This window comes from Pseudomonas maioricensis, from assembly GCF_022790535.1.
GTDB classification, from domain to species: Bacteria; Pseudomonadota; Gammaproteobacteria; order Pseudomonadales; family Pseudomonadaceae; genus Aquipseudomonas; species Aquipseudomonas maioricensis.
In genome coordinates this window covers 342254-572305 of sequence record NZ_LOHG01000002.1, presented here as the reverse complement: position 1 = coordinate 572305, position 230052 = coordinate 342254, and the positions used below count along the sequence as shown (strand labels likewise).

General features: G+C 56.9%; 209 protein-coding genes (1 of these 209 running past the window's edge). 85 read left to right on the top strand and 124 right to left on the bottom strand.

Going from position 1 to position 230052, the window contains the following annotated elements; translation table 11 throughout:
* From AUC61_RS05240 to AUC61_RS05195, 10 genes are all read right to left on the bottom strand, one after another.
* Positions 1-2192, bottom strand: the 5' portion of a protein-coding gene (locus tag AUC61_RS05240; protein WP_243244761.1) for a hypothetical protein. 58 nt of this gene lie to the left of the window's left edge; the window shows 2192 of its 2250 coding nt (coding positions 1-2192); it begins with the start codon at positions 2190-2192; its stop codon lies off the left edge, out of view.
* A 16-nt stretch (positions 2193-2208) separates the two neighbouring features.
* Positions 2209-4755, bottom strand: coding sequence for a type VI secretion system Vgr family protein (locus tag AUC61_RS05235; protein WP_243244760.1), 2547 nt, complete (start codon positions 4753-4755; stop codon positions 2209-2211).
* On the bottom strand, positions 4752-7439 hold the full coding sequence (tssH, locus tag AUC61_RS05230; RefSeq protein WP_243244759.1) for a type VI secretion system ATPase TssH: 2688 nt from the start codon (positions 7437-7439) through the stop codon (positions 4752-4754). Before tssH ends, AUC61_RS05235 begins: the two co-directional genes overlap by 4 nt.
* 132 nt (positions 7440-7571) lie before the next feature.
* Positions 7572-8069 carry an Hcp family type VI secretion system effector gene (locus AUC61_RS05225; protein ID WP_243244758.1) on the bottom strand — a complete coding sequence of 166 codons (498 nt, stop codon included), beginning with the start codon at positions 8067-8069 and terminating at the stop codon, positions 7572-7574.
* Positions 8070-8083: 14 nt separating this feature from the next.
* Positions 8084-9823: an OmpA family protein gene (locus AUC61_RS05220; protein ID WP_243244757.1), complete on the bottom strand. Its 1740-nt coding sequence runs from the start codon at positions 9821-9823 to the stop codon at positions 8084-8086.
* Between the two features lie 10 nt (positions 9824-9833).
* The gene (gene tssL, locus AUC61_RS05215; protein ID WP_243244756.1) at positions 9834-10517 is read right to left on the bottom strand and encodes a type VI secretion system protein TssL, short form; all 684 of its coding nucleotides are present in this window, start codon (positions 10515-10517) and stop codon (positions 9834-9836) included.
* Entirely contained in the window at positions 10514-11869 is a 1356-nt protein-coding gene (gene tssK, locus AUC61_RS05210) for a type VI secretion system baseplate subunit TssK (protein ID WP_243244755.1), read from the bottom strand. Before tssK ends, tssL begins: the two co-directional genes overlap by 4 nt.
* Before the next feature lie 24 nt (positions 11870-11893).
* Positions 11894-13432 carry a type VI secretion system contractile sheath large subunit gene (gene tssC / locus AUC61_RS05205; RefSeq protein WP_243244754.1) on the bottom strand — a complete coding sequence of 513 codons (1539 nt, stop codon included), beginning with the start codon at positions 13430-13432 and terminating at the stop codon, positions 11894-11896.
* 42 nt (positions 13433-13474) lie between these two features.
* Entirely contained in the window at positions 13475-13969 is a 495-nt protein-coding gene (tssB, locus tag AUC61_RS05200) for a type VI secretion system contractile sheath small subunit (protein WP_243244753.1), read from the bottom strand.
* A 450-nt stretch (positions 13970-14419) separates the two neighbouring features.
* Positions 14420-15088: a hypothetical protein gene (locus AUC61_RS05195; protein WP_243244752.1), complete on the bottom strand. Its 669-nt coding sequence runs from the start codon at positions 15086-15088 to the stop codon at positions 14420-14422.
* Positions 15089-15321: 233 nt separating this feature from the next.
* On the opposite strand from AUC61_RS05195, the gene AUC61_RS05190 reads away from it, so the two are divergent.
* Positions 15322-16017, top strand: a complete 696-nt coding sequence (locus AUC61_RS05190; RefSeq protein WP_243244751.1) for an OmpW/AlkL family protein — start codon at positions 15322-15324, stop codon at positions 16015-16017.
* A gap of 115 nt (positions 16018-16132) precedes the next feature.
* Here the strand turns inward: AUC61_RS05190 and AUC61_RS05185 are convergent, their stop codons facing one another.
* From AUC61_RS05185 to AUC61_RS05175, 3 genes are all read right to left on the bottom strand, one after another.
* Positions 16133-16408: an HU family DNA-binding protein gene (locus AUC61_RS05185; protein ID WP_003213368.1), complete on the bottom strand. Its 276-nt coding sequence runs from the start codon at positions 16406-16408 to the stop codon at positions 16133-16135.
* A gap of 189 nt (positions 16409-16597) precedes the next feature.
* Complete coding sequence (locus tag AUC61_RS05180; protein WP_243244750.1) at positions 16598-17746, bottom strand: NAD(P)/FAD-dependent oxidoreductase; 1149 nt, start codon at positions 17744-17746, stop codon at positions 16598-16600.
* A gap of 33 nt (positions 17747-17779) precedes the next feature.
* Complete coding sequence (locus tag AUC61_RS05175; RefSeq protein WP_002555879.1) at positions 17780-17947, bottom strand: rubredoxin; 168 nt, start codon at positions 17945-17947, stop codon at positions 17780-17782.
* 201 nt (positions 17948-18148) lie between these two features.
* Here AUC61_RS05175 and AUC61_RS05170 point away from each other — a divergent pair, with 201 nt between their 5' ends.
* Positions 18149-18709, top strand: a complete 561-nt coding sequence (locus AUC61_RS05170) for a chorismate--pyruvate lyase family protein (RefSeq protein WP_422765005.1) — start codon at positions 18149-18151, stop codon at positions 18707-18709.
* Positions 18709-19599 carry a 4-hydroxybenzoate octaprenyltransferase gene (gene ubiA, locus AUC61_RS05165; protein ID WP_243244749.1) on the top strand — a complete coding sequence of 297 codons (891 nt, stop codon included), beginning with the start codon at positions 18709-18711 and terminating at the stop codon, positions 19597-19599. The genes AUC61_RS05170 and ubiA overlap by 1 nt, the downstream gene beginning before the upstream one ends.
* Positions 19600-19696: 97 nt before the next feature.
* Here ubiA and AUC61_RS05160 read toward each other — a convergent pair whose 3' ends face one another.
* The gene (locus tag AUC61_RS05160; RefSeq protein ID WP_243244748.1) at positions 19697-20077 is read right to left on the bottom strand and encodes a COG4315 family predicted lipoprotein; all 381 of its coding nucleotides are present in this window, start codon (positions 20075-20077) and stop codon (positions 19697-19699) included.
* A gap of 159 nt (positions 20078-20236) precedes the next feature.
* Between AUC61_RS05160 and phoB the strand changes: the two genes are divergently transcribed.
* From phoB to AUC61_RS05145, 3 genes are all read left to right on the top strand, one after another.
* Positions 20237-20926 (top strand): phosphate regulon transcriptional regulator PhoB, encoded by a 690-nt coding sequence (gene phoB, locus AUC61_RS05155; RefSeq protein WP_027901508.1) that lies wholly within the window; start codon positions 20237-20239, stop codon positions 20924-20926.
* 126 nt (positions 20927-21052) lie between these two features.
* A complete protein-coding gene (gene phoR / locus AUC61_RS05150) occupies positions 21053-22318 on the top strand; it encodes a phosphate regulon sensor histidine kinase PhoR (protein WP_243244797.1) in 1266 nt (421 codons plus the stop codon).
* A 120-nt stretch (positions 22319-22438) separates the two neighbouring features.
* Entirely contained in the window at positions 22439-23779 is a 1341-nt protein-coding gene (locus AUC61_RS05145; RefSeq protein WP_122667120.1) for a hemolysin family protein, read from the top strand.
* Between the two features lie 141 nt (positions 23780-23920).
* Here AUC61_RS05145 and relB read toward each other — a convergent pair whose 3' ends face one another.
* Both relB and AUC61_RS05135 read right to left on the bottom strand, forming a co-directional pair.
* Positions 23921-24109, bottom strand: a complete 189-nt coding sequence (gene relB, locus AUC61_RS05140; RefSeq protein ID WP_243244747.1) for a type II toxin-antitoxin system RelB family antitoxin — start codon at positions 24107-24109, stop codon at positions 23921-23923.
* 273 nt (positions 24110-24382) lie between these two features.
* On the bottom strand, positions 24383-25279 hold the full coding sequence (locus tag AUC61_RS05135; RefSeq protein WP_243244746.1) for a peptidoglycan DD-metalloendopeptidase family protein: 897 nt from the start codon (positions 25277-25279) through the stop codon (positions 24383-24385).
* Positions 25280-25678: 399 nt separating this feature from the next.
* Between AUC61_RS05135 and AUC61_RS05130 the strand changes: the two genes are divergently transcribed.
* Positions 25679-26851, top strand: coding sequence for a transporter substrate-binding domain-containing protein (locus AUC61_RS05130; protein WP_243244745.1), 1173 nt, complete (start codon positions 25679-25681; stop codon positions 26849-26851).
* Between the two features lie 151 nt (positions 26852-27002).
* Here AUC61_RS05130 and AUC61_RS05125 read toward each other — a convergent pair whose 3' ends face one another.
* The 7 genes from AUC61_RS05125 to AUC61_RS05095 form a co-directional block, all read right to left on the bottom strand.
* Positions 27003-27917: a response regulator gene (locus AUC61_RS05125; RefSeq protein WP_243244744.1), complete on the bottom strand. Its 915-nt coding sequence runs from the start codon at positions 27915-27917 to the stop codon at positions 27003-27005.
* A 207-nt stretch (positions 27918-28124) separates the two neighbouring features.
* Positions 28125-28886 (bottom strand): phosphate signaling complex protein PhoU, encoded by a 762-nt coding sequence (gene phoU / locus AUC61_RS05120; protein ID WP_243244743.1) that lies wholly within the window; start codon positions 28884-28886, stop codon positions 28125-28127.
* Between the two features lie 67 nt (positions 28887-28953).
* On the bottom strand, positions 28954-29787 hold the full coding sequence (gene pstB / locus AUC61_RS05115) for a phosphate ABC transporter ATP-binding protein PstB (RefSeq protein ID WP_027901941.1): 834 nt from the start codon (positions 29785-29787) through the stop codon (positions 28954-28956).
* Positions 29788-29984: 197 nt separating this feature from the next.
* The gene (pstA, locus tag AUC61_RS05110; protein WP_243244796.1) at positions 29985-31601 is read right to left on the bottom strand and encodes a phosphate ABC transporter permease PstA; all 1617 of its coding nucleotides are present in this window, start codon (positions 31599-31601) and stop codon (positions 29985-29987) included.
* A 69-nt stretch (positions 31602-31670) separates the two neighbouring features.
* Positions 31671-33704 (bottom strand): ABC transporter permease subunit, encoded by a 2034-nt coding sequence (locus tag AUC61_RS05105; RefSeq protein ID WP_422765027.1) that lies wholly within the window; start codon positions 33702-33704, stop codon positions 31671-31673.
* Between the two features lie 388 nt (positions 33705-34092).
* Positions 34093-35082, bottom strand: coding sequence for a phosphate ABC transporter substrate-binding protein PstS family protein (locus AUC61_RS05100; protein WP_243244742.1), 990 nt, complete (start codon positions 35080-35082; stop codon positions 34093-34095).
* Positions 35083-35253: 171 nt separating this feature from the next.
* A complete protein-coding gene (locus tag AUC61_RS05095; protein ID WP_122667127.1) occupies positions 35254-36546 on the bottom strand; it encodes an MFS transporter in 1293 nt (430 codons plus the stop codon).
* 480 nt (positions 36547-37026) lie between these two features.
* Here AUC61_RS05095 and AUC61_RS05090 point away from each other — a divergent pair, with 480 nt between their 5' ends.
* Positions 37027-37428, top strand: coding sequence for an acyl-CoA thioesterase (locus tag AUC61_RS05090; protein ID WP_027901946.1), 402 nt, complete (start codon positions 37027-37029; stop codon positions 37426-37428).
* A 193-nt stretch (positions 37429-37621) separates the two neighbouring features.
* Positions 37622-38530 (top strand): D-hexose-6-phosphate mutarotase, encoded by a 909-nt coding sequence (locus AUC61_RS05085; protein WP_243244741.1) that lies wholly within the window; start codon positions 37622-37624, stop codon positions 38528-38530.
* 119 nt (positions 38531-38649) lie between these two features.
* Here the strand turns inward: AUC61_RS05085 and AUC61_RS05080 are convergent, their stop codons facing one another.
* The 5 genes from AUC61_RS05080 to AUC61_RS05060 form a co-directional block, all read right to left on the bottom strand.
* Complete coding sequence (locus AUC61_RS05080; RefSeq protein WP_243244740.1) at positions 38650-39183, bottom strand: DUF3299 domain-containing protein; 534 nt, start codon at positions 39181-39183, stop codon at positions 38650-38652.
* Positions 39184-39268: 85 nt separating this feature from the next.
* Complete coding sequence (locus AUC61_RS05075; RefSeq protein ID WP_243244739.1) at positions 39269-39517, bottom strand: GlsB/YeaQ/YmgE family stress response membrane protein; 249 nt, start codon at positions 39515-39517, stop codon at positions 39269-39271.
* 198 nt (positions 39518-39715) lie between these two features.
* A complete protein-coding gene (locus AUC61_RS05070; RefSeq protein ID WP_243244738.1) occupies positions 39716-40798 on the bottom strand; it encodes a 5-(carboxyamino)imidazole ribonucleotide synthase in 1083 nt (360 codons plus the stop codon).
* 9 nt (positions 40799-40807) lie between these two features.
* The gene (gene purE / locus AUC61_RS05065; RefSeq protein WP_027902272.1) at positions 40808-41299 is read right to left on the bottom strand and encodes a 5-(carboxyamino)imidazole ribonucleotide mutase; all 492 of its coding nucleotides are present in this window, start codon (positions 41297-41299) and stop codon (positions 40808-40810) included.
* A gap of 213 nt (positions 41300-41512) precedes the next feature.
* Positions 41513-42424: a LysR substrate-binding domain-containing protein gene (locus AUC61_RS05060; RefSeq protein WP_243244737.1), complete on the bottom strand. Its 912-nt coding sequence runs from the start codon at positions 42422-42424 to the stop codon at positions 41513-41515.
* Between the two features lie 390 nt (positions 42425-42814).
* Here AUC61_RS05060 and AUC61_RS05055 point away from each other — a divergent pair, with 390 nt between their 5' ends.
* The 3 genes from AUC61_RS05055 (at position 42815) to AUC61_RS05045 (ending at position 46952) form a co-directional block, all read left to right on the top strand.
* The gene (locus AUC61_RS05055; RefSeq protein ID WP_027898152.1) at positions 42815-44239 is read left to right on the top strand and encodes an aspartate ammonia-lyase; all 1425 of its coding nucleotides are present in this window, start codon (positions 42815-42817) and stop codon (positions 44237-44239) included.
* 232 nt (positions 44240-44471) lie between these two features.
* Positions 44472-45920 (top strand): alanine/glycine:cation symporter family protein, encoded by a 1449-nt coding sequence (locus AUC61_RS05050; protein WP_243244736.1) that lies wholly within the window; start codon positions 44472-44474, stop codon positions 45918-45920.
* Between the two features lie 27 nt (positions 45921-45947).
* Positions 45948-46952 carry an asparaginase gene (locus AUC61_RS05045; protein WP_243244735.1) on the top strand — a complete coding sequence of 335 codons (1005 nt, stop codon included), beginning with the start codon at positions 45948-45950 and terminating at the stop codon, positions 46950-46952.
* 124 nt (positions 46953-47076) lie between these two features.
* Here AUC61_RS05045 and AUC61_RS05040 read toward each other — a convergent pair whose 3' ends face one another.
* The 5 genes from AUC61_RS05040 to AUC61_RS05020 are packed head-to-tail and all read right to left on the bottom strand — an operon-like array spanning position 47077 to position 52121.
* Positions 47077-48033 (bottom strand): isoaspartyl peptidase/L-asparaginase family protein, encoded by a 957-nt coding sequence (locus AUC61_RS05040; protein WP_243244734.1) that lies wholly within the window; start codon positions 48031-48033, stop codon positions 47077-47079.
* Positions 48033-48806, bottom strand: a complete 774-nt coding sequence (locus tag AUC61_RS05035) for an amino acid ABC transporter ATP-binding protein (protein WP_122667134.1) — start codon at positions 48804-48806, stop codon at positions 48033-48035. Before AUC61_RS05035 ends, AUC61_RS05040 begins: the two co-directional genes overlap by 1 nt.
* Positions 48803-49891: an amino acid ABC transporter permease gene (locus tag AUC61_RS05030; protein ID WP_243244733.1), complete on the bottom strand. Its 1089-nt coding sequence runs from the start codon at positions 49889-49891 to the stop codon at positions 48803-48805. The genes AUC61_RS05035 and AUC61_RS05030 overlap by 4 nt, the downstream gene beginning before the upstream one ends.
* 8 nt (positions 49892-49899) lie before the next feature.
* The gene (locus AUC61_RS05025) at positions 49900-51054 is read right to left on the bottom strand and encodes an amino acid ABC transporter permease (RefSeq protein WP_243244732.1); all 1155 of its coding nucleotides are present in this window, start codon (positions 51052-51054) and stop codon (positions 49900-49902) included.
* 29 nt (positions 51055-51083) lie between these two features.
* Positions 51084-52121, bottom strand: coding sequence for an amino acid ABC transporter substrate-binding protein (locus tag AUC61_RS05020; protein WP_243244731.1), 1038 nt, complete (start codon positions 52119-52121; stop codon positions 51084-51086).
* 155 nt (positions 52122-52276) lie between these two features.
* Here AUC61_RS05020 and AUC61_RS05015 point away from each other — a divergent pair, with 155 nt between their 5' ends.
* On the top strand, positions 52277-53149 hold the full coding sequence (locus AUC61_RS05015) for a LysR family transcriptional regulator (protein ID WP_243244730.1): 873 nt from the start codon (positions 52277-52279) through the stop codon (positions 53147-53149).
* 19 nt (positions 53150-53168) lie between these two features.
* Here AUC61_RS05015 and AUC61_RS05010 read toward each other — a convergent pair whose 3' ends face one another.
* Positions 53169-53858, bottom strand: coding sequence for an NYN domain-containing protein (locus tag AUC61_RS05010; protein WP_243244729.1), 690 nt, complete (start codon positions 53856-53858; stop codon positions 53169-53171).
* Positions 53859-54182: 324 nt separating this feature from the next.
* Positions 54183-55067 carry a bestrophin family protein gene (locus AUC61_RS05005; RefSeq protein ID WP_243244794.1) on the bottom strand — a complete coding sequence of 295 codons (885 nt, stop codon included), beginning with the start codon at positions 55065-55067 and terminating at the stop codon, positions 54183-54185.
* 228 nt (positions 55068-55295) lie between these two features.
* On the opposite strand from AUC61_RS05005, the gene tkt reads away from it, so the two are divergent.
* Complete coding sequence (tkt, locus tag AUC61_RS05000) at positions 55296-57371, top strand: transketolase (protein ID WP_243244728.1); 2076 nt, start codon at positions 55296-55298, stop codon at positions 57369-57371.
* A gap of 57 nt (positions 57372-57428) precedes the next feature.
* Here the strand turns inward: tkt and AUC61_RS04995 are convergent, their stop codons facing one another.
* The gene (locus AUC61_RS04995; RefSeq protein WP_243244727.1) at positions 57429-58640 is read right to left on the bottom strand and encodes a YeeE/YedE family protein; all 1212 of its coding nucleotides are present in this window, start codon (positions 58638-58640) and stop codon (positions 57429-57431) included.
* Between the two features lie 203 nt (positions 58641-58843).
* Positions 58844-60388, bottom strand: a complete 1545-nt coding sequence (pdxR, locus tag AUC61_RS04990; RefSeq protein ID WP_243244726.1) for a MocR-like pyridoxine biosynthesis transcription factor PdxR — start codon at positions 60386-60388, stop codon at positions 58844-58846.
* 89 nt (positions 60389-60477) lie between these two features.
* On the opposite strand from pdxR, the gene AUC61_RS04985 reads away from it, so the two are divergent.
* The 4 genes from AUC61_RS04985 (at position 60478) to AUC61_RS04970 (ending at position 63319) form a co-directional block, all read left to right on the top strand.
* Positions 60478-61101 carry an FMN-binding negative transcriptional regulator gene (locus tag AUC61_RS04985; RefSeq protein ID WP_243244725.1) on the top strand — a complete coding sequence of 208 codons (624 nt, stop codon included), beginning with the start codon at positions 60478-60480 and terminating at the stop codon, positions 61099-61101.
* A 100-nt stretch (positions 61102-61201) separates the two neighbouring features.
* The gene (locus tag AUC61_RS04980; protein ID WP_243244724.1) at positions 61202-61648 is read left to right on the top strand and encodes a GNAT family N-acetyltransferase; all 447 of its coding nucleotides are present in this window, start codon (positions 61202-61204) and stop codon (positions 61646-61648) included.
* An 11-nt stretch (positions 61649-61659) separates the two neighbouring features.
* Positions 61660-62334 (top strand): GNAT family N-acetyltransferase, encoded by a 675-nt coding sequence (locus tag AUC61_RS04975; RefSeq protein WP_243244723.1) that lies wholly within the window; start codon positions 61660-61662, stop codon positions 62332-62334.
* 373 nt (positions 62335-62707) lie between these two features.
* On the top strand, positions 62708-63319 hold the full coding sequence (locus tag AUC61_RS04970) for a hypothetical protein (RefSeq protein WP_243244722.1): 612 nt from the start codon (positions 62708-62710) through the stop codon (positions 63317-63319).
* A 33-nt stretch (positions 63320-63352) separates the two neighbouring features.
* Here the strand turns inward: AUC61_RS04970 and AUC61_RS04965 are convergent, their stop codons facing one another.
* The 4 genes from AUC61_RS04965 to AUC61_RS04950 form a co-directional block, all read right to left on the bottom strand.
* Positions 63353-63631, bottom strand: a complete 279-nt coding sequence (locus AUC61_RS04965) for a helix-turn-helix transcriptional regulator (protein WP_122667145.1) — start codon at positions 63629-63631, stop codon at positions 63353-63355.
* Positions 63628-64944, bottom strand: a complete 1317-nt coding sequence (locus tag AUC61_RS04960; RefSeq protein WP_243244721.1) for a type II toxin-antitoxin system HipA family toxin — start codon at positions 64942-64944, stop codon at positions 63628-63630. Before AUC61_RS04960 ends, AUC61_RS04965 begins: the two co-directional genes overlap by 4 nt.
* A 314-nt stretch (positions 64945-65258) precedes the next feature.
* The gene (oadA, locus tag AUC61_RS04955; protein ID WP_243244720.1) at positions 65259-67067 is read right to left on the bottom strand and encodes a sodium-extruding oxaloacetate decarboxylase subunit alpha; all 1809 of its coding nucleotides are present in this window, start codon (positions 67065-67067) and stop codon (positions 65259-65261) included.
* Positions 67068-67167: 100 nt separating this feature from the next.
* Entirely contained in the window at positions 67168-68583 is a 1416-nt protein-coding gene (locus AUC61_RS04950) for an acetyl-CoA carboxylase biotin carboxylase subunit (RefSeq protein ID WP_099270127.1), read from the bottom strand.
* A 182-nt stretch (positions 68584-68765) separates the two neighbouring features.
* On the opposite strand from AUC61_RS04950, the gene AUC61_RS04945 reads away from it, so the two are divergent.
* Entirely contained in the window at positions 68766-69716 is a 951-nt protein-coding gene (locus AUC61_RS04945; RefSeq protein WP_279290898.1) for a LysR family transcriptional regulator, read from the top strand.
* On the opposite strand, the gene AUC61_RS04940 is transcribed toward AUC61_RS04945, so the two are convergent.
* Positions 69670-69894 carry a PA3496 family putative envelope integrity protein gene (locus tag AUC61_RS04940; RefSeq protein ID WP_243244792.1) on the bottom strand — a complete coding sequence of 75 codons (225 nt, stop codon included), beginning with the start codon at positions 69892-69894 and terminating at the stop codon, positions 69670-69672. The genes AUC61_RS04945 and AUC61_RS04940 overlap by 47 nt on opposite strands.
* Positions 69895-70105: 211 nt before the next feature.
* On the opposite strand from AUC61_RS04940, the gene AUC61_RS04935 reads away from it, so the two are divergent.
* A complete protein-coding gene (locus AUC61_RS04935; protein ID WP_243244719.1) occupies positions 70106-70438 on the top strand; it encodes a hypothetical protein in 333 nt (110 codons plus the stop codon).
* A gap of 86 nt (positions 70439-70524) precedes the next feature.
* On the opposite strand, the gene hexR is transcribed toward AUC61_RS04935, so the two are convergent.
* The gene (gene hexR, locus AUC61_RS04930; protein ID WP_087269295.1) at positions 70525-71391 is read right to left on the bottom strand and encodes a transcriptional regulator HexR; all 867 of its coding nucleotides are present in this window, start codon (positions 71389-71391) and stop codon (positions 70525-70527) included.
* Positions 71392-71543: 152 nt separating this feature from the next.
* Positions 71544-74051 (bottom strand): EAL domain-containing protein, encoded by a 2508-nt coding sequence (locus AUC61_RS04925; RefSeq protein ID WP_243244718.1) that lies wholly within the window; start codon positions 74049-74051, stop codon positions 71544-71546.
* 237 nt (positions 74052-74288) lie between these two features.
* Here AUC61_RS04925 and uvrD point away from each other — a divergent pair, with 237 nt between their 5' ends.
* From uvrD to AUC61_RS04910, 3 genes are all read left to right on the top strand, one after another.
* Positions 74289-76472, top strand: a complete 2184-nt coding sequence (gene uvrD, locus AUC61_RS04920) for a DNA helicase II (protein ID WP_243244717.1) — start codon at positions 74289-74291, stop codon at positions 76470-76472.
* Positions 76473-76817: 345 nt separating this feature from the next.
* Positions 76818-77669, top strand: a complete 852-nt coding sequence (locus AUC61_RS04915; RefSeq protein WP_243244716.1) for a Tim44 domain-containing protein — start codon at positions 76818-76820, stop codon at positions 77667-77669.
* Between the two features lie 131 nt (positions 77670-77800).
* Positions 77801-78208 (top strand): SMI1/KNR4 family protein, encoded by a 408-nt coding sequence (locus AUC61_RS04910; RefSeq protein ID WP_027901704.1) that lies wholly within the window; start codon positions 77801-77803, stop codon positions 78206-78208.
* 129 nt (positions 78209-78337) lie between these two features.
* On the opposite strand, the gene AUC61_RS04905 is transcribed toward AUC61_RS04910, so the two are convergent.
* Positions 78338-80101: a cation:proton antiporter gene (locus AUC61_RS04905; protein WP_243244715.1), complete on the bottom strand. Its 1764-nt coding sequence runs from the start codon at positions 80099-80101 to the stop codon at positions 78338-78340.
* A 297-nt stretch (positions 80102-80398) separates the two neighbouring features.
* Between AUC61_RS04905 and AUC61_RS04900 the strand changes: the two genes are divergently transcribed.
* Entirely contained in the window at positions 80399-80884 is a 486-nt protein-coding gene (locus AUC61_RS04900) for an acyl-CoA thioesterase (RefSeq protein WP_027901706.1), read from the top strand.
* A 169-nt stretch (positions 80885-81053) separates the two neighbouring features.
* Here AUC61_RS04900 and pdxY read toward each other — a convergent pair whose 3' ends face one another.
* A complete protein-coding gene (gene pdxY, locus AUC61_RS04895; protein WP_243244714.1) occupies positions 81054-81920 on the bottom strand; it encodes a pyridoxal kinase PdxY in 867 nt (288 codons plus the stop codon).
* 113 nt (positions 81921-82033) lie between these two features.
* Between pdxY and AUC61_RS04890 the strand changes: the two genes are divergently transcribed.
* A complete protein-coding gene (locus AUC61_RS04890; protein ID WP_243244713.1) occupies positions 82034-82426 on the top strand; it encodes a DUF3301 domain-containing protein in 393 nt (130 codons plus the stop codon).
* A gap of 28 nt (positions 82427-82454) precedes the next feature.
* Here AUC61_RS04890 and AUC61_RS04885 read toward each other — a convergent pair whose 3' ends face one another.
* The gene (locus tag AUC61_RS04885; protein ID WP_243244712.1) at positions 82455-83432 is read right to left on the bottom strand and encodes a CobW family GTP-binding protein; all 978 of its coding nucleotides are present in this window, start codon (positions 83430-83432) and stop codon (positions 82455-82457) included.
* A gap of 41 nt (positions 83433-83473) precedes the next feature.
* Between AUC61_RS04885 and AUC61_RS04880 the strand changes: the two genes are divergently transcribed.
* Positions 83474-83821 (top strand): NADH:ubiquinone oxidoreductase, encoded by a 348-nt coding sequence (locus AUC61_RS04880; protein ID WP_422765025.1) that lies wholly within the window; start codon positions 83474-83476, stop codon positions 83819-83821.
* A 143-nt stretch (positions 83822-83964) separates the two neighbouring features.
* On the opposite strand, the gene AUC61_RS04875 is transcribed toward AUC61_RS04880, so the two are convergent.
* From AUC61_RS04875 to AUC61_RS04865, 3 genes are all read right to left on the bottom strand, one after another.
* Entirely contained in the window at positions 83965-84615 is a 651-nt protein-coding gene (locus AUC61_RS04875; RefSeq protein ID WP_243244710.1) for a DUF1826 domain-containing protein, read from the bottom strand.
* Positions 84615-85823 carry a zinc metallochaperone GTPase ZigA gene (gene zigA, locus AUC61_RS04870; protein WP_243244709.1) on the bottom strand — a complete coding sequence of 403 codons (1209 nt, stop codon included), beginning with the start codon at positions 85821-85823 and terminating at the stop codon, positions 84615-84617. The genes AUC61_RS04875 and zigA overlap by 1 nt, the downstream gene beginning before the upstream one ends.
* 256 nt (positions 85824-86079) lie before the next feature.
* Positions 86080-87300, bottom strand: a complete 1221-nt coding sequence (locus tag AUC61_RS04865) for an N-acetylmuramoyl-L-alanine amidase (protein WP_243244708.1) — start codon at positions 87298-87300, stop codon at positions 86080-86082.
* 107 nt (positions 87301-87407) lie between these two features.
* Here AUC61_RS04865 and folE2 point away from each other — a divergent pair, with 107 nt between their 5' ends.
* On the top strand, positions 87408-88325 hold the full coding sequence (folE2, locus tag AUC61_RS04860) for a GTP cyclohydrolase FolE2 (RefSeq protein ID WP_243244707.1): 918 nt from the start codon (positions 87408-87410) through the stop codon (positions 88323-88325).
* On the opposite strand, the gene AUC61_RS04855 is transcribed toward folE2, so the two are convergent.
* Positions 88309-88830: a DUF3617 domain-containing protein gene (locus AUC61_RS04855; RefSeq protein WP_243244706.1), complete on the bottom strand. Its 522-nt coding sequence runs from the start codon at positions 88828-88830 to the stop codon at positions 88309-88311. The two genes, folE2 and AUC61_RS04855, sit on opposite strands and share 17 nt — an antisense overlap.
* 169 nt (positions 88831-88999) lie before the next feature.
* Between AUC61_RS04855 and cls the strand changes: the two genes are divergently transcribed.
* Positions 89000-90439, top strand: coding sequence for a cardiolipin synthase (gene cls / locus AUC61_RS04850; protein WP_243244705.1), 1440 nt, complete (start codon positions 89000-89002; stop codon positions 90437-90439).
* A 45-nt stretch (positions 90440-90484) separates the two neighbouring features.
* Here cls and cfaB read toward each other — a convergent pair whose 3' ends face one another.
* The 5 genes from cfaB to hflK (AUC61_RS04825) all read right to left on the bottom strand — a co-directional run bounded on the left by cfaB (position 90485) and on the right by hflK (AUC61_RS04825) (position 97958).
* Entirely contained in the window at positions 90485-91669 is a 1185-nt protein-coding gene (gene cfaB / locus AUC61_RS04845) for a C17 cyclopropane fatty acid synthase CfaB (protein WP_243244704.1), read from the bottom strand.
* A gap of 280 nt (positions 91670-91949) precedes the next feature.
* On the bottom strand, positions 91950-93881 hold the full coding sequence (locus AUC61_RS04840) for a cation-translocating P-type ATPase (protein ID WP_243244703.1): 1932 nt from the start codon (positions 93879-93881) through the stop codon (positions 91950-91952).
* On the bottom strand, positions 93878-94945 hold the full coding sequence (gene hflK, locus AUC61_RS04835; protein WP_243244702.1) for a protease modulator HflK: 1068 nt from the start codon (positions 94943-94945) through the stop codon (positions 93878-93880). The genes AUC61_RS04840 and hflK (AUC61_RS04835) overlap by 4 nt, the downstream gene beginning before the upstream one ends.
* On the bottom strand, positions 94942-95994 hold the full coding sequence (gene hflC / locus AUC61_RS04830) for a protease modulator HflC (RefSeq protein WP_243244701.1): 1053 nt from the start codon (positions 95992-95994) through the stop codon (positions 94942-94944). Before hflC ends, hflK (AUC61_RS04835) begins: the two co-directional genes overlap by 4 nt.
* An 11-nt stretch (positions 95995-96005) precedes the next feature.
* Complete coding sequence (gene hflK, locus AUC61_RS04825; protein WP_243244700.1) at positions 96006-97958, bottom strand: protease modulator HflK; 1953 nt, start codon at positions 97956-97958, stop codon at positions 96006-96008.
* A gap of 428 nt (positions 97959-98386) precedes the next feature.
* Between hflK (AUC61_RS04825) and lpdA the strand changes: the two genes are divergently transcribed.
* The 8 genes from lpdA (at position 98387) to AUC61_RS04785 (ending at position 110004) form a co-directional block, all read left to right on the top strand.
* Complete coding sequence (gene lpdA, locus AUC61_RS04820) at positions 98387-99787, top strand: dihydrolipoyl dehydrogenase (RefSeq protein ID WP_243244699.1); 1401 nt, start codon at positions 98387-98389, stop codon at positions 99785-99787.
* A gap of 391 nt (positions 99788-100178) precedes the next feature.
* Positions 100179-101801: a glucan biosynthesis protein D gene (locus AUC61_RS04815; RefSeq protein ID WP_243244698.1), complete on the top strand. Its 1623-nt coding sequence runs from the start codon at positions 100179-100181 to the stop codon at positions 101799-101801.
* 439 nt (positions 101802-102240) lie between these two features.
* Entirely contained in the window at positions 102241-103548 is a 1308-nt protein-coding gene (locus AUC61_RS04810; RefSeq protein ID WP_243244697.1) for a hypothetical protein, read from the top strand.
* Positions 103549-103550: 2 nt separating this feature from the next.
* Positions 103551-104864: a glycoside hydrolase family protein gene (locus AUC61_RS04805; protein ID WP_243244696.1), complete on the top strand. Its 1314-nt coding sequence runs from the start codon at positions 103551-103553 to the stop codon at positions 104862-104864.
* Positions 104865-104905: 41 nt separating this feature from the next.
* The gene (locus AUC61_RS04800; RefSeq protein WP_243244695.1) at positions 104906-106798 is read left to right on the top strand and encodes an acyltransferase family protein; all 1893 of its coding nucleotides are present in this window, start codon (positions 104906-104908) and stop codon (positions 106796-106798) included.
* A gap of 133 nt (positions 106799-106931) precedes the next feature.
* Positions 106932-107714 (top strand): substrate-binding periplasmic protein, encoded by a 783-nt coding sequence (locus AUC61_RS04795; protein ID WP_243244694.1) that lies wholly within the window; start codon positions 106932-106934, stop codon positions 107712-107714.
* A gap of 142 nt (positions 107715-107856) precedes the next feature.
* Entirely contained in the window at positions 107857-109383 is a 1527-nt protein-coding gene (katB, locus tag AUC61_RS04790; RefSeq protein ID WP_422764998.1) for a catalase KatB, read from the top strand.
* Positions 109384-109452: 69 nt separating this feature from the next.
* Positions 109453-110004, top strand: coding sequence for an ankyrin repeat domain-containing protein (locus AUC61_RS04785; RefSeq protein WP_243244693.1), 552 nt, complete (start codon positions 109453-109455; stop codon positions 110002-110004).
* Between the two features lie 36 nt (positions 110005-110040).
* Here the strand turns inward: AUC61_RS04785 and AUC61_RS04780 are convergent, their stop codons facing one another.
* From AUC61_RS04780 to mnmG, 17 genes are all read right to left on the bottom strand, one after another.
* Complete coding sequence (locus AUC61_RS04780) at positions 110041-110670, bottom strand: pyridoxamine 5'-phosphate oxidase family protein (protein ID WP_243244692.1); 630 nt, start codon at positions 110668-110670, stop codon at positions 110041-110043.
* Between the two features lie 152 nt (positions 110671-110822).
* Positions 110823-112658, bottom strand: coding sequence for a glutamine--fructose-6-phosphate transaminase (isomerizing) (gene glmS / locus AUC61_RS04775; RefSeq protein WP_243244691.1), 1836 nt, complete (start codon positions 112656-112658; stop codon positions 110823-110825).
* A 10-nt stretch (positions 112659-112668) separates the two neighbouring features.
* Positions 112669-113436, bottom strand: a complete 768-nt coding sequence (locus AUC61_RS04770; protein ID WP_243244690.1) for a DeoR/GlpR family DNA-binding transcription regulator — start codon at positions 113434-113436, stop codon at positions 112669-112671.
* 221 nt (positions 113437-113657) lie between these two features.
* A complete protein-coding gene (gene glmU, locus AUC61_RS04765) occupies positions 113658-115025 on the bottom strand; it encodes a bifunctional UDP-N-acetylglucosamine diphosphorylase/glucosamine-1-phosphate N-acetyltransferase GlmU (RefSeq protein ID WP_243244688.1) in 1368 nt (455 codons plus the stop codon).
* Positions 115026-115140: 115 nt separating this feature from the next.
* Positions 115141-115566: a F0F1 ATP synthase subunit epsilon gene (locus tag AUC61_RS04760; RefSeq protein WP_027901597.1), complete on the bottom strand. Its 426-nt coding sequence runs from the start codon at positions 115564-115566 to the stop codon at positions 115141-115143.
* Positions 115567-115610: 44 nt separating this feature from the next.
* Positions 115611-116990: a F0F1 ATP synthase subunit beta gene (atpD, locus tag AUC61_RS04755; protein WP_122667181.1), complete on the bottom strand. Its 1380-nt coding sequence runs from the start codon at positions 116988-116990 to the stop codon at positions 115611-115613.
* Between the two features lie 27 nt (positions 116991-117017).
* Positions 117018-117878 (bottom strand): F0F1 ATP synthase subunit gamma, encoded by an 861-nt coding sequence (gene atpG / locus AUC61_RS04750; protein WP_087269415.1) that lies wholly within the window; start codon positions 117876-117878, stop codon positions 117018-117020.
* Between the two features lie 50 nt (positions 117879-117928).
* Positions 117929-119473, bottom strand: coding sequence for a F0F1 ATP synthase subunit alpha (atpA, locus tag AUC61_RS04745; protein ID WP_032628510.1), 1545 nt, complete (start codon positions 119471-119473; stop codon positions 117929-117931).
* Between the two features lie 21 nt (positions 119474-119494).
* The gene (locus AUC61_RS04740; protein ID WP_027901593.1) at positions 119495-120031 is read right to left on the bottom strand and encodes a F0F1 ATP synthase subunit delta; all 537 of its coding nucleotides are present in this window, start codon (positions 120029-120031) and stop codon (positions 119495-119497) included.
* Positions 120032-120043: 12 nt separating this feature from the next.
* Positions 120044-120514: a F0F1 ATP synthase subunit B gene (locus AUC61_RS04735; protein ID WP_243244687.1), complete on the bottom strand. Its 471-nt coding sequence runs from the start codon at positions 120512-120514 to the stop codon at positions 120044-120046.
* A gap of 57 nt (positions 120515-120571) precedes the next feature.
* Positions 120572-120829: a F0F1 ATP synthase subunit C gene (gene atpE / locus AUC61_RS04730; RefSeq protein WP_002555987.1), complete on the bottom strand. Its 258-nt coding sequence runs from the start codon at positions 120827-120829 to the stop codon at positions 120572-120574.
* 147 nt (positions 120830-120976) lie between these two features.
* Positions 120977-121846, bottom strand: a complete 870-nt coding sequence (gene atpB / locus AUC61_RS04725) for a F0F1 ATP synthase subunit A (protein WP_027901591.1) — start codon at positions 121844-121846, stop codon at positions 120977-120979.
* Positions 121847-121862: 16 nt separating this feature from the next.
* Positions 121863-122270, bottom strand: coding sequence for a F0F1 ATP synthase subunit I (locus tag AUC61_RS04720; RefSeq protein WP_087269420.1), 408 nt, complete (start codon positions 122268-122270; stop codon positions 121863-121865).
* A gap of 146 nt (positions 122271-122416) precedes the next feature.
* Positions 122417-123289: a ParB/RepB/Spo0J family partition protein gene (locus AUC61_RS04715; RefSeq protein ID WP_243244686.1), complete on the bottom strand. Its 873-nt coding sequence runs from the start codon at positions 123287-123289 to the stop codon at positions 122417-122419.
* 9 nt (positions 123290-123298) lie between these two features.
* Positions 123299-124090: a ParA family protein gene (locus AUC61_RS04710; RefSeq protein ID WP_122667186.1), complete on the bottom strand. Its 792-nt coding sequence runs from the start codon at positions 124088-124090 to the stop codon at positions 123299-123301.
* 18 nt (positions 124091-124108) lie between these two features.
* A complete protein-coding gene (gene rsmG / locus AUC61_RS04705; protein ID WP_243244790.1) occupies positions 124109-124744 on the bottom strand; it encodes a 16S rRNA (guanine(527)-N(7))-methyltransferase RsmG in 636 nt (211 codons plus the stop codon).
* Positions 124745-124749: 5 nt separating this feature from the next.
* On the bottom strand, positions 124750-126642 hold the full coding sequence (gene mnmG, locus AUC61_RS04700; protein ID WP_243244685.1) for a tRNA uridine-5-carboxymethylaminomethyl(34) synthesis enzyme MnmG: 1893 nt from the start codon (positions 126640-126642) through the stop codon (positions 124750-124752).
* A gap of 575 nt (positions 126643-127217) precedes the next feature.
* Between mnmG and AUC61_RS04695 the strand changes: the two genes are divergently transcribed.
* The 3 genes from AUC61_RS04695 to AUC61_RS04685 all read left to right on the top strand — a co-directional run bounded on the left by AUC61_RS04695 (position 127218) and on the right by AUC61_RS04685 (position 131218).
* The gene (locus AUC61_RS04695; RefSeq protein WP_243244683.1) at positions 127218-127727 is read left to right on the top strand and encodes a sigma-70 family RNA polymerase sigma factor; all 510 of its coding nucleotides are present in this window, start codon (positions 127218-127220) and stop codon (positions 127725-127727) included.
* Positions 127724-128671: a FecR domain-containing protein gene (locus tag AUC61_RS04690; protein WP_243244682.1), complete on the top strand. Its 948-nt coding sequence runs from the start codon at positions 127724-127726 to the stop codon at positions 128669-128671. The genes AUC61_RS04695 and AUC61_RS04690 overlap by 4 nt, the downstream gene beginning before the upstream one ends.
* Positions 128672-128773: 102 nt before the next feature.
* Positions 128774-131218 (top strand): TonB-dependent siderophore receptor, encoded by a 2445-nt coding sequence (locus AUC61_RS04685; protein ID WP_243244681.1) that lies wholly within the window; start codon positions 128774-128776, stop codon positions 131216-131218.
* A 54-nt stretch (positions 131219-131272) separates the two neighbouring features.
* On the opposite strand, the gene mnmE is transcribed toward AUC61_RS04685, so the two are convergent.
* The 5 genes from mnmE to rpmH all read right to left on the bottom strand — a co-directional run bounded on the left by mnmE (position 131273) and on the right by rpmH (position 135198).
* The gene (mnmE, locus tag AUC61_RS04680) at positions 131273-132643 is read right to left on the bottom strand and encodes a tRNA uridine-5-carboxymethylaminomethyl(34) synthesis GTPase MnmE (RefSeq protein ID WP_243244680.1); all 1371 of its coding nucleotides are present in this window, start codon (positions 132641-132643) and stop codon (positions 131273-131275) included.
* Between the two features lie 79 nt (positions 132644-132722).
* On the bottom strand, positions 132723-134405 hold the full coding sequence (yidC, locus tag AUC61_RS04675; protein WP_243244679.1) for a membrane protein insertase YidC: 1683 nt from the start codon (positions 134403-134405) through the stop codon (positions 132723-132725).
* Positions 134406-134407: 2 nt separating this feature from the next.
* Entirely contained in the window at positions 134408-134653 is a 246-nt protein-coding gene (yidD, locus tag AUC61_RS04670; RefSeq protein ID WP_027901580.1) for a membrane protein insertion efficiency factor YidD, read from the bottom strand.
* Entirely contained in the window at positions 134646-135047 is a 402-nt protein-coding gene (gene rnpA, locus AUC61_RS04665; RefSeq protein ID WP_027901579.1) for a ribonuclease P protein component, read from the bottom strand. Before rnpA ends, yidD begins: the two co-directional genes overlap by 8 nt.
* 16 nt (positions 135048-135063) lie before the next feature.
* Complete coding sequence (gene rpmH, locus AUC61_RS04660; protein ID WP_003213577.1) at positions 135064-135198, bottom strand: 50S ribosomal protein L34; 135 nt, start codon at positions 135196-135198, stop codon at positions 135064-135066.
* Positions 135199-135783: 585 nt separating this feature from the next.
* Here rpmH and dnaA point away from each other — a divergent pair.
* From dnaA to gyrB, 4 genes are read left to right on the top strand one after another with little or no spacing between them, the layout of a single operon-like run.
* On the top strand, positions 135784-137298 hold the full coding sequence (dnaA, locus tag AUC61_RS04655; RefSeq protein ID WP_243244678.1) for a chromosomal replication initiator protein DnaA: 1515 nt from the start codon (positions 135784-135786) through the stop codon (positions 137296-137298).
* Between the two features lie 38 nt (positions 137299-137336).
* Complete coding sequence (dnaN, locus tag AUC61_RS04650; protein WP_243244676.1) at positions 137337-138440, top strand: DNA polymerase III subunit beta; 1104 nt, start codon at positions 137337-137339, stop codon at positions 138438-138440.
* 20 nt (positions 138441-138460) lie between these two features.
* Entirely contained in the window at positions 138461-139564 is a 1104-nt protein-coding gene (gene recF, locus AUC61_RS04645; RefSeq protein WP_243244674.1) for a DNA replication/repair protein RecF, read from the top strand.
* Between the two features lie 4 nt (positions 139565-139568).
* Complete coding sequence (gyrB, locus tag AUC61_RS04640) at positions 139569-141986, top strand: DNA topoisomerase (ATP-hydrolyzing) subunit B (protein WP_027901575.1); 2418 nt, start codon at positions 139569-139571, stop codon at positions 141984-141986.
* A 259-nt stretch (positions 141987-142245) separates the two neighbouring features.
* Here gyrB and AUC61_RS04635 read toward each other — a convergent pair whose 3' ends face one another.
* Entirely contained in the window at positions 142246-142596 is a 351-nt protein-coding gene (locus AUC61_RS04635; RefSeq protein ID WP_243244673.1) for a DUF2834 domain-containing protein, read from the bottom strand.
* A 118-nt stretch (positions 142597-142714) separates the two neighbouring features.
* On the opposite strand from AUC61_RS04635, the gene AUC61_RS04630 reads away from it, so the two are divergent.
* Positions 142715-143551: a helix-turn-helix domain-containing protein gene (locus AUC61_RS04630; RefSeq protein ID WP_243244672.1), complete on the top strand. Its 837-nt coding sequence runs from the start codon at positions 142715-142717 to the stop codon at positions 143549-143551.
* 199 nt (positions 143552-143750) lie between these two features.
* Here the strand turns inward: AUC61_RS04630 and AUC61_RS04625 are convergent, their stop codons facing one another.
* From AUC61_RS04625 to glyQ, 4 genes are read right to left on the bottom strand one after another with little or no spacing between them, the layout of a single operon-like run.
* A complete protein-coding gene (locus tag AUC61_RS04625; protein WP_243244789.1) occupies positions 143751-144521 on the bottom strand; it encodes a lysophospholipid acyltransferase family protein in 771 nt (256 codons plus the stop codon).
* A gap of 46 nt (positions 144522-144567) precedes the next feature.
* Positions 144568-145119 carry a D-glycero-beta-D-manno-heptose 1,7-bisphosphate 7-phosphatase gene (gene gmhB / locus AUC61_RS04620; RefSeq protein ID WP_243244671.1) on the bottom strand — a complete coding sequence of 184 codons (552 nt, stop codon included), beginning with the start codon at positions 145117-145119 and terminating at the stop codon, positions 144568-144570.
* Between the two features lie 14 nt (positions 145120-145133).
* The gene (gene glyS / locus AUC61_RS04615; RefSeq protein ID WP_243244670.1) at positions 145134-147188 is read right to left on the bottom strand and encodes a glycine--tRNA ligase subunit beta; all 2055 of its coding nucleotides are present in this window, start codon (positions 147186-147188) and stop codon (positions 145134-145136) included.
* Positions 147185-148138 (bottom strand): glycine--tRNA ligase subunit alpha, encoded by a 954-nt coding sequence (gene glyQ / locus AUC61_RS04610; protein ID WP_020292021.1) that lies wholly within the window; start codon positions 148136-148138, stop codon positions 147185-147187. The genes glyS and glyQ overlap by 4 nt, the downstream gene beginning before the upstream one ends.
* Positions 148139-148218: 80 nt before the next feature.
* On the opposite strand from glyQ, the gene AUC61_RS04605 reads away from it, so the two are divergent.
* Together AUC61_RS04605 and AUC61_RS04600 are read left to right on the top strand one after the other, a co-directional pair.
* On the top strand, positions 148219-148770 hold the full coding sequence (locus AUC61_RS04605; RefSeq protein ID WP_243244668.1) for a DNA-3-methyladenine glycosylase I: 552 nt from the start codon (positions 148219-148221) through the stop codon (positions 148768-148770).
* Positions 148771-148808: 38 nt separating this feature from the next.
* Positions 148809-149696 carry a lysophospholipid acyltransferase gene (locus tag AUC61_RS04600; RefSeq protein WP_243244666.1) on the top strand — a complete coding sequence of 296 codons (888 nt, stop codon included), beginning with the start codon at positions 148809-148811 and terminating at the stop codon, positions 149694-149696.
* Between the two features lie 104 nt (positions 149697-149800).
* Here the strand turns inward: AUC61_RS04600 and trkA are convergent, their stop codons facing one another.
* The 4 genes from trkA to def form a co-directional block, all read right to left on the bottom strand.
* Positions 149801-151174, bottom strand: a complete 1374-nt coding sequence (trkA, locus tag AUC61_RS04595; RefSeq protein ID WP_243244665.1) for a Trk system potassium transporter TrkA — start codon at positions 151172-151174, stop codon at positions 149801-149803.
* A gap of 186 nt (positions 151175-151360) precedes the next feature.
* The gene (gene rsmB / locus AUC61_RS04590) at positions 151361-152677 is read right to left on the bottom strand and encodes a 16S rRNA (cytosine(967)-C(5))-methyltransferase RsmB (protein WP_243244664.1); all 1317 of its coding nucleotides are present in this window, start codon (positions 152675-152677) and stop codon (positions 151361-151363) included.
* The gene (gene fmt / locus AUC61_RS04585; RefSeq protein ID WP_243244662.1) at positions 152674-153633 is read right to left on the bottom strand and encodes a methionyl-tRNA formyltransferase; all 960 of its coding nucleotides are present in this window, start codon (positions 153631-153633) and stop codon (positions 152674-152676) included. The genes rsmB and fmt overlap by 4 nt, the downstream gene beginning before the upstream one ends.
* Positions 153634-153778: 145 nt before the next feature.
* A complete protein-coding gene (gene def, locus AUC61_RS04580; RefSeq protein WP_027901565.1) occupies positions 153779-154285 on the bottom strand; it encodes a peptide deformylase in 507 nt (168 codons plus the stop codon).
* Between the two features lie 139 nt (positions 154286-154424).
* On the opposite strand from def, the gene AUC61_RS04575 reads away from it, so the two are divergent.
* The 3 genes from AUC61_RS04575 to tsaC all read left to right on the top strand — a co-directional run bounded on the left by AUC61_RS04575 (position 154425) and on the right by tsaC (position 157281).
* On the top strand, positions 154425-155450 hold the full coding sequence (locus AUC61_RS04575) for a LysM peptidoglycan-binding domain-containing protein (protein WP_243244661.1): 1026 nt from the start codon (positions 154425-154427) through the stop codon (positions 155448-155450).
* A 123-nt stretch (positions 155451-155573) separates the two neighbouring features.
* Complete coding sequence (dprA, locus tag AUC61_RS04570; protein WP_243244660.1) at positions 155574-156686, top strand: DNA-processing protein DprA; 1113 nt, start codon at positions 155574-155576, stop codon at positions 156684-156686.
* 37 nt (positions 156687-156723) lie between these two features.
* Positions 156724-157281: an L-threonylcarbamoyladenylate synthase type 1 TsaC gene (gene tsaC, locus AUC61_RS04565; RefSeq protein ID WP_243244658.1), complete on the top strand. Its 558-nt coding sequence runs from the start codon at positions 156724-156726 to the stop codon at positions 157279-157281.
* Positions 157282-157473: 192 nt separating this feature from the next.
* Here tsaC and AUC61_RS04560 read toward each other — a convergent pair whose 3' ends face one another.
* Positions 157474-158451 carry an NADPH:quinone reductase gene (locus AUC61_RS04560; protein ID WP_243244657.1) on the bottom strand — a complete coding sequence of 326 codons (978 nt, stop codon included), beginning with the start codon at positions 158449-158451 and terminating at the stop codon, positions 157474-157476.
* Positions 158452-158625: 174 nt separating this feature from the next.
* Here AUC61_RS04560 and hemF point away from each other — a divergent pair, with 174 nt between their 5' ends.
* On the top strand, positions 158626-159543 hold the full coding sequence (hemF, locus tag AUC61_RS04555) for an oxygen-dependent coproporphyrinogen oxidase (protein ID WP_243244655.1): 918 nt from the start codon (positions 158626-158628) through the stop codon (positions 159541-159543).
* Positions 159544-159671: 128 nt separating this feature from the next.
* On the top strand, positions 159672-160493 hold the full coding sequence (aroE, locus tag AUC61_RS04550) for a shikimate dehydrogenase (protein ID WP_243244654.1): 822 nt from the start codon (positions 159672-159674) through the stop codon (positions 160491-160493).
* Here the strand turns inward: aroE and AUC61_RS04545 are convergent.
* The 3 genes from AUC61_RS04545 to betC form a co-directional block, all read right to left on the bottom strand.
* Entirely contained in the window at positions 160490-162058 is a 1569-nt protein-coding gene (locus AUC61_RS04545) for a SulP family inorganic anion transporter (RefSeq protein WP_243244653.1), read from the bottom strand. The genes aroE and AUC61_RS04545 overlap by 4 nt on opposite strands.
* A 162-nt stretch (positions 162059-162220) precedes the next feature.
* Positions 162221-163147, bottom strand: coding sequence for a choline ABC transporter substrate-binding protein (gene choX, locus AUC61_RS04540; RefSeq protein ID WP_243244652.1), 927 nt, complete (start codon positions 163145-163147; stop codon positions 162221-162223).
* A gap of 34 nt (positions 163148-163181) precedes the next feature.
* Positions 163182-164687: a choline-sulfatase gene (gene betC / locus AUC61_RS04535; protein WP_243244651.1), complete on the bottom strand. Its 1506-nt coding sequence runs from the start codon at positions 164685-164687 to the stop codon at positions 163182-163184.
* A gap of 115 nt (positions 164688-164802) precedes the next feature.
* Between betC and AUC61_RS04530 the strand changes: the two genes are divergently transcribed.
* Entirely contained in the window at positions 164803-165753 is a 951-nt protein-coding gene (locus AUC61_RS04530) for a choline sulfate utilization transcriptional regulator (protein WP_243244650.1), read from the top strand.
* Between the two features lie 183 nt (positions 165754-165936).
* Positions 165937-166269 carry a DOPA 4,5-dioxygenase family protein gene (locus AUC61_RS04525; protein WP_243244649.1) on the top strand — a complete coding sequence of 111 codons (333 nt, stop codon included), beginning with the start codon at positions 165937-165939 and terminating at the stop codon, positions 166267-166269.
* Positions 166270-166369: 100 nt separating this feature from the next.
* On the opposite strand, the gene AUC61_RS04520 is transcribed toward AUC61_RS04525, so the two are convergent.
* The 3 genes from AUC61_RS04520 to trpB form a co-directional block, all read right to left on the bottom strand.
* On the bottom strand, positions 166370-166870 hold the full coding sequence (locus AUC61_RS04520; protein ID WP_243244648.1) for an anti-virulence regulator CigR family protein: 501 nt from the start codon (positions 166868-166870) through the stop codon (positions 166370-166372).
* Between the two features lie 123 nt (positions 166871-166993).
* Entirely contained in the window at positions 166994-167806 is an 813-nt protein-coding gene (gene trpA / locus AUC61_RS04515; protein WP_243244647.1) for a tryptophan synthase subunit alpha, read from the bottom strand.
* The gene (gene trpB, locus AUC61_RS04510; protein WP_243244645.1) at positions 167803-169032 is read right to left on the bottom strand and encodes a tryptophan synthase subunit beta; all 1230 of its coding nucleotides are present in this window, start codon (positions 169030-169032) and stop codon (positions 167803-167805) included. Before trpB ends, trpA begins: the two co-directional genes overlap by 4 nt.
* Positions 169033-169156: 124 nt before the next feature.
* On the opposite strand from trpB, the gene AUC61_RS04505 reads away from it, so the two are divergent.
* Positions 169157-170056 carry a LysR family transcriptional regulator gene (locus tag AUC61_RS04505; RefSeq protein WP_243244644.1) on the top strand — a complete coding sequence of 300 codons (900 nt, stop codon included), beginning with the start codon at positions 169157-169159 and terminating at the stop codon, positions 170054-170056.
* 9 nt (positions 170057-170065) lie between these two features.
* Here AUC61_RS04505 and AUC61_RS04500 read toward each other — a convergent pair whose 3' ends face one another.
* Positions 170066-170392 (bottom strand): ElaB/YgaM/YqjD family protein, encoded by a 327-nt coding sequence (locus tag AUC61_RS04500; protein WP_122667219.1) that lies wholly within the window; start codon positions 170390-170392, stop codon positions 170066-170068.
* A 181-nt stretch (positions 170393-170573) separates the two neighbouring features.
* Between AUC61_RS04500 and AUC61_RS04495 the strand changes: the two genes are divergently transcribed.
* Together AUC61_RS04495 and AUC61_RS04490 are read left to right on the top strand one after the other, a co-directional pair.
* Complete coding sequence (locus AUC61_RS04495) at positions 170574-170789, top strand: dodecin (RefSeq protein WP_087269534.1); 216 nt, start codon at positions 170574-170576, stop codon at positions 170787-170789.
* Between the two features lie 149 nt (positions 170790-170938).
* The gene (locus tag AUC61_RS04490; protein WP_243244641.1) at positions 170939-171163 is read left to right on the top strand and encodes a DUF1161 domain-containing protein; all 225 of its coding nucleotides are present in this window, start codon (positions 170939-170941) and stop codon (positions 171161-171163) included.
* Between the two features lie 156 nt (positions 171164-171319).
* Here the strand turns inward: AUC61_RS04490 and AUC61_RS04485 are convergent, their stop codons facing one another.
* Entirely contained in the window at positions 171320-172318 is a 999-nt protein-coding gene (locus AUC61_RS04485) for an LLM class flavin-dependent oxidoreductase (RefSeq protein ID WP_243244640.1), read from the bottom strand.
* 245 nt (positions 172319-172563) lie between these two features.
* Between AUC61_RS04485 and AUC61_RS04480 the strand changes: the two genes are divergently transcribed.
* Entirely contained in the window at positions 172564-172995 is a 432-nt protein-coding gene (locus tag AUC61_RS04480) for an OsmC family protein (protein ID WP_122667221.1), read from the top strand.
* A gap of 122 nt (positions 172996-173117) precedes the next feature.
* Here the strand turns inward: AUC61_RS04480 and AUC61_RS04475 are convergent, their stop codons facing one another.
* Positions 173118-173777, bottom strand: coding sequence for a hypothetical protein (locus AUC61_RS04475; RefSeq protein WP_205504776.1), 660 nt, complete (start codon positions 173775-173777; stop codon positions 173118-173120).
* Between the two features lie 170 nt (positions 173778-173947).
* On the opposite strand from AUC61_RS04475, the gene AUC61_RS04470 reads away from it, so the two are divergent.
* Positions 173948-174181 (top strand): DUF1161 domain-containing protein, encoded by a 234-nt coding sequence (locus tag AUC61_RS04470; RefSeq protein WP_243244639.1) that lies wholly within the window; start codon positions 173948-173950, stop codon positions 174179-174181.
* Positions 174182-174184: 3 nt separating this feature from the next.
* Here AUC61_RS04470 and AUC61_RS04465 read toward each other — a convergent pair whose 3' ends face one another.
* On the bottom strand, positions 174185-174598 hold the full coding sequence (locus AUC61_RS04465) for a PA0061/PA0062 family lipoprotein (RefSeq protein ID WP_122667412.1): 414 nt from the start codon (positions 174596-174598) through the stop codon (positions 174185-174187).
* Positions 174599-174693: 95 nt separating this feature from the next.
* On the opposite strand from AUC61_RS04465, the gene AUC61_RS04460 reads away from it, so the two are divergent.
* Positions 174694-175758: an aminopeptidase gene (locus tag AUC61_RS04460; protein ID WP_243244637.1), complete on the top strand. Its 1065-nt coding sequence runs from the start codon at positions 174694-174696 to the stop codon at positions 175756-175758.
* Between the two features lie 101 nt (positions 175759-175859).
* On the opposite strand, the gene AUC61_RS04455 is transcribed toward AUC61_RS04460, so the two are convergent.
* From AUC61_RS04455 to dadA, 5 genes are all read right to left on the bottom strand, one after another.
* Positions 175860-176282 carry a c-type cytochrome gene (locus AUC61_RS04455; protein WP_243244636.1) on the bottom strand — a complete coding sequence of 141 codons (423 nt, stop codon included), beginning with the start codon at positions 176280-176282 and terminating at the stop codon, positions 175860-175862.
* A gap of 173 nt (positions 176283-176455) precedes the next feature.
* Complete coding sequence (locus tag AUC61_RS04450; protein WP_243244788.1) at positions 176456-177004, bottom strand: cupin domain-containing protein; 549 nt, start codon at positions 177002-177004, stop codon at positions 176456-176458.
* Between the two features lie 246 nt (positions 177005-177250).
* Positions 177251-178321: an alanine racemase gene (alr, locus tag AUC61_RS04445; protein ID WP_243244635.1), complete on the bottom strand. Its 1071-nt coding sequence runs from the start codon at positions 178319-178321 to the stop codon at positions 177251-177253.
* 126 nt (positions 178322-178447) lie between these two features.
* On the bottom strand, positions 178448-178801 hold the full coding sequence (locus AUC61_RS04440) for a RidA family protein (protein ID WP_243244634.1): 354 nt from the start codon (positions 178799-178801) through the stop codon (positions 178448-178450).
* The gene (dadA, locus tag AUC61_RS04435; RefSeq protein WP_243244633.1) at positions 178776-180074 is read right to left on the bottom strand and encodes a D-amino acid dehydrogenase; all 1299 of its coding nucleotides are present in this window, start codon (positions 180072-180074) and stop codon (positions 178776-178778) included. Before dadA ends, AUC61_RS04440 begins: the two co-directional genes overlap by 26 nt.
* 157 nt (positions 180075-180231) lie before the next feature.
* Here dadA and AUC61_RS04430 point away from each other — a divergent pair, with 157 nt between their 5' ends.
* On the top strand, positions 180232-180720 hold the full coding sequence (locus AUC61_RS04430) for an Lrp/AsnC ligand binding domain-containing protein (protein WP_243244632.1): 489 nt from the start codon (positions 180232-180234) through the stop codon (positions 180718-180720).
* 142 nt (positions 180721-180862) lie between these two features.
* On the opposite strand, the gene AUC61_RS04425 is transcribed toward AUC61_RS04430, so the two are convergent.
* Positions 180863-181216 (bottom strand): YkgJ family cysteine cluster protein, encoded by a 354-nt coding sequence (locus AUC61_RS04425; protein WP_243244631.1) that lies wholly within the window; start codon positions 181214-181216, stop codon positions 180863-180865.
* A gap of 144 nt (positions 181217-181360) precedes the next feature.
* On the opposite strand from AUC61_RS04425, the gene AUC61_RS04420 reads away from it, so the two are divergent.
* Positions 181361-182674, top strand: coding sequence for an NAD(P)/FAD-dependent oxidoreductase (locus tag AUC61_RS04420; protein ID WP_243244630.1), 1314 nt, complete (start codon positions 181361-181363; stop codon positions 182672-182674).
* 107 nt (positions 182675-182781) lie between these two features.
* Here the strand turns inward: AUC61_RS04420 and AUC61_RS04415 are convergent, their stop codons facing one another.
* Complete coding sequence (locus AUC61_RS04415; protein WP_243244629.1) at positions 182782-183015, bottom strand: DUF1127 domain-containing protein; 234 nt, start codon at positions 183013-183015, stop codon at positions 182782-182784.
* Between the two features lie 173 nt (positions 183016-183188).
* On the opposite strand from AUC61_RS04415, the gene AUC61_RS04410 reads away from it, so the two are divergent.
* Complete coding sequence (locus AUC61_RS04410; RefSeq protein ID WP_243244627.1) at positions 183189-184622, top strand: aminotransferase-like domain-containing protein; 1434 nt, start codon at positions 183189-183191, stop codon at positions 184620-184622.
* 55 nt (positions 184623-184677) lie between these two features.
* Positions 184678-186264, top strand: a complete 1587-nt coding sequence (locus AUC61_RS04405) for a phospholipase D family protein (protein ID WP_422764980.1) — start codon at positions 184678-184680, stop codon at positions 186262-186264.
* On the opposite strand, the gene AUC61_RS04400 is transcribed toward AUC61_RS04405, so the two are convergent.
* Together AUC61_RS04400 and AUC61_RS04395 are read right to left on the bottom strand one after the other, a co-directional pair.
* Complete coding sequence (locus AUC61_RS04400) at positions 186261-187409, bottom strand: MFS transporter (RefSeq protein ID WP_243244625.1); 1149 nt, start codon at positions 187407-187409, stop codon at positions 186261-186263. The two genes, AUC61_RS04405 and AUC61_RS04400, sit on opposite strands and share 4 nt — an antisense overlap.
* A gap of 220 nt (positions 187410-187629) precedes the next feature.
* Positions 187630-189123 carry an aldehyde dehydrogenase gene (locus AUC61_RS04395; protein WP_243244624.1) on the bottom strand — a complete coding sequence of 498 codons (1494 nt, stop codon included), beginning with the start codon at positions 189121-189123 and terminating at the stop codon, positions 187630-187632.
* Between the two features lie 259 nt (positions 189124-189382).
* Here AUC61_RS04395 and AUC61_RS04390 point away from each other — a divergent pair, with 259 nt between their 5' ends.
* Together AUC61_RS04390 and AUC61_RS04385 are read left to right on the top strand one after the other, a co-directional pair.
* Positions 189383-189745 (top strand): cupin domain-containing protein, encoded by a 363-nt coding sequence (locus AUC61_RS04390; protein WP_243244623.1) that lies wholly within the window; start codon positions 189383-189385, stop codon positions 189743-189745.
* Between the two features lie 84 nt (positions 189746-189829).
* Positions 189830-190033 carry a hypothetical protein gene (locus tag AUC61_RS04385; protein ID WP_243244622.1) on the top strand — a complete coding sequence of 68 codons (204 nt, stop codon included), beginning with the start codon at positions 189830-189832 and terminating at the stop codon, positions 190031-190033.
* A gap of 95 nt (positions 190034-190128) precedes the next feature.
* Here the strand turns inward: AUC61_RS04385 and rpmG are convergent, their stop codons facing one another.
* Both rpmG and rpmB read right to left on the bottom strand, forming a co-directional pair.
* The gene (gene rpmG / locus AUC61_RS04380) at positions 190129-190284 is read right to left on the bottom strand and encodes a 50S ribosomal protein L33 (protein WP_007894709.1); all 156 of its coding nucleotides are present in this window, start codon (positions 190282-190284) and stop codon (positions 190129-190131) included.
* An 11-nt stretch (positions 190285-190295) separates the two neighbouring features.
* On the bottom strand, positions 190296-190529 hold the full coding sequence (gene rpmB / locus AUC61_RS04375) for a 50S ribosomal protein L28 (RefSeq protein WP_007920377.1): 234 nt from the start codon (positions 190527-190529) through the stop codon (positions 190296-190298).
* Positions 190530-190892: 363 nt separating this feature from the next.
* On the opposite strand from rpmB, the gene AUC61_RS04370 reads away from it, so the two are divergent.
* Together AUC61_RS04370 and AUC61_RS04365 are read left to right on the top strand one after the other, a co-directional pair.
* Complete coding sequence (locus AUC61_RS04370) at positions 190893-192482, top strand: ABC transporter substrate-binding protein (protein ID WP_243244621.1); 1590 nt, start codon at positions 190893-190895, stop codon at positions 192480-192482.
* Positions 192483-192631: 149 nt separating this feature from the next.
* A complete protein-coding gene (locus tag AUC61_RS04365; RefSeq protein WP_243244620.1) occupies positions 192632-193516 on the top strand; it encodes an MBL fold metallo-hydrolase in 885 nt (294 codons plus the stop codon).
* A gap of 161 nt (positions 193517-193677) precedes the next feature.
* Here the strand turns inward: AUC61_RS04365 and AUC61_RS04360 are convergent, their stop codons facing one another.
* From AUC61_RS04360 to AUC61_RS04350, 3 genes are all read right to left on the bottom strand, one after another.
* On the bottom strand, positions 193678-195621 hold the full coding sequence (locus AUC61_RS04360; protein ID WP_243244619.1) for an acetyl-CoA hydrolase/transferase C-terminal domain-containing protein: 1944 nt from the start codon (positions 195619-195621) through the stop codon (positions 193678-193680).
* A gap of 133 nt (positions 195622-195754) precedes the next feature.
* Positions 195755-196405: an HAD family hydrolase gene (locus AUC61_RS04355; RefSeq protein WP_243244617.1), complete on the bottom strand. Its 651-nt coding sequence runs from the start codon at positions 196403-196405 to the stop codon at positions 195755-195757.
* 181 nt (positions 196406-196586) lie between these two features.
* Complete coding sequence (locus AUC61_RS04350; protein WP_243244616.1) at positions 196587-197135, bottom strand: gamma carbonic anhydrase family protein; 549 nt, start codon at positions 197133-197135, stop codon at positions 196587-196589.
* Between the two features lie 90 nt (positions 197136-197225).
* On the opposite strand from AUC61_RS04350, the gene prlC reads away from it, so the two are divergent.
* From prlC to AUC61_RS04335, 3 genes are all read left to right on the top strand, one after another.
* Positions 197226-199277: an oligopeptidase A gene (gene prlC, locus AUC61_RS04345; RefSeq protein ID WP_243244615.1), complete on the top strand. Its 2052-nt coding sequence runs from the start codon at positions 197226-197228 to the stop codon at positions 199275-199277.
* Complete coding sequence (locus AUC61_RS04340; protein WP_243244614.1) at positions 199274-199561, top strand: YheV family putative zinc ribbon protein; 288 nt, start codon at positions 199274-199276, stop codon at positions 199559-199561. Before prlC ends, AUC61_RS04340 begins: the two co-directional genes overlap by 4 nt.
* Positions 199562-199918: 357 nt before the next feature.
* Complete coding sequence (locus tag AUC61_RS04335) at positions 199919-200977, top strand: PA0069 family radical SAM protein (RefSeq protein ID WP_243244613.1); 1059 nt, start codon at positions 199919-199921, stop codon at positions 200975-200977.
* Between the two features lie 106 nt (positions 200978-201083).
* Here the strand turns inward: AUC61_RS04335 and AUC61_RS04330 are convergent, their stop codons facing one another.
* Complete coding sequence (locus AUC61_RS04330) at positions 201084-202457, bottom strand: amino acid permease (RefSeq protein ID WP_243244612.1); 1374 nt, start codon at positions 202455-202457, stop codon at positions 201084-201086.
* 215 nt (positions 202458-202672) lie between these two features.
* Here AUC61_RS04330 and AUC61_RS04325 point away from each other — a divergent pair, with 215 nt between their 5' ends.
* The 4 genes from AUC61_RS04325 to AUC61_RS04310 all read left to right on the top strand — a co-directional run bounded on the left by AUC61_RS04325 (position 202673) and on the right by AUC61_RS04310 (position 207149).
* The gene (locus tag AUC61_RS04325) at positions 202673-203137 is read left to right on the top strand and encodes an Lrp/AsnC family transcriptional regulator (RefSeq protein ID WP_243244611.1); all 465 of its coding nucleotides are present in this window, start codon (positions 202673-202675) and stop codon (positions 203135-203137) included.
* A 233-nt stretch (positions 203138-203370) separates the two neighbouring features.
* A complete protein-coding gene (locus AUC61_RS04320) occupies positions 203371-204570 on the top strand; it encodes an amino acid aminotransferase (RefSeq protein WP_243244610.1) in 1200 nt (399 codons plus the stop codon).
* Positions 204571-204786: 216 nt separating this feature from the next.
* Positions 204787-205518, top strand: a complete 732-nt coding sequence (locus AUC61_RS04315) for a carbonic anhydrase (protein ID WP_122667248.1) — start codon at positions 204787-204789, stop codon at positions 205516-205518.
* A gap of 92 nt (positions 205519-205610) precedes the next feature.
* The gene (locus AUC61_RS04310; RefSeq protein ID WP_243244609.1) at positions 205611-207149 is read left to right on the top strand and encodes a SulP family inorganic anion transporter; all 1539 of its coding nucleotides are present in this window, start codon (positions 205611-205613) and stop codon (positions 207147-207149) included.
* A 135-nt stretch (positions 207150-207284) separates the two neighbouring features.
* Here the strand turns inward: AUC61_RS04310 and AUC61_RS04305 are convergent, their stop codons facing one another.
* Entirely contained in the window at positions 207285-207929 is a 645-nt protein-coding gene (locus AUC61_RS04305; protein ID WP_122667250.1) for a hypothetical protein, read from the bottom strand.
* A 352-nt stretch (positions 207930-208281) separates the two neighbouring features.
* On the opposite strand from AUC61_RS04305, the gene coxB reads away from it, so the two are divergent.
* The 4 genes from coxB (at position 208282) to AUC61_RS04285 (ending at position 212732) form a co-directional block, all read left to right on the top strand.
* Positions 208282-209406, top strand: a complete 1125-nt coding sequence (gene coxB, locus AUC61_RS04300) for a cytochrome c oxidase subunit II (RefSeq protein WP_243244607.1) — start codon at positions 208282-208284, stop codon at positions 209404-209406.
* A gap of 139 nt (positions 209407-209545) precedes the next feature.
* Entirely contained in the window at positions 209546-211138 is a 1593-nt protein-coding gene (gene ctaD / locus AUC61_RS04295; RefSeq protein ID WP_243244606.1) for a cytochrome c oxidase subunit I, read from the top strand.
* A gap of 144 nt (positions 211139-211282) precedes the next feature.
* Complete coding sequence (locus AUC61_RS04290) at positions 211283-211831, top strand: cytochrome c oxidase assembly protein (protein ID WP_243244605.1); 549 nt, start codon at positions 211283-211285, stop codon at positions 211829-211831.
* A 13-nt stretch (positions 211832-211844) separates the two neighbouring features.
* A complete protein-coding gene (locus AUC61_RS04285; RefSeq protein WP_243244603.1) occupies positions 211845-212732 on the top strand; it encodes a cytochrome c oxidase subunit 3 in 888 nt (295 codons plus the stop codon).
* A 170-nt stretch (positions 212733-212902) separates the two neighbouring features.
* Here AUC61_RS04285 and AUC61_RS04280 read toward each other — a convergent pair whose 3' ends face one another.
* Positions 212903-213091 (bottom strand): twin transmembrane helix small protein, encoded by a 189-nt coding sequence (locus AUC61_RS04280; RefSeq protein ID WP_243244602.1) that lies wholly within the window; start codon positions 213089-213091, stop codon positions 212903-212905.
* A 69-nt stretch (positions 213092-213160) separates the two neighbouring features.
* Here AUC61_RS04280 and AUC61_RS04275 point away from each other — a divergent pair, with 69 nt between their 5' ends.
* The 4 genes from AUC61_RS04275 to AUC61_RS04260 all read left to right on the top strand — a co-directional run bounded on the left by AUC61_RS04275 (position 213161) and on the right by AUC61_RS04260 (position 216367).
* A complete protein-coding gene (locus AUC61_RS04275) occupies positions 213161-213916 on the top strand; it encodes an SURF1 family protein (protein ID WP_243244787.1) in 756 nt (251 codons plus the stop codon).
* Positions 213882-214475 carry a hypothetical protein gene (locus tag AUC61_RS04270; protein WP_243244601.1) on the top strand — a complete coding sequence of 198 codons (594 nt, stop codon included), beginning with the start codon at positions 213882-213884 and terminating at the stop codon, positions 214473-214475. The genes AUC61_RS04275 and AUC61_RS04270 overlap by 35 nt, the downstream gene beginning before the upstream one ends.
* 9 nt (positions 214476-214484) lie before the next feature.
* Positions 214485-215666 carry a COX15/CtaA family protein gene (locus tag AUC61_RS04265; RefSeq protein WP_243244600.1) on the top strand — a complete coding sequence of 394 codons (1182 nt, stop codon included), beginning with the start codon at positions 214485-214487 and terminating at the stop codon, positions 215664-215666.
* Positions 215667-215734: 68 nt separating this feature from the next.
* The gene (locus tag AUC61_RS04260; protein ID WP_243244599.1) at positions 215735-216367 is read left to right on the top strand and encodes an SCO family protein; all 633 of its coding nucleotides are present in this window, start codon (positions 215735-215737) and stop codon (positions 216365-216367) included.
* Between the two features lie 145 nt (positions 216368-216512).
* Here AUC61_RS04260 and AUC61_RS04255 read toward each other — a convergent pair whose 3' ends face one another.
* The 3 genes from AUC61_RS04255 to AUC61_RS04245 all read right to left on the bottom strand — a co-directional run bounded on the left by AUC61_RS04255 (position 216513) and on the right by AUC61_RS04245 (position 219031).
* Positions 216513-217286, bottom strand: coding sequence for a MetQ/NlpA family ABC transporter substrate-binding protein (locus AUC61_RS04255; RefSeq protein ID WP_243244598.1), 774 nt, complete (start codon positions 217284-217286; stop codon positions 216513-216515).
* Between the two features lie 63 nt (positions 217287-217349).
* Complete coding sequence (locus AUC61_RS04250) at positions 217350-218024, bottom strand: methionine ABC transporter permease (RefSeq protein WP_095093190.1); 675 nt, start codon at positions 218022-218024, stop codon at positions 217350-217352.
* Positions 218024-219031 carry a methionine ABC transporter ATP-binding protein gene (locus tag AUC61_RS04245; RefSeq protein WP_122667263.1) on the bottom strand — a complete coding sequence of 336 codons (1008 nt, stop codon included), beginning with the start codon at positions 219029-219031 and terminating at the stop codon, positions 218024-218026. The genes AUC61_RS04250 and AUC61_RS04245 overlap by 1 nt, the downstream gene beginning before the upstream one ends.
* A 459-nt stretch (positions 219032-219490) precedes the next feature.
* Here AUC61_RS04245 and katE point away from each other — a divergent pair, with 459 nt between their 5' ends.
* Positions 219491-221641, top strand: coding sequence for a catalase HPII (gene katE, locus AUC61_RS04240; protein WP_243244597.1), 2151 nt, complete (start codon positions 219491-219493; stop codon positions 221639-221641).
* Positions 221642-221760: 119 nt separating this feature from the next.
* On the opposite strand, the gene AUC61_RS04235 is transcribed toward katE, so the two are convergent.
* The 4 genes from AUC61_RS04235 to AUC61_RS04220 are packed head-to-tail and all read right to left on the bottom strand — an operon-like array spanning position 221761 to position 224575.
* A complete protein-coding gene (locus tag AUC61_RS04235; protein WP_243244596.1) occupies positions 221761-222477 on the bottom strand; it encodes a PA5502 family lipoprotein in 717 nt (238 codons plus the stop codon).
* 37 nt (positions 222478-222514) lie between these two features.
* Positions 222515-223303 carry a zinc ABC transporter permease subunit ZnuB gene (gene znuB, locus AUC61_RS04230; RefSeq protein WP_122667267.1) on the bottom strand — a complete coding sequence of 263 codons (789 nt, stop codon included), beginning with the start codon at positions 223301-223303 and terminating at the stop codon, positions 222515-222517.
* A complete protein-coding gene (znuC, locus tag AUC61_RS04225) occupies positions 223296-224093 on the bottom strand; it encodes a zinc ABC transporter ATP-binding protein ZnuC (protein WP_243244595.1) in 798 nt (265 codons plus the stop codon). Before znuC ends, znuB begins: the two co-directional genes overlap by 8 nt.
* Positions 224093-224575, bottom strand: coding sequence for a Fur family transcriptional regulator (locus AUC61_RS04220; protein WP_243244594.1), 483 nt, complete (start codon positions 224573-224575; stop codon positions 224093-224095). Before AUC61_RS04220 ends, znuC begins: the two co-directional genes overlap by 1 nt.
* Positions 224576-224642: 67 nt before the next feature.
* Between AUC61_RS04220 and AUC61_RS04215 the strand changes: the two genes are divergently transcribed.
* Positions 224643-225575 (top strand): zinc ABC transporter substrate-binding protein, encoded by a 933-nt coding sequence (locus AUC61_RS04215; protein ID WP_422764970.1) that lies wholly within the window; start codon positions 224643-224645, stop codon positions 225573-225575.
* 278 nt (positions 225576-225853) lie between these two features.
* Here the strand turns inward: AUC61_RS04215 and AUC61_RS04210 are convergent, their stop codons facing one another.
* Together AUC61_RS04210 and AUC61_RS04205 are read right to left on the bottom strand one after the other, a co-directional pair.
* A complete protein-coding gene (locus AUC61_RS04210; protein WP_243244592.1) occupies positions 225854-226804 on the bottom strand; it encodes a homoserine kinase in 951 nt (316 codons plus the stop codon).
* A 36-nt stretch (positions 226805-226840) separates the two neighbouring features.
* The gene (locus AUC61_RS04205) at positions 226841-227128 is read right to left on the bottom strand and encodes a DUF2782 domain-containing protein (RefSeq protein ID WP_122667271.1); all 288 of its coding nucleotides are present in this window, start codon (positions 227126-227128) and stop codon (positions 226841-226843) included.
* 74 nt (positions 227129-227202) lie between these two features.
* Here AUC61_RS04205 and polA point away from each other — a divergent pair, with 74 nt between their 5' ends.
* On the top strand, positions 227203-229965 hold the full coding sequence (polA, locus tag AUC61_RS04200) for a DNA polymerase I (RefSeq protein WP_243244591.1): 2763 nt from the start codon (positions 227203-227205) through the stop codon (positions 229963-229965).
* The last annotated feature ends 87 nt before the right edge of the window (positions 229966-230052 follow it).

Sequence of the window (230052 nt, the reverse complement as noted above, 5' to 3'; positions counted from 1 at the left end):
TTGGGGTTAGATTCACTATTGAGTTGATAGAACGCCGTATCATTCATGTCTAGGGCGTAACCTAAGGTAATTTTTTTCTTCAGCCTATTAAATATGTTTATCAAATCTTTAGATCGATTGTGGCCTTCTTGAAGGAAGCGTACCAGATGCTGAGCCTGTATCTTTGCTACTTCGGCTTCGCTATTCTCCCCGCGTAAGCTTGAGCCATCTACGGTGATACGGCACATCACCTTGCTCCACTCGGAGATAGTCTGGACACTTGTCAGCACACAGATAATTGCCTCTTTGCGATCAGCATAAATGTCACCCAGCAAAGTTATATTATCCGCATCCAGATGGTCCATTATTCCATGTCGTGTCAGCAAATAAAGAAGAATCCCTTTAGCCTCAGGCGTGTGCAATAACAGATCACGCTTCTTTTCTATAATATTTTTCGCCAACCGATTTCGGTGTTCTGAAATTATCAAGCCCTTCCTATTTTCCTCTTCAAGAGCATTAAGGTATTCGTTAAATTTACCTGCAATCTCTCTCGTAGTCTTCACGACCCCGTCATAACCTTTATAAATACTCTCCTCTATTTTCTCTATCTGCATAACACAGTACTGGCTATACGCAATGTAAGCTTTATCTTCCACCACATTGAAAAAACCGTAATCCAGCTTATACAACTGATAAATCAACCAAGCCCCAAATTCGACAATATTAGCCGCATCGACTTCCGCCATCAGCCCACCTTTGGCGCCTTTCCCACAGCACAGGCTTGCTGCAACATGGAAACAGAACTTTCCATTAATAAAGGTACAGTGAAATTTCCCGCCAATACCTATCCCTGCCAACCCGGCAATACTTCCACCTACGCTGCAAAAGTCAGTGAACTTTCCGCTGGATTTCAATATTCCAGTAGGCGCTGCTGGATCGCCTGGGGGTGGGGTAGGCTTCATCCATTGCAAGGACCCTTTGAGCGCGAACTCAGCACGGCCACCGCGAAAATACTCGGCCGACACCTGCAGCCCTTCATCCTCTTTGTCCATTTTCTGGTAGAACGTTTTGTCGTTTTTGCGCTCACGAAAACGCGGCAGGTTTCCGCCCGGTTGTCCTGCGACTATTTGTTGGTCGCCAAGCTGCACCACTTGCAACTGAGCCTCAAGCTGCAACGAACTGCCGAGGAACCCGCTGACTTGGGCGTCAATGCAAAGCCGAACCAAGCCCAAGTCGGCCTTACGGCCATCCTCCATTTCCATTTTCAGTCCCCAGCCCGTGCGGTCGGGGATGAAGAAGCTCAAGTTGCCGAAACCTGAAGCTACCGTCAAAGTGCGCTTGTATTCACCCATAATGGAAAGCTGCTTTTTCTCTACATCAAATTCGGCCTTTGCCCCGGCATTGGAAGTAAACCGCATAAATTGCGCAGCGCCTGAAATATCGACGTTCGCCCCAAACTCTTTCTGCCCGTGCAGGCTGTCATTCCAGCTTTTAGCCCAGTCATAAAGAACGTAGTCCTCTTTCAAGTCGTCCAGGGCTTTCTCCGCGCCAGCCCACTTGAGGACGTCTTTCAACTCAAGTTTGATCTTTGCAGTCTTCAACGTTGTAAGTTGTTTTTTGAGCTTATTGGTATCGATCCGCGTTTTACCGTTTTGGTCCTTGCTGTAGATGCTTTGGGTCGCGTCTTTTTTATCCTTGCCATTCAAAGATACCGAGTGCAGCTTTAGGCCGTCTTGGGTTTTACTGAAATAGCCTTTGTTGACATAGACAAGGCCAGTCGCTTTACCCCCACCCGGCTCGCTTACACCTTTTCCAGCGACGGGGATAAGCTCTACGACATCCTTATAGCCCAGGCCTTTGTGCGAAAGATCGGCAAGCTTTTCTTGCATCTCCTTTCTTCTTTTCGCCAGCTCAATTTCCGCTGCATCTACATCTTGGAGTTGAGAAACAGCTGCCAAGGCGTCAGATATGGCTGTATCCGCATATTTTGCTAACACATGGTCGTAGTAATCCTTGGCTTTATGAAAATCGTCCATACTGGTACTCATATCACGCCAGTGATTTTCAAAAGATGCTGCTTCGCAGGCGCTGATAAAAACAAACTCCTCGGTTTCAGGGCGGAAGTAACATTGCGCTGACTCATGAGGCACCACGACGATGGGGCATTCTTTACTGGGCCAATTTTCGGCCGCGAACATTTTTTCTTCACTCATGCTGCTATCCCTGCGGTTATTCGAACGTCAATTTGAAAGGGGTTGAGTCGAGGCTGTGTTGACGTTGCGTAAAGCCGTTTTCATCCGTCACACCCCGCATCACGCGCCCATCAGCAGATTCAATTCGATAAGGCACACGAGCTTTAGGCGTTTGGGTTTTCTTGTCGGTAAGCTGAAATCCACCCGACATCGGATATTTATAAACAGGGTCTTCCAAAACCATTGGCGTCATGGCCCGTTCCAGTGAGGCAGCTCCGCCCCAAGCGATGTTGTCGTTCTTGATACGCACATCACCTGGGGCTCCGATCTCAATGGAGCCATCCTTGATTTTGATGTACGCACCGCGACTGACCAGCGTGATGCCCTGTTCAGCATTCAATGTAATTTCGCCATTGATGCTGTTCAGGGTCAGCGCCTTGTCTGCTTGCAATTTCATGGCATCGCTTTGCGCTTGAATCTCCACCGGACCGCGGGCAGCGAAGAGCTTGATTCCCAGTTTCTGGGCGAACAGGCTGACGGCCTCCCCGGCAGCCACGCTGAAGCGTTTGAATACGCTAATGTCGGCGCTGTCGCCCGCAGTCGCGGTAAGAGTCCGGCCCGCCGAGAGCTGAATATTCGCAGGTGTCGTCAGCGCGATACCTGCAGGTGCCGAGGCAATCAAACCTGCCTCCCGAAGACCATCAAGCGCATTTTGCAAACCCTGCTGCGTTTGTTCGTCAGCAGGCAGCGCGCCCGATGTGGAAACGCTTCGCGCAAGGCTCTTCACAAGCTGCATCGCCTCATCGAGCTGCGCCAATGCCGCGTTCATAGCCAAAGCGTCGCCATGCGCCTGGGGCTGTCCATCAGCACTGATAAACAACCCCTTACCACTCCGAATAGCCCCCCAGCCATCCGTCCTCAGCTCAAACCCCTCCCCGCGTTTTTGCTTCTGGGCATCCACCAGATGCCCGAGGTTGAGCTGGCTTTTGCCGCTGTGTTCGGTGCTGAGTTTTATGTGCTCGGACCCGCGCAGGTCTTCCATGCGCAGTTTGTTGTTGGACGGCGTGCGCAGCACGTTGCGGGTGTAGTCGCGTTTGTTGAGGGTGACGTGGTCGGGGCGGTAATTGTCATGCAGGGCATGGGCGATATAGGGGCGGTCCGGGTCGCCTTGTTCGAAGGCGATGGCCACTTCAGTACCGGCAATCAGGGGTAAATGCAGGCCGTGCTTATCACCGGAATATGGGCGGGCGAGTCGCAGCCACATGCTTTCTTGACCGGGTTGCCACTCGTCGCGGTCGAACAGGAAGTTGACCCGATAGCGGCCTTCCATATCGACTTCGGCGTAGGTGTCGCCGCGCTTCGGGCTGGTGACGCGGGCCGGGACGGTACCGGCGATTTGTGGCTTGGCGAGCAGTGGTGGCCGGAAGCAGACGGTTTCCGAATAGGGTATGGCTTCAAAAAGGGTTTCGAAGCTGCTGTCACGGGCGGCGCGGGTGATCAGTCTGGTGACGACGGCTCCCGGTTTAAAGGCCAGCGGTGCGCCGCCGCTGATGTTGAGCACTTGACCAAGACCCAGCGTCGGGCTGCTGCTCACACCTGTAAGTTGGCACTGGCCATTGAGGTAGCGTTCGTGGCGCAAGCGGGCATAAAAGAAACCGCTCTCGCTTTGCAGATCCTCGTCGTGGGCAAGGCTGTCGCCCAAAACGGTATAGGGTTCGGCGTAGTGGTAAGCCTCGCCGTAGGTGGTTTTATCGCCTCGGGTCTGATCGACCTCGCCATTGAGCCAGGCGTGGGCATCACGGTGGTGATAGGCGCGGAAGTTGATGTTTTTTTCCACAACGGCGTGGCTGGTCTGTAACTGCCAGACGCTGTCTTCGCCGTTGCTGGTGAAACCCGATTGCTCGCGCAGCGGCAGTTGCACATCAAACTGATAGTGACGCTGATCATCACGCAGCTCGACGACAGCAATCTTCAGGCGCTCATCACTGCTGAAGTGATACCAGATGCCGACTTCGGCGAGCAGTCGGGAAATAAACGCCAGGTCACTTTCGCCGTACTGCATGACCTGCAGACGCTTGGGGTATTCGCGGGCCAGCTTGAAGTAGAAGTCCTGGCCTAAAAAACCATGCCGACTGCGCAAAATGCTGTCGACGATTTCCGGCACCGACTGATGCTGATAGATGCGGTATTGCCTGCCTTTGTCGAGCAAGGCCAAACGCGGCTGCAAGGTGATTTCGTAACGGGCCTCGTCGTTGGAGCCGGACAGGCGTTTGAAGCTGGTGATCACACCATAGTGCGTGCGCTGGGTAAGCTTTAACTTCTCCTTGGCCGCCTCCTCTGATGAGTAGCTGTTCTTCAGCGGCGCCTTGAAAGGCGCGGCGTGCAGACTGAACGTCGCATAGCGGCCGAGTATCTGTTCGGCGGCGATGTCCTGCTGAACACAAGTGAATTCCACTGTGTATTTGAATGGCTGGCTAAGGCTTTCTTCGCCCTCGAAGGTCAGTACGTCGAGGGTGGCGTCGAGTTCGGCGACGCTGAGCTTGTGGCGGCTGTGGTCGAAGGGAAGAGTTATTGGCAGGTTCATATTGACGCCTCCATAGCACTGAGTGAGTTCGCGTCCAATGCGGGAGTGAATTGCAAGGTGATGCCTTCCTCATCGTTGTAGCCGAGCGCCACGCTGAGAGTTTTTTGTTGGGCTGCCTGGCGTTGCAGCAATTGCTGGCTGAGCACTGGCAAGATTTGCTGGTTCAGCAGGCTGTCGATGTTGCGGGCACCTGAGTCTGGGAGCAGGCACGCGGCAACCAAGGCATCGTGCAGCGGCGCTTCAATGTGGCAGTCCAATCCGTAATGGCGATGCAACCGCTTGGCGACTTTCGCAAGCTTCAGGGCCACGATACTTTTGAGTGCGTCGGCTTGTAGCGGGCGGTAAATCAAGGTCTGAAAGCGCGCCAACAAGGCAGGTTGAAAATGCTCTCGCAGAATTGGCCGCATCAATTCGTGCAGTGTGCTTTCCGGTGCCTCGGGGAACTCTTGCAAGCAGGCTTGCAGTTCGTCGCTGCCAAGGTTGGAGGTCATGACAATCACGGTATTTCGAAAGTCGATTTCTCGCCCTTCGCCGTCACGCATAACGCCGCGATCAAAGACTTGATAGAAAATGTTGAGAACGTCGCGATGGGCTTTTTCCACCTCATCAAGCAGCACGACGCTATATGGGCGTTGGCGCACAGCTTCGGTCAGCACGCCGCCTTGGCCATAACCGACATAGCCCGGAGGCGAGCCTTTGAGCTGGCTGACGGTATGGGCTTCCTGATACTCGGAAAGGTTGATGGTTATTAACGATTTCTCACCACCGAACAGACTGTCCGCCAGCGCCAGTGCGGTTTCGGTCTTGCCTACTCCGCTGGTGCCCACCAGCAGAAACACGCCGAGCGGGGCCTGCTCTTCAGTCAGACCCGTCTTGGCTGCACGTAACCGCTGGGCCATTTCACGAAGTGGCCGATCCTGGCCGATAACTCTCTCACCCAGTTGATACTCCAGCGCCAACAGACTGGATTGTTCATCTTTGAGAAGGCTACCCAGTGGCACTCCCGTCCAGTCGGCTATCACCTCTGCGACGCTGCGGCTTTCTACATCAAGTGAGAGCAATGGCTGGTTACCTTGCACTTCACTCAAACGCTGTTGAATCTGAGCGCAGGTATCCATTTCCAGCGGTTCAAGCTGCCGTGCACTGAGAAGTTGTTGTGTCAGGTCGAGCTCAAGCCTGTATTGCTCTTCCAGCATTATTTGCTGGTCATGCAGCTCAGCACCTTGTGCTGCAATCGCCGCCAGACGTGCATCAGCGCGGCAGCCACTGAGCTGCGCGTCTTCTTCCAATGCCTGGCGCTCCAGTTCCAGAGCCGCCTGCCGGGCTTTGATTCGGACTAATGACTGCGGCTCGCAATCCAGACTCATGCGGACTCGTGCGCTGGCGGTGTCGAGAAGATCAACGGCTTTGTCCGGCAATTGCCGACCTGTCAGGTATCGCCGTGAAAGACTGACTGCGGCCCGGACCGCTGCGTCCTGGATATGGACGCCATGGTGGCTGGCATATCGCGCCTTGAGACCGCGTAACATCAGGCAAGCATTCGCATCGTCCGGCTCGTCGACTTTGACCATCTGGAAACGCCGCTCCAGAGCTGCATCACGTTCGAAGTACTGTTTGTATTCGCTCCACGTTGTGGCAGCGATGGTGCGTAACTCTCCGCGAGCCAAGGCCGGTTTGAGCAAATTTGCCGCGTCAGCACCGCCCGCCTGATTACCAGAGCCGATCAAGGTATGGGCTTCATCGATAAACAGCAGGACAGGGTTTGCCGATTTCTGGACGGCATCGATAACGTTCTTCAGGCGTTGTTCAAACTCACCTTTGACGCCCGCCCCCGCTTGCAGCAAACCCAGATCGAGAGTTCGGACGCTGACCGATTTGAGGCTGTCAGGAACATTCCCCTCCGCGATTCGCAACGCCAAGCCTTCCACCAAAGCGGTTTTGCCGACGCCGGGTTCACCCACCAGGATAGGGTTGTTCTTGCGACGGCGGCTGAGGATGTCGATGACTTGGCGGATTTCATCGTCACGGCCCAATACGGGGTCGATTTGGCCAGCCTTGGCTTTCGCAGTGATGTCTTGAGTAAATTTGTCCAGCACGGCCAGTAATGCATCGTGTTTGGCGCTACTGGCTGTGGCTCCGGCGCTTGACGAGTCGCCGAGTACATCTGCTGGTGCCTCCGTTGCGTTCAACGAGGCCTCTTGTTGCAGTTGCGGACGCTCTTCTGAGTGCAGATCCAGCAATGGCAACAAATGCCGTAATTGCGTTTCGCCAAGGCTTAGCAGTGGCCAAGCAGCTTCGCACGCAAGGAGGTTTGGGGTTTCCATTAACGCGCCCAGCAAATGCGCTGAGCGTAAATTGTCTGCGTGGTCATCTAGCGATGCTCGTAACCAAGCGTTCTTGATCAGTTGCTGCAGTTTTTCGCATAGCTGCGGTTTGCTATGCACGCTGCGAGGCAAGGTATCGAGATGGTCGAGCAAGCCCTGCCAAATAGCATCCATATCCCATTCATAGCGACGCGCAATAAGTGTGAGATCGCCCTCGCCTTGCTCCAGCAGTTTGAGCAGCCAGTGCTCGATGCTGATACTTGAATGAGCGCGGCTTTGGCACAGCGAGGCCGCAGCACTAAGCGCTTGGGCGCAGTAGGGGTTTAGGCGACGCAGCAAACGAGTGGAATTCTGTGCCATGCAGGAGCCATCCTTGTTCTGGATTCTTGGCGCTTAATAGGGTGCAAGCGAACGGTGGTCATAAGGGTGTTCAGTGAGCGCCCAAAAAGGGCGCTCGAGGGTCAGCAGACGGGACGCGCCGCTGCCCTGTTATCAGCCAGCTGCGGCTGGACGCTCGTTCCAGGAATCCTTGTGCTCAAGGTTGCCGTCCACGAATTTCCAAGTGATTTTTTCGTAGCGAAGCTCGATCTCCTCCAAGTGGTTTTGCTTACCGAAAGCTGGATCCTTGACGTTGTGCATTTTCGACGCGACGTTTACGACTTTGACGTTTTCCAGCGTTGCGCTGTAGCACTCAGCCTCTTCGCCCGCATCGTTGATTTCGTACCACTTGAACTCGGCGCTTTTCAGGGTCTGTCCCATGGTCACAGCCTTGAACAGATAGACCGTCGAGGCATCCACTTCCTTAGTGAATACAAAAGGGGTGTGAACACGAGTACCTGTCAGCTTGCCGGTGTTATCGTCAGTGGGAATAGCAACCCCATGATCCAGCGCCAGCACTTCAATACTTCCTTCACGCCCTTTCACGTCAACAGAGCCCTTGACCTCAGCGCCGCCATCATTTTTCAGCCACAGGTAAACGGGAATAGCCATGTGAAGCTCCTTTTTCAGTCTTTGAATGTCGCGAGTTGCGACAGTGGTTTTCTGTCTGGCCCGGCAGTGGCAGGCATGCAAGCCCCCACCTCCGGTACCAGACGGATATCTACGCGGCGGTTGGAAGTGCGCCCCGTCTCGGTGTCATTGCTGGCGATGGGCTGGTTTGCACCAAAGCCCTGAACCGCAAAGCAGCTATCCGGGATGTCACCCATGCGTTGCATCCAGTCCCGTACCGCACCAGCCCGGGCACGGGACAACTGCAAGTTGTGCTCAGGATTACCGGTGGCATCGGTGTGCCCGGCGATGACAATCAGCCAGCCTGGCTGAGCCTTGATGTCGACCAGAGCAGTGATCAGTACCTTGGTTGAATCGGCCTTGAGCTGAGCACTGCCGGTACTGAACAACGAAAGGCTGTCGAGTCGGACCGGCCTCCCAGTTTTGATCGGTGTAATAGGTGCTGGAGGAAGTCGATGACTGGCAATCGTCGAGAGCACGGGTGCCCTCAGACGTTCGCCACGATAGAGGCCAAAACCTAACGCCAAGGGCTCGCCGTTTCGGTAGTAGTCGTCCAGCCGTTTGGCGTCCTGCCTGAGAACAGCCAAAGCGCCTTCGCGTAATGCAAACTCGGGCTGATCCTTACGGGTTGGCTCGGGTATAGCCGTGTAGCGACGCAGGTCATCACTGACCTGGCGTAGCAATAGATTGTTCTGCCAGGCAGAGCTGACCATTGCGATAAGACAAGCCAGTGCCAGAAGCCACAGTGCGATAAGGCTCGCGCGACGTACCGCAGTGTTCTTGTGATGCGTGGGCAGCAACTGCAACAAAGGATCAGCGAACGGTAAAGCCGCTTCTATCTCATCAAAAGCCGGCTTTGTATTAGTCAGCCCGACTTTGTGACGCAGCCATTGATGCCAGACGCTATCCGGCACTGCCCGAGGCAATCGCGACACCAACGTGATAGCGCAGGAGAACGGCAGACCGACGGTGTTACGCACGTCAGAAGGCGCGAGATGTGGCAGTACCTCATCGTTCAGCCACCCCACAATATTTGTCAGTTGAACGCCAGTCTGTAGACGTTCGGCGTAGGTTACGCAGTCGTCGCCATGCTGCTGCCATTCACACAGGCTGACGCAACCACCTGGCTCTCGCACGCTAGGGATGGCTTGGCCAGCTTCCCAACTAAACCAAGGGCCATTTCCTTGCTGAGCCTGCACGTAACTCGCGAGCAGCAACGGCAATTCAATACCGCGCTTGCGAATCAAGGCTGTCTCATAGCAGAAAGTCCGCACCCGACCTGCGATTGCGGCGCTGTCGCTATGCTCGCCCGGATTGACAACCAACATGACGCTGAGCTGCCCTTGCCAGTCAGGGCGCAAAGTCATGACACTGTTGGCAACAGCCGATAGCTGCAGGAGGTCAGGCACCCGAATGTAGCAACCCTGTCGGGTGACGCGCAGTGCGGATTGCTCAGCAGGAACTGCACCAAAAAGCCCGTGAATGCCGTCGCCACAAACAAGAATTACGGGTTGACGATAGGCTGCTGGAGGCAAGGACATCGCTTCGCCCAGAACCATTGGATGACTCAGATCCACAACTCGCCGTCCGGCCCGGCGCCATGCAACGATCACGCAGCATGCAATCGCGAGCACAGCACATACACGTAACCCGATATCCAGCGGGATGATGGCGAGCAATGTCAGAGCAAGCGCACTTGCCCAAAGCCATAGGCAGCGCATCAGATTTAGCGTCATCTGGTCGCCCTCACGCCTGGTCAGACGGGAGCGATGCAATCAAACCAGCCAGCAAGTGATCCAGCCCCCACCAAGCCCCGGCAAGCAATACACACACGGCTAAAGCGTGGCCCATCGGCGATTGAGCCAAGCCTCGCAGACGCAGACCAGAACCAACATTCATTTGCGTGGGTAGGGTGTGCCTGGACTTCAACGGTTCAACAAAGGCGTTTAGCGCTACCAGCAACTGCAGGCGCTCCGGATCTTTTGCATCGGCATAACAGCCTTGAAAACCCAGCATCAGCACTCGGTGGAAAACCGTCAGCACAAGTAGATCGGGCGCCGGTTCGCGAAGAACCTCGCGCACATCTTCGTAGAGAGACTCTCCAGCCTGATGGCGACTGAAGAATCTGGCTTGCAAGGGCTCGCCAGCCCACTTTGCATGGGTGTCCTCGGTCGCGTAAGAGAGGATGGTTTCATCCAGCAAAGCGCATTGCGCATGACTGATGTAGTCAATGTTGCGCTGACTAATGTCCCTGCTTTTGAGCTGCTCCCGCACACTCTCGATCTGCTTTGTACAAAGCTCTGCCAGATTGGAACTGCCTTGTACTGAGCCACCTTGCCGAAGTTCGACTACCAGCAAGTAACTGTCATGCAGCAGCGAATCGGTATCGACCGCGTTCACGCGTCGTTTGTCAGCGATGGTCCGGCTCATGTTCGCAATACCGCAAAAAGTTCGAGCTTCACATCGGCAAGCGTGCTCGGTACGTAGAATGAACAAACGCCCTCCGCCAGCATGGCTTGCCCCTTTGGATGGGCTAGATCGAGCGCGAAGTACTGGTTCTCCAAACGCAAAGGAATAGCGGCGGGAACGTGGCTGAGGGGTAACAAAGGGATGCCGTCGAGGGCTGCATTGACCAAGCGGTCGACGTCGTCCGGCGTACCGGCTTTACATAGGCGCGGGAACTGAATTTGCAGTTGGGCAGCCGGAAGACGGCAGCGAACAGACAGATAAAACTCCGCCCCCTCTGGCTCACGCAGACGAGCGTCGTTAAGTTTTACCTTCCAGCGATTAGCGCCGACTTCTTCCAGCTCCAGCGCAACAACTCGCGATGGCAAGCTGGCTTCGAGCAAGGTAGAAATTATGTTCAGCAACGGCGGGAACACTGTCTCCAGTTGCTCATGCCGATAGGCTGGAATCCTGTCGAGGTCGTGATCCAGCGAAAACGTCAGCAAGCCACCGGCTAACTTGACCAGTTCCAGATACACCTGCTCAGGATGTCGTGAGGGGTGGGCTTTGATATCCGCCAATACGGGCTGGTAGGTATTCAAAGCATTGAGCAACCAGAACAAAGACACATCCGCGACGGCGAAGTCGGCCATTCGCTGATTACTTTCACGACGCATGCTCATCAGCCGCTGACGCTTGGACGCTAGCTGGGTTAACAGATTGTCCAGTTGGGTGAGCAGCCCCAAGTGCGCGGAGAAGCTCAGTAAAGGCGGCACATAAACAGGGTCGAGACTCCAGGCGCCTTGTCCGTCACTTACCAGGCGCGCGATCGGGCATGTCACGTAGTCCCCATTTTCATCACTATCCAGGCGAAGGCTCAGGGCCTGTTCAAGGATGGCAACCGACTGCACTTCATCAGCGTAAATGTCCTGCACGTCTCGCCAGTTCTGGCGATAGCGCATGGGGCGATCCGCCCTGCCCCCCTCAAGCAAGCAGTTATTACCGTTGGCCTGCTCCAAAGGAAGGGCAAGAAGCAGGAGATCACTCTGAGCGTCATCGGACAGCAGTCGTGCCAACTCAAGCGCGGATGGCAGACGATCTACATTGTCGGTATCAATCAGGGTGCCGTCCGGCATGCGCAAACGGAGCTGGGTGGCTTTTAGCTTACCCAGTCGAAGGGCTTCCACATCAAAAGCCACTGCCTGTATACCCCAAGGGTGTGCCAGCGACAGATGGGCGAGAGATTCATTGGCCCAGGCTTCCCAGCGTGCCTGCTGCTGAAATTGTTGCGGGGACAATAATGACCCCGCGAACCAAAGAGGGCGGTCGATTTTCATAACGTCGTTTCCCTACGAAGTGACTCAGGCTTTTGCCTTTGGCATCTGCGAAACCAGCGACAGATTTACGTCCATGCCTTCCACCTGAAAGTGCGGTATGGCGTACAACTTGACCCGGAAAAAGCCTGGGTTGTCGTCGATGTCTTCTACGGTCACTTTGGCATCGCGCAGTGGGTGCGAAGCCTGAAGGTCATCACCGGGATCATTCATCTCGGTAACGAGTCCACCGACCCACTTGTTCAGTTCGAGCTCAAGGACGCGACGATCTTTGGTGGTACCGATGTTTTCGCGCTGAATAACTTTCAGGTAATGAGCAATGCGCGATAGCAGGAAAATGTACGGCAGACGGGCGTTGATGCGGCTGTTGGCCGTTGCATCAGGCGTGTCATAGAGCGCTGGTTTTTGCGAGGAGTTGGCCGAGAAAAAGCAGGCGTAATCGCGGTTCTTGTAATACGACAGTGGAATGAAACCGAGGTTGGCGAACTCGAACTCTCGAGTCTCCGGAATCATCACCTCAGAAGGAATTTTTACCTGATTGCCCGTGCCCAGATCGTACAAATGGATGGGCAGATCCGTGACCGCGCCGCCTGATTGCGGGCCGCGAATCTGGACACACCAGCCATTTGCGATGAAGCTTTTGACCATGTTTGCAGCGAATGCGAACGAGGCGTTGGTCCAGAGGTACTTGTCATGATCCGGGCCCTTGACGCTTTCCACATAGTTGAAGCTACGTACTGGAATGGTGTCAGGACCATAAGGCAGACGCCCCAGCACCCGAGGCATGGTCAGTCCGATGTAGCGCGAATCGTCACTGTCACGAAAGGCTTTCCACTTGATGTACTCGGCGCGGTCAAAGTAGTTGCCGATGTCTTTGATGGCGGCAACTTCCTCCATAGATTTTTTACCGAAGAAGGCGGGGCCGACCGAGGCAACGAAAGGCATGTGTGCGGCCGCAGCTACTTTTGATATGTTGCGCAACAGCGCAATGTCTTGAGGGCTACGATCAAATTCATAATTGGAGATAGCCGACGCGATGGGCTCACCGCCCGGTGTGTCGTACTCCTGGGTATAGGTATGTGCATACAAACCGCTTTGTGAAATTTCAGGCGCATCTTCGAAGTCTTGTACAAGATGATCCTTGCTGATATCCAGCAACTCAATGCGCACGTTTTGACGGAAATCGGTTTGATCTATTAGAGACTTGACGCCACGCCAGGTCGATTCAACACGCTGAAAATCATCATGATGCATCACAACATCCAACTGACGACTAATCTGCGCATCAAGAGCAGCAATATGCTCATCCAGCAAGGTCTTATCCAGGCGCTCAACTTTGCGAGACTTATCGTTGAGCAAATTCAAAAACACATTGACGGCGGCAGTTACTCGCATATCGGCAGATGCGTCAGCGAGCGATTCCGTCGTCTGAAAAGACTCGATATCACCCAACACGGAGACAGGACTTAAATTTATTTTCTCGAAGAGAGCGCTATATACGCTCTGGCTTCCTTCAGACACGACTACTTCACCGCTCGATTGAGCAGCAGACTGTTTTGCAGGCATTTCACAACTTCCTATTTAATACACCGGGATAGGGCAACGATCTTACGCGGGTGCTAATGCAGCCAGCTCCGCTCGGAGTTCGTTACTCAGCTCTTCATCCTTGAGAATGAGTTCCAGCTCATGTCGGAAAGTCGCGTTATCGAGTAGGTTCGATTTCAGATCACGAAGCAGGTTTCTCATCGCCAATAAAGCACGCAGCTGAGGAATTTGACGTGCAACCTGCTCCGGCTCGAAGTCTTTCATACTTCGGAAATTCAGCTCGACGGAAGTTTCGGATCTGTCGTCTGAAAGTGTATTTTCAACCGCTAGCGTCAACGCTGGAGAATACTCGGCAAGCACGCTATCAAAGTTATTTTTATTGATATCCAATTTACTTCTTTCAGACAGGGGGCGCTGTTCTTTACCATTACTGTAATCCCCCATCATCATCAGCTTCAGCGGCAGCTCAACTTTTTTCTGCGCGCCACCGGTATGCAAATCGAGCTTGATATTCACTCGCGCTTTAGGCACTTCATTTTGAAAACTATTTGAAGCCATAACTCCTCCGGACAAGCGCAGAAAAACGTCATAAGTCAATATTACGAACTGAATGCAATTTTCACCACAGGACCAAAAACATGACAGCGATTGCTGCCGCCCCGGTGGAAATAATTTTTCAGATATATTTATTTGTGTAGAGGTTGAGGATAAGCCATCGAAACGTACAACTCTACCCACCAAAGTGGGCCTCGGAATATTCGCTACGAAATAGCGAAACTTCCTACAAGCCAGCCTTTCTTTTAATTTATTAAAACATTTCAGCAGAATGTTGTAATAAATATGGACAGTGGTAATAGCACAGCCGTCTCAGTTAGAGAGTGGCGGTAGGCGCGCTTGGACACGGTCAGCGGCTAGCGGGATGCAGCGCCGCCGCTGGAGGGAAAGTGACTTGGGTCAACATAGAAACCAAAAACAAACGGGGCCTAAGCCCCGTTTGCCGCACCACAATTACTTGACCTTACTACTCAAACTGCTCACCTGACTCTCCAGCCGCCCCACGCTACTGCGCAGATTGCTGATGTCCTGCCGCAGGCTGCTGATGTCGCTGGAGCTTGAGTTGTTGTTCGAGCCTGAGCTGCGCTGGACGTCACTCAGTTTGCTTTCCAGTTTGCTGATGCTGCGGTTCTGGTCTTCGACTTTGCTTTTCAGGCTCGACAAGTCGCTGGAGCTGGAATTGCTGCTTGAGCTTGAGCCAGCGCTGCGCTTGAGGTCGTTGAGCTGGCTTTCCAGTTTGCTGATGGTACGGCTTTGCTCGTCCATCTTGCTCTTGAGGCCGGACACTTCGGCGTTGCTGGTTTGGGTGGTGGTGCCGTTGTTGCGTTTGAGTTCTTCAATCAAACGGGTCTGGGCTTTGACGGTTTCTTTGAGAGCGGCCAGCTCACTGGCGTTCTGGCGGGACTCTTTCTGCAATTGCTGCAGGCCGCCCAGGGTGACGTCGGTTTTACGGATCGAGTAGACGCCCGTTGGCTCGTAATGGCTGGCAACGATGCTGTCTTGGGAAGTGGCGTCGTAGGAGCTTAAATCGACTGCGGCTTGGGCCTGTGACAGCGCAAGGCTACCCATCAAAAATGCTGCGATTCGGATTTTGGAACTCAGGAAAGCGGACTTACTAGTCATCACTAGGTTTTCCATATGAAGTGCCAATATGGCACAACGCTATGACCTGTTTTTTTGCCGGAAGTTCGCAGCCTAGACGCTTCAGGGGACAAACCTCGTAACGTATTAATGGCCTGTATCGCAAACGCGCTATGCCATCCGGCAGACGTTCACACTGAGTCACTTCCCGATACTCGGACCTCCTTGACGTAGCCCATGCGTGGCTGGTCGTCGTTCGAATAGTGGAGTGAGTTATGCGTAGATTGACCCTTCTCGGCATCCCGGTGCTGATGTTGACCATGGCAGCGTCTACGGCCCAGGCCTATGAGGCCGGGGATATTATTGTTCGGGCTGGTGCCGTGACTGTTGACCCAAGAGAAAGCAGCTCCAGCGTGCGAGTTGATCGCGGCGGGCTGGCGGGTACGGATCTGGGCGGCAAGGCGAGCATGGGCAGCGATACCCAACTGGGTCTGAACTTCGCTTATATGATCACCGACCATTTGGGTATCGAGTTGCTGGCGGCTACGCCGTTTGAGCACGATGTGAACCTCAAAGGCACTTCCGGCGGTATTGCGGACGGCAAGCTTGGTTCACTCAAGCATCTGCCGCCGACGTTGAGCCTTATTTACTACCCACTGGACAATAAGTCAGCCTTTCAACCCTATGTGGGCGCCGGGATTAACTACACCTGGATCTACGACGAAAGCGTAGGCAGCAGCGCCAGTGCCGCAGGATTTGATAACTTCCACGCCAGCAACTCCTGGGGATGGGCGGCGCAGGTGGGCGCGGACTACATGCTCACGGACCGACTGATGATTAACGCGCAGATGCGTTATATCGACATCGAAACCGACGCGTATGTCAGCAACACCAACCTTGGGGTCCGGGCGAAGGTGAATGTCGACGTGGATCCGTTCGTGTACATGGTGGGGCTTGGCTATAAGTTCTGAGGACGCACGCAGCGGCGTGTCCTCAATGACGACGCAACAAAAAACGGGCACCCAACATTGGTTGGTGTGCCCGTTTTTTCACTGCTCGCCTCCCGCCGAGGCGTACAGCTGGTAACTAGGGGTTAACGCTGTCTTTCAGGGATTTACCCGGCTTGAAGGCGACGGTGTTGCTGGCCTTGATCTTCACTGGCTCGCCAGTTTGTGGGTTTTTACCAGTGCGTGCGCCGCGATGGCGTTGCAGGAAGGTGCCGAAGCCGACCAGGGTGACGCTGTCCTTGCGGTGCAATGCACCGGTGATTTCTTCGAGGACGGCATTGAGGACGCGATTGGCTTGTTCTTTGGTCAGGTCCGCCTTTTCAGCAATGGCGGCCGCTAGTTCTGGTTTACGCATATGAAGCCTCTTATACGGATTTTTGTTTTTATGTCCCGCGCCGCTCAAGCAGAACGGCAGTCAGGCGCCGCAACGGCTCTACGTTGCGGCAGACGGGAATGAGGATGGCATGCTGTTCTGGTCGGCGCCAGTGGACCATCGACGTTTATGCAGCCAAAAATGTGGCTTATCCGACAGAACGGCCAGTATTTATGCCAACAGCGCGGGAAGTGTCTTATTCAGGGCGAGTTTTTCCATGACAGCCGCTCCGGTCAGGGCATAACCCAACAGGTTTCCGGCCGGGTCGTGGCACAGCGCTTTTATGTCAGCGCCCTGCCCTTCGACACTCCAGGTCCCTGCACTGCCACGTGGCGGAGGCGATACCACGAGCGGGCAAACCGGGGTTTTTACGGTGATAGGCATGGGCCCGTACTTAACGGCTGTCGGCGTGCCCGCGAGGGTCTGTGCCAAGGCGCGGGCACAGCTCATCAGCGGCATGACATAGAGCAGGTTCAAGCCGTCGACTTCAGCGCAGTCGCCCAGTGCATAAATGTTGGCGTGGGTGGTTTTGAGTTCACGATCAACGATGATGCCGCGACCGACCTGCAGACCCGCTGCGGCAGCCAGATCAACCCGTGGGCGCAGGCCGATGGCGGAGACCACCACGTCGCACTGAATGACCTGACCATCGGACAAGTGGGCTTCGAGGCCATCGGCGGTACGTTGCAAGCGAGTCATCAGCGGACCCAGGTGAAAGCGCGCGCCCAGGCTTTCCAGCCCGGCCCGTACGGCAGTTGCCGCAGCGGGAGGCAATAATGTCGGCATCACTTGTTCACAAGGCGCGACCAGGTCGACTTCATAACCACCGAGAATAAGATCATTGGCGAACTCGCAGCCGATCAGGCCGACACCAAGGATCAACACCCGCCGCTTGCCCGCTGCCGCAGCACGGAAACGGGCGTAATCCTCCAGATCATTGATCGGGAAAATGGCATCGCTGGCGTCGCCCTCGACGGGTACGCGGATCGTTTCCGCTCCCCAGGCGAGGATCAGGTCACGGTAGTACACCGCTTCTTCACCAATCCACAGGCGCTTATGCCCAGGATCGATGCCGCTGATGCGGGTATGAGTACGCACTTCAGCCTTGAGCTGGTCGGCCATTGCACCCGGCTCGGCCATGCTCAACCCGTCGGCTTCCTTGTTTTTGCCAAAGCCGGTGGAGAGCATCGGTTTGGAGTATGAACGCCCGTCATCGGCAGTGATCAGCAGCAGCGGCGTTTCGCCATCGAGCTTGCGAAATTCCCGGGCCAGGTTGTAGCCCGCCAGGCCGGTGCCAACAATCACAACAGGTGCGTTCATACTTACTTCCAAACCAGAGAGTAAAAAGCTGTATCAGCCGATTTCGATCATTTCGAAATCCATTTTGCCTACGCCGCAATCCGGGCATAGCCAGTCTTCGGGAACATCCTGCCAGAGGGTACCCGGCGCAATACCGTCATCGGGCCAGCCGTCGGCTTCGTTGTAAATCAGGCCACAGACAATGCATTGCCACTTTTTCATCGTTTATCTCTCATGTTTTCAGGCTATTTGGGCGGTACGCGGTCGTCAGGTGCCACGCTTGTGCCGAACTCAGCGCGTTTTGTACTGATCACGGCGCCGACATGCAAGCCCGGTGATCACCACAAGCCGTTGCCGGTCGTCGGCTGGCAGAGGCAATCATGCTAAGCTCGCGCCCTCGATCAGCCTCAATAAATGCTTACCGTGACTGAGCAAAATTCCCCTTCCCTCCCTGTGCACTGGCTTGAACGCGGGCTACTCGCCGACGCCGCCGAACCCTGGGTTCTGGACTGGCTGTTTCATCAGGACTCCTTGACCCGCCGCCTGACTGCTTTGTCTTCTGACCAGTTCAGTGTCACGCCGCTGTTCGAGGGCTGGCAAGCGCTGCGCGACGATGAGTGCGCGGCGCTTGGCTTGCCTGAGCAAAACATTGGCTGGGTGCGGGAGGTCTATTTACGCGGTCACGGCGACAAATGGGTGTTCGCCCGCAGTGTCGCTGCCCGCAGCACCCTGCAGGAAAGCGGTTTGCACATGGAGGCGCTCGGCACGCGGTCGCTGGGCGAGTTGCTGTTTTGTGATCCGGCCTTCGACAGGGGTACGCTGCAAGTCTGTCGTTATCCTGCAGCCTGGCTGCCCGCAACAGACGCCGCTGATGATTTGTGGGGACGCCGTTCATGCTTTAGCCGCGGCCCCCTGAAAATACTGGTAGCCGAAGTCTTCCTGCCTCCGCTGTGGCAGGCGATTCGCACCGTGGAGCATGACTGATGTACCTGACGCTACTCAAATCCCTCAATCGCCTGAATCCTCGCATCTGGGATTTCATCCAACTGATGCGGGTCGATAAGCCGATTGGTATTTACCTGCTCTTGTGGCCGACGCTCTGGGCATTATGGATTGCCGGTAAAGGTTCGCCATCACTGCTCAATATTGTGATTTTTGTGGTTGGCGTATTTTTGATGCGTGCGGCGGGTTGCGTGATTAATGACTTCGCCGACCGCAAGGTCGATGGCCACGTCAAACGCACTGAACAGCGTCCGCTGGTGAGTGGCAAAGTCAGCAGTAAAGAAGCCCTGGTCTTATTCGCCGCGCTGGTGCTGGTGAGTTTTCTGCTGGTGCTGCTGACTAATCCGACGACCATCTGGATGTCTTTCGGGGGTCTGGCGCTGGCTGCGTGTTATCCATTCATGAAGCGTTATACCTATTACCCGCAGGTGGTACTGGGTGCAGCGTTTTCATGGGGAATGCCAATGGCGTTCACCGCCGAAACGGGCAACCTGCCTGCCGCTGCCTGGCTGCTGTATATCGCCAACCTGTTGTGGACAGTGGCGTACGACACTTATTACGCAATGGTAGATCGTGAAGACGATCTGAAGATTGGCGTTAAATCCACCGCCGTGCTGTTTGGCGATGCTGACCGGACCATCATCCTGACGCTGCAAGGCCTGGCATTGGGCTGTCTGCTGTTGGCCGGTGCGCGTTTTGAACTGGGCGGGTATTTCTATCTGGGCCTGTTAGTGGCGGCGGGATGTTTCGTCTGGGAGTTCTGGTCAACCCGGAATCGCGACCGCGATGCCTGCTTCAAGGCGTTTTTGCATAACCACTGGGCAGGGTTGGCGATCTTTATCGGGATTGTCGCGGATTACGCGCTGAATTAACTCCAGGCCTGTAGGAGCTGCCGGAGGCTGCGAAGCAATGTTTCAACAACCCCGCAGCTCGCAGCCTTCGGCAGCTCCTACAGAAGATGCCGTCAGATTAAGGTTTGACGGTGTGCCAAACGCCGCCTTTGCCTTCGCCCGTTACATCGCCGGCTTCCTTGTCATCCTTGTAGAAGTACAACGGCTTGCCGTCGTAAGCCCATTGCAACGTGCCGTCATCGCGCTTGACCTGAGTCCACTTGCCAGACGCTTTGGTATTGGCTTCAGCGGTCAGGGGCGGCCAGTTGATTGCGCAGGTATCGTTACAAGCAGACTTGCCCGTGCTGTCCTTATCGAAGGTGTACAGCGTTTTACCGCTGTGGTCAGTGAGCAGGCCTGTGCTGCCGGTCATACCGGGTTCAGCAGCCATCACCAGGCTGGAAGACGCCAGGGCCGCAGCAGCTACCAGCCCCATGAATGTTGATGAAATCTTGTACATAGGTAGATCCTCTTCTTCTTATGGAAATGGTCGTGGGCAAGTCAACACACTAGTCCTTTAGGAACGTGGCATGCTAGCCCCTACCCCGACTGTCACACGACTGCAATAATTCCGTTATCTAATGCGCCCCAAGACAGTTAAATGACAAGAGGTTCAAGCATGGTTGGCAGGAGCATTCTGATCGTTGACGACGAAGCGCCTATTCGCGAAATGATCGCCGTTGCATTGGAAATGGCCGGCTATGACTGCATGGAAGCAGAGAACTCTCAGCAAGCCCATGCAATCATCGTAGACCGTAAACCGGACCTGATCCTGCTCGACTGGATGCTGCCCGGCACATCCGGTATCGAACTGGCCCGGCGGCTGAAACGCGATGAGCTGACCGGTGACATTCCGATCATCATGCTCACTGCCAAGGGCGAAGAGGACAACAAAATTCAGGGGCTGGAAGTCGGCGCTGACGATTACATCACCAAGCCGTTTTCCCCTCGCGAACTGGTCGCACGCCTCAAGGCTGTATTGCGCCGCGCAGGCCCAACCGATGGCGAGGCGCCTATTGAAGTCGGCGGTCTGCTGCTAGACCCGATCAGCCATCGCGTAACCATTGATGGCAAGCCGGCAGAGATGGGCCCAACCGAATACCGTTTGCTGCAATTCTTCATGACCCACCAAGAGCGCGCCTACACCCGCGGTCAACTGCTGGATCAAGTCTGGGGAGGCAATGTCTATGTCGAAGAACGTACCGTTGATGTTCACATCCGGCGCCTGCGCAAAGCCCTCGGCGACGCTTATGAAAATCTGGTACAAACCGTGCGCGGCACAGGCTATCGCTTTTCTACAAAGAGCTGATGACCTGTTCGTAAACCGACAGCTTGAACAGATAGCCGCAAACAGGCAGCGCAACCGCCCGGTATGCGCTCGACATGGATGTACGTTTAATTGAATCAAAATTGGCATGGCACCCTGATCCGCCACATGCTGCTGTTGGTGACGGCCTGTCTCGTGGTCGGGCTGATCAGCGGCGAATATGGCTGGAGCCTGGCCATCGGTCTGGGGCTGTATCTGGCCTGGACCCTCAAACAGCTCTTGCGCCTGCACGAGTGGCTTAGCAACCACCAGACCGATGAACCTCCGCCTGATGGCTACGGCCTGTGGGGCGAAGTCTTCGACAGCATTTACCATCTGCAACGCCGCGATCAGCGTGTGCGTGGTCGCCTGCAAGCGGTGATCGACCGCGTGCAGGAATCAACCGCCGCCCTCAAGGACGCGGTGATCATGCTCGACAGCGAAGGCAACCTGGAATGGTGGAACCGTGCTGCGGAAACCCTGATGGGCCTCAAGACTCCGCAAGACAGCGGCCAGCCGGTCACCAATCTGGTTCGTCACCCGCGCTTCAAGGAATACTTCGAGCAAGACAGTTTTGCCGAGCCGCTGGAAATCCCGTCGCCCACCAATGACCGGGTGCGCATCCAGATGCTGATCACCCGCTACGGCAACAACGAACATCTGATGCTGGTGCGCGATGTCACTCGTATTCATCAACTGGAGCAGATGCGCAAGGATTTCGTCGCCAACGTTTCTCACGAACTGCGCACACCGTTGACCGTGATTTTCGGTTATCTGGAAACCCTGCTGGATAACGTCGAAGAAGTGAACCCGCGCTGGGTTCGCGCGTTACAGCAGATGCATCAGCAAGGCGGGCGTATGCAAACGCTGCTTAATGACCTGTTGTTGCTGGCCAAGCTCGAAGCCACTGACTATCCGTCAGATAATCATCCGATTGTTGTCAGCACGTTGCTCAAGACCATCACCAGTGATGCGCAGGCGTTGTCTGGCAACAAGAATCAGCAGATCGACCTGAATATCGAAACCGATACGCTGCTCAAGGGCAGCGATACCGAACTGCGCAGCGCGTTTTCCAACCTGATTTTCAACGCTGTGAAGTACACCCCCGCCGAAGGAAAAATCCAGATTCGCTGGTGGGCCGATGATCGTGGTGCTCACCTGAGCGTGCAGGATTCGGGGATCGGAATCGAAACCAAGCATTTGCCGCGTCTGACTGAGCGCTTCTATCGCGTGGACTCCAGCCGCGCCTCCAATACCGGCGGGACGGGGCTCGGCCTGGCCATCGTCAAACACGTGCTGTTGCGCCACCGCGGAACACTGGAAATCAACAGCGTACCGGGCAAGGGCAGCGTGTTTACCTGCCATTTTCCGCCTATCCAGCTGGCACAAGCCTGAGGCGCGACACCTGGGCCACTAGGCAAGCGGGCATTGAGCCGCTACATTGCGGCACTTATGCCCCCGATTTCGGTAAGGCAATAACCTCTCTCGCTAAAACGGAACCCGTAAAACTCCATCATGGACCCTTCCCCTGGTTTTAACCTCGCGTCACTGTTCGCCGACTTCGGCATGATTCTCTTCGCAATGCTTCTGGTCCTGCTCAACGGCTTTTTCGTTGCGGCAGAGTTCGCCATGGTCAAGCTACGCTCGACCAAAGTTGAAGCTATTGCGGAAAAAAACGGCTGGCGCGGGCATATCCTGCGCACCGTTCACAGCCAGCTTGATGCCTATCTCTCGGCCTGCCAGCTGGGTATTACCCTGGCGTCGCTGGGCTTGGGCTGGGTCGGTGAGCCTGCGTTCGCGCACTTGCTGGAGCCTTTGCTGGCGGCCTTGGGTGTAGACACACCGGAAGTGATCAAGGGCGTTTCGTTCTTCACGGCCTTCTTCATCATCTCCTACCTGCACATCGTGATCGGCGAACTGGCCCCCAAGTCCTGGGCTATCCGCAAGCCGGAGCTGCTGTCGCTATGGACGGCGGTGCCGCTGTACCTGTTTTACTGGGCGATGTACCCGGCCATTTACCTGCTCAATGCCAGCGCCAACGCGATTCTGCGCATTGCAGGCCAAGGCGAGCCTGGTCCGCATCATGAGCACAGCTACAGCCGCGAAGAACTGAAACTGATTCTGCACTCCAGCCGTGGCCAGGATCCTAGCGATCAGGGTATGCGGGTGCTGGCATCCGCCGTTGAAATGGGCGAACTGGAAGTGGTCGACTGGGCCAACTCCCGCGAAGACCTTGTGACGCTGGACTTCAATGCGCCGCTCAAAGAAATCCTCGCCCTGTTCCGCCGCCACAAGTTCAGCCGTTACCCGGTATACGACGCCGATCGTGGCGAGTTTGTCGGCCTGCTGCACATCAAGGACCTGCTGCTGGAACTGGCGGCACTGGATCACATCCCGGAATCCTTCAACCTGGCCGAGCTGACGCGTCCGCTTGAGCGAGTGTCCAAGCACATGCCTCTGTCGCGCCTGCTTGAGCAGTTCCGTCAGGGCGGCGCCCACTTTGCGCTGGTGGAAGAAGCCGACGGCAAGATCATCGGCTACCTGACCATGGAAGACGTGCTGGAAGTGCTGGTCGGCGACATTCAGGACGAACACCGCAAGGTCGAGCGCGGCATCCTCGCCTACCAGCCCGGCAAACTGCTGGTGCGTGGCGACACACCGCTGTTCAAGGTCGAACGCTTGCTGGGCATTGATCTGGACCACGTGGAAGCCGAAACCCTGGCAGGCCTGATCTACGAAACCCTCAAACGGGTGCCGGAAGTCGAAGAAGTCATGGAGTTCGAAGGGTTGCGGATCATCATCAAAAAGATGAAAGGTCCGAAAATTGTGTTGGCCAAGGTGGTTAAGATTGATTGAGGCTGTATCAGCCTGAGGATTGATACAGCCCTGTAGGGGCCAGCTTGTTGGCGAGGCAGCATTTTCTGATTATGCAGGCCCGACGTCTCGCCAACAAGTTGGCTCCTACAGGCAACCCGTGTGCTACGCGGCAGCGCTGTGTCAGGGACACTGCTTACGCTCAGATGCTTCAATGATCGCGTCCATTCTCGCCATCACTTCATCATGGGGTACGCCGGTTCCCGGACTATCCAGCGACCGCTGTACCTTTTCACGGAACCAGACATCATAGCTGTCGGCTTGCTCTTCGGTTTCGAACTCTGAAACGACTGGCGAAAGTAGGGCGCTCACGACTAACTCCGGCTGGGACCGTTCAGAGCTTAGGCCTGTCGCTGGAAGCTGTCTCGACCGTCTGGAAAATCGGAAAAAACCTACGCTGACTCGTTCCAAGGAACTGTAGGCCCGAAAATCGTGTTAGCCAAAGTGATCCCTGATTTGGAATGTTTTTCTGTGGAGCTCACGAGCACCGCGAGGCAGCGATGGCGTCCTGTCTGATTCACCGCCATCGCTGCCTCGCGCTGCTCGTGAGCTCCTACAGGTCACCGTTTGCTGCTAATCGTTCTCTCAATTCCCCCCCACCGCAAAATTAGGCAGGCTCTGCACCGGCTGTGCAAACTCGTAGGGGATGGACTCCAGCGCCAGGCCTACGTTGCGCTGGACCACGAAGTGCAGGTGCGGGCCGCTGCTATTGCCGGTATTACCGGAGCGCGCCAAGGCGCTGCCGACCATGACGTGCTGACCTTCCTTGACGCTGACCGAGCCGCGCATCAGGTGCAGATAAACGCCCATGGTGCCGTCGTCGTGCAGGATTCGCACGAAGTTGCCGGAAGGGTTTGAGCCTTTGCCGGTCTGGTCGTTTTCGATCTTCACTACTACACCACCACGCGCAGCGATGATTGGCGTGCCTTCGGGCATGGCGATATCCATGGCGTAGCGGCCTTTGGGACCAAAGTGGCTGTACTTCCCGTTAGGCCCCTGACTCAAACGAAACGGCCCGCCCACCCAAGGCAATGGATACCGATACGCCAGACTCGTGCGCTGCGGATCACCCACAATGGAACGCAGGCTGGTTTTGTAGCTCATGGGCTTGCCGACGACTTTGGGGCTCAGGACCGTGACTCGCTCATTGCCACGGGCCGGTATCGTGCGACGAATGGTCTGGTCGGGGACGCCAAGCACGTTCTTACCGGCAGAGATTTTCAGCTCAACCTCGACCGGCGCGTACAGGTCGTTGCGCACGTAGAGGCTGTCCACGCCTTTATCCCGCTTGGTGCTCAGGTGCACCTGACGCTCGATGTGCTCAACCATCCGATCCTTGAACACCACCACGGCTGCACCCGGCGTTGGGCGGTCGGTAAACGAGACCACGCCGTTTGCATCGGTGAATTTGTAGATCGTCACCGCCCCGGCCGTTTGCGCAGCCAGCAACAGAGCACACAGGATCAGTAAGCGCTCAAGCATGGGATTGGTCAGCGTTGTAAAAAAGATGAGGCAAGCCTAACAGTGATTCCTGCGAATGAGGACTCTGCTCTATCAATCGGGAACAGACCGGGCGTCAAGAAAATCGCGTCAGACGCCGACCATGCAGATGCGCGCTCAGCCTGCATCTTTAAAGCGCGGAGTATGTAACAGCAAAGTACGGACAGATTCCTACAAAACAAGATCAACTTTCACACAACTACTCGCCCGTAACATTTTCAAAAAGGACATATAAAACAATAATTTTTTCGACTACTAAAGTTTGCCAGCCAATACAATTACTTCCAACCTCCACACTACCTGATCCGCTACCAAAGCCTTACAGGACGAGGGCTGTGCAAACATCAATCAAATACAAACCCACAATAAAGGCCTACTACCTTGCCTATCATTAAAAGCAAATCACCTTACTCACTTATTTTATTGGCTATTACTGGATTGCTCTCACTACCTGCTCTCGCGCGAACCGAAGTTCGGATCGGTATTGAAGCCGATGTTCCGCCTTTTGAAAGCCGCAATATCAACGGCGAACTGGTTGGATTGAATATTGACCTGGGTAATTTGATCTGCAAGCGGATGAACGTACGATGCGTATGGGTTGATCAACCCTACGCCACCAATATTGCCGCACTCCAGGCACATGCATTCGACGTGATCATGCCAATGACACCGACCGAAGCACGCAAACAGCAAGTCGACTTCACAGATGTGATGTATCCACTCTCCAGCCGGCTGGTAGCAGCCAAGGGTTCGCGCCTTGAGCCAACAGCCGCAGCACTGAAAGGCAAGCGCATAGGCGTACTAAAAGGCACCAGCCGGGAGGCATTCGCTCTGGCAGAGTGGGCCAGTAAAGGAGTGGACGTACAGAGCTTCGGCTTGAATGCCGAACTCATCGGTAAACTTCTAACCGGGGACCTCGACGCGACTCTGCAGGACTCTATCGAGATTTCCGAAGCACTACTGAGTACGCCAGAGGGCAGTCGATTTGATTTCGCTGGCCCACCCGTAACGGATCCGATGCTGGGTAGCGGAGTTGCCATGGCTGTCCGTAAAAGTGATCAGCTTCTCAAGTTCAAACTCAATGAAGCGCTAGCCGCTTTGAAGGCAGATGGCACGCAACAAGCTATAGTCGAGCGCTACCTCTCGCCGAAGTCCCATGACATAACCAACACCTCATCGCTCAGGTTCATGGCTGCGGGAGCAGGAAAGCCATTTTCACAAGCCGTTCGGGCCGGTGATTTTCTGTATTTGTCAGGGCTGCTGGGAGATGACGCCAACGGCCACTTCCCAGAGAACACTGCCGCTCAGACGAAAGCGATTATGGACAACATGCGCGTGATCCTTGAGAGCAATGGATCATCACTTAAAGACGTTGTGAAATGCACAGTAATACTGGCGGATATCAAGGATTTTGCCGACATGAACACGGTATACGCCGGTTACTTTGCAGCTGACCGCTTTCCCGCGCGGACGACTTTTGAAGCGGGCAAGTTATTGGCCAGCGCCAGAATAGAAATAGAGTGCATGGCTTACGTGGGCCACAAATCACATTAAGCCATGAGCATGGAGAGGTCACCTGCGACTACTTGAAGCCTGCAGGCAATCAAATAACGCGGGGGCAACAGTAGTCAGCCCCCGCGTTTACCCCACGACAACGCGGCTGCTCTAAAAGATGCTCCTTCAGGCAGCCGTCCTGATGCGAAAGTCACGCACCCGGTGAGAAGTGCTTCTGTACCGTGCCACGGGCGATCAGTCGGGAAATGTAGTCCATTTTCTGAGCGTCTTGATCGGTGAAGCGGAAGGTCACTTGCAGCCATTCGCTGTCAGGCTTCTGTTCGAAGGCCACGATAGCGTGCAAGTAGCCGTTGAGGCGCGCCACTTCATTGCTCTCACCCTGCTCCAGATCGAGCACAGCCTGCTCAAGGATCTGCGGCAAGGTTTCACTGCGACGCACCACCAGCAATGCTTCTTTCAGGGTCAGCGCCTTGATCACGCAGCTCTGATTACCACTCGGCAGGCGCAACTGGCCCTGACCACGACCTGCTGGCTCTTTCGCAGCGGCTTTGGCCGGAACTGGCGGAGCTTTGGCAATACCGCCAAACCCTGGCGCGGCCACAGCAGCAGGGCTGGCAGCAGGACGTACCACTTCAGCCTTGCCGCCGGTCAGCGCACTCAGCGAGTCATTGAGCGGCGAGTTCATGCGCGACGGAGCGGTGGACATCACGGCATCGAGCTTGCCGACTTTGGCCAGGGCTTTCTTGACCTTGGTCAGCAGTTGTTCATTGGTGAATGGCTTGCCGACAAAATCGGTAACGCCGGCCTGAATCGCCTGTACCACGTTCTCCTTGTCGCCACGGCTGGTCACCATGATGAAGGGAACGGTTTTCAGGTAATTGTCCTGCTCACGGCACCAGGTCAGCAGCTCCAAGCCAGACATTTCCGGCATTTCCCAGTCGCACAGGATCAAGTCGAACTGCTCGCGGTTCAGGGTGACCTGAGCCTTGCGACCGTTGACGGCGTCCTCGGTGTGAATACCGGGAAAATAATTGCGCAGACCTTTCTTAACCAAATCGCGAATGAACGTCGCGTCATCCACAATCAAAACACTGATCTTACTCATCGACGCTCCTGCGGGTGTGTCGCCAGTGCTGGCGAACTGCGTTGATGCTGAACACACCCTATATTTCGGCAAGCATAGCGCTGGCTGATGGCCAAAGGCCAACCTGTTTGACGGCGCCAGGACATTTAATTCGCGGGCGGCTGGAATTCTCACGCCCGAGAACAAAAACGCCCAGCTGCGAGCTGGGCGTTTTTTTCGCAGGCAATCTTACTTATCGTCAGATTTGCCCGGAACATTAGCGCTTTCGCTTGATATACCCTGGACCTCTTCTTTCATGCGTTTGAGGCCCATGTGCCGTACGTCGGTTCCGCGCACCAGATAGATGACCAGCTCGGAAATGTTACGGGCGTGATCACCAATACGCTCCAGCGAACGCAGTACCCAAATTACGTTGAGCACACGGGAGATCGAGCGTGGATCCTCCATCATGTAGGTCGCCAGCTCACGCAGGGCGGTCTTGTATTCGCGGTCGATGACTTTGTCGTACTGAGCCACGGAAAGCGCCAGCTCGGCGTCGAAGCGAGCAAACGAATCCAGAGCATCGCGCACCATGTTGCGTACCTGATCGCCAATGTGGCGAACTTCGACGTAACCACGAGGCGACTCGCCTTCTTCGCACAACTGAATGGCGCGACGAGCAATCTTGGTCGACTCATCACCGATGCGCTCCAGATCGATTACCGACTTGGAAATGCTGATGATCAGACGCAGGTCTGAAGCTGCAGGCTGACGACGCGCCAGGATGCGCAAGCACTCTTCATCGATGTTGCGCTCCATCTGGTTAATGCGATCGTCGACTTCACGAACGCGTTGGGCCAGACCGGAATCCGCTTCGATCAAGGCAGTCACAGCATCGTTGACCTGCTTCTCGACCAAACCGCCCATTTCGAGCAGATGGCTGCGTACTTCTTCAAGCTCAGCGTTGAACTGTTGCGAGATGTGATGCGTGAGGCTGTCTTTATGAATCATGCTTGGTGTCCTTGGAACGTCCGGTTAAGTGCGAAAACGCAGCGGTGCTTCAGGGTTTGAGCAGGACCTAGCCGTAACGACCGGTGATGTAATCTTCAGTCTGTTTTTTAGCCGGGTTGGTGAACATCGTGTCCGTGTCACCGAACTCGACCAGTTTGCCCATGTACATAAACGCGGTGTAATCCGAAACCCGTGCCGCCTGCTGCATGTTGTGGGTAACGATCACAATGGTGTATTTGGATTTCAGTTCGTAGATCAGCTCTTCAACTTTCAACGTCGAAATAGGGTCGAGCGCTGAACAGGGTTCGTCGAGCAGCAGGACTTCCGGCTCCACGGCGATGGTCCGGGCGATCACCAGACGTTGCTGCTGACCGCCGGAAAGGCCTAGCGCTGACTCATGCAGACGATCTTTGACTTCGTCCCACAGCGCTGCAGCCTTGAGTGCCCACTCGACAGCTTCATCGAGTACGCGCTTTTTGTTGATGCCCTGGATCCGCAAGCCATACACCACGTTTTCGTAGATGGTCTTGGGGAACGGATTGGGCTTCTGGAACACCATACCCACACGACGGCGCAACTCGGCGACGTCCTCACCTTTGGTGTAGATGTCGTGTCCATACAGATTGATTGCGCCCTTAACGCTGCAGCCGTCGACCAGATCGTTCATACGGTTGAACGTACGCAATAACGTCGACTTGCCGCAGCCGGACGGGCCGATGAAGGCCGTCACGCGCTGTTTCGGAATGTTCAGGCTGACATCGAACAAGGCCTGTTTGTCACCATAAAACAGGTTCAGACCCGGCACTTCGATGGCCACGGTTTCGTCGGCCAGGTGCAGGCCAGACTTGTTGCGCCCCAAGGCCGACATATTGATGCCTCGTGCCGGGTTTTCATGCTGCATGGAATTGCTCCCTACGCTAACCATTCTGTTGAACCGCCCTTCTCAATCAAAATACAACCGTCTGATTGATCGGGTCTGTAGGAGCTGTCGGAGGTAACGACGGCCGCGAAGCGGTGTGTCATACAAATCGCTATCGCTGCCTCGCGTTACTCGTGAGCTCCTACAGGCCAATTGTTGGGCGACCTCTAATCATTCAATCAACTGTCCAGCGCTTTGTATTTCTCGCGCAGGTGGTTACGAATAGCCACCGCCGACAGGTTGAGCAAGGCAATCACTAGCACCAGCAACAGCGCCGTGGCGTACACCAGGGGGCGTGCAGCTTCAACGTTAGGGCTCTGAAAGCCCACATCGTAAATATGGAACCCCAGGTGCATGATCTTCTGATCCAGATGCAGGTAAGGGTAATTACCATTCACCGGCAGCGACGGAGCCAGTTTGACCACGCCCACCAACATCAACGGCGCAACCTCGCCAGCTGCACGCGCCACTGCCAGAATGAGGCCGGTCATCATGGCCGGGCTGGCCATGGGCAGAACGATCTTCCACAGCGTTTCGGCCTTGGTAGCCCCCAGCGCCAGCGAGCCTTCGCGAATGGTGCGCGGGATACGCGCCAGCCCTTCTTCAGTCGCGACGATCACCACCGGCACCGCCAACAATGCCAGGGTCAGCGAAGCCCAGAGCAGGCCCGGCGTACCAAAGGTCGGCGCGGGTAAGGCTTCGGGGAAGAACAACTGATCCAGCGAGCCGCCCAGCACGTACACGAAGAATCCCAACCCGAACACGCCATACACGATGGCAGGGACGCCCGCGAGGTTGTTGACTGCAATGCGGATCAAGCGGGTCACCGGACCTTGCCTGGCGTACTCGCGCAGATAAACCGCTGCCAGCACGCCAAACGGCGTGACGATGACGGCCATGATCAGGGTCATCATCACCGTGCCGAAAATCGCCGGGAAAATCCCGCCTTCGGTGTTGGCTTCTCGCGGATCTTCGCTGAGGAATTCCCACAGCTTCTTGAAATAGAAACCGACTTTGGTGATCGTGCCCATGCCGTTGGGCTGATAGGCATGCACGACTTTGCCCAGACTGATTTCGACTTCTTTGCCATTGGCATCACGCGCAGTCAGGCTGTCGCGATCGAACGCTTCGTGCAATGAGGTCAGACGCTCTTCGATAACCTTGTAGCGGCTGTCCAGCTCCGCGCGTTCGCTGGCCATGTCGGCCTGGGCCTGCGCATCAAGCCTCCCATCCAGTTCCAGCTTGCGGGCCTGCAAGCGCAGACGCTCGATGCCGTGGTTGATTGCACCGACATCTTTCTTTTCCAGTTGATAAAGCTCACGGGCCAGACCTTCGACACGCTTGATGCGCTCTTGCAGCGTCGGCCAGGCGGCTTCGCCTTCAGCAACGACCTTGCCGCCTTCTTTGACGTTGACCAGGTAGCCATAGAAGTTGCCCCACTCGCGGCGCTCAATCGTCATCAGTTCGGGCGGCAGGCTTTGGTTGGTTATCCACTCGCCCACAACCCAAGTGAAATCACTTGGGTTGACGTCACGATTGCCCACTTTGACCAGCTCACGGGTCATGAACTCCGGGCCATCTTCCGGTACCGGCAAACCTGCGCCCTTGAGGCGGGCGCGAGGGACTTGCTCTTGCTCGACCACTTCGCCGATCAGAACATGTTTCTCCTGATTGGGTACGTCGTACTGCGCATACATCAGATCAGCCGGCCAGAAATGGCCAAGGCCGCGCACGGCGATCACTGACAACAGGCCCAGGGTCATGATGACCGCAATCGATACCGCACCCGCACTCATCCAGACGCCGGGAGCGCCTGTTTTGAACCAACTCTTGAGGGAGTTCTGTTTCACGAACTTCTACCTTCCTTAGAGAGACGAGTATTTCTTGCGCAGGCGCTGACGGATCAGCTCTGCGAGGGTGTTCATCACAAAGGTGAACATCAGCAGCACCAGTGCTGCGAGGAACAACACCCGATAGTGACTACCACCCACTTCCGACTCAGGCATCTCCACGGCCACGTTGGCCGCCAGCGTGCGCATCCCCTCGAACAGGTTCATGTCCATGATCGGCGTATTGCCGGTGGCCATGAGCACGATCATTGTTTCGCCCACCGCACGGCCCATGCCGATCATCAGTGCAGAGAAAATTCCGGGGCTCGCGGTCAGAATCACGACGCGGGTCAGGGTCTGCCAAGGCGTTGCGCCCAACGCCAGCGAGCCCAGCGTCAGGCCGCGAGGCACACTGAACACCGCATCTTCGGCAATCGAGTAAATATTCGGGATAACGGCAAAACCCATGGCAATGCCGACCACCAACGCATTGCGCTGATCGTAGGTGATGCCCAGATCGTGGGAGATCCACATGCGCATGTCACCGCCGAAGAACCAGTTTTCCAGATGCGGGCTCATGCTCAGTGAGAACCACCCAACCAGCAGTACCACGGGCAAGAGGATCGCGCTTTCCCAGCCATCGGGAACCCGCAAGCGAATCGAGTCAGGCAAACGACTCCAGGTGAAACCGGCGAGCAGAATGCCGATTGGCGTCAGCAGCATCAGGCTGAACACACCCGGCAGATGCCCTTCCAGATACGGTGCCAGGAACAGCCCGGCGAAGAAGCCGAGAATCACCGTCGGCATGGCTTCCATCAGCTCGATGACCGGTTTGACCTTGCGGCGCATACCGGGCGCCATAAAGTAAGCCGTGTAGATCGCAGCCGCGACCGCCAGCGGCGCCGCCAGCAACATGGCGTAGAACGCAGCTTTTAGGGTGCCGTAAGTCAGCGGTGCCAGGCTCAGCTTGGGCTCGAAGTCACTGTTGGACGCAGTGGACTGCCAGACATACTTGGGCGCGTCGTAATTCTCGTACCAGACCTTGCCCCACAATGCACTCCACGAAACCTCCGGGTGCGGATTCTTCAGGCTCATCGGCCGCAGCACGCCGCCCTGCTCCACCATGATCTGATCAGCACGCGGCGAAAGCGCGAAAATACCCGCACCTTCAGCCACTTTGTCTATCAACAGGGTCCGGTGTGCAGTGCTGTGGAATACGCCAAGCTGACCCGATGTGTCCAGAGCGATAAAACCCTTACGGCGTTGTTCAGCGGTGATTTGTGCAATGGGCGCATTGCCCATCTTGAAGTCGCGAATGTGCATGAAGCGCTGTTCGCCATCGACATCACGGGCCATGAACCACTGGGCCATGCCGCCTTTTGAGTTACCGATGATCAGCGAAATACCACCGACCAATTGCGTGCTGGCAGTGATCTCCGCGTTACCGTCTTCAAGCAGTTTGTAACGGCCATTGAGCGTTCGATCACGCAGGCTGAACACGTCGGCCTGCGCACGACCGTTGATCACGTACAGCCATTGCTGGCGTGGATCGATGTAGATGGCTTTCACAGCCTCGGACATCTGCGGCAACTCGATGCGACTTTGCTCGCTGGTGACCTCGCCGGTCATCATGTTTTCTTCTTTCGCCAGCGACAAAACGTGCAGCTGTGTGCCGGTGGTGCCCGCAACCAACAGCTTCTCGCCATTGGCATTGATGCTGACATGCTCAACCGCCCGCCCTTCTTCATCCAGCACCAGCGGCGCTTCGCCGTAGGGCCAGGTGATGGTCGGCGTGATGGTCTTCTGGTTGTTCGGATAAGTGATCAGGTAGCCGTGTCTGAACGCCAGCACCTGACCATTGGACAAGCCAAGCGCAATGAGCGGAGTGCCGGGCTGGTCCTGACCGATTGACGCTACGCTCACGCCTGCGGGCAACGGCAGGCCAACCCGCTTGAGCTCTGCGCCGTCTGCGACGCTGAAAAACACAGCCTCGCCCTTGTCGGAAATACGCATGCCCACCTGGTTCTGCTCTTCAACAGACAGCATCAGCGGCTTGCCAGCATCATTCAGCCAGGCAGGTTTCAGCGCATCTTGCGTGGTCAGGCTCGCGCCGTGGAACAAAGGCGCAACGACATAGGCCAGGTAAAAGAAGATCAAGGTGATAGCCGCAAGCACGGCAAGGCCGCCAATGGCGACATACCAACGGGTCAGGCGGTCCTTGAAAGCGCGTATGCGGCGCCTGCGTTGCAGCTCAGGCGTATTGAAATCAATGCGCTTGGCAGGTGAATTCTGATTCATCGATGAATTGGCCAGATCATTCATGCGCACACCCTAGCCGCCCTGTATGACAAAAACATTACAGCGGGGTGACGCAAAAAAGCCCGCCACCTACGATCATGGCAGCGAACTGTTCAGTTAACGGTGGGCCTGATTAGAACAGATCCCACCGCAACCCGGATTATTTTGCGGTTGCTTCCAGCAGGCCCAAATCCGTCAGCGCCTTGGTCACAACTCTTGGCGGCAGCGGAATGTAACCGTCTTTCATGACCACTTCCTGACCCTGCTTCGACAGGACCAACTTGATAAATTCAGCCTCAAGAGGCGCCAGCGGCTTGTTCGGAGCCTTGTTGACGTAGACATAGAGGAAGCGTGACAGCGGATAAGTGCCGTTCAACGCGTTGGCTTCATTGTCTTCAACAAACTCGCCACCCTCTTTCTTCGCCAGCGGCACGGTGCGGACGCTGGACGTTTTATAACCAATGCCCGAATAACCAATGCCGTTGAGCGAGCTGCTGATCGAGCTCACTACCGAAGCCGAGCCCGGTTGTTCATTCACGTTAGCCTTGAAGTCGCCTTTGCACAGTGCTTCTTCCTTGAAGTAGCCGTAAGTGCCGGACACCGAATTACGACCAAACAGCTGAATCGGCTTATTTGCCAGATCGCCGGTAATGCCGACATCGCCCCAGGTCTTGGCGTCGGCCTTGGCACCGCACAGACGGGTAACCGAGAAGATGGCATCCACTTGCGCCATGGTCAGCCCCTTGATCGGGTTGTCCTTGTGCACAAACACCGCCAAGGCGTCGACTGCGACGGGAATGGCCGTGGGCTTGTAGCCGTATTTCTGCTCGAACGCCGACAGCTCGCCGTCTTTCATCTTGCGGCTCATTGGCCCCAGGTTCGCGGTGCCTTCAGTCAATGCCGGTGGTGCAGTAGATGAACCTGCGGCCTGAATCTGAATGTTCACGCTCGGATATTCTTTCTTATACGCCTCGGCCCACAGCGTCATAAGGTTCGCCAAGGTATCGGAGCCCACACTGGACAGGTTGCCAGACACACCCGATGTCTTGACGTATGGCTTGATCGCCGGATCAACGACAGCGACCGCATTGGCGGTCGCAACGCCGGCGGCAACGAAGGTCAGTGCAGTGATCAAGCGCTTTAAAGTCATACCTTGCTCCGAGCGAGGTGAAAAAATAGGTCCGTTGGCCCGAGTATTGGCCGGACGCGTGACGACTCTATGACTTAATTGTGACAATTAAATGAAAGACCGCCACCCTTTTCAGGAATGGCGGTCTTGAGTAGAGCGCGGCGCGAAGCGGAGGACTTCAGCTCAGAATGATCAGCGCTTTTTGGCGATCAGGTAGCAGCCAATCAGCATGCCTAGCACACATAGAATCGCCACATACCAGGCGGGTGCCATAGGGCTGGATTTGAGCATGAGCGTCACGACCATCGGCGTCAGGCCGCCAAAAATCGCGTAAGCCAGGTTGTAAGAGAACGACAACCCCGAGAAACGCACCACTGCCGGGAATGCCTTGACCATCACGTACGGCACTGCGCCGATGACACCAACGAACAGGCCAGTCACTGCGTACAGCGGGAACAGCCAGTCCGGATTGGCCGCCAGCGAGTGGTACATGGTCCATGAGCTGATCAGCAAACCCAGGCTGCCAAACAGGAACACACGGCCAGCGCCAATGCGGTCGGCCAGTGCGCCCGAACCGATGCAGCCCAGACTCAGGAAAACGATCGCCAGGCTATTGGCCTTCAGGGCCACAGCAGCCGGGAAGCCGAAGGTCGCGCCTTGCAGGATGGTCGGAGTCATCAGAATGACCACGATGATCCCCGCCGACAGCAACCAGGTCAGCAGCATCGAGATAGCAACTGCACCGCGGTGATCACGCAACACCGACTTGAGCGGTACTTCTTCGGCCAGCGCTTTGCGCAACTGCAACTCGGCGAACACTGGCGTTTCGTGCAACCAGCGGCGCAGATACACCGACAACAGGCCGAACACACCGCCTACCAGGAACGGGATACGCCATGCGTAGTCGGACACTTCAATAGGGGTGTAGATACTGTTGATGAGGGTCGCCATCAGGGAGCCGAGCAGAATGCCGGCCGTCAGACCACAGGTCAGTGTGCCACAGGCATAGCCGATATGACGCGCAGGAACGTGCTCGGAGACAAACACCCAGGCGCCCGGCACTTCACCGCCGATAGCTGCACCCTGAATGACGCGCATCAGCAGCAGCAGGATCGGTGCCCACATGCCGATCTGTGCGTAGGTCGGCAACAGACCCATGATCAGCGTTGGAACCGCCATCATGAAAATGCTCAAAGTGAACATTTTCTTGCGCCCCAGCAGGTCGCCGAAGTGCGCCATGATGATGCCGCCCAGAGGTCTGGCCAGATAACCCGCCGCGAAAATCCCGAAGGTCTGCATCATGCGCAGCCATTCAGGCATATCTGCCGGGAAAAACAGTTTGCCGACCACCGCCGCGAAGAACACGAAAATGATGAAGTCGTAGAACTCTAGCGCGCCGCCCAACGCGGACAGCGACAAGGTCTTGTAGTCGTTGCGGGTCAGCGGGCGCGAAGGCTGCGCGGTACTCGAAGGCACAGTGGACATGAACAATACTTCTCTAAGAAGGCTTCTCTTGAATAGGGTTAGCGACAGTAAAGCAGGTTACGGCGGGGTGGCCTGTAACTGCGATCGTCCGGGGCAACTGTGCGGATAGGCACCAAAATTGCGTGACACAGGCAGTCATGTCGCCTTGTCGGGTTCGGCACGATAGCAAATTGTTTCAAAAAGCACACAGCCTGATGCGTATATCGTCGAAATCAGTACTCGACGGTCGTTTCATGACGCGTCGACCGATATACTCGCAGACCGTCGGGTTACTGTCGTTGTGTGTCGGAATGTAGCGCACTAGCCTCAGTCAGTCGGGGGTGCTGTGCGAAATCAGCTGCCATTCAGCCGCTTTCGCAGAGTTTCCCCTTCAGGTGTTCCGCCTTCGCTGAACGTCTTACGTTCACGCAAATGGTTTTGAATGGCGCCTGCCAACCGCGGCAAAAATATTAAGAGTCATGGGTCAGAGGCACCCTAGGCATGATCGAGTTCGAACAAGAAGATCCAATTCCGCAAGGCGATCTCGCTTTGCAAATCACAGCACTACCCCGCGAAACCAACGGCTTCGGCGATATCTTCGGCGGCTGGCTGGTTTCCCAGATGGACCTGGCTGGTACAGCAATGGCCAGCAAGATCGCTGGCGGGCGCGTTGCCACGGTGGCTATTGATCGCATGGCGTTTCTGGTGCCGGTGGCAGTGGGCGCACAGCTGTCCTTTTATACCCAGGCACTGGAAATCGGCCGCAGCTCCATCCAGATGATGGTTGAAGTCTGGAGTGATGACCCGCTGTCCAGCGAATGGCGCAAGGTGACCGAGGCGGTGTTTGTGTTTGTGGCTATAGATGGCAGCGGCCGCACCCGGTCGGTGCCTGCCCGGCGCTGAGGCTGTGTAATTTGTAATTGCAGGAGCTGCCGAAGGCTGCGAAAGGCCTATTCCTGAAGCACCGCGATTCGCAGCCTTCGGCAGCTCCTACAGTGAATCACACTCCAAAGAAGGTAAGGCTGGCTGGAGAAAGGTAAACTCCCCGACCTGGACACGGTCCATTTTGTCTTAGTCTTTGTTTGAGAGTTTCTATATGCCAACGCCCCAGGTCGAATCCGTCACCATCGATGAGCTCAACTGCTGGCGCATCAGCCACGGCGATGCCGAACTGGTTGTCGCCCAGCAGGGTGCGCATATCGTCAGTTATAAGCTCGCCGGGCAGCAGCCGCTGATCTGGTCCAACCCGGACGCCTCCTTCAAAAAGGGCAAGGCGATTCGCGGCGGCATGCCGATTTGCTGGCCGTGGTTTGGCAATCTTCAGCGCAACCCTGAAAGCGTGCAGGCCATGCGTCAAAGCGATGCGCCCGCCAACGCCCACGGCGAAGTACGCACCATTGACTGGGAGTTGATGGGCATGGCCGAGGATGACGACGCGCTGATCGTTGATTTCATCCAGCCCAAAACGGAAGGCAAGCTGCCAGGCTGGCCGCATAACGTAGGCCTGAAACTAAGCATTCGTCTGGACGAAGCGTTGAACGTCAGCCTCGTCAGTTACAACTCCGGCACCGAAACCGTGAGCTTCAGTCAGGCGCTGCACACCTATTTCGCCGTCAGCGACGTGCGCGAGATCAGCATCAAAGGCCTCGATGGCGTGAAATACATCGAGACGCTGGAAAACTGGGAAGAGCGTAAGCAATCCGGCGAGTTGCAATTTACAGGTGAAACCGACCGCATTTACCTCAACACTCCGGACATGCTGAGCATCATCGACCCGCAATGGCAGCGCAAAATCCACATCTGCACCAACGGCTCCAAGTCGTCGGTGGTATGGAACCCGTGGACCGAGAAAACCAAAAGCTTCAACGATATGGCCGCTGATGGGTGGCAGGGCATGGTCTGCGTCGAAACAGCCAACGTGCTGGACGATATCGTGACCCTGGAGCCAGAGCAGATGCATGTGCTGGATGTGAGTGTCTGGGCTGAGTCTTTGTCGGAAGACTGACCCGTCTAGAGGCGAGCGCTTTGTGGGAGCCGAGCTTGCTCGCGATAAGGTTGGACTCGGTTTGGGATCGTGTGCAGCCTTATCGCGAGCAAGCTCGGCTCCCACAGCAAGCGTGAAAGCTACAAATCCGACTCAACCACTACCCGCGCTTTCTCTGCATCAATTGCATAAGCCGCATCAGCCAGATCGTTGCTAACCTTTTCAACCTTCAATTTGCCGACCACCCACAGCGGCGTGTAGATGTCTTCAATCTTCAGGCCTTTGGGGTAACGCACCAACACCAGTTGATTAGGCGGCGGTGGCGGCACGTGAATACATGCGCCCGGATACGGCACCAGGAAAAACAGGGTGCTGTGGCCCTTGGCATCCGTTTCAAGCGGTACTGGATAACCTCCAAGACGCACTTCCTTGCCGTTCATGGCCGGTACGGTCTTGGCTGAGTACATGACAGCGGGCAAACCCTTGCTTTGTTTCAAGCCACCTTTGCTGTCAAACGTCCCTTGGGCTTCCGGGGAGTTGTGATCGATTTCGGGCATGGCTTCGAGGGCTTTCTGATCGGACTTGGGCATTAGGTCCAGCCAGTCGGTTTCAGGAATTTCAGCGCGGGCCAGGCCGCAGATCAGAAGCAGGGGAATAACTAAAAGACGGCGCATCGAAAGGCTCGGCAAGAGTGGGGAGTTGAATAACTGCCCGGCATTCTAGCCCTCTGCGTGCCGGAACGCAGAGGGCCGTTGAACATCAGTCTTTCTTTTTGATCAGGCCAAAGATCACCAACAGTACGATTGCGCCAACCAATGCACCCAGGAAGCCTGCGCCTTCGCCTGCCTGATAGATGCCCAGCGCCTGACCGCCATAAGTAGCCGCCAGCGAACCGCCGATGCCCAACAGAATGGTCATGATCCAACCCATGCTGTCATCGCCGGGCTTGAGGAAGCGCGCCAGCAGGCCAACGATCAAGCCGATGAAGATGGTTCCGATAATACCCATGCCGTTTTCCCTCTCAAATAAGTGATATGCCGAAGCTTAGTCAGCCATCGGCATCACGCTATCAGAGAGGTGCGGGATTGGAATGGTTCAATGCATAAGACAGGCACAAAATCTGTAGGAGCTGCCGAAGGCTGCGAAAGGGGTATGTCTGACACCCCGCTTTCGCAGCCTTCGGCAGCTCCTACAAGGGCGTCCTGATCAGTTTTTGATCAACGCCTCAACCAGCTTCACCTGGCGATCCAGCGTCGCGCGATCAGCACTGCGCACGGTAGCGTGGCCGACTTTACGGCCCACTTTGAACGCTTTGCCGTAATGATGCAGATGGCAATCATCAATAGCGGTCACTTTATCCACAGCCGGCACTTCACCGATGAAGTTGAGCATCGCGCTCTCCCCCACTTTGGCTGTTGAGCCCAATGGCAAGCCCGCTACTGCCCGCAGGTGGTTTTCGAACTGGCTGCATTCGGCACCTTCGGTGGTCCAGTGCCCGGAGTTGTGCACGCGAGGGGCAATTTCGTTAGCTTTCAGGCCGCCATCGACTTCAAAGAACTCAAAGGCCAGCACGCCAACGTAGTCAAGTTGCTTGAGCACACGACCGGCGTAATCTTCAGCCAGCGCCTGCAGCGGGTGATCGGTGCTGGCAATGGAGATACGCAGGATGCCGTTGTCGTGGGTGTTATGCACCAGCGGGTAGAAACGGGTTTCACCGTCGCGAGCACGCACGGCGATGAGCGAGACCTCACCGGTAAACGGCACGAAGCCTTCCAGCAAACAGGCCACGCTGCCCAGCTCCGCGAAAGTACCTTCGACGTCAGCTGCGGTGCGCAGGACTTTCTGACCCTTGCCGTCATAACCCAGGGTGCGCGTTTTGAGTACCGCAGGCAGACCGATAGCAGCCACCGCGGCGTCCAGATCAGCCTGGGATTGAATGTCGGCGAACTCAGGCGTCGGAATGCCCAGATCCTTGAACATGCTTTTTTCGAACCAACGATCACGGGCAATGCGCAGCGCTTCGGCGCTCGGATAAACCGGCACGAACTGCGACAGGAACGCCACGGTTTCTGCAGGTACGCTTTCGAACTCGAAGGTCACCAGATCCACTTCATCAGCCAGCTGACGCAGGTGATCCTGATCGCCGTAATCGGCACGCAGATGTTCGCCCAATGCGGCTGCGCACGCGTCTGGCGCGGGGTCCAGAAAGGCGAAGTTCATCCCCAGCGGGGTTCCTGCCAGGGCCAACATGCGACCCAGTTGGCCGCCACCGATTACACCAATCTTCATTGCAAAACCTCAGGCGTCGCGCGGGTCTGGATTGTCCAGAACGCTGTCTGTCTGCTCAGTACGGAATTTCTTCAACACTGCGTGGAATTGTGGATGCTTGGCGCCCAGGATGCTGGCCGAAAGCAGCGCAGCGTTGATCGCACCGGCTTTGCCGATGGCCAAGGTCGCAACCGGAATACCGGCAGGCATCTGCACGATGGACAGCAACGAGTCGACGCCCGACAGCATGGAGGACTGGACCGGAACGCCCAGTACCGGCAGGTGAGTCTTGGCTGCACACATGCCCGGCAAGTGAGCAGCACCGCCAGCACCGGCGATGATCACTTCAATACCGCGTGCTTCAGCCTGTTCGGCATACTGGAACAGCAGATCCGGAGTGCGGTGCGCAGACACCACTTTCACTTCATACGGAATGCCGAGCTTTTCCAGCATATCGGCGGTGTGGCTAAGGGTGGACCAATCGGACTTGGAGCCCATGATCACGCCAACCAGTGCGCTCATCGTCGTGCCTCTCATCGGGCGCCCGCAGGCGCATCAAAAAACAAACAAGCCACGCGGGAGGACCGGCGTGGCTTGCTGTACGAATAATGACCGGTCGAGCCGGCCAAAGGCCGCGCAGTATACCCCAAAGAGAAGCGTTTAAAGCACCCCCCACGACCATCTGTCTTACAGGCTACTTGTGAGCTGTGAAGCACGTATTTACTGACTTGCGGGTCAAGCGCCATCGGGCGTGGCAGCACTCTCAAGCTTGCGCCACAACAACCGCACGTTGGCCTTGCGCACCAGCGCGCAGCGATACAGGCGGATCTCCAGTGGGATATGCCATTGTGAACCGCCGCATTCGACCAGTTCGCCACGGGCCAACTCGGCACGCACACTTAGCCGGGGTACCCAGGCGATGCCCAGACCTTCCAGTGCCATGCTCTTGAGACTGTCGGCCATGGCCGTTTCATAGACCGTGGTGAAACGCAGGTTTCGCTGGCGCAGCAACAAGTTCACCGAACGGCCCAGAAAGGCACCCGCGCTGTAGGCCAGAAGCGGCACGCTGCTGCCATCCTCCAGACTAAACAACGGCTGGCCGCTCTCGTCAGCCGCACAGACCGGTAGCATTTCGGTGTGGGCCAAATGCAGCGACGGGAAGATTTCCGGGTCCATTTGCAGCGCTGCATCCGGATCGTAGAAGGCCAGCATCAGGTCGCAGCCGCCTTCGCGCAAGGCATGCACCGCGTCGCCAACGTTCGTAGCAACCAGCCTTGTAGCGATGTTCAGACCTTCGTTGCGCAGTTGAGCGATCCAGCGCGGGAAGAAGCCCAGCGCCAGGGAGTGCGCCGCTGCAACCTGCATGACCTCGCCCTGCCCGCCTTCAAGATGATGCAAGTGACGCAGGACCTCCCCTAGTTGCTCGACAACGGTACGCGCCGTGACCAGAAAAAGCTGGCCAGCCGCCGTCAGTTCAATGGGCGTGCGCGAACGATTGACCAGCGTCAGCCCCAGCGCCGCTTCAAGGCTGCGAATACGCCGACTGAAAGCCGGTTGCGTCACAAAACGCTTCTCCGCCGCCTGGGAAAAACTGCGCGTAGAGGCCAGCGCACTGAAGTCTTCCAGCCATTTGCTTTCCAGATTCATGTTGTCCTCTTGTCTGCGACCGTATTTATCTGAATTGGAGTGAATTCTGTAGGAACTGCCCAGTCGCGAAGCTGACATTGGATCTGTAGGAGCGCACGAGCACCGCGAGGCCGCGATGGCGGTGTATCAGACAGGACGCAATCGCGGCCTCGCGGTGCTCGTGCGCTCCTACAAAAGAGTATTCCAAATCAGATAGTTGTAATTCGCTCACAAAGCCCCTGCTAACCGCTGGAAATGTATATACACGCCAGTAACACCTATCGCGTCACATCTGCATTATGCCGTTTCGGCATGGCCCAGTATGTAACAGCATTGGTCAAAAATCACCGTAGAGACCAGTATCGGCGGCGTTCCGGCATTGTCCGTGCCTTTCTTGAGACTATCTCTATCATGTCCTCGCCTGCATCATCGCGCACCGAAAAAGACCTGCTTGGTGTTCTCGAAGTACCTGCTGACGCGTATTACGGTATTCAGACGTTGCGAGCGGTGAACAATTTTCACCTTTCCGGCGTTCCGCTTTCCCACTACCCGAAGCTGGTCGTCGGCCTGGCGATGGTCAAACAGGCAGCCGCTGATGCAAACCATCAGTTGGGCCACCTCAATGCGGCCAAGCATGCAGCGATCAGCGAGGCCTGTGCTCGTCTGATTCGCGGTGATTTCCACGAACACTTCGTGGTGGACATGATTCAAGGCGGCGCTGGCACTTCAACCAACATGAATGCCAACGAAGTCATCGCCAACATTGCTCTGGAAGCCATGGGCTTTGAGAAAGGCGATTACAAACAGCTGCACCCGAATAACGATGTCAACATGGCGCAATCGACCAACGACGCCTACCCGACCGCTATTCGTCTGGGTCTGCTGCTGGGTCACGACGCTCTGCTGGCCAGCCTCGACAGCTTGATTCAAGCGTTCGCCGCCAAAGGCCAGGAATTCAACCACGTCCTGAAAATGGGCCGTACCCAGTTGCAGGACGCTGTGCCGATGACCCTCGGTCAGGAATTCCGCGCCTTCGCCACGACACTGACCGAAGACCTGAACCGTCTGCGCAGCCTGGCACCAGAACTGCTCACAGAAGTGAACCTGGGCGGTACCGCCATCGGCACCGGCATCAACGCCGACCCTGGCTATCAGAAACTTGCCGTTGACCGTCTGGCGATCATCAGCGGCCAACCACTGGTTCCGGCTGCCGACCTGATCGAAGCCACTTCCGACATGGGCGCCTTCGTGCTGTTCTCCGGCATGCTCAAGCGTACCGCCGTCAAACTGTCGAAGATCTGCAACGACCTGCGCCTGCTGTCCAGCGGCCCACGCACCGGGATCAACGAAATCAACCTGCCAGCGCGTCAGCCAGGCAGCTCGATCATGCCCGGCAAGGTCAACCCGGTTATCCCGGAAGCGGTCAACATGGTTGCCTTCGAAATCATCGGCAACGACCTGGCACTGACCATGGCAGCCGAAGGCGGTCAATTGCAGCTCAACGTGATGGAGCCGCTGATCGCTTACAAGATTTTCGATTCGATCCGCCTGCTGCAACGCGCCATGGACATGCTGCGCGAGCACTGCATCGTCGGCATCACCGCCAACGAAGCGCGCTGCCGCGAACTGGTCGAGCACTCCATCGGCCTGGTCACCGCACTGAACCCGTACATCGGTTATGAAAACGCCACCCGTATCGCCCGTATCGCGCTGGAAACCGGCCGAGGCGTACTGGAACTGGTTCGCGAAGAAGGCTTGCTGGACGACGCCATGCTCGACGACATCCTGCGACCGGAAAACATGATTGCCCCGCGTCTGGTCCCATTGAAGGCCTGATGCAAATGCTCGACAGCTACATGCTCACCAGGTGTTGAGGACCTAGACACTCCTCACCCCTTTTGGGGGTCCAGAGACGATTCTCTCCGGACCCTTTTTTTTACCTGCAAAACGCCCACTGCCAAAAACAACAAGGACGTATCGCTGCACAGGAAAGGAAAAGTATTGCAGACGCAAGACGAGCGCACCGGTATAGTGCGCGCCCCCTAAAAACAACAGCGAGGATTCTCCAATGCTTGAAGTCATTAACGACTTCCTTTCGGGCAAAGTGCTGATCGTACTGATCGTAGGGCTCGGCGGTTATTTCACGATTCGTTCGCGTTTCGTCCAGTTTCGCCACTTTTTCCACATGTTCGCTGTTTTCAGGGATAGTTTACGCAACAGCACCGGCCAGCTCAGTTCCTTCCAGGCATTGATGCTCAGCCTTGCCGGACGTGTCGGGGCTGGCAACATTGCTGGTGTCGGTATTGCCGTGACACTGGGTGGCCCGGGCGCGGTTTTCTGGATGTGGGTCACCGCACTGGTGGGCATGGCCAGCAGCTTCATCGAGTGTTCACTCGCTCAGCTGTACAAGCGCAAAGACTCCGAAGGCCAGTTCCGTGGCGGTCCGGCGTATTACATTCAGCATGGTCTGGGTAAACGCTGGTTGGGTATGGTCATGGCGGTGTTGCTGCTGGTGACCTTCGGTTTTGCCTTCAACGGCCTGCAATCCCATGCGGTAACCGACTCCCTCAAAGGCGCGTTCGGCATCGACACCATGACCACCGGCATCTGCCTGGTTGTGCTGCTGGGCCTTGCGTTCATCGGCGGGATCAAGCGTATTGCGGCGATTTCCGACCTTCTGGTGCCGGTGAAAACCCTGATCTATATCGCGGTGACCATCTACGTCATCGTCCTGCAGATCGACCACGTTCCAGCCATGCTGGCGACCATCGTCAAAAGCGCATTTGGTCTGGACCCGGTGTTTGGCGGCCTGATCGGCAGCGCAATCGTCATGGGCGTGAAACGCGGCGTGTTCGCTAACGAAGCCGGTCTGGGCAGTGCCCCGAACGTGGCCGCCGTTGCACAGGTTGAACACCCGATCTCACAAGGTGTGGTTCAGGCATTCAGCGTGTTCCTCGATACCTTCGTGATCTGCACCTGCACCGCGTTGCTGATCCTCCTCTCGGGTATCTACGACGTGGGTTACAGCGGCAACGGTATTGTTCTGGCACAGAACTCGCTGGCAGCCGTGGTCGGTGACTGGGGTCGTATCTTCATCAGCGTTGCTTTGGCGCTGTTCGTCTTCACCTCGATTCTCTACAACTACTACCTGGGCGAAAACAGCCTGCGTTTCCTGGTGGGCGAGAGCAAGAAAGCCATCGTCGGCTATCGGGTGTTCGTGCTGGTGCTGATCCTCTGGGGCGCCGTGGTTGATCTCAACACTGTGTTTGCCTTCGCCGACATCACCATGACGTTGCTGGCCTTCGTTAACTTGATCGCCCTGGCAATGTTGTTCAAAGTCGCCATGCGCATCCTGCGCGACTACGATGCGCAACGTAAGGCGGGTATCAAGACTCCAGTATTCGATTCGAGCCAATTCCCGGATCTGGACCTGGACCGCAACGCATGGCCTGCCAACCCAAGCCAGACACCGGTCAACCCGGTTAACGCCTCGGTAAAGCCTGCTACTCAAGCCTGATAGCGACTGACATACCGGAGAAGAACCATGACTCATGAACAGCCACAACCCGCTCAGCGAGTGATGGTTCTTTATACCGGCGGCACCATCGGCATGCAGGCCAGCGCCAACGGCCTGGCGCCCGCATCGGGTTTCGAGGCACGCATGGCCGGGCAACTGGCCGAATTGCCTGATCTGGTGGTGCCTCAGTGGCGCTTTCGCGAGATGGCACCGCTGATCGACAGCGCCAACATGACACCGGCTTACTGGCTGCGTCTGCGCGAAGCGGTCATCGACGCAGTTGATGTCGATGGCTGCGACGCGGTGTTGATCCTTCACGGCACTGACACACTGGCGTACAGCGCCGCAGCCATGAGCTTCCAGCTGCTAGGGCTTGCTGCTCCGGTGCTGTTTACCGGCTCAATGCTGCCTGCTGGCGTCCCGGACAGCGATGCGTGGGAAAACGTCAACGGCTCACTGGTCGCGCTGGGTAAAGGTCTGACGTCGGGCGTGCATTTGTACTTCCACGGCGAACTGCTGGCGCCGACCCGCTGCGCGAAAATCCGCAGCTTCGGTCGCCATCCGTTCGCAGCGCTGAACCGCGCCCACAGCGGCGAAACCCCTGCCGCGCATCCTGCGCAGCTGGATTATCGCCTGCCTAAAGTCGCGGCCAGTGTTGCCATCCTGCCGTTGTTCCCAGGTATAGGCGCAGCCCAGTTGAACGCCGTTATCGACAGCGGCATTCAGGGTCTGGTGCTTGAATGCTTCGGCAGTGGCACCGGCCCCAGCGATGATCCGGCTTTCCTGAGCAGCCTGGACCGCGCCCACCAGCAAGGCATTTGCGTCGTTGCAATCACGCAGTGCCATGAAGGCGGCGTCGAACTGGACGTCTACGAAGCGGGAAGCCGCCTGCGCGGTGCAGGCGTGCTGTCCGGTGGCGGCATGACGCGTGAAGCAACGCTGGGCAAGTTGCACCTATTGTTGGGTGCAGGCTTGCCACTGGCTGAAGTGCGGCGCCTGGTTGAAGTGGACCTGTGCGGGGAGCTGCGCTAAGCCGAAGCAGCTGTTGGATCACTGTCCTGTGGGAGCAGAGCTTGCTCGCGATAAGGACGCTGCGGTTTATCGAGAAAATCGCGCCGCACTTATCGCGAGCAAGCTCTGCTCCCACAGGTAATGTTCAGACTCGGTGCAGACGATCATCCGCTGCATAAATCGCGGTATGCAAACCACCCTGCTCATCACGCCATGCGCGGTACATGCCCGGCGTGTTGAAGCTCAATGCGGTCTCGCCAGTTGGTGATACTGCAATCACACCACCGTTGCCACCCATGGCTTTCAACTCACCTGACACGACTGTGTCGCAGGCCATGTTGAGCGTTTCGCCAGTCAGCAGAACGCGGGAAGCGATGTTGTGGGCCACCACGGTGCGAATGAAGTATTCGCCATGGCCTGTCGCAGAAATAGCTGCACTGCGGTCGTCTGCCCAAGTACCAGAACCAATCAATGGCGAATCGCCGATACGTCCGAAACGCTTGTTGGTGATCCCGCCAGTAGACGTCGCCGCTGCCACATGACCATGACGGTCCAGGGCCACCGCGCCCACGGTGCCGAACTTCTTGTCGACGCCGCCCGGCTCCAACGAAACGCTGTTGGGCTGTTGAAGCTGGGTTTGCCACTGACGGCGACGCAGGTCGGTGTCGTACCAGTCGTTGGCGACACGCTCCAGATTCTGTGTTTCCAGAAACGCATCAGCACCGACGCCCGCCAGCAAAACATGTTCGCTGTGCTCCAGCACGGCGCGGGCCGCCAGAATCGGGTTACGCACAAAATGAATCCCCGCCACGGCACCTGCCTCGCGGTTAGCGCCATGCATGATTGCAGCGTCCAGTTCGTGATCACCGGTGTGGGTGAATACGGCACCTTTACCGGCGTTGAACCACGGGCACTCTTCCAGTTCGATAACCGCTGCCTGCACTGCATCCAGGCTGCTACCGTCCTGTTCAAGCAACGTCAAACCCGCTTTGAGTGCACGCAGCAAGGCCTCATGAATGGCGGTTTCGTCTTCCGGCGTCAGCAAGCCTGGAGTCAGTACGCCCGCCCCACCGTGCAGAGCTATAGCAATAGGGTTGGCCATCACGCATGGACTCCATGGTCGAGGATCTGATTGAGGAAACGACGGGTGCGCTCGGATTCCGGCGCAGAGAAGAAACGATCCGGGGTCGCCTGCTCGACGATTTCACCCTGATCCATGAACACGACACGGTCAGCGACTTTACGGGCGAAGCCCATTTCGTGAGTGACGCAAATCATCGTCATGCCTTCCTGAGCCAGACCGGTCATGACTTCCAGAACTTCGGCAATCATCTCCGGGTCCAGCGCCGAGGTCGGCTCATCGAACAACATGACCTTGGGCTGCATGCACAACGCACGAGCAATCGCGATGCGCTGCTGCTGGCCGCCGGACAACTGCGATGGAAACTTGTTGGCGTGATCGCGCATGCGCACTTTGTCGAGCAGGGCCAGAGCACGCTCAATGGCCTCCTTCTCCGGCACGCCGAGGTTGGAAGTCTGCGGCAAAGTGCAGTTCTTCAGCACCGTGAGGTGCGGGAACAGGTTGAAATGCTGGAAGCACATGCCGACTTGTCGACGAATGCGCTCCAGGCGTTTCACGTTGCCATCCAGCACTTCGCCGAGCACTTCGATGGTGCCCTGCTGGTGCTGCTCCAGTTGATTGATGCAACGAATCAACGTGGATTTGCCGGACCCCGAAGGACCGCAAATCACCACTTTCTCGCCCGGTTTGACCGACAACGAGATGTCCCGCAGAACGTGGGATTGGCCATACCATTTGTTCAGTTGCTCGATACGCACGATAGGGGCTGCGTCAGCCTCGCGATGATCAGTCATGAGCGGTTCTGTTCCAGTTTCTTTTCAAGGTGCCGGGCATAGCGCGACAGTGCGAAGCAGACGACGAAGAAGTAGATCGCCAGGAAAATGTAGATCTCGTGGCCATAGCCCACCCATTCCGGCGCTGCGGCGGTGCTCATGGCGATACCGACGATGTCCAGCACGCCGACGATCATGACCAGCGTGGTTTCCTTGAACAGGCCGATAAATTGCGTCAGCAGCGGCGCAATCGACTGTCTCAGGACTTGTGGCAGGACAATCTGGCCCATGGTTTTCCAGTAGCCGAAACCCAGCGCCTGAGCTGCTTCGTATTGGCCCTTCGGCAGGTTCTGCAAACCACCACGCAGGGTCTCGGCCATGTATGCAGCGGTAAACAGGATCAGCACCAGTTGCACACGCAGCAGGATGTCGAACGCAGAACCCGGCGGCAGGAACAGCTGGATCATCAGCGAGGCCATGAACAGCAGCGAGATGACCGGCACAGAGCGCACCAGCTCGATGTACATCACGCTCAGGATGCGAATCACGGGCTTCTTCGAGCGCCGACCAAGGGCCAGCAAGATGCCAATCGGCAGCGCGAAGATCATGCCCACCGTGCCGAGAAATACAGTGACCATCATCCCGGCAAACTTGGTCGAAGAAATCTCCGGCAAGCCTGCGCCACCTTTGAGCAGCCACCACATGACCACCGGCAGCAGCGCCAGATAACCAATCAGCAGGCGGCGATCCAGACGCTTGAAAAACAGCAGCACAAAGGCGAACACCGCTAAAAACAGGGCCAGGTTGACCCGCCAGCGTTCGGCTTCTGGATAGAAGCCATACACGAACAGGTTCCAGCGCTGGGTGATCGGCAGCCAGCACGCGCCGTGCGGATTGCAGTCGGTGCGTGCAGTGCCGACGAACGTGGCATCGAACACTAGCCAGTTCAGCGCTGCCGGAATACACCACAACAGCAGCGCCAGTACGGCAACGGTGAGCAGGCCATGGCCGACGCTCGGGAACAGATGCTCGCGCGTCCACTCCCGGACTCGTACCGGCAATGGTTTAGTCGGCGGCAGGCGCGCAGGGGATGCTTGATTGATCATGTTCATCCTCAATGGCCTCGCTGACCGATGCGATGGTTGTAGATGTTCATCGCAATGGAAATCAGCAGGCTCATCACGCAGTACGTGCCCATGACCAGAGCGATGCACTCAATGGCCTGGCCGGTCTGGTTCAACGTGGTTCCGCCGGTCGACGAGACCATTTCCATGAAGCCGATGACCACGCCCAGGGAGGAGTTCTTGACGATGTTCAGATAGGTGTTGGTGACCTGCGGGATCATCGGATAGATCGCTTGCGGCACGATCAACTGACGCATGGTCGGCCCGTATTCGAAGCCCAGTGCCTTGGCGGCCTCGTATTGGCCGCGCTGTACCGACTGAATGGCGCCACGAACGATTTCGGCAATGTAACTGGCGCTGTAGAAGGACAACGCCAACCACAAGGCAAGCAGTTCCGGCACCAGCGCTACGCCACCGTTGAAGCCGAAGCCTTTGGCAACCGGGACTTCCCAGTGCCAGTGTGCGTCGCTCAGGGCATACACCAGCAGCGGCAACAGCACCGCGCCCGCCAATAGCAGCGGCCAGCGTCGAGGCGTAAAACTGCGCCATTTGGCCTTGGCATCACGAAAGCGACAGGCGATCAAACCGAGCAAAGCGCCCAACGCCATCAATGCCAGGCCCCAGCCCACCAGCGAGCCTTGCTCAGGCCATGGCAACATCAGACCGCTGTTGCTCAGATAAGCCACATCGAAAATCGAAACCGCCTGCCTTACGCCGGGTAACGCCAAGGCCAGGCCGTACCACCAGACCAGGTGAACCACCAGCGGCACGTTGCGCAGAAATTCGATGCTCGCGCCCGCCAGGCGGTTGATCAGCCAGTTTTCGGAAACCTTGCACAGCCCCAACCCCACGCCCACGACGGTGGCTGTCACAACGCTCATTACCGAGACCAGCAAGGTGTTGAGCAACCCCACCAGATACGCACGGCCGTAGCTGTCGTTGGGGGTGAAGTCGATCAGTTTGAAGCTGATGTCGTAACCGGCACGCTGTGACAGGAAGTCAAAACCGGAGGCGATATTCAGCGCCTTCAAATTGAGACTGGCGTTGTGCGCCAGCACGTAAAACACAGCTGCAACAATGGCCAGAACCAGGCCTTGCTGCAGCACGCTCAGCACTCGAGCGTTCTGCAAGCGTTGGGTCCACATGAAGATAATTCCGTTGGAGAGTGACGCGATCAGCGGATAGGTGGCGCGTACAGCAGCCCCTGATCTTTCCACGAGCGGTTAAGGCCACGGGGGAAGTTCAGAATGGTTTTTTCGCCGAGGTTACGGTCATAGATTTCAGCGTAATTGCCGACCTGCTTGATGGCGCGGAACGCCCAGTCGTTATCCATGCCGAACGCCTTGCCTACGGTGCCTTCAGTACCCAGCAAACGAGCCACGTCTGCCGAACCGCCTTTTTTAGCGCGCATTTCATCGACGTTGGCCGAGGTGATGCCGAATTCTTCAGCAGTCATCAGCGCATAGGCGGTCCAGGTCACGATGTTGCGCCACACGGTATCGCCTTGGGCAACGTAAGCACCCAACGGCTCCTTGGAGATCACTTCAGGCAGCAACGCATAGTCTTGCGGGTTGTTCATCACCGCACGACGCGAGGCCAGGCCCGACAAGTCATTGGAAATCGCGTTGCAACGACCGCTCTGGAAGGCAGCGAACAACTCAGGACTCTTCTCGATGATCACGGTCTTGTAAGTCAGGCCGCGCTGGCTGAAATAGTCGTCCAGATTCTGTTCCGACGTGGTGCCCGGTGACAGGCAAAAGGTTGCGCCGTCGAGGTCAGTCAGCTTCTCGATGCCATCTTTGGCGTGGGTCATGAAGCCCTGGCCGTCGTAAAACCAGACGGTGGTGAAATCCACACCGAGGCTGGCAACGCGGTCGGCCGTCCAGGAAGTCGCGCGCGACAGCACGTCGATTTCGCCGGAGGCCAGTGCAGTGAAACGGTTCTTGCCGGTGGTCGCGATGTACTCAACCTTGCTCGCGTCGCCCAACACAGCGGCTGCGACGCCACGGCAGAGGTCAACGTCCATGCCGGTCCATTGGCCCTTGTCATCAATCAGGGAAAAACCCGGTTTGTCACTGGCAACGCCACAACGCACAGCGCCGTGCGCCTTGACCTTTTCCAGTACACCGGCTTGCGCAGCCGCCGCACCCACCAGACCGATCAGCAACATTGAAGACTTGAGGAAAGTCTTAAGGCCATTCCGTTTTTGCATAGCATTGCCCCTTCTACGACAGATTTTTCTAGTTATGGATGAACCACGATGGATCGGCAGGTGGCGATTACCTGCACAATAGCCATACAAAACCCGCATGCGTTAGCGACTGTTGATCCACTATGCTGGTCGCGCTATCGAATTTTGGAATAACTATGGACATCGATTGGTACGAAGACTTTCTGGCCCTGGCCGATACGGGCAAGTTTACCGCCGCCGCCAGCATGCGCGGCTCATCTCAATCGGCCCTGAGCAGACGCATCCAGTTGCTCGAGACGCGCTTGGGCGCGACGCTGATAGATCGCAGCAAAAATCCCATCCGGCTCACGGCTGCCGGTGAGGCGCTGCTGCCCAATGCCTCGGAGCTGGTACGTCTGGCGCGAGACTGCGAGCAAAGCGTGAAGATCATTGACCGCCCCCTGACCTTTGCCTCGCTGCATACCCTGGGCTGCAATTTCTTTCCGGACTGGATCAGCCAGTTCTCCTCCGCCGAAACGCCGATGTTCACCCGCATCGATACGGGCTACCGCAGTACCGATGATTACTACATGGCGCTGATGTCCGGACGCTGCGATTTCATCCTGTTCTATCGCGATGCCCAGACCGAGCCCTACTCCCGGCAAAGCGAATTCGAAGAGCTGTCGCTGGGCCACGATGAACTCTACTGGGTCGCCACACCAGAAGTGGCGGCGCGCTGCGCTAACTCCGAAGCGCCCATCCCGTGGCTGACCTATGCACGCAGTGCGCAACTGCATGACCTTTCACACAAACAGGTCAAACGCCACCCACAACCACACCGCCTGCGCCGGGTGTTCGAAGCCACGGTATCGGAAGCCCTGAAGCCGATGGCCGCCGCCGGACACGGCGTGGCCTGCATGCCCCACACGATGGTTGCGCCGTTGATTGAACGTAAAGAGCTGGTGCGCCTGTATCCAGAAATGGAGTCCGATCACCTGGAAGTGATTCTGGTGCGCTGGCGGGGTAACAGGAATGCCGAGGCGGATGCGTTTTGGAGGCGGATTTCTTGAAGGGTTGCTTGGCGTGTATTCACCAATAGTCGGGCTTGTATGCCGGTTTTTTGTTTGTAGGTACCCGGGCGGGGAATTGGTGAGAAGCGAGTTCATACTTCGTAACTCGATGACGCATCCAGTGTGCATGCTGTTTTAGAGACCCTGGAATTGTCCTTTGCATGCCCTCCCGGTGGAGCAAAATCACTCCAAGATGAATTTCAGGGAAGTCTTCTCGCAGCGCTCGTAAAGCAGGAGTCAGATCAGTGTCTGCGGAGACCAGAACAATCTGCTGTATTCGCTCGTCAGGTAACAACGCACGCTGCAGAGCTGCCAGCCGATACATGCTGATCGCAATATTTACGTCCGTCTCCTTTTCTTCAAGCTTCCAGATTTCGATCTGGTCTGCTCTGGAGGCCGGTGTATTTTTATCGACGAAGCGCATGGCATTACGGGGTTCGAGTTGATGCCGACCAAAGAAGATCTCGACCCCTCGAACCTTCAATGCACGCAGGTAAGTGTCTTGAGCTTCCTTTGAAAGCCTTCCCCGGCTCGCCAGCGTTGGCATTACCCCGGTTGTGAAAAACTTTACGTTCTGAAGCGTATTTTCAGGATATTCAACCCGAATAATGTGGAACAGAAGAACGGGGAGATCTAGCCATTTGAATTCAGTGCCTGCAAGCAGGCCATAAAACAGGTTGTAGCCATCAACAAAGCAAGCGGTACGCAAAATTCAGTCCTTGGAAACGAAAAAACCGGCGCTAGGCCGGTTTCTTCACCCCAACGGCCAGCGAACTGAATCGCTGCGTACGGGGCTGAGTAGTGCGCCGATAATCGCATAAATACTGACTGTGTCAACGCTCACTTTAGCCCTTACAAAACGCTTCTACCGTGTATGACAAGGGGGCTTCCGTATACCTACCCGCCGGTCAGAAGAGGACCACAAAATACTCGGTCTGTAGGCTGCGGGGCAGCGATAGTGATATGTCTGATGCACTGCTATCGCTGCCTCGCGGTGCTCGTGAGCTCCTACAGGTTCTGCGTCAAAAACCTACTAAACCGTGCACTCTTCTTTCGCATCCCGAAGCATGGAGTCCAGGTTGCGCTCAATGTTTTCGCACAGCTTGGTCATCTGGATTTCATGTTCGCTGGCTTTGAACGGGCTTTGCAGGTCGGTGCCGATCTTTTCGATGGCCAGCAGCATGAAGCCGACGACGGTTGAAGCCAGCGGTGTAAACCACCCCAACGTTTCCACCAGACCAATGGGCAGGATCACGCAGAACAGGCTGATGAACAAACGCGGGAACGCCACGTAAGGGTAAGGCAGCGGTGTATTGGCGATACGCTCCATCCCACCCTGGCAGTTAGAGAGTTCCACCATTGTCGATTCGAGACGCGCCAGACGGATGCTGTCCAGACGGCCGGCCTTGTACTCTTTGGCCAACAGTGCAGCCGACGTATTAAGTATGTCGTTGGGGAAGTTGTTGGTTTCGTGCCTGCGTGCGTATTCCTCGCGGGTTATCAATGACTGTACTTCGTCGCCACAGGATTCACCCTTCAGATGCGCAGACAGGCATTTCACGAAGGCCACATGGCGACGCAGCAACACTGCTTTCACGGGATTCAGCTCGTCGTCATCCTCGACCAGTGTCAGGACCTGACGGGCGAAGCTGCGGGAGTTGTTAACCAGCGCACCCCACAAGGTGCGCGCTTCCCACCAACGGTTATAGGCGCTGGAGTTACGGAAACTGGTGAGAACAACAAGGGCCGACGCCAGCAACGTCAACGGCATGGAGGGCAGACTGATCTTGCGCTCCAGGAAGAGCATGAAGTCGGCTGTAACCACGATGTCCCACAGCAACAGCCAGAACAGTGACCAGCCCACGTAACCAATGGTTTTGATCAGAAATCGGTACTTGTCGATGATGGCTTGCTTCAAAACGATTACCTCATGGGCTACTGCGTAATACACGCCGCTCACCTGCTTCGAATGCCATTGAGGTATATGGTTCGCGACCGACCGCACAAAAGCTGAACCGTTTAATGTTCAGTTAAGGTTGGGCCGTAATGGCCATCGGACAGCCTCAAATTACAAGGAACAAACCGCCCTTGGCTGCGCTCCACACTTATCTGGATGTTCAGCAGCACGTCACTGAGGGTAAATTCAATGGGCTCGTCTTTTTCCAGCGAACAACGCACCGCACGCGACCAACTCTGTATCAACACCATTCGCACGCTGGCCATGGATGCCGTGCAGAAGGCCAACTCCGGCCACCCCGGCACGCCAATGGCGCTGGCCCCTGTGGGCTACACCGTCTGGAACCAGTTTCTGCGCTACCACCCTGAACATCCGGACTGGCCAAATCGCGACCGTTTCGTGCTGTCGGTCGGTCATGCCTCCATGTTGCTTTACTCGCTGCTGCATCTCGCAGGCGTGGTTGAAATTGATGAGCACGGCAAACCATCGGGTAAACCAGCGGTGAGCCTGGAGGACATCAAACAGTTTCGCCAGATGGACTCCAAAACCCCGGGCCACCCGGAATACCGCATGACCACCGGCGTGGAAACCACCACCGGTCCACTTGGCCAGGGCTGCGCCAATAGCGTCGGTATGGCGATGGCCGAGCGCTGGCTGGGTGAACGTTTCAATGCGCCGCAGCGCACGCTGTTCGATTACAACGTGTACGTGCTGTGCGGCGACGGCGACATGATGGAAGGCGTGACCGCCGAGGCGGCGTCCATGGCCGGACACCTGAAGCTTTCTAACCTGTGCTGGATCTACGACAACAACACCATCAGCATCGAAGGTCACACCGAGCTGGCTTTCAGCGAAGACGTGCAAACACGCTTTGAAGGCTATGGCTGGAACACTTTGCATGTGGCAGACGCCAATGACACCGAAGCGCTGGCACGCGCCATCGAAGTGTTCAAACGCACCGATGACGCGCCGACCCTGATCGTGGTCGACAGCGTGATCGGCTATGGCTCGCCAAACAAACACAACACCGCAGCGGCGCACGGTGAGCCGCTGGGTGACGATGAAATCAAGCTGACCAAGAAGGCCTATGGCTGGGATGAAAACTCCAGCTTCCTTGTTCCTGATGACGCACGTACCTGGCTCCGCGACGCCTTGATCGAGCGCAACGCCAGCGATTATGAATCCTGGCAAAGCGCGCTCAATACGCTTGAAGAACAACAAGTCGATCTGGCCGATGAGCTACGACGCATGCGTTCCGGCGAAATGCCCGATCAGTGGCAGGCCGATTTGCAGGCATTCGAGGCCGACGAAAAAGGCATCGCATCCCGCGCTTCTGGCGGCAAGGTTCTCAATGCCTTTGCAGCGAAGATTCCGTGGTTGCTGGGCGGATCGGCTGACTTGTCACCTTCGACCAAAACCAACCTGACGTTCGACGGGGCCGGGAGTTTTTCCGCCGAAAATTACAGCGGCCGCAACTTGCACTTCGGTATTCGCGAACACGCCATGGGCTCGATTGCCAACGGCATGGCGCTGTCGTACGTGCGGCCGTACACCTCGACGTTTCTGGTGTTCAGCGATTACATGAAGCCGCCGATTCGCTTGGCATCGATCATGGAGTTGCCGGTGATCTTCGTCTTCACCCACGATTCCATTGGCGTTGGCGAAGACGGCCCGACTCACCAGCCTATCGAGCAATTGACCCAGCTTCGCGCAACACCCGGCTTGCTGACACTGCGCCCCGGCGACGCGAATGAAACCGCACAGGCCTGGAAAATCGCCTTGGCTCAAACCAGTCGCCCGTCTTGCATTGTGCTGTCTCGCCAACCGCTGCCCACGCTGGACCGCACGCAATACGCGTCGGCAGAAGGACTGGTGAAAGGCGCGTATGTACTAGCCGATGCAAAAGACGGCGAGCCTGAGGTGATTCTGATCGCTACGGGCAGTGAAGTGGGTTTGGTCGTGGAGGCTTTCGAGCAATTGAAAGCGCAAGGCGTTGCAGCTCGCGTGGTCTCAATGCCGAGCTGGGAGTTGTTTGAAGATCAGGACCAGGCTTATCGCGACAGCGTCTTCCCGCCCTCTGTCATCGCCAGGGTCGCGGTGGAACAGGCAGGGCCGCTGGGTTGGGATCGGTATGTGGGCCAAACCGGCGCCAAGGTGATGATGAATACCTTCGGCGCCTCGGCTCCCATCGACAAACTGCAGGCCAAGTTTGGGTTTACGGTGGAGAACATTGTGAAGCTGGCGAAGGAGCAGATGAAACACTGAGTCTTATGGAGCGACCGAGGTGGCGATACACCTTGCCCGGTCGCTCCAACAGGGTCATTAGCAACCGCTCAACGCAACCTGCGGTTTCTCGCCCGGAAAGAAAAACGGGCGGAATTTCACACCCGCCACGTTGCCGATGTACGCCGCCACCAGCCACAACCAGCCATGCAGGCTGCCGGATGCGATACCGCTGAAGTACGCGCCGATATTGCAGCCGTATGCCAGACGCGAACCGTAACCCAGCAGCAAACCACCAATCACCGCCGCAACGATGGAGCGAGCCGGGATTTTCAGGTTCGGCGCGAATTTTCCTGCCAGACCAGCTGCCAGTAACGCACCGATCATGATGCCGATGTCCATCACGCTGGTAATGTCTTCCCACACGGGTGCCGCCAAAGCCTTGGCATTGGCTGGCATCTGCCAGAACGCCCAACTGCCCACATCAACACCCAGAGAACCCGCGACTTTGGCGCCCCACAAGGCAAAGGCCGAGGTGATGCCCCAGGGGCGACCTGCCAGCGCAAGGGTTGCGTAGTTGAGCAGCGCCAGACCAATCGCGCCCCACACCAGCGGCCATGGGCCGTGCAGGAACCGGCGCAAGCCCACGTGTTCGCTGGTCACTGCTAATTCCAGTTGGCCGTGACGACGCTTTTCCAGACGCACAGTGACGAATGCAATAACAGCGAACACCGCCAGGCTCAGCACCAACGCCGGTATCACGCCAAAGCTTTTAACGATGGACGTTGCAGGAAACGATGGCAGCGCAAACCACCAGTCAACGTGATGCGTCGCGATCAACGAACCGAGGATGAAGAACAGCAGGGTCACCAGCATTCGTGCGTTACCGCCGCCCGCAGTGAACAGGGTCCCGGATGCACAGCCGCCACCCAGTTGCATGCCGATGCCGAAGATGAAAGCACCAAACACCACCGAAACACCTGCTGGCGCAACCAGCCCGTTTACGGGCTGACCGAACAACGTGCCTGCACCCAGCGCCGGGAAGAACAGCACCACCGCGATAGCGAGCATGATCATCTGCGCACGCAAGCCCGCGCCACGCCGCTCACGAATGAACACGCGCCATGCAGAGGTGAAGCCGAAAGCTGCGTGGTAAAGCGTCAGACCCAATGCCGCGCCAACGATCAGCAGAAGCACCTGACGCACACCCACGCTGCTCAGCAGAAACATCGCGATGAACAGCAACAGAAAAGTAGCAATGAGCGGCGCACCGGGCTTGCGAGCCGGTGCCGCAGCAAGAGAAGTACTCATGAGAAGTCTCGGTTTTAAAGGGGTAATGGCGGCGAGTATATCGCGCACAAGCTTTCGTGATCCTGCCGAACTATCGGCAAACAGGTTCAGCCCGTCGAACCGGATTCATTCCGGAAGGTGGTATTCCAGACGACGCAAACGCTGTGAATGTACCGGCCTCTTCGCGAATAAATTCGCTCCCACAGGCTATGTGCTGACCTCGGTCAATCCCGCCAGACCTGTTTCAGCCTTTCCAGCGCTGCCACGATGTCCACCTCCGGGACCGCTGCAAAGCCCAACACCAGCCCTGCCCTCTTATCCACTGGCTCGCTGGATTCCGGCAGCCAATAACTGCTTAAAGGGCTGATTTCTACGTCGACGCTATTGGCTTTTTCAATCAGTTCAGTTTCCCGCGCCAGGTTGTCTACCCTCACCGCGACATGCAGTCCGGCGACGACTTTGGGCATTGCCCCACAGCCCGGGATATCGTCGGGCCAATGGCTCAACAAGGTATTGCGACGGCTCAATGCCGCACGGCGCATCCTGCGTATGTGGCGCTGAAAATGCCCCGCAGCGATGAACTCGGCCATCACCGCCTGAGTGCTGACTTCAGAGTGGCGCATATCCACAGCACGACGCCGACTGAACGGTTCAACCAGACCTGCAGGCAGCACCAGATACCCCAGGCGCAATCCGGGATAGGCAATCTTGCCGAAGGTACCGACGTATAAAACCCGACCACTGCGGTCCAGCGCCGCCAACGGTGCCAGGGGCGCACCGCTGTAGCGGTACTCGCCGTCGTAGTCATCCTCGACAACCCAACCTCGTGTTTTCTCGGCCCAGGCAAGCAACTCCAAACGCCGGGCGAGGCTCATGACCACACCCGTCGGGTATTGATGCGAAGGGGTTACATAAGCAAGTTTGCAGGGATGTCGCTCAAGCTCGTGGCAACACAAGCCTTCCTCATCAACAGCAATGCCGTGCAATTTCGCACCCGCTACCGCGAAGGCATGCCCTGCCGCACGGTATCCCGGATTTTCGATAGCAACACCGTCGCCCTCCTCCAACAGCAACTGTGCACAAAGACTTATCGCCTGCTGCGCGCCACTGGTGATTACTATTTGCTCAACGGCGCATTGCAAGCCTCGCGAGGTGCGCAGATAGACCGCGATCAATTCACGCAAAAGTGGATAACCTGCGGCCTCGCCATAACCGAGCAAAGCCAGATCAGGCTTACGCCAAAACGCTGAATAAAGCCTGCCCCACGTCGCAAAAGGGAACAGATCGAACGCGGGCACACCGACGCGAAACGCCCGAGGCGCACCTGACAGCGGAGGATTCAAGTAATGGCGCGCAAGCCGCTCGACAGCCGGACTGTGGATAACTTCAACACCGATATTTTCGGCTGATAATGGTGATTTTGTGGATAAACCTGTTGATAAGCCTGTTGGTAACCCTGTGGACACTTTTGTGGATAGTTTTTTACCAAGGATTGCAGAGCCGGATAACAGCGCGACATAAGTACCGTCGCCGATTCGTCCTTGGGTAAAGCCTTCTGCATACAGCTGGTCGTAAGCGCGCATCACGCTATTGCGGGAAATGCCCAGGGATTGAGCCAGATCCCGGCTGGCTGGCAAACGAGTCCCGCTACTCAAGCGCCCGTCGAGAATACGCACGCGCATGGCTTCGTAAAGTTGACGGCTCAGACCTTTGCGACGATCAAGCTCGATACCCGTCAGGCTGTAGGGAAAGGATGGCGGCTGGGACATGAATTGGCCCTATCAAATTGGCGAATAATGGCTCTTACAACAAGCCAATAGCCTGCCTACGATTCAGGCATCGGCCAAGAGATATTTCCATGTACACACCAAGCGCCTTCACAGACAACGAACTCGTCAGCCTGCACAGCCTGATTGAGCAGACGCGGCTGGCAATTCTCGTTACTCATGACGAGCAAGGCCTGCAGGCCAGCCATTTGCCGTTGCTATTGCGCAGCGATGAGGGCGCACAAGGCACGCTTTATGGTCATCTGGCCAAGGCCAATCCTCAGTGGCGCGCACTGCAACAGGGGGCAGAAGCCTTGGTGATCTTCCCGAGCGTGGACGCTTACGTCAGCCCCTCGTTTTATCCATCCAAGGCAGAGCACGGCAAGGTCGTGCCTACCTGGAATTACGTGACCGTTCACGCCTATGGCTGCGCGCAGGTCTTCAGTGATCCGAAGCGCCTGCTCGAAGTCGTCAGCGGTCTGACTGCCAAACACGAAACTGGACGCGACACCCCTTGGGCGGTGACCGACGCGCCAGCGGATTACATCGAGAAGATGCTCGGCGCCATCGTCGGCTTTTCGCTGCCTATCGAGCGCCTGGAGGGCAAACGCAAACTCAGCCAGAACCGATCAGCGGCCGACATTGCAGGTGTGCGTGACGGACTGGCGGCCAGCGCGGATTCCAAAGATCAGGAACTGGCTCGCCAGATGAGCTGAAACTGTTTTTGACGCAAACCAGGATTTGTAGGCTCACGAGCACCGCGAGTTCCTACAGATAAGCATTTAATTCAGTTAATTATTCCGACAGGAGACCGCCATGACCGATATTCAGATTCGTCCCGTCACCGAACAGGATCACGCGGCATGGCTGCCGCTGTGGCTGGCCTACCTGACGTTCTACAAAACCGTGCTGCCCGACACCGTTATCGCCAGCACATGGCAGCGTTTTCTCGATCCCGCTGAGCCCACCAATGCGGCCTTGGCCTGGCAAGACGGCAAAGCAGTGGGCATGGTCCACTTCATCTATCATCGCTCCAACTGGAGCATCGCCAACGCTTGTTACCTTCAGGATCTGCTGGTTACGCCGGAACAACGCGGGACTGGCGTGGGGCGCCTGTTGATAGAACACGTTTACACCACGGCCAAAGCCAATGATTGCGACAAGGTTCACTGGTTGACTCACGAAACCAACGCCACCGCGATCCAGCTATACGAGCGAATTGCTGAGCGCCCTGGCTATATTCAATTTCGAAAAATGATCTAGGAAGCTTGTCCATGTCGAACCCTGTACCCGATTGGCAACCAGCGAAACTCCCGGACACCAGAACGCTGGAAGGACGTTTTATCCGTCTGGAAAAACTCAGTGTCGCGCGTCATGGCGACGGTTTATGGGCCGCCCTGCAGGGGCCTGACTCGGATCCCAAACTTTGGGATTATCTGCCTTACGGGCCATTCCTGGAGCGCAGCGTGTTCGACACCTGGCTAGCAGGTCACGAAGCCAATACCGACCCGTGGTTCTACGCGATCGTCGATCAGGTAACCGGCGTGATAGAGGGTTGCCTGAGCCTGATGTCGATCGTCGCAGCCCAAGGCCGAATCGAAATTGGTCACGTGACCTTCGGCGGCCAGATGCAACGCACACCAAAAGGAACCGAGGCGATATACCTGCTGGCTAAAGAAGCCTTCGCTTTGGGCTACCGTCGCCTGGAGTGGAAATGCAACGCCGACAACGCCCGCTCCAAGCGCGCAGCTGACCGGTTCGGCTTCAGTTATGAGGGCACCTTTCGGCAACACATGGTGGTCAAAGGCGTAAACCGTAACACCGCCTGGTATTCAATCATCGACAGCGAATGGCCTGAACTGCAAAAGGCCTTTGAGGGATGGTTGGCTGAAGAGAACTTCGAGGATGGCCAGCAGATAAAAGGCCTGGAAGCGTTTCGTAAGATTTAAACAGGCCTGCCGCATCCCACCGATCTGCAGGAGCGAACGCGCGCGAGACGGTTGCTCAAACATCCTGTCTCCCGAACAGGTTCGCTCCCACAGGATCTTCGCCATTCAGTAGGACCGGCTTTAGCCGGGAGGATGTAAGGACATTCGCTAGACCTCCCTCGGCAGAAATCCCCCTCCCGGCTGAAGCCGGTCCTACAAGATCAAGATCACGCTTGCAGGCCACATAGAATCTCCCACAAGTCTAAAATCGAACAATTCGCTACATATCAGCAAGTTAAGTTTTTTGCGCTTCCCGGCGCAGAGACTATGGTTCAGTGCATGCCACCTTGGCATGCACCCATTAACCGGCAATAAACAACAAGGATGTTGTGAAATGAATCCCGAAATCCCGGCCCTCCAGGATATAAGCATCAAAGCAGCGCCAGTTAATCCATGGCGTGTACCCGCTCCTGTTTTACACAGCGGCAAATACGGCAGCGTCATCATCGACCGTGGCGAGTTGCAGAAAGCCGTGGCAGGTAGCAAAAACTATTATCTGTTCTCGGACACCGTTGTAGGCGCCCAATCCCTGATCATCGTTGGCACTCCACTGCAGATCATGGAGTTTTTGCTTTCCCGTGAGACACATGGCATCGAGAGCCAGATCAAATCCCTGCCAGACATTTACATGGGCATCGCGCCGTTCAAAGCCAAGGAGCGCTTCAGCGGAATTTTCCCGATAGGGGATACGCTGGTCGAGGTAGTAAAGTATTTCGCCAACGTCATTCCTGTGCCGGACTGGGTGGTGCTCGCAGCGAGCCCGACCACTTTGAATGATATGAGGAAATCGCTCGTTGGCTTGAACGATGTCCAGAAACAAAAAGGCCAGCTCCTGTACGTGAAGTTCAGCTACCTCAAAGAAGACGGCATGGAGAAGATCGCGTCGCAAAGCATCAGCTTCAAGCAAGTGGCCGAGGCGATTCAGAAGCGCTACAAAAAGCCATAAAAGAGAAAGCGTAAGACAAGTGGTGAGAGGTCGTTAGCTGATCTGCCGATGACGCCTCACCACTCCCATCTGCAAACCGAATGGCCGGAACACCGCATTCAAAGACTTGAGGGTCGGATTACCTTCACCCTGCTCGATCTGAATCAACGTCCGTACCGAGATTTTGCACATCCTGGCGTACTGGCTTTGATGCAGCCTCGCGCCTTCAACCCGCAGCCGCTTGACCGCTTCGCCCATCTCAAGGCTTCCGTCAGCGATACCCTGCTGAACGCTCTCGATCAGCAGCGCGCGAGCGTCAATGGATAAGGTCATTGCAGCCCCCAAGTGGTCAACCGCTGTTCGAGTTTGCCCAGAGCGATGGCTGGATGGTTGAACGTCACGTCCGGCAGACCGCTGTCGCGCAATATGTCCGGCAGGGCTCTTAGCTGCCGGGCGTCCTGACGCAAGCGCTCGAAAGCCTGCTGTGGATCAAGAATATCTGCCAATGCATCACAGGCCGCACGCCAATTGACGACACCTGCTCGCTCGATGGATTTCGACCATTTGGTTGTACGAGTGATGCCCTCGGAATCCATGACCATAGGTGCGAGATCGTAAATTGGTGCCAGTCGGTAACCGTGTCTGGCGCGGATGATCGCTGTATTTCGACCATGATTATCCGAGTTGCCAAGGATCTGGTTAATCAAGTCACGGCGCAGGTATTCCGCCACCAGATCAGGTATTTCTGCCTCCTGCCCGGCTTGCGACCAAAGGCCGCTCAAGAGTGTGATGACTTCCAGATGATCCATGCGGCTACCTGGCAATGTCACTCCGGCCAGCGAATATATCGACTCTACTGCCAATCGCTCGACACCTTGCACTGTGATGCGACGATCAAAGCGTTTCATCCACAGGCTCGGTTTGTTCGCCTCCTCCAGTGCCATATCCTCTGTCGCCACGGTATCGATACCCAACTGCTGCAGCGCTTTGTAATACAAGTATTCGCTGCGCAGTATTTCCTGATCGTTTTTCAGAGCCTGATTACGGGCAAGCTTGATGAACCAGTGCCCCCGAGCCTGTTCATCAGCCAGCACCGCATCGGGATACAGCAAGCCGTCGACGCCTTGCGTCATCAACAACTTCGGCGCTTCGCCCCCCGCACCAGTAGCCCCACCAATGGCAGCACCCTGTTCGTAGGCGTACTCGAGAAAGTGCTGGTCACGGGTGACGACATCCGAACGCATAAAGCCCATGGCCTCGCCCTCTTCCAGAACCGCTACTGACTCCTTGATACGCAAATTGCCAATGGGAGCAGGCGTGCTGCGCCCAAGCAGATACAAGTCATCACTCAAACCTTCCGGTTTTTGTCGACCGAGCTGGGTAATGAGGAAGCGCTTGGCTGCTCCCGAAGGAGCAATGTCATGCACGAAAGCCGGGGCCTCGCGCAACGAGAAGGTTTCAAAATCCACTGGCAGGCGTGCGCTTACGCCTTGGGATAAAGAGTTCGGGTATGCGTCCACGACATAGTCCGACTTGTAGGCGAAGCGACATGGACCGAGAAACCCTTTTGAGGGATCGTCGAACGAAAGGGTCATGGCATCCTTCCAGATGTCATCGCCATAAATCTGAACGGTGAGGTTATACATGGGTCGCCTGCAATTTATTGCACCTACCAGACAGTAAAAGTGCATATATCTGCACTATAGTGCATTTATTGACTTATGTCCGAGACAAAAAGTGCAATTTAATGCAGTTATGAGCTTTGAATTAAAAAAAGGGGAGCCACGAAGGCCCCCTGAGGAAATCTTGAAATTCAATGCTTGGCAATACAGCCTTGTAGGAGCGAACTTATTCGCGAAGAGGCCGGTACACCCGAAACATAGGCGGCGTTTTCACTACAGTATTCGCGGATAAATCTGCTCCCACATGAGCCCCGCGGCAGGTTCTGAACCGTGTCTGATCAGCCCTCGATCTCCACCAATATCTCGCCCGGATTAACCCGGTCGCCCTTGGCCACATGAATGGCGACGACCTTGCCAGCGATTGCAGCCTGGACTTCGGTTTCCATCTTCATGGCTTCGGTAATCAATACGGCCTGACCGGCTTTGACCATGTCACCTTCCTTGACCAGGACATCGACGATGTTGCCGGGCATGGTGGTGCTGACGTGGCCCGGACCACTGGCCTGAGTGCGCTTGCTTGCGCCGCCGCTGACAAACTCATTGAGCGGCTCGAACACCACTTCTTCCGGCATGCCATCGATGGACAGATAGAAGTGACGCTTGCCTTCCGACTTCACGCCCACCCCGGTGATATCGACCCGGTAGCTTTCACCGTGAACGTCGATAACGAATTCGGTTGGCACGCCCTCACCACTGGCTTTGCTTACACCACCCGCTTCCGGGATAGGCAACAACTCTTCAGGTTTGAGGGCGCCAGCAGCACGCTCTTCGAGGAACTTGCGGCCAATGTCCGGAAACATTGCATAAGTCAGCACGTCTTCTTCGCTTTGGGCCAAGGCGCCAATTTCGCCACGCAGCTTGGTCATCTCCGGCTTGAGCAGATCTGCCGGTCGCACGTCGATCAGCTCTTCATTGCCGATCGCCTGACGACGCAGCTTTTCATCCACCTGACCCGGCGCCTTGCCGTAGCCACCCTGCAGATAAAGCTTCACTTCATTGGTGATGGTCTTGTAGCGCTCACCCGCCAGGACATTGAAGAACGCCTGCGTACCAACGATTTGCGAAGTCGGTGTCACCAGCGGCGGGTAACCCAAGTCTTTGCGCACCCGTGGAATTTCGGCCAGCACTTCGCCCATGCGGTTTAGCGCGCCCTGTTCCTTGAGTTGGTTGGCGAGGTTGGAAATCATCCCGCCCGGCACCTGATTGACCTGCACACGGGTATCGACCGCTGTGAATTCGCTCTCGAACTGATGATATTTCTTACGGACAGCGTAGAAATACAGCCCGATTTCCTGCAACAGCTCCAGGTTCAGACCGGTGTCGAATTCGCTGCCTTTGAGCGCGGCAACCATGGACTCTGTGCCCGGATGGCTAGTGCCCCACGCGAAGCTGGAGATGGCGGTATCGATGTGATCGGCGCCGTTCTCGATCGCTTTGAGCTGACACATCGCGGCCAGGCCAGCCGTATCGTGAGAGTGGATAAACACCGGCAACGACTGTTCGGCCTTGAGCGCTTTGACCAGTTCGCCCGTGGCGTAGGGCGTCAGCAAACCCGCCATGTCTTTGATCGCTACCGAATCACAGCCCATGGACTCCATCTGGTTGGCCTGAGCGACAAAGGCGTCGATGGTATGCACCGGACTCGTCGTGTAGGCGATGGTGCCCTGAGCATGTTTGCCAGCGGCTTTCACCGCCTCAATGGCGACGCGCAGGTTACGCACATCGTTCATGGCATCGAAGATACGGAACACATCAATGCCATTGACCGCAGCCTTGGCGACGAAGGCTTTGACCACGTCGTCGCTGTAATGGCGATAGCCCAACAGGTTCTGCCCACGCAGCAACATTTGCAGGCGCGTGTTGGGCAACGCGGCACGCAGTTGGCGCAAGCGCTCCCACGGGTCTTCTTTCAGAAAGCGCACACACGCATCAAACGTCGCGCCGCCCCAGCACTCCAGCGACCAGTAGCCGACTTTGTCGAGCTTGTCGCAGATGGGCAGCATGTCTTCGGTGCGCATGCGAGTGGCCAGCAGCGACTGGTGGGCGTCACGCAGGATGGTGTCAGTTACGAAGATTTTCTTAGACATTTGGATCTCCTCATAGCGACAAGCTGCAAGCTACAAGCGGCAAGTAAGAGCAGATCTGCTTTTGCTTGAAGCTTGCGGCTTGGAGCTTACCGCTGCTTATTCATAAGCCTGCGTGGGCGGCGATGGCGGCAGCGATGGCCAGGGCCAGCTCTTCGGGTTTGCGCTTGATCGAGTAGTTGGTCAGTTCTGGATGGCTTTCCACGAAGCTGGTATTGAATTGACCGCTACGGAATTCCGGGTTACGCAGAATTTCCTGGTAATACGCCGCAGTGGTTTTCACCCCTTGCAGACGCATGTCATCCAGTGCGCGCAAACCACGGTCCATCGCTTCCTCCCAGGTCAGCGCCCAGACAATCAACTTCAGGCACATGGAGTCGTAATACGGCGGGATGGTATAGCCCGTGTAAATCGCCGTATCGGTACGCACACCGGGACCGCCGGGCGCGTAATAACGAGTGATCTTGCCGAAGCTCGGTAGGAAGTTGTTCTTCGGATCCTCAGCATTGATCCGGAACTGCAGGGCGAAACCACGATGGATGATGTCTTCCTGCTTGACCGAAAGCGGCAGGCCGGACGCGATCCGAATCTGTTCGCGGACGATATCGATACCGGTGATTTCCTCGGTGATGGTGTGCTCCACCTGCACCCGAGTGTTCATCTCCATGAAGTACACCTCGCCCTCGGCGAGCAGGAACTCCACGGTGCCGGCGTTCTCGTAACCCACTGCCTTTGCCGCGCGTACAGAAAGATCACCAATGTAAGCACGCTGTTCCGGAGTCAACTGCGGGCTTGGAGCGATTTCGATCAGTTTCTGGTTGCGGCGCTGAATCGAGCAGTCACGCTCAAACAGGTGCACGACATTGCCGAAGCTGTCGCCCAGAATCTGCGCTTCAATATGCTTGGGATTGACGATGCACTTTTCGAGGAAAACCTCTGCCGAGCCAAATGCTTTGGTCGCTTCGGAAATCACTCGCGGAAACGCTTGCTCCAATTCTTCACGGCTGTTGCAACGGCGGATACCCCGACCGCCGCCACCCGAAGTGGCTTTGAGCATCACCGGGTAACCGATGCGGTCCCCTTCGAGCAGCGCCTCAGTTATGTCGGCAACGTTGCCTTCGGTACCCGGCGTCACCGGCACACCGGCCTTGATCATGCTGCGGCGCGCTTCAGTCTTGTCCCCCATACGGCGGATGACTTCAGCTGAAGGGCCAATGAATTTAATGCCACGTTCGGCGCATATCTCAGCCAGCTCGGCATTTTCCGAAAGGAAACCGTAACCTGGATGCAAAGCATCGCAACCGGTCTCCACCGCAAGATTGACCAGCTTGCGCGGGTTCAGATAGCCCGCAAGAGGCTCGGCGCCAATGCTATGGGCTTCGTCCGCCCGCTTGACGTGTAACGCATGACGGTCGGCGTCGGAAAAGATTGCCACCGAACGGATGCCCATCTCGGCGCAAGCACGCACGATCCGGACAGCGATCTCACCGCGGTTGGCGATCAGGATTTTTGTTATCACGAGTATTTCCTCGACCGTAGAACCGGCTTTGTAACTGCACCGGTTTGTAACAGGGCGTGTGGTTGATTGCCGCAGGAACACCCTATGCCCGTTCAGGGATTAACAAAAATGAGTAAAAGTTGGGTTGTGTATAAGTAAAGACTTATAGTTGGCCTTTCAGCGATTGAGCGGATCTTCAAAAAATGCGTAAGTCATTGATGCGTATGACATTGCGTCAATTACGCATTTTCAACGAAGTGTGTGATTTGCGTTCATACAGCCGTGCGGCGGATGAAATGGCCCTGACTCAGCCCGCCGTCAGCTTGCAGATTCGTCAACTTGAAGAGCTTGTAGGTCAGCCGCTCTTTGAATACGTCGGTAAAAAGCTGTACCTGACGGAGGCGGCCGAAGCGCTGCAGGCGGCCAGCCGCGATATCTTCGGGCGCCTGGAAAGCCTGGATATGCAGCTCACTGACATGCAGGGTTCATTGCAAGGGCAGTTGAAGCTGGCCGTCGAATCAAGCTGCAAATACTTCATCCCACATCTCTTTGCAGCGTTCAAACGTAACTACCCGGAGGTGGTCCTCAACCTGACGGTGGTCAATCGTGCTCAGGTGATCAGAAGGCTGTCGGATAACCGCGATGATCTGGTCGTAATGTCCATGGTGCCGCAAGACATGGGCCTGGAGTTTCTGCCGTTTCTCAACAATCCGATTGTAGCCGTCGCCCCGCCTGACCACCCGCTGAGTGATGGACGTGCGTTAGTCCTCAAGGACCTGGAACCCTATCCGTTGCTGATTCGGGAAAATGGCTCGGGGACTCGCAAGGCCTGCGAGGAGTTCTTTAAAGACAAGCGCGTGCACTTCACCACGACCATAGAGATGTCGGCTCACGAAGCGCAGCGAGAAAGCGTACTCGCCGGGTTGGGCATCGCCATGCTGACACGGCACGCAGTAAGTCTGGAACTCGCCACCGGCATGCTCAAGGAGTTGCCAGTGGCGGAGTTGCCGCTGTATCGCAGTTGGTGCGTGGTGCAGGCCAAGGATCGACGCCTCTCACCGGTGGCGCACGCCTTCCTGGCGTTCATTCGCACCGAACGGGCGCAGATCAGCCAGCTAATGGAGCGTTTCGACGGGCGTCTTCCAAAGGTTTAGCAGCCTGCCAGAAGCGTTCTGAAACGCTCTCCTCGAAGTCACACAGCTCTTGATTGAGCCGACGTGCTTCGGAATAGCTTTCTATCGCCCGACGAAATCCCATACGTCGCTGATCTTCTTGCTGACGACGGGTTTTGACGGTGCTGCTCTGTTGCGAGTCATCGTAGTGCCGAGGCATATCCTGTCTCCCAGTGCGTTGCGGGAGTACAGAATGCCCGGAGGGCATGACGATCTGACGGCGAATGCGTGACAGGATGGTTAAGGTCAACACATGCCACACCAGAAACATGACGTATCAACCGATATATTTATGTAGCGCAGCCCACCAACAAACTCTTGAGATAGTAGCCCTGCAGGAAGCAAATCAACTATTAGCAAGGAGCTAAACAATGGGCATTCAACACAAAGACTGGCATGCACAAGACGACAAAATGCCAGGCGTTAATACCTTGAAGGTATCTGGCATCGTGTCGCTGCCTTACCGCCTTAAGGCGGTTTTGGTTCGCAGTGCATCCCCCGTTGCTGGCAACCATCTAGGTCTGGATCTGATGGTCGAAACCAGAAACGACAACATCACCCTCCCGGTAGAGAGGGATGAATCGGCACTGTTCGACACCCCGGTTAATTACACGCAACCAAGCGGAGCAACCATTACCGGAGTGAGCATCTTTTACAAAGGCGCGCTGCTGGTAAATATCGATGAAGTGCAAATCACTCATTGATAGCACGCACCAGCATCAAAGTTGTGGGCTGCTGCCAGCTACCGGAAAGGTCGCTGGCAGCAGTTTTTGCTTGAAAATACCGAGGATCAATCCTCGTGGGATTTGATCGATTTGGGCGAAAGACGAAGGCTGCGCAAGCTGCGCTTTACGCTCTTGAGATGGTTGACCAGGCTAGGCCCGCGCGCCATGGCAACACCCATTGCCAACACGTCAATGACCACCAGATGCGCAATACGCGAGGTTAGTGGCGTGTAGATTTCAGTGTCTTCGTGCACATCGATAGCCAGATTGACTGAAGACAGCTCAGCCAAAGGCGTCTGACTTGGACACAACGTGATCAACGTCGCACCGGTTTCACGCACCAGGTTCGCGGTTATCAGCAGATCCTTGGAGCGCCCGGACTGAGAAATACACACCGCAACGTCGGTCGGCGTCAACGTAACGGCCGACATGGCTTGCATATGCGGATCAGAATAGGCCGCTGCACTGAGCAACAACCGGAAGAACTTATGCTGAGCATCAGCGGCGACTGCACCCGAAGCGCCAAACCCGTAAAACTCGACCCGCTTCGCCGCCGCCATGGCCGTCACAGCCAACTGCAGGGCATGGGGATCGAGGTTTTCCCGCACTTCCATCAAGGTGTGCAACGTGGTGTCGAAAATCTTCAGGCTGTAATCCGCGACCGAATCATCCTCGTGGATCGCGAACTGGCCAAAGCTGGCTCCAGCCGCAAGGCTCTGTGCCAGTTTGAGCTTCAGATCCTGAAAGCCGGTGCAACCAATGGCACGGCAGAAGCGCACGATGGTCGGTTCGCTGATACCGACGCTATGCGCCAGATCGGCCATGGAACTGTGCATCACAGCCGCAGGGTCAAGCAGCACGTGGTCGGCGACTTTCAGCTCCGACTTGCGTAACAGATGGCGTGACTGGGCAATGTGTTGCAGCAGATTCAAAGGGGCAGACTCGGCAAAGGTGCATGGGACGGGATGTAGCTTTCTTGTAGTTATACTACATGACCTGCGGGACGCCCAGTTAAACGAACCCGCTCAGGTAAACAGGAACGATTTGGGGAGAAGTCAGGCAATGAAATAGGACCTTTCCCACATCAATGCCAGATCTGGCTCGCGTTTTCCCTCAGAACTTCAGCCAGAACCTCTGCCTCAATCGGCCGACTGATCAAATACCCCTGCACCTCATCGCAACCATTGCTGCGCAGGAAGTCCAGCTGCGTCTGAGTTTCCACACCTTCCGCGACCACTTTCAAACCCAGGCTATGCGCCATGGCGATAATGGCGCGGGTAATTGCGGCGTCTTCGGTGCCCTCGCCCAACCCGCGAATGAACGCCTGATCGATTTTCACGTAGTCCACGGGGAAGCGTTTGAGGTAGCTCAAGGACGAGTAACCCGTGCCAAAATCGTCAATGGCCAGCTTCACCCCCAATTCCCGTAACTGTTGGAAAGTGGTGATGATGTGCTCGACATTGTCGAGCAATTGGCTTTCGGTCAGCTCCAGCTCCAGCCAGTGAGGCGCCAGTCCGGTTTCCTCCAGTACTTGCCGCACCAGGCTGACCAGTTTGCCCTGACGTAACTGATGCACCGACAGATTGACTGATACCCGAATGGGCTCAAGCCCTTGGCGCTGCCATTCACATGCCTGGCGGCAGGCTTCGCGCAGGACAATCTCGCCAATGGAAACAATCAGGCCAGTCTCTTCAGCCAGGCTGATGAAGTCTCCAGGCGGCACCATGCCGCGCTCCGGGTGACGCCAGCGCACGAGGGCCTCCGCAGCATCGAGACGTCCTGTCGCCAATGACAGCTTGGGTTGGTAGAAAACCTCCAACTGTCGGCCTTCAATCGCCCGACGCAGTTGAATCTCCAGTTGCAGACGCTCAAGGGTGCTGGCTTGCAGGCTTTCGGTGAAGAACTGGAAGTTGTTACCGCCCAGGTGCTTGGCGTGCTGCATCGCGATGTTGGCCTGATTGACCAACGCCGAAATTTCCCGCGCCGAATCCGGCAACAGGCTGATACCGACTGACGCACTGACAACCAGTTCATGGCCCGCTACGGAGATGGGCGTTCTCAGCTTGGCCAGCAGGCGCGTGGTGACGCGGGTCAGACTGGACAGACTGCCGTACGAGTCGAACAGCACCGCAAATTCATCGCCAGACAATCTGGCAATGGTGTCCGCTTCCGGCAAGGTACTGCCCAGACGACGCGAGACCTGTTTAAGCAACTGGTCGGCAACTTCATGACCGAGGCTGTCATTGAGTAGTTTGAACCGGTCCAGATTGATGTGCAGCAGCGCCAGGCTCCTGCCGCCTTGCCGCACCCGTTGATTGGCTTCGTGCAGGCGTTCCTTGAACAGCGACCGATTGGCGAGCCCGGTCAGCTCATCGTAATGAGTCAGATAGCGCATGCGCTCTTCGGACTGCCTACGCGCAGACAGATCGGCAAAGAAGCCAACGATATGGCTCATATTGCCAGCAATATCCCGCACCACGCTCAAATGCAGCCACTGTGGGTACAGCTCGCCATTCTTGCGGGTTTCTACCAACTCGCCTTCCCAGCATCCGGTTTGCTCAAGTGCCTGATGAATGACTTGAAAGTGTCGTCGCGCATCGCGGCTGCTCGCGATATCGGTCACTTTACGTCCGACCATATCCTCTTGTTCATAGCCGGTCACTCGGCTGAAAGCCTGATTAACCGCGAGAATGTTGTAGTCCGGATCGAAGATGACGATGCCTTCACTGGCCGCCTCGAATACGGTCGCCGCCAGCCGGGGCGGGCTTTTACTCAGGGCAAGATTGGCTTCCTCCAGCTCCTGAGTGCGCTGTACCACCCGAGTCTCCAACTCGGCCTGAGCTTCAAGCAGACTACGTTCGGCTTTTCGACGGTGCTCTATTTCCCGGGCAAGCTCAGTATTGAGTTGCTCGCTCTGAGCCTGAGCCTGCTGCAAAAAATCGATCAGCGCCTGATTCTGAAAGCGCCTGATCAGCCCTCGATGAATCAGACGGTTAACCTGCCAGGCGACAACGCTCAAGGCCAGTAACAGGATCAACCCCAACCATCCCCAGCCCCGCAAAGGAACATCCCCGCCCCAGAATGAATAGATAATGGGAGGCAAGAGACACGCCAGGGTGAACGTGAGAAATGCGGTAATGCTCACCGCGTAGGCGACACTCGCGGAGAGCGTCGCTACGCCGATCAGGCCAAATACCCAGGCTTGCTGCTGAAAGTTCTCGACAGGCACCAACACGAGTGCCGCGCTGGCCAGCGTCAGTCCGCTGGCACAGGTGCCCAACAGAAATGTCTGCCCCCAGATCGGTAGCGCACGGCGCTCGGCGGATGCAGAGCGAAAGGCGGCGACCTGAAATATCCGCAAACCTACCAATGCGGCAAGCCAGCCGAGCCAGACGCCCACCAGCAGATAACGCTCCGGCCCCCACAACAGCCAGGCGCAGACCAAACCATTGATCAACATGAACAGTGTGGGCAGCAACGAGCCTTGATACAGCATGCGCGTGCGCTCGACCGCCAACTGGCTGGCGTACTGCTTGCGGATATTGCGCCGGTCTACCCGAGAGGTAGCTGTAGCGCTAAAACTTGAAGTCATGGCGGTTTCTTATAATGGTGTGGCCTTGAACGTGCAGGGAGCATACACAAGCGCCACCAGAGACCAAACGTCTCCCCTCATATTAAATGGCAGTTCGCCACTTGGCTCATTGTGCTCGTCTAATTCGGACATCCGGTCAGTACGGATGATTGCCTGCCGATCGTCGCCGAGCGCACTTTTGTCGATTCGGGCAAAGCATGGTTTGCCCGGTTTCGCTCGGCACCCTAGAATGCGTCGATGCGCGATGATCTCTCCCTTCTGCTTAACTCCCTCAACGATGCCCAACGTCAGGCCGTAGCTGCCTCCGTGGGTCGTCAGTTGGTTCTGGCCGGCGCTGGTTCCGGCAAAACCCGTGTGCTGGTGCATCGCATCGCCTGGTTGATCCAGGTCGAGCAAGCCTCGCCGCACTCGATCCTGTCGGTGACCTTCACCAACAAGGCGGCAGCAGAAATGCGCCACCGGATCGAACAGCTGATGGGTATTAACCCGGCAGGCATGTGGGTCGGCACGTTTCACGGCCTTGCGCACCGCTTGTTGCGCGCGCACTGGCAGGAAGCCAATCTGGCGCAGACCTTCCAGATCCTGGACAGCGACGACCAGGCCCGCTTGGTCAAACGCGTGATCCGCGAGCTCGGGCTGGACGAACAGCGCTGGCCCGTCAAACAAGCCCAGTGGTTTATCAACGGCCAGAAAGACGAAGGCCTGCGTCCCAAGCATATTCAAGCCAGCGGTGATCTGTTCCTGACCACCATGAAGTCGATCTACGAAGCCTACGAAGTCGCCTGTCAGCGCGCCGGGGTGATCGACTTCTCCGAGCTGCTGCTGCGCGCGCTCGACCTGTGGCGCGACAATCCTGGCCTCCTCGCCCATTACCAGCGACGCTTCCGGCATGTACTGGTCGACGAATTCCAGGACACCAACGCCGTGCAATACGCCTGGCTGCGCTTGCTGGCGCAGGGCGGCGACAGCCTGATGGTAGTTGGCGATGACGACCAGTCTATTTATGGCTGGCGCGGCGCGAAGATCGAAAACATCCACCAGTATTCTTCTGACTTCCCGGACACCGAAGTCATACGTCTGGAACAGAACTACCGCTCCACCGCCAGTATCCTCAAGGCCGCCAACGGGCTGATCATCAATAACAGCGGCCGTATGGGCAAAGAGCTGTGGACTGATGTCGGCGATGGAGAGCTGATCAATCTGTACGCAGCCTTCAACGAACACGACGAAGCCCGCTATGTCGTGGAAACCATCGAAAGTGCCCTCAAGACTGGGCTGGCACGTAGCGAAATCGCCATTCTGTATCGCTCCAACGCCCAATCACGGGTGCTTGAAGAAGCATTACTGCGTGAACGGATTCCCTACCGTATTTATGGCGGCCAACGCTTCTTCGAACGTATGGAAATCAAGAACGCCATGGCTTACCTGCGTTTGCTGGAAGGCCGAGGCAATGATGCAGCACTTGAGCGGGTTATCAACGTTCCGGCCCGCGGCATTGGCGAGAAAACCGTCGAAGCGATACGTCAGCACGCTCGTCATGCCGACGTATCGATGTGGGAAGCCACTCGCCAATTGATCGCTAACAAAGGCCTGACCGGCCGTGCAGCAGGCGCGCTGAATGGTTTTGTCGAACTGATCGAAAACCTCGCCGCCAAGGTTATGGAAATGCCGCTGCACTTGATGACACAGACCGTCATCGAGCAGTCCGGGCTGATCAATTACCACAAGGAAGAGAAAGGCGAAAAAGGCCAGGCCCGGGTAGAAAACCTTGAGGAACTGGTCAGCGCCGCGCGCAACTTCGAAAACAGCGAAGAAGACGCGGAGCTGACGCCACTGGCTGCTTTCCTGGGTCACGCTTCGCTTGAGGCTGGAGATACTCAGGCCGAGGAGCACGAAGACAGCATTCAGTTGATGACCTTGCACAGCGCCAAGGGCCTGGAATTCCCTTACGTGTTCCTGGTGGGCATGGAAGAAGGTCTGTTCCCGCACAAGATGAGCCTGGAGGAACCTGGACGTCTCGAAGAAGAACGGCGTCTGGCCTACGTGGGCATTACTCGCGCCATGCAGCAACTGGTAATGACCTATGCGGAAACTCGTCGCCTGTACGGCAGCGAGACCTACAACAAGGTGTCTCGTTTCGTACGTGAAATCCCGCCGCTGCTGATTCAGGAAGTACGCTTGTCCAATAGCGTTAGCCGTCCATTCGGTGGCACGCAAAAGGTCAGCACCAGCAACCTGTTCAACGGCACCGGGATTCCGGAAACCTCTTTCAGCCTCGGCCAGCGTGTGCAGCATGCGGTATTTGGTGAGGGCGTGATCCTCAACTTCGAAGGCGCAGGCGCGCAGGCAAGAGTGCAGGTCAACTTCGCAGAAGGCAGCAAGTGGCTGATGATGGGCTACGCGAAGCTGGAAGCTATTTAGACTGTTGACTCGGTGTCTGAATGGAAATACTTCCTGTGGGAGCTGGGCTTGCCCGCGATAAGGTCAACGCGGTTTCATGTGAATCGTATCCAGCCTTATCGCGGGCAAGCCCAGCTCCCACAGACAGCAGCAATGCAGCAGCAGATTGAATCCGCCCCCGGTCACCTCCATATAGATGACACTGTCCGGCGATCTGTCCTACAGAACTTTAACCAAGGCCCTACGGACCAACCTACACAGGGTCTTGGGCAATTACGCAAAAGCCGGAAACACTTGGCCGCTAGCCAGACACATATGCCCTATGCAATATGGCGCGCGTGCAATCCACAAAACGGGAATACCCTTATGCAACGTTTTCTAAGCATCGCTATGGCGCTGTGCATCGGGCTCACCATGAGCTTTGAAGCCAACGCTGCGCGTTTCGGTGGCGGCAAGAGCATGGGCTCGGCGCCAAGTCACCAGTCGCGCCAAGCCACTCCGACCACTCCAGCTGCAGCGCCAACCGCTGCTGGTCGCCCTGCTGCTAGCGGTGCTTCCCGCTGGCTCGGCCCATTGGCCGGTATCGCTGCCGGCGGCCTGCTCGCTTCCATGTTCATGGGCGACGGCTTCCAGGGGATGCAAATCTTCGACATCCTGATCATGGCGGTTATTGCCTTCCTGATCTTCCGCTTCATCGCGGCTCGTCGTCGTAAGCAACAAGGCGAGCAAATGGCTACTGCTGCTGGTCCGATGACCTATCAGCGTGAAGCCGCTCAACAGCCTGCCCAGAACTCGATTTTCGGTGGTTCGGGTGCAGCATCGGCAGCCGCTCCGGTGATCAACGCTCCGGCCTGGTTCAACGAAACGCGCTTCCTTGAAGCCGCTCGCAGCCACTTCCAGTCGCTGCAGCAGCACTGGGACGCGAACGAGATGGACAAGATCGAAGAGTTCGTGACCCCGCAAATGCTGCAGTTCCTGAAGAAAGAGCGTGCAGATCTGGGCGACGCGTTCCAGTCGACTTACATCGACAACCTGACCGTGCAACTGGACGGCCTGGATGATCGCGCTGACAAGACCATCGCTACGCTGACCTTCAGCGGTGTTTCCAAATCTTCGCGCTTTGACCAAGGCGAAGTGTTCAGCGAAAGCTGGAACATGGAACGCCCACAAGGCGAGAATCAGCCTTGGCTGGTTGCTGGTATCCGCCAGAACGGCTGATCCAGACAGCTTCACGCATCAGCAGAACCCCGGACTTGTCCGGGGTTTTTGTTTATCCGTTGGGATAGTTATTTTGAGAAAGGCTTTAAGCTACTGTATAAACCGCGCCATCAAGTCAGAGGAGCCAGGCCGTGGAAGAAGTCATTGAACAATTACGCGAAGCGAATGAACCTGTTCCGGTTCCGCTGGAGCTGCCCGACGAGGACCAACTCGTTGAGGTCGAAGAACAGCTGTTCATCAATATCCCCTTCGTCTTCAAGGAATTTCTCCTGACGGTAAGCGACGTGGTGTACGGCAGCCTGGAGCCGGTTACGGTTACCGACCCCGGATCGCATACTTATCTGCCTGAGGTCGCGGCCTCTGCCTGGGATATTGGCGTGCCACGCGAGCTGATCCCGATCTGTCAGGACGGTGAAGACTACTACTGTGTTGAAGAAGACGGCACGGTGGTGTTGTGGTCCGGCGAAGAAGAGCTGGTCACCGAAGAAAGCTGGGAATCGGTCTGGCACTGGGCGCGGGACGTCTGGCTGGAAAGCTGAGCCGCATTACCTGATCTGTAGGAGCTGCCGAAGGCTGCGAATAGCGGTGTGTCAGGCAAACCGCTATCGGCGCCGTCGTAACCTCCGACAACTCCTACAGTACCCAGTTATCAGGCTTCAACCGGGCCGCTAGTGCCCATTCGACTCCTGGTTATTGCCCAGCGTCTCCAGCAACGCGATCTGCATACGCGTATGTACTCTGATGAACCAGCGCCATGCTACTGCCGCGACAATGGCGGCGATCACGGCGATCAGAATCAGCAGTTCGTTGGTCGGCAGAATGCTCGCGGACAGCGCCGCGAGCATCACGAAGATCACCAGTAAAGACAGCAGAGGAATCACCTCTGCGATCACCTTGCGCACTCGCGCCGTATGCCGGCCGGCCATTTCCGGCTTGACGCCCATTTCCGCCAGCAACATCGACAACGCCTTGAGCTTGCGATAAGCCGCGATCAGGAATGGTAACGAGAGCAACAACGCAGCCCCGCAAATCCAGGCTTTCTGCTGACCTACGTCGCTGACCCAGTCACTGATGTACACGCCGATACGCTCGGCGAAATAGCCGCCACAGAAGAATATGGCCACGACCAAAGCCAGATTGACCCCGACCTGCAACAGAATCCGCCGGATCATCGACGCCAGCAGCGCACCCTCACCTTGCGGCTGGATGCTGCGTAGCCACTCACCGTACATGCCAAACACACGCGCTACGCGGCGAGGCATGATGTTCGCCAACTGGTTCGAGAGCGGGTCAGCACCGCGAATCAGATAAGGCGTCAGCAAGGTAGTGATCGCTGAAACGGCGACCGCTACCGGGTAGAGGAAGTCACTGGTGACCTGCAAGGTCATGCCCAGCGCCGCGATGATGAAAGAAAACTCGCCAATCTGTGACAGGCCCATGCCCACCCGCAGCGAAGTCTTTCCGTCGTTACCGGCGAGAAATGCGCCAAGCCCACAGGAGAGCATCTTGCCGAGGACAACGGCGACGGTGATCACCGCAATCGGCCAAGCGTATTGCACAAGGATAGCGGGATCAATCATCAAGCCAATAGCCACGAAGAAGATAGCGCTGAACATGTCACGAATAGGCTCGATCAGGCGCTCAATTTTCAGCAATTGGCGCGACTCGGCCATGATCGCGCCGATCAGGAACGCACCCAGCACCATGCTGTATTCCAGCTTGACCACCAGCAGGCAGAACCCGAAACACAGACCGAGCACGGTGATCAGCAGCATTTCATTGCTTTCGAACTTCGCCACGTAGGCCAGCAAACGCGGGACCAGCAAAATCCCGATGACCAATGCCACGATCATGAACAGCGAGAGCTTGCCGACAGTTGAAAACACCTCCCCCGAACTGACCGACCCGCTGACTGCGATCCCGGACAGCAACGCGATAATGCCGATCCCCAGAATGTCCTCAACAATAAGCACGCCGAAAATCAACTGCGCGAAGGGCTGATTCTTCATTTTCAGATCGTTGAGGGCCTTGACGATGATGGTCGTCGAAGAAATCGCCAGGATCGCGCCAAGGAACAGCGAATCCATGGTGCTCCAGCCAAAGTACTGACCGATCTCATACCCGATCCATATCATCAGGGTGATTTCGAGAAACGCCGCGATAAAGGCTGTAGCGCCTACCTTGAACAGCTTTCGCAGGCTGAACTCCAGCCCGAGGCAAAACATCAGGAAGATAACCCCCAGCTCGGCGAGGGTTTTGATGGTGTCTTCGTCGTGGATCAGCCCGAATGGCGGTGTATGCGGGCCGATGATAAAACCGGCGACGATGTAGCCCAGCACCACAGGCTGTTTGAGGCGATGAAAGAGGATGGTCACGACGCCAGCCACCAGCATGATCACTGCCAAATCCTGAATAAAGCTGATGGCATGCATGGGTCCGGCTCCTTATGAAACGCATTGCTGCTGGCCGAATCCCCGAAAAGCGACGGAGAATTCAGCTACTGCACTGCAAAAATCTGATTAATTTGTAAGAAATTGCCCGATCCACGGGCTTTCGCAGGTTAACACTGCACATTCATTGATAAAGCCGGTGCAATATATGGAAACAGATCGGGTGAGCGCGTGACGGCTTCCAGCCAGCAAGCGTCCCGATAACTGCCACACAACGCTTGAATCCGTAAGCACCGCCATAAGGTGCAATTTCTGAACCGCCTTGATCGTGAGTACGCTATGGAACCCGGAAACGCCCAGCTGTCGATGACTGTATTGATGACCCCGGACATGGCCAACTTTTCTGGCAACGTACACGGCGGCACCCTTCTGAAGTACCTCGATGAAGTTGCCTACGCCTGTGCAAGCCGCTACGCAGGCCGTTACGTCGTAACCCTGTCGGTGGATCAGGTGATTTTCCGCGAGCCCATTCATGTCGGTGAGCTGGTGACCTTCCTCGCGTCGGTGAACTACACCGGCAACACTTCAATGGAAGTGGGCATCAAGGTCGTCACGGAAAACATCCGCGAGCGCTCGGTGCGTCACACCAACAGTTGTTTCTTCACCATGGTCGCTGTGGATGACCAGCGCAAACCGGCCAGCGTACCGCCACTGGAACCAGAGAGCCCGGATGGCAAACGCCGCTACATTCAGGCTCAACAGCGTCGGCAGATCCGCCAGGAGCTGGAAAAGCGTTATCAGGAAATCAAGGACGAGACGCTCTAAGGCGAGGCTCAACCCCGGTATATCAGGCAATACAGACTATAAATTGGAATGCTATTCCTTGTGGGAGCCGGGCTTGCCCGCGATATATGAGACGCAGATATAAGATACACCGCGTGATCGTTTAGCGCCGGCAAGCCCAGCTCCCACAGGGAACCGGGCTGACCACACTCTACAACCGCACCGCCTCAAACCTTACGCGAGGATGAGCCGTGCGGTCCTGGGCGCGGACCAGTTCCAACTCGTAGCTGCCGCACGCCTGAGTCTCCAGTAGCACTTCGTGCACCGCCGATGCGGCGAACTCAAAAGCTGCAACCAGCTCATCCCCAAGCAGCACGCGAGCCAGGAATAAACCGGACGTCAGGTCGCCAACACCCACTGGCTGACGCGGAAAGGCCAGTAGCGGGCGACGCAAGTGCCAGTTGCCATCGGCAGTCACCAGCAGCATTTCAAAGCCGTCAGCGGGCTTGCCGGGGTAATCCACATGCTTGACCACAACGGCTTTGGGCCCGCGGGCCAACAAAGCGCGAGCCATGGCGACGCAATCAGCCAAAGAATCCGGTTTACGGCCGGAAAAACTATCCAGCTCCAACTGGTTCGGGCACATGAAATCTGCCACTGCTGCGGCTTCTTGCAGAAGAAAATCGCTGACCTCGGGAGGCACGATGCACCCCTTCTCAGGATGCCCCATCACGGGATCACACAAGTACAACGCGTTAGGGTTAGCGGCCTTGATGCGCGCCACACCCGTCAGAATCGCCCGCCCCTGAGCAGCACTCCCCAAATAACCGGAGAGCACAGCGTCGCAATTGCCCAATTCACCGATAGCAGCAATGCCCTCAATGAGCGCCGGAATCTGTTGCGGAGGCAAAACATCGCCAGCCCATTGCCCGTATTGCGTGTGGTTGGAGAACTGCACGGTGTTCAGCGGCCAGACATTCACCCCGATCCGTTGCATCGGAAACACCGCAGCGCTGTTGCCTGCATGGCCGAAAACCACATGGGACTGAATGGCGAGCAAATGGGGTGTACGTTTCATCAAGGTTTCCTGAACACGATGCAAATGCAGTAGTGAGAAATTTAAGTCGCGCAGTATGGCTGCAAATCCCCCGACACAGTTAAGCTGGTGGCACTTTGTTGGAGCGCTTTTTCATGCTGACCTTGGGAAACATGTTCGTCCTGATGTTTTTGGCCACCGGCGCTGCATGGCTGTGGCACGCTCATGGTCTGCGCGAGCGTGCGCTGGAGCGCGTCAAACAGCACTGCGCGAAGCTCGACGTAGAGCTGCTGGATGGCAACGTGGCGTTACGCAAACTGACGTTCGCCCGCGACTCACAGGGCCGTAAACGCCTGGCCCGCGTGTACAACTTCGAATTTACCGTGACCGGTGAACAACGCCACCCTGGCACCATTACGATGTTTGGCGCGCACAGTGCCCAGATTGAACTGGCGCCCTACCCGTTCGAAATGAAAACGCCACCGCCCAGTGCGGAAATCATCCAGTTGAGCCAATGGCGGCAGGAACACAACAAGTGGAAGCAGTAGATCACGCGCGGCTTGTGGAGAAGTTGTTCTAGAGCAGACAAGCAGCCAGTTCAGCCTGCAGGCTGGCTTCATCCTGTGGCTGCGAGAAGATCAATTCCAGCCGCGAATCCCGTCGCCACTCGCTGACTTGCCACTGCACGGTATCCCCCGCGACGGCATTACCTGAAACCCAGTTTTTCTCGCTGTGGATAACCAGTTTGGCGCGAAGCCAGCTCATCCCCTGCAACCAGGTTTGCAATCGGCCCAGATCAAAGCGCTGGCTGGGATGCCAACGCCATCCAATGCTCCACCCTTCTTGCTGACGCTGACTGAGACAAATGGGTTGAGCTGGATCTGCCCATACTGCCGGAAGCTGCGCCAGACTCTTGGGCAAAGAAAGGTTATCCACAGCTGATTTATCCACAAGCAACTCGGGTGTTGAAGTCATACCCGGCAATTCAGCCAGCAGCAACTTGCCCTGCTCCGTCCATATCATCTTGCCAACAGGCAATCGCTCAGTAATCCGCTGACGTGCCGCAGTATCCAAATCCGCTGATTTGTTAAGCACCCATAACCCGGCGCTATTCAGCGCCGATTGTTGGCTAGGTGGCAGTGGATTCCCGGCAGCCAATGCCGCCGCATCCAATACCATGACGCTGGGCTGAACCGTAAGCACACCCAGCCAGGGCGCTTGCTGCAACTGCTCGATCAACTGCGCGGGATGACCGAGGCCGGACGGCTCGATCAATAATCGATGGGGTCTGGACTTGCGCAGCAGCCGGCCCAGGCCGATTTGAAAGGGCGCTCCGTTAACGCAACAGAGGCAACCGCCAGCCACTTCGCCAAGTGCGATACCATCGTCGGCCGTGGTCAGCAGCGCAGCATCCAGGCCGATCTGACCGAACTCATTGATGAGAATCGCCCAGCGCTCATCTGCTGGTTTCTGCGCCAATAGATGTTGGATGAGGCTGGTCTTGCCTGCCCCCAAAGGTCCGCCGATGACGTGGGTCGGAATGTTCTGCAGCATGGTGGTCGCTTATGACGAAGGCGTTTAAAGCCAGAATAGAGATGTTTCTGGGGATGATACTGGTAGCGAGTGCAGGAAACGCATGGGCCGAGGCATGTCTGGTACATAGTCAGGCCGAACGGTTGGACGTGAAAGTCTGCCAGGCCAACCGCAACATCCCGCCCAAACTGTTTCATGACGGCTTCTGCCAACCGCAGCTGGCAGGGCAAAAAACCGATGTGACATTTCTAGAGCAGTGTCCCACCGGTGCCTTTGGCATTTGCAGCAACGCGCAAGTCGCCAATATGCCTTATCGCGAAGATATTCACTATTACGGCGTGGCCAGCGACGCGGCGTACCTGAAGCCGTTTTGCGAGGGGCAGAGTCAGGGCAAGTGGTTGGTGCCGTAAGTGGCTGAAACTACATTACCTGTGGGAGCAGAGCTTGCTCGCGATGAGGCTGAACACGGTTCGCTTTAAATCGAGTCCAGCCTTATCGCGAGCAAGCTCTGCTCCCACAAAAATCAGATCTCATGGTCATGCCAAAGATGCTTCTAAGCCAACCAATCCAGGGTCAGTAACAAACGTCGCTCATCACGCTGCAACTGCGGCGAACGATGCACCAGGCCCTGGCCTTCGTTACCCACCCAGCGCTCGCCCTTGAGCAGCGCCACGTCACCACCGTTGATCTGCCTGATCTTCAGCGCGTCCCGGGGTTCGGCCTGAGGGTTGCCCAACTGGCTGCGATCAATGGCGCCCTCTCTCAACCACTGGCTGCCGATGCCTGCGTAAGTGGTGATCAAGCGGACCGGTACATGGTCGACGTGGAAGCGCGGGCACATGGCTTTATCCAGAACCCGAAGTCGAACCCCTATGCGCTTGGCGCCCAACAGGCAGGCGTAAGCGCTGATCAGCCATGACACGTCGGCGATGAAACCTTCATAGCCTTCAAGATCAGCATAAGCAGAAGCGAAGTTCTGGAGCTCAGGCTGAACATCGTCATCGCTGATCTCCAGCGTAATGGCCTCGGCCAGCGGCTCATTCAGAGAGAGCAGCAGCGCACCAAAGTCGGCAATGTGCGCCGGTAACTGACGCTGCCAGACGGCGAGATTCACATCATCGTCCAGCACCTGGCTGAGAACGGCAGGAGTATCCCCCTGAACCTGACGAATTCGCGGCTGCCATTTCAAAACTGTCGCAAGCATCACGCAGCCTCCATTTCGTGCCAGGGACCAAAGGGGTCGGGCAGCGATACCCACCCTTCTGTGCCCAAGGCCATCTCCTCATCAGTAAGAAGGCAGTTATCCAGTTCGGCAGTCAGTTGCGCAAAGTCGATATTCTGACCAATGAACACCAGCTCCTGTCGGCAGTCACCGGTTTGTGAAGTCCAGTTGTCCATGATTGCGGTGATGTTTTCTTCATCCTGAGGCCAATGAGCACGCGGGACGAACCGCCACCAGCGGCCAGCGAAACCGTGACGCATCAGCCCTCCGGCCTGGGACCAACTGCCGGCGTCCTGATGCTTGCTGGCCAACCAGAAGAACCCTTTGGAGCGCAGCAGTTTGCCGTTGGTCCACTCCCGGTCAATGAAGCTGAAGAAGCGCTCCGGATGGAAGGGTCGACGAGCGCGATAAGCCGTAGAGGCGATGCCGTATTCCTCGGTTTCAGGCACATGCTCACCGCGCAGCTCCTTGAGCCAGCCCGGGGCCAACGACGCGCGCTCGAAATCGAATCGGCCAGTGTTCAGGATCTTTGCCAAGGGCACCTCGCCCATCACCATTGGCACAATCTCAGCGTGGGCATTGAGCCGCTGCAGAATGGCGATCAGTTCTTCACGCTCGCTGGAACTGATCAAGTCGATCTTGCTCAGCAAAATCACATCGGCAAACTCAATTTGCTCGATCAGCAAGTCGGTGATCGAGCGGTCGTCATCCTCTCCCAGCGTTTCACCACGGGTCGCGAGGCTTTCCGCAGCCTGGTAATCAAGCAGGAAATTCACGCCATCGACCACCGTGACCATGGTGTCCAGCCGCGCCAGATCAGTCAGGCTTTTGCCCGCCTCATCGCGAAACGTGAATGTTTCTGCTACAGGCAGCGGTTCAGAAATCCCGGTGGATTCGATCAATAAATAATCAAAGCGCCCGTCCTGAGCCAGACGGCTGACCTCTTCGAGCAAATCTTCACGCAGCGTGCAGCAGATGCAGCCATTACTCATCTCGATGAGTTTTTCCTGTGCGCGGTTCAGGCTGACATCTCGCTGAACTTCGCCGCCATCAATGTTGATCTCGCTCATATCATTGACGATAACGGCCACCCGCAAATCTTCGCGGTTACGCAGGACGTAGTTAAGCAGCGTGCTTTTACCGGCGCCGAGAAAGCCGGACAGGACGGTGACAGGAAGACGATTTGGCATTGGGATACCCATCAGGTTGCAAGGTTTTGACCTTGTCGCATGGCGGTGCGGGGCACCGGATCAATCACCTGATAATGTTATAGTATAACAATGCGATCAGTAAACCTGTCTCTGTAGGACCGAATTTATTCGGGAAGAGGCCAGTACATCCGCCGCATTTTTATAGCCAGGAATGCCGCCTTCCCGGATAAATCAGGTCCCACGGATCTCTGTTTACCGTAAGACAGCATGGTGACAGAGGAACATCCAAGGGCAGCTAAACCTGCCCGGTTTGCTTCTGCTCCTGCTGCCACGCCATGTACGAACCGATAGGTGGATTACGTTCAAAATACCGCTGCAACCCTTCAAACAAACCATCAGCCACTGCCTGCTGGTGGCGTACCGTGACAAGACGCTGGCTGTCTTTGGCATTCGAGATGAATCCGGTCTCCACCAGAATCGAAGGCACATCCGGCGACTTGAGCACTGCAAAACCGGCCTGTTCGACACGTTTTTGATGAAGCGCCGTGATATTCGCCAGGCTACCGAGAATGGTGTTCCCCAACTGCAAGCTCGCAGCAATAGTGGCGTTCATCGACATGTCGAGAATTACCCCGGCCAGCATCGGGTCCTTGTCCTTCAAGTTAAGCAAGCTGGTCGCGCCCAGAAGATCCGCACCGTTTTCTCGCTGAGCCATAAAGCGCGCAGTGGCAGATGTCGCGCCCCCTTCTGACAAGGCAAACACCGACGCACCCGACGCCGTCAGGCGTGGTGCCGCATCGGCATGAACCGAGATGAACATGTCAGCGTTATGTTGATGAGCAATCTCAACGCGCTTGCGCAGCGGCACGAAGAAGTCATCATTGCGCACCAGACGCACATCAAATCCCTTCTCCCGTTTCAACCGCTTGGCCAAAAGCTGAGCGATGGACAACACGACATCCTTCTCACGCTCGCCCTTGGCTCCCACCGCTCCGGGGTCTTTGCCGCCATGACCCGGATCGACCACTACCATGATGTTGCGCTTAGGGTGTGGCTTGTCATTGGTCACAGGAGACTGTGGCGACGGTTGCGCAGCTATTTTTGGAGTGGATGCTCCGGTACCCAGATCCAGTACCAGGCGGTGGCCCTGATCACCGGCAGGGCCGAGCAGAAAGCTGTTGAGCTTCACCGGCCCCGTAAGGTCGAGAACGATTCGAGTGTCATCACCTTGGCCGTAATGCCCTGAGCGAATGGATTTGATCAGCGTGTCTTGCAGCGCGAGCTGACTAAAATCTCCGCTTAGCCGTGCACCACTGATGTCGATGATCAATCTGTCTGGCGCGCCAAGGGTGAAGGTTTTGTATTCCACCGGGCCGCTGAGATCGAGCACCAGCCTTAGTTTGTCGTCGCTGCGCCACAACCGCGCATTTCTGATCTGAGCCGCAGTGGCACCGAATGGCAACGTCAGCGCTGCGCTGGCGAGAAGAAGATTGAGCAAAACTTGTCGGCGGTGCATGCATTAGCCCATTCGAATGTGAAGAGCATCCCGGCCCAAAAAAAGAAATCGTCGAAACTATCGTTATAGTATAACGTGATGATTTACATCACCGACGGCCTCTTTTCATGAAACTTGCTTCACTTCCGGATGTTGCCGCGCAAGCATCCCGTCAAACACAGCCGCTGGATTGGGTGGGGATGTGCGGCGTCGCGTTGCCGATATGCATTGAAGGGCAACCCGCCAGTGCCAAGGTCGATGCAGGCGTTAGCCTGGATGATGGCAGCGCCAGAGGTATACACATGTCGAGGCTGTATCTGGCACTTGAGCTCATGCAAGGAAAAGACCTCACGCTGGGCACGGTTCAGCAAGTGCTTCTGTGCTTCCTTGAGAGTCATGAGGGATTATCACAGCGCGCATACCTGAATATTCACACTGAATATCTGCTCAAGCGCCCAGCATTAGTCAGCCCATTGGCAGGATGGAAATCCTATCCAATCAGTATCCTGGCGCGTCTGGAAAACGATATGTTCCACGTGGAACTAAAAATTGACGTGGCCTATTCCTCAACGTGCCCTTGCTCAGCGGCCTTAGCGCGACAGCTGATCCAGCAGCAGTTCATTGAAGATTTCGCCAGCCCTGATCTTGATTATCAGAGTGTTCTGGAATGGTTGGGAACCGCTGAGGGCATCGTTGCGACACCTCACAGTCAACGCAGCACCGCCCACTTGCACGTGCAACTCAATGAATTATCTAAGGAATTTCCGTTTCTGCATTTGATCGATCAAGCAGAAGCCGCACTGGGTACTGCCGTCCAAACAGCAGTGAAGCGCGCGGATGAGCAGGCGTTCGCACTGGCGAACGGGCAAAATCTGATGTTTTGCGAAGATGCCGCTCGGCGTCTGCACGGCTCATTGCAGCGTAATCCGCAGCTAAAAGCGTTTTCGGTGAAGGTGGTGCACGCTGAAAGTCTGCATGCCCACGACGCTGTGGCTCAAAGTAGCTGGAGCGCCGTGGGGAATCCCCATATCAGGTCCGGGGTTTGACCGCACCACATTGGGCACCCTGCCAGACCGCTCGGGTGTCCATGCTTCCGTTCTGCTGCTGGCCAGTCGCGTTGAAAGTGCCGATGACGTGGGTGGTGAATTCCCGGTCACTCAAAAACTGAGCCTGACCGTTGCCCTGCGCTTTTGGGCAGGTAAAGGTGAATTTCCAGTTTTTACCGTTGCGTTCAGTAATGCGTTGCGTGCATCCAGACTTCGGATCAGTGAGTGGGATGTCATCGCCCTTGACCTGCGCGTCTGTCAGACAAAAGCGCACACCCTTACCAGCCAGTGTCACACCTTGCGACTCAAGATTGCGTTCGACCATCGCGCGCTGTTCGGGTGGCAAGTTTTTCAGCTGTCCGAGGATCATCTGCAAATCCGGCATAGCCTGCCCATCCACTTGCATATTACTGGAGGTCAGCTCCCACAAGCCCGGTTGCAGCATCTGCGCCTGAGCCAGTGGCGCGACCAGACAGCACATCAATGCCAAGGTGGATTTCTTCATTTCTGGATCCTTGTTCAACCCATGAGGGACAGGAGCAACCACACAGGGTTGCCGGACGATGAGGCTTAGACGACAGATCATGCTGCCAGTTGCACCCCGAATTAAATAGCGACAATCAGCACTCACTGTGGTCTGTTAATGAGCAATGGTGCTAAGGAAAAGGTTTCGAATGGATTACCACAGCCCGTATTTCTTTGGCTATGTCATCGGATTCATTCATCTGTTGGGGATCATTGCCGCCATCCATGCGCTGCTCACTGTGCGCACTGCACAAGGGTCGATTGCGTGGGCGATGCCTCTACTGTTCATTCCTTATTTCACACTGATTCCTTATCTGGTGTTTGGCCGTAGCTCATTCGATGCGTACATCAAAGCGCGGCGTCAGGCCAACGAGGAAATGCGCACGGCAATCAGCGACCTGAACTGGCGTCCCTGGATTGAAGAAGCGGTGGCCGCAAGACGCTCTGAAGCCTATGCGTCATTACGTGCCATGCCCAAGCTGGGGCTTACCCCGGCGCTGGCCAACAACGAAGTCAAACTGCTGATAAACGGCGATGCGACGTTCAGCGCGATTTTCGAAGCGATACGCGAGGCCAGACAGACGATCCTGATTCAGTTCTTCATCATCCATGATGACGCGCTGGGGCAGCGTATGCAGGAACTGCTCCTGGAGAAGGCCGCGGAAGGCGTCGCGGTGTATGTGCTTTACGACCGCATCGGCAGCCACTCTCTGCCCGGCAGCTACAACGAAAAGCTGCGCAAAGGCGGCGTACAGATCAAGGCCTTCGCAACCCGAAGTGGCTGGCTCAACAGGTTCCAGATCAACTTCCGTAACCACCGCAAGATAGTCGTCGTAGACGGCCTGAAAGGCTTTCTGGGTGGGCACAACGTAGGTGACGAATATGTCGGACTGAAGCCGCCCCTGGCACCTTGGCGCGATACCCATGTGCAAGTCATCGGCCCGGTCGTGGCCTGCCTGCAGGAGTCGTTCGCGGAGGACTGGTTCTGGGCAACACGTGAGTTACCGCCACTGAGCTTGCCGGACAGCTTTCCGGAAGATGGCTTGCTCTGTCAGTTGCTGGCTAGCGGGCCTGCAGACAAGCAGGAAACGTGTTCGCTATTCTTTGTCGAAGCCATTCATGCAGCAACAGAGCGGGTCTGGATCACCAGCCCGTATTTCATACCTGATGAGGCAGTATCGGCCGCGCTGCGGCTGGCCGTGTTGCGCGGGGTAGACGTAAGGCTGCTGCTGCCATCACGGCCGGATCATTACGTGGTCTACGCGGCATCAAGCCTATTCGCCTTCGAGGCAGTCCGCGCAGGGGTTCGGGTATTTCGTTACGGGCCCGGGTTCATGCATCAGAAAGTAGTACTGGTGGATAACGAGATTACTGCGATCGGCAGTGCCAACCTGGACAACCGCTCATTCCGCCTGAATTTCGAACTGATGCTGCTGACCGTCGACAGCGGTTTTGCCAGCGAAGTAGAGCAAATGCTTAACGACGACTTCGCACTTGCCCATGAAGTTTCGATCCAGGAAAGCCGCGAAACGCACCACCTGCAACAATTGGGTATGAGAATAGCCCGTCTCATTTCACCGATTCTGTAACCCTTCACTCGGGGGATAAACCGGATCGAGGACCCGGTCAGGCTTCTAGCGATAGATATCTTCACGAGTCCAAGGCAGATCATGACTGCCATCGGCGCGGGGTTTGACCGCCAGAATCTGATGCAGATTTATCCAGCCGTGGGCGAACGCATAAGAGCATCCAGCCAGGTACAAACGCCAGATACGCAAAGTCTGCTCCGGCACCATGGCAGTCGCCTGCTCCAGATGGGTTTCCAGCCGTGTGCTCCAGTGGTCAAGGGTCTTGGCGTAATGCATGCGCAAGCTTTCGACATCCACGACTTCCAGCCCGGCCTCGCTGATGTCCGCGCTGATTTGCGATACGTGGGGTAGCTCGCCGTTAGGAAATACATAGCGGCCAATAAACTCACCGGCACCACGGCCTACCGGTCGACCATCGGTGTGCTTGGCGGTGATGCCATGATTCATCACCAAACCGCCTTCCTTCACCGCACCGAACAGGCGTTGAGTGTAGAGCGCAAGATTGGCGTGCCCGACGTGCTCAAACATGCCAACGCTGACGACCTTATCAAAGCGCCCGTCTTGTGGCAGGTCGCGGTAATCGAGCAGTTGCAGCTCAACCTTGTCTTCCAGGCCTTCAGCTTTCACACGAGCCCTGGCGAGCTTCAATTGTTCACGGCTTAACGTGATACCAAACACCTTGACGCCATACTCACGCGCTGCAAAGCGGGCAAGTCCTCCCCAACCACAACCGACATCCAGCAAGTATTCGCCAGGCTTGAGTCGCAACTTGCGGCACAGGTGGTGGAATTTATCCTGCTGCGCCTGTTCCAGGCTCTCATTACCGGTTTTGAAATAGGCGCAGGAATAGACCATTTCCCGATCCAGCCACAGCTGGTAGAACTCGTTGGAAACGTCATAGTGGTAGGAAATCGACGCGGCATCTGTTGCCTTGTCATGCGGTGAGCGTACCGGAGCGTCTTCGCTGTCGACGTCACCCAATGCCTGGGTCAACTCATCGCAAACCCGCACCACCTCGCTGATGGAACCCTCCATTTCCAGGCGCCCTTCTACAAACGCGCTGCCGAGCAAATCGAGGCTTGGGTGGTTGAAGTCGGAAACCAGTCGGGGGTCTTTGACGAAGATGGTGACACTCGGCGTCGGACCGAGGTCAAGCTCGTGGCCGTCCCAAAGCTTGAGACGCAGCGGAAGGTGCAGATTCTTTAAGGCCGGTGGAAGTTGCGCGAGCATTTGAGTAAACCCCCAATGATCAAGAACTTGAAAAGCGTAGTTGAGGATCAGTTCTGCAATAGAACTGACCCGCTATAGGCTCTATAGCCATTAACTATGAATCGACTTCCGGGAACGGCCTTGTATCCCACCTGATTCGAGCCCGCCGTGGAGCTGAAAAGTAAAGCGCTCTCCTTGAGTGACTATTAATTTGTAACAGAGTTCTTCAAAGCTCAAGCTATTTTTTATACTTAGTGAGCCGCTCTAAATCGGTGGTTCTCGCCCTGAGGAATATCTAGCGCTACTTCGCTACAGGTAATTCACCTAGCGGCTCATGCAACCGCAGCAGTCTGCCAGCGTTGCCGAGTACCAGCAGAGTGCTGAGGTTGTGCAGGATCGCAGCCACCATTGCTCCCGCTGCGCCCAACCAACCGAAGGCAGCTAGCGCGACAATCGCCAACGTCCAGCCCAGGCCGATGATGACATTAACCTGCAACGTCCTTCGGCACTGACGACTGAGTCGTACACAGGTTCCCAGCCGTCGCAGATCACTGCCAATCAGCACGATATCGGCCGATGCCAAAGCGATATCCGCACCACCGGCCCCCATCGCTACCCCTACCACGCCAGCTTTCAAGGCTAGCGAGTCATTGATGCCATCACCTACCACCATAGGCCGAAAGCCACTGCTGATCTCGGCACGAACCCGCGTCAACTTATCCTCGGGCAGCGCTTGGGACTGCACGTCAGTGATACCGACATCCACAGCCAGCTTGTTCGCCACAGCGTGTCGGTCACCGGTGAGCAATAACTGCCTGCCCATACCCAGCGCCCGTAGCTCAGCCAGCGCCGCTTGCGCCTCGGGCTTCAGCGTGTCGGCCAGCAAAAGCCAGGCGAGAAAAACACCATCAAGTGCCAGACCGGCAATCGGGCCGTCGTGAATCGGGACCGGCGCAGCGCTAATGCCCAGTTGCTCGAACAACTCGGGACGGCCTAACGCCGCAACGCCTAATTCGCTGGACGCCACCACCCCCAAGCCTTGAAGCTCACGAATGTCACTCAGCGCCAGAAACTGATGCTGTGGAACCAGACTGGCCAGCGCCCGGCTGACCGGGTGACTGCTGGCGCTTCCGAGGCTTGCCGCCAACGGCAGAAAATGCGGCAACTCAGGACCCACGCACTGCACGGATTCAATGCGCAGCGTGCCAAAGGTCAGCGTGCCGGTTTTGTCGACCACCAGCGAGGTCAGGTCGGCCAGCTCTTCCAGGAAGGCCGAACTGCGAATCAGAATCCCGTGTCTGGCTGCCACCGCGATCCCTGCAATGGCGGTCGCGGGAGCCGACAGCACAAGGGCGCAGGGACACGCTGCGACCAGCACAGCCAGCATGGCCTGCGCGTTATTAGTGATGAACCAGGTCACCGCGGCGATCAGCAAGACCAACACCATGTAGCTGCCGGCATAGCGCTCCAGCAACCGAGTGATCGGAGGCTTTGAGCGCTCGGCGCTTTGCATCAGCGCGATCACCTTGCCCAGCGTTGAATCCTGCCCGGTACGGGTCACTTCAAGGCGCAGCAAACCGTCGAGATTGATCGCACCACCAAATACTTCAACGCCCGGTCTGGCTTCCAGTGGCACGGACTCACCGGTGATCGGCGCGGTGTCCAGGCTGGCCTGGCCGGAGATCACCCGGCCGTCAGCAGGCACCCGATCACCTGCGCGAACTTCCACCTGATCCCCGGCAACCAGCGTCGAGTTGTCCACTTCCTGCACGCTGCCATCGGCTTTGATCAGCCGTGCGTGGCTGCGGGTCAAGCGGCCCAGCGCCTGAATTGCCTCCTGAGAACCAATCACGCTGCGTTCTTCCAGGACATGGCCGAAGATCATGATGATGGGCAACAAGGCCGCCGTCATCAGATCTCCGGTAGCCCAGGCACCGAGCATGGCCAACGCGATCAGTTGATCGGTGACACCGTGCAGGCTCGGGTAGCGCAAGCTGTGCCAACCGGCGCTGATTACCGGAATAGCCACCAGCAACGACGCCGCTCCCAGTAACAGCTGGCTAACGCCATTCTGATCCGGCGCAATGAGGCGCCAGATCAAGCCCAATCCCAGCAACCCTAACGCCAGCATTGCCAGCGTCAGTTGCCGTGCGGCGCTGCGTTGTTCCGGCGCGCTGAGCATGCTTTGCGACGCTTGCCCTGCAACGGGATCGTGAACCGCTTCGCTACTCATTTTTCTGCTCCTTGAATGATCAGCCGGGAATCATCTCGCGGATCGACAGTAGTCACCGAACCCGCCTGACCAAGGATCTTCGGTACGCGCTCGCGATAGAGTCGTTGCAACAGGCCGGGGTCACTCCCGGAGTGCATCGACTCACTCAGGCTGGCCACCGTGGCCGTATCGGTCTGGGCTTTTGCCAGCCGCTCGGAAGCCTGAGCGTGGGCTACCTGCAACGTACGGTCTGCCTGTTGGTTCGCAGCCTGAATGAGCTTTTCCGCATCGTTGCGCGCATTAGCCACCGCCTGATCAGCAAGCTGGCTGGCGGTCAGGACAGAGTTGAACGCGTTGATGGCAGCGCCGGGCAAGCTGGATTGAACGTCGACCCGGGTAACTTCGATACCAATACCTGAACCGGTTGTACTGAGCTCTGAAAGCCGCTGATTGATGCCGCTTACCAGGTCGCCACGCAGCCGTTCGCGACGCTCGGCAGACTGGCTGTCGGCCGAAACAAGCTCAGGTCGAGCCACTAGAATTGTGTCCAGATCACGCGCAGCCGTCAGGGCCACCGCACTGCGATTGACGATGCGATCCAGCGCTGGCGCCACGTGATCGCCCTGCAGAACATAGGCATACGGGTCGCTGACCTTGTAGTAGACCGTGACGTCCAGTTGCACAACGCCTGCGTCCCCGGTCAACAGATAACCCGACCCGGCCAACGCATCGCTCATCGGTGCCGCAAAGCTCGCCGCCCGATCAGCCTGCACGGCTTGAAATGAGCGCAGCAAAGTCTCGACACGACGCTCAATCACCCGGTCCGCCGAGGGCAGCAACACCACCTGCTCGAACGGTTGCGGCCAAGCTGTGAGCAATCCTGCGTTTTGAATCCGCTCCAATGCGCCCAGACGCAGCACTACCGCACGGTTTTGCGGATCAATCTGCCGCACATTGGACACTGCCCAGCCGACGGCAGCCAGAACCGTCACGCCGTACAACGCCAGGAAGGCCAGTCGGCTGGCCTGCAACCATGGGTTGTTTACTGGTGCGCGTTGCGGACCTGAAACGACAGGTTCACTCATGGTTGCGACCCGGCTTTGCTCTGCGGGGCAGGTGGGCCATTGAGTGTTGGCGGGCCATCGACCAACACTCTGAACGGCGCAGCGTCGGTGCGCAGAATCAACCGGGTGCCGGGTGTAACAATCGTCCCCAGCGTGTCCAGTGAACGCAGAAGGTTATAGAGCTGCGGTGACCCCGCATAAGCCCGGCCATAGATTTGCGCGGCCTCGACGCGCGATTGAGCTTCGATATCGGCGGCCTTTACCGTGGCGTCCGCCTCAACGATCCGCGCATCACGCTCCGCGGCCGAACGGATCTGCGCTGCCTCACGCTTGCCCACAGCGGTGCGCTCGGTGGCGATGGTTTCGCGCTCGGCGCGCATCCGGTCCACCGTGGCATTGAGCGTCACTGACGGCAGAGTCAAACGCTCAACCCCCACTTGCAGCACGCGCACGCCATAAGTGGTCAGCAGTTGCTGATCGATTTGCTGACGCAGTTGGTTCTCAAAATCGCTGATACGCACTTTGCTGGCATCAGTGTTCACCAGACTCGCCAGGTCAAAACTGCTGGCCGTGGTTTCCAGCGCCGAACCAACGAAGGTACGAATCTGCCGCGCCGCTTCGTCAGGCTGGTTTTGCACGGCACGCATGAAACGTTGCACGTTGTCTGCGTCGCCCTGAACCTGCCAGGCCACATAGGCCTGGACAATGATGCGCAGCCCGTCGCGGGTGCCAACATCCTGCAAGCCGCTGGAAGTAGTCCGCAAACGCAGATCAACCGGTATCGCCGCTTCGAATGGCGCAGGCCAGCGCCAGCTCAGACCGGGTTCGAGCAATACCCGGGACGGATTGCCGAAGCGGGTAATCACCGTCGCCTCGCCGGAGCGTACTTGCACCAGACTTGCCGCTGCCACTGCAAATGCGATCAGCAGCGCGGCGAGCAAACCCCGTCGCCACGGAAATACACGCGGGCCGGAAGACTCGTCGTGGGCGTGCCCGTGATGATGACCGTGGTGATGGCCATGGCCACTGTGATCGTGACCGGCATGATCGTGGTTATGAAACAGACTCAAAGGTCGACTCCTTACTGAACGGCTTTACGCGGCGCCGTTGGGTCTGCCGGTAGTGTGAAAGTACGCAGGTCAATGGTGGGTGCGTTATTGGCACCGCCCAGACGATGATCAAGCACCAGCAATGTTGAATGGGCCAGGCCATGGCTCAGTTGCGTCAGGTACTGTTCAAGCAGAAACGCCTGCCCTGCTTTTGCGTAGCCCTGTTGCTCGGCACTGAAACGCAGCTGCGCTGCCTGTGCCCCCGCCATGACTTCCCGAGCACTCGCAGCGGCTTTGTCGTGTGCAGCGGTTGCGTTCAGTTGCGCCACATTGGAGGTGCTGCTTGCCGCGCCTCGTTCGCGAGCGATCAGCGCCTGCGCACCGATCTGCGCCGCCTGAACCGCGTGATAGGCGTTGGCTGCTCCCGCCGGCGGGTGGATCGCTTCAACCACAGTGGCAAGGATCTCCACACCGCTGTTGAGTCGATTCAAGTCAGCCTGTATTGCATTACCGATATCCAGTGCCAAATCAGAACGCTGCTCACCCAACAGTTCGTCCAGCGTTCTCGACGCAAAATCGTGCACAAGCACCCGGCTGGCAGTGCTGCGAATCAGCATCGGTACATCAGCGCTGTTGTAGGTGGCGGCCATGGCGGCTTCGTCGGTCAAGCCGATGCGATACACCAGACGCACGTCCATGTTGACGATCTGAAAACCCTGCTTGTCGCCCGCACTGCTGGCGATCACCTGAGACTTTTCATTGACGTGGCTGGCGTCCCACAAACGGTTAGTACTCGCGGGGGCCGGACCCTCTGCCGAATCAAGCACAGGAGCAGGATCGACGCCGCCTGTATCGGCAACGCTGGTGGCCAGTTCGTGCACCACACCATTTTCCACCGCCAACACCCGCCCAAATGGCCAGGGAAGACCCGCGTGCAAGCCTGGGCCGAGCACTTCTACCGGTTTACCGAAACGCTCGTAGATACCGCGCCCCTGCATCGGGATTTCATGCACGCCACTGAGCGCCCAGCCGAGCGCGACCACCGCCGACAGCACGGGAAAAAACGCCCGACGCATGTAGGTAAAGGCCCAGATTTGCCGTAAATCAATACCAAACCTGTTGTGCAACTCGTGCTGTAAAGCCTGCAAAGGTTGCGGCGGCCAGCGCAGTAATCCGGCCACAAAGCTGCTCGCGACCAACCGAGGCTCGACACGTGGATTACGAGAGTTGAACAGCGACAGCGCGGCGCGAATCAGCAGTTCGAGGGCCACAAGCGCGGGCAATAAACCGCCCAGTACCGCCAGCCGGGCAGTCCAGGGACGCTCTATGCTGGAAAAAAACAGGCAGACTGCGCCAACCAGTAACACAGCAATTGCGACACGTAGTAACTGGGCCAGTTGCAAGGCTTCCGGCCATTCGCCCTGCTCACCGTTGAGCTGACGTTCCAGTACCAGTAAACCGAAGGCGAGCAACAGGGAAATACCACCGGCGACGCTGCCCATTCTCGAGAGATCGCTACCCGGCAGCGACAGATCCCAAACGGCTTGAATACACACCAGCGAAAGAATGGTCCATCCCGCCAGCCACAGGGTCGGCGCGCCGATTTGCGCCAACGTGGTACTACCCAGATGGCTGATGCGCCCAATGAGCCGGTCATACCAACCGGGCTCTTCAGCTTCCGGATCAGCCGTTACGATGCCGGGTACTTTTGCGTCTAACGCCAGCGCTCGCCACTGCGCGACACTTTCAGCCGATTGCACGGCGGCCGCCAAGAGCAGCAACACCGCAGCATCATTGGCCAGCACCGCCGCCCACAGCGAATTCGGCGCGAATAAATCAGCGAACAGCGCCAGTATCAATCCGAAAATACCAGCGCTGCCTGCCATCCAGGTCAGTCGTCGTAAACGCGCTGCATGCAACGCAGCTCTTTGAAACCTGGGCAGTCCCTGCAGGCTGCCGTGCTCAACATCCAGATCAACCCGCATCGACGCCTCAGAACTTACCGAATCTTGCCGCCAGCACCCGACAAGTGCGCCGGGCTGGGCCCTTAGAATATGGCGTTACGATATAACAGACATAGTGAAATTTCTGTCAGACACACGGCACATTTCGGACAACGCTCTACGCTGATATCCACGGCGCTATGGGCGGAGAAATACCTTTGATTAATCTTGCAAGCTTGACGCCCGCCACTTTGAATATTACAACCATAATTTAAAGCGCTTGATCTTCAGATTTTCCGAACACGGCATCTTTACGGAATCACTTATCTGTAGGAGCTCACCGAGGTTACGAGGCCAGCGATGACGGAGTGTCAGACACACCGCCATCGCTGGCCTCGTAACCTCGGTGAGCTCCTACAGGGATCGAGTTTTCGCATGACAGCGCAGCATCCACAACCCGAGGAAAAGCTATGAGCAGCTATGACGTTGTGATTATCGGTGGCGGCCCCGGCGGCTATAACGCTGCCATTCGTGCCGGTCAGTTGGGGCTGAGCGTGGCCTGCATTGAAGGCCGGGAGACGTTGGGCGGTACCTGCCTGAACGTAGGCTGCATTCCTTCAAAAGCACTGCTGCATGCGTCGGAGCTGTACGAATCGGCGACGGGTGAGGAATTCGCCAAGCTCGGTATCGAAGTCACACCCACGCTCAACCTTGCGCAGATGATGAAACAGAAAGGCGAGAGCGTAACCGCCCTGACCAAGGGCATTGAATTCCTGTTTCGCAAGTACAAAGCGCAATGGATCAAGGGCTGGGGTCGCATTGCAGGCCCAGGCAAAGTCATCGTCACCGATGCGCAGGGCGTGGAAACCGAGCTGCAAGCCAAAGACATCATCATCGCCACCGGATCCGAGCCCACACCGCTGCCCGGTGTCGACATCGACAACAAGCGCATTCTGGACTCTACCGGTGCGTTGTCTTTGACCGAAGTGCCCAAGCATTTGGTGGTCATCGGCGCAGGGGTTATCGGGCTGGAGCTGGGATCGGTGTGGCGGCGTTTGGGGGCGAAAGTCACGGTGGTGGAATACCTTGACCACGTCGCCCACGGAACTGATCTGGAAGCGGGCAAAACCTTGCAGCGCTCACTGTCGCGTCAGGGCATTACTTTCAAGCTGAGCTCGAAAGTCACCACCGCTACAACGTCGGATTACGGCGTCAATCTCAGCGTGGAGCCCGCGGCCGGGGGTGATGCCGAGTTGATCGAGGCTGATTACGTGCTGGTGTCCATCGGGCGCCGGCCATACACCAAGGGGCTGGGGCTGGAAACGGTTGGCCTTACTGTCGACAAGCGCGGCATGCTGGAAAACAAAGGACATCGTACTGCTGCCGAGAATGTCTGGGTGATCGGCGACGTCACTTCCGGCCCGATGCTGGCGCACAAGGCCGAGGACGAAGCCACGGTATGTCTGGAGCGCATCGTCGGTAAGGCTGGTGAGGTTAATTACAACCTGATCCCTAACGTGATCTACACCCGTCCGGAACTGGCCAGCGTGGGCAAAACCGAAGAGCAACTCAAGGCTGATGGCCGCGCCTACAAAGTCGGAAAGTTTCCGTTTAGCGCCAACAGTCGCTCAAAGGTCAATCACGAGACTGATGGCTTTGCCAAAGTCCTTGCTGATGAGCGCACTGATGAAATTCTGGGTGTGCATCTGGTAGGCCCGAGCGTCAGCGAAATGATCGGCGAGTTTTGCGTCGCTATGGAGTTTGCCGCTTCGTCCGAAGACATCGGCCTGATCAGCCACGCCCACCCTACCCGTTCCGAAGCCCTGCGCCAGGCGGCGATGAGCGTGATCGGGCTACCGACGCAGTCGTAGTTGGGTAACCCGCATGCCTTCCTGTGGGAGCTGGGCTTGCCCGCGATGGGCTAGATGCGATGGGTCTGATATCTGCGATCCCCTCATCGCGGGCAAGCCCGGCTCCCACAGGATGAACTGATGACGTAGGACCGGCTTTAGCCGGGAGGGCAATATTCCTGACGAAATAGACACTGGGAACGCACCGGCCTCCTCCCGGCTAAAGCCAGTCCTACAAGGAAATGCGCCATCCAGACACAACTGCGGCACATCTAAATCGTAATTATTTATGTTTTTTTCGAACCAGATGCTGTGTTTGTTATCTGTTGTCGGTAGTTTGGCGTTCAGCAAGGAGTCGTAGCGCGCAATTTTCTTGTGCAGGATGCACAGCACTCGTTAGGGGCTTCACCTTATGAATCGCAGGACTCTCCTGAAAGCTTCGATGGCGTTGGCAGCTTATAGCAGCGTGCCAGCCTCGGGACTTTTTGCTGCACGCGCGATGGCCGCCACGGCCGACGGCGAAATCGAACATTTTGACTTCGATGCATTGAAGGCCCATGCCAAGCAATTGGCCGGTCGGGGCTACGTCAGTAACAAGCAAGTGCTGCCTCCAGTACTGGCCAACATGACGCCTCAGCAGTTCAACGCCATCAAATACGACGCTGGCCACTCCTTGTGGAACGAGCTTCACGGCCAACTGGACGTGCATTTCTTCCACGTCGGCATGGGCTTCAAGACGCCGGTACGCATGTACAGCGTCAACCCGAAGACCAAAGAGTCCCGGGAAGTGCACTTCCGCCACGAGCTGTTCAACTACGAGTCCAGCGGCATCGACAAATCGCTGGTCAAAGGTGACCTGGGCTTCGCCGGCTTCAAGCTGTTCAAGGCGCCAGAAATCGCCATCAACGACGTTGTGTCGTTCCTCGGCGCCAGTTATTTCCGCGCGGTGGACAGCAACAAGCAATACGGCTTGTCGGCACGTGGCTTGGCCATCGACACCTATGCCAAGCGTCAGGAAGAGTTTCCGGACTTCACCAAGTTCTGGTTTGAAACCCCGGACAAGAACGCCACGCGTTTTGTCGTTTACGCGCTGCTGGATTCACCGAGCTGCACCGGCGCCTACCGTTTCGATATCGACTGCCAGTCCGGCCAGGTCGTCATGGACATCGATGCGAACATCAACGCACGCACTGACATCGATCAGATGGGCATCTCGCCGATGACCAGTATGTTCAGCTGCGGTACTCACGAACGTCGGATGTGCGACACCATTCACCCGCAGATCCATGACTCGGATCGCCTGGCGATGTGGCGTGGTAACGGCGAATGGATCTGCCGTCCGCTGAACAATCCGCCTAGCCTGCAATTCAACGCCTTCGCTGACAAAGACCCGAAAGGTTTCGGCCTGGTGCAGACCGACCACGAATTCGCCAGCTATCAGGACACCGTTGACTGGTATCACCGCCGCCCAAGCCTGTGGGTGGAACCGACCACTGCATGGGGCGAAGGCGCAGTGAATCTAGTGGAAATCGTGACCACCGGCGAGACGATGGATAACATCGTGGTGTTCTGGACGCCGAAGGACAAGATCAAGGCTGGTCAGTCGGTCAATTACGGCTACAAGCTGTATTGGGCGCCGCTACCACCTGTGCGCACGCCACTGGCTCAGGTCCACGCGACCCGCTCCGGTATGGGCGGCTTCACGGAAGGCTGGGCACCGGGCGAGCATTACCCGAAGTTCTGGGCGCGCCGTTTCGCGGTGGACTTCAACGGCGGCGGCCTGGAAAGCTTGCCGGAAGGCACCGCTATCGAGCCGATCGTGACCGTGTCGCATGGCAAGCTGCAGGAATTCAATATTCTCGTGCTGCCGGATATCAAGGGTTACCGGATCATTTTCGATTGGCTGCCAGACAGTGACTCGGTCGAGCCGGTACAGATGCGTATGTACATCAAGACTCAGGACCGAACGCTGAGTGAGACCTGGCTCTACCAATACTTCCCGCCAGCACCTGATAAGCGCAAATACCCGGCATAAGCCGGCCTGATTCAGAGGTGCTCTGCAGGCACCTCTGAATCATCCTGAATACGTCAATTTTAAAATTCCTTTTAATTCATAGGTTTGCGATCTACCACAGCGCTCTCCCGTCGGATCGCGTTCGAATATTGACTATTTTATTGACAGTCCCCTGAACTCAGGCTGATATACCCACTGTCATTTCTGATTCACCCCTCCCTGTAAGTCCTGTCGCGTCGTCCATCCCACTGGCCGATGGGGCGGTAGCGTGGACGATGGTTTTCTGCTCATCCCGACAAGTCGCTCCTGTCAAAACAAACTGCAGGCTTCCAGATTGACCCTAACACTGTAGAGGCTGCCGAAGGCTGGGAAGCAGTCATCCGGCCATGCCGCTATCGCAGCCTTCGGCAGCTCCTACAGAACAGCGGCCTTCCCAATCAGCATTCCCGAGGCAGAAAACATGATGTTGAACTCTGCGAATGGCAGCGACGCTCGCTCGTCGATTCTGTCTTTCAACAAGTCGACGGTGGTGGTCTGGGTTGCCATCAGCCTGATCCTGATCGAGACCTTTTCCGGCGCGCTGCGCTTCTACTTCGACAAGGCGGGTATCGCACCTTTGCTGTACCTGCCGAAGGTCGCATGCTTGGTGATGTTCGCGCTGGAGCTGCGCGATTACAAAGCAGGCCGGATGGTCTGGCTGAGCATGCTGCTGTTGATGGTTTCAAGTTTGCTCGCCATGCTGCACGGCGCGACCCTGAATAACGTCGCCTTTGCGCTATTCGGCATTAGCCCCTTGCTGTTCGGGGTGGTCTGCAGCGAACACTTGTTCCACCGCCGCCGCTTGTTTCTCTGGGTGATTGGCCTGTGTCTGGGGGCGTCCCTGATAGGCGTTGCGCTGGATAAATTCACCGCCGTGCCCTGGAAAGGCTATAGCTACAGCATCGGCGACGCGCAACTCAGCGCCAACACATCGTGGACCACGGAGACCGAAGACCGGATCGCCGGTTTTGCCCGGGTCTCCAACATCCTGTCGATCCTGATCGCTATCTACAGCCTGTATCTGTTGATACTGCTGCGCTCTCGCCTGCTCTGGATTCTATTAAGCCCGGTGGCACTTTACGCAATCGTCCTGACCACCAGTAAAGCCCCCGCTGCCGCATTCGCGTTGACCCTGATGCTATTGCTGATCAGCCGCATGCGCTGGACGACCCGTATCGTCTGCACCATCACGGTGTTGGCGGGGCTGACACTGCCAGTGCTGGGCATGGTTTACGACTTTGACATGCGCACCGTGAGTAGCAGCAGTTCCGCACTGGGTACCTTGTACGACCGGCTGATCAATACCTGGCCAAATGTCGCTCACGCGATCAGCAAAGAGGGCTGGACCCTGACCGGCGCGGGCTTTGGCATGTTCGGTGGCGCAGCCTCGATGTTCCCGGTACCCGGCGGCGAAATGTTGGTCGGTTCTGACAGCAGCGCGATGTATTTGTGGGCGATGCTGGGGCTGGGAGGAGTGCTGCTGTACGTGATGCAGATTCCATTGTTTTTCGTGCTGAGTGATGACGACAGCCATGTGGGCAAAGCTCTGCTGGCGATCACCTTTTGTTGCTGCATGATCAGTTGGACCACCGACATGTTTGAAGTCACGGTGGCCAACCTGTTCCTGGGTCTTGCGATCGGTCATGCGCTGTCCGACAAACTCATGGATAGCCGCAAAACTCCGCGGCCGCAGGCGTTTCACTTATCGCCTGCACCGACGGTGTACTGACTATGTCTGGCAAAGGATTTGCCATCGGACTGGCCTGCGTTGCCTGCCTGACCTGCACTGCGGCGAACGCCGAAGAAGCCTTCATTCTGGGTATCAGCACACACCTGATGAACTTCGATGCCTCGCCAAAACCTGCTTTGCAACTGGCGGCAAAGGCAGGCTTTGGCGCCGTCAAGGATGACGCCTTCTGGTCAACCGCAGAACCAAAGCCCAATCAATGGCGCATCATTGCGCCATGGCGCGAGTACCTCAGCACAGCCAGCAGCCTCAAACTTGAAAGGCTGACGCTGCTGGACTACAGCACCTCATTCCACGACAACGCCAAACCCCGTTCGCCAACGGTCAAAGCGGGCTATTTGAACTACGTGGATTACGTCACCGGTCAGTTGGGCAACAAAGTCGACTTTTACGAGATCTGGAACGAGTGGGACCTTGAAGCACCCAAGGACCCACAGCTAAGTGCCGACTACGCCACTCTGGTCCGCGAAGCGGTCCCTTTGATCCGCAAGAACACCGCAGAGGTCAACGGCATCCCCGCCAAAATCCTCGCAGGCTCGGTAACGCCCGAAGGCATGGACAACGGTTTTGCTGATCGGCTGATCGACGCTGGCGTGCTGGATCTGGTCGATGGGCTCTCGATTCATCCGTATGCCCACTGCGCACCTGATGGGCGCAACAACCCGGAAAGCTGGGTGCAGTGGCTGCGCGATTATGAACAGCATGTCCGCACAAGGGCCGGTCGCATCGTCCCGATCTACATCACGGAAATGGCCTGGCCCAGCCACAAGGGCCCGTGCGGCAACACCGCACAGACGCAGGCGGCCTATCTGGCGCGAATTCTATTATTCGCTCGCACGGTCCCCAACATCAAAGGCCTGTGGTGGTATGACCTGATCAACGACGGGCCAGACAGGACCGATCAGGAGCACAACTTCGGGTTGCTCAATGAAAACCTTTCTCCCAAACCCGCTTATGGCCTGGTCTTGGCCCTCGCCGAGATAATCAAACATTTCACTTGGGACGCTCAGGCCAGTCTTCAGTCTGCCAACGTCTATCAGTTGCACTTCAGCAGAGGCAACGCACAGGTCATCGCCGCCTGGGCGGTCGGCGGTTCACGGCAGGAGCAGATCATCAGCACCCGCCCGATGAGAGGCCCGGTCATGTTCGTTGACACCGCCGACCCCGGCAAAGGCCAGATGTCCGGCGAGGCATTCTGGCGTTGTCAGGATGGCCAGTGTTCGGTTCCAGTCACCCTGACCCGCTTTCCGAAAATCATCAGCCTGAACTCCGAAACCGTCGCGCCACAACGCCCCTGACTTCATCCCCTCCCTTAGTGCAAACGCCAGCGAAGAACGCCATGGACTTCAGAAAAGACATCAATGGATTGCGCGCCATCGCAGTGATTGCCGTGCTGCTTTTCCACTTCAATCCAGGTTGGTTGCCCGGCGGATTCGCGGGTGTGGATATCTTTTTTGTGATCTCCGGTTATCTGATCACCGGGATCATCCTGCGCAGTCTGGAGGCGGGCAATTTCAGCCTGCTCGCGTTTTACAAGTCCCGTGCCCGGCGCATTGTTCCGGCGCTGGCGGTGCTGTGCTTTGTACTTCTGCTCGCGGGCTGGTTTTATCTGTTGCCGCAGGATTACAGCGAGCTAGGCAAACATATCGCTGCCAGCCTGGGGTTTATATCGAATGTCATTTACTGGTTCGAAGCCGGTTACTTCACTCCTGGCGCACACGAGAAATGGTTACTGCACACGTGGTCGCTCTCGGTGGAGTGGCAGTTCTACATGGTGTATCCACTGGTGTTGCTGGCGTTGAGCCGAGTGATCGCCTTGCAGCATCTACGCTGGCTGATCCTCGGCGCATGCCTGGCAGGGTTCGGCTTCTGTGTTTACGGCTCGTTCAAATGGCCAGAGCCATCGTTCTATCTGCTGCCCACAAGGGCTTGGGAACTGCTGGTGGGTGCAGTCGCCTGCGTCTTCCCGATCACACTTCAACGAGCGCATCAACGTGTACTGGAGCGCGTCGGGCTGGGATTGATGCTGGCAAGTTTTTTTGTCCTTTCAGAGAAAGATGTCTGGCCGGGTTACCTGGCCATGTTGCCGGTGATGGGGGCTTTGGCGGTGATCCTTGCCGCTCGACAAGACTCCTTCCTGACCAGCAACCGGTTCTCGCAATGGACCGGAACACTGTCGTACTCGCTATATCTCTGGCACTGGCCGGTAGTGGTATTCATGAGCTACTCAGGTTATCTGGGCGAAACACCCAACCTGTTGCTCGGCATTCTGTGCGCGTTTGCATTGGGCCTGGCGTCTTATCAACTGATCGAAAAATCACCCGCTGCAAGACCCAGGAGATTGCGCTGGAGATTCGCCACCGCGAGCGCGTTGATTGGCTCGGTGTTCGTCGCTGCCGGTGCAGTGAACGCTACAGAGGGGGTGGTTTCCCCGCTTCGCTCGGTGAGCATCTCGGACAAAGCGCGCTTCGTGCAGGACTACGCCAATCGGCAGAAAAATCTTTATGAAACCTACTGGCTCAAATGCGATGCCTTTTCTGCGTTCACTGAACGGGGTCTGTCTGCCATTGATCCATCCTGCACAGAGAAACGTGGCCAGGGCGGAGTCTTCCTGTGGGGCGACTCTCACGCTCAGGCGTTATCACTGGGTTTGCGAACGCTGCTAACGCGCGGCACGCCGTTCTATCAGGTGGCTTCTGCAGGTTGTAAACCCAGCCTGACCCAGGACAGCGGACGCGCCACAGCGCCTCGCCTCACCTGTAACTACTCCAACAGGACTGCACTGCAAAGTATTCGCGAGCTGCGTCCGGACGTTGTAGTGATCGCCCAGAAAGATCAACACGATAAAACGCACTGGAGTGAAATCGCTGCACGTCTCAAGAGCTATGGGGTCAAGCACATCGTGCTATTGGGGCCGCTGCCACAATGGAGCCCTTCGCTGCCGAGCGTCATCGCCAATCGTCATTGGGGCGTGAATGACTCGCACATCAGCGACCCGGCGCTGGACCAAAGCGTCATGGCTGCTGATCGGGCGACTCGAAGCCAGATTGATCCCGAGTCTGTCGATTTTGTGTCATTGATCGACAGGCTGTGCGTGGCCAACTCTTGCCTGGTCAGGCTGCAAGATCACTCACTGCTGCAGATCGACTCGGGTCATCTCAGTGAAAAGGGCTCGCTATACATCGTGAAGAATTTTGTTTTGCCCGAGCTGAAGACCCAAGCCGCTCGATAACAACCTTAGACAACCAGCCCGCCTGACACAGCTCAGCGCGGGCTTTTTTACGTCCAGCGTAAATCTTCACGCCGTCGCCACGTTTGGCTGTTAAGTTGAGCGCAGGACATTTTGCAGGGAGGCAGGATTGAACATGTTTTGGAGACAGACGCTTCTCGTAATGACCCTGGCGATGTTGAGCCTGCTGGCGCAGGCAGAAACCTATCAGGCGGGGGGTAGTGAATGGCGACCGTTCAGCTATGAAGACGCGCAAGGCAACCTGCGCGGCATCTCCACTGATATCGCCCGGCGAGTGTTGCATCAGGCCAACATAGAAGCCCACTTCGTTTCTTACCCGGTCAATCGTCTGCAGGCGATGCTGGGCAAGGGCGAACTAGACTTGAACTACGCCGACTCATCGCAATGGAACAGCCCTGAAGAGCTTCGCCATTTTGTTTTTTCCGAGCCCTACATCCGCGTCAAAGAACACCTTTACTATCTCAAAGGCAGCCCCGCCGTCCCGATCCCTGTGGATAAGTTACGGGGCCTGACTATTGGTACTGTCAGGGGCTATACCTACCTGACCATGGACCCGTCTTTCGCGGATAAACGTCTGGTCCAGCTGGAAACCTCCGAAGATCCGGCATTGCTTCAACTGCTATTGGCCAGACGCGTCGACGCCGTCGCGATGGTCGATGATCTTTTTGATTACCTCATTGCGGAGCAACGTCTGGATCCGAACCTTTTTCAGCGCGGCGCACGGCTCAGTGATTCCCCGATAAGTATCAAGTTACAACCGGAATTGGCGGGGCTGCTGCCGGATATAAACAAGGCGATCCGGGCACTTGTTCGCAGTGGAGAAGTAGACAGGATTCGCAGGTTCTACCTCTCTCCTCATCCTGCTGACGGTTGTCAAAACAGCGACGCAACCTGTTGATAAATGGCGACCGATCATCAATTCGAAATTAAGTTCATATTGCTAAATTTATCAACGACATAGCTTAAAACAATTCATTAATGGCAAGACCCGTCTCTACGCTTAGGCTCTCAAAACAACCAAAAATAGAGAGAGACCTGAGATGTACCTACCTAGATCCCACTTAGCCGTGAGCCTGATCGGCGCGAGCCTGATGGCCAGCTCCGCAGCCTTCGCCGATAACCTGACCCGTGATAACGGTGCCGCCGTCGGCGACAATCAGAACTCCCAGACAGCGGGCGCAACTGGCCCGGTCCTGCTGCAAGACGTACAACTCCTGCAAAAACTCCAGCGCTTTGATCGCGAACGCATCCCTGAGCGCGTCGTGCACGCGCGCGGCACCGGTGTGCACGGGGAGTTCGTCGCCTCTGATGACGCCTCCGACCTGAGCAAGGCCAAGGTCTTCAGCAAAGGTGAACACACGCCCGTGTTCGTGCGGTTCTCCTCTGTGGTGCACGGCAACCATTCGCCGGAAACCCTGCGTGACCCGCGCGGTTTCGCCACCAAGTTTTATACCGCAGACGGCAACTGGGACCTGGTAGGCAACAACTTCCCGACGTTTTTCATCCGTGACGCAATCAAGTTTCCGGACATGGTCCACGCGTTCAAACCTGACCCACGCACCAACCTGGATGACGATTCCCGTCGTTTCGATTTCTTCTCTCATGTCCCGGAAGCCACTCGTACCCTCACCTTGCTGTACTCCAATGAAGGTACGCCAGCCAGCTACCGCACCATGGACGGCAACGGCGTTCACGCCTACAAACTGGTGAACGCCAAGGGCGAAGTGAACTACGTGAAGTTCCACTGGAAAAGCCTGCAAGGCTTGAAGAACCTTGATCCCAAGCAGGTCGCAGAAGTCCAGTCCAAGGATTACAGCCACCTGACCAACGACTTGGTAGACGCGATCAAGAAAGGTGATTTCCCAAAATGGGACCTGTACGTTCAGGTGATCAAACCTGAGGACCTGGCCAAGTTTGATTTCGACCCACTGGATGCGACAAAAATCTGGCCAGACGTTCCCGAGCGCAAAATTGGTCAGATGGTGCTGAACAAGAATGTGGATAACTTCTTCCAGGAAACCGAGCAGGTCGCGATGGCTCCAGCCAACGTCGTGCCAGGCATCGAGCCCTCGGAAGATCGCCTGCTGCAAGGTCGGGTATTTTCCTACGCCGATACTCAGCTCTACCGCGTCGGTACCAACGTTCTGAGCCTGCCGATCAACGCTCCAAAGGTTAAGGTCAACAACGGCAATCAAGATGGTTCGCTGAATAGCGGTCACACGACCACCGGCGTCAACTACGAGCCAAGCCGCCTCAACCCGCGGCCTGCCGTTGAAGCCGCTCGCTATAGCGAGTTGCCGGTGTCTGGCACCACCCAGCAAGCGAAAATCCAGCGTGAGCAGAACTTCAAGCAGGCGGGCGACCTGTATCGCTCGTACAGCAAGAAAGACCAGCAGGATCTGATCCAGAGCTTTGGTGAATCCCTGGCCACCACTGACACCGAGAGCAAAAACATCATGCTCTCTTTCCTCTACAAGGCTGATCCGGAGTACGGCACAGGCGTGACCAAGGTTGCCAAAGGCGATCTCGACAAGGTCAAGCAACTCGCTGCCGCACTGAAGGACTGATCAATACCTCGCTCGCTGCGCTTCAGCTATCAGGCGTAGCGAGCCGAGGTCCTTTGGAGGATTTTCCAAATGGGCAAGTTTCTATACGCACTGCTGCTATGCGTTACGACCGGCATAGCCAATGCAACCCCGACCGAAGAAACACAAGCCGACACTCAAGCGCAGTTGCGCACACTGTTTTTCCAGGCGGCACGTGACGGCCGACAGGACATGCTGAGTGAGTTCATCAACGCCAGATTCGACCTGAACGTCCAGGATGAAAAGGGTTACACCGCCTTGATTCTTGCGGCCTATCACGGCCATCAAGCGACCGTGACGCAACTATTGGAGGCAGGGGCCGATCCTTGCGCCAAGGACCTGAGAGGCAATACAGCGCTGATGGGGGCTATCTTCAAAGGCGAGCTGAGTATTGCCCACCAACTGGTCGCCGCCGACTGCGCGCCAGATCAACGCAATAACGCAGGCCAGACTGCGGCAATGTACGCCGCCCTCTTCCATCGCAAGGACATCCTCGACTCCCTCGCCGCCAAGGGCGCCGATCTGAACGCCACGGATGCTATGGGCAATCAGGTGCAGAATCTTGAACGAGGGGAGTTTCAGACGGTACAGCCTGCGCGCTGAGGCCAGCGTATAGCCAAGAGCAATGCGATGGCTTAGTTAATACAGGGTGTCAGCAATACGACCTGGCAAGGCCTTGTCGTAGGCATCACCGTCAATTTCCGCCGCTGACACTTCCTTCAGGATTTGCCCTGCAGTGGGAAGAGAACTGCGCTCGACATGTCGTGCCGGATCCCACAAACCGGCTCTGATGACGGCTCTACTGCACTGGAAATAGACACTGGTCACGGTGATGTGGAGAACGGACTTCGGCAATTGGCCCTTGACCGCAAAGCGGCTTAACAGGTCGGGTTTGATCGAGATTTGAGCGGTGCCGTTGACCCGCAGAGTTTCGCCAACACCAGGTACGATGAACAACAACGCCACCCTCGGATCAGTGACGATGTTACGGAGCGTGTCGATGCGGTTGTTACCTCGACGATCAGGCAAATACAGAGTCTTGCTGTCTTCGATGTGCACAAATCCGCCTTGATCGCCCCGCGGAGATGCATCGAGTCCGCCAGGGCCTGAGGACGCAAGGACGACAAACGGCGCGGCTTCTATGAAAGGCCTGTAAACCGGATGAATATGGTCGACTTCCTTGACCATGGAAGGCCTTGCCGTAGGCCCGTAAAGCTTTTCCAGTGCCTCAGTCGTCGTCACATATGCAGTGTTTTCAGAATCCATCATGCTCTCCCACGGGTTCCTGTGAGGCGTTGCAAAACACCCTGGTCAGCTATCGATGGTTGGAACATGGGGGAAAAAATCCTCCATGTTCCAGCCGCATTATGACTTTTCCACAGGCTTTCTGAAGCCATCGTCAAACCGACGCTGTGGATAACTTACTCGACAGTCACCGACTTGGCCAAGTTACGCGGCTGGTCCACATCCGTGCCCTTCAACACCGCCACATAGTACGAAAGTAATTGCAGCGGGATGGTGTAGAGGATCGGTGCCAAGGCGTCAACGATGTGCGGCATCGCGATGACGTGGGTGCCTTCGCCATTGCTCATGCCGGCCTGTTCGTCAGCGAAAACAATCAGTTCACCACCACGGGCGCGGACTTCCTGCAGGTTGGATTTCAGCTTTTCCAGCAGCTCGTTGTTCGGTGCGACAGTAACCACCGGCATGTCGCTGTCGACCAACGCCAACGGACCATGCTTGAGCTCACCCGCCGGATAGGCTTCGGCGTGGATGTAGGAGATCTCTTTGAGTTTGAGCGCACCTTCCATGGCCACCGGGAACTGAGCGCCACGGCCCAGGAACAGCGTGTGATTCTTCTCGGCGAACAACTCGGCGACTTTCTCGACCGTGCTATCCATCGCCAACGCTTCGCCCAGCCGAGTAGGCAGACGACGTAGTTCTTCAACCAGCTCGGCTTCAACGCCTTCAGCCAATGTGCCTTGCACCTGCCCCAACGACAGCGTGAGCAGCAACAAAGCCACCAGCTGAGTAGTGAAAGCCTTGGTCGAGGCCACACCGATCTCCGGCCCCGCCTGGGTTAACAACGTCAGGTCGGACTCGCGAACCAGAGAGCTGATGCTGACGTTACAGATCGCGAGGCTGGCCAGGAAACCCAGTTCCTTGGCGTTACGCAGTGCGGCCAGGGTGTCGGCGGTTTCGCCGGACTGGGAGATGGAGACGAAGAGCGTGTCCGGCTGTACCACTACCTTGCGATAACGGAACTCACTGGCAACTTCTACCTGACATGGAATGCCTGCCAACCCTTCCAGCCAGTAACGCGCAACCATGCCCGCGTGGTAGCTGGTACCGCAGGCAACGATTTGCACGTTACGCACTTTGGCGAACAACTCGGCCGCTTGCGGACCAAATGCCTGCACCAGTACTTGTTGCTGGCCAAGACGGCCTTCAAGCGTGCGCTGCACAACTTTTGGCTGCTCGTGGATTTCCTTGAGCATAAAGTGGCGGAACTCGCCTTTATCAGCCGCTTCTGCGCCTTCACGGTATTGCACGATTTCGCGTTCAACCGGCAAACCATCCACAGCCCAGATCTGCACGCTCTCACGACGGATCTCGGCAATATCGCCTTCTTCCAGGTACATGAAGCGGTCAGTGACTTGACGCAGCGCCATTTGGTCGGACGCGAGGAAGTTTTCCCCAAGGCCCAGGCCAACCACCAGAGGACTGCCACTGCGAGCAGCCAATAGTCGATCAGGCTGTTTGGCGCTGATGACCGCAAGGCCATAGGCACCGTGCAGTTCCTTGACCGCAGCTTTGAGGGCGACAGTCAGGTCAGGTGTGTCTTTAAGCTTGTGGTGCAGCAGGTGGACGATGACTTCGGTATCGGTGTCGGAAACGAATACATAGCCGAGTCCTTTGAGGCGCTCGCGCAGCACTTCGTGGTTCTCGATGATGCCGTTGTGGACAACTGCCAGTTCGTCGCCGGAAAAATGCGGGTGGGCATTACGTTCGCAGGGCGCACCGTGGGTGGCCCAACGGGTGTGGGCAATGCCAAGACGGCCCAGCAACGGCTCACCAGCGAGCGCCTGTTCCAGCTCGCTCACCTTGCCGGAGCGACGGCGACGATCAAGCACACCTGCATTGCTGAACACCGCGACGCCCGCGCTATCGTAGCCACGGTATTCCAGACGCTTGAGGCCTTCGACCAAAATAGCGGTGATGTTGCGTTCAGCGACTGCGCCGACAATTCCACACATACGTTCTCTCCTAGCTGACAGCGGCACAAATCAGGGTTATGCCACGGGCTTGTATCTGTTCGCGTGCCTCGACGGGCAGGCGATCATCAGTAATCAGGGTATGGATGCTGCTCCAGGGCAGCTCCAGATTGGGTATCTTGCGACCTACTTTGTCTGCCTCGACCATCACCACTACTTCACGGGCCACTTCAGCCATGACCCGGCTCAGCCCCAGTAATTCGTTGAAGGTGGTCGTACCGCGAGACAGATCAATGCCATCGGCACCAATGAACAACTGATCAAAATCGTAGGAACGCAGCACCTGTTCAGCAACCTGGCCCTGGAAAGATTCCGAATGCGGGTCCCAGGTACCACCGGTCATCAACAAAACAGGCTCATGTTCCAGTTCGCTCAGTGCACTGGCGACGTGCAGGGAGTTGGTCATCACCACCAGGCCGGGCTGCTGACCGAGCTCGGGAATCAGCGCTGCAGTGGTACTGCCACTGTCGACGATGATGCGCGCATGCTCTCGAATTCGCTTCACCGCCGCCCGGGCGATGGCTTGCTTGTACTTCGAGACAGGCTGAGAGTTCTCACCGATCAGTTCCTGGGGCAACGTGATTGCGCCGCCATAGCGACGCAGCAACAGCCCATTGCTTTCGAGAGCGGCCAGATCCTTGCGAACCGTAACTTCGGAAGTTTCGAAGCGCTTCGCCAGCTCATCGACGCTCACCTCGCCCTGCACATTAAGCAAAGCAAGGATATTGTGACGTCGTTGAGGTGTATTGCGTTTCGACATGGCTGACTTAAGTTTCGATTCGTAAGATAACGAAGGCAATCAAAACCTATTGCAGAGAAATGGTCAAGGGCAGAGTACAAATTCGGGATCGATTTGGACCTGTGGGAGCGAATTCATTCGCGAAGGGCTTTTCAGACACTACAACTGCGCCTGACACTTCGCTTTCGCGAATGAATTCGCTCCCACAAAAATGCGTCCATCTCGAACGACTGTGGATAACTTCAGTCTTTCTTGATTTTCACCGGCCGCTTCCAGCCTTCGATGTTGCGCTGGCGTGCACGAGCAACGCCGAGTTGTTCGGCAGGGATATCCTGATTGATGGTCGAGCCTGCAGCTGTAGTAGCGCCCGAAGAGATATCCACAGGCGCGACCAACGAGTTGTTCGAGCCGATGAATACATCTTCGCCCAACACCGTTTTATGCTTGTTCGCACCGTCGTAATTACAGGTGATCGTGCCAGCACCAATATTTGTGCGTGCACCAATTTCAGCGTCGCCCAGATAAGTCAGATGCCCGGCTTTGGCACCCTCCCCAAGATGAGCATTCTTCAATTCCACAAAGTTACCCACATGAGCCTTGGCGCCCAGCACACTGCCAGGACGCAAGCGAGCGAATGGACCTGCATCGCTGCCCTGGCCCATCACGGCACCGTCGAGGTGACTGTTAGCCTTGATCACAACGCCTTTACGCAATGTGCTGTCTTTGATCACACAGTTCGGGCCGATGGCCACGTCGTCTTCGATGATGACCCGACCTTCAAGGATCACATTGATGTCAATCAGCACATCGCGCCCTACTGTCACGTCACCGCGTACATCAAAACGGGCTGGATCGCGCAACGTCACCCCTTGCGCCATCAAACGGCGTGCTTCGCGTAGCTGGTAGTGACGCTCCAGCTCAGCTAGTTGCTTACGGTCATTGGCGCCTTGGACTTCCATAGCGTCGTGGGGCTGCTCAGTGGCAACCACCAGACCGTCGTTGACTGCCATGGCAATCACATCAGTCAGGTAATACTCGCCTTGAGCATTGTTGTTCGATAACCGTCCCAGCCAGTCAGCCAGGCGCTTGCCCGGGACCGCGAGAATGCCGGTGTTGCCTTCGGTTATAGCTTTCTGGGCTTCGGTGGCGTCTTTGTGTTCAACGATCGCACATACACGGTTCTGCTCATCGCGCACGATACGGCCGTAGCCGGTGGGATCGTCGAGGTTGACGGTCAACAAGCCCAGTTGTTCGGCATTGACCTGTTTCAGCAAACGCTGAAGGGTTTCAACTTCAATCAGCGGTACATCGCCATAGAGGATCAGTACGGTGTCGGCGCTTAGTTCCGGCAACGCCTGAGCGACGGCGTGCCCGGTGCCCAGTTGCTTGTCCTGCATGACGAAATTCAGGTCATCTGCAGCCAGGCGCTCACGTACGACATCCGCGCCATGGCCAATCACCACATGGATACGTTGCGGCGATAGTTGCCGAGCGCTGTGGATAACATGTCCCAGCATAGAGTCGCCAGCAACCGGGTGCAGGACTTTAGGAAGTGCGGAGCGCATGCGTGTGCCTTGGCCTGCCGCGAGAATAACGATATCGAGAGACATGGGATTTCCAACTGAGGCGCGCCGCGTCACTTATCCACAAGCGTCGGCTGATCCTGAAAAAAGAAAAAGGGTAGCCGAGGCTACCCTTTTTCTCAATCGCGCAGAAGGCGACGGGTTAACCGCCGAACTTCTTGCGAATTTGCTGAACGGTGCGCAGCTGAGCTGCGGCCTCGGCCAGACGAGCAGTTGCAGATCCGTAATCGAAATCTGCGCCTTTTTCGTTCAGGGCCTTCTCGGCTGCCTTTACGGCTGCCTGAGCAGAGGCTTCGTCCAGGTCATCAGCACGTTGCACAGTGTCGGCAAGCACCTTGACCATGTTTGGTTGAACCTCGAGGAAACCACCGGAGATGTAAAACACCTCCGCTGCTCCGCCCTGCTTGATCAAGCGGATCGGACCTGGTTTCAGATCAGTGATCAGCGGCGCGTGGCCTGGAGCGATACCGATATCACCCAGGTTGCCGTGCGCAATCACCATCTCGACCAGACCGGAGAAAATTTCTCCTTCCGCGCTGACGATATCGCAATGGACTGTTATAGCCATTTGCTTGCCTCGACCTGATTAGCGCCCGTTGCCAGGCGCTGGGATTACAGTTTCTTGGCTTTCTCGATCGCTTCTTCGATGCCGCCGACCATGTAGAACGCTTGTTCTGGCAGGTGGTCGTAGTCACCGTTGAGGATGCCTTTGAAGCCAGCAATGGTGTCTTTCAGGGAAACGTATTTACCCGATGCACCAGTGAAGACTTCAGCCACGAAGAACGGTTGCGACAGGAAGCGCTGGATCTTACGAGCACGGTTAACCAACTGTTTGTCGGTCTCCGACAGCTCGTCCATACCCAGGATCGCAATGATATCCTTCAGTTCTTTGTAGCGCTGCAACACGTACTGTACGCCGCGAGCGGTGTCGTAGTGTTCCTGGCCGATAACGTTCGGGTCCAACTGGCGCGAAGTCGAATCCAGTGGATCTACCGCTGGGTAGATACCCAGAGAGGCGATGTCACGGGACAGTACGACGGTTGCGTCCAAGTGGGCAAACGTGGTCGCTGGCGACGGGTCAGTCAAGTCATCCGCTGGTACGTATACGGCCTGGATGGAAGTGATCGAACCGTTTTTGGTGGAAGTGATGCGCTCTTGCAGAGTGCCCATCTCTTCAGCCAGGGTCGGCTGGTAACCTACTGCGGAAGGCATACGGCCCAGCAGTGCGGATACTTCAGTACCGGCCAGTGTGTAACGGTAGATGTTGTCGACGAACAGCAGAACGTCGTTACCTTCGTCACGGAACTTCTCGGCCATGGTCAGGCCAGTCAGTGCTACGCGCAGACGGTTACCCGGCGGCTCGTTCATCTGACCGTAAACCAGTGCCACTTTGTCCAGAACGTTGGAGTCCTTCATCTCGTGGTAGAAATCGTTACCCTCACGAGTACGCTCACCCACACCGGCGAACACGGAATAACCGCTGTGCTCGATGGCGATGTTACGGATCAGTTCCATCATGTTTACGGTTTTGCCTACACCGGCACCACCGAACAGACCTACTTTACCGCCTTTGGCGAACGGGCAGACCAGGTCGATAACCTTGATGCCTGTTTCCAGCAGATCGTTGCCACCAGCCTGTTCAGCGAAGGACGGCGCAGGACGGTGAATGCCCCAGCGTTCTTCGGTGTCGATCGGGCCAGCTTCGTCGATCGGGTTGCCCAGCACGTCCATGATCCGGCCCAGAGTCGCTTTACCGACTGGTACGGAGATGGCTTTGCCAGAGTCTGCAACTTCCAGACCACGCTTCAAGCCCTCGGTGGAGCCCATCGCAATGGTACGAACCACGCCGTCGCCCAGCTGCTGCTGAACTTCCAGGGTGGTCCCTGCCGCGCTTTTAACTTCCAGCGCGTTGTAGATGCTCGGTACGCTATCGCGTGGGAATTCCACGTCGATCACGGCGCCGATGATTTGAACGATACGTCCGCTACTCATTAGCTGGTTCCTCTAATATTTGAACCGTTAAACCGCGGCAGCGCCGCCGACGATTTCCGAGATCTCTTGGGTGATCGCTGCCTGACGCGCCTTGTTGTAGATCAGCTGCAAATCACTGATCAAATCACCGGCGTTATCTGTGGCGTTCTTCATCGCGATCATCCGCGCTGCTTGTTCAGCTGCGTTGTTCTCGACCACCGCCTGGTACACCTGCGACTCAACGTAGCGAACCATCAAGCCGTCAAGCAGCTCTTTGGCATCGGGTTCGTAGAGATAGTCCCAGTGGTGCTTGAGTTTCTGATCCGGGGTAGCCACCAACGGAATCAACTGCTCAACCGTTGGTTGCTGGGTCATGGTGTTGATGAACTTGTTGGATACCACGGACAGGCGATCAATACGGCCATCCAGGTAAGCATCCAGCATCACCTTGACGCTGCCGATCAAATCATTGATCGACGGCTCTTCGCCCAAGTGGCTGATCGCAGCGACGACGTTACCGCCGAAGTTGCGGAAAAATGCCGCACCTTTGCTGCCAACCACGCACAGATCGATCTCTACGCCGTTTTCACGGTTTACCGCCATGTCCTTGACCAGAGCCTTGAACAGGTTGGTATTCAAGCCACCGCACAGACCGCGGTCACTGCTCACTACGACATAACCGACACGCTTTACAGCGCGCTCGACCATGAACGGGTGGCGGTATTCCGGGTTAGCGTTGGCCAGATGACCAATCACCTGGCGGATGCGCTCCGCGTAAGGACGGCTAGCAGCCATGCGCATTTGAGCCTTGCGCATTTTGCTGACCGCCACTTTTTCCATGGCGCTGGTGATCTTTTGCGTGCTTTTGATGCTCGCAATCTTGCTGCGAATCTCTTTTGCGCCTGCCATGTAACACCTATCAGGTTAGCAAGCGGGAGCCTTTCGGCCCCCGCTGCGGCTTACCAGGTTTGGGTGGCCTTGAACTTCTCGATACCGGCTTTCATGCCAGCGTCGATTTCGTCATTGAAGTCACCCTTCACGTTGATCTTCGCCATCAAATCGGCGTGATCGCGGTTGAAGTAAGCAATCAGCGCTTGTTCAAAGCTACCGATCTTGGCGATTTCGATGTCGGTCAGGAACCCACGCTCAGCGGCATACAGCGACAGCGCCATGTCAGCGATCGACATTGGTGCGTATTGCTTCTGCTTCATCAGCTCGGTAACGCGCTGACCATGCTCAAGTTGCTTACGGGTCGCTTCGTCCAGGTCAGAAGCAAACTGGGCGAATGCTGCCAGTTCACGGTACTGAGCCAGAGCGGTACGGATACCACCGGAGAGCTTCTTGATGATCTTGGTCTGAGCGGCACCACCCACACGGGATACCGAAACACCGGCGTTAACTGCTGGACGGATGCCAGAGTTGAACATGGCCGATTCCAGGAAGATCTGACCGTCAGTGATGGAAATCACGTTGGTCGGAACGAACGCGGAAACGTCGCCAGCCTGAGTTTCGATGATCGGCAACGCGGTCAGGGAACCGGTTTTGCCGGTTACTGCGCCGTTGGTGAACTTCTCTACGTACTCTTCGGAAACACGCGATGCGCGCTCCAGCAGACGGGAGTGGAGATAGAACACGTCGCCTGGGTAAGCTTCACGGCCTGGTGGACGGCGCAGCAGCAGGGAAATCTGGCGGTAAGCCACTGCTTGCTTGGACAGATCGTCATAAACGATCAGCGCGTCTTCACCGCGGTCGCGGAAGAATTCACCCATGGTGCAACCCGAGTACGGTGCAAGGAATTGCAGCGCAGCGGATTCAGAAGCACTTGCAGCCACGACGATGGTGTTAGCCAATGCGCCGTTTTCTTCGAGTTTGCGAACAACGTTGGCGATGGTCGATTGTTTCTGACCGATTGCAACGTAGACGCAGAAGATGCCGCTGTCTTTCTGGTTGATGATTGCGTCGATGGCCAGAGCGGTTTTACCGATCTGACGGTCACCGATGATCAGCTCACGCTGGCCACGGCCGACTGGAATCATGGCATCGACAGCCTTGTAGCCAGTCTGTACAGGCTGGTCTACCGACTTACGCCAGATCACGCCTGGAGCAACTTTCTCGACCGCATCGGTCTCGGTGTTGTTCAGCGGACCTTTGCCGTCAACTGGGTTACCCAGTGCGTCGACTACGCGACCCAGCAGTTCCTTACCAACCGGAACTTCGAGGATGCGGCCAGTGCACTTGGCGCTCATGCCTTCAGCCAGAGTCGTGTATGCGCCCAGTACTACAGCACCTACAGAGTCTTGCTCAAGGTTCAGCGCCATACCGTAGACGCCGCCCGGAAACTCGATCATCTCGCCGTACATTACGTCGGCCAGACCGTGAATCCGCACGATGCCGTCAGATACGCTGACGACAGTGCCTTCGTTACGGGCTTGGGAGGTTACATCGAGCTTGTCGATGCGACCCTTGATGATTTCACTTATTTCGGAAGGATTGAGTTGCTGCATTGCTCTGCTGCCCCTTCAAACTCAAGATTTCAATGCTTCGGCTAGTTGCGCGAGTTTGCCGCGAACTGAGCCATCGATAACCAGGTCGCCGGCGCGGATTACGACACCACCGATAAGGGTGGCATCCTCCGCAGCGTGCAGGCGCACTTCCCGGCCGAGCCGTGCACTGAGAACCTTGGCGAGTTTGTCTTGCTGTTCTTGGTTCAATGCAAAAGCACTGGTGACATCCACATCGACCGATTTTTCCTGCTCAGCCTTATACAGGTCGAACAGTTCGGCGATCTCCGGCAGAAGCGGGAGACGGTCGTTTTCAGCAACGACATGGATGAAATTCTGTGCCTTGGCATCGAACTTGTCGCCACACACTTCAATAAAAGTGGTGGCCTTGTCTGCGCTCGTCAGTCGCGGGGCCTTGAGTACGCGCTGCATGGTGTCGTCTTGCGACACCGCTGCAGCCAGGCCGAGCATGGCTGACCAATTGGCCAGTTGCTGGTGGGCCTGGGCGTGCTCGAAGGCTGCCTTAGCGTAAGGTCGGGCCAACGTGGTCAGTTCTGCCATGATCGCCCTCGCTTAAATTTCAGCAGCCAGTTTGTTAACCAGCTCCGCGTGCGCGTTTTGATCGATTGTGGCACCCAGGATCTTCTCAGCACCGCCAACTGCCAGGCTACCCAATTGGGCGCGCAGCGCGTCTTTGACACCGTTCAGTTCCTGCTCGATCTCGGCCTGAGCCTGAGCCTTCACACGGTCAGCTTCGACACGGGCCTGTTCACGGGCTTCGTCGACAATCTGAGTACCGCGTTTCTTGGCTTGCTCAATGATTTCGGCTGCCTGAGCTTTAGCTTCGCGCAGTTGATGACCCACTTTCTCTTGGGCCAACTCCAGGTCGCGAGCTGCTCGGCTGGCAGCGTCCAGTCCATCCGCGATCTTCTTCTGACGTTCGTGCAAAGCCGTAATGACCGGAGGCCAAACGTACTTCATGCAGAACAGCACAAAAATGAAGAACGCAACGGACTGGCCAATCAGGGTTGCATTAATGTTCACGCCAACACCTCGCTCGTTCGTTGTCCATCACACCAATCACCTCGAAGAATCGAGAGATTAGCCAGCGAGTTGACCAACGAAGGGGTTCGCAAAGGTGAAGAACAGAGCGATACCAACACCGATCATGGTTACGGCGTCGAGCAGACCGGCAACGATGAACATTTTAACCTGCAGCATTGGAACCATTTCTGGTTGGCGAGCAGCGCCTTCCAGGAATTTGCCGCCCAACAGGCCGAAGCCGATTGCAGTACCCAGTGCGCCCAGGCCGATCAACAGTGCAACAGCGATAGCGGTTAGACCAACTACAGTTTCCATCTTTCCTCCCGACTTTTACGTCGTATTGGTTAGGTTTTCTTAGATTAAAGCGGTAAAACAAATCGTTTTACATCAGCCCTTGCGGTTACCCGCTTGCGGCCTCCTCTCGCCGGAGCGAGAGGTACATCCAGACGCGCCAGGCGAGTCTTAATGGTTATCTTCGTGAGCCATCGACAGGTACACGATGGTCAGCATCATGAAGATGAATGCCTGCAAGGTGATGATCAGGATGTGGAATACAGCCCACGCCCATTGCAGAACCACACCCAGGCCGCTGAGCCAGAGCAGGCCGCTGCCGAACATGACGGCGATCAGGATGAACACCAGTTCGCCCGCATACATGTTGCCGAACAGACGCAGTGCCAACGAGATCGGTTTGGCGATCAGAGTCACGAATTCAAGCAGGAAGTTCACCGGAATCAACAGCGCCTGAACAAAAATGTTCTTGCTGCCGAATGGGTGCAGGGTCAGTTCGCCGATGAAACCGCCGATGCCCTTGACCTTGATGCTGTAGAAAATGATCAGCGCGAAGACCGACAGAGCCATGCCCAGAGTGGCGTTAGGGTCAGTGGTCGAAACAGCGCGGAAAGGAATGTGCGAATCGCCCGAGATCAGGATCGCCAACTGAGGAATCCAGTCAACAGGAACCAGGTCGACGGCGTTCATCAGGAACACCCAGACGAAAATGGTCAGCGCCAGCGGTGCAATCACCGGGCTACGACCATGGAAGCTGTCTTTCACACTGCCGTCGACGAAGTCGACCAGCACTTCAACGAAGTTTTGCAGCGCGCCTGGTTGACCGGAAGTCGCCTTCTTGGCCGCCATACGGAAAATCAGGACGAAAATCAGACCCAGGGCAACAGACCAGCCGAGAGTATCGACGTGGAAAGCCCAAAAGCCCATTTCCTTCGCTTCTGCCGCGGTGTGGGCGAAACCCCAGCCGCCATCTGGTAGCTGACCGAAGGTCAGGTTCTGCAAGTGGTGCTGGATATAGCCCGAAGCTGTTTGCTCTGCCATGTGTGCCTCAAACGCCCTAAGGTCTCGAAAGTCTTGTTCTCATCAGCAGGGGAGCGAACCAATTGACCACCTGGATCAACATGAACACGCCGAATACAGCAATCGGCGCCAATGGCTTCACACCTGCAAAGGTCAATGCAAAAAGCACTGCCGTAAAAATCAGTTTGCCCGCCTCGCCGGCATAGAATGACCGGACAATGGCTTGCGCTGCTCTAGCCCCGGAAAACCGGAAAGCCTTATGAGCAAAGTACAAATTGGGCAGCCAGGCTATCAGGCCTCCGCACAGCCCTGAATATCCTGCTACGACTCCATGCCACTGCCACAGCGCCAAAGCTGCCAGCAGCAGGACTATAAATTGAGCCAGCAGTACCGGGAAAACCGCCAGTCGATGGAACGGCAAGCGGTTTGGCATGCGTGTTTCCATCACTCCTGCTCCTCGTGCGTCGGCCGCCAAAATCAATAACTTGGCATAATTTGTGCCGACAAAATGCGCGCAGAGTATAGGGGCGGTTCAGCCCCTATTCAACCTTCAGGTAGTGATTTCCGATCACACGCTACAGTGCAATTGTTTCAGCGGATGTGGGCGAGCACCCCTTGCAGCTCATCCAGTGAGTTATACCGGATCACCAACTGCCCTTTACCCTTCTGCCCATGACGAATTTGCACCGCAGAGCCCAGCCGCTCGGCCAGACGCTGTTCAAGGCGGCTGATATCCGGATCGGTCTTCACTGGCTCGGCGGCAGCAGGTTTTCCACTCAACCATTGACGCACGAGCGCTTCTGTCTGGCGAACCGTCAGGCCTCGTGCGACAACATGTCGCGCCCCTTCAACCTGCCGATCTTCCGGCAGACCGAGTAACGCACGAGCGTGACCCATTTCCAGGTCGCCGTGGGAAAGCATGGTTTTGATCACATCCGGCAGCGCGATCAGGCGCAGCAGGTTGGCAACACTCACCCGCGATTTGCCGACAGCATCGGCAACTTGTTGCTGAGTGAGCTGGAACTCATGTTGAAGACGCTGTAAAGCGACCGCCTCCTCAATGGGATTGAGGTCTTCGCGTTGAATGTTCTCGATCAGCGCCATCGCAATAGCGGTTTCATCCGGCACATCACGCACCATCGCCGGGATGGTTTCCATGGAGGCCTGCTGGCTTGCACGCCAACGGCGCTCACCTGCGATGATTTCAAAGCGGTTTTCACCAATTGGACGCACCACAATCGGCTGCATTACGCCCTGGGCCTTGATCGATTGAGCGAGCTCTTCGAGCGCCTGAGGATCCATGTCGCGACGCGGCTGATACTTGCCGCGCTGAATCAGGTCCAGCGGGATGTGCTGAAGTTCACGCTGATCGGCCTTCACGGCTTGTTCTTCGAGGGAGCTGACGGTTGGACTGCTCAGAAGTGCGTCCAGCCCACGTCCGAGACCTCTTTTCTTGACGGCCATGGGGTTTCCTTAAGTTGGCTGAGCTGTGCGCGAACCGCGCCGTTGACGACGAACCATTTCCCCTGCCAAAGCAAGGTAGGCCAGTGCACCGCGCGAACTCTTGTCGTAGGCCAGAACGGGCATCCCGAAACTCGGCGCCTCGGCCAGACGGATGTTGCGCGGAATTACAGTGTCGTACAGCTGTTCGCCGAAATGCTCTTTGAGTTGCGCAGACACGTCGTTGATCAGGCTCAACCGCGGGTCATACATGGTGCGCAGCAACCCCTCGATTTTCAGCGCTGGATTGAGCAATTCACCGATGCGTTTGATGTTATCCACAAGGTCGCTAAGACCTTCCAGAGCAAAGTATTCACATTGCATGGGGATAATTACACCATCAGCAGCAACCAGCGCGTTCAATGTCAGCATCGACAAGGACGGCGGGCAATCAATCAAAATGTAATCGTAGTTTTCGCGGATAGGCGCCAGCGCATTGCGCAGACGGCTTTCCTTCATCTGCATTTCCAGAAGATTCACTTCAGCTGCAGTGAGGTCGCGGTTGGCAGGCAGCAATTGATAACCGCCATGCTCGGAGAACTGGATCGCCTGGTTCAGATCGCACTCACCAATGAGCAGGTCATACACCGAATGCTCCAAGGCGTGTTTATCCACACCACTGCCCATCGTGGCATTACCTTGCGGATCCAGATCGATCAGCAGTACGCGTCGCTTGGTGGCTACCAGCGATGCTGCGAGGTTGATACAGGTGGTGGTTTTACCCACACCACCTTTTTGGTTCGCAATCGCGAATACCTTAGCCATGCTTGCTTGTGTTCCCAGTCATGCCGTGCGGCGCAGTATCAGCAGATGACGTTGGCCTTGGCAACCGGGTACGGTCAAGGCTTGTGCGCTATCCACATGAAAATCTGCGGGCAATGCTACCAGTTCATCGGTCGGATGCAGGCCTTTCATTGCCAGCCATCGCGTATTGGTATCGCCCATATGGCGAGTCCACCCAGTAAAGTCTTCCAGACTGCTGAACGCACGGGAAACAATCCCGGTGAACGGAAGCTCCGGATGAAAGGACTCTGCGCGGCTGTGGATAACTTCTACGTTATCCAGCTTGAGCTCAAGTTTGACCTGAGTCTGAAAGCGCGTTTTCTTGCCATTGCTGTCCAGAAGCGAAACTTTCATGTCCGGGAACATGATGGCCAGGGGAATACCAGGCATCCCCCCGCCACTTCCCACATCCAGCCAACGTTCACCCTCAACGAAAGGCACAACACTCAAGCTGTCGAGCAAGTGCCGTGAAACCATTTCGTCCGGATTACGCACAGCCGTCAGGTTGTAAGCCTTGTTCCACTTGATCAGCAGAGCCAGATACGCCAGCAGTTGTGAGTGCTGGCTTTCACTGAGTGTCACACCCAGTTCCTGAGCGCCACGGGATAACTCTTCGGCGTGTTGCGGGGTAACCATAGAACTCAAGCGCTTTGCTCCAACTGACGGCCCGCGCCGCGTTTTTTCAGGTGAATCATCAACAGGGAAATTGCCGCAGGCGTGACGCCTGGAATTCGCGACGCCTGTCCCAGTGTCTCAGGACGAGTTATCCCCAGCTTGCTCTGAATTTCTTTCGAGAGACCAGAGATCGTCGTGTAATCGATGTCTTCAGGCAGTTTCGTGTCTTCGCTGGCACGCAGCCGGGCGATTTCGTCCTGCTGGCGGTCAATGTAACCCGCGTATTTGGCCTTGATTTCAACCTGTTCAGCGACTTGCGGATCAGGGCTGCCATGACCGGTGAGGGAAACAAGACTGGCGTAGTCGATTTCCGGTCGGGTCAACAGGTTGAGCAGGTTGTATTCGTGAGTCAACGGCGTGCCGAAATGACTGGCAATGGCATCGCCCTGCTCAGTACCCGGGCGTACCCAAGTGCTCTTCAGGCGCTGCTCTTCCAATTCGATGTTTTCGCGTTTGGTGCAGAACGCCGCCCAACGTTCATCATCAACGAGACCCAGCTCGCGACCTTTTTCGGTCAGGCGCAAATCGGCGTTGTCTTCACGCAGAATCAAGCGGTACTCCGCACGGGAAGTGAACATCCGGTACGGCTCTTGGGTACCCAGAGTAATCAAATCATCCACAAGCACGCCGATGTACGCTTCATCGCGACGTGGACACCAGCTTTCCTTGCCCTGCGCACGCAATGCCGCGTTGGTTCCAGCGAGCAAACCTTGAGCACCGGCTTCTTCGTAACCGGTGGTGCCGTTGATTTGCCCTGCGAAAAACAGACCCGCGATGACCTTGGTTTCGAGGCTGTACTTCAGATCGCGTGGATCGAAGTAATCATATTCGATGGCATAGCCAGGACGCACGATGTGAGCATTTTCCATACCGCGAATCGACCGGACAATCTGCAATTGCACGTCAAACGGCAACGAAGTCGAAATGCCGTTCGGATAAAGCTCATGCGTCGTCAGGCCTTCAGGCTCGATGAAGACCTGATGGCTTTCCTTGTCGGCAAACCGATGAATCTTGTCTTCGATCGAAGGGCAGTAACGTGGGCCAACACCTTCGATAACCCCGGAATACATGGGCGAACGATCAAGGTTGGCCGCAATGATTTCGTGAGTCCGGGCGTTGGTGTGAGTGATCCAGCAACTGACTTGCGATGGATGCTGTTCCTTGGAGCCCATGAACGACATCACCGGAATCGGCGTATCACCTGGCTGCTCGGTCATCACCGAGAAGTCCACCGAACGACCGTCGATACGCGGAGGAGTACCTGTTTTCAGGCGGCCCACTCGTAGCGGCAATTCACGTAAACGATGTGCCAGCGAGATTGAAGGCGGATCACCTGCGCGACCACCGGAGTAGTTCTGCATCCCTATGTGGATAAGTCCACCCAGAAAGGTGCCGGTCGTCAGCACAACCGAATCGGCCATGAAACGCAGTCCCATTTGGGTCACTACACCGCGCACTTCGTCCTGCTCAACGATCAAGTCATCACAGGCTTGTTGAAATACCCACAGGTTCGGCTGATTTTCGATGGTTTCGCGAATAGCCGCCTTGTACAGGACACGATCAGCCTGGGCGCGAGTTGCACGCACGGCGGGTCCTTTACGGCTGTTTAGCACACGAAACTGAATACCGCCTTTGTCGGTTGCCATTGCCATGGCACCGCCCAACGCGTCGATTTCCTTGACCAGATGGCTTTTACCGATGCCACCAATAGCCGGGTTGCAGCTCATCTGACCCAGTGTTTCCACGTTGTGGGTCAGCAAAAGGGTTTTTACACCCATACGTGCCGACGCCAGTGCGGCCTCGGTACCGGCATGACCGCCACCGATGACGATCACTTCAAAACGGGAAGGGAAATCCACCACGCACCTCGTGCCTGTTCTAGATGGGAAATTGGGATAGCTGACAAGTATAGGGACTTACCCCCCTCGAAAGGAACCCGTTGCACAAAAATTAACCAGCTGTGGAAAAGTCTCAGATATAGAAATTAAAAAGAAAGAAGATTTATAAAACCTTATTTTAAATGCTATTTATACTGAAGCCTGTTTCTGTGGATAGATTGCTGAAGAGCTTATAAATCAATGTGTACAGAGATTCAAAAGCCTGTGTTCATGTGGCAAGGAGGGTTTGGGATAACCGACCTGAGCCTGTGGATTAAATCGCTACTTGTCCACAGAGGGGGTTATGCGCATCTTTCAAGCCCACTTATCAACGGAGCTAAGGCCGCCTTATCCACAGAGCTTAGGTCGCTATTTTTTGATGATTCCTGGAAAAACACCGAGCAGCGACCTTACAGATCTTGAGGTCCATCAAATCGGTTCGAATTCAGGCGAGGGGGTGGACTGCGACTTGCCGATCAGTGCGAGTTATGAGGCTATTGTGAGTTTTCGAAACAAAAGCTAATAATAGCTATTATCATTAACTCGTCATTGCCTCTATGCCTCTTCACTCACATACGTCAGCTGTGCAGCGTATCTATGAGCAGCATCACTCGTGGTTGCACGGTTGGCTCAAAGCTCGCCTGTCGAACACCTTCGATGTTGCCGATGTGGCTCATGACACCTTTGTGCGGATTCTTGGCGCTGCTAATGCGGCCCACATTCGCGAGCCTCGTGACTATCTAGCCACTGTCGCCCGGGGGTTGGTCATTGATCGGTACCGGCGCAAAGCTATTGAGCTGGCGTATCAGCAGGCGATGGCTGAACGTCCACAGGACACTGTGATCAGTGAAGAAGACAAGGCGCTGATCATTGAAACCTTGCTGGCTGTGGATAAAGCGCTGGATGATCTGGGTTCACGCACCAAGAGAATCTTCATGCTGTCTCAGATCGAAGGTTTGACTTATCAACAGATCGCCATTGATTTGGATGTTTCGCTGACTACAGTGAAGAAGCACATGATCCGTGCTTTCACAGAATGCTCGATGCTCATGGCGCAGACCTCATGAGTTCTCCCCCTGACCGCAAAGTCTTTGAGGCCGCGGCAAGCTGGGTTGTGCAGTTTCAGAGCGAGCCACCAACGCCGCAAGCACAGGAGGCTTGGCGGCAATGGCTGGAAAGTGATCCGACGCACCGGGTTGCCTGGCAGCAGATGGAACAACTGCAGCGCGGCCTGAATAACATGCCTGCGCACCTCACTCGCCGCGCACTATCCAGGCCGCAACAACGCCGACAGGTTCTAAAACTGCTGCTGGCGGTGGCTGGCACCGGATATCTTGGCTGGAATATCCAGCAGCATACGTCCCTGAAGAATGTATTGGCTGACTACCGAACACCGGTAGGTCGTCGTCAACATGTTGAATTGATCGATGGCAGCCAGATCGAACTCAATACGGATACGGCTATAGACGTGGTGTTCGACAGTCAGCAACGGCTGATCCGATTGCGTGACGGGGAAATTCTCGTTCGGACCGGAAAACTGGGGGATATACGGCCTTTATATGTCGAGACTCGACAAGGCCGGGTACAGGCACTTGGCACACGCTTTTCGGTTCGACAACTGGAAAGTACGACTCGCGTGGGAGTACTGGAGGACCAGGTGAGGATCGCTCCGGCCGCTGTTGATGCCATTCCCCGGCTTCTGGGCGCGGGTCAAAGGGCTGACTTTAATGGCCATAGCGTCAGCCCGGACCGCGCTTATCCACAGACCGCTGCAGCATGGGTCGATGGGCAGCTAATTGTGCTTAACGAACCCCTGGGCAATGTCATCAATGAGTTGGCGCGTTATCGCTCTGGTGTCATGCAGTGTGATGAAAACGCGGCAAAGCTGCGTGTCTCCGGCGCGTTTCGTCTCGATGCGACAGACGCTGTACTCGCTAATCTTCAAGCAACTCTGCCGATTCAGGTTCGCTACTTCAGTCGATACTGGGTTTCGGTCAAACGAAACGCTTGATGGCGGTTCGAAAAAATAAAAAGCATTACGGGGTTATCTTTTTTGATTCAGGCGCGGCCCTACAGGTAAACGCGAATTCACTACCTCAGGGCCTACAACAAAATGCGCTTCCCACTTCTTCCGCTTCAAACCCGTCGGCATCTTTCCCGGCAATACTTGAGCTACAGCGTCCTGCTGGCCAGCGGTCTTGGGTGCGCAATCTTGCCTACGAGTGTTTTCGCCGTAGTGGCCACCCAAAGCTACAACATTGCGGCTGGCCCTTTGGATAGCGCACTGAACCAGTTTGCGTCAGCCGCCAATGTGATTCTCTCGTTCTCTCCATCAGAAACAGCGAACCTGCGAAGCCCAGGGCTGCAGGGCACGTACTCCGTTGAACAGGGTTTCGCAGTGCTCTTGCAGGGCTCGAAACTGCAGGTCGCAGCGCAAGCCCCAGGCAGCTACATCCTCGAGCCGATCCCGGATAACGGTTCATTGCAGTTGGCACCCACTGCGATTAGCAGCACTTTATCCACAGGGTTTGAAGCGCCTTTACCGGATCAAGGCTACAAAGCGCAAACCAGTCGCGTGGGCACCAAGACCAGTACGCCGCTTTCCGAAACACCACGTTCTGTGTCAGTGGTCACCGCGCAGCGCATGAAAGACCAGAAGACGCAGACGCTTACCGAGGCGCTGGGTTATGTGCCAGGTATTTTCGCGCCGCCCTTCGCCGCTGGGGATAATCTGGCAGGCGACCTGTTCTTCATTCGTGGTTTTAACGCCACCGACTACGGATACGGATTGATGCGCGACGGTCTGCGGGTTCAAGGTAACCGTTACGACACCACCACTGAGCCTTACGGCCTTGAGCGCGTCGAGATTTTCCGCGGACCTTCGTCAATCCTGTACGGCGAGAATGCGCCGGGAGGCTTGGTGAACGTGGTGAGCAAGCGTCCGACCGCCAATTCCCAAGGAGAAGTTCAGCTCAGCTACGGTACAAATAACCGCCGGCAATTGGGTGTGGATATCTCGGGTCCGCTGGACGAGAGCGAAAATGTCCTGGGCCGGGTGGTGATGCTCGGTCGCAACGCAGATACGCAAACCGATCATGTGCCTGATGATCGGATGTATATCGCACCATCGCTGACGTTGAACTTCGATGACTACAACAGCCTGACCCTGTTGAGCAATTACCAGAAGGACCACACCAATATGGAATTAGGGTTGCCAGCGGCTGGCACCCTGCTGCGCAACCCCAATGGCAAGCTTGATAAGGACACCATGCTGGGTGTGCCTGACTGGAATACTTTCGAGCGCGAGATGTGGAGCGTCGGCTATGAATTCAGCCACAGCTTCAACGATGACTGGCAATTCCGGCAGAACTCGCGATACATGCAGTCTCGCATCACCCGTCATGAGACCTGGCCTGGCAATCTGGACAATGCAGGTTTTGGCACGCAGCTGAACGTTACGGCTTACGATCGCTTCAATAAGTCGATGGTCTATTCCCTGGATAATCAGCTGGAAGGCAAATTCAATGCTGGAGGGCTGGAGAACACCGTATTGTTCGGTGCGAGCTTCGACCGCACCTCGTTCAGCCAGGACTGGAACGCAGGCGCAGCGGGTCGCATCAATATCTTCAATCCGGTTTATACACAGGATCCGGTTACGTCCACTGCTGTGCAAAACACCCTGCTGGAACAACAGATGAACGGCTTGTACGGGCAAATCCAAAGCAAGTATGACAACTGGATTGTGTTGCTCGGCGGCAGACAGGATTGGGTCGACAGTGATTTCCGCAATAAACTGGCACCCAACGGTGATATCAGCTCCAGCGACAAGAAGTTCACCTACCAAGGCGGGTTGATGTATCAGTTCGACAACGGCCTCACGCCGTATGTCAGCTATTCCACTGCCTTTGTACCTGTTCAGCAGATTTCCAATGGCGGTGCCCCGCTCGATCCGATCACCAGTAGCCAATACGAAGTGGGTTTCAAGTACGAGCCTATCGGTTGGAACACCGCGATCACGGCCTCGATATATGACCTACGCAAGAAGGACGACACTTACTTCGACTCTACGACCTCAAGTTATCGCCAAGTAGGGGAAAGTCGCTCCAAAGGTGTGGAGCTTGAGGTCAATAGTGACATCAGCCAGAACCTCAACGTGACGGCTTCCTATTCCTACACCGATGCCAGAGTCACAAAAGACGGCGCGGGATCACTGATCGAAGGCCATCAGATTACTGGCGTGCCGCGTAATCAGGCATCCGCGTGGGCCAAGTATCGGTTCCTGGACGGTTACCTTGATGGTTTCCACGTGGGGGCAGGTATCCGCTATTTCGATAGTGCTTTCTCCTACACGCCAGCGGCACTGTACGGAAAGCTTGATGCAGGCGACGTCACCTTGGTGGATGCAAATATCGGTTATCAGATCGACAAGCATTGGTCCGTGGACGTGAACGCCAAAAACCTGTTCGATAAGGAATACGTGTCGGGCTGCAACGATGCGGGCCGCTGCTATTGGGGCGACAGCCGCACGTTACTCGGGACGGTCAGCTATAACTGGTAAGGCTGTGGATAGACTGGCCATTGCGGAGTTATCCACAACGGCCAGTTTTTTTGGCTATTTACCGATGCAAAAACTGGAAAAGATGCGTCCCAATAAATCGTCGGAGCTGAATGCGCCTGTAATCTCGGCCAGAGATTGTTGGGCCTGGCGCAGGTCTTCAGCCAACAACTCCCCTGCTCCCGCCATGGTCAGTTGGGCCCGACCGTGTTCAAGGGAGTCGCTGGCATGACGCAACGCCTCGAGGTGACGTCTGCGGGCACTGAAGCTGCTCTCCGAGGTTTGCTCATAGCCCATGCAGGACTTGAGATGGTCGCGCAGCAGATCCAGCCCTTCGCCTGCTGATTTGGCGCTCAGGCTGATGGTGACATGGCCATCCGTACTCGTCTGCAGCTCAATGACGTCGCCGCTAAGATCAGCCTTGTTACGAATCAAGGTCACCTTTGACGGATCCGGCCGATGCTCCAGAAACTCTGGCCATAGTGCAAAGGGGTCGAGCGCTTCAGGCGCAGTCGCATCCACCACAAGCAGCACGCGATCAGCTTCCCCAATGGCTTTGAGCGCACGCTGTACACCAATCTTTTCTACCTGGTCTTCTGTGTCGCGCAGTCCTGCGGTGTCCACAACATGCAGAGGCATGCCGTCGATGTGGATATGTTCTCGCAGAATGTCTCGGGTCGTGCCGGCAATTTCAGTCACGATGGCTGCTTCTTTACCGGCCAGAGCGTTCAACAGGCTGGACTTGCCTGCGTTGGGCCGTCCTGCAATGACCACCGTCATCCCGTCACGTAGTAGAGCTCCTTGGCCTGCTTCCCGCAGAACTGTGGATAACTCGTCGCGCACAGCATCAAGCATGCTCAGGACATGGCCGTCGGCTAGGAAATCAATTTCTTCCTCCGGGAAGTCGATAGCAGCTTCCACGTAGATTCGCAGGCTGATTAACTTTTCAGTCAAGTTATCCACACGGCGCGAAAAAGCGCCTTGAAGAGAGCGCAACGCGTTTCTCGCCGCTTGCGCGGAGCTCGCTTCAATAAGATCGGCGATAGCTTCCGCCTGAGCGAGATCCAGTTTGTCATTCAGAAAAGCCCGCTCACTGAATTCTCCGGGTCTGGCCAGACGACTGCCCAGTTCAAGGCAACGTTGCAGCAACATATCCAGCACGACCGGTCCACCGTGCCCTTGGAGTTCAAGCACATCCTCGCCGGTAAATGAATTGGGTCCCGGGAAATACAGGGCGATACCTTCATCAATCACCTGGCCAGCGCCATCTTCAAAGGGACCGTAATGCGCGAACCTGGGTTTCAAGATACGGCCCGTGATAGCGGACGCAGCTTTACTGGCGAGCGGCCCGGAAATACGCACAATGCCTACCCCGCCGCGGCCCTGTGCGGTGGCGATTGCTGCAATGGTTTCAAGTGGGGCATTCATTGTGGGGGCTCCAGGACAAATAGCGGATAGCAAAACGCCCCACTAGGGGGCGCCTTGTAAAACTTGTTCACAGGTTAGATCAAGCTTCGGCTTTTTTGGTAGCCGCTTCGATCTTGCGAGTGATGTATGCCTGTTGAGCGATCGACAGGGTGTTGTTCACAACCCAGTACAGAACCAGACCAGCAGGGAACCACAGGAAGAAAAACGTGAAGATGATTGGCATCATTTTCATCACCTTGGCCTGCATCGGATCCGGCGGAGTCGGGTTCAAGCGCTGCTGGATGAACATGGTGGCGCCCATGATGATCGGCAGAATAAAGAACGGGTCTTTGATCGACAGGTCTGTTATCCACAGGATCCATGGTGCTTGGCGCATCTCAACGCTTTCAAGCAGTACCCAGTACAGCGACAGGAATACAGGCATTTGCACAAGAATCGGCAAGCATCCACCCAGTGGGTTGATCTTTTCTTTCTTGTACAGCTCCATCATCGCTTGCGACATTTTCTGCCGATCGTCGCCATGCTGCTCTTTCAGGATCGCGAGTTTCGGTGCTACAGCGCGCATGCGAGCCATGGATTTGTAGCTGGCTGCCGACAATGGGAAGAACAAACCCTTGATCAGCATGGTCAGGAAGATGATCGACCAGCCCCAGTTACCCACAATTGCGTGGATGTGCTGCAGCAACCAGAAGATTGGTTGGGCAATGAACCACAGAATCCCGTAGTCGACGGTCAATTCCAGACCTGGGGATAACTCTTTCAGTACCGCCTGGCTCTTCGGACCCGCATACAACGTGGCACTCAACTCGCCTTTGCTACCCGGTGCGACTGTTACAGCCGGGCCGGTGAAGCCGATGATGTAGTTGCCTTGGCTGTCTTTACGAGTCTGAACTGCGTTGGCAGTGTCTTTGCTCGGGATCCACGCCGTTACGAAGTAGTGTTGCAGCCATGCAACCCAACCACCTTGAACGGTTTCCTTGAGCTGAGCCTTGTCGATATCTTTCATCGACACTTTTTTGTAAGGCTCGGCGGCTGTCCACAACGCGGCACCCAGATAGGTCGCGGTACCAGTAGCAGTTGTGGAGGATGGATCATCGCTGCCATCACGTTTCAGCTGGGCAAACAGGTTACCCGACCAAGGCTGAGCGCTCTGGTTATCGATTTCATAGCTGACAACCAGATCGTACAGGCCGCGCTTGAACGTAAAGCGCTTGATGTAGTTGACACCGTTGTCGGCGAACTTCAGATCTACAACCAGATTTTCCTGGCCATCGGCCAGTTGGTAGCTCTTCTGTGCGGACGAGTAAACCGGGCGACCTGCTGAACGAGCATCGAGACCATTGGTACCGGTCAGGCCACTTTGAGCCAGAAAAGTACGTTCGCCACCGTTGTCAAACAACTGGAACGGAACTTCAGGATGGTCCTGACGACGCGGATACAGTGGCAGTCGCAGTTGAACGACGTCGCCGCCGACCGGATCGATTGCCAGGTTAAGCACATCGGTTTTGACCTGAATGAGGTCTTTGCTGGCAACTGTCGGAGCTTCCAGAGGAGCAGCAGCTTCGCCATTAGCACTAGGAACATCTGCACTTGGAGACGTTTGAGCACCAGTAGCGGTGTCCGGAATGCCCGGTGCAGGTGTGCTGGCAGCAACATTCTGAGTCGGCAAGGCGGCTTGGCCGTAGTCTTGGTTCCATTTCAGAACCCCGACATAGGTCACGATTGCCAGGGCGACGATCAGGATCGTGCGTTTAATATCCATGATTACTCGGCCATCGAAGAAGAACGGGAGGTAGGGACAGGCGGAACCGGGTCATAACCACCGGGATTCCACGGATGACAGCGACCTAATCGACGAAAGGTCAGCCAGCCACCGCGCAGAAGGCCATGATTTTCAATGGCTTCATACGCGTAGCAGGAGCAACTGGGGTAGAAACGACAGTGGCTGGCCATCAGCGGGCTAATGGCATAGCGATAGAACTGGATCGGAACGAGTGCCAGTTTACGCATCGGTACTATCTACCCCTGCAGTTTCGGTTTTTGCTTCTGGAACCGGCCGACTGCGCGCCAGGCGTTTCCATAGCTTGCCAAAATGCTGAATCAGTTCGGGGCTTTCTACGTCACCCAAGCCTTTACGCGCGACAATCACGATATCCCAGCCGACCAAATTGTCTTGGTGGTGGCGAAATGATTCGCGCATCAGGCGTTTCAAACGGTTGCGCTCAACGGAGAGTTTGACGCTCTTTTTACCGATAACCAGCCCCAGGCGGGGATGATCAAGGTCGTTGTTGCGCGCAAGGAGCAGGAGATTTTTCCCCGGAACCTTGCCGGTAGGGGAGTCAAAGACTGCCTTGAAATGCCGGGGAGTAAGCAAACGCTTTTCCCGACTGAAGTCCTGACTCACCTCCAGTGCCGGATTATCAAACTGCCAGACGCGCACGACCTTTGGCGCGGCGACGCGACAGGACGGCACGGCCGTTCTTGGTGGCCATGCGAGCACGGAAGCCGTGAGTGCGAGCGCGTTTGATAGTGCTTGGTTGGAAAGTACGTTTCATGGCGTGTTACCTGGTTCGTCCACAACGGGCCGGAATGGCCCCCGTTTTAAGAGACCGGGGATTCTAGAGAAAGCAAGCCTCTAGGTCAATTTCCAACCAACGTTTCCTTCATTTAGTTATGTAACGGCTTTTTGATCACTTTCACCTGAAAGCCTGGTTCTGTTCCGTACCCAGATATAGAAATAAAAGAAGAGAAGTATTTAAAGCTTCTTTATAGAGCTTATTAAAGTAGCGTAAGCCATCGTCTGTGGATAACTAGATGCAGGCCTTTATAATCAACGTGTACAGAGAATGACAACACTGTCGAGAAGCCGTGCTCTGCCTGTGCTGCGCTGTCGGAAAACCTGTGTGTGGAATGCCGTTTTATCCACAGGGCGTTTATCCACAGATTTTAAGCCTGGGTTATGCAATGAGCTGAGGGAGGGTTATCCACAGACCTTATGCACATGCCACTGGTCGGCTCGATTGGAGGTAAAATCCGGATTTATCCCGGCCAGCAGGCCACCTACATGTGGATAAGTACCGCCGCGGTCGGTACAATGGCGGCTGTTTTTGCCTCACCGGCTTTTAACCTAGGGGATGTCCGTGTCATTGGAACTTTGGCAGCAATGCGTAGAGCTTTTGCGCGATGAGCTGCCTGCCCAGCAATTCAACACCTGGATCCGTCCGCTACAGGTTGAAGCCGAAGGCGACGAGTTGCGTGTCTATGCACCAAACCGTTTCGTTCTCGATTGGGTCAACGAAAAGTATTTGAGCCGTTTGCTTGAACTGCTCGGTGAGCACGGTCAAGGGCTGGCACCTGCGCTTTCCTTATTAATAGGCAGCAAGCGCAGCTCCGCTCCTCGTGCGGCACCGAATGCGCCATTGGCTGCGGCGGCTTCGCAAGCAATGGCGGCCAGCCAGCCTGTGAATCAGGCGCCTGCACCTGCTCAAGTGGCTACTCCTGCCCCGGTACAATCATTACAGGTTAACGACGAACCCTCTCGAGACAGCTTCGATCCGATGGCTGGTGCGAGTTCTCAACAAGCACCTGCTCGTGCCGAGCAGCGTACGGTCCAGGTAGAAGGTGCGCTTAAACACACCAGCTACCTGAATCGTACGTTTACTTTCGAGAATTTCGTCGAGGGTAAGTCCAACCAACTGGCGCGTGCCGCGGCCTGGCAAGTGGCGGATAACCCCAAGCATGGCTACAACCCGCTCTTCCTTTATGGCGGTGTGGGTTTGGGTAAAACTCACTTGATGCACGCTGTGGGTAACCATCTTCTCAAGAAAAACCCGAACGCCAAGGTCGTGTATCTGCATTCGGAGCGTTTCGTGGCAGACATGGTCAAAGCGCTGCAGTTGAATGCGATCAACGAGTTCAAGCGTTTTTATCGTTCTGTGGACGCGTTGCTGATCGATGACATTCAGTTCTTTGCGCGTAAAGAGCGTTCTCAGGAAGAGTTTTTCCACACCTTCAATGCTCTGCTCGAAGGCGGTCAGCAGGTCATTCTGACCAGCGACCGTTATCCGAAAGAAATTGAGGGACTCGAAGAGCGTCTGAAGTCGCGATTCGGCTGGGGTCTGACAGTGGCTGTTGAGCCACCTGAGCTGGAAACCCGTGTCGCGATTCTGATGAAGAAAGCGGATCAGGCGAAAGTTGATCTGCCTCACGACGCCGCGTTCTTCATCGCACAGCGTATCCGCTCAAACGTTCGCGAACTTGAAGGTGCGCTCAAGCGTGTTATCGCTCACTCGCACTTCATGGGTCGTGATATCACTATCGAGTTGATTCGCGAGTCGTTGAAGGACCTGTTGGCACTGCAGGACAAGCTGGTGAGTGTGGATAACATCCAGCGCACTGTCGCCGAGTATTACAAGATCAAGATTTCCGACCTGTTGTCCAAGCGTCGTTCCCGATCTGTAGCCCGGCCGCGTCAGGTGGCGATGGCATTGTCGAAGGAACTGACTAACCACAGTCTGCCGGAAATTGGCGATGTGTTTGGCGGGCGAGACCACACTACTGTGCTACACGCCTGCCGCAAGATTAATGAATTGAAGGAATCCGACGCGGATATTCGCGAGGACTACAAGAACCTGCTGCGTACACTGACCACTTGATGACATCAGCGCAGCTTATTAAGGCAAGGGACTAGACCATGCATTTCACCATTCAACGCGAAGCCCTGTTGAAACCCCTGCAATTGGTCGCCGGCGTTGTTGAACGCCGCCAGACCCTGCCGGTGCTATCCAACGTGCTGCTGGTTGTCGAAGGGCAGCAGCTCTCGTTGACCGGTACAGACCTTGAGGTCGAGCTCGTCGGCCGTGTTCAGCTGGAAGAACCTGCCGAGCCAGGCGAAATCACTGTTCCTGCCCGCAAGCTGATGGATATCTGCAAAAGCCTGCCTAACGATGTGCTGATCGACATCAAAGTCGATGATGCAAAGCTGGTCGTCAAGGCCGGTCGCAGTCGCTTCACTCTGTCGACATTGCCAGCCAATGATTTCCCTACTGTTGAAGAAGGTCCAGGCTCGCTGACCTTTAACCTGGTACAAAGCAAACTGCGCCGTTTGATCGAGCGCACCAGCTTTGCTATGGCGCAACAAGACGTTCGTTATTACCTCAACGGCATGTTGCTTGAAGTCAGCGCCGGCATTCTTCGCGCTGTCGCTACCGATGGTCACCGTTTGGCGATGTGCTCGATGACTGCAGATATCGAACAAGCTGACCGTCATCAGGTCATCGTGCCGCGCAAAGGTATTCTGGAAATGGCGCGCCTGCTGACTGAGCAGGATGGCATCGTCAGTATTGTTCTGGGCCAGCATCACATTCGTGCAACCACTGGTGAGTTCACTTTCACTTCCAAGCTGGTTGACGGTAAATTCCCGGACTACGAGCGTGTGTTGCCCAAAGGTGGCGACAAGCTTGTATTGGGCGATCGCCAGGCATTGCGTGAAGCGTTCAGCCGCACGGCAATTCTGTCCAACGAGAAGTACCGTGGTATTCGCCTGCAACTGGCCAGCGGTCAGCTGAAAATCCAGGCGAACAACCCTGAGCAGGAAGAAGCGGAAGAAGAAATCAGCGTCGACTATAACGGCGCTTCGCTGGAGATCGGTTTTAACGTCAGCTACTTGCTCGACGTGCTGGGCGTGATGACTACCGAGCAAGTTCGTTTGATTCTGTCTGATTCCAACAGCAGCGCGCTGGTACAGGAATCGGATAACGACGACTCTGCCTATGTAGTCATGCCGATGCGCCTGTAACCATGTTCAGCAGAAGCTAGATGTCTCTTAGTCGCGTCTCGGTCACCGGGGTGCGCAATCTGCACCCGGTGACCTTCTCCCCCTCTCCCCGTATCAATATCCTTCACGGCGCCAATGGCAGTGGCAAAACCAGCGTGCTGGAAGCCATCCATTTGCTTGGCCTCGCGCGTTCATTCCGTAGTGCTCGACTGCTCCCGGTTATCCAGTATGAGCAACCCGCTTGCACGGTTTTTGGTCAGGTCGATCTGATTGAAGGTGGGCATAGCAATCTGGGTGTTTCCCGTGATCGTCAGGGGGATTTTCAAATACGCATAGATGGTCAGAACGCTCGTAGCGCTGCGCAACTTGCTGAAACTCTGCCCCTGCAGCTTATCAACCCAGACAGTTTCCGATTGCTGGAAGGTGCGCCGAAGATTCGTCGGCAGTTTCTGGACTGGGGAGTGTTCCACGTGGAACCTCGTTTTATGGCCACTTGGCAGCGCCTCCAGAAGGCCCTCAAGCAACGTAACTCGTGGCTTCGGCATGGTACACTTGACGGCGCTTCGCAAGCTGCATGGGACCGGGAGCTGTGCCTGGCCAGCGATGAAATTGATGAGTATCGGCGGTCATACATCAAGGCGTTAAAGCCCGTCTTCGAGCAGACTCTAAGTGAGCTGGTCGAACTCGAAGGTTTGACCCTGAGTTACTACCGTGGATGGGATAAGGAAAAAGACTTGAGCACTGTGCTCGCCTCTTCCCTCCATCGCGATCAACAGATGGGCCATACGCAAGCTGGACCGCAGCGAGCTGATTTGCGACTTAGATTAGGCGCGCATAATGCGGCAGATATCTTGTCGCGTGGTCAGCAGAAACTGGTGGTGTGCGCACTGCGTATTGCTCAAGGGCATCTCGTTAGCCAGGCTCGTCGTGGCCAATGTATTTACCTGGTTGACGATTTACCGTCTGAACTGGATGACCAGCATCGCCGTGCGCTTTGCCGCTTGCTTGAAGACTTACGCTGCCAGGTTTTTATCACCTGTGTAGACCACGAATTATTGAGGGACGGCTGGCAAACGGAAACGCCAGTCGCTTTGTTCCACGTGGAACAAGGCCGTATCACCCAGACCCACGATCATCGGGAGTGATTGCATGAGCGAAAACCAAACGTACGACTCCTCCAGTATCAAGGTACTGAAAGGACTAGATGCCGTACGCAAGCGTCCCGGAATGTACATCGGTGACACTGACGATGGCAGCGGTCTACACCACATGGTGTTTGAGGTTGTTGATAACTCGATCGACGAAGCACTGGCCGGCCATTGCGACGACATCACTATCACCATTCACCCGGACGAATCCATCACTGTCCGTGACAATGGTCGCGGTATTCCGGTAGACGTGCACAAAGAAGAAGGCGTGTCGGCAGCAGAGGTCATCATGACCGTGCTCCACGCTGGCGGTAAGTTCGACGACAACTCCTACAAAGTATCCGGCGGCCTGCATGGTGTGGGTGTTTCTGTAGTTAACGCCTTGTCCGAATTGCTGCTGCTGACTGTGCGTCGTAGCGGCAAGATCTGGGAGCAAACATACGTTCACGGTGTTCCACAGGAGCCGATGCGTATTGTGGGTGACAGCGACACAACTGGCACCGAGATCCACTTCAAGCCTTCCGCTGAAACCTTCAAGAACATCCACTTTAGCTGGGACATTCTGGCCAAGCGGATTCGTGAGCTGTCCTTCCTGAACTCCGGTGTTGGCATCGTCCTTCGAGATGAGCGCAGCGGCAAGGAAGAACTGTTCAAGTATGAAGGCGGTTTACGTGCTTTCGTTGAATACCTGAACACCAACAAGACTGCGGTCAACCAAGTGTTCCACTTCAACATTCAGCGCGACGACGGCATTGGCGTCGAGATCGCTTTGCAGTGGAACGACAGCTTCAACGAAAACCTGTTGTGCTTTACCAACAACATTCCGCAACGCGATGGCGGTACTCACCTGGTGGGTTTCCGCTCGGCGTTGACGCGTAACCTTAACGCTTACATTGAGCAGGAAGGTCTGGCCAAGAAGCACAAGGTCGCGACCACCGGTGATGATGCGCGCGAAGGTTTGACCGCGATTATTTCGGTGAAAGTACCGGATCCGAAGTTCAGCTCGCAGACCAAAGACAAGCTGGTTTCTTCCGAGGTTAAAACCGCAGTAGAGCAAGAGATGGGTAAATACTTCTCTGACTTCCTGCTGGAAAACCCGAACGAAGCCAAGGCTGTTGTAGGCAAGATGATCGACGCTGCGCGCGCGCGTGAAGCCGCTCGTAAAGCTCGTGAAATGACTCGTCGTAAGGGCGCTCTGGATATCGCAGGCCTGCCGGGCAAGCTTGCTGACTGTCAGGAAAAAGACCCTGCCCTTTCCGAACTGTACCTCGTGGAAGGTGACTCTGCTGGCGGTTCAGCCAAGCAGGGGCGTAACCGTAAAACCCAAGCGATCCTGCCACTCAAAGGTAAGATCCTTAACGTCGAGAAAGCACGTTTCGACAAGATGATCTCGTCGCAAGAAGTAGGTACGTTGATCACCGCGCTGGGCTGTGGCATTGGCCGCGATGAGTACAACATCGACAAGCTGCGTTATCACAACATCATCATCATGACCGATGCTGACGTCGACGGTTCTCACATCCGTACACTGTTGCTAACCTTCTTCTTCCGTCAGCTGCCAGAACTGATCGAGCGTGGCTATATCTACATCGCTCAGCCGCCGCTGTACAAGGTCAAGAAGGGTAAGCAAGAGCAGTACATCAAAGACGACGAGGCCATGGAAGAGTACATGACCCAGTCTGCTCTTGAAGACGCAAGCCTGCACCTGAACGAGTCTGCACCTGGTATTTCCGGCGAATCGCTGGAGCGTCTGGTCAACGATTTCCGCATGGTGATGAAGACCCTCAAGCGCCTATCGCGCTTGTATCCTCAGGAGCTCACCGAGCACTTCGTTTACCTGCCTCCTGTGACTCTTGAGCAGCTGTCTGACCACGAAGGCATGCAAGCCTGGCTAGCGCTGTTTGACGCCCGTCTGCGTGTTGGTGAGAAGTCGGGTCTGGTTTACAAAGCCAGCCTGCGTGAAGATCGCGAACGTAATGTATGGCTGCCGGAGGTTGAACTGATCTCCCACGGCCTGTCCAACTACGTGACCTTCAACCGTGATTTCTTCGGCAGTAACGACTACAAGACCGTAACCGCTCTTGGCTTGCAGATCAGCACGCTGCTGGAAGAAGGCGCTTACGTTCAACGTGGCGAGCGCAAGAAGCAAGTCACCGAGTTCAAAGAAGCCCTGGCCTGGTTGATGGCTGAAAGCACCAAGCGTCACACCATCCAGCGGTACAAAGGTCTGGGCGAAATGAACCCCGATCAGTTGTGGGAAACCACAATGGACCCATCGGTTCGCCGGATGCTCAAGGTCACCATTGAAGACGCTATCGGTGCAGACCAGATCTTCAATACCTTGATGGGTGACGCGGTAGAACCTCGCCGTGACTTCATCGAGAGCAACGCTTTGGCAGTGTCTAACTTGGACTTCTAAAACGTCCGCGTTATATAGCAAACTAAAACCCCGGCCATTGAGCCGGGGTTTTTTTTAAAGCAACATTCCACAGCGCTGATTTCGAGAAGCACTGCTAAAGTCCTGCAGATGATATATGTTCCACGTGGAACAGAACTGAGTCGAAGCTCCGGTTGATCCAAAGCCACTATTCCAGGGGCTCAGATGCTCCATCTGTAGGAGGGAACTTGTTCGCTAGCGTTAGGCCTGCAAGCCGATGAGCTCGTCGTCTGCCCTCCCCTCAACCCACCTTGTCGGATCCTTTCCCATGATCAACCATATCTGCCGATGCTCTGCTGAAGCCATTGATCACGATGTAAAGCAATGGGCCGATCGACAGGAACAACGCTGTTATTAAAAAATAAGGCAGGAGAGATACGGTGGAATGACCTCTTGCGCGTGCATCCCGATACATCCAGACGCAAGCAAGGAAACCGAGCAAGTAGAGGTCAATGACCACCTGTGCAGTGTCTGGACTGGATAGGAGCTCAATACCAAAGCTGACCAGTGATTGCTCGGACAGCCATATGGTGCCCGCCGTATAGAGCGAGAAAACCACCAGAGCTGCCAATGCGAGGTAGGGTTTGTTCATTAGTCTTCCTTGAGTAATCAGCAATGAGCCTTCCAGCTAAGTTAGTGATATTTTCCTGAAAGGATCAATGACCTCACAGGTCATGGACTCACTGAACTCCCGCCGTTAGAGTCGATGAATGAAGCCCCTACCTTTTCTTCGATCCACGCCCGCAGTTGATGCCGGTGCGCAGTTACGGCAATTGCGCCGTCAGGCCAAATTGAGCCAACTTGATCTGGCTTTGATTTCTGGCGTGTCTCAGCGCCACCTCAGTTGCATTGAGACAGGGCGGGCCAGACCGAGCCCTTCTACTTTGCATAACCTGCTAACGGCACTCGAAGCGCCTTTAGAGCATTGCAATAGAGTGTTTCTCGCAGCCGGTTATGCGCCCCGTTACGAGGCTACTCCCCTCACCTCGCCGAGTATGGAGGCGGTTCGCGAAGCTATTACTCATCTACTTCACGCCAACAATCCCGCCCCGGCGATTGTCATGGGTAGTGAGTGGGATGTGTTGGCTGCGAATGTAAGCGCCGGAGTTTTGTTTGATCTGGTAGGCCTTGATGCCGCTGCAGCTAATGGACTTAATCTGCTCGAAACCCTATTGCAGCCTGGCGGGTTAGGCGACCATTTAATCAACGTTGAGGAGATCAGGTTGGTGGCCTGGCAAAGAGCTGCAAGAGAGAGCTTGAGTAACCTCAAGCTGGCAGGTCTCCTGAAAGGTCTGCCAGTACCAAGCGGCTCATCAGCGCTAACCAATGAACCACCCCCGCTATTATTCACACGACTCAACTCAAGGCAGGGTGAATTGAAATTCATGTCCACGTTTACAACATTCGGTATGCCGCTAGACGTCACCATGGAGTTGTTGCGTATCGAGCATCTGATTCCTGCTGACACGAAAACCTGGAACGTCATGACCCAAGCTTACGAAAAATTGAAAGCCGGATTACCTGAAGGCGACACTAAACAGTCATAGGGTTATTCATGCGCATACAGGATTCGCATAAATTCCAGCCATAAAAAAACCGACCCCAAGAGGTCGGTTCTAGAAGCTCATAAAAACTTATGCACGTTTTTGGCTCTTTAATGAGCATCGGAAATAAGCAGTGAATCCAAGGGTTTGCCGCCGATTTTTACGAAAAATTCAAAAACAGTGCACAGGTTATCCACAAAACTCAAATCAGGACTTCTTCATTGCTCGAGGTCGGTGCAGCAATTGAGCCCAAAGCTTTCTGAGTGTCTTCGTTCCAGGTTTGAACGCGATCATTCAGGGCAGCGATAGCGCGTGGGCCCTCGCCTTCTGCGTACATCGGTTCACCGATCACGACCTGAATAGTGCCCGGCTTTTTCGCCCAGCCTTCCTTTGGCCAGTACTTGCCAGCGTTGTGTGCGATAGGCAGTACAGGCAGGTTTGCGTTGACTGCCAACGCAGTGCCACCGCGCGAGAACTTGCCTACCTGGCCAAACGGGACGCGGGTGCCCTCTGGAAAGATCAGCACCCAGACGCCGTCCTTGAGCAACTCGTCGCCCTTCTTGGCAATTTGCTTGAGGGCAGCTTTGGGGTTGTCACGATCAATCGCGATAGGACGCAGCATCGCCATCGCCCAGCCAAAGAACGGGACATACAGAAGCTCACGCTTGAGCACTTGGCTCAGTGGCGAGAAGTACTGTGACAGGAAGAACGTTTCCCACGTGCTCTGGTGATTGGAGATGATCACGCAAGGTGTTTGAGGAACATTTTCCGCGCCAGTCACTTCAACGCGGATGTTCAGGAACACGCGCGTCAACCAGATTGCGCATCGGCACCAGTAGACATTAATGAAGCGGTAGCGAGCCTTGAATGGCAGGAACGGGGCGATAAAGAAGCTTAACGTGCACCACAGCAGAGAGCTGGTGCCTAGCAACAGGTAAAAGAGAAAAGTCCTGATTGCCTGGATGATCGACATAGTTGCTTTTACCATGCGGGCGAAAGCCCGTTCATCAAGCGTACCGCTAGTTGTTTTGCGGCGCGCTATTGTGGATAAGTTCTGCGGCAACCGCCGCTAGATCGTCAAAAACCAACGTATTGGCGGGTAGCGAACCGGCCAGTGTTTTCTCACCTTTACCGGTCTTCACCAGAACCGGTTGTGAATCGACGGCCAGTGCGGCCTTTAGGTCACTACTGCTGTCGCCCACAAACCATGTTCCCGCCAGCTCCGTCTGGTAGTGTCGGGCGATGGTTTGCAACATGCCCGGTTTCGGTTTGCGGCAATCGCATCCCTCATCGGGCCCATGTGGGCAATAGACAATCAAACCAACCTGGCCACCCTGCTGCGCTACTAACTCACGCAAACGTGCGTGCATGGCGTCCAGAGTGGCCAGATCGTAATAACCTCGGGCGATGCCGGACTGGTTGGTTGCTACTGCAACCGTCCAGCCCGCTTTGCTCAGTTGCGCAATGGCCTCAATCGATCCGGGAATTGGAATCCACTCCGCCACCGACTTAATGTAAGCGTCGGAGTCATGATTGATAACTCCATCCCGATCGAGGATCAGCAACTTCACGGTACGCCCCTTCCTCAGCCCAGCAACGAGATGTCAGCGACACCCAGGAACAGGCCACGCAGACGCGCCAGCAGCGCGTAGCGGTTGGCACGCACGCTGGCATCCTCGGCATTAACCATCACGGCTTCGAAGAACGCGTCAACCGGCTCACGAAGGGCTGCCAGACGCGCGAGGGTTTCGCTGTACTGGCGCGCTGCAGCCATTGGCTGAACATCCTGATCCGCTTGCTTGATCGCCGAATACAGCGAGAACTCGTTAGCGTTATCGAAGTACTTGGGCTCGACGGTCTGAGCGATATTGCCTTCAGCTTTGCTCAACAGATTCGATACGCGCTTGTTCACAGCGGCCAACGCTGCCGCTTCCGGCAGTTTGCGGAACGCCTGAACGGCTTGAACACGCTGATCGAAATCCAGCGCCGAGCCTGGTTGCAGGGCACGAACCGACAGATAAACCGCCACTTCGACGCCTTCGTCTTCGTAACGCGCACGCAGGCGGTCGAAGATGAACTCCAGTACCTGTTCGGACAGACCGGCAGCTTTGACCTTGGCGCCGAACTGACTTACTGCAAACTTCACAGTCTCGATCAAATCCAGGTCCAGTTGCTTCTCGATCAGAATGCGCAGTATGCCCAGCGCGGCACGACGCAATGCGTACGGGTCTTTACTGCCGGTTGGCAGCATGCCGATGCCGAAGATGCCGACCAGTGTGTCCAGCTTGTCAGCGATGGCCACTGCCGAACCGGTCAATGTCGTTGGCAGTTCAGCGCCAGCACCGCGCGGCATGTACTGCTCGTTCAGCGCCAGGGCTACGTCGTCAGTCTCGCCGTCAGCCTTGGCGTAGTAATAACCGGCGATACCCTGCATTTCAGGGAATTCACCGACCATCTCGGTGGCCAGGTCGCACTTGGACAACAGACCGGCACGGGCCGCGCGTTGAGCATCGCCACCGATGCGCGGGGCGATGAATGCAGCAAGTTTGGATACACGTTCAGCCTTGTCGAAAACACTGCCCAGTTGAGCCTGGAACACGACGTTCTGCAAACGCTGGTTGAAGGTTTCCAGCTTCTGCTTCTTGTCCTGCTTGAAGAAGAACTCGGCGTCAGTCAGACGTGGGCGAACCACTTTCTCGTTACCCAGTACGATCTGCTGCGGGTCTTTGCTTTCGATGTTGGCCACGGTGATGAAGCGCGGCAGCAACTTGCCCTCAGCGTCCAGCAGGCAGAAATACTTCTGGTTGTCCTGCATGGTGGTGATCAGTGCTTCTTGCGGCACTTCCAGGAAGCGCTCTTCAAACGAGCACACCAGTGGAACCGGCCACTCGACCAGCGAAGTCACTTCGTCCAGCAGGCTCGGCGGCACAATGGCAGTGCCTTCGTGCTGGGTTGCGAGTTCGTCGACGCGTTTGGTGATCAGTTGACGACGTTCGTTGAAGTCAGCCAATACATACGCGTTGCGCAAGTCGCTCAGGTAGCTGGCAGGTGAAGTGATGCGTACGCTTTCCGGATGGTGGAAGCGATGACCGCGGGAGTCACGGCCAGCAGTCTGAGCCAGGATTGTGCAGTCGATGACTTGGTCGCCGAACAGCATGACCAGCCACTGGGTTGGACGCACGAACTCTTCCTTGCGAGCGCCCCAGCGCATGCGCTTGGGAATCGGCAGGTCGTTCAGGGAGTCTTCAACGATGGTCGGCAGCAGGCTCGCGGTTGGCTTGCCAGCAATGCTCTGGCTGTAGCGCAGCTTGGGACCGCTCTGGTCGATTTCGCTCAGATCTACGCCGCACTTCTTGGCAAAACCCAGGGCTGCCTGAGTCGGGTTGCCTTCAGCATCGAAAGCCGCCTGACGCGGAGGACCGTCAAGGTTGATGCTGCGATCAGGCTGTTGCGTCGAGAGACCCGTGATCAATACAGCCAGACGACGCGGTGCGCCATAAACCTGCTTGGCGCTGTAAGTCAGGCCAGCAGATTGCAGGCCTTTTTCGATACCAGCCAGGAAGGCGTCAGCCAAAGTGTTGAGTGCTTTTGGCGGCAGCTCTTCGGTGCCCAGTTCAACCAGGAAATCTTGAGCACTCATTGTTGCGCCTCCAGCTTAGCCAGCACTTCATCACGTAAATCAGGTGGAGCCATTGGGAAGCCCAGCTTGGCGCGTGCCATCAGATAAGCCTGGGCAACCGAACGAGCCAGAGTACGAACACGCAGGATGTACTGCTGACGAGCAGTTACCGAAATAGCGCGGCGGGCGTCCAGCAGGTTGAAGGTGTGGGATGCCTTCAGGACCATTTCGTAACTTGGCAGCGGCAGTGGCTGATCCAGTTCGATCAGGCGCTTGGCTTCGCTCTCGTAAAAGTCGAACAGTTCGAACAGCTTGTCGACGTTGGCGTGCTCGAAGTTGTAGGTCGATTGCTCCACTTCGTTCTGGTGGAATACATCGCCGTAAGTCACGCGGCCGAATGGACCGTCGGCCCAGACAAGGTCATAGACGGAGTCGACGTTCTGCAGGTACATCGCCAGACGTTCCAGACCGTAGGTGATCTCACCGGTTACCGGGTAGCACTCTATGCCGCCCGCCTGCTGGAAGTAAGTGAACTGCGACACTTCCATGCCGTTGAGCCAGATTTCCCAGCCCAGACCCCAGGCGCCGAGAGTCGGCGATTCCCAGTTGTCTTCAACGAAACGAACGTCATGGACCAATGGGTCCAGACCAACGTGCTTCAGCGAGCCCAGATACAGCTCCTGGAAGTTGTCCGGGTTCGGCTTGAGGACTACCTGAAACTGGTAGTAGTGCTGCAGGCGGTTCGGGTTTTCACCGTATCGGCCGTCAGTAGGACGGCGGCTTGGTTGCACGTAGGCTGCGTTCCAGGTTTCCGGGCCTACGGCGCGCAGAAACGTGGCAGTGTGGAAAGTGCCGGCGCCTACTTCCATATCGTAGGGCTGAAGTACCACACAACCTTGCTCGGCCCAGTATTGCTGGAGGGCGAGGATCAAGTCTTGGAAGGTACGCACGGCTGGCGTAGGCTGGCTCACGAAATTCACCTGTACTGGGGCTGCGATTTAAAGAGCGGGAGTATACCCGATTCAGCAGCACCTCCACCCTTGGAAGCCCTATGCCACGCTGCTATTGGTGCAACGAAGAGCCGATTTACATCGATTATCACGATCAGGAGTGGGGCGTGCCGTTGCGCGATGCGCAGAAGCTCTTCGAGTTGCTTTTGCTCGAAGGGTTCCAGGCCGGTCTGTCATGGATCACCGTTTTGAAAAAGCGTGCGCGTTACCGGGAGGTCATGTTCGATTTTGATGTGCATCGAGTCGCCGCCATGACTGACGATGAAATCGAGGTCCTGATGCAGGAGCCGGGCATCATTCGCAATCGTCTCAAGCTCAATGCCGCCCGGCGCAATGCGCAGGCCTGGCTGAAGCTGGACAACCCTGTCGAATTTCTCTGGTCGTTCGTTGGCGGTGAACAGAAGGTCAACCATCGCAAGGACCGCAGCGAAGTCCCGGCCATCACGCCCGAGGCCGAGGCCATGAGCAAAGCGCTGAAGAAAGCAGGCTTTACCTTTGTTGGCCCGACCATCTGTTACGCCTACATGCAATCGAGCGGCATGGTCATGGACCACACCGTGGACTGTGATCGATACGCGGTTTTGGCTCGCTGATGGGTACAATGGCCGCCTTGAGTTTTGGGGAGTGATCTGTGGAAAAGTTTAAAGGTGCCCTCATGGTGGGTGCATTGCGACTGTTTGCCTTGTTGCCCTGGCGCGTTGTGCAGTGGGCCGGTGCGGGTATCGGCTGGCTGATGTGGAAACTGCCGAACCGCTCTCGTGAGGTAGCGCGCATCAACCTGGCCAAATGCTTTCCGGAAATGGACCCTGCCGAGCGCGAGCGTCTCGTCGGTCGTAGCTTGATGGACATCGGCAAGACCCTTACCGAAAGCGCCTGCGCCTGGATCTGGCCTGCTCAGAAGTCAATCGATCTGGTGCGCGAAGTGGAAGGCCTCGACGTGCTCAAGGATGCCTTGGCGTCCGGCAAGGGAGTCGTTGGCATTACCAGTCACCTCGGCAACTGGGAAGTGTTGAACCACTTCTACTGCAGCCAGTGCAAACCGATCATTTTCTATCGCCCGCCCAAACTCAAAGCGGTCGATGACCTGCTGCGCAAACAGCGCGTGCAACTGGGTAACCGCGTTGCGGCGTCCACCAAGGAAGGCATCCTCAGCGTCATCAAGGAAGTGCGCAAAGGCGGCTCGGTGGGTATTCCTGCTGATCCTGAGCCGGCTGAATCGGCAGGCATATTCGTGCCGTTTTTCGCCACTACAGCCCTGACTAGCAAGTTTGTGCCCAACATGCTGGCCGGTGGTAAAGCAGTCGGCGTGTTCCTGCATGCCATGCGCCTGCCGGACGGCTCGGGTTATAAAGTGGTTCTGGAGGCTGCACCTGAAGCCATGTACAGCACCGACACCGCAACCTCGGCAGCAGCCATGAGCCAGGTGGTGGAGAAATATGTACGGGCCTATCCGAGCCAATACATGTGGACCATGAAGCGCTTCAAGAAACGCCCTGCCGGAGAGGCTCGCTGGTATTGAGTTGAATTGGCCTTTGTAGGAGCTGCCGAAGGCTGCGAATGCGGTGTGTCATGAAACACGCTTCGCAGCCTTCGGCAGCTCCTACAAGGAAACCACGTACCCGCTTAAAAAAAGCTCAACCCCACCTGAAACAACCGCTCCACATCGCGGATGTACTTTTTATCCACAAGGAACATGATCACGTGGTCACCGGTTTCGATCACAGTGGCGTCGTGGGCGATGAGTACTTCGTCGGCCCGAATGATGGCTCCGATCGTGGTGCCCGACGGCAGAGCGATGTCTTTGATGGCCTTGCCGATCACCTTGCTGGACTTGGTATCGCCGTGAGCAACCACCTCAATGGCCTCGGCTGCACCGCGACGCAGTGAGTGCACGCTGACGATATCGCCGCGTCGCACGTGGGCCAGCAAGGTGCCGATGGTTGCCAGTTGCGGGCTGACCGCGATATCGATTTCGCCGCCCTGCACCAAATCCACATAGGCCGGGTTGTTGATGATGGTCATCACCTTGCGCGCGCCCATGCGCTTGGCCAGCAACGACGACATGATGTTGGCTTCGTCGTCGTTGGTCAGGGCCAGGAAGAGGTCGGTGTTGGCGATGTTCTCTTCAAGCAACAGATCGCGATCCGAAGCGCTGCCCTGCAGCACGACAGTGCTGTTCAGCGACTCGGACAGGTGTCGGCAGCGCGCCGGGTTCATCTCGATGATCTTGACCTGATAACGGCTTTCGATGGCTTCCGCCAGCCGCTCACCGATATGCCCGCCGCCCGCGATGACAATGCGTTTGTAGTTCTCGTCCAGGCGGCGCATCTCACTCATGACCGCTCGAATGTCCGCCTTGGCGGCGATGAAGAACACTTCATCGTCCGCTTCGATGACAGTATCGCCTTGCGGCAGGATTGGCCGGTCACGTCGGAAGATGGCCGCCACACGCATGTCGACATTGGGCATGTGTTCACGCAACTGGCGCAGTTGCTGACCGACCAGCGGGCCGCCGTAATAGGCCTTCACCGCCACCAGCTGTGCTTTGCCGCCTGCGAAGTCGATGACTTGCAGCGAGCCTGGGTATTCGATCAGGCGCTTGATGTAGTTGGTAACGACCTGTTCCGGGCTGATCAGCACGTCGACGGGGATGGCATCGTTGTCGAACAGGCCTGCGCGTGTCAGATAAGCCGCTTCCCGAACACGGGCGATCTTGGTCGGAGTGTGGAATAGCGTGTAGGCCACCTGGCAGGCAACCATGTTGGTTTCGTCGCTGTTGGTGACCGCCACCAGCATGTCAGCGTCGTCGGCACCGGCCTGACGGAGTACGGTCGGGAACGAGCCACGGCCCTGCACCGTACGGATATCCAGACGATCGCCCAGATCACGCAGCCGGTCGCCATCGGTGTCGACCACGGTAATGTCGTTGGCTTCGCTGGCGAGGTGTTCAGCCAGCGTCCCGCCAACCTGCCCTGCGCCGAGGATGATGATTTTCAATCAGTTGCTCCTTGAAGCGGCATAAGCAAATCTATGGAATTGCGTAAAAACCTGTGTGAGCCGGGCTTGGTCTGGGCGGCATTCCGACGATAAAGGCGCTACGGTCTTTCTTCAAATATGCGCCATCGTTCATCGCGGGCAAGCCCAGCTCCCACAAGAGTTTGCATTGAATTTGAGTATCGCGAATCAAGCAGCGATCTTGATCAGTTTGGCGTAATAGAACCCATCATGCCCGCCTTCCTGCGCGAGCAGTTGGCGACCGTGTGGCTGCTTGAGGCCCGATGGTTGCTGGCCGAGCTGACCGGCAATGTCCAGTTCACGTGCACCGGATGTCCGCGCGAGGAACGCCTCGATGACTTCGGTGTTCTCCATGGGCAGCGTCGAGCACGTGGCGTAAAGCAGAATGCCGCCGACTTGCAGGGTTGGCCAAAGGGCATCGAGCAACTCGCCTTGCAGGGTTGCCAAGGCCGGGATGTCATCGGCCTGTCGGGTCAGCTTGATGTCGGGATGACGACGGATCACGCCAGTTGCCGAGCAGGGTGCATCGAGCAGGATGCGCTGAAACGGCTTGCCGTCCCACCATTGCGCGGTTTCCCGGGCATCGGCGGCGATCAGTTCGGCGCTCAGGCCCAGGCGCTCAAGGTTTTCGCGCACCCGCACTAGCCGCTTGGCTTCCAGATCCACCGCCACTACGCCTGCCAATGCAGGCTGGACTTCCATCAAGTGACAGGTTTTGCCACCAGGTGCGCAACAGGCGTCCAGTACACGTTGGCCTGGCGCCAATTCCAGCAGATCGGCAGCCAGTTGCGCGGCTTCGTCCTGAACGCTGATCCAGCCTTCGGCAAAGCCCGGCAGGCTGCGCACATCGCAAGGTTCGGTCAGCAGGATACCGTCCTGACTGAACGTACAGCCGACTGCTTCAATGCCGGCTTTGGCCAGCAGTTCGAGGTATTGATCGCGGCTGTTGTGCCGCCGATTGACCCGTAGAATCATCGGCGGATGCGCGTTGTTGGCGGCGCAGATGGCTTCCCATTGCTCCGGCCATGCGGCTTTCAAGGCTTTTTGCAGCCAGCGAGGGTGCGACGTGCGCACCACCGGATCATGTTCCAGCTCGGCCAACAACGCTTCGCTTTCACGCTGTGCACGGCGCAGCACGGCGTTGAGTAGCGCCTTGGCCCATGGCTTTTTCAGTTTGTCGGCGCAGCCCACGGTTTCGCCGATAGCCGCGTGAGCCGGTATCCGCGAATACAGAAGTTGATACAAACCCACCAGCAGCAACGCTTCGACGTCGGCATCAGCGGCCTTGAAAGGCTTTTGCAACAGTTTTGCCGCCAGCGCAGAAAGACGTGGTTGCCAGCGGGCTGTACCAAACGCCAGATCCTGAGTCAGGCCGCGATCACGGACTTCAACCTTGTCCATCTGCGTCGGGAGCGAACTGTTGAGCGAAGCTTTGCCGCTGAGCACAGCGGCCAGTGCCTTGGCGGCGGCCAGACGCGGGTTCATTGCGCAGCCACCTGTTGGCCCAGCACGGTGCCGATGGCGAATTTCTCGCGACGGCTGTTGAACAGGTCGGTGAAATTAAGTGGCTTGCCGCCTGGCAATTGCAGGCGAGTCAAACGCAGCGCGCCCTGGCCACAGGCGACTATCAGGCCGTCCCTGCTCGCCTCCAGAATAGTGCCCGGCTCGCCCTGCCCTTCAGCGAGGCTGGCGGCGAGGACTTTCAGGGCTTCGCCGTTCAGCGTGCTGTGGCAGATCGGCCATGGATTGAAAGCACGAACCAGACGCTCCAGCTCGTCAGCCGGACGGCTCCAGTCGATGCGTGCTTCGTCCTTGTTGAGCTTGTGAGCGTAGGTGGCGAGGCTGTCATCCTGCACTTCGCCGACGAGCGAGCCGTCGGCCAGACCGGCAATCGCTTGCAACACAGCAGGCGGACCAAGTTCGGCAAGGCGATCATGCAGCGTGCCACCGGTGTCTTCAGGGGTGATTGGGGTTACGGCTTTGAGCAGCATCGGCCCGGTGTCCAGGCCCAGCTCCATGCGCATCACGGTCACACCGCTTTCGGCATCGCCTGCCTCTACAGCGCGCTGGATCGGCGCGGCACCGCGCCAGCGTGGCAGCAGCGATGCGTGGCTGTTGATGCAGCCCAGACGCGGAATATCCAGCACCACTTGTGGCAGGATCAGACCGTAAGCGACCACCACCAGCAAATCAGGCTTAAGCGCAGCCAGTTCGGCCTGAGCCGCGGCATCGCGCAGGGTTGGCGGTTGCAGCACCGGAATATCGTGTTGCACAGCCAGTTGCTTGACCGGGCTCGGCATCAGCTTTTGTCCACGACCCGCCGGGCGATCAGGCTGGGTGTAGACCGCGATGATCTGGTGAGGGCTGTCGAGCAAGGCCTTGAGGTGTTCAGCGGCAAACTCTGGTGTGCCGGCGAAGACGATGCGCAGTGGCTCAGTCATGGGCTTCTCGTTGGGAAAGGGCATTTTGAACTGTAGGAGCTGCCGAAGGCTGCGATAAGGTTGGAACAACCTTCAGCAACAATGGCCTTGGCGACCGGTTCCCGGTCGTTCGCAGCCTGCGGCAGCTCCTACAGTCAGGTAGGAATCAAGCGTTCTGCTTGTGCAGTTTTTCGAGCTTTTTCTTGATCCGGTCGCGCTTGAGGTTGGACAGGTAATCGACGAACAGCTTGCCGTTCAGGTGATCGCACTCATGCTGGATACACACAGCAAGCAGGCCTTCAGCGATTTCTTCGTAAGCCTTGCCGTCACGATCCAGCGCTTTGATACGGACCTTTTGCGGGCGATCTACGTTTTCATAGAAGCCCGGAACGGAAAGGCAGCCTTCCTGATACTGATCCATTTCATCGGTCAGCATTTCGATCTCGGGGTTGATGAAAACCCGAGGCTCGCTGCGGTCTTCGCTGAGGTCCATGACCACTACACGCTTATGGACGTTGACCTGGGTTGCAGCCAGCCCGATACCTGGCGCCTCATACATGGTTTCAAACATGTCATCGACCAACTGACGAATGTCGGCGTCTACTACGGCCACCGGCTTGGCGATGGTGCGCAGGCGCGAATCGGGAAACTCGAGGATGTTTAGAATAGCCATATACGTAAGAGCTGCACTTGTAGGGTAAAGTCAAAATCGGCTGCTAGGCTTTGGACGTCCAAGCGGGGCAACCATTTTCACACCGAGCCGGATAGGACTCTATGTTCACGCGAAGCAACATGATAAAGGGATTCACTGCATGAGGAAATCACTACTCGCCCTGCTGCTGTTGGCCGCGACCGGTCTTGTGCAGGCGCAAGTGCAACTCAGGGAAGGCCATCCGCAGCGTTACACAGTGGTTGCCGGTGACACGCTTTGGGACATTTCAGGAAAATTCCTCAGCGAGCCCTGGAAATGGCAGGAGATCTGGCGTGCCAATCCGCAGGTCCACGACCCTGATCTGATCTATCCCGGTGATACTTTGTCGTTGAGTTATGTCGACGGTCAGCCACGGGTAACCCTCAATCGTGGTGAGTCGCGCGGCACCGTCAAACTCTCGCCCCGGGTGCGCAGCACGCCTATGGTCGAAGCAGTGCCAAGCATTCCTTTGGGGGCAATCAATGCCTTCTTGCTCAGCAACCGCATTGTGGATGCCCCTGAGCAGTTCGACACAGCGCCTTACATCGTGGCCGGTAATGCCGAGCGTGTGCTAAGCGGCATTGGTGACCGTATTTATGCGCGTGGCGAGGTGGATCCTGCTCATTCGGTGTATGGCATCTTCCGTCAGGGCAAAACCTATATCGATCCGGTGACTCAGGAAGTGCTGGGTATCAACGCGGATGAGATTGGCGGTGGTGAGATTGTGGCGTCCGAAGGCGATGTCTCCACGCTGATGCTGCAACGCTCCAATCAGGAAGTACGGGTGGGCGATCGTCTGTTTGCCAGCGAAGAACGCCCGATCAACTCCAGCTTCTTGCCCAGCGAGCCGCGTAGCAACATCAACGGCCTGATTATCGACGTCCCTCGGGGCGTGAACCAGGTGGGTGTGATGGATGTTGTGACGGTGGACCGTGGCAGGCGCGATGGCCTGACAGAAGGTAACGTGCTGGCGATCTACAAGACCGGGGAAACTGTCCGGGATCGCATCACCGGTGAACAAGTCAAAATTCCTGACGAGCGCTCCGGGCTGCTGATGATTTTCCGCACGTACGAAAAACTCAGCTACGGGCTGGTTCTTAACGCCAATCGATCCTTGGAAGTGTTGGACAAGGTCAGAAACCCTTAGCCTCATGTTGCAGAATTAATACAGATTTTTGTCCTCCACACCCCAGTTATCAAATTGTTGTTAACAGACTTATCCACAGGATTGGCCACCTTTTAAGGTGCGCCATAGATCAAGGAAGATCTCATGCCACTGTTTGAAAAAGCTGCGCCTTCGCCTGCAGAACAGGAAGCGCGACTGCGCCTGCATAGGTTGCCCGAGGTAGGCCCCAAACGATTTTTCAAGTTAATCAGTGCTTTCGGCAGCGCTTCTGCTGCCCTCGGTGCGCCAGCCAGTGCCTGGCGCTCACTGGGCTTGCCGGCGGCCAGTGCCGAGGCCCGACGCGATCCGGATGTTCGCGACGGTGCTAGCGCAGCGTTGGCATGGTTAGAGCTTCCGGACCAGCATTTGCTGATGTGGGACGACCCTCACTACCCGGCATTGCTAGCGGAAATTCCTGATCCTCCCCCTCTTCTGTTTGTAGCGGGCAACCTCACTATTCTGGACCGACCACAGCTGGGTATGGTCGGCAGCCGCCGTGCTTCGCGTCCGGGAATGGACACTGCCGCCGCTTTTTCCAAAAGTCTCGCCAGTGCCGGTTTTGTCATTACCAGCGGTTTGGCACTGGGCATTGATGGTGCAGCGCATCAGGCTGCCCTGGATGTTGGAGGCTCTACAATCGGCGTGTTGGGCACGGGTATCGAAAAACTTTATCCACAGCGTCATCGGTCGCTGGCAGCACGGATGATCGCTGAAGGCAGTGCCGTCGTTTCCGAGTTCCCTCTGGATGCTGGGCCCAGCGCCAGCAACTTTCCTCGACGCAACAGAATCATCAGTGGTTTATCCCTTGGAGTGCTGGTAGTCGAAGCCAGTGTCGCCAGCGGTTCTCTGATCACCGCGCGGCTCGCTGCCGAACAAGGCCGCGAGGTCTTTGCCATCCCGGGTTCGATTCACCATCCCGGTGCACGTGGCTGTCATCAGTTGATCAGGGATGGAGCAGTGCTGGTTGAGACGGTGCATCACATTCTTGAAGCATTACGTGGCTGGCAAGTCGTCGCTCCAACTGAAGCGGTGCGGACATCCGACGTCGTTATTGATCATCCATTGCTGGTGCTGCTGCACGCTGCACCCCATACCAGTGAAGCCCTGGCGCACTCCAGCGGGTGGGCCTTGCCAAAGGTACTCGCTGCGCTGACCGACCTGGAACTGGACGGCCGTGTTACCTGTGAGGCGGGACGATGGTTTGCGCGCGCGGCCTGAGGTTAAACTGCCGACAATGTTTTAGCGGAGAGTGAAAATGGTCAGCAGTTGGCGTGTGCAGCAAGCCGCCCGAGAGATTCGCGCCGGTGCGGTCATTGCCTACCCGACCGAGGCGGTATGGGGGCTGGGTTGTGATCCTTGGGATGAAGAAGCGGTTTACCGCCTGCTGGCGATCAAGTCGCGGCCTGTGGAAAAAGGGCTGATTCTGATCGCTGACAACATTCATCAGTTTGACTTCCTTTTCGAAGATTTTCCTGAGCTGTGGCTGGATCGCATGGCCAGCACCTGGCCCGGTCCCAATACCTGGCTTGTGCCCCATCAGAACCTCTTGCCGCAGTGGGTGACCGGTATCCATGAAACCGTGGCATTGAGGGTCAGTGATCACTCTGTAGTGCGAGAACTCTGTGCTTTGGTCGGGCCATTGATTTCCACCTCAGCCAACCCTGCTGGTCGCCCCGCCGCGCGAAGCCGGCTGCGGGTCGAGCAGTATTTTCGAGGGCAGATTGATTCTGTGCTGAGTGGCAGTCTGGGTGGCCGTCGCAATCCTAGTGTGATTCGCGATATAGCGACCGCAGAGGTTGTTCGGGCGGGGTAAATTCGGTCCCAGGGGTTGAACATGATCTCGGGCTCATGATGGACCTGTGGGACCGAATTTATTCGGGAAGGCGGTGTTTCAGCCGACATATAAGTGGCGGATCTACCTGCCCTTTCGCGAATGAATTCGCTCCCACAGGGAATTTAGCTAGCAGGCCCTCAAAGAATCTCCCTCGGGTGTTTGCATTTCCAATCAAGGAATCAAGATAGTTGAGCCGGTGGTGCGGCGGCCCGACAGTTCGGTCTGCGCTTTGCCCGCATCTTTGAGGGCAAATTGCTGAATGTTATCCACCTTGATCTTGCCGCTGGCGAGCATGTTGAACAGTTCGTCAGCCATGCTTTGCAGGTTCTGTGGGGTGTTGGCGTAGCTGCCCAGGGTTGGGCGCGTGACGTACAGCGAACCTTTACTGGCCAGAATCCCCAGGTTCACGCCTGCTACTGGCCCCGATGCATTCCCGAAGCTGACCAACAGGCCACGCGGTGCAACGCAATCGAGTGAAGTGGTCCAGGTATCCTGGCCCACGCCGTCATAGACCACCGGGCATTTCTGCCCGTCGGTCAGTTCCAGTACGCGCTTGGCTACGTCTTCCTTGCTGTAATCAATCACTTCCCATGCACCCAGTGCTTTGGCGTGAGCGGCTTTCTCGGCGGAACTGACAGTGCCGATCAGCTTCGCGCCCAGCGCCTTGGCCCATTGGGTGGCGAGCGAGCCCACACCACCGGCTGCGGCATGGAACAGGATCGTTTCACCCGGCTTCACGACGTAGGTCTGACGCAGCAAATACTGCACGGTCAAACCCTTGAGCATGACGGCGGCAGCTTGTTCGAAACTGATCTTTTCCGGAAGATGCACCAGATTGGCTTCCGGCAAGGTATGCAGCTCGCTGTAGCTGCCAAGCGGACCGGTGCCGTAGGCTACGCGGTCGCCGACTTTGAAACGGCTGACTTCGCTGCCTATCGCATCAACGATCCCCGCGCCTTCATTACCCAGACCCGACGGGAAGGACGGCACCGGATACAGGCCGCTACGGAAGTAGGTTTCAATGAAATTCAGGCCGATGGCCTTATTGCGCACACGTACCTGTTGCGGGCCAGGCTGGGCTGGTTCGAAGTCCACATACTCAAGAACTTCCGGGCCGCCGGTTGTGCTGAACTGGATACGCTTTGCCATTTTGTTCTCTCCATGATCATCGAAACAGGAATGTGAAAGCGCTCTATCGGACTCCTTCGTTTGCGCTTCGTCAACTGCGGTCGATTGGTCGCGGGTGGTATGCTATGCGCCAATTTCGCTGCGCCCGTTGAAGTCCGGGTGCCCAGCCGTTTGAAGTCAGTTTAAGAGGTCGCCATGTCTTCTAGCCGCACTGAGGCCGTCAAAGCCTATCTGCTCGATCTGCAAGACCGCATCTGTACTGCCCTGGAACAGGAAGACGGCGATGCCACTTTCGTCGAGGACGCCTGGACTCGCCCTGCTGGCGGTGGTGGCCGTACCCGTGTGGTAGAGAATGGCGCAGTGATCGAGAAAGGCGGCGTCAACTTCTCTCACGTGTTCGGCACCAGCCTGCCGCCGTCAGCGAGTGCCCATCGGCCTGAGCTGGCCGGACGTGGATTCGAGGCGCTGGGTGTTTCGCTGGTGATCCATCCGCACAATCCGCATGTGCCGACTTCTCACGCCAACGTGCGGTTCTTCATTGCTGAAAAAGAAGGTGAAGAACCTGTCTGGTGGTTCGGCGGCGGCTTCGACCTGACGCCTTATTACGGCGTCGAAGAAGACTGTGTGCATTGGCACCGGGTTGCCGAGCAAGCGTGCGCGCCGTTTGGTGCTGACGTGTATCCACGCTACAAGGCGTGGTGTGACAGCTACTTCCACCTCAAGCATCGAAATGAGCCACGCGGCGTCGGCGGCTTGTTTTTTGATGATTTGAACCAGTGGGATTTCGATACCAGCTTTGCTTTCATCCGCGCTATCGGCGATGCCTTCATCAACGCTTATCTGCCTATCGTGCGCCGCCGAAAGGCCGACGCTTATACCGCGCAGCAGCGTGAGTTTCAGGAATTCCGTCGTGGTCGCTATGTGGAATTCAATCTGGTCTACGACCGCGGCACGTTGTTTGGTCTGCAATCAGGTGGTCGCACCGAATCGATCCTGATGTCACTGCCGCCGCAAGTCCGCTGGGGTTACGACTGGAAAGCGGTGCCAGGCAGTGAAGAAGCGCGCCTGACCGAGTACTTCCTGCAGGATCGGGATTGGTTGGCGTTGGGTTGACAATTATTTAGCGGTGAGCGAGGTCTCGGTAGGAGCGAACTTGTTCGCGAGGCGTTGTGCCAGATACATCGCCTCGCGAACAAGTTCGCTCCTACCGAGGCCGAGTCTGAAATTAAACAGGAACCCCAATGGACCACTACGCCGTCTTCGGCAACCCCATCGGCCACAGCAAGTCACCGCTGATTCATGGCCTGTTCGCCGAACAAACAGGTCAGCAGCTGGACTACCGCACGGCGCTGGCGCCGCTGGATGACTTCACGACATTCGCTAAAGCTTTCTTCCACGAAGGCCGTGGCGCCAATGTGACAGTGCCGTTCAAAGAGCAGGCTTATCGCATGGTCGACAGCCTGACTGAGCGCGCCCGGCGTGCAGGCGCGGTCAACACGTTGAGCAAGCTGGCTGACGGCACTTTGCTCGGCGATAACACCGACGGTGCTGGCCTGGTGCGCGATCTGACGGTCAATCAAGGCCTCAGCCTTGGCGGTAAGCGTATTTTGCTGCTCGGCGCTGGCGGCGCTGTGCGGGGAGCCCTGGAGCCGTTGTTGGCCGAGCGTCCTGCGGTTCTGGTCGTTGCTAATCGCACGGTGGAAAAAGCCGAACTGCTGGCCCAGCAGTTTGCTGATCTTGGGCCCGTGTTCCCCAGCGGCTTCGATTGGCTGGAAGAGTCCGTGGACGTAATCATCAACGCCACCTCCGCAAGCCTGAGCGGAGAACTGCCGCCGATTTTGCCAAGCCTGATCGAACCCGGTAAAACCTTCTGCTACGACATGATGTACGGCAGCGAGCCTACAGCCTTCTGTCGTTGGGCCGCTGAGCATGGCGCAGCGCAGTCGGTGGATGGCTTGGGCATGCTGGTCGAGCAAGCCGCCGAGGCATTCCTGCTGTGGCGCGGTGTGCGTCCGGATTCTGCTCCAGTGCTCGCGGAATTACGTCGGCAGCTCGCTGCTTAATCCTCGAATAGAATCGGGCACTTCTCTGCCCCTTCCAGCTTGCGCAACTCATCGATCACCTGCGGCCTGGCCCGACGTAACGTCAGGGTCCGCTCGTGTTTGTTCAGGCGTCGGGCTTCCTGATGGAGCATCTCGACGCCTGAGTAATCGATAAAGTTGATGTGCTGCGCCTCAATGACCACATGCTTGCCTTCCGTGCGCTGAAGTCTTGTTTGCAGGTAATGGCTGGCGCCGAAAAATATCGAGCCGCCGACCCGCATGATGTCTTCGTCGCCGTCGCGCCACTGCTGCACGCTCGGTTGCGAGGTACGCTTGAGGTAAAAGAACAGCGACGCCAGCACCCCCGCGTAAATAGCGGTTTGCAGCTCCAGCAGCAGAGTTGCGATGCACGTCAGGGCCATGACCAGAAACTCCGAGCGGCTGACCCGGTACAAGGCGCTGATGCCACGTCGGTCCACCAGACCCCAGCAGATCAAAAGAATCGAAGCGGCCATTGCCGGGATAGGAATATGCGCAATCAACGAAGCCCCGGCGACGGCGAACAGCGCGACCCACAGGGCGGAAAATATACCAGCCAGTGGCGACCTGGCACCCGCTTCAAAGCTCAGTGCCGAACGGGTAAACGAACCGGCTGACAAAAAACCCGAAAACAGACTGCCGACCATATTCGACAGACCCTGAGCGCGGACCTCCTGATTGGCGTCGATCAATTGCTGAGAGCGGGTGGACAGCGAACGGGAAATCGACAGGCTGTTGACCAGCCCCAGCATGCCCACCGCCACTGCGGATGGCAGCAGTTTGAGGATCAGTTCCGGATCCAGTGGTAGCGGGCTCAACGGTGGCAGATGCCCGACAAAGGCTGAAACGACGCGCACATGGCCGAACATCGAAGGCCAGAGCCAGACCAACAGGCTGGACGCGATCAGGGTGATCAGTAGCGTTGGCCAGCGTGGTACCAGCAGCTTCAAGCCAATACCCAGTGCCAGGGTCAGCAGACCCAAAACCAACGAGGCTTTATCCAGTTCGCCCCGATGCTCAAGCACTGCAACCAGGCTTTTCAGGGCCGTGGTCTGGCTGGGCAAATCGATACCGATCAGGTTAGGCATCTGTCCCAGGGCGATGACTACTGCGGCACCCAGCGTAAATCCGAGTACGACCGAATGGGAGACGAAATTGACCAGCGCGCCAAAGCGAACCATACCGAGCAACAACTGGAACAGCCCGGCAATGAACGTCAGCAACAGGATCAGGGTGATGTAATCCTGACTGGCCGGGATCGCTAGCGGGCTGATGCTGGCGTAGAGCACAACGGAAATAGCCGCCGTCGGGCCGCAGATAAGGTGCCACGAGGAGCCCCACAAACAGGCGATCATGACTGGCACGATAGCAGCGTAAAGACCGTATTCGGCTGGCAGCCCGGCAATCAGGGCGTAAGCAATGGACTGCGGCAGTGCCAGAATCGCCCCGCTCAAACCGACCACCGCATCACGCCCTACCGTGGCACGGGTCTGTCGGGGTAGCCAGGCAAGGAAAGGCAGAAATTTATGGCGATTGAGCCAACCCATGAAACGCTCTTTGAAGGATTGCGGAGGGGTAAGGGTGAGGTGTCAGGCAGTTAGGTGCAAGGCTGTGTACCTGTAGGAGCTGCCGAAGGCTGCGAAAGCAATATTCCTGACATATCGCTTCGCAGCCTTCGGCAGCTCCTACAGGTTCCTATGCTTAGGCTTTTAAAGCTTCGCTTTCACCGCCGCCAGCGCATCTTTGTCATCAATGGTCTTCACGCCATCGAGCCATTTATCCAGCACGGCCGGGTTGGCCTTGATCCAGGTTTTGACTGCCGCGGCATTGGTGACTTTGTTATTGGTGACATCAGCCATGATGCTGTTCTCCATGTCCTGAGTGAACGTCAGGTTGGTCAACAGTTTGCCTACGTTCGGGCAAGCCTCGGCGTAGCCTTTGCGGGTCAGGGTATGCACGGTACCGGTGTCGCCGAAGTATTTTTCGCCGCCTTTGAGGTAGTGCATTCCTTTGACCTGCACGTTCATCGGGTGCGGCGTCCAGCCGAGAAACACCACGAACTGGTCTTTTTTCACCCGGCGATTCACTTCAGCCAGCATCGCCTGTTCGCTGGACTCCACCAGCTTCCAGCCTCCCAGGTCGAATTCGTTCTTCTTGATGATCTCCTGAATCGACAGATTGGCTGGGGCGCCGGAGCCGATCCCGTAAACCTTCTTCTCGAACTTGTCGGCGAATTTGTTCAAGTCGGCAAAATCATGCACGCCTGCGTTGTAGACATAATCCGGTACCGCCAGGGTGAACTCGGTACCGTCAAGATTCTTCGCCAGTTGAGTAACATCACCTGTGGCTACGAACTTGTCGTAAAAGCCCTGCTGCGCAGGCATCCAGTTACCCAGGAAGACGTCCAGCTTGCCATCCTTGAGGCCGCCGTAAGCAATCGGTACCGCCAACGTGTCTACCTTCGGCTTGTAGCCCATGCCGTCCAGCAGAAAGCTGGTAATCGCATTGGTTGCGGCAATATCACTCCAGCCCGGATCGGCCAGTTTCACTGTGCTGCAACTCTGCTCGGCCGCCTGTACTGCAAGGCTGCTCAACGCCATAACCCCGATCACAAGTGTTTTGGATAACGTCTTCATTAACTTCCCCTAGTTTTTTGATTTTTTGGCAGGGTCAAGGTTGTGGATAACGTGCCTTGCGCTCCAGATCGTCCAGATCAATGTGGTTGCGCATGTACTGCTGACTGGCGTCTACCAGCGGCTGGTGATCCCAACTCTTCAGCTTGCCGAGTGCCAGCGATTCAGCGACGAAGCGCCTTCTGCGCTGGCTGGCGAGCACCTGGTGGTGTATCGCCGGTATATCCCACTTGGCCCGTGCTTCAGCCAGGAATTCAGTAAACAGTTGCTGGTGAGTGTCCGACTGGCTCAGCTCTTCCAGCTCCTGTGGATCGTTATGGACATCGAATAGCAGGCATGGGTCCTGCTCCGAGTAAATGAATTTGTACGCGCCGCGCCGAATCATCATCAACGGGCTGTTAGTGCCCTCGGCCATGTACTCGCCAAACACTTCGTCATGACCGCCCTCGCCCAGCAGGTGCGGCATCAGTGATTGACCGTCCAGTGGCAGGCCATCTACCAGCTCGCCTTCTGCCATGGCGACAAATGTTGGCAGCAAATCAGCCGTGGAAACTGCGGCACCAACACGTCCTGCCTTGTAATGGCCTGGCGCATAAACCAGCAGCGGTACGCGCGCTGCCATTTCAAACCAGTGCATTTTGTACCAGAGCCCACGTTCGCCCAGCATGTCGCCATGATCGCCGGAGAACACAATGATGGTGTCGTCCGCCAAGCCGATGTCTTCCAGCGTCTGCATCAGCTTGCCAACGTTGTTGTCGATGTAGCTGCAAGCGCCGAAGTACGCGCGCCGTGCATCGCGGATTTTCTCCTCGGGCAGTGGCTTGTCCCACAGATCATAGACCTTCATCAGACGTTGAGAGTGCGGATCCTGGTCGGCCTGATCTGGCTGGTACTGCGGCAGGGGAATGTCATCATCGCTGTACAGATCCCAGAATGGTTTCGGGATGGTGTACGGATCGTGCGGGTGGGTCATGGAAACCGTCAGGCAGAACGGTTGATCGCCGTCGTTGCGCACGTGATCGAACAGGTATTGCTGGGCTTTGAAGACCACTTCTTCATCGAAGTCCAGTTGGTTGGTGCGCACGCATGGGCCCGCTTGAAGCACCGATGCCATGTTGTGATACCAGGTCGGACGCACATCTGGCGCGTCCCAATTGACGGACCAGCCATAGTCGGCTGGATAGATATCACTGGTTAGGCGTTCTTCGTAGCCATGCAACTGGTCAGGCCCGCAGAAGTGCATCTTGCCCGACAGCGCAGTCTTGTAACCCAGGCGCCGCAGGTAATGAGCGTAAGTCGGGATGTCGGCGGGAAATTCTGCGGCGTTGTCATAGGCGCCGATCTTGCTGGGCAATTGACCACTCACCAGCGTGAAGCGCGACGGCGCGCAAAGTGGACTGTTGCAGTAGGCGGCATCGAAAACCACGCCTTCAGCGGCGAGGCGGCTCAAATGAGGCATCTTGATGGGAGATGAGGCGTAGAACGGCAACATCGGCGCGGCCATTTGATCGGCCATGATGAAAAGAATATTTTTGCGCTTCATGTATTTCGCGGCATCCCATAGTGAATATTTATGCGAAAGTGCTGCGATTGAGGATGGGACCCATGCTTGCTGCGGTAAAGCCCATGCAAGGCAATGCCTAGGATAAGTGCAGCTTATGTTTGAATCGCTTGGTGAGATGTCGCTGGATCTGTTGCGTGCGTTCGAGGCCGCGGCGCGATTGCGCAGTTTCACGGCGGCAGCGATTGAGCTGGGTACCACTCAGCCCTCCGTCAGTCAGCAGATCAAGCGCCTTGAGGAGCAACTGGCGACACGGTTATTCGACCGGATTTACCGTGGCATTGAGCTGACGGACGCCGGCGAAATTCTGTTCAACCATGTGCAGTCCGGCCTGCAGTCGATGGACGCGGGGTTGATCACCATCACTCATCAGCACCAGCATGAAGTTCTGCAGGTCGCTACAGACTTCGCTTTTGCTGCTTATTGGCTGATGCCACGTCTTCATCGCTTTCACGAGGCCAATCCTGATGTGGACGTCAGCCTGGTCACCAGTGAGCGCAGCCACAGCATGCTGCGCGCCGATATCGATGTTGCGGTGTTGTTCGGTGATGGGCGTTTCAAGCAGGGGGAAAGCCGCTGGTTGTTCAGCGAAGAGGTTTTCCCGGTATGCAGCCCGCAATTGTTGGCCGGACGCGAGCCGCCGTTATCCACTGATGTACTGCGCGAATTCCCGCTGCTGCACTTGCGTGGTGAAGGCAGCGCTAACTGGTTTGACTGGGGCGGCGTGTTCAGAGCGCTGAATATTCCTCAGGCCCCTGCTCCCGGCCAGTTGCGCTTCGACAACTACACCTTGCTGATTCAGGCAGCCATTGCGGGCCAGGGCGTGGCCATCGGCTGGCGTCACTTGGTGGATGCGCTCCTCGATCAAGGCCTGCTCTGCCGCCCCATCGCAGCGACTGCTGTCTCCGGTTATGGCTATTACGTGGTTCTGCCGCAACGCAAACGAAGGGTGCAGATCGTTCAGCAGTTCGTGGATTGGCTGGCGAGTGAACAGGCGCAGAGTGGCGATGGGCTCGCGGGCAGACCGCTGCCGCCGATTGCGGTATAGGCAAGTTGTCCAGGTGTCCCTGACACCACGTTGTCGCGAAGCAAACACGGACCCTGTAGGAGTGAGCGTGCTCGCGATAGCGTCAGCCCAGACGGTAACTTCTCAACAGGTCTACCGTTATCGCGAGCAAGCTCACTCCTACAGAGATTGAATTAAATGTTAGCCAAGGGAGCACTTACACCCATGTCAGAGATTCAGGGCTATCACGCCCATGTTTACTTCGATGCTGACACCATCGAGCAAGCGCGGGCCTTGTGTAAGGCGTCGGTCGAGAAGTTTGGGTTGGCGATGGGCCGTGTTCACGAGCGACCGGTTGGCCCGCACACCGACTGGAGCTGTCAGTTGGCGTTTGATCATCAGCAATTTGCCGATGTGATGCTGTGGCTGGCGCTGAATCGTAATGGTCTGGTGGTGTTTACCCATCCGCTGACTGGCGATGAGTTGGCGGATCATACCGAGCACGCCATCTGGATGGGCGCGGTACGGCCTTTGAATCTGGGGATGTTCAAGCGGTGAAGATGAACACTGTACCTGTAGGAGCTGCCGAAGGCTGCGATGGCGGTGTGTCAGAAGTACCGTTTCGCAGCCTTCGGCAGCTCCTACAGTCAGGTTTTGATTAATTCAAAACGCCATCCAGAATCGCGTAAACAATCCCGGTACCGACAGCGATCAACACCACGTCAGTGCCCATACGACGCCACTCGTAGCCGTCATAACGTGGCAGGTGTTGCAGCGAACGAGCGTCCAGGCGCTTACCGTAGCCTGGTGGCAGAGGACGGCCTTTGACGACATGAATATTCGGCGGTAGCGGCTGACCACGGCCGATCACATCGCGGTGCTGCTGGATGGTGTTACGCACACCGTCAAAATTTTCAGGTGGGCGGTTGCCGCCGCGGTTTTCCTGATGCGCTTGTTGCGGGCGATTTTGATTGCCGCGGCCCTGGCCCTGGTTGCCCTGGTCGTGGCCCCCTTTGCTCTGTGGGCCTGGACCTTGCTGCTGACCTTGACGGTTATCGTCAGGGCCACCGCGCTGATCTTGCGGTGCTGCTTGCAACAGCGGACTGGCGCTGATCATCAAGATACCCAGCCCGGCAATCAAACGGTTTGGCAGTTTCATGTGTTGCTCCTGAAAAATTCAATGCAGCAAAAAGGGGGTCAAGGCATGAACCTTGAACCCCTCTGCCTGACTACTTAGTACAGGCGTTTGCGCTTTGATTCCTCTGTATCAGGAACTTTACCTTCAGCTCACACGAGCTTTACGAACGCCTTCGGCCAAGGCTGCACACAGGCTCAGCACGTCGTCGACGCCCTGCTCTGGCGACGCGGCATTGGCGATCTTGTCCACCAGTGCCGAGCCGACCACTACGCCGTCCGCGAGGCGAGCGATGGCGGCTGCCTGCTCCGGTGTACGGATACCGAAGCCGACACAGATTGGCAGGCTGGTATGACGATGCAGACGCTCGATCGCACCTTCGACGTGTTCTGTTGTTGCCGAGCCAGCGCCTGTCACGCCCGCAACCGACACGTAGTAAACGAAGCCGGAACTGCGCTCAAGAACACGCGGCAGACGCGCATCGTCGGTGGTCGGTGTGGTCAGGCGGATGAAGTCGATACCCGAGGCCTGGGCAGGCGTCGCCAGTTCGGCGTCATGCTCCGGCGGCAAGTCGACGATGATCAAACCATCGACGCCTGCTTCGCTGGCAGCGGCGACGAATTTCTCAACACCAAAACGATGGATCGGGTTGTAGTAACCCATCAGCACGATCGGCGTGGTCTGATCGTCGACGCGGAACTCGCTGACCATCTGCAGGGTTTTCAGCAGCGTCTGACCGGCGTCCAGAGCGCGCAGTGTCGCCAGCTGGATGGCTACACCGTCAGCCATCGGGTCGGTGAACGGCATGCCGAGTTCGATCACGTCTGCACCGGCTGCGGGCAGGCCCTTGAGCACTTTCAGCGAGGCGTCATAGCCAGGATCGCCAGCGGTGATGAACGTCACCAGTGCCGCGCGGCCTTCGGTTTTCAGCTGGGCGAAACGTTGTTCGAGGCGGCTCATACCAGCTTCTCCTGATTCTGTTCGGCGGCGGCCATGTGATTCATGACGGTTTGCATGTCTTTGTCACCACGACCCGAAAGGCATACGACCATCAGGTGGTCATCGCGCAGGTTGGTCGCACGCTTCATGGCTTCGGCCAGGGCGTGAGCGGTTTCCAGCGCCGGGATGATGCCTTCGAGCAGGCAGCAGTGGTGGAAGGCTTCCAGCGCTTCTTCGTCGGTGATGCTGACGTATTCGACGCGTTTCACTTCGTGCAGGTAAGCGTGCTCCGGGCCAATGCCCGGGTAGTCCAGACCGGCGGAAATCGAGTGCGCGTCAGTGATCTGACCGTCGTTGTCCTGCAGCAAGTAAGTGCGGTTGCCGTGCAGTACACCTGGCACTCCACCGTTGAGGCTGGCGGCATGTTTGTCGGTATCCACGCCATGGCCACCTGCTTCGACGCCAACGATTTCCACGCTGCTGTCATCCAGGAACGGGTGGAACAAACCCATGGCGTTGGAACCGCCGCCGACGCAAGCGATCAGGCTGTCTGGCAGACGACCTTCTTTTTCCTGCATCTGAACCTTGGTTTCCTTGCCGATAATCGACTGGAAGTCACGGACCATCGCTGGATAAGGGTGCGGGCCAGCCACAGTGCCGATCAGGTAGAAGGTGTCATCGACGTTGGTTACCCAGTCACGCAGTGCTTCGTTCATAGCGTCTTTAAGGGTGCCGGTGCCGGAGGTCACGGGCACGATTTCGGCGCCCAGCAACTTCATGCGAAATACGTTGGCTTGCTGACGCTCGATGTCGGTAGCGCCCATGTAGATCACGCAAGGCAGGCCAAAACGTGCTGCAACAGTGGCCGTGGCCACGCCGTGCATGCCAGCGCCGGTTTCAGCAATCAGGCGCTTTTTGCCCATGCGCTTGGCCAGCAGAACCTGGCCGATACAGTTATTGATCTTGTGCGCGCCGGTGTGATTAAGCTCTTCGCGCTTGAAGTAGATTTTGGCGCCGCCGCAGAACTCGGTCAGGCGCTCGGCGAAGTACAAAGGGTTGGGGCGACCGATGTAATCACGCTGGAAATAGGCGAGTTGCTCGACGAATTCCGGGTCGGCTTTCGCCGCTTCGTACTCGCGGTTCAAGTCGAGTACCAAGGGCATCAGGGTTTCGGCAACGTAACGGCCGCCGAACGAACCGAACAGGCCATTGGCATCTGGGCCATTACTGAAGTTGGTCTGGGTCATGTGACCTCCAGGGTCGAAAAGCGAATGAGTGAGCCGGATCGGCAATGAACACACTTTAACCAGAGCCAACCCTTCTGAAAACCGATAAGATCTCGGCAACCTGTCAGGAAAACTCACAGATATCATGAGCCGGGACCTTCCTCCGTTAAACGCATTGCGGGCCTTTGAAGCTACTGCGCGCTTGAACAGCGTCAGTCAGGCGGCTGAACAGCTGCACGTTACACACGGTGCCGTGAGTCGGCAGTTGAAAGTGCTTGAAGAACACTTGGGCGTCGCCTTGTTCGTCAAGGACGGCCGTGGCCTTAAACTCACAGATGCGGGTATTCGCCTGCGAGACGCCAGCGGCGACGCGTTTGACCGTCTGCGCGTTGTGTGTGCCGAGCTAAGCCAGGGCAATGCGGATGCCCCGTTTGTATTGGGTTGTTCCGGGAGCCTGCTGGCGCGCTGGTTTATTCCACGCCTGGGCCGATTGAATGCGGACCTGCCGGATCTGCGATTGCACTTGTCAGCGGGTGAAGGCGATCTGGATCCGCGTCGCCCCGGGCTGGATGCGTTGCTGGTGTTCGCTGAGCCGCCGTGGCCTGCGGATATGCAGGTGTTCGAGTTGGCGAGTGAGCGAATTGGTCCGGTGTTAAGTCCGCACTTCGCCCGTTATGCACAGTTGCAGCAAGCTCCGCTGCACGAGTTACTCAACGAAACCCTTCTGCAAACCACCTCGCGGCCACAAGCCTGGCCCAGTTGGGCGGAACAAAACGGCATCGACCCGAAGGCGCTGCAATATGGGCAGGGTTTTGAGCATCTGTATTATTTGCTGGAGGCGGCCGTTGCAGGCCTGGGTGTCGCAATTGCGCCTGAGCCGCTGGTGACAGATGACCTGCGGGCTGGTCGCCTGGTTGCGCCGTGGGGTTTTACTGAAACCCCGGCGCAACTGGCTTTGTGGGTTCCCAAACGTGCCGCTGACGGGCGCGCTCAATCATTGGCCAAGTGGCTAAAGAACGAGCTGAAACGTTCGGGACGACCCTGAGCTGTTTGATCAGTTGCCGCGTTTGCACAGCAGGTAGGCAGCCAACAGGCCAACCGCACCGACTGCAACACCGGCTGTAGTCCATGGATGCTCTTGCGCGTAGTCGCGGGTAGCAACGCTGGTTTCACGGGTTTTGACTTTGACGTCTTCGTAGACATCGCTCAGCAGGCTGCGCGAGTGGCTCAGCGCGCTTTCAGCGTTGGCTTTCAAATTTTTGAGAGTCCTGCGTGATTCGTCCGAAGCATCGGATTTCAGGCTTTCCAGCGATTTCAGCAGACTTTCGATTTCCGCTTCCATGCTTTGAAGCGAGGCTTTACGTAGTGAAGTGCTAGCCATGATGTTTCTCCTGCAATGGTGAGTGGCGTGTGTTGCTTCCGACTACACGCTTTTCAGAAAGTGCGTTTGTTTTTCGCAAAGTTGTGTTTTCACAAAGTGCTGAACTTTTAGGCCGCTTTTCCCCACAGAGGTAAGGAGCGAAGTGACTGCTACGCTCGTAAAGACCTTTAGGAGAACTGCCATGACTGATCATCACACGTACAAGAAGATCGAGCTGGTTGGCTCGTCTACCACCACTATCGAAGACGCGATCAATAATGCGTTGGCCGAAGCCAGTAAAAGCATCAAGCATCTTGAATGGTTTGAGGTCGCTGAGACCCGTGGCCACATTGAAGATGGCAAGGTTGCGCACTATCAAGTGACTCTGAAAGTGGGCTTCCGAATTGCCAACAGCTGACCATTGCTGAACTTTCGCACTGGCTGAATGCCATATCCTCCGCTACACAGATAGAGCCCGGTGCGGCGAACGATCGTCGGCGTGGTTAATTCTTTCAAGTTATCTGCTGAGCTGATGACCTGTTTTGGCCTGACGAAGGAGTTTGACCAATGAAGAAGTTTCTATTGGCGGTATGTTTGCTGAGCATCGCCGGGACCACCCTGGCGGCTGGCAAGCCGTGCGAAGAGTTGAAGGCGGAAATTGACGCAAAGATCCAGGCTAAAGGCGCTTCGTCCTACACGCTTGAAGTCGTCGATAAAGGCAGCGTGACCGACAAGACCGTTGTCGGCAGCTGTGAAGGCGGCACCAAGGAAATCGTGTATCAGCGCGGCTGATCATGTTGCAGATACAAAAAAACCGACTCGTTGAAGTCGGTTTTTTTGTGTCTGCTCAGTTCCGTTGGAGCGAGGCTTGCCCGCGAATTACCCCGTACATATGCCTAGGCAAACCGCGTTATCGTTCTTCGCGGGCAAGCCTCGCTCCAACAAGAATCAACCTCGAGCCTCAGCCAGAATTTCATATGAGCGCAACCGGTCTGCATGCTCATACATATCGCAGGTGAAGATCAGTTCATCAGCATCAGTCTGCTCCAGCAAGACATCCAGCCTGGCGCGGATTTTCTCTTTGCTGCCAACCATCGCCAAACCAAGGAAGTCAGCTACGGCGGCCTTCTCGTGAGGCAGCCACAGGCCTTCCATGCTTTTCACAGGTGGTTTCTGCACCAGGCTCTGGCCGCGCATCAGCGAAAGAATGCGTTGATACAGCGACGTCGCCAGATATTCAGCGTGCTCGTCCGTATCGGCCGCCACCAGAGGCACGCCGAGCATTACGTATGGCTTGTCGAGTACCGCCGAAGGTTCGAAGTGATTGCGATAAACCCGAATGGCTTCATGCATGTAACGCGGCGCAAAGTGCGAAGCGAACGCGTAAGGCAAGCCGCGTTGCCCGGCGAGTTGAGCACTGAACAGGCTTGAGCCGAGCAACCAGATCGGTACGTTGGTACCGGTGCCAGGAACGGCGATGACTCGTTGATCGGGCGTGCGTGGGCCGAGATAGGCCATGAGCTCTGCCACATCCTCCGGGAAATCATCGGCGCTGCCAGAGCGCTCGCGGCGCAAGGCGCGAGCGGTCATCTGGTCAGAGCCGGGCGCACGGCCAAGGCCCAGATCGATGCGACCCGGATACAGGCTTGCCAAGGTGCCGAACTGCTCGGCAATCACCAGTGGAGCGTGGTTAGGCAGCATCACACCACCCGCTCCCACGCGAATCGTCGAAGTGCCGCCCGCCAGGTAGCCAAGCAGCACAGAGGTCGCCGAACTGGCGATGCCATCCATATTGTGGTGTTCGGCCACCCAGAAACGGTTGTAGCCCAGTTTCTCGACGTGTTGTGCCAGATTCAGGGAGTTGCGCAGCGATTCTGCAGGGCCCTTGTCGTGGCGTACGGGAACCAGATCAAGCGTAGAAATCTTCACATCAGCTAAACGTTTCATAGGTCGTCAACGATCCTCGAAAGTGTTTTTGCAGGCTTGGTACATGACCCGTCAGATGAAGAAAACGCTGATGACCGAAACCCACGGTTGTTAAAGAGGATAAGGGCATATGCTTCAGATTCAATCCCTAAAGTAGAAAAATGCTACTTTATTTTCGGGTCTTCCTTCCGTTGAACTTTCCAGAGCGAGCTATCCTCAGAACCCTTAACCCCGTGCGAAACCGCACTTATCCATGAGGAGACACCATGAGCATTGTCAAAAAAGCATCGGCCCACTGGGAAGGCGACCTTAAGACTGGCATCGGCAGCATCTCCACTGAGACCGGCGTATTGCGTGAAGCGCCATACGGCTTCAAGGCTCGCTTCGAAGGCGGTAAAGGCACCAACCCTGAAGAATTGATCGGCGCAGCGCACGCGGGCTGCTTCTCGATGGCCCTGTCGATGATTCTGGGCGGTGAGAACCTGACTGCAGAAAGCATCGATACCACCGCTGATGTCACCCTGGACCAGGTTGATGGCGGCTTTGCGATTACCGCTGTCCACTTGACGCTGAAAGCCAAAGTGCCGGGTGCGACTCAAGAGCAGTTCGACAAGCTGACCGCCGCGGCCAAAGAAGGCTGCCCGGTGTCGAAAGTCCTGAACGCGAAAATCACCCTGGACGCTACGCTGCTTAGCTGATCGGGGCAGGACAGATGATTGACCTGTAGGAGCTGCCGAAGGCTGCGATAGCGGAGTCTCAGGACTATCGCTTTCGCATCCTTCGGCAGCTCCTACAGTGTTCGGCGTAGGGTCGACTCTCCCTACCCCTCCACATCCAGCATCCATTTGCGACGAACCTTTCGACGATGCCAGGCCGAGTTGTATTGACGGCTTTCGCGCGCCTGGGCAATCAGCTGGCAGCCGCCCTCTTCGGCAGTCCCTAACGTGAATCCACGGCTCGCCCCAATGGCATGCTTATCCGAGCCGTAGAACGCGATCACTCGCACTTCCAGGCTGGAAAAGACCCAGTCCTGTGTTGGCTTGTGGCCTTGCATGGGGATCGCATGAAGCAGGGCCAGACGCTGGATAAGGGAGGCAAAGGAACCAATGTGAGTGAAGTCGCCGGTACCCAACGGTCCTTGGCGGGTGGCGTTGTGCAGGATCAGATCCTGTTCGATCTCGCCTTTGCTTTCCTCACGAATGTCAGTGACATCGCAACACAACTCACCTTGGTTGGTGTTGAGTACCAGCACAATCTGATTAATGAAGATTGGCTCGGCACTCATATTGCTGATCAGGCATAGCGAGCCAATGCCTTTCCCGGCTCCCCGGTTGATGATGATCCGAGGCCTGCGCTGGCGGCGGTAATTGTTCAACAGCAATTGTGCGTAAAGCACCCAGACGATCAGCGTACCGATGCTGATAAGGACCGTCAGGGCGTCCTTGTACTGGATAACCCATTGGATGAAAGGTGCGTTCATACATCACTCAGTCAGTTAATCGTCAGGATGTGATGAAGCGCGCACAAAGAAGTTCGACCCGACTGACGAGTGCCGAACTTGCGGATGCTGGCTAATGTCTATGAAGGGCTACGGCGCAGCGTGAGAATCAGTCTGGCGCGTGTCGTATGCGAGGTATGAAGGAGTTGGGCATGAAACGTTTCGCATTGGCAGTATTGGGTGTCTCGTTGGCCTCTGGTGCCATGGCTGCGCCCAAAGATTGTGAGGAGCTAAAGATCGAAATCGAAGCCAAGATCCAGGCCAACAATGTCAGCTCCTACACGCTGGAAATCGTCACCAATGACGAGGTTCACGACCAGAACATGGTGATCGGGAGTTGCGATAACGGCACGCGAAAAATCATTTATCAGAAAAACGACCGCTGATCGTCAGATGCACGAAACATGGTCCTCGGTGGCGAGGACTTTACGTTGGGCATCCAGCAGTTCGGCGCTCACGTTGTTGGCCAGCGAGCGGACTTCGATCATGTAGCGCTGCCCCGCTGTGAAATTCGGGTAATGCAGTTCTACATAACACGTCAGCTCGGTGTACTCGTCGCCCATCGCTGTAAAGCCGCCGTAGTGGACTTCATAGTCATAGCGAACCTGCAGTCGATGGTTGCCCGGTGATATCTGGAAGTAGCGGCCGTCGTAGGTGGTTTTGCCGTCCACTTTGTCAGCCATGACCAGCTTGCCAGTCATGGTGCGCATATCGACCCATGCCTGTGCCGGGTCAACGGCTGGCATTGGTCCCGCGCAGCCAGCCAGAGTGGTCAGTGCCAGGAGCATCAGTAAAGGGCGCATAGTCAGTCGGCTCGGCTTCAAGGTGGCGATAGTAGTTGCGAAAGGCCGGTGCTGTCCGGCATAACGCGCCATGTGTGCAACTTTAAAGGCTGTCCATGCGGAGTCTCAACGTTTTATGCCTGTGGCGCAGTTGGCCTTTTTTGGCGATCTTGTTGCTGGGTGGCTGTTCTAGCCTCAGCTATTACGACCAGCTAGTGAGCGGCCAGTTTCAGTTGTTGCGAGCCCGTGAGCCGGTCGAGGATGTGATTGCGGATCAAACCCGCGATCCGAAACTTCGCCAGCGTTTGACTCTGTCCCAACAAGCGCGGACTTTCGCCAGCAGCCAGCTGCATCTACCAGACAATAAAAGCTACCGGCTCTATGCCGACCTTGGTCGTCCCTACGTGGTCTGGAATGTGTTCGCCACGGACGAGTTCTCACTGGAGCCTGTTACGCATTGCTTCCCTATCGCGGGCTGTGTCGCCTATCGCGGCTACTACAGCGTTGGCGGTGCGAGGGGCGCAGCGGCATTACAGCGCCAGGAAGGGAAAGACGTATACGTCAGCGGAGTTGAAGCTTATTCCACCCTTGGTTGGTTCAACGACCCGATTCTGAGTTCGATGCTGGGTTGGGACGATGAGCGTCTGGCGACCTTGATCTTTCACGAACTGGCTCATCAGCGTTTCTATGTGAAGGACGACACTGAGTTCAACGAGTCTTACGCCAGCTTCGTCGAGCAGGAAGGCACCCGTCAATGGCGCGTTGCGCGTGGTCTTGATCCGCAGCGGCTAACGCAGTCAAAGCAGCGGGATGAGCTTACCCGCTTGGTGCTGGCTACCCGGGAGCGTTTGAAAAAGCTTTATCGACAACCGCTGAGCGTTAAGCTGATGCGCGAGCGCAAGGCTGCGGAATTCGAAAGACTGCGCAATGACTACCGTGTGCTGCGTGACCAGCAGTGGTCGGGCGACAAGCGTTATGACGCCTGGATCAACGCGCCCATGAACAACGCCAGATTGCTGCCCTTTGGGCTCTATGACCAATGGGTGCCAGCTTTTGCAAGGCTGTTCAAAAACGTGAACGGGGACTGGCAGGCGTTTTATGCACAGGTGGAGCGCTTGGGCGAATTGCCGATCGCGCAGCGCCGGGCTGAGTTGCAGAGGTTGGTGGGTAGGTCTGAGTAAACATAATTCTCTGTAGGAGCTGCCGAAGGCTGCGAAAGATTGGTCCTGAAACACCGCTATTCGCAGCCTTCGGCAGCTCCTACAGGGGATGATGCAGGTTGTTACTTCAACCCCGACATCTTCTGAATCGCGCCCTTGAGCTCGTCGTCCGAGCAGTCGCCGCAGGTGCCTTTGGGCGGCATGGCGTTAAGGCCTGTGATTGCCTTGGCCAGCAGGCCATCAAGGCCGCCCTGATGATCGGCTCGCTCTTTCCAGGCGGCGGCGTCACCAATTTTCGGCGCGTTCAACAGCCCAGCGCCGTGGCAGGCATTGCAGTGTTTGGCAATAATGTCGTCGGGGCTTTTGGCCGCTCCGCCGCCAGTGGATGCGACGACTTCCATTCCCGCGCACTCCTTGCCCTGGACACAGACCTGGCCGACCGGCTCCAGCCGCTTGGCGATCTCTTCATGGGTCGCTGCCTGAGCGTTGAACGCCCAAAAAGTTAATGCGGCGGCAACGGCCAGAATCTTATTAGTCAGGTTCACGCTTACACCCTCATGGTGACTATTCACGCTCGCCTGCCACGGTTTAGCAGGCCGCGAAAGTATAGCCCCTCGCCTGAGGTACCGAAACAACCCTTCAATCAGAAAGGTTATTATCCGACGGCTCGGCGTTGAGGGTAGGGTTTGCGCAGGCCCGTATTTACCGGGCCTGTAGCTTAGAAATTGGCCGGGGTGGCTGCGCTGATTAGTCGCGCCGGCACGTCGAACGGGTTACGAAAGCGATGCGGTTTGGTGCTTTCGAAGTAGTAGCTGTCGCCGGCTTCAAGAATGTAAGTATCCAGCCCAACTACCAGCTCCAGACGGCCTTCCACCAGAATGCCGGTCTCTTCTCCCTCATGAACCAGCATCTCCTCGCCGGTATCGGCACCGGGCGGGTAGATCTCGTTAAGGAAAGCGATTGCGCGGCTCGGATGAGCTTTGCCTACCAGTTTCATGGTCACTGCGCCGTCCGAGATATCGATCAGCTCGCTGGCTTTGTAGACCACTTGAGTCGGGTTCTGCTGCTCGAGCTCTTCGGAGAAGAACTCCACCATGGACATGGGAATCCCGCCGAGCACTTTGCGCAGTGAACTGATCGAAGGGCTTACGCTGTTTTTTTCGATCATGGAGATGGTGCTGTTGGTCACGCCTGCTCGTTTGGCAAGCTCGCGTTGGGACAGGCCCTTGAGTTTACGAATGGATTGCAGTCGTTCACCGACGTCCAATGCGGCAGTCCTCCTAGATGGGTCAGGCAAGGTCGAGTTGAGCGCCATCATGGCAATAGCGTTCAGTATTTACAACACTTGGACCTGTTACGGAATATCCAGAGAACCGGCTGGCAAACATTACCCCTGTAGGAGCGCACGAGCACCGCGAGGCCGCGATGGCGGAGTGTCAGGCACACCGCTATCGCGGCCTCGCGGTGCTCGTGAGCTCCTACAGAAAAAAGCTTCTCTACTCAGAGAGCTATCTTAGTTTTGATAAATCCGTGGTACACGACGCAGATTGCAGAAAATCCGATACGGAATGGTGCCCGCACGGGTCGCCACGTCGCTGGCCAGAACATTCTTGCCCCACAGCTCGACCCGGCTTCCCAGACCTGCCTGTGGCAAATGGCTCAGGTCGACGCAAAGCATGTCCATCGACACGCGTCCCAGCAGTTGACTCGGCTGACCATCGATAAGCACCGGTGTACCGGTGGGCGCTTCGCGTGGATAGCCGTCGGCATAACCCATGGCGACCACGCCAACGCGGGAGGCGCGCTCAGTGATGAACGTTGCGCCGTAGCCGACCGGTTCGCCTGCTGGCAAATCGCGGACACAGATGATTTTTGATTCAAGCGTCATGACCGGTTGCAACTGATCGGCAATGGCTTGTGGTCGATCAAACGGTGTCGCGCCGTAGAGCATGATGCCGGGGCGTACCCAATCGCTGGGTACATCTGACCAGCCCATGACTGCCGGGGAATTGCGCAGGCTGATTTCGGCGGTCATGCCCTGACGGGCAGCTTCGAATACGGCAACCTGTTCTGCGCAGCTGGAACTGTCCAGTTCATCTGCACGTGCGAAGTGGCTCATGAGCACGATCTTCGTCACTTTGCCGCTGGCTTGAAGGCGTTGATAGGCGGCCTGAAACTCCTGCGGGTGGAGCCCGACGCGGTGCATGCCCGAGTCCATCTTTAGCCAAATGGTCAGCGGTTTATGCACGCGGGCCTGTTCGATAGCCTCCAGTTGCCACAGCGAATGCACCACGCACCAGAAGTCATGCTCGACGATCAGGTCCAGCTCATCGGCTTCGAAGAAACCTTCCAACAACAGAATGGGCGCGCTAATACCGGCAGCGCGTAACTCCAGTGCTTCTTCGATGCAGGCCACGGCGAAACCATTGGCCTCGGCCTCAAGTGCCTGGGCAACCTGCACTGCACCATGGCCGTAAGCGTCAGCTTTGATCACCGCGAGGGCTTTCGCGCCGGTGGTGTCGCGTGCCAGGCGGTAGTTATGACGCAGGGCTTGAAGGTCGATAAGAGCGCGAGCTGGACGCATGGTGGGATTCTGACGGCAAAGGAATGGAACTGTAGGAGCTGCCGAAGGCTGCGAATGGTCTTGGTCGCTGAGGTGACTTCAAGAGTGTTCGCAGCCTTCGGCAGCTCTTACAGGGGAAATATGTTGCTAAGGAAGCGCTGCCACAACCGACAGCTCAACCAGTATTTCCGGTTCGCACAGCTTGGCTTCAACGGTGGCGCGCGCAGGTGCCACGCCTTTTGGCAGCCATGTGTCCCAAACGCTGTTCATCCCGGCAAAGTGGGCGTCGATGTCTTTCAGGTAAATCGTCACCGAAAGGATGCGGCTTTTGTCAGTACCGGCCAACTCCAGCAATCGCTCGACGCTGTGAAGGGTCTCGCGGGTCTGCTGCTCGATCCCGGCAGCCATGTCGTCGCCGACCTGGCCTGCAAGATACACAGTGCCGTTGTGGACGACGACTTGGCTCATGCGCTCATTAGTGAGCTGGCGCTGGATGGACATTCTTTGCGATCTCCTTGGAACTGCCGTAGCGAGAAATATCGAGGCCTTCGGCGCTGATCTGGGGTTTATGGCGAGCAATCAGGTCTGCCAGCAAACGACCCGAACCGCAGGCCATGGTCCAGCCCAGCGTACCGTGACCGGTATTCAGGAACAGGTTGCGAAACGGAGTGGCGCCGACAATCGGCGTCCCATCGGGTGTGGTCGGGCGCAGACCGGTCCAGAAACTGGCCTGGCTCAAGTCACCGCCGCGAGGATAAAGATCGTTGACGATCATCTCCAGCGTTTCCCGTCGACGCGGGTTCAACGACAGATCAAAACCGGCAATCTCGGCCATGCCGCCAACCCGGATACGGTTGTCGAAACGGGTGATCGCCACCTTGAAAGTCTCGTCGAGAATGGTCGACGTCGGGGCCATCGCCGGGTCGGTGATCGGCACTGTCAGCGAATAGCCCTTGAGCGGATACACCGGAGCCTTGATGCCCAGCGGCTTGAGCAACTGCGGCGAATAGCTGCCGAGTGCCAGGACGTAACGGTCGGCGGTTTCCAGCTTGCCGTCGATCCACACGCCATTGATGCGGTCGCCAGCGAAATCGATGCGCTCGATGGACTGGTTGTAGCGGAACTCGACGCCCAACTGCACAGCCATCTCGGCCAGGCGCGTGGTGAACATCTGGCAATCGCCGGTCTGGTCGTTGGGCAGCCGCAGTGCGCCCGCAAGGATATTGGTGACGCCCGCCAACGCCGGCTCAACCCGGGCAATATCGTCGCGGTTCAGCAGCTCGAATGGCACGCCGGATTGCTCAAGGACCGCGATGTCCTTGGCGGCGTTATCCAGTTGCTCCTGAGTGCGGAACAGCTGCGTCGTACCCAGCGTTCGGCCCTCATAGGCGATGCCGGTTTCGGCACGCAACTCGTCCAGACAATCGCGGCTGTATTCAGACAGACGAACCATGCGTTCTTTGTTCACGGCATAACGACTGGCCGTGCAGTTGCGCAGCATTTGCGCCATCCAAAGGTACTGGTCGATATCGGCAGTGGCTTTGATCGCCAGCGGTGCATGGCGCTGAAGCAGCCACTTGATAGCCTTGAGCGGCACGCCGGGCGCAGCCCACGGTGACGCATAACCTGGTGAAACCTGGCCCGCGTTGGCAAAGCTGGTTTCCATGGCCACTGCAGGCTGACGGTCAACGACAGTCACTTCCATGCCGGCCCGTGCCAGATAATAGGCACTCGTCGTACCGATCACACCACTACCAAGGACCAGAACGCGCATGTCGATTTACCTCATCGCGGATATCCGCTGACGTTTTGAAGTTTTAAGCAAGGATGTGTGCAGTATATGCAGCTGCGGGCAGTGCTTTTCACTGTATAAGCGCCTATATTTGGCGGGATTTCTCGCTAAAAAAGCCTTTGGGAGAGGGGATTTACCCATGCGTACGCAGCATCAGTCCAAACGTGAGCTGGACAAGATCGACCGCAGCATTCTGCGCATCCTCCAGGCTGACGGCCGGATCTCCTTCACCGAGCTGGGCGAGCGCGTGGGCTTGTCTACCACGCCTTGCACAGAGCGGGTCCGCCGACTGGAGCGCGAAGGCATCATCATGGGCTACAACGCCCGCCTCAACCCGCAAAATCTCAAGGCTAGCCTATTGGTGTTCGTCGAGATCAGCCTGGACTATAAATCGGGCGATACCTTCGAAGAGTTCCGCCGCGCCGTGCTGAAATTACCCCATGTGCTGGAGTGTCATCTGGTGTCGGGCGACTTCGATTACCTGGTCAAGGCGCGTATTTCGGAAATGGCCTCGTACCGCAAATTGCTGGGCGACATCCTGCTCAAGCTGCCCCATGTACGGGAGTCCAAGAGCTATATCGTGATGGAAGAGGTGAAAGAGAGTCTGAATCTGCCGATTGCGGATTGAGACCAGGCCAGTCCTGAAATATGGCGGATCTTCAGTTGGAGCCGAGCTTGCTCGCGATGAAGGCAACTGGTTTTATCTGCAAGATTGCGGCGCCTGCATCGCGGGCAAGCCCGGCTCCCACAATTGGAATCCCTTCCGGCTTTTAAACCAACACCTGCCGCGTCGACGCTATGTACTCGTGAATCTGTTTCTCGACTCGCGGATGAATCATCTCCACAGGCCTGCGGCCATTGGGGCATGGCAGGGTCGGCGTGGTGCCGAACAGGCGGCAGATCAGCGGGCGTTCGTCGTAGACCGTGCAACCGTTGGGTCCAAGGTGGACGCAGTTGAGTTCGTCCATGGCCGCATCCTGCTCGGCCACAGTCTTGCGCGGCAGGCGAGACATTTCTTCCGGAGACGTGGTCACCGGGCCGCAGCAGTCATGGCAGCCAGGGACGCATTCGAAAGAAGGGATCTGCTGGCGTAACGCACGAATTTTCTGACTGTTGCAGCTCATCGAAACTTACCCACTGTGAATGGGCGTGATTTTGCCTCAGTCCGGCTGTTCAAGACAGCACCGTCTGGATAGTGCCTTGCCCGTCGCCGAACCTGCGGCTTATCCTCGGGGACATTTTTCAGACACAAGCAACGGGATCCCGCCATGAACGCCCGCGTTCAACCATCGACCGCCGCTCACCAGCACGCCGCTTCTTATTACGCCGCCAGCAGCCGTCCACAGACGGACTATCCGCTGTTGCAAGGCCAGATTCAGGCTGACGTTTGCGTGGTGGGTGGCGGCTTTTCCGGCCTGAATACGGCGATTGAACTGGTCGAGCGCGGCTTGAGCGTGGTGCTGCTGGAAGCGAGAAAAATTGGCTGGGGCGCCAGCGGGCGTAATGGCGGGCAGTTGATTCGCGGCGTTGGCCACGGTCTTGAACAATTCACGGGCGTGGTCGGTGCTGAAGGCGTGCGGCAGTTGAAGCTGATGGGAATTGAGGCGGTCGAAATCGTGCGTCAACGTGTTGAGCGTTATGGCATCGAGTGCGATCTGACCTGGGGTTATTGCGACCTCGCCAACAAGCCTCGGGATCTCGTCGGGCTGGCCGATGATGCTGATGAGCTGCGCGATTTGGGTTATCGCCATTCATTAAAACTGCTGCAGGCTAGCGAGATGCACAGCGTAGTGGGTTCGGACCGCTACGTGGGTGGCCTTATCGACATGGGATCCGGGCATTTACACCCGCTGAATCTTGCGCTGGGCGAAGCCGCTGTGGCGCAATCGTTGGGTGTGAAAGTGTTCGAGCACTCGGCGGTGACCCGCATCGACTATGGCCCGCAGGTCAAAGTGCATACTGCGCAGGGCCTGGTTCAGGCCAAGACATTGGTACTGGGCTGCAATGCGTATTTGAATGATCTGAATCCGCAGCTCAGCGGCAAAGTCTTACCCGCCGGTAGCTACATCATCGCTACCGAGCCGTTGAGTGAAGAACAGGCTTTGCAGTTGCTGCCTCAGAATATGGCCGTGTGTGATCAGCGTGTGACGGTGGACTATTTCCGGCTTTCGGCGGATCGGCGTCTTTTGTTTGGTGGGGCTTGTCACTATTCAGGGCGTGACCCGCAAGACATCGCGGCGTATATGCAGCCCAAGATGCTCAAGGTGTTCCCGCAGTTGGCGGCAGTGAAAATCGATTATCAGTGGGGCGGCATGATCGGCATCGGTGCCAACCGCTTGCCGCAGATCGGTCGCTTGAAGGACCAGCCCAACGTGTACTACGCCCAGGCCTATTCCGGACACGGCCTGAACGCGACCCATCTGGCTGGCAAGCTGCTTGGCGAAGCCATTGCCGGGCAACACAGCAATGGTTTCGAGCTGTTCGCCAAAGTCCCGCACATTACCTTCCCCGGCGGCAAGCATCTGCGCTCACCATTGCTGGCGCTGGGGATGCTTTGGCATCGGTTGAAGGAATTGCGTTGAGGCTGAAGCTGGCTGATGAACGACTGTGGTCTAACAAGAAACTGCGGTCTCCTGTGGGAGCTGGGCTTGGTCTGGGCGGCTCCCACAGGTTTCACCAAGCCTGGAGATCACTCCCGCCAAAACGGTTTCAACCCTTCCCGCATCGCCTGACCGGAGCTAAGGCCGATATCACTCAGCTGCTCTTCGGTCAGATTCAGCAGCCCCCTGCGTGATGTCCAGCGATGGCGATACAGCGCCCAGCGACTGAGCTTCGGTGCATTCGCTGTCTTGGTGACAACTGCTTTGCCGTTGCTCAGTTCCTGGCTGTAAAGCGCCAACCGCACATCACTCAACCCGTTCATGTTCCCAACCCTCGTTTCGTTCTGGTGTGGGCACATGATGAATCGACGCGACAAACCATGACAGATTCAAACAAATCTATTTATATGCATACAGATGTTTTCATAACGTCGCTGAATGCTGTATTTTTCTCCAATCTGTATGGCTAGCCATCTAAAACACCGAGAGTATGCTCATGACACTCTACGTCAACCTCGCCGAGTTACTGGGCACACGTATCGAAAACGGATTTTATCGGCCGGGTGACAGGCTGCCCTCTGTGCGGGCTTTGAGTGTTGAACATGGCGTGAGCCTTAGTACGGTGCAGCAGGCGTATCGCGTGCTGGAAGACAGCGGCCTTGCCCTGCCCAAGCCCAAGTCCGGGTATTTTGTGCCGGTCAGCCGCGCTGTTCCGGCACTGCCGGTCATTGGTCGTCCGGCGCAGCGTCCTGTGGATATCTCCCAGTGGGATCAGGTGCTGGACCTTATGCGGGTCAAGGCGCTGCCGAATCTTGTGCAACTGGGGCGTGGCATGCCTGACGTCAGCAGCCCTACGTTGCGCCCGCTGATGCGCGCCCTTGGCCGTATCAGTCGCGATGAGCAAATGCCCGGTCTGTATTACGACAGCATTCAGGGTAACCAGACACTTCGCGAGCAAGTTGCTCGCTTGTTGCTGGATTCGGGCTGCAACCTGACCGCCAACGATTTGCTGATCACCACCGGTTGCCACGAGGCGCTTTCGGCCAGCGTTCGGGCCATCTGTGATCCGGGGGATATCGTCGCCGTGGACTCGCCAAGCTTTTTCGGCGCCATGCAGACGCTGAAAGGCCTGGGCATGAAAGCCCTGGAAATCCCTACCGATCCCGTGACCGGCATCAGTCTCGAAGCACTGGAACTGGCGCTTGAGCAATGGCCGATCAAGGTCATACAGCTGACGCCCAACTGCAACAATCCGCTGGGCTATGTCATGCCGGAAAATCGCAAGCGTGCCTTGCTGACCCTGGCTCAGCGCTTTGACGTGGCGATCATCGAAGACGATGTGTATGGCGATCTGGCGTTCAGTTATCCGCGGCCGCGGACGATCAAATCCTTCGACGAAGACGGCCGGGTTCTGCTGTGCAGCTCGTTCTCCAAGACGCTTGCGCCAGGGCTGCGCATCGGTTGGGTTGCGCCGGGCCGTTATCTGGAACGTGTCCTGCACATGAAGTACATCGGCACCGGTTCAACAGCGCCTCAGCCGCAACTGGCCATTGCCGAATTTCTTGAGGGTGGACATTACGAGCCGCACCTGCGGCGCATGCGCAGTCAGTACCAACGCAGTCGCGAGCAAATGATTGACTGGGTCATGCGTTACTTTCCGGCGGGTACGCGGGTCAGTCGTCCACAAGGTGGTTTCATGCTGTGGGTCGAGCTTGCCGAGGATTTCGATACGTTGCGTCTGAATCGTGCGCTGTTGACCAAGGGCGTACAGATTGCCGTTGGCAGTATTTTTTCCGCCTCTGGCAAATACCGTAATTGCCTGCGAATGAATTTCGCTGCCAAGCCGTCTCCAGAGGTCGAGAACGCGGTGCGCACGGTCGGTGAAACTATTTCACAACTGATTGCCGAGCAATCGACGCCTGTTTCGTAACTTTTCCGGGGTTTTTGCGGTCATATCGCCAAGCTGTAATTTCCGGATGATCATTTTGAAAAAGACTTGGGCCCTGCCCTTTTTTCTGTTTGTCGCGTCGTGGATCAGCGGCTGTTCGCACGTTCACATTCCCAACGAGCCCAGTCAGGCGTTGCCACCGACGGATTCGGCGTTTGGCCGCTCTGTGCAGGCGATGGCTCAGCCTCACGAGGGTCGTTCGGGTTTTCGCCTGCTGTCTAACAGCACCGAAGCGTTCATGGCGCGTGCCGAACTGATTCGTAATGCCCGCACCAGTCTGGATTTGCAGTACTACATCGTCCATGACGGTTTGAGCACCCGCGCCTTGATTGATGAGTTGCTCAAGGCGGCTGATCGCGGTGTTCGCGTGCGCATCCTGCTGGACGACACCACCAGCGACGGGCTTGATCACTCCATCGCTACCCTGGCCGCTCATCCCAATATTCAGATTCGACTGTTCAACCCCCAGAGTCTTGGGCGCGAGACCGGCGTGACCCGCAGTGTGGGGCGGCTGTTGAATCTGTCGCGGCAGCACCGGCGCATGCACAACAAACTGTGGCTGGCCGACAGCAGCGTGGCCATTGTGGGTGGGCGTAATCTGGGTGATGAATACTTCGATGCCGAAGAAAACCTGAATTTTACCGACATCGACATGCTTAGCGTCGGTCCGGTGGCCGAGCAGCTCGGGCACAGCTTCGATCAGTACTGGAACAGCACACTGAGCAAACCCATCGCCGAGTTCATGTATTTCCTGCCGACGACTCGCGATCTGGCCAAGGCGCGCAAACGTCTTGAGGCATCGCTCGTAGAATCACAGCACAAACACAAAGCGCTGTACGACCGCCTGATGGCGTACCAGAAAAACCCGCGTCTCAGAATCTGGTTCAACGAATTGATCTGGGCGCATAACCAGGCGTTGTGGGATGCACCTACCAAAGTGCTGGCCCGGGGCGAACCAGATCCGCATCTGCTGCTGACCACGCAACTGGCACCTGAGCTGCTCAACGCGAACAAGGAGCTGATACTGGTTTCCGCCTACTTCGTGCCGGGTGAAGAAGGTTTGCTGTATCTGACCGGGCGTGCCGATGCCGGGGTTTCGGTCAGTTTGCTGACCAACTCCCTTGAAGCGACCGATGTGCCAGCCGTCCACGGCGGTTATGCGCCTTATCGCAAGGCGTTGCTGGAGCATGGCGTGAAGCTGTTCGAAATGCGCCGCCAGCCGGGTGATCCCGGCAGTGCTAGCGGTGGCAGCGGGCCTCATTTGTTCAGCAAAAGCGGAACGTTTGGCGGCGGTTCGGATTCCAGTCTGCACAGCAAGGCGATGACATTCGATCGCCGTAAAGTGTTCGTCGGCTCCTTCAACTTCGACCCGCGCTCGGTGCTGTGGAACACCGAAGTCGGCGTGCTTGTGGACAGCCCGGAACTGACCGAAGCGCTGCGCGAACTGGCCTTGCAAGGTATGCAACCGACCCTGAGTTATGAAGCGAAACTGGAAGACGGCAAGGTGGTGTGGGTCACCGAAGACGACGGTAAAATCCACACCCTGTACAAAGAGCCCGGCGATACCTGGCGGCGCTTGAACGCATGGTTCAGCCGGGTCATCGGCCTGGAGAAAATGCTCTAGGCCGTTGGAACCGGCTGAACCCCGAACGCCCCGCGCCGCAACGACAGCACGACCAGGCCAAATGCTCCTGCCGCCATCAACAGTGGCAGCGCCTGACCGCTGACCCACTGGCTGCCTGCCCCGGCCGCCAGTGGCCCCAGCAAACAACCGATCCCCCACAGCTGCGCCACGTGCGCATTGGCGCGAACCAGTGCGTCATCGCGGAAGCGTTCTCCGATCAGAATCAGCGACAGGGTGAACAAGCCACCGGCGCTGGCCCCGAACAGTACCCACAGCGGCCAGATCAGCACGGTATTCACCAGCAGCGGCACCAGCAGGCTTGAAACCATCAACGCCACGGCACAGCTCGAAAACAGCGTGCGCCGTGAGACCTTGTCGGCCAGTGCGCCAATTGGCAACTGCAAAAGCGCGTCACCCACTACCACAGTGCTGATCATTGCCAGGGCGATTTCCGGCGTGAAGCCCTGGCGCAGGCAATAGATCGGCAGCAAGGTCAGGATCAGTGCCTCGAAGGCGGCGAACAGTGCTACCGCCCATGCGATTGCGGGCATGGAGCGACAAAAGGCGAACAGGTCGATGAAGGTGACGCGACATGCATCGGCACTCGGTGCCCCGCTTCTGCCCAGCAGCAAAAACGGCGAAATGATCAGCAGCGCTACACCGACCCAAAACCCTGTGTCGTGCTCTGTGCGCAGTGCGCCAAGCAGCAGCGGTCCGGCCAGTTGGCACAGCGCGTAAGTGCTGCCATACAGCGCGACGAGACGGCCACGCCATTTTTCGATGACCAGTTGATTGATCCAGCTTTCACCGAGGATGAAGACGATCGTCAGGATCACGCCGAGCATCAGCCGTAATACCAGCCACACCGTGTAGTACGGCAGCAGCGCGAGCAGGCCTACAGACAGCGCCCCGGCCCACAGGCAGCGGCGCATCAGTGCGGCAGTGCCGAAGCGTGCAGCAAGGCCGCTGGCCAGGCTGGCGCCGAGCAGCACGCCAATAGCGGGCATCGCCGCCATTACGCCAATGGCGAACGAGCCGTAACCCCAGCTTTCCAGTCGCAGGGACACCAGCGGCATGCTGACACCCAATGCCAGCCCGACCGAAAGCACCGACGCCAGCACCGCGAAATAAGTACCCCAACGCATCCCACGCTCCTGTGGATCAAAAGGCCAAGACGAAACAGCCGGGCTATCCCAAGGGAAGCCCGGCTGTTTTTACAATTTCGTTCAGGCGCGGATTAATTTTTGTGGGAGCAGAGCTTGCTCGCGATAAAGGCACCGCGGATATCAGGCAAATCGCATCCGGCCTTATCGCGAGCAAGCTCCGCTCCTACAAAATCTACCCACCCTGCCGGACCGATAGCAGCTACAACTTAATCCACGTCGATTTCAGTTCGGTGTACTTGTCGAACGCATGCAGCGACTTGTCGCGGCCATTGCCCGATTGTTTGAAACCACCGAACGGCGCGGTCATGTCACCGCCGTCGTATTGATTGACCCACACGCTACCCGCACGCAGCGCTTTGGCGGTCAGGTGGGCTTTGGACAGGTTGGCGGTCCAGACGGCAGCAGCGAGGCCGTACGGCGTGTCGTTGGCAATCTGAATCGCCTCCTCGGCCGTATCAAACGTCAACACCGACAGAACCGGGCCGAAGATCTCTTCCTGAGCGATCTTCATGGCATTGGTCACACCGTCGAAAATCGTCGGCTCGACGTAGGTGCCGCCAGTTTCCTGGAGAATACGTTTGCCACCCACCACCAGTTTCGCACCGCCGGTGTGGCCCGCCTCGATATAGGACAGCACGGTGTTCATCTGTTGAGTGTCGACCAGTGCACCAACGGTGGTGGCCGGGTCCAACGGATTGCCCGGCTTCCAGCTCTTGAGGGCTTCAATGACCATGGGCAGGAATTTGTCCTTGATCGAACGCTCTACCAGCAGCCGTGAACCCGCAGTGCAGACTTCGCCCTGGTTGAATGCGATGGCGCTGGCTGCAGATTCAGCAGCGGCCTGCAAATCCGGAGCATCGGCAAAGACGATGTTCGGGCTCTTGCCTCCAGCTTCCAGCCAGATGCGCTTCATATTCGATTCGCCGGAGTAGACCAGCAATTGCTTGGCAATTTTCGTCGAGCCGGTGAACACCGCCGTGTCGACATCCATGTGCAGAGCCAGCGCCTTGCCCACGGTGTGGCCGTAACCCGGCAGTACGTTGAGCACGCCAGCCGGAATGCCTGCCTCAATCGCCAGCTGTGCAATGCGAATGGCCGTCAGCGGAGACTTTTCCGAAGGCTTGAGAATGACAGAGTTACCGCTGGACAGCGCCGGGCCGAGTTTCCAGCTTGCCATTAGCAGCGGGAAGTTCCACGGCACGATGGCGGCGACAACGCCAACCGGTTCGCGAGTGACCAGGCCCAGTTGGTCATGGGGCGTTGCGGCCACCTCGTCATACAGCTTGTCGATAGCTTCGCCGCTCCAGCTCAGAGCTTGGGCTGCGCCGGGTATGTCGATGCTGTACGAATCGCTGATGGGCTTACCCATGTCCAGGGTTTCCAGCAGCGCCAGTTCTTCCACGTTTTTGTTGATCAGCGCGGCAAAGCGCAGCATGGCGGCCTTGCGTTTGACTGGCGCCAGCCGCGACCAGACGCCGGAGTTGAAGGTCTTGCGCGCACTTTCAACGGCGCGTTGTGCGTCGGCGGCGTCGCAACTGGCGACTTTGGCCAGCAGACGACCATCGACGGGGCTGATGCATTCGAATGTCTCACCGGAAGCGGCGTCGGAGTATTCGCCATTGATAAACGCGCGGCCTTCGATCTTCAGGTCCTTCGCGCGTTTTTCCCAGTCAGCGTGGGTCAGGGTGGTCATGCGTATGTCCTCCGCTTTATCGATTAGGGTGTGCCTGTTGGGTAGACTCGTGCAAAAAACAGACAATCTGCAATCCACCGCCACCAGGCAACGGCACTCACCACCCTAAACCAGTGATCTGGCGATTTCCAATATCTTTGACATAAAGGCCCGAATGGAGCCGTCTTGTTCGATTTATGCAACATGCTGACGCGTGCCTTTGGCACTATTGAGCGAGGTCTTCGTCAAACCAGCAACGCATTTACCGCGAGGGTAAGAAATGACTATCGACAGCATCGTGGATTTCAGCGAAGCCAGCACCGAAGCTGAACGCTACCGCCCGGCACCTGAAAAAATCTTCAAGGGCGACCCGGAGCAGACAATCTACAACCACTACAACAGCCCTTGCGGACAAATGAATGCGGGCGTCTGGGAAGGTGAGGTCGGCCAATGGTCCGTTAATTACACCGAGCATGAGTACTGTGAAATCGTTCAGGGCGTCTCAGTGTTGCGCGATGACGCGGGCGGGTCGAAAACCCTGCGTGCGGGAGATCGTTTTGTGATCCCGGCAGGCTTTAAAGGCACGTGGGAAGTGCTGGAGCCTTGCAGAAAAATCTATGTGGTTTTCGAGAAGAAGGCATAACTATGTAGTGCACATGATCAGTTTGCGGGGAGGATGCTGATGACGTCCAAGGAGGACATTCAACTTTTATAAAGGAATAAATTCATGACCAATGAAGAGATCATCAAGCAGCTTCAGTATCTGATCGGCAGCCGTTATGTGCCAACCATCAAGACTTACATCAGTGAGTTGACGGGTCGTGAACGCGTTGTCAGTTCAAAGGACTTCGTGACCAGAGAGTTCGACATCAACCGTGTAACGGTTGATGTCGATGGCGCCAATCTTGTTCAGGGATTCAGTTTCGGCTGAGCCAGGAATCGCGCCCTGCGGTGCCAGATTCCAATACAAATAAAAAAGGCCCGTATCGTGAGGATACGGGCCTTTTTCACAAGAAGAAAAATCAATTACTTGATTTTGCCTTCTTTGTAGATCACGTGCTTGCGAACAACCGGATCGAATTTTTTGATTTCGATTTTGTCCGGAGTGGTGCGCTTGTTCTTGTCGGTCGTGTAGAAGTGACCGGTACCAGCACTAGAAATCAATCGGATCAATTCACGCATGATCTTCTCCCTTAAATTTTGCCGTCGCGACGGAGTTCAGCGAGCACTACAGTGATGCCACGCTTGTCGATGATACGCATGCCTTTAGCAGATACGCGCAGACGAACAAAACGTTTCTCTTCTTCAACCCAGAAGCGGTGATGCTGCAGGTTTGGCAGGAAACGACGACGGGTTTTGTTGTTTGCGTGGGAAATGTTATTCCCAGTCACCGGACCCTTACCGGTAACTTGACAGACTCTCGACATGCCTCAGCCCTCTAAAACCACATGCCCAACCCGGCATGGGTTGGCCGCTTAATCTCTCAGTCATTTGGCGCCAGGCGCCGCGTTTCTTTAAGGGTCTTACCGGCTACACCTACAGTGAAGGAACCGGGCCCCTAGAAAAGAGCGCTGCTTTATACCAGAAAGGGTTTGCCGTCACAACAGGCAAAGCACTTTACCCCAACATCACGCAACGTGTTCAGCCTAGCGGTCGGGTGGTTACGGGGGTGGTGGCAAATCTACCGTCGGTCGGTTTGCAACCATTGTTCTAGGCTGATGCATGGTCTAGGGTAACTCACTCACCAGACTGCGCCAGCAGATGGGGCCCTTTCTGACAGGAATATAGCCATGCGTCTTGCTGCGATACCGTTTTTGCTAGCTCCTCTGCTGTTCCCGGCAATGGCTCACGCCGCGACAGCCTTGAGCGTCTGTACCGAAGCCAGCCCGGAAGGTTTCGATGTGGTGCAGTACAACTCGCTGACCACCACCAATGCCTCCGCCGATGTGCTGATGAACCGTTTGGTGGATTTCGACGCCCAGAGCGGCAAGCTGGTGCCCAGCCTGGCGCAGAGCTGGACCGTTTCGTCTGATGGTCTGACCTACGACTTCAAGCTGCGCAAAGGCGTGAAGTTTCACCACACTGCCTATTTCACTCCGAGCCGCGAGTTGAACGCGGATGACGTGGTGTTCAGCTTCCAGCGCATGCTTGACCCGCAGAACCCGTGGCACAAGGTTGCTCAGAGCGGCTTTCCCCACGCTCAATCGATGCAGTTGCCTACGCTGATCAAGAAGATCGACGCACCGGATCCGCTGACTGTGCGCTTTACCCTGGATCATCCGGACTCCACGTTCCTCGCGACGCTCAGCATGGGCTTTGCCTCGATCTACTCGGCTGAGTACACCGCGCAGCTGCTCAAGGCCGGGACCCCGGATAAGCTCAACAGCCAGCCGATCGGCACCGGGCCGTTCGTGTTCGAACGCTTCCAGAAAGATGCCGTGGTGCGCTACGAAGCCAACGCGGATTACTTCGCGGGCAAGCCTGGCGTCGACAAGCTGATCTACGCCATCACCCCTGATGCCAACGTTCGCTTGCAGCGCATTCGTCGCAATGAGTGCCAGATCACCCTTTCACCCAAGCCGCTTGATATTCAGGAAGCGGCCAAAGATCCAAACCTGAAAGTCGAAAAAACCGAAGCGTTCATGACCGCGTTTTTGGCGATCAACAGCCAGCACCCGCCGTTCGACAAGGCTGAAGTGCGGCAAGCGGTCAATCTGGCGTTCGACAAGGACAGCTACCTCAAGGCCGTTTTTGAAGGCACCGCCGAAGCGGCCAACGGCCCTTATCCGCCGAATACCTGGAGCTACGCGAAAGATTTGCCTGGGTATAAGCAAGATGTGACCAAGGCCAAAGCGCTGCTGGCAAAGGCGGGCGTGAAGGACGGCTTTAAAACCACTATCTGGACTCGCCCAACCGGCAGCCTGCTCAACCCCAATCCGAACCTGGGTGCGCAGTTGCTGCAGGCGGACCTGGCTAAAGTTGGCATCAACGCTGAAATCAAAGTCATCGAATGGGGCGAACTGATCCGCCGTGCCAAGGCTGGCGAGCATGATCTGTTGTTCATGGGCTGGGCCGGTGATAACGGTGACCCGGATAACTTCCTGACGCCGCAGTTCTCCTGCGCAGCCGTGAAGTCCGGTACCAACTTTGCCCGTTATTGCGATGCCACGCTGGACAAGCTGATCAGTGAAGGCAAAGCCACCAGTGATCAGGCTGCGCGCAGCAAGCTCTATCACCAGGCTCAGCAGCAGATTCAACAGCAGGCACTCTGGTTGCCACTGGCGCACCCGACCGCCGCCGCCCTGACCCGCAAGGATGTGAGCGGTTATCAGGTCAGCCCATTTGGTCGTCAGGACTTCTTCAAGGTGCAGGTTAAGTAGCAGCAACACAGGATTCGAATTGGAATACGCCCCCATGTGGGAGCGGTGCTTGCCCGTGATAAGAACACCGCGATCTATACAGAATCGCGTCCAGCCTTTTCGCGGGCAAGCGCGCTCCTACAGCAAACCCACATACTGTCGGAGACTCCATGATCATCGCCGACCGTCTTCACATTGAAGGCCTGTTCGACACCCATACATCGACGCTCAGTTATCTGGTCATGGATGTACAGACCAGGCACTGCGCGCTGATCGACAGCGTGCTGGACTTCGATCCCAAATCGGGACGCACCAGCACGCAGTCCGCCGATCAGTTGATCGCTCGAGTGCGTGAGCTGGGCGCTTCGGTGCAGTGGATCCTTGAAACCCATGTCCACGCCGATCATGTGTCCGCAGCGGCTTATCTCAAAGACAAGCTGGGCGCAAAAATCGCGATTGGCAGCCACATCACGGCGGTGCAAAACGTGTTCGGCGAGCTGTTCAATGCACCGGATGGGTTTGCCCGGGATGGCAGCCAGTTCGACGTGTTATTGAACGACGGCGCGACCTTTAACGTCGGCACCCTTGAGGCGCGGGCCATGCACACGCCGGGGCACACTCCGGCATGCATGACCTATGTGTTCGAGATTGGCGGTGAAAGTGTGGCTTTTGTCGGGGATACGCTGTTCATGCCGGATTACGGCACGGCGCGCTGCGACTTCCCGGGTGCGGATGCGCGCACGTTGTATCAGTCGATCCAGAAAATCCTCGCCCTGCCCGACTCCACACGCCTGTTCATGTGTCACGACTACCAGCCCGACGGCCGCGAGTTGCAGTACATGACAACAGTTGCCGAACAGCGCGCCAACAATATCCACATCCGGCAAGGGATTGATGAAAGCGAATTTGTACTGATGCGTGAAGCCAGGGATGCGACGCTGGAAATGCCGGTGCTGATCTTGCCATCCGTGCAGATCAACATGCGTGCGGGCCACCTTCCCGAGCCCGAAGACAATGGCGTGCGGTATCTGAAGATTCCGCTGAATACGCTGTGAGCCCGACCTTTGTAGAAACCTGTTGGAGCGGTGCCTGCCCGCGATGCAGGCACTGCGATCCGACAGATGGACCGAGTTGCTCTTATCGCGGGCAAGCCTCGCTCCCACAGAAAATTGCATTTGCAGGCGAGCATTGAGTCTCCTACGGGTACAGCTATGTGTCAGGCGCTCGGCGCCGCATCAACCCGAGCCGTATTCTGCAACCCCGCCAACAGCAGCCGCTGATACAGCTCTTCCTTCAAACCCTGTGGCTGGTCCAGTTGCATGCGTTCCAGGTGCACCGGAAAAGCGGATGGGTCCGGTGCATCCAGCGTTGCCTTGCCCAGCTCGATGATTTCGGTGAGCTTGAACTTGCTCTCAAGCCAGTGCAGCGCCCGCAGCAGATCGCGCTCCTCGCTGTTGAAGTCGCAACCCAGGGGGTATTCGGGAAACAGCTGCGAATACTGCTCAGCGATGGCCTGCAAGCGCTCAGCGGTGTTGTGAGCGAAGCGCGGGTCCAGTTTGAAGTCCTTGGGCAGCTTGCCCGCTCTTTGCGCCTGCTCGATCAAGCCAGGCTGAAAACGCGAGTCACTGATGTTGAGCATCGCTTCGATCACGGCCGAATCGGTTTTGCCGCGCAGGTCGGCGATGCCGTATTCGGTGACCACGATGTCTCGCAGATGGCGCGGAATCGTGGTGTGACCATATTCCCAGACGATATTGGAGCTGGTTTCGCCGCCGGACTCGCGCCAACTGCGCAGAATCATGATCGAGCGTGCGTCTTCCAGAGCGTGCGCCTGGGCCACGAAGTTGTATTGGCCGCCTACACCGCTCACCACCCGGCCGTCCTCCAGTTGGTCGGCCACCGCAGCGCCCATCAGGGTAACTGTGAACGCGCTGTTGATGAACCTCGCATCGCGGCGTTGCAGGCGTTTGAGTTCTTCATCGCCGTACAGCTCGTTGATGTAGCTGATGGCGGTCATGTTGAAGTCGCCAAGACGCTCCAGGGAAAACTCTCGCAAACGCTGATAAAAGCTCTGCGGACCGAGAAAGAACCCGCCATGAATCATAGTGCCGTCCGTGTAGGCGGATTCGTCAAGGGTGCCGTCGTTTGCCTCACGCTGGCGTGTTGCATCGGGGTAGACCTTGCGCCGAATAATCCCGGCGTCGGCCAGCACCAGCAAGCCGTTGACGAACATCTCGCTGCACCCGTAAAGCCCGGAGACGAAGGGCTGCACACCGCCTTCGCGGTCGATCAGGGTTTGCCAGTCGCTGAGGTTCAACTCTGCGAGCAGTGCGCGATAGGTATCGTTGTCGGCCTGTCGAGCCAGCAGCGCTGCGGTTAAAGCATCTCCCATGGAGCCGATGCCGATCTGCAAGGTGCCGCCATCACGCACCAGAGTGCTGGCGTGCAAACCAATGAAATGGTCCTGAAAACCCACCGGCATGTTCGGCGTGGAAAACAGCGTGCTGCGCTCGTCTTCATCGATCAGGAAGTCGAAGTCCTCGGCATCCAGCTCCGAATCGCCCGGCATGTAGGGCAAATCCGCGTGAACCTGGCCCAGCATCAAAATGGTTTCCCCGGCCGCCCGCCGCTTGGCGATCATGGGCAACAAGTCGAGGGTGACATCGGGGTTGCAGCTCAGGCTCAGCTTGCCGGGGCGCTGTTCATCCCGGGCAACCAGTTGCGCGACCAGATTCAAGCCGCTGGCGTTGATGTCCCGTGCGGCATGGCTGTAATTACTGCTGATGTAATCGTGCTGAGCGGGTGCGCTGTTGAGCAGGCTGCCTGGCTGCATGAAAAACTGCTGAACCCGGATATTGCTCGGCAGGCTGTCACGGTGCAGGTCGGTCAGGAATTCCAGCTCAGGGTAGTCGTCAAACACCCGATCCAGAAACGGTTCCAGAAAGCGTCCTTGAAGACCATCGCCAGTGGGCGGGCGCCCCAGACTCAGCGCAGTATAGATCGTCAGTTGCCGCTCGGGCATCTGCCTGATCCGCTCATACAGCGCGTTGACGAACCGGTTTGGCTTGCCCAGACCCAGCGGGATACCCATGTGAATATGTGTCGGTAGCCGGGCAATGACATGAGCGACCGCTTGATCAATGGAGCAGGACTGCGGCATCGGGTCCTCCGGGACTTTTATTGGATTGAGCCGTTATTGATGGAGGTTGGACCGGGGTTCTATTGGTTTTGCTGCATCGGTGAAGCTGGAAACGCGGTCTGAAATGTGGGAGCGCGATTCCCTGTGAGATTGATCAACCCTTCAAAAACGCCTTATGCAACTCCGCCAGTGTTGCGAAATGGTAGGTCGGCGACTCAGCCTGCAATTCCTCATGGCTACCAAAACCATACCCGACCGCAGCAACATCCAGCCCGTTGCGCAGGCCGCCGATCAGGTCGTGCTTGCGGTCACCAATCATCAGGGTCTGTTTGGGATCGAGTTTTTCTTCGGCGAGCAGGTGGGCGATCAGTTCGACTTTGTCGGTGCGGGTGCCGTCCAGTTCGCTGCCGTAAATCACTTTGAAATGCCGGGCAAAGTCGAAGTGGCGGGCGATCTCATGGGCGAACACCCAAGGTTTGGAGGTCGCGATGAACAGATTTCGGCCTTGATCAACCAGCGCATCCAGCAGCTCGAATACACCGTCGAACACCAGGTTCTCGTAGAGCCCGGTGACCTTGAAGCGTTGGCGATAAAAGCCTACGGCTTCCCAGGCTTTGGCTTCGTCAAAGCCGTATTGATGCATGAATTGCTGTAACAGCGGCGGGCCGATGAAGTGTTCCAGTTGGGCCAGGTCCGGCTCGTCGATATCCAGCTGCTTCAACGCGAATTGAATCGAACGGGTTATCCCCTGGCGAGGGTCAGTCAGGGTGCCGTCCAGGTCGAACAGGATATTTTGGTAGTGCATGCAAACTCCCATGGGTTATTTCGGGCATCGCTTTTGATCAAAACCAACTTTTCTGGTGTGAAATGCGCGTCTGTAGGAGTGAGCTTGCTCGCGATGGCGTTCGCACAGGCGATATATGTATTGGATGGCAGAACGCTATCGCGAGCAAGCTCACTCCTACAGGTCCTGTGTTGGCAGCGAATTAACAGGGCTTGTCGTAACCCTCAGCCAGATGCAGGTCCTTGAGCTTCACATAATTTGCGGCGCTGTACGGAAAGAAGGCGATCTCTTTCTCGGTCAATGCACGAACCTGTTTCACCGGGCGGCCAACATAAAGAAAACCACTCTCCAATACTTTGCCCGGCGGCACCAGACTGCCTGCGCCAATGATCACTTCGTCTTCAACCACCGCGCCGTCCATGATGGTGCTGCCCATGCCGATCAAGATGCGATTGCCGACGACACAGCCGTGCAGCATCACTTTGTGGCCTATGGTCACCTCGTCACCGATCAGCAACGGGAAGCCATCAGGGTTGAAAGGGCCTGCGTGGGTGATGTGCAACACACTGCCGTCCTGCACGCTGGTACGCGCGCCAACGCGGATGCGGTGCATGTCACCGCGAATCACGGTCAGCGGCCAGACCGAGCTGTCAGCACCGATCTCGACATCGCCGAGCACAACCGCCGAATGGTCGACAAAAGCCCGGTCGCCAAGTGCTGGCGTGTGGTTCTGAAACGTGCGGATCGCCACGATAGTCTCCTTCTTTGGCGCTGATAGCTGCGGACCGCGCCGATTGTAATTAAGATGCGTGGGTGTTTCTTCCAGCCAAGGTGCAAAACCGTGAGCGCGAACAACCCGCTTCTGCAATCCTACGACCTGCCACCTTTTTCGGCGATTCGTGCCGAGCATGTCAAACCTGCCATTGAACAGATTCTTGCCGACAACCGCGCAGCGATTGCCGAGATCCTCGTCAAGCAAGGCTCGCAGCCTACATGGGCCGGGCTTGTATTGGCGATGGACGAACTCAATGACCGCCTCGGCGCAGCCTGGAGCCCGGTCAGCCACTTGAACGCCGTGTGCAACAGCGCCGAACTGCGTGAAGCCTACGAGTCGTGCCTGCCAGCGCTGAGCGCCTATTCCACTGAAATGGGCCAGAACCGCGAGCTGTTTCAGGCGTTTGAAGCGCTGGCCAACAGCCCTGAAGCGGCTGGTTTTGATGTGGCGCAGAAAACCATTCTTGAACAATCGCTGCGTGACTTCCGTCTGTCGGGTATCGACTTGCCGCCCGAGCAGCAAAAACGTTATGCCGAGGTGCAGAGCAAGCTGTCGGAGCTGGGCAGCCAGTTTTCCAACCAGTTGCTCGATGCCACTCAGGCCTGGACCAAACTGGTCACCGACGAAGCCTCTCTGGCGGGTCTGACCGAGTCGGCCAAGCAACAAATGGCGGCGGCCGCCAAGGCTAAGGATCTGGACGGTTTCCTGATCACCCTGGAATTCCCGAGCTACTACGCGGTAATGACCTACGCCGAAGACCGCGCCCTGCGTGAAGAGGTCTATGCGGCTTACTGCACCCGTGCGTCTGACCAAGGCCCGAATGCTGGCAAGAACGACAATGGCCCGGTGATGGAGCAAATCCTCGATTTGCGTCAGGAGCTGGCCAGACTGTTGGGGTTTGCGAGCTTCTCCGAGCTGAGCCTGGCGACCAAGATGGCTGAGTCCAGCGATCAGGTACTGACGTTCCTGCGCGATCTGGCCAAGCGCAGCAAGCCGTTTGCCGCGCAGGATCTGCAACAGCTCAGGGCTTACGCGGCCGAACAGGGCTGCCCGGATCTGCAAAGCTGGGACAGCGGCTTTTATGGCGAGAAACTGCGTGAGCAGCGCTACAGCGTTTCTCAGGAAGCGTTGCGTGCCTACTTCCCGATCGACAAGGTGCTGGGCGGCCTGTTTGCTATTGTTCAGCGTCTGTACGGCATCGAAATCGCCGAGCAGAAAGGCTTCGATACCTGGCATCCGGACGTGCGTCTGTTCGAGATCAAGGAAAACGGTCAGCACGTCGGGCGTTTCTTCTTCGATCTTTATGCCCGCGCCAACAAGCGTGGCGGTGCGTGGATGGACGGCGCCCGCGACCGTCGTCGTACGGCTGAAGGTCAACTGCAGAGCCCGGTGGCCAACCTGGTCTGCAATTTCACCCCGGCCTCCCCTGGCCAGCCTGCGTTGCTGACTCACGATGAAGTGACCACCCTGTTTCACGAGTTCGGCCACGGGCTGCATCACTTGTTGACCCGCGTTGAGCATGCGGGTGTATCTGGCATCAACGGTGTGGCGTGGGATGCTGTGGAGTTGCCGAGCCAGTTCATGGAGAACTGGTGCTGGGAGCCGGAAGGGCTGGCGCTGATTTCCGGCCATTACCAGACCGGTGAAGCACTGCCCCAGGACCTGCTGGAAAAAATGCTTGCCGCGAAGAATTTCCAGTCCGGGTTGATGATGGTTCGTCAACTGGAGTTCTCGTTGTTCGACTTCGAGTTGCACGCTACCCACGGCGATGGCCGCAGCGTAGTGCAGGTTCTGGATGACATTCGTGATGAAGTGGCAGTGATGCGTCCGCCTGCTTACAACCGCTTCCCGAATGGCTTTGCTCACATCTTCGCAGGCGGTTATGCCGCCGGTTACTACAGCTACAAGTGGGCTGAAGTCTTGTCTGCCGATGCGTTCTCCAAATTCGAAGAGGACGGCGTGCTTAATGCCGAGACCGGTCGCGCCTTCCGTGAGGCGATCCTGGCTCGCGGTGGTTCGCAGGCGCCGATGGTGTTGTTCGTCGACTTCCGCGGACGTGCGCCTTCGATTGACGCACTCTTACGCCACAGTGGCCTGAGTGAGGATGCGGCAGCATGACCGAAACACCGGTAATCATTACCAAGAAGCGCTTCATCGCCGGGGCTGTCTGCCCGGCGTGCAGCGAGCCCGACAAACTCATGATGTGGAGCGAAAACGACGTTCCCCACCGTGAGTGCGTAGGCTGTGGCTACAGCGATACCCTCAATGAGCAGGGTAATTCGGTGCCTAAGGAGCTCGGTACGCGGGTCAACAAGATCGCGGTCAAGGCCGTAGACCCTAAGGTGCAGGGCGTGCAGTTCTTCCCGAATCCGAAGCTGAAAAAGCCGGTTGATTTAGATTGAAGTGACTCACCGGTAGGAGCGAACTTGTTCGCGATGCGATGTTCCTGTGCATGCAGAAATATCGTCTCGCGAACAAGTTCGCTCTTATCAAATATAAAATAAACAACTGAATTTAAACGCTTTTTCTGTAGGGGTGAGCTTGCTCGCGATAGCGCCAGGCCAGAGGGTTATTTCTCTACAGGTCGACTGCTATCGCGAGCAAGCTCACTCCTACAGGACTCTATGTTTGCTGCGAGACAGCGCGATGCCAGGGATACGGGACGGCTCCTACCGGTGTTACGCCTTCTATCGGGCAAGCTAGGGATATGAGTGGTATATCTTGTACTGTATGCACATACAGCTATAGGAGAACCTCCCATGTCCCTGATTTTCCCGCCTCGCGGCCGGGGCACGGCCAGCAACCCGCACAATCGCTTTGCCCCCAGCCGTTCATTGGCTGAGGACGACGGGTGGTATCAGGAAGTGCCGTTGACCCAAGGCACGCAAGTCACCAGCGAGACGGCCAAAAGCATCATCACCCGCAACAGCTCGCCTGACATTCCCTTCGATCGCTCGATCAACCCGTATCGCGGTTGTGAACACGGCTGTATTTACTGCTATGCACGGCCCAGTCATGCCTATTGGGACATGTCGCCGGGCCTGGATTTCGAAACCAGACTGATCGCTAAAACCAACGCTGCTGCAGTACTCGAACAGCAGTTGTCGAAACCGGGTTATCGCTGCGCGCCGATCACTTTGGGGGCCAACACCGATCCGTATCAGCCCATAGAGCGTGAGTACAAAATCACTCGGGCTGTCCTCGAAGTTCTGCTGCGCTACCGCCATCCAGTAACAATCATTACCAAGGGGGCGCTGATCCTGCGGGATCTGGACCTGCTCGCCGAGTTGGCGAAACAGAACCTGATCTCCGTGTTCATCAGCCTGACCACGCTGGACGACGAGCTCAAACGCATACTTGAACCGCGTGCCGCTGCGCCCAAAGCGAGGCTGCGAGCGATTCGGGTGCTACGCGATGCAGGTGTGCCGGTGGGAGTGTTGTGTGCGCCGATCATCCCGATGATCAACGACATGGAACTGGAAGCCATGCTCAGCGAAGCCAAGGCTGCCGGGGCCTTGAGTGCCAGCTACGTGATGTTGCGACTGCCGCTGGAAGTCGCGCCGTTGTTTGAAGAATGGCTACAGGCGCACTACCCGCAACGTGCGGAGCATGTGATGAGCCTGGTCAGGCAGGTGCGTGGGGGTGAGGTTTATGACATCCGATTTGGTGTGCGAATGCGCGGCGAAGGCCCGTTTGCTGATCTGTTGGCCCAGCGCTATCGGATGGCGATCAAGCGCCTCGGGCTTAACAAGCGGGAAAGCTTCAACCTGGATTGCGAGGCATTCTGCCCACCGGGTGGGCAGATGTCGTTGTTGTAGCGAGAGTTGGCGCAATAGCGGATTGGAATGCCATCCCCTGTGGGAGCAGAGCAAGCTCAGCTCCCACAAGGGCTGCATTGCAACTCAAGACTTATGCGATTTCAGCTCAAATCCTTGCTGCCAATGCTTTGGCCTTACGCATCTTGATCCGGTAAGCCACTCCCAGAACAACCAGCCACGCCGGGAGCAGGAATACCGACAACGAAATGCCCGGCGTGAAGTACATGATCGCCAGAATACCCAGCAGGAATACCAGACACACGTAGTTGGTCAGCGGGTAGCCCCAGCTTTGGTATTCGGTGACTTCACCGGCTTCGCGCTTGGCCTTGCGGAATTTCAGGTGGGTGATGCTGATGATCACCCAGTTCAGCACCAGTGCGGACACCACCAGCGCCATCAGTAACTCGAAGGCTTTGCCGGGCATCACATAGTTGATCAGCACGCACAGACCGGTAGCAGTAGCCGATACGCCCAACGCCAGCAATGGAACGCCGCGACGGTTCACTTTGAGCAGGGCCTTGGGGGCATTGCCCTGCATGGCCAGACCGAACAGCATGCGGCTATTGCTGTAAACGCAGCTGTTATAGACCGACAGTGCAGCCGTCAGCACCACCACATTCAGGAGGGTGGCGACCAAATTGCTGTCCAGCGCGTGAAAAATCAGCACGAACGGGCTGCCGCCGGTCACGACTTTCTGCCAAGGGTACAGAGAGAGCAGGATGGCCAGCGCGCCCACATAGAAAATCAGGATGCGGTAGATCACCTGATTAGTTGCCTTGGGAATGCTGGTTTTAGGATTTTCGGCCTCTGCAGCCGTAATGCCGACCAGCTCCAGGCCTCCGAACGAAAACATGATGAAGGCCATCGCCATTACCAGTCCGCTGATACCGTTCGGGAAGAAACCGCCGTATTGCCACAGGTTGGCGACGCTTGCATCAGGTCCGCCCGTGCCGCTGGCCAGCAGCCAGGCACCAAACACGATCATGCTGATAATCGCGACGATCTTGATCATGGAGAACCAGAACTCCATCTCGCCGAAGACCTTCACACTGGTCAGGTTGATCAGGTTAATGGCCACAAAGAAGATTGCGGCAGAGACCCAGGTTGGCGTCTCGGGCCACCAATACTGCACGTACTGACCCACGGCGGTCAGTTCCGCCATGCCCACCAGAACGTAAAGTACCCAGTAGTTCCAGCCGGACATGAAACCCGCAAAACGACCCCAGTAACGATTGGCAAAGTGGCTGAAGGTACCTGCGACAGGCTCTTCTACAACCATTTCACCCAGCTGGCGCATGATGAAAAACGCGATCATGCCAGCGATGGCGTAACCGAGGATCACCGAAGGGCCGGCCATATTGATGGTGTGCGCAATGCCCAGGAACAGACCGGTGCCGATAGCGCCGCCGAGAGCGATCAGCTGGATGTGCCGATTCTTGAGCCCGCGATGCAGGTGAGCGGCAGATTTTTGTTGGTTCATAAAAGGTCCTGACCCAGGTAAGGATACCGACTGGAGATATGCCGCCAATCGCTGGTTGTGGGGAGCATTTTGCAAAACAGATGCCACACGTCAGCAGTCGGATTTTTCATGTGCTGCAAAAGGATGACGCAGGCTACCCGGCATTGGCCAAGCGTCAAGCATAAACTGTTAGGCTTTGCGTCCGAAGCCTTTGAATTCCGACGGATTACACACTCATGAAAGTCAACGAGATCGACGATTTTGATTTGAAGATCCTGACCCTCTTGCAGGCCAATGGGCGCCTGACCAATCAAGAGCTCAGTGACCTGATCGGGTTGTCCGCATCGCAGTGCTCGCGGCGTCGGATCGGTCTGGAGCAGGCGCAGTTGATCCTCGGCTACCATGCGCGTCTGGCGCCACAGGCCATGAATCTGGAGGTCGTGGCGATGGTCGAGGTCAAGTTGATCAGCCATCGTCCGGAACACTCGGAAGGCTTTCAGGGGTTTATTGCCAGCGAGACTGCAATCATCGATGCGTACAAGACTACCGGCGATGCGGATTACAACCTGAAGGCAGCCGTGGCCGACCTTGCCAGTCTCAATCAACTGATGGCGAGGATTTCTGCGACCAACTGTATTTCGCACCTTAAAACTTCGGTGGTGCTGGAGCGTTTGAAGGAAAACAATATCGGCACGGCCTGAGGGCGAGTTGCACTGTATTGATTCATTATTAAGGCTTTGTACACGGTTGATGCGTTTTTAGTCCGGTCTTTGCGCGATTTGTGCGCGCTATAGCTTTATATGCGTGATCATTGTGAATTGTGTAGCATGCGCGCTTGTTATGTGAGATTTGGCAGCGTTCGCCAGATGCTCGCTTACCCCGTTATGTCGCACCCGAGTTATACCCGTGCCCTTTTCATCAGGAGTTGTCTGTCATGTTTGCCCACGTTGAGTCCTATGCCGGTGATCCGATTCTGTCGTTGATGGATGCTTATCAGAAAGATCCCAACGCAGATAAAGTCAATCTCAGTATCGGTCTCTACTACGACGAGCAAGGGCGAATCCCGCGTCTGGCCGCTGCTGTAGAAGCTGAGCGCCAATTGCTTGAAGGCCAGCAGGCTCCGTGTGTTTACCTGCCTATGGAAGGCCTTGCTTCTTATCGCCAGGGCGTCCAGGCATTGCTGTTCGGCGATCAGCATCCGGCGTTGCTGGCGGGGCGTATCGCAACGATCCAGACGGTCGGCGGCTCGGGTGCCTTGAAAGTCGGTGCGGACTTTCTCAAGTCGGCCTACCCGGATTCCCAAGTATGGGTCAGTGACCCGACGTGGGAGAACCACCACGCGTTGTTCGGCGGCGCAGGCTTCAAGGTCAATACCTATCCGTATTTCAATGCCGCTACTGGCGGCGTGAATTTCGATGGCATGTTTGCCTCTCTGCAGGCGTTGCCCGCGCACAGCATTGTGCTGCTGCACCCGTGCTGCCACAACCCGACAGGCGCGGACCTGACCCCGGCGCAGTGGGATCAGCTCATCGAACTGATCGGCGCGCGCAAGCTGATTCCTTTCCTGGACACCGCCTATCAAGGCTTCGGTGCTGGCATGAGTGCAGACGCTTATGCAATTCGGGCCATGGCTGATGCCGGGCTGACGGTTTTGGTCAGTAACTCGTTCTCGAAAATCTTCTCGTTGTATGGCGAGCGGGTCGGTGGCTTGTCTATCGTGTGCCCTGACGCGGCCATGGCCGACAAAGTCCTGGGCCAGCTCAAGGCTACCGTGCGCCGTAACTATTCCAGCCCGCCGAAACATGGTGCGCTAGTGGTTTCGGCCGTGCTTAACGACGTGACGCTGCGCAACCAATGGCTGTCTGAAGTCGAGGCGATGCGCGTGCGCATCATCGACATGCGGGTAAAACTGGTGGCCGCTCTCAAGGAAAAAATGCCACAACGTGACTTCAGCTATATCCTCACGCAAAGTGGCATGTTCAGTTACACAGGTTTCAGCAGTGCACAGGTTGACCGACTGAGAAATGAACACGCCGTTTATCTGATCAGCAGTGGCCGTGTTTGCATGGCTGGCTTGAACGAGCAAAATCTGCCGAAGGTCGTCGAGGCTTTCAGTAGCGTTTGCGAGGGATAAGGGCAAAATCAGGGTTTCAGGCCATTCAAACGCCACTAGTGCCGTTGGGCTGTAACCCTTGATCCAGAGCGCTACATTCAGTTTCAGTTAAGTTTTGACGGTTAGCCTGTAAATCTGCATCACCCCGTTGGGCGCGGGCAAATGGATTTGGACGCGGTGCCTGTAGTTAGGGTTGCAGCAAATAAATCCACATCAATCCGTCAAAGAGGATTAGACATGAGTGACATGGATAAGCAGGTTTCAGCTACGTCGGTAGACGTTAAGCCTGAGGCCGAAACTTCCGACGTAGCGCTGGCTCACATTGTTGAAGGCTTCAAACGTTTTCGCAGCGAAGTCTTCCCCGAACAGGAAGAACTGTTCAAGAAACTCGCAACGGCCCAGCAGCCGCGTGCCATGTTCATTACCTGTGCCGACTCCCGGATTGTGCCGGAGCTCATCACCAACAGCTCGCCTGGCGACCTGTTCGTGACGCGTAACGTCGGTAACGTGGTCCCTCCATATGGCCCTATGAACGGCGGTGTCTCCACCGCAATCGAATATGCCGTCATGGCATTGGGCGTTCATCACATCATCGTTTGCGGCCATTCCGATTGCGGTGCCATGCGCGCTGTTCTCAACCCGCATACGCTGGAAAAAATGCCGACGGTCAAAGCCTGGCTGCGCCATGCCGAAGTGGCCCGCACTGTGGTTGAAGACAACTGCCATTGCACCGGCGAAAAAGAAACGATGCACGTGCTCACCGAAGAGAACGTCATCGCGCAGCTGCAACACTTGCGTACCCACCCATCGGTAGCGTCGAAAATGGCTAGCGGTGAGTTGTTCATCCACGGCTGGGTGTACGACATCGAAACCTGTGGCATTAAAGCCTACGACGCCGAACAAGGCCGCTTCCTGGCTCTGGATGGCGACCATCCGACGCCGAAGGCCACGCCGAAGTCTCGCTACTAAAAACGCGACTTTCACCTCGTTCAGACACCTGACGGTGCGCTCATGGCGCGCCGTGAGGCGTCGTCACGTCTGAAGAATACCGGAGAGTCATCATGGGCCTAGGTCAATTGAAATCCGTTTTGCCCAGAGAGCTGCTCGCTTCCGTAGTAGTGTTTCTGGTTGCATTGCCCCTGTGCATGGGGATCGCTATCGCTTCCGGTATGCCACCGGCCAAAGGACTGATCACCGGCATCATCGGCGGCCTGGTGGTGGGTTGGTTGGCAGGTTCACCGCTGCAAGTCAGCGGCCCGGCTGCAGGTCTTGCGGTATTAGTCTTCGAGGTGGTGCGTGAGCACGGTATGGCCATGCTCGGCCCAATCCTCTTGCTCGCCGGTGTGCTGCAAATTCTTGCCGGGCGTTTCAAGCTCGGTTGCTGGTTCCGGGTGACGGCTCCAGCGGTGGTCTACGGCATGCTCGCCGGTATCGGTGTACTGATCGTGCTCTCTCAGGCGCACGTCATGTTTGATGGCGGGCCCAAACCTTCCGGCCTGGATAACCTCGTTGCCTTCCCTTCTACCCTGATCCAGGCTATCGGCCCGGGCAGCGGCATGCAGGCCGGTGCTCTTGGTCTGGGTACGATTCTGGTGATGTGGGTGTGGGACAAGTTTCGTCCTCAGTCGCTGCGCTTCGTTCCGGGCGCCCTGCTGGGTGTCGGCCTGGCGACGTTTGCCAGTATCGCTTTGGCGATGCAGGTCAAGCGTGTGGAAGTGCCGGATAACCTGGCTGAAGCCATTGACTGGCTGCGCCCTGCAGATCTGATGAACCTTGCTGATCCAGCGATTCTGATTGCAGCCTTCGCGGTGGCCTTTATTGCCAGCGCCGAAACCTTGCTGTCGGCGGCTGCAGTAGACCGTATGCATGACGGTCAACGCTCAGACTTCGATAAAGAGCTAAGCGCTCAAGGTGTGGGTAACGTCCTGTGCGGTCTGGTGGGCGCATTGCCAATGACGGGTGTGATCGTGCGCAGTTCGGCCAACGTTCAGGCGGGCGCGAAAACACGCATGTCCGCCATGTTCCACGGCTTGTGGTTGCTGGCGTTCGTGTTGCTGCTGTCCAGCGTGCTGCAAAGCATTCCGGTGGCGAGTCTGGCGGGTGTGTTGGTATACACCGGTTGCAAGCTGGTCGACCTCAAGGCGTTTCGTGGCCTGGGCCGTTATGGCCGGATGCCGATGTTCACTTACGCGGCAACCGCTGCTGCGATCATCTTCACGGATCTGCTCACCGGTGTATTGGTCGGTTTCGGCCTGACCCTGGTCAAGCTGGCGCTGCAAGCTGCACGATTGAAGATCAACCTCGTGCCGATGGAAGCTGAAGGCGAGTTTGAGCTGCGCATGGTCGGCTCGGCCACCTTCTTGAAAGTCCCGGCGCTGACTAAAGTGCTGGAGACTATTCCGGCGGGCAGCACGGTTTATGTGCCGTTGAGCAACCTGAGTTACATCGACCATTCCTGCCTGGAGCTGCTGGAGGAATGGGGGCGCGCCAACGCTGCTCAGGGCTCGCGTCTAAGCATCGAGTCTCGTGGGTTGAAACGCAGGCTGGAAGGCCGGCTGACGACCACCACCGGGATTGGATCGGCGGCGTCGCAGGCTTGAGGTTGTGAACATCAACTGAACCCGACCCTGTAGGAGCGCACGAGCAAAGCGAGGCCGCGATGGCGGTGTGTCAGGCAGAACGCTATCGCTGCCTGGCGTTGCTCGTGAGCTCCTACAGGATTTATGGGGTCTTTCTTAGCCCCGATCCAGATCCAGACCAAGCCCCAACTGCCGTGACAGGCACGGCCAGCGCTTCCAGGCGGCTTCGGTGTCGGGGCTGTTCAGGCGGTCGCGATAGGCTTCCACTGACTCCAGCTCGAAGCTTTCTTCATCAAGCAACTGATCGACCGCATGGTGCACCGCTTCATCCAGCTGGTTGGCGAACGATTCACCAATCAACTGGTGAGCAATGACGCTGGCCACCACGGTGTTCGAAGGGATCAGCGGGCGGGCGAAATGCTTGATGTACAGGTCATTCACTTCCTCAACCAGCCGATGCGCCAGATAAGCCTCATCCAACAGGCTGTCGAGCCCCTCATGTCCGTCCATGATCGCGGGAGGCGTCGTAAAGAAGTGCTCGGCGATTTTCAACACAGGTTTGACCTGCCCTTCGATGCCGGCTTCAACCGCGACCTGATGGGCGGCGTCCAGCAAATCCGGCACCAGATCAATGTAGGCGGTGACGAAGCGCGTCAGCACGCCGCGTGCATCAACTTCCGGTAAATGGATGGCTGGGTGCAGGTGCGGTAACTGGGTTTCGAGTTGACGCAATAATTGGCCAGTCTCGGCCTCGTGCTGGTGGGCACGTTGGATCTGCTCGCGCAAAGCGGCGGTGTTCATGAACGCTCCTGAAGGCGGAAAAACCAGGTACGGAAAGGGGGAGACCATACGTTAGCCTGCTTAAGCGAAAGGCTAAGACGTATTTGTCATAACAAATTCACATATATGTGCATTGGCTATTAAAAACGCCATTTGCGCCATTGTTGCCTCTTTATTTGTCGAGGCTGCGCATCTGTGTAGACCATTTTCCGGATTTTGCCAGTGCGTTGCACGCATCCGGTGCCTGTCTATACTCGGTTCTGACGGAAGTTGGCTGATGGTCGCTTGTGCGGCTCGGTGTAACTGAAGTGGCAGCCCACTCCCCAACCGCAGGTCTTGACCTACGGAAATAAGAACAATGGGGAAGCTCGCAATGAGGCGACATCCACGCGTCTGGATGTTGCTCCTGTTGTGTTCGGTATTCGATCAGGCACACGGTGCCTGGACAACGAATATGGCGCCTGGAGCAACACAGGTCAGTCATGCGGTATTTGATCTGCACATGATCATTTTCTGGATCTGTGTGGTGATCGGCGTCGTGGTGTTCGGCGCGATGTTCTGGTCCATGATCGTTCACCGGCGCTCTACCGGCCAGGTGGCTGCGCACTTTCACGAACACACCACCGTAGAAATCATCTGGACCCTCGTGCCTTTGCTGATTCTGGTGGTGATGGCTATTCCTGCGACCAAAACCCTCATCGAAATGTACGACAACACTGAGTCGGATCTGGATATCCAGATCACTGGCTATCAGTGGAAGTGGCATTACAAATATCTGGGCCAGGACGTCGAATTCTTCAGCAATCTGGCGACTACCACCGAGCAGATTCACAACCGCGATGAGAAAGGCGAGCACTACCTGCTGGAGGTGGACCAGCCGCTGGTAGTCCCGGTTGGGCAGAAAATCCGTTTTCTGGTGACCGGTGCTGACGTCATCCATTCCTGGTGGGTACCAGCCTTTGCGGTCAAGCGTGACGCTATTCCAGGCTTCGTCAATGAGGCCTGGACCCGCATCGACAAGCCTGGAATTTACCGTGGGCAATGCACGGAGTTATGCGGCAAGGACCATGGCTTCATGCCGATTGTGGTTGAAGCCCGGAGCAAGGCTGATTACGACACCTGGCTGGCCGGCCGCAAAGAAGAGAGCGCCAGGCTCAAAGAGCTGACCAGCAAGGAGTGGACCCTGGAAGAACTGGTTGCGCGGGGCGACAAGGTTTATCACACCACCTGCGTGGCCTGTCACCAGCCTGAAGGCCAAGGCCTGCCGCCGCTGTTCCCGGCGCTCAAGGGCTCGAAAATCGCCACCGGCCCCAAAGAAGCGCACCTCAATATCGTGTTCAAAGGCAAAGCCGGGACCGCAATGGCGGCGTTCGGCAAGCAGCTATCGGAAGTCGATATCGCGGCGGTGATCACCTACGAGCGCCATGCCTGGGGCAACAACACCAACGACATGGTTACGCCCAAGGATGTGCTGGCGCTGAAAGAGGCGCAGAAATGAACAATCAACACAAATGCTGTAGGAGCGCACGAGTAACGCGAGGCCGCGATAGCGATCTGCCTGACACACCGCCATCGCGGCCTCGCGTTGCTCGTGCGCTCCTACAGAGAAGATGTGTCAGCATCTCTGGAGATAAACCATGAGCACCGTCATCGACGAGCATGGTGTAGCGGATCATGGCGCTGCACACGGTCCCGCCAAAGGCCTGATGCGTTGGCTGCTCACCACTAACCACAAGGACATCGGCACGCTGTACCTGTGGTTCAGCTTCACAATGTTTCTGCTGGGCGGCTCCTTTGCGATGGTGATCCGTGCCGAGCTGTTTCAGCCGGGCCTGCAAATCGTCGAGCCGGCGTTTTTTAATCAGATGACCACCATGCACGGCCTGATTATGGTCTTTGGTGCGGTGATGCCCGCTTTTGTCGGGCTGGCCAACTGGATGATCCCGTTGATGATCGGCGCGCCGGACATGGCCTTGCCGCGCATGAACAACTTCAGTTTCTGGCTGCTGCCTGCCGCATTCGGCCTATTGATTTCAACCCTGCTCACCCCTGGTGGCGGTCCCAATTTCGGCTGGACGTTCTACGCGCCTTTGTCCACGACCTACGCCCCCGAAAGCGTCACGTTTTTTATCTTCGCCATCCACATGATGGGTATCAGCTCGATCATGGGGGCTATCAACGTGGTCGCGACTATCCTCAATCTACGCGCGCCGGGCATGACCCTGATGAAAATGCCCTTGTTCGTGTGGACCTGGCTGATCACCGCGTTCCTGCTGATAGCAGTAATGCCGGTGCTGGCAGGTTGCGTGACGATGATGCTGATGGACATCCACTTTGGTACCAGCTTCTTCAATGCTGCGGGCGGCGGCGATCCGGTGCTGTTCCAGCATGTGTTCTGGTTCTTCGGCCACCCGGAGGTCTACATCATGATCCTTCCGGCGTTCGGCGCGGTCAGTTCAATCATTCCGGCTTTTTCCCGCAAGCCGCTGTTTGGCTACACCTCAATGGTCTACGCAACGGCGAGCATCGCCTTCCTGTCGTTCATGGTTTGGGCGCACCACATGTTTGTCGTGGGCATCCCATTGGTGGGCGAGTTGTTCTTCATGTACGCGACTATGCTCATCGCAGTGCCGACCGGTGTGAAGGTGTTCAATTGGGTCAGCACCATGTGGCAAGGCTCGCTGACGTTCGAAACACCGATGCTATTTGCTGTGGCGTTTGTGATTCTGTTCAGCATTGGTGGTTTTTCCGGATTGATGCTGGCCATCGCTCCCGCCGACTTTCAGTATCAGGACACTTATTTCGTGGTCGCGCATTTCCATTACGTGTTGGTGCCCGGTGCGATCTTTGGCATTTTCGCCTCGGCTTACTACTGGCTGCCCAAGTGGACGGGGCACATGTACGACGAAACTCTGGGCAAGCTACATTTCTGGCTATCCTTTGTTGGCATGAATATGGCGTTCTTCCCTATGCACTTCGTTGGCCTGGCGGGCATGCCGCGACGTGTGCCGGACTACAACCTGCAATTTGCCGACTTCAATATGGTGTCATCGATAGGTGCATTTACCTTTGGCGCGACGCAGATCTTCTTCCTGTTCATCGTGATCAAGACTATTCGCGGCGGTGCACCGGCACCGGCAAAACCCTGGGACGGCGCCGAAGGCCTGGAGTGGAGCATCCCCTCGCCTGCGCCCTACCACACCTTCACCACGCCGCCGGAGGTGAAATGAAGATGCGTGCCTTGATGCTGACCCTGTGGGAGCCGGGCTTGCCCGCGATAAACGATAACGCGGTGAGCCTGCGAAATGTGGCATCTGCATCGCGGGCAAGCCCGGCTCCCACAGGGCCGCATTCCAAGTCGAGGGTGCGTTGGCATGAATGAAGCTCGCTCTCAGAAAAAGCTGATAACTCGTCTCCTGCTGGTCGTCGTTGTGATGTTCGCCTTCGGCTTTGCACTGGTGCCGCTTTACGACGTGATGTGCAAAGCCTTCGGTATCAATGGCAAGACGGGTGATGCCTACCAGGGGTCGCAAATGGTGGATGAGAGCCGGCAGGTGCGTGTGCAGTTTCTGTCGACCAATGCTGTGGACATGGTCTGGGGTTTCTATCCCAAGGCTGATCAACTGGAAGTGCATCCCGGTGCCGTCAACGAGATGTTGTTTGTTGCCCAGAACCCGACGGACCGGCCCATGACTGCTCAGGCGGTGCCGAGCATTTCACCGGGTTCAGCGGCGGTGTACTTCCATAAGACCGAATGCTTCTGCTTCACCCAGCAAGTGCTGCAGCCGGGCGAGCGCATCGAAATGCCGGTGCGTTTCATTGTCGACCGCGACCTGCCCAAGGACGTGAAACACCTGACGCTGGGTTACACCCTGTTCAACGTTACCGCCAGCAAACCGCCCGCTGCGAAAAGCGGGGGTTAGCGAGGAGAGCCTGATGGCCACTCACGAGCAGTACTACGTTCCGGCACAAAGCAAATGGCCGATTATCGCCACCGTCGGGCTGTTGGTGACGATGTACGGCCTTGGCACCTGGTTCAATGATCTTAAAGCCGCACGTCCGGACTCCCATGGGCCATGGATCCTCATCGTGGGCGGTTTGTTAGTGGCGTACATGCTGTTCGGCTGGTTCGGCACGGTGATCAAAGAGAGTCGCGCCGGGCTGTACAGCGCGCAAATGGATCGCTCTTTTCGCTGGGGCATGAGCTGGTTCATCTTTTCTGAGGTGATGTTCTTCATCGCGTTCTTCGGCGCGCTGTTTTACATCCGCTACTGGTCCGGGCCCTGGCTGGGCGGCGAAGGCTCGAAAGGTATCGCGAATATGCTGTGGCCGAACTTCCAGTACACCTGGCCTATGCTGGATACGCCGGACCCGAAACTTTATCCCGCGCCCAAAGGCGTCATCGACCCGTGGAAGTTGCCGCTGATCAACACGATTCTGCTGGTCAGCTCCAGTGTGACCATCACCCTTGCTCACCACGCCTTGAAACGCGGTCATCGTGGCGCGTTGAAGATATGGATGGCGATCACGGTTTTGCTGGGTCTGAGTTTCTTGACGCTACAGGTTGAGGAATACGTTCACGCCTTTAAGGAACTGGGCCTGACGCTGGGCTCCGGCATCTATGGTGCGACCTTTTTCATGCTCACGGGCTTTCATGGCGCCCACGTGACCATCGGTACGATCATCCTGTTCGTGATGCTGATGCGCATCCTGCGTGGGCACTTCGATGTGCAGCACCAATTCGGTTTTGAAGCTGCTAGCTGGTATTGGCATTTTGTGGACGTGGTGTGGGTCGGGTTGTTTGTATTTGTTTACGTGGTTTAGATCTGGAGTTTTATTAAACCTGTGGGAGCCACTGAATTGGAATACATCTCTGTAGGAGCTGCCGCAGGCTGCGAAGCATTCATCCTGACACGCCGCGATCGCAGCCTTCGGCAGCTCCTACAAGTCCTGTCTTTGCGGCGTAACAGTGCGGTCTCTCTAACAGGGCCGTTTCAAACCAACTGGCCGCTATAAAACCCCCACGCGATCAGCGCCAGAGTCACCACCGCCAGGCTCTCGCGCAGGGTCAGGGCTTTGAGCAGACGGGTTGAATGACCGCCGTCTCTGGCTAGAAAAAACAGGCCACTGAACAGGCAGATCACCGTGGCGAACAGCATGAGCACAATCGCTATTTTGAGCATGACAACTCCAGGAGCAACGGCGATGCAATGGAGTATAGGTGGGGCTCGATCCGTCTGGCGGGGCAGGTGATGAAGCACTTCACTCCCGGTGTGTTGCCTACGTTGGTGGTCATGATCTTGCTACCGGTGCTGGTAACTCTCGGTTTCTGGCAGCTTGGTCGAGGTGAAGAAAAGCGCGTCATGCTTGCCACTCATGCCGAGCGCAGGGCTGAGGCCCCTGTTGCAGTTGATCAGATATTGAACAGCGCCGACCTGGCTTATCGTCGCGTGCAGGTGCGCGGGCATTTCGATCCGCAGCATAGCCTGCTGCTGGATAACAGCATCCGCGAGGGGAAAGCCGGTGTGGAATTGATCCAGCCGTTTCAGGATGAGGCCAGTGGTATCTGGGTCTGGGTGAATCGCGGCTGGTTGCCGTGGCCAGACCGGCGCGTGCCACCGCTTTACACCACCCCGCTGCAAACGATCAGCTTGCTGAGCCGGGTTTACGTGGTGCCTGCCACCTTCCAGTTACGCGCAGACGCTGCCAGCGCCTCTTGGCCACGCCTGATTACGGCCGTGCAGCCTGACATGCTATGGGCGGAGTTGGGGCGCGAGGGTTTCCGTCAGGAGCTGCGCATCGAGTCAGGGCCGGGTGCTTACCGGGTTGATTGGCCGGTCGTCGCGATGAGTCCGGCAAAACATCTGGGCTACGCCGTGCAGTGGTTCGCCATGGCGACGGCGCTGGTCGGGCTTTATCTGTATCTCGGTTGGCATCAGGCAAAAAACAACAAGAAAAGACCGGAGGACCCTCATGGGAATAACCATCAATCCAGTCGGCACGTCTGAACAGCGGCCGCCGCCGAACCGGCGCAGGGGGCGGTTGCAGTTGCTATTGGTGCTGCTGGTTGCCATCGGCCCCATGATCCTGGCCACCAGCATGTATCGGTTCAAGTTCTGGGTGCCGGACAATCGCAGCTTTCATGGCGAATTGATCGGCACTGGTCAAAGTCGCGCTGATCTGGGTATTCAGGTCAAAGAGTCGCGTTGGCAGCTGTTGGTCAGCGCACCAGCAAGCTGCGGCGTCGATTGCCAGCAACTGGTGTATCTGGCGCGGCAAATCCAGATCGGCCTGGGGCGTGATGCCTCTCGTGCCAGTCACGCGCTGGCCAGCGCACAACCGCTGAGTGCTGATTACGACGCAAAACTGAGCCGGGAATATCCACAGCTGCAGCGCTATCCGCTGGAGCTTGCGCAGTATCAAAAGGCTGCGCCCGGCATTGAAGTGCCTCAATTATGGATCGTCGATCCTCATGGCAATCTCGTGTTGCGCTACGGCGCTGATGTTAACGGTAAGGATTTGCTCAAGGACCTGCGGCAACTGCTGAAGCTATCGAACATCGGCTAGGAGGTCGCTATGACCAGGCCCGGATTTCGTCTTGCTCTGCTTGCCACGCTGCTGGCGCTGTTCGTGGTTTTATTGGGCGCTTATACCCGTCTGACCCATGCGGGGCTTGGTTGCCCGGATTGGCCAGGCTGCTATGGATTCATCAGCGTGCCGGGCAACGATCTGCAACTGGCCCACGCAGAGCTGCACTTTCCCGGCGCGCCAGTGCATGCCGCCAAGGGCTGGAGCGAGATGCTTCATCGCTACTTCGCGGGAGGGCTGGCGCTACTGATCATGCTATTAGCCGCTCAGGCCTGGCGGCGCCGATCGCAACAGGGGCGACCGCTGAAGCTGCCTTTGTTGCTGCTAGGCGTGGTGTTTACACAGGCCACATTCGGCATGTGGACCGTCACCCTCAAGCTTTGGCCGCAAGTGGTGACGGCGCACTTGCTGGGCGGGGTAGCGACACTGAGCCTGTTGTTTCTGCTGACGCTACGTCTGAGTGGTGCCTTCGTTGTAAGGTCGCCGTTGCCCACAAGGCTTCAGCGTCTGGCTGCCATCGGCCTGTTTCTGGTTGCAGTGCAGATCGCGCTGGGTGGCTGGGTCAGTGCCAACTATGCCGCGTTGGCCTGTACCGATGTGCCGACCTGTCAGGGCCAATGGTGGCCTGATGCAGACTTCACCAATGGCTTTCATCTGACCCAACACATCGGGCCCAATTATCTGGGCGGCAAGCTCGACAGTGAGGCGCGTACTGCGATTCACCTGACTCATCGTGTCGGCGCTTTGCTGGTCACGCTGTCGCTGCTGAGTCTGGCCTGGCAACTGAAAAAGTCAGGGCTCGCAGGCATGGCGATGCTGTTGGTGACGGTGCTCTCGGCGCAGATAGGCCTCGGGATCAGCAATGTACTGTTTCATCTGCCGCTGATGACCGCCATGGCCCATAGCGCCTGTGGTGCGGGGTTGATGGTGAGTTTGGTGATGATCAATTATCGGGTGCGAGCGCGGGTCGTTCAAAGAGCCCCTGTGCGGAGTCTTTCCCGGATATGTGAAATCCGTAGAAGTGGCTTTAGCCGCGAGGGCAGTATGACTGACGCATCAGATGGGTTGAATGTACCGACGCCCTCCCGGCTAAAACCGGTCCTACGATTTCACATCGTTATGCGCCGTTTGATGAGAGCTGCCGAGGGTGTGTTTGGAAACAAAACGTGAGATGTGCTGTACCGTGACCTCAACCACATGCTGCAATCAGCGTGTTCAAAACTACTATTGTTGACCCTATGACTCGAACTCAGAAAACCGTTTTCATCCTGGTTGCCATCGTCGCTTTGATCCTTGGCCTGACCGTCAATCGCGTGTTGTCGGGCAAAGGCTCTGGCGACCAGACGGCGTTGATCGATGCTGGGATCATTCTGCTGCCGCAAAGCCGCAAGTTGCCGGACTTGACGATGACCAATCAGGACGGCCAGCCGGTGCAGATCAACGAATTCAAGGACAAGTGGACGCTGCTGTTTTTCGGCTACACCTATTGCCCGGACATCTGCCCGACCACGCTTGCCCAATTACGCCAGATCAAGAGCGAGCTGCCCGAAGAGGCATTGAGCAAATTACGGGTGGTGTTGGTCAGCGTTGATCCCAACCGCGACACGCCGCAGCAGCTCAAGCAGTATCTGGGCTATTTCGATAAGGATTTCGTGGGTTTGACGGGAGCCGTGCCGGACATTCAAAAGCTGGCCAACGGGGTGAGCATTCCGTTTATTCCCGCCGACACCAGCAAACCGGGTTACACGGTAGATCACAGCGGCAACCTTGCGTTGCTCGGGCCTGATGGTCATCAGCGTGGTTTTATCAGGGCGCCGTTCAACAATCAGAAGCTGCTGGCGCAGTTGCCGGGGTTGTTGGAGCGGGAGTGAGACGCGGCTAACGAGTGAACTGTAGGAGCTGCCGAAGGCTGCGATGGCGGTGTGTCAGCACTGAATGCTTCGCAGCCTTCGGCAGCTCCTACAGAGAATACATTCCCTTCCGAGGATGAATTCGCTGTAGGAGAGCGGGATCAGCTTAGAAAGCCGGAACCACAGCGCCTTTGTACTTCTCGGCGATGAACGCTTTTACTTCCGGGCTTTGCAGCGCAGCGACCAGCTTTTTGATGGCGTCCGAATCCTTGTTGTCCGGGCGGGCTACCAGAATGTTGGCGTAAGGCGACTCGGCACCTTCGATGATCAGCGCGTCTTTGGTGGGATCAAGCTTGGCAGTCAACGCGTAGTTGGTGTTGATCAGCGCCAGGTCAACCTGAGTCAGCACACGTGGCAGGGTTGCAGCTTCCAGCTCGCGGAACTTCAGGTTTTTCGGGTTCTGCAGCACGTCACTCGGCTTGGCGAGGATGCTGGTTGGATCTTTCAGAGTGATCAGACCCGCTTTGGCCAGCAACAGGAAAGCGCGGCCTTCGTTGGTGGCATCGTTAGGCAGCGCAACGTTGGCACCGTCTGGCAGGTCGGCCAGGGTCTTGAACTTGTCCGAGTAAGCCCCGAACGGTTCTACGTGAACCTTGGCGACGCTGACCAGATCAGTACCTTTGCCCTTGTTGAACTCATCCAGATACGGCTGGTGCTGGAAGAAGTTGGCATCCAGACGCTTCTGAGCAACCTGTACATTGGGCTGCACGTAGTCATTGAAGACCTTGATCTGCAGGTCTACGCCTTCTTTGGCCAGGGTCGGCTTCACGAACTCGAGCAGCTCGGCGTGAGGCACGGCGCTGGCCGCAACGGTGAGGGTTTCATCGGCATGCGCGGACAATGCGGCAACGGCGGCAAATACGGCCAACAGCTTCTTCATACATCAACTCCTTTGAGGGCCCGCCATCGTGACGGGCCTTTGCCGACGAAATCGGCCAATAACTTAGCGGTGGGAAAAGTGCGCGACCAGTTTGTCGCCGATGGTTTGCAGGATTTGCACCAGCACCAGCAGCAATACGACCGTCACGAACATCACATCGTTCTGGAAACGCTGGTAACCGTAGCGAATCGCCAGATCACCCAGCCCACCTGCGCCAACAGCGCCCGCCATGGCGGTGAACGACACCAGCGCAATGGCCGTAACGGTAATGGCAGCGAGGATGCCGGGGCGTGCTTCAGGCAGCAGCGCCTTGACGATGATCTGCCGGGTGGTGGCACCCATCGCCTGAGTCGCCTCGATAATGCCGCGATCCACTTCACGCAGCGCGGTTTCTACCAGGCGAGCGAAGAATGGAGTTGCGCCTGCGATCAGCGGCGGCAAGGTGCCGAGAATACCCAGCGTAGTGCCGGTGATGATCTCGGTCACCGGCATCATCACGATCAGCAAGATGATGAAGGGCAAGGCCCGCAGCAAGTTGACGATGACTGCCAGAACTGAATACAGGCCTTTGTTTTCGAGCAACTGGCGTGGTGAGGTGAGGAACAGGATTACGCCCAGCGGCAAGCCCAGCAACACGGTGAAGCCCAGAGACACGACCAGCATGTTCAGGGTATCAAGCGTGGCGACCCAGATTTCCGCCCAGTCGACGTTGGGGAATAAAGTCAGTAGAGCGTCCATTAGCGCAGCACCTCCATATGAACATCCGCGGCGGTGAAGCGAGCGAAGGCGGCGTCCATGTCGCCGCCAGTGATAGCCAGGGTCAGTTGCCCGTAAGGCGTGTCTTTGATGCGATCAATGCGTCCGGCCAGGATGCTGTAATCCACGCCGGTCTCCCGCGCTACGGTACCGAGCAGCGGTGCGTAAGTCGCCTCACCCTGGAAGGTCAGGCGGACGATGCGGCCTTCAACGTGTGCGAAGTCATCGCGCTGTTCGTTTTCGTCGATTTGCTCGTGTTCCTGAACAAAGCGTTTGGTCGTCGGGTGCTGTGGATGCAGGAATACATCAGCGACCTTGCCTTGCTCGACGATTACGCCGGCATCCATGACGGCGACGTGGTCGCAGACACGGCGGATCACGTCCATTTCATGGGTGATCAGAACGATGGTCAGCTTCAGCTCACGATTGATCTCGGCCAGCAGTTGCAGGACCGACGCAGTGGTTTGCGGGTCCAGGGCGCTGGTCGCTTCATCGCAGAGCAGAATCTTTGGCTTGGTGGCCAGGGCGCGGGCAATGCCGACACGCTGCTTTTGCCCACCGGACAGCTGCGAAGGGTATTTCTTCGCGTGGTCGGACAAGCCAACCCGGGCGAGCAGTTCCGCTACGCGCTGATCGATCTCTGCGCGGGACATATCACCGGCCAGGGTCAGCGGCATGGCGACGTTGTCGGCCACGGTCTTGGAAGACAGCAGGTTGAAGTGCTGGAAGATCATCCCGACCTGCTGACGGAAGCGCCGCAAGCCATTGGCGTCAAGGGCGGTGACGTCGTCTTCGTCGACAACGATCTGCCCGCCGCTCGGGGTTTCCAGGCGGTTGATCAGGCGCAGCAGGGTACTTTTGCCAGCCCCTGAATGGCCGATCAGGCCGAATACCTGGCCGTCTTCGACGCGCAGGCTGGTGGGGTGCAGGGCCGGAATTTCCTTGCCTGCCACCCGGTAGGTTTTATGGACGTTATGGAACTCGATCACTTAGCGAACCTTGTGGGGGCGCGTTAAAAATTCAGCGCAGCGGCAGGACGCGCACCGGCTGATTCGCACCGGCTGGATAGGCCGGGCGCGCATTTTAGCCTGTCCGCTGGATGGTATTTAGCATTTATTTCATAACAGACCTGCTGAAATGGAATAAGGCGATGGATGGTTTGAAATGGGCTTCTGTAGGAGCTGCCGAAGGCTGCGATAGCGGTACATCAGGAAAAAAGTCTCGCAGCCTTCGGCAGCTCCTACAATTGTGTGCTCCGCTATAGTGCGGGGCCGGTGATCTGTTACCACCCGCCAGATCTTCAGAAAAAACACGGAACGCCTGTTTTTCTTCTCAGTCACTTTCTTAGCGCCGTGACTTCCCTGAGGCCCTTACCAGGGAATTCTGCTTAATAAGCCCCATGCCGTTCCTGGCTAAAGGGCAGCCTGTTACTGAGGAGTTTTTGTCTGATGGCTACGAAGAAACCAACGAATGCACCCGATGGATCTAAAAGCGAACTAGCAGGAACCGACACTCTGGATCGCGGCAACACCAACGCCAAGCTGGAAAGCCTGGAGCAGTTTCGCTCTGATCCTACCCAGCAAGCGCTGCGCACCAACCATGGTGTCAAAGTCTCCGACAATCAGAACAGCTTGAAGGCCGGTGACCGCGGCCCGTCACTGCTCGAAGACTTCATCATGCGTGAAAAAATCACGCACTTTGACCACGAGCGTATCCCGGAGCGCATCGTTCACGCGCGCGGCACGGCGGCTCATGGTTATTTCCAGACTTACGAAGACCACGCCGAACTGACCAAGGCGGGCTTCTTGCGTGATCCCGGCAAGAAAACCCCGGTGTTTGTGCGCTTCTCCACCGTGCAAGGTCCGCGTGGCTCAGGCGATACCGTCCGCGACGTGCGTGGCTTCTCGGTGAAGTTCTACACCGATGAAGGTAATTACGACCTGGTCGGCAACAACATGCCGGTGTTCTTCATCCAGGATGCGATCAAATTTCCGGATTTCGTTCACGCGGTGAAACCTGAGCCGCATAACGAAATTCCTACCGGTGGCTCGGCGCACGACACGTTCTGGGACTTTGTCTCGCTGGTGCCTGAGTCGGCTCACATGGTGCTGTGGACCATGTCCGACCGTGCTATTCCTAAAAGCCTGCGCACCATGCAAGGCTTTGGCGTACACACGTTCCGCATGATCAACACTGAAGGCAAATCGACCTTCGTGAAATTTCACTGGAAGCCCAAGTTTGGCGTGTGCTCACTGGTGTGGGACGAAGCGCAGAAGCTGGCCGGTAAAGATACCGACTTCCACCGCCGCGACCTGTGGGAATCCATCGAAACCGGTGACTACCCTGAGTGGGAACTGGGCGTGCAGATTGTGGCGGAAGAAGACGAGCACAAGTTCGACTTCGATATTCTCGATCCGACCAAGATTATCCCTGAAGAGCTGGTGCCGGTGACGCCGCTGGGCAAGATGGTGCTTAACCGCAACCCGGATAACTTCTTCGCGGAAACCGAGCAGGTCGCGTTCTGCCCTGGTCATGTCGTGCCGGGTATCGACTTCTCCAATGATCCGCTGCTGCAAGGTCGTCTGTTTTCCTACACCGACACGCAAATCAGCCGTCTGGGTGGGCCTAACTTCCACGAGATCCCGATAAACCGTCCTGTGGCGCCTAATCACAACGGTCAGCGCGACGCTCAGCACCGCACGACTATCGACAAAGGCCGTGCTTCGTACGAGCCGAACTCGATTGATGGCGGCTGGCCGAAGGAAACCCCTGCTGGCCCGGTGGATGGCGGCTTCGAGAGCTATCCCGAGCGTATCGAGGCGCACAAGGTTCGTCAGCGCAGCGAGTCGTTCTCCGATCATTTCTCGCAAGCGACGCTGTTCTTCAACAGCATGAGCCATGCCGAGAAAGAGCACATCATCGCGGCTTACAGCTTCGAGTTGGGCAAAGTGGATCGTGAACACATCCGTGCACGTCAGGTGAATGAGATTCTGGCCAATATCGATCTGGAGCTGGCTGGCCGTGTTGCCGCCAACCTGGGTCTGCCTGCGCCAACCGCACCGACCGTGCCAGCCAAACAGCAATCGCTCAAAGAGTCGCCTCTGCTCAGTCAGATGAACCTGCTCGCCGGGGACATCGTGTCGCGCAAAGTAGCGATCCTGGTTGCCAATGGTGTGGACGACAAGGCTGTAGCGGCCATGAAAGCGGCGCTGGAAGCTGAAGGCGCCCACGCCAAGGTGCTCGGCCCGACCTCCGCGCCAGTGAAAACGGCTAGCGGTGCGAGTCTGCCGGTTGATGCATCCATGGAAGGTTTACCGTCAGTAGCGTTTGACGCGGTATTCATTCCGGGGGGCGCTGCTTCGGTGAAAGCATTGAGCGGCGACGGTGTCGCGCTGCACTACGTGCTCGAAGCGTACAAACACCTGAAGGCAATTTCTGTGAGCGGTGAGGCCAAGCAGATCATTGATCTGTTGCATCTGGACAAGGATGCCGGACTGCTGGAAGTGTCTGATAGTAGCTCATTCAAGGCTTTCTTCGCTGCGATAGCCCAGCACCGGGTATGGGATCGTGAGCCGAAGGCTAAAGCGATTCCTGCTTGATACGAAAAGGCGCCATGGATGGCGCCTTGTTTTACCTGTAGGAGCTGCCGAAGGCTGCGAACCGGTTTATCTGATACATCGCCTTCGCAGCCTTCGGCAGCTCCTACAACTCCTACAGACTATTGCTGTGCTGGCTTCAGAACCACTGTCGCCTTCTCATTGCGCTCGATCTTGCGACGCAGTTCCAGCTCGAAATCCGGATTGATCTTATTCACCCGTTTGGTCAGCAATGTGGCCAGCCATGGGTAGTCATCCGTGCGTGGGACTTGCAGCAGCACGACGCAATTGAATGCGACGGTATCGGCTGCGATGGCATCCAGTTGTCGACGTAGTTGCGCCATATCGCCGATCTTCAACTCGATGGTGGTGCTTTCTGCCGATGGATCGATCAACTTGGCAACACGCTTCGCTTCAGCTGCCTTCAATTCTGCTTCGGCTTTGTCCAGCTCGGCTTTACGGGCATGGGCGATGGCGCCATTGACGCCACTGGTCAATGCCGGAGCCTTGGGCATCAGGGCTCGGGCGCGGCTCAGAGCCGTCGCGGCGGCGTTGACGTCACCCTTTTGCAGGCCAATCTGGCTGCGGCTCAAATAGGCCTCAGCCAGGCGACGCTGGAACGGCTCAAGACGAATATCTGTCGGCGCTGCTGCTTGCAGCTTTGCCAACTGATCTTCGGCGGTGGCCAGTTCATTGGTGGTAATGCTCTGCTCAAGCTGGGCGAAACCGTCTGGCTCGGTCGCGGGCACAGGCGTGTCTACCGTTGGCGCGCTTTGACAGGCAGCCAACAGGACGGAAAATGCGGCAAGCAGCAGATAACGGGATGCGAACGGCTTCATTCCTGCGATTCTCTAATTGCGCAAAAAACGAGCAAGTCTACACCGCTCGTTTGGGTAGGACAAAACTCAGCAGAAACAAAGCCGCTGCTGAAACCACAATTGATGGCCCTGCCGGGGTGTCCTTGAACCAGGACATCGACAGCCCAAGGCACACAGCTACTACGCCCAGCACGCTCGCACCCAGTGCCATTTGCTCCGGCGAGCGGGCGTGACGCTGTGCCGCAGCTGCTGGAATGATAAGCAGCGAAGTAATTAACAAAACCCCGACGATTTTCATTGCTACAGCGATCACGACAGCGATCAACAGCATCAGCGCCATGCGCAGGCCCGCGACCGGCAGACCTTCAACCTTTGCCAGCTCTTCATGCACCGTGATTGCCAGCAGCGGACGCCAGAGCACTACCAGTAACCCTAGCACTGCCAGCGAGCCGCCGAGTATCCAGACAAGATCATTGGCGCTGATCGCCAACAAGTCCCCGAACAGATAAGCCATCAGGTCGATGCGCACGTCATGCATGAAACTCAGCACCACCAGCCCGAGGGACAAAGTGCTGGGTGCGAGTATCCCGAGCAGAGTGTCCGACGCCAACGGCTGACGTTGCTGCAACGTAACCAATAGAATCGCCAACAGCAGGCAGCCGACTGTCACTGCAATCGTCGGGCTGACATCCAGCAGAAACCCCAGCGCCACACCCAGCAAAGCCGCGTGGGAAAGGGTGTCGCCAAAATAGGCCATGCGTCGCCAGACCACGAACGAGCCCAGAGGGCCGGCAACCAACGCCAAAGCCAGGCCAGCAAGCAAGGCGTAAAGAAGAAAATCAGCCATGCTTGCAGCTGTCTCCGTGAACGTGTGTGTGGGTGGAGCCGACCGAATCGGCGGCGTCCTCGACGACTTCGCCATGCAGATCATGAGCGTGGTCGTGATGGTGGTGATAAATCGCCAGGCTTTGTGCGTTCTTGCCGAACAGCTCAACAAACGCAGGGTCGTGACTGACCTGTTCCGGGTGGCCGGAGCAGCAGACGTGGCGATTGAGGCATACCACTTGATCCGTTGTGCTCATCACCAGGTGCAGATCGTGAGAGACCATCAACACGCCGCAACCATGGCGATCGCGCAGGCGGGTGATCAAGCTATACAGCTCAGCCTGCCCCGCTACATCGACGCCCTGCACAGGCTCATCCAGGACCAGCAGTTCCGGTTCGCGCAACAGGGCGCGAGCCAGCAGAACGCGCTGCATTTCACCGCCGGAAATACCTTGTAGCGGACTGTCGATGACTTTCTCTGCACCCACTTCAACCAGGGCTGCCAGCGCCCCCGCACGATCTACACCGGGAACCAGACGCAGGAAACGCAACACGGACAGCGGTAGCGTCGGGTCAACATGGAGCTTTTGCGGCATGTAGCCAACACGTAGCTTCGGTTTGCGCCACACGCTGCCGGAATCCGGCTTGAGCAAGCCAAGCACTGCGCGCACCAGCGTTGTCTTACCTGCGCCGTTGGGGCCGATCAGGGTGACGATTTCCCCAGGCTTGACGCTCAGGTGAATGTTTTCCAGCACGTTCTGCCCGGAAAGGGCGACGCCGACGCGCTCAAGTTTGATCAACGCGTTGCTCATCAGGCCGCCTTGCAGCCGGAACATACCCCGATGATTTCCACGGTCTGGCCTTCGACGGCGAAACCGACTTCGGCGGCGGCGCCTGTGACGGCGTCACTGATGGTCGGGCTTTGCAGCTCGATGGCGGCGTGGCATTCACGGCAAATCAGGAACTGGCCCTGATGCGCGTGAGTCGGGTGGTTACAGCCAGTGAAGGCGTTCAGCGAAGCAATGCGGTGTACCAGGCCGTTTTCCAGGAGGAAATCCAGGGCCCGGTAAACAGTAGGCGGTGCGGCGCGGCGGCCGTCTTCTTCGCTGAGTACGGCGAGGATGTCATAGGCACCCAACGGTTTATGGCTTTGCCAGACCAGTTCCAGTACGCGACGGCGCAAAGCGGTCAGGCGCAAGCCTTTCTGGGCGCACAGCACATCGGCTTCGGAGAGCGCGGTATGCACGCAATGGGAGTGGTCGTGAGGGCGACTGGCCAACGGTGTAATAGGCATGGGCGGCGACGATATTTGCTAGAGACGTTATTATGTTACCCGTTCCCGCCTTCAATGAGTGGCCCACGTGCATCGTCTTTTTGCTCTTTTTATCGTTTTAACCGCCAGTTTGCTGATAATTTCCCCGGTTCAGGCCGAAGTCCGGGTCCTTACCAGCATCAAGCCCCTGCAGTTGATTGCGGCGGCTGTGCAGGACGGCGTCGGTACACCAGAGGTGCTTTTGCCTCCGGGCGCCTCGCCTCACCACTATGCTTTGCGACCATCCGACGTACGGCGCGTGCAGCAATCCGATTTGCTCTACTGGATCGGTCCGGACATGGAAGGCTTCCTGCCACGTGTCCTGAAAAGCCGGACGTTGCCGGTCGTGGCCGTGCAATCGCTGCCGGGACTGAAGCTGCGTCACTTCGGTGCGGACAGCGCGTCTCACGAAGAAGGCGATGAAGACGGCCACGACGAGCATGATCATGACCATCGTCCTGGAAGTCTGGACGCGCACTTGTGGCTGTCGTCAGTAAACGCCCGGGTGATTGCGGCAAAAATGGCGAGTGATTTAAGTGCTGCCGATCCTGCCAACGCTGTGCGGTATACGAGTAATGCCAAGGCATTCAATACGCGTCTTGATGCGCTTGATGCGCGCCTCAAGAGCCGGGTAGCCGGCATCGCGGGCAAGCCGTACTTCGTGTTTCACGAGGCTTTTGATTACTTCGAAGACGCTTACGGCCTCAAGCATGCGGGCGTGTTCAGCGTTGCTGCCGAGGTACAGCCGGGCGCTCAGCACGTTGCGGCGATGCGTGCACGGCTGACGGAAGTGGGCAAGACCTGCGTGTTCAGCGAGCCGCCATTGCGTCCGCGTCTTGCCGAAACCCTGACGGCCGGGCTGCCTGCAAAACTGGCTGAGCTGGATGCGCTGGGCGGTGAGACCCCGGCGAACGCGACGGGGTATGAGCAACTGCTGAACAAGCTGGGCGATGATCTTGTGGGGTGCCTGGAGAGTCTGTAACTGACTTGTAGTGGCTCGTCTGGTAGGAGGCAACTTGTTGGCGAGAAGGCTTGAAGCGGCGACTCAGTCTGTCGCCTCGCGAACAAGTTCGCTCCTACCGACGGCGGCTGCGTGGCCTACCATCGCGAGCAGGTCCACCCTCATCAAATAGAGTTCACGTCGCTGAATAAATACGACTTTTATGTGGGAGCGGTGCTTGCCCGCGATAAGAGCACCGCGGTGTATCCTTCAGATCGCGTCGTCTTTATCGCGGGCAAGCGCGCTCCTACAGATCCCCGTTACAACGCAAACGGCAGCGGCAGGTGCGTTTCCTGCCGTTGTTCCAGGCGCTTCTGGAATTCCATCGGGTCATGGATCAGTACGTCCTGGCCTGCGTTGGACTCCGCAGCAATCAGCCGTGACAGCCAGAAACGCACGCACCCAACGCGCAGCATGGTTGGCCACAATTCGGCCTCGGCAGCGGTGAACGGGCGCAGTGCTGCGTAAGCGCCCAGCAGGGCTCGACCGCGTGGTGCGTCGATCTTGCCCTCTTCGTCCGAACACCAATCGTTCAGCGCGATAGCCAGGTCATAAAGCATTGGCCCGGAGCAGGCGTTGTAAAAGTCAATCAGCCCGGTCAGGTGCGTGCCTTCGAACAGCGCGTTGTCGCGGAACAGATCGGCATGCAGGTTCGCCCGGGGCAATGCCATGATCTTCGGCTTCAGGCGCTCGATTTCCTCCAGCGCCGCTTTGAGCAATGCACTCGGCGCAGCATCCAGATGAGAAATCAGCGTTGCGCCTTCTGCCAGCATCCAGTCCAGGCCGCGATCGGTCTTGCGCTCCAACACTTTGTCGCGTGTTGCCAGATGCAGATGACCCAGTAGCTCGCCGATCTGCACGCAGTGCTGATTATTCGGGTCGCTGATGTGTTTGCCCGGCAGGCGTGGCTGCAGTAGCGCCGGTTTACCCGCCAGCTCGCGCAATGCGCTGCCGTCCGTGGTGCGCAGCGCATATGGTACGGGTAAATCAGCGTCGTGCAGGGTGTCCAGCAGCTCGATGAAGAACGGCATTTCCTGAACCGGACCGCGCTCCACCAGCGTCAGCACGAACTCACCCTGCTCCAGGCTAATGAAGTAGTTGGTGTTTTCGCTTCCAGCGGCAATGCCTTGAAAGTCACGTAGATGGCCTAGCCCGTAAGGGGCGAGGAATGTTTCCAGCTCGGGCCGAGCCAGGGGGGTAAATACGGACATATCAGGGCTGCCAGCAAAAAGGGTGAATGTGAGACCTTACCACTCGAATATTTTCCACGACGGAATCAGCATATCCGGTTGGTCTGAACGAATAAAATTGGCGTCTGTACCATCGGCGCGCACCAGGAAGTAAGGCTTGCCGCCTTTTGGGGTGATTTTGACGGCATACAGGAAGCCATTCTGGCGGTACTCCTGAATCGTCTTGTCCCCTTCGGTGCGGATTGTAACCTCCGGGTCTCCTGACGGTGCGTCATCGGCAGCAACAGCAATCAGCGGGCAGAGTGCAAACAGGCCAGCCAGCAACAGGCGATTTGTTGTGCGCATGATAACCTTGTCCCTTTGTCGTCAATGGTCCTCGCATTCTAGCGCCGACCCCGCCGAAAAGGTTGATTCTGCTCATGAGCCAAGCTCCCCTCGTCCTGGTGGACGGTTCTTCTTACCTGTACCGCGCTTTTCACGCGCTGCCGCCACTCGCCACGTCCAAAGGTTTGCCTACCGGAGCCGTGAAGGGCGTGTTGAATATGCTCAAAAGCCTGCGTCGGCAATATCCGGACAGCCCGTTTGCGGTGGTGTTCGACGCCAAGGGCGGCACGTTCCGTGATGACCTGTATGCCGAATACAAGGCCAATCGCCCGAGCATGCCGGACGATTTGCGTGTGCAGATCGACCTGTTGCATGCCTGCGTAAAAGGCTTGGGTTACCCGCTGCTGTGCGTGGACGGGGTCGAAGCCGATGACGTGATTGGCACCTTGGCGCGCAGCAGCGCGGCGGCGGACCGACCGGTCATCATTTCCACCGGCGACAAGGACATGGCGCAGTTGGTCGACGGGCACATCACGCTGGTCAACACCATGACCGGCAGCGTGCAGGACGTGGCAGGCGTGAAAGAGAAGTTCGGCGTCGGCCCTGAGCACATCATCGATTATCTGGCACTGATGGGCGACAAGGTCGATAACATTCCAGGCGTGCCGGGTGTTGGCGAAAAGACTGCCGTGGGCTTGCTGGTGGGCGTGGGCGGTGGTCTGAAAGAACTGTACGAAAACCTCGAAATGGTCGCGACGCTGCCGATCCGTGGCGCGAAAACCCTGGCTGCCAAGCTCGAAGAGCACCGGGCGATGGCGTTCCTGTCGTACGAGTTGGCGACGATCAAGATCGACGTCCCGCTGGACATCGAACTGGATCAACTGCACTGCACCGAGCCTGATCGTGAAGCGTTGCTTGAGCTGTATGCCGAACTGGAATTCAAGAGCTGGATTGAAGACCTGCACCGCGACGCCAAGCGTGTCGGTCTGGAAATCGCCATCGAAGAAGCCCCGGCCCCGGCAGAGTCCCGCTACGAAACCATCCTTGAGCAAGATCAGCTCGATACCTGGCTGAAGAAGCTCAGCGATGCGAAGCTGGTGGCGTTCGTGACCCAGAGCAATGGGCTGGACGCCCAGCGTGCGCAGCTCGTGGGGTTGTCATTTGCCGTGCAGACTCACGAAGCCGCTTACATCCCGCTGACTCACTCCTACATGGGCGTGCCGCAGCAACTGGACCGTGATCACGTACTCAAGCAGCTCAAGCCGCTGCTGGAAGACCCGAGCAAAATCAAAGTCGGTCAGCACGCCAAGTTCGATATCAATATCCTCGCTAACTGCGCCATTGATGGCGATCAGAGTCAGGGCATTGAAGTTCAGGGGTTGCTGTACGACACCATGCTTGAATCCTATGTGCTGGATTCCACGGCGACGCGTCACGATCGCGAAAGCCTTGCGCTGAAATACTTGGGGCATGCCGCCGGGAATATCCAGGACATCGCTGGCAAAGGCGTGAAACAGCTGACGTTCGACCAGATTTCTCTGGAACTGGCCGCGCAGTACGCTGCTCAAGAAGCTGACATAACGCTGCGCTTGCACGAAGCGCTTCAGGCGAAGCTCGCTGCAATCCCAAGCCTGGCCCCGGTGCTCAACGAAATTGAAATGCCGCTGGTGCCCGTGTTGGCTGGTATCGAACGCCAGGGTGCGCTGGTGGACGCCAAGCTGCTGGGCATTCAAAGCGTCGAGCTGGGCGACAAGATGGTTGCCCTTGAACGCGAGGCGTTCGAGATTGCCGGTGAAGAATTCAATCTGGGTTCGCCGAAGCAGTTGGGCGTGATCCTGTATGAAAAACTCGGCATGCCGATCCTGAGCAAAACTGCCAAAGGGCAGGCCTCGACTGCCGAAGCGGTGCTCGCTGAACTGGCCGAGCAAGGGTTCCCGCTGCCCAAGGTGTTGATGCAGTACCGCTCGATGAGCAAGCTCAAGAGCACTTACACTGACCGCCTGCCAGAGCAGATCAACCCACGTACTGGTCGCATTCACACCTCCTATCACCAGGCAGTAGCGGTGACAGGTCGTTTGTCCTCAAGCGACCCGAATCTGCAGAACATCCCGATCCGTACCGCTGAAGGGCGGCGTATCCGTCAGGCGTTTGTCGCGCCCAAGGGCTACAAGCTGCTGGCGGCGGACTACTCGCAGATCGAACTGCGCATCATGGCCCATCTGGCCAAGGATGAAGGTCTGTTGCACGCCTTCCGTAATGACCTGGACGTGCACCGGGCAACGGCTGCGGAAGTCTTCGGTGTCGAGCTTGAAAACGTCACCACCGACATGCGCCGCAGCGCCAAGGCAATCAACTTCGGCCTGATCTACGGCATGAGCGCATTTGGTCTGGCCAAGCAGATCGGTGTTGATCGCAAGCAGTCTCAGGCCTATGTGGACCGCTATTTCGCCCGCTACCCAGGTGTGCTCGATTACATGGAGCGCACCCGTACGCAGGCAGCCGAGCAAGGCTTCGTTGAAACCATCTTCGGCCGTCGTCTGTATCTGCCGGACATCAACGCCAAGAATCAGGCCTTGCGCAAAGGCGCAGAGCGCATGGCGATCAACGCGCCGATGCAGGGCACGGCGGCAGACATCATCAAGAAGGCCATGGTGGCGGTAAATGGCTGGCTGGAAGAATCGAAGCTGGACGCAAGGGTCATCCTGCAGGTGCACGATGAACTGGTGCTGGAGGTTCGCGAAGATCTGGTCGAGCAGATCAGCGAGCAGATTCGTCCGTACATGAGCGGCGCAGCGCAGCTGGATGTGCCGCTGCTGGTCGAAGTCGGTGTGGGCGATAACTGGGACGAGGCGCACTGATCGGGGCGCTGAGTCGATCCAAATCCTGTTGGAGCGAGGCTTGCTGTGCCTGCCAGACCGAGGCGCCTGCATCGCGAGCAAGCTCGG

Bases quoted from the DNA above. Each gene is read 5' to 3' on its own strand.
- AUC61_RS05235 (WP_243244760.1), bottom strand. From the start codon at position 4,755: ATGAACCTGCCAATAACTCTTCCCTTCGACCACAGCCGCCACAAGCTC.
- tssH (WP_243244759.1), bottom strand. From the start codon at position 7,439: ATGGCACAGAATTCCACTCGTTTGCTGCGTCGCCTAAACCCCTACTGC.
- AUC61_RS05225 (WP_243244758.1), bottom strand. From the start codon at position 8,069: ATGGCTATTCCCGTTTACCTGTGGCTGAAAAATGATGGCGGCGCTGAG.
- AUC61_RS05220 (WP_243244757.1), bottom strand. From the start codon at position 9,823: ATGACGCTAAATCTGATGCGCTGCCTATGGCTTTGGGCAAGTGCGCTT.
- tssL (WP_243244756.1), bottom strand. From the start codon at position 10,517: ATGAGCCGGACCATCGCTGACAAACGACGCGTGAACGCGGTCGATACC.
- tssK (WP_243244755.1), bottom strand. From the start codon at position 11,869: ATGAAAATCGACCGCCCTCTTTGGTTCGCGGGGTCATTATTGTCCCCG.
- tssC (WP_243244754.1), bottom strand. From the start codon at position 13,432: ATGCCTGCAAAACAGTCTGCTGCTCAATCGAGCGGTGAAGTAGTCGTG.
- tssB (WP_243244753.1), bottom strand. From the start codon at position 13,969: ATGGCTTCAAATAGTTTTCAAAATGAAGTGCCTAAAGCGCGAGTGAAT.
- AUC61_RS05195 (WP_243244752.1), bottom strand. From the start codon at position 15,088: ATGACTAGTAAGTCCGCTTTCCTGAGTTCCAAAATCCGAATCGCAGCA.
- AUC61_RS05190 (WP_243244751.1), top strand. From the start codon at position 15,322: ATGCGTAGATTGACCCTTCTCGGCATCCCGGTGCTGATGTTGACCATG.
- AUC61_RS05185 (WP_003213368.1), bottom strand. From the start codon at position 16,408: ATGCGTAAACCAGAACTAGCGGCCGCCATTGCTGAAAAGGCGGACCTG.
- AUC61_RS05180 (WP_243244750.1), bottom strand. From the start codon at position 17,746: ATGAACGCACCTGTTGTGATTGTTGGCACCGGCCTGGCGGGCTACAAC.
- AUC61_RS05175 (WP_002555879.1), bottom strand. From the start codon at position 17,947: ATGAAAAAGTGGCAATGCATTGTCTGTGGCCTGATTTACAACGAAGCC.
- ubiA (WP_243244749.1), top strand. From the start codon at position 18,709: ATGTACCTGACGCTACTCAAATCCCTCAATCGCCTGAATCCTCGCATC.
- AUC61_RS05160 (WP_243244748.1), bottom strand. From the start codon at position 20,077: ATGTACAAGATTTCATCAACATTCATGGGGCTGGTAGCTGCTGCGGCC.
- phoB (WP_027901508.1), top strand. From the start codon at position 20,237: ATGGTTGGCAGGAGCATTCTGATCGTTGACGACGAAGCGCCTATTCGC.
- phoR (WP_243244797.1), top strand. From the start codon at position 21,053: ATGCTGCTGTTGGTGACGGCCTGTCTCGTGGTCGGGCTGATCAGCGGC.
- AUC61_RS05145 (WP_122667120.1), top strand. From the start codon at position 22,439: ATGGACCCTTCCCCTGGTTTTAACCTCGCGTCACTGTTCGCCGACTTC.
- AUC61_RS05135 (WP_243244746.1), bottom strand. From the start codon at position 25,279: ATGCTTGAGCGCTTACTGATCCTGTGTGCTCTGTTGCTGGCTGCGCAA.
- AUC61_RS05125 (WP_243244744.1), bottom strand. From the start codon at position 27,917: ATGAGTAAGATCAGTGTTTTGATTGTGGATGACGCGACGTTCATTCGC.
- phoU (WP_243244743.1), bottom strand. From the start codon at position 28,886: ATGATTCATAAAGACAGCCTCACGCATCACATCTCGCAACAGTTCAAC.
- pstB (WP_027901941.1), bottom strand. From the start codon at position 29,787: ATGCAGCATGAAAACCCGGCACGAGGCATCAATATGTCGGCCTTGGGG.
- pstA (WP_243244796.1), bottom strand. From the start codon at position 31,601: ATGAGTGCGGGTGCGGTATCGATTGCGGTCATCATGACCCTGGGCCTG.
- AUC61_RS05100 (WP_243244742.1), bottom strand. From the start codon at position 35,082: ATGACTTTAAAGCGCTTGATCACTGCACTGACCTTCGTTGCCGCCGGC.
- AUC61_RS05095 (WP_122667127.1), bottom strand. From the start codon at position 36,546: ATGTCCACTGTGCCTTCGAGTACCGCGCAGCCTTCGCGCCCGCTGACC.
- AUC61_RS05090 (WP_027901946.1), top strand. From the start codon at position 37,027: ATGATCGAGTTCGAACAAGAAGATCCAATTCCGCAAGGCGATCTCGCT.
- AUC61_RS05085 (WP_243244741.1), top strand. From the start codon at position 37,622: ATGCCAACGCCCCAGGTCGAATCCGTCACCATCGATGAGCTCAACTGC.
- AUC61_RS05080 (WP_243244740.1), bottom strand. From the start codon at position 39,183: ATGCGCCGTCTTTTAGTTATTCCCCTGCTTCTGATCTGCGGCCTGGCC.
- AUC61_RS05075 (WP_243244739.1), bottom strand. From the start codon at position 39,517: ATGGGTATTATCGGAACCATCTTCATCGGCTTGATCGTTGGCCTGCTG.
- AUC61_RS05070 (WP_243244738.1), bottom strand. From the start codon at position 40,798: ATGAAGATTGGTGTAATCGGTGGCGGCCAACTGGGTCGCATGTTGGCC.
- purE (WP_027902272.1), bottom strand. From the start codon at position 41,299: ATGAGCGCACTGGTTGGCGTGATCATGGGCTCCAAGTCCGATTGGTCC.
- AUC61_RS05060 (WP_243244737.1), bottom strand. From the start codon at position 42,424: ATGAATCTGGAAAGCAAATGGCTGGAAGACTTCAGTGCGCTGGCCTCT.
- AUC61_RS05055 (WP_027898152.1), top strand. From the start codon at position 42,815: ATGTCCTCGCCTGCATCATCGCGCACCGAAAAAGACCTGCTTGGTGTT.
- AUC61_RS05050 (WP_243244736.1), top strand. From the start codon at position 44,472: ATGCTTGAAGTCATTAACGACTTCCTTTCGGGCAAAGTGCTGATCGTA.
- AUC61_RS05045 (WP_243244735.1), top strand. From the start codon at position 45,948: ATGACTCATGAACAGCCACAACCCGCTCAGCGAGTGATGGTTCTTTAT.
- AUC61_RS05040 (WP_243244734.1), bottom strand. From the start codon at position 48,033: ATGGCCAACCCTATTGCTATAGCTCTGCACGGTGGGGCGGGCGTACTG.
- AUC61_RS05035 (WP_122667134.1), bottom strand. From the start codon at position 48,806: ATGACTGATCATCGCGAGGCTGACGCAGCCCCTATCGTGCGTATCGAG.
- AUC61_RS05030 (WP_243244733.1), bottom strand. From the start codon at position 49,891: ATGATCAATCAAGCATCCCCTGCGCGCCTGCCGCCGACTAAACCATTG.
- AUC61_RS05025 (WP_243244732.1), bottom strand. From the start codon at position 51,054: ATGTGGACCCAACGCTTGCAGAACGCTCGAGTGCTGAGCGTGCTGCAG.
- AUC61_RS05020 (WP_243244731.1), bottom strand. From the start codon at position 52,121: ATGCAAAAACGGAATGGCCTTAAGACTTTCCTCAAGTCTTCAATGTTG.
- AUC61_RS05015 (WP_243244730.1), top strand. From the start codon at position 52,277: ATGGACATCGATTGGTACGAAGACTTTCTGGCCCTGGCCGATACGGGC.
- tkt (WP_243244728.1), top strand. From the start codon at position 55,296: ATGGGCTCGTCTTTTTCCAGCGAACAACGCACCGCACGCGACCAACTC.
- AUC61_RS04995 (WP_243244727.1), bottom strand. From the start codon at position 58,640: ATGAGTACTTCTCTTGCTGCGGCACCGGCTCGCAAGCCCGGTGCGCCG.
- pdxR (WP_243244726.1), bottom strand. From the start codon at position 60,388: ATGTCCCAGCCGCCATCCTTTCCCTACAGCCTGACGGGTATCGAGCTT.
- AUC61_RS04985 (WP_243244725.1), top strand. From the start codon at position 60,478: ATGTACACACCAAGCGCCTTCACAGACAACGAACTCGTCAGCCTGCAC.
- AUC61_RS04980 (WP_243244724.1), top strand. From the start codon at position 61,202: ATGACCGATATTCAGATTCGTCCCGTCACCGAACAGGATCACGCGGCA.
- AUC61_RS04975 (WP_243244723.1), top strand. From the start codon at position 61,660: ATGTCGAACCCTGTACCCGATTGGCAACCAGCGAAACTCCCGGACACC.
- AUC61_RS04970 (WP_243244722.1), top strand. From the start codon at position 62,708: ATGAATCCCGAAATCCCGGCCCTCCAGGATATAAGCATCAAAGCAGCG.
- AUC61_RS04965 (WP_122667145.1), bottom strand. From the start codon at position 63,631: ATGACCTTATCCATTGACGCTCGCGCGCTGCTGATCGAGAGCGTTCAG.
- AUC61_RS04960 (WP_243244721.1), bottom strand. From the start codon at position 64,944: ATGTATAACCTCACCGTTCAGATTTATGGCGATGACATCTGGAAGGAT.
- oadA (WP_243244720.1), bottom strand. From the start codon at position 67,067: ATGTCTAAGAAAATCTTCGTAACTGACACCATCCTGCGTGACGCCCAC.
- AUC61_RS04945 (WP_279290898.1), top strand. From the start codon at position 68,766: ATGCGTAAGTCATTGATGCGTATGACATTGCGTCAATTACGCATTTTC.
- AUC61_RS04940 (WP_243244792.1), bottom strand. From the start codon at position 69,894: ATGCCTCGGCACTACGATGACTCGCAACAGAGCAGCACCGTCAAAACC.
- AUC61_RS04935 (WP_243244719.1), top strand. From the start codon at position 70,106: ATGGGCATTCAACACAAAGACTGGCATGCACAAGACGACAAAATGCCA.
- AUC61_RS04925 (WP_243244718.1), bottom strand. From the start codon at position 74,051: ATGACTTCAAGTTTTAGCGCTACAGCTACCTCTCGGGTAGACCGGCGC.
- uvrD (WP_243244717.1), top strand. From the start codon at position 74,289: ATGCGCGATGATCTCTCCCTTCTGCTTAACTCCCTCAACGATGCCCAA.
- AUC61_RS04915 (WP_243244716.1), top strand. From the start codon at position 76,818: ATGCAACGTTTTCTAAGCATCGCTATGGCGCTGTGCATCGGGCTCACC.
- AUC61_RS04905 (WP_243244715.1), bottom strand. From the start codon at position 80,101: ATGCATGCCATCAGCTTTATTCAGGATTTGGCAGTGATCATGCTGGTG.
- AUC61_RS04900 (WP_027901706.1), top strand. From the start codon at position 80,399: ATGGAACCCGGAAACGCCCAGCTGTCGATGACTGTATTGATGACCCCG.
- pdxY (WP_243244714.1), bottom strand. From the start codon at position 81,920: ATGAAACGTACACCCCATTTGCTCGCCATTCAGTCCCATGTGGTTTTC.
- AUC61_RS04890 (WP_243244713.1), top strand. From the start codon at position 82,034: ATGCTGACCTTGGGAAACATGTTCGTCCTGATGTTTTTGGCCACCGGC.
- AUC61_RS04885 (WP_243244712.1), bottom strand. From the start codon at position 83,432: ATGCTGCAGAACATTCCGACCCACGTCATCGGCGGACCTTTGGGGGCA.
- AUC61_RS04880 (WP_422765025.1), top strand. From the start codon at position 83,474: ATGTTTCTGGGGATGATACTGGTAGCGAGTGCAGGAAACGCATGGGCC.
- AUC61_RS04875 (WP_243244710.1), bottom strand. From the start codon at position 84,615: ATGCTTGCGACAGTTTTGAAATGGCAGCCGCGAATTCGTCAGGTTCAG.
- zigA (WP_243244709.1), bottom strand. From the start codon at position 85,823: ATGCCAAATCGTCTTCCTGTCACCGTCCTGTCCGGCTTTCTCGGCGCC.
- AUC61_RS04865 (WP_243244708.1), bottom strand. From the start codon at position 87,300: ATGCACCGCCGACAAGTTTTGCTCAATCTTCTTCTCGCCAGCGCAGCG.
- folE2 (WP_243244707.1), top strand. From the start codon at position 87,408: ATGAAACTTGCTTCACTTCCGGATGTTGCCGCGCAAGCATCCCGTCAA.
- AUC61_RS04855 (WP_243244706.1), bottom strand. From the start codon at position 88,830: ATGAAGAAATCCACCTTGGCATTGATGTGCTGTCTGGTCGCGCCACTG.
- cls (WP_243244705.1), top strand. From the start codon at position 89,000: ATGGATTACCACAGCCCGTATTTCTTTGGCTATGTCATCGGATTCATT.
- cfaB (WP_243244704.1), bottom strand. From the start codon at position 91,669: ATGCTCGCGCAACTTCCACCGGCCTTAAAGAATCTGCACCTTCCGCTG.
- AUC61_RS04840 (WP_243244703.1), bottom strand. From the start codon at position 93,881: ATGAGTAGCGAAGCGGTTCACGATCCCGTTGCAGGGCAAGCGTCGCAA.
- hflK (WP_243244702.1), bottom strand. From the start codon at position 94,945: ATGAGTGAACCTGTCGTTTCAGGTCCGCAACGCGCACCAGTAAACAAC.
- hflK (WP_243244700.1), bottom strand. From the start codon at position 97,958: ATGCGGGTTGATCTGGATGTTGAGCACGGCAGCCTGCAGGGACTGCCC.
- lpdA (WP_243244699.1), top strand. From the start codon at position 98,387: ATGAGCAGCTATGACGTTGTGATTATCGGTGGCGGCCCCGGCGGCTAT.
- AUC61_RS04815 (WP_243244698.1), top strand. From the start codon at position 100,179: ATGAATCGCAGGACTCTCCTGAAAGCTTCGATGGCGTTGGCAGCTTAT.
- AUC61_RS04810 (WP_243244697.1), top strand. From the start codon at position 102,241: ATGATGTTGAACTCTGCGAATGGCAGCGACGCTCGCTCGTCGATTCTG.
- AUC61_RS04805 (WP_243244696.1), top strand. From the start codon at position 103,551: ATGTCTGGCAAAGGATTTGCCATCGGACTGGCCTGCGTTGCCTGCCTG.
- AUC61_RS04800 (WP_243244695.1), top strand. From the start codon at position 104,906: ATGGACTTCAGAAAAGACATCAATGGATTGCGCGCCATCGCAGTGATT.
- AUC61_RS04795 (WP_243244694.1), top strand. From the start codon at position 106,932: ATGTTTTGGAGACAGACGCTTCTCGTAATGACCCTGGCGATGTTGAGC.
- katB (WP_422764998.1), top strand. From the start codon at position 107,857: ATGTACCTACCTAGATCCCACTTAGCCGTGAGCCTGATCGGCGCGAGC.
- AUC61_RS04785 (WP_243244693.1), top strand. From the start codon at position 109,453: ATGGGCAAGTTTCTATACGCACTGCTGCTATGCGTTACGACCGGCATA.
- AUC61_RS04780 (WP_243244692.1), bottom strand. From the start codon at position 110,670: ATGATGGATTCTGAAAACACTGCATATGTGACGACGACTGAGGCACTG.
- glmS (WP_243244691.1), bottom strand. From the start codon at position 112,658: ATGTGTGGAATTGTCGGCGCAGTCGCTGAACGCAACATCACCGCTATT.
- AUC61_RS04770 (WP_243244690.1), bottom strand. From the start codon at position 113,436: ATGTCGAAACGCAATACACCTCAACGACGTCACAATATCCTTGCTTTG.
- glmU (WP_243244688.1), bottom strand. From the start codon at position 115,025: ATGTCTCTCGATATCGTTATTCTCGCGGCAGGCCAAGGCACACGCATG.
- AUC61_RS04760 (WP_027901597.1), bottom strand. From the start codon at position 115,566: ATGGCTATAACAGTCCATTGCGATATCGTCAGCGCGGAAGGAGAAATT.
- atpD (WP_122667181.1), bottom strand. From the start codon at position 116,990: ATGAGTAGCGGACGTATCGTTCAAATCATCGGCGCCGTGATCGACGTG.
- atpG (WP_087269415.1), bottom strand. From the start codon at position 117,878: ATGGCAGGCGCAAAAGAGATTCGCAGCAAGATTGCGAGCATCAAAAGC.
- atpA (WP_032628510.1), bottom strand. From the start codon at position 119,473: ATGCAGCAACTCAATCCTTCCGAAATAAGTGAAATCATCAAGGGTCGC.
- AUC61_RS04740 (WP_027901593.1), bottom strand. From the start codon at position 120,031: ATGGCAGAACTGACCACGTTGGCCCGACCTTACGCTAAGGCAGCCTTC.
- atpE (WP_002555987.1), bottom strand. From the start codon at position 120,829: ATGGAAACTGTAGTTGGTCTAACCGCTATCGCTGTTGCACTGTTGATC.
- atpB (WP_027901591.1), bottom strand. From the start codon at position 121,846: ATGGCAGAGCAAACAGCTTCGGGCTATATCCAGCACCACTTGCAGAAC.
- AUC61_RS04720 (WP_087269420.1), bottom strand. From the start codon at position 122,270: ATGGAAACACGCATGCCAAACCGCTTGCCGTTCCATCGACTGGCGGTT.
- AUC61_RS04715 (WP_243244686.1), bottom strand. From the start codon at position 123,289: ATGGCCGTCAAGAAAAGAGGTCTCGGACGTGGGCTGGACGCACTTCTG.
- AUC61_RS04710 (WP_122667186.1), bottom strand. From the start codon at position 124,090: ATGGCTAAGGTATTCGCGATTGCGAACCAAAAAGGTGGTGTGGGTAAA.
- rsmG (WP_243244790.1), bottom strand. From the start codon at position 124,744: ATGGTTACCCCGCAACACGCCGAAGAGTTATCCCGTGGCGCTCAGGAA.
- AUC61_RS04695 (WP_243244683.1), top strand. From the start codon at position 127,218: ATGCCTCTTCACTCACATACGTCAGCTGTGCAGCGTATCTATGAGCAG.
- AUC61_RS04690 (WP_243244682.1), top strand. From the start codon at position 127,724: ATGAGTTCTCCCCCTGACCGCAAAGTCTTTGAGGCCGCGGCAAGCTGG.
- AUC61_RS04685 (WP_243244681.1), top strand. From the start codon at position 128,774: ATGCGCTTCCCACTTCTTCCGCTTCAAACCCGTCGGCATCTTTCCCGG.
- mnmE (WP_243244680.1), bottom strand. From the start codon at position 132,643: ATGAATGCCCCACTTGAAACCATTGCAGCAATCGCCACCGCACAGGGC.
- yidC (WP_243244679.1), bottom strand. From the start codon at position 134,405: ATGGATATTAAACGCACGATCCTGATCGTCGCCCTGGCAATCGTGACC.
- yidD (WP_027901580.1), bottom strand. From the start codon at position 134,653: ATGCGTAAACTGGCACTCGTTCCGATCCAGTTCTATCGCTATGCCATT.
- rpmH (WP_003213577.1), bottom strand. From the start codon at position 135,198: ATGAAACGTACTTTCCAACCAAGCACTATCAAACGCGCTCGCACTCAC.
- dnaN (WP_243244676.1), top strand. From the start codon at position 137,337: ATGCATTTCACCATTCAACGCGAAGCCCTGTTGAAACCCCTGCAATTG.
- recF (WP_243244674.1), top strand. From the start codon at position 138,461: ATGTCTCTTAGTCGCGTCTCGGTCACCGGGGTGCGCAATCTGCACCCG.
- gyrB (WP_027901575.1), top strand. From the start codon at position 139,569: ATGAGCGAAAACCAAACGTACGACTCCTCCAGTATCAAGGTACTGAAA.
- AUC61_RS04635 (WP_243244673.1), bottom strand. From the start codon at position 142,596: ATGAACAAACCCTACCTCGCATTGGCAGCTCTGGTGGTTTTCTCGCTC.
- AUC61_RS04630 (WP_243244672.1), top strand. From the start codon at position 142,715: ATGAAGCCCCTACCTTTTCTTCGATCCACGCCCGCAGTTGATGCCGGT.
- AUC61_RS04625 (WP_243244789.1), bottom strand. From the start codon at position 144,521: ATGTCGATCATCCAGGCAATCAGGACTTTTCTCTTTTACCTGTTGCTA.
- glyS (WP_243244670.1), bottom strand. From the start codon at position 147,188: ATGAGTGCTCAAGATTTCCTGGTTGAACTGGGCACCGAAGAGCTGCCG.
- AUC61_RS04605 (WP_243244668.1), top strand. From the start codon at position 148,219: ATGCCACGCTGCTATTGGTGCAACGAAGAGCCGATTTACATCGATTAT.
- rsmB (WP_243244664.1), bottom strand. From the start codon at position 152,677: ATGAACCCGCGTCTGGCCGCCGCCAAGGCACTGGCCGCTGTGCTCAGC.
- fmt (WP_243244662.1), bottom strand. From the start codon at position 153,633: ATGACTGAGCCACTGCGCATCGTCTTCGCCGGCACACCAGAGTTTGCC.
- def (WP_027901565.1), bottom strand. From the start codon at position 154,285: ATGGCTATTCTAAACATCCTCGAGTTTCCCGATTCGCGCCTGCGCACC.
- AUC61_RS04575 (WP_243244661.1), top strand. From the start codon at position 154,425: ATGAGGAAATCACTACTCGCCCTGCTGCTGTTGGCCGCGACCGGTCTT.
- dprA (WP_243244660.1), top strand. From the start codon at position 155,574: ATGCCACTGTTTGAAAAAGCTGCGCCTTCGCCTGCAGAACAGGAAGCG.
- tsaC (WP_243244658.1), top strand. From the start codon at position 156,724: ATGGTCAGCAGTTGGCGTGTGCAGCAAGCCGCCCGAGAGATTCGCGCC.
- AUC61_RS04560 (WP_243244657.1), bottom strand. From the start codon at position 158,451: ATGGCAAAGCGTATCCAGTTCAGCACAACCGGCGGCCCGGAAGTTCTT.
- hemF (WP_243244655.1), top strand. From the start codon at position 158,626: ATGTCTTCTAGCCGCACTGAGGCCGTCAAAGCCTATCTGCTCGATCTG.
- aroE (WP_243244654.1), top strand. From the start codon at position 159,672: ATGGACCACTACGCCGTCTTCGGCAACCCCATCGGCCACAGCAAGTCA.
- AUC61_RS04545 (WP_243244653.1), bottom strand. From the start codon at position 162,058: ATGGGTTGGCTCAATCGCCATAAATTTCTGCCTTTCCTTGCCTGGCTA.
- choX (WP_243244652.1), bottom strand. From the start codon at position 163,147: ATGAAGACGTTATCCAAAACACTTGTGATCGGGGTTATGGCGTTGAGC.
- betC (WP_243244651.1), bottom strand. From the start codon at position 164,687: ATGAAGCGCAAAAATATTCTTTTCATCATGGCCGATCAAATGGCCGCG.
- AUC61_RS04530 (WP_243244650.1), top strand. From the start codon at position 164,803: ATGTTTGAATCGCTTGGTGAGATGTCGCTGGATCTGTTGCGTGCGTTC.
- AUC61_RS04525 (WP_243244649.1), top strand. From the start codon at position 165,937: ATGTCAGAGATTCAGGGCTATCACGCCCATGTTTACTTCGATGCTGAC.
- AUC61_RS04520 (WP_243244648.1), bottom strand. From the start codon at position 166,870: ATGAAACTGCCAAACCGTTTGATTGCCGGGCTGGGTATCTTGATGATC.
- trpA (WP_243244647.1), bottom strand. From the start codon at position 167,806: ATGAGCCGCCTCGAACAACGTTTCGCCCAGCTGAAAACCGAAGGCCGC.
- trpB (WP_243244645.1), bottom strand. From the start codon at position 169,032: ATGACCCAGACCAACTTCAGTAATGGCCCAGATGCCAATGGCCTGTTC.
- AUC61_RS04505 (WP_243244644.1), top strand. From the start codon at position 169,157: ATGAGCCGGGACCTTCCTCCGTTAAACGCATTGCGGGCCTTTGAAGCT.
- AUC61_RS04500 (WP_122667219.1), bottom strand. From the start codon at position 170,392: ATGGCTAGCACTTCACTACGTAAAGCCTCGCTTCAAAGCATGGAAGCG.
- AUC61_RS04495 (WP_087269534.1), top strand. From the start codon at position 170,574: ATGACTGATCATCACACGTACAAGAAGATCGAGCTGGTTGGCTCGTCT.
- AUC61_RS04490 (WP_243244641.1), top strand. From the start codon at position 170,939: ATGAAGAAGTTTCTATTGGCGGTATGTTTGCTGAGCATCGCCGGGACC.
- AUC61_RS04485 (WP_243244640.1), bottom strand. From the start codon at position 172,318: ATGAAACGTTTAGCTGATGTGAAGATTTCTACGCTTGATCTGGTTCCC.
- AUC61_RS04480 (WP_122667221.1), top strand. From the start codon at position 172,564: ATGAGCATTGTCAAAAAAGCATCGGCCCACTGGGAAGGCGACCTTAAG.
- AUC61_RS04475 (WP_205504776.1), bottom strand. From the start codon at position 173,777: ATGAACGCACCTTTCATCCAATGGGTTATCCAGTACAAGGACGCCCTG.
- AUC61_RS04470 (WP_243244639.1), top strand. From the start codon at position 173,948: ATGAAACGTTTCGCATTGGCAGTATTGGGTGTCTCGTTGGCCTCTGGT.
- AUC61_RS04465 (WP_122667412.1), bottom strand. From the start codon at position 174,598: ATGCGCCCTTTACTGATGCTCCTGGCACTGACCACTCTGGCTGGCTGC.
- AUC61_RS04460 (WP_243244637.1), top strand. From the start codon at position 174,694: ATGCGGAGTCTCAACGTTTTATGCCTGTGGCGCAGTTGGCCTTTTTTG.
- alr (WP_243244635.1), bottom strand. From the start codon at position 178,321: ATGCGTCCAGCTCGCGCTCTTATCGACCTTCAAGCCCTGCGTCATAAC.
- AUC61_RS04440 (WP_243244634.1), bottom strand. From the start codon at position 178,801: ATGTCCATCCAGCGCCAGCTCACTAATGAGCGCATGAGCCAAGTCGTC.
- dadA (WP_243244633.1), bottom strand. From the start codon at position 180,074: ATGCGCGTTCTGGTCCTTGGTAGTGGTGTGATCGGTACGACGAGTGCC.
- AUC61_RS04430 (WP_243244632.1), top strand. From the start codon at position 180,232: ATGCGTACGCAGCATCAGTCCAAACGTGAGCTGGACAAGATCGACCGC.
- AUC61_RS04425 (WP_243244631.1), bottom strand. From the start codon at position 181,216: ATGAGCTGCAACAGTCAGAAAATTCGTGCGTTACGCCAGCAGATCCCT.
- AUC61_RS04420 (WP_243244630.1), top strand. From the start codon at position 181,361: ATGAACGCCCGCGTTCAACCATCGACCGCCGCTCACCAGCACGCCGCT.
- AUC61_RS04415 (WP_243244629.1), bottom strand. From the start codon at position 183,015: ATGAACGGGTTGAGTGATGTGCGGTTGGCGCTTTACAGCCAGGAACTG.
- AUC61_RS04410 (WP_243244627.1), top strand. From the start codon at position 183,189: ATGACACTCTACGTCAACCTCGCCGAGTTACTGGGCACACGTATCGAA.
- AUC61_RS04400 (WP_243244625.1), bottom strand. From the start codon at position 187,409: ATGCGTTGGGGTACTTATTTCGCGGTGCTGGCGTCGGTGCTTTCGGTC.
- AUC61_RS04395 (WP_243244624.1), bottom strand. From the start codon at position 189,123: ATGACCACCCTGACCCACGCTGACTGGGAAAAACGCGCGAAGGACCTG.
- AUC61_RS04390 (WP_243244623.1), top strand. From the start codon at position 189,383: ATGACTATCGACAGCATCGTGGATTTCAGCGAAGCCAGCACCGAAGCT.
- AUC61_RS04385 (WP_243244622.1), top strand. From the start codon at position 189,830: ATGACCAATGAAGAGATCATCAAGCAGCTTCAGTATCTGATCGGCAGC.
- rpmG (WP_007894709.1), bottom strand. From the start codon at position 190,284: ATGCGTGAATTGATCCGATTGATTTCTAGTGCTGGTACCGGTCACTTC.
- rpmB (WP_007920377.1), bottom strand. From the start codon at position 190,529: ATGTCGAGAGTCTGTCAAGTTACCGGTAAGGGTCCGGTGACTGGGAAT.
- AUC61_RS04370 (WP_243244621.1), top strand. From the start codon at position 190,893: ATGCGTCTTGCTGCGATACCGTTTTTGCTAGCTCCTCTGCTGTTCCCG.
- AUC61_RS04365 (WP_243244620.1), top strand. From the start codon at position 192,632: ATGATCATCGCCGACCGTCTTCACATTGAAGGCCTGTTCGACACCCAT.
- AUC61_RS04360 (WP_243244619.1), bottom strand. From the start codon at position 195,621: ATGCCGCAGTCCTGCTCCATTGATCAAGCGGTCGCTCATGTCATTGCC.
- AUC61_RS04355 (WP_243244617.1), bottom strand. From the start codon at position 196,405: ATGCACTACCAAAATATCCTGTTCGACCTGGACGGCACCCTGACTGAC.
- AUC61_RS04340 (WP_243244614.1), top strand. From the start codon at position 199,274: ATGACCGAAACACCGGTAATCATTACCAAGAAGCGCTTCATCGCCGGG.
- AUC61_RS04335 (WP_243244613.1), top strand. From the start codon at position 199,919: ATGTCCCTGATTTTCCCGCCTCGCGGCCGGGGCACGGCCAGCAACCCG.
- AUC61_RS04330 (WP_243244612.1), bottom strand. From the start codon at position 202,457: ATGAACCAACAAAAATCTGCCGCTCACCTGCATCGCGGGCTCAAGAAT.
- AUC61_RS04325 (WP_243244611.1), top strand. From the start codon at position 202,673: ATGAAAGTCAACGAGATCGACGATTTTGATTTGAAGATCCTGACCCTC.
- AUC61_RS04320 (WP_243244610.1), top strand. From the start codon at position 203,371: ATGTTTGCCCACGTTGAGTCCTATGCCGGTGATCCGATTCTGTCGTTG.
- AUC61_RS04315 (WP_122667248.1), top strand. From the start codon at position 204,787: ATGAGTGACATGGATAAGCAGGTTTCAGCTACGTCGGTAGACGTTAAG.
- AUC61_RS04310 (WP_243244609.1), top strand. From the start codon at position 205,611: ATGGGCCTAGGTCAATTGAAATCCGTTTTGCCCAGAGAGCTGCTCGCT.
- AUC61_RS04305 (WP_122667250.1), bottom strand. From the start codon at position 207,929: ATGAACACCGCCGCTTTGCGCGAGCAGATCCAACGTGCCCACCAGCAC.
- coxB (WP_243244607.1), top strand. From the start codon at position 208,282: ATGAGGCGACATCCACGCGTCTGGATGTTGCTCCTGTTGTGTTCGGTA.
- ctaD (WP_243244606.1), top strand. From the start codon at position 209,546: ATGAGCACCGTCATCGACGAGCATGGTGTAGCGGATCATGGCGCTGCA.
- AUC61_RS04290 (WP_243244605.1), top strand. From the start codon at position 211,283: ATGAATGAAGCTCGCTCTCAGAAAAAGCTGATAACTCGTCTCCTGCTG.
- AUC61_RS04285 (WP_243244603.1), top strand. From the start codon at position 211,845: ATGGCCACTCACGAGCAGTACTACGTTCCGGCACAAAGCAAATGGCCG.
- AUC61_RS04280 (WP_243244602.1), bottom strand. From the start codon at position 213,091: ATGCTCAAAATAGCGATTGTGCTCATGCTGTTCGCCACGGTGATCTGC.
- AUC61_RS04275 (WP_243244787.1), top strand. From the start codon at position 213,161: ATGAAGCACTTCACTCCCGGTGTGTTGCCTACGTTGGTGGTCATGATC.
- AUC61_RS04270 (WP_243244601.1), top strand. From the start codon at position 213,882: ATGGGAATAACCATCAATCCAGTCGGCACGTCTGAACAGCGGCCGCCG.
- AUC61_RS04265 (WP_243244600.1), top strand. From the start codon at position 214,485: ATGACCAGGCCCGGATTTCGTCTTGCTCTGCTTGCCACGCTGCTGGCG.
- AUC61_RS04260 (WP_243244599.1), top strand. From the start codon at position 215,735: ATGACTCGAACTCAGAAAACCGTTTTCATCCTGGTTGCCATCGTCGCT.
- AUC61_RS04255 (WP_243244598.1), bottom strand. From the start codon at position 217,286: ATGAAGAAGCTGTTGGCCGTATTTGCCGCCGTTGCCGCATTGTCCGCG.
- AUC61_RS04250 (WP_095093190.1), bottom strand. From the start codon at position 218,024: ATGGACGCTCTACTGACTTTATTCCCCAACGTCGACTGGGCGGAAATC.
- katE (WP_243244597.1), top strand. From the start codon at position 219,491: ATGGCTACGAAGAAACCAACGAATGCACCCGATGGATCTAAAAGCGAA.
- AUC61_RS04235 (WP_243244596.1), bottom strand. From the start codon at position 222,477: ATGAAGCCGTTCGCATCCCGTTATCTGCTGCTTGCCGCATTTTCCGTC.
- znuB (WP_122667267.1), bottom strand. From the start codon at position 223,303: ATGGCTGATTTTCTTCTTTACGCCTTGCTTGCTGGCCTGGCTTTGGCG.
- znuC (WP_243244595.1), bottom strand. From the start codon at position 224,093: ATGAGCAACGCGTTGATCAAACTTGAGCGCGTCGGCGTCGCCCTTTCC.
- AUC61_RS04220 (WP_243244594.1), bottom strand. From the start codon at position 224,575: ATGCCTATTACACCGTTGGCCAGTCGCCCTCACGACCACTCCCATTGC.
- AUC61_RS04210 (WP_243244592.1), bottom strand. From the start codon at position 226,804: ATGTCCGTATTTACCCCCCTGGCTCGGCCCGAGCTGGAAACATTCCTC.
- AUC61_RS04205 (WP_122667271.1), bottom strand. From the start codon at position 227,128: ATGCGCACAACAAATCGCCTGTTGCTGGCTGGCCTGTTTGCACTCTGC.
- polA (WP_243244591.1), top strand. From the start codon at position 227,203: ATGAGCCAAGCTCCCCTCGTCCTGGTGGACGGTTCTTCTTACCTGTAC.